This window comes from Streptomyces sp. NPDC014801 (assembly GCF_043082085.1).
Classification (GTDB): domain Bacteria; phylum Actinomycetota; class Actinomycetes; order Streptomycetales; family Streptomycetaceae; genus Streptomyces.
This window is the reverse complement of the sequence record NZ_JBIBXG010000001.1, coordinates 573,913-792,708: the sequence shown is the minus strand read 5'-3', so window position 1 is coordinate 792,708 and position 218,796 is coordinate 573,913. Positions and strand designations below refer to the sequence as shown.

199 protein-coding genes, 4 tRNA genes, 1 other RNA gene, 2 pseudogenes and 1 riboswitch are annotated in these 218,796 nt (G+C 73.4%); of the genes and pseudogenes, 108 read left to right on the top strand and 98 right to left on the bottom strand.

What is annotated here, in order from left to right:
* From ACF1AL_RS03515 to asnB, 3 genes are all read left to right on the top strand, one after another.
* Positions 1 to 263, top strand: a 263-nt coding sequence (locus tag ACF1AL_RS03515; protein WP_391825425.1) for an adenosylhomocysteinase, incomplete at its 5' end; no start/stop codon positions are given.
* Between the two features lie 136 nt (positions 264 to 399).
* Positions 400 to 2,019, top strand: coding sequence for an FAD-dependent monooxygenase (locus ACF1AL_RS03510; protein ID WP_391781163.1), 1,620 nt, complete (start codon positions 400 to 402; stop codon positions 2,017 to 2,019).
* Positions 2,020 to 2,122: 103 nt separating this feature from the next.
* Positions 2,123 to 3,979, top strand: a complete 1,857-nt coding sequence (gene asnB / locus ACF1AL_RS03505) for an asparagine synthase (glutamine-hydrolyzing) (RefSeq protein WP_391825424.1) — start codon at positions 2,123 to 2,125, stop codon at positions 3,977 to 3,979.
* A 111-nt stretch (positions 3,980 to 4,090) separates the two neighbouring features.
* Here the strand turns inward: asnB and ACF1AL_RS03500 are convergent, their stop codons facing one another.
* The 13 genes from ACF1AL_RS03500 to ACF1AL_RS03440 all read right to left on the bottom strand — a co-directional run bounded on the left by ACF1AL_RS03500 (position 4,091) and on the right by ACF1AL_RS03440 (position 14,317).
* Positions 4,091 to 5,653: a multicopper oxidase family protein gene (locus tag ACF1AL_RS03500; RefSeq protein WP_391781165.1), complete on the bottom strand. Its 1,563-nt coding sequence runs from the start codon at positions 5,651 to 5,653 to the stop codon at positions 4,091 to 4,093.
* 46 nt (positions 5,654 to 5,699) lie between these two features.
* Complete coding sequence (locus ACF1AL_RS03495; protein ID WP_386419772.1) at positions 5,700 to 6,062, bottom strand: antibiotic biosynthesis monooxygenase family protein; 363 nt, start codon at positions 6,060 to 6,062, stop codon at positions 5,700 to 5,702.
* On the bottom strand, positions 6,059 to 7,684 hold the full coding sequence (locus ACF1AL_RS03490) for an FAD-dependent monooxygenase (protein ID WP_384209965.1): 1,626 nt from the start codon (positions 7,682 to 7,684) through the stop codon (positions 6,059 to 6,061). Before ACF1AL_RS03490 ends, ACF1AL_RS03495 begins: the two co-directional genes overlap by 4 nt.
* A 125-nt stretch (positions 7,685 to 7,809) precedes the next feature.
* On the bottom strand, positions 7,810 to 8,667 hold the full coding sequence (locus ACF1AL_RS03485; protein ID WP_366842130.1) for an NAD(P)-dependent oxidoreductase: 858 nt from the start codon (positions 8,665 to 8,667) through the stop codon (positions 7,810 to 7,812).
* A gap of 44 nt (positions 8,668 to 8,711) precedes the next feature.
* Positions 8,712 to 9,023 carry an antibiotic biosynthesis monooxygenase family protein gene (locus tag ACF1AL_RS03480; protein ID WP_384209961.1) on the bottom strand — a complete coding sequence of 104 codons (312 nt, stop codon included), beginning with the start codon at positions 9,021 to 9,023 and terminating at the stop codon, positions 8,712 to 8,714.
* The gene (locus ACF1AL_RS03475; RefSeq protein ID WP_366842128.1) at positions 9,013 to 9,327 is read right to left on the bottom strand and encodes an antibiotic biosynthesis monooxygenase family protein; all 315 of its coding nucleotides are present in this window, start codon (positions 9,325 to 9,327) and stop codon (positions 9,013 to 9,015) included. Before ACF1AL_RS03475 ends, ACF1AL_RS03480 begins: the two co-directional genes overlap by 11 nt.
* Entirely contained in the window at positions 9,327 to 10,082 is a 756-nt protein-coding gene (locus ACF1AL_RS03470) for an SDR family NAD(P)-dependent oxidoreductase (RefSeq protein ID WP_391697175.1), read from the bottom strand. Before ACF1AL_RS03470 ends, ACF1AL_RS03475 begins: the two co-directional genes overlap by 1 nt.
* Positions 10,083 to 10,093: 11 nt before the next feature.
* A complete protein-coding gene (locus ACF1AL_RS03465; protein ID WP_366842126.1) occupies positions 10,094 to 10,549 on the bottom strand; it encodes an anthrone oxygenase family protein in 456 nt (151 codons plus the stop codon).
* 13 nt (positions 10,550 to 10,562) lie between these two features.
* On the bottom strand, positions 10,563 to 11,033 hold the full coding sequence (locus ACF1AL_RS03460) for an SRPBCC family protein (protein WP_366842125.1): 471 nt from the start codon (positions 11,031 to 11,033) through the stop codon (positions 10,563 to 10,565).
* Between the two features lie 17 nt (positions 11,034 to 11,050).
* Positions 11,051 to 12,268: a ketosynthase chain-length factor gene (locus tag ACF1AL_RS03455; RefSeq protein WP_384209954.1), complete on the bottom strand. Its 1,218-nt coding sequence runs from the start codon at positions 12,266 to 12,268 to the stop codon at positions 11,051 to 11,053.
* The gene (locus ACF1AL_RS03450; RefSeq protein ID WP_391819311.1) at positions 12,268 to 13,554 is read right to left on the bottom strand and encodes a beta-ketoacyl-[acyl-carrier-protein] synthase family protein; all 1,287 of its coding nucleotides are present in this window, start codon (positions 13,552 to 13,554) and stop codon (positions 12,268 to 12,270) included. The genes ACF1AL_RS03455 and ACF1AL_RS03450 overlap by 1 nt, the downstream gene beginning before the upstream one ends.
* A complete protein-coding gene (locus ACF1AL_RS03445; protein ID WP_366842122.1) occupies positions 13,551 to 13,985 on the bottom strand; it encodes a cupin domain-containing protein in 435 nt (144 codons plus the stop codon). The genes ACF1AL_RS03450 and ACF1AL_RS03445 overlap by 4 nt, the downstream gene beginning before the upstream one ends.
* Complete coding sequence (locus tag ACF1AL_RS03440) at positions 13,982 to 14,317, bottom strand: TcmI family type II polyketide cyclase (protein ID WP_366842121.1); 336 nt, start codon at positions 14,315 to 14,317, stop codon at positions 13,982 to 13,984. Before ACF1AL_RS03440 ends, ACF1AL_RS03445 begins: the two co-directional genes overlap by 4 nt.
* A 280-nt stretch (positions 14,318 to 14,597) precedes the next feature.
* On the opposite strand from ACF1AL_RS03440, the gene ACF1AL_RS03435 reads away from it, so the two are divergent.
* Positions 14,598 to 14,978, top strand: coding sequence for a SchA/CurD-like domain-containing protein (locus ACF1AL_RS03435; protein WP_366837010.1), 381 nt, complete (start codon positions 14,598 to 14,600; stop codon positions 14,976 to 14,978).
* A 94-nt stretch (positions 14,979 to 15,072) separates the two neighbouring features.
* Here the strand turns inward: ACF1AL_RS03435 and ACF1AL_RS03430 are convergent, their stop codons facing one another.
* From ACF1AL_RS03430 to ACF1AL_RS03380, 11 genes are all read right to left on the bottom strand, one after another.
* Positions 15,073 to 15,534 carry a DUF1772 domain-containing protein gene (locus ACF1AL_RS03430; protein WP_366837011.1) on the bottom strand — a complete coding sequence of 154 codons (462 nt, stop codon included), beginning with the start codon at positions 15,532 to 15,534 and terminating at the stop codon, positions 15,073 to 15,075.
* Positions 15,531 to 15,926 carry a SchA/CurD-like domain-containing protein gene (locus ACF1AL_RS03425; protein ID WP_391659297.1) on the bottom strand — a complete coding sequence of 132 codons (396 nt, stop codon included), beginning with the start codon at positions 15,924 to 15,926 and terminating at the stop codon, positions 15,531 to 15,533. Before ACF1AL_RS03425 ends, ACF1AL_RS03430 begins: the two co-directional genes overlap by 4 nt.
* A complete protein-coding gene (locus ACF1AL_RS03420; RefSeq protein ID WP_391781166.1) occupies positions 15,926 to 16,684 on the bottom strand; it encodes an SDR family NAD(P)-dependent oxidoreductase in 759 nt (252 codons plus the stop codon). Before ACF1AL_RS03420 ends, ACF1AL_RS03425 begins: the two co-directional genes overlap by 1 nt.
* Positions 16,681 to 16,950 carry an acyl carrier protein gene (locus ACF1AL_RS03415; protein ID WP_366837014.1) on the bottom strand — a complete coding sequence of 90 codons (270 nt, stop codon included), beginning with the start codon at positions 16,948 to 16,950 and terminating at the stop codon, positions 16,681 to 16,683. The genes ACF1AL_RS03420 and ACF1AL_RS03415 overlap by 4 nt, the downstream gene beginning before the upstream one ends.
* A gap of 231 nt (positions 16,951 to 17,181) precedes the next feature.
* On the bottom strand, positions 17,182 to 18,009 hold the full coding sequence (locus ACF1AL_RS03410) for an AfsR/SARP family transcriptional regulator (protein WP_366837015.1): 828 nt from the start codon (positions 18,007 to 18,009) through the stop codon (positions 17,182 to 17,184).
* Between the two features lie 29 nt (positions 18,010 to 18,038).
* Positions 18,039 to 18,797, bottom strand: coding sequence for a thioesterase II family protein (locus ACF1AL_RS03405; protein WP_391697233.1), 759 nt, complete (start codon positions 18,795 to 18,797; stop codon positions 18,039 to 18,041).
* Between the two features lie 535 nt (positions 18,798 to 19,332).
* Positions 19,333 to 19,647: a 4'-phosphopantetheinyl transferase superfamily protein gene (locus ACF1AL_RS03400; RefSeq protein WP_391825423.1), complete on the bottom strand. Its 315-nt coding sequence runs from the start codon at positions 19,645 to 19,647 to the stop codon at positions 19,333 to 19,335.
* A gap of 165 nt (positions 19,648 to 19,812) precedes the next feature.
* Complete coding sequence (locus tag ACF1AL_RS03395; RefSeq protein ID WP_391659542.1) at positions 19,813 to 20,607, bottom strand: 4'-phosphopantetheinyl transferase family protein; 795 nt, start codon at positions 20,605 to 20,607, stop codon at positions 19,813 to 19,815.
* Positions 20,607 to 20,957 carry an acyl carrier protein gene (locus ACF1AL_RS03390; RefSeq protein ID WP_366837017.1) on the bottom strand — a complete coding sequence of 117 codons (351 nt, stop codon included), beginning with the start codon at positions 20,955 to 20,957 and terminating at the stop codon, positions 20,607 to 20,609. Before ACF1AL_RS03390 ends, ACF1AL_RS03395 begins: the two co-directional genes overlap by 1 nt.
* A 13-nt stretch (positions 20,958 to 20,970) precedes the next feature.
* Positions 20,971 to 22,773, bottom strand: a complete 1,803-nt coding sequence (locus tag ACF1AL_RS03385) for an acyl-CoA dehydrogenase family protein (protein WP_391697164.1) — start codon at positions 22,771 to 22,773, stop codon at positions 20,971 to 20,973.
* 55 nt (positions 22,774 to 22,828) lie between these two features.
* Complete coding sequence (locus tag ACF1AL_RS03380) at positions 22,829 to 23,053, bottom strand: hypothetical protein (protein ID WP_366837019.1); 225 nt, start codon at positions 23,051 to 23,053, stop codon at positions 22,829 to 22,831.
* A gap of 224 nt (positions 23,054 to 23,277) precedes the next feature.
* On the opposite strand from ACF1AL_RS03380, the gene ACF1AL_RS03375 reads away from it, so the two are divergent.
* The 4 genes from ACF1AL_RS03375 (at position 23,278) to ACF1AL_RS03360 (ending at position 27,551) form a co-directional block, all read left to right on the top strand.
* Complete coding sequence (locus ACF1AL_RS03375; RefSeq protein ID WP_391781167.1) at positions 23,278 to 23,880, top strand: hypothetical protein; 603 nt, start codon at positions 23,278 to 23,280, stop codon at positions 23,878 to 23,880.
* Between the two features lie 266 nt (positions 23,881 to 24,146).
* The gene (locus ACF1AL_RS03370) at positions 24,147 to 24,386 is read left to right on the top strand and encodes an acyl-CoA carboxylase subunit epsilon (RefSeq protein ID WP_366837021.1); all 240 of its coding nucleotides are present in this window, start codon (positions 24,147 to 24,149) and stop codon (positions 24,384 to 24,386) included.
* Positions 24,387 to 24,523: 137 nt separating this feature from the next.
* Positions 24,524 to 26,275: a fatty acyl-AMP ligase gene (locus ACF1AL_RS03365; RefSeq protein ID WP_391819309.1), complete on the top strand. Its 1,752-nt coding sequence runs from the start codon at positions 24,524 to 24,526 to the stop codon at positions 26,273 to 26,275.
* A gap of 22 nt (positions 26,276 to 26,297) precedes the next feature.
* Positions 26,298 to 27,551 carry an acyltransferase domain-containing protein gene (locus ACF1AL_RS03360; protein WP_391659301.1) on the top strand — a complete coding sequence of 418 codons (1,254 nt, stop codon included), beginning with the start codon at positions 26,298 to 26,300 and terminating at the stop codon, positions 27,549 to 27,551.
* A 233-nt stretch (positions 27,552 to 27,784) separates the two neighbouring features.
* Here the strand turns inward: ACF1AL_RS03360 and ACF1AL_RS03355 are convergent, their stop codons facing one another.
* The 4 genes from ACF1AL_RS03355 to ACF1AL_RS03340 all read right to left on the bottom strand — a co-directional run bounded on the left by ACF1AL_RS03355 (position 27,785) and on the right by ACF1AL_RS03340 (position 32,348).
* Positions 27,785 to 28,399, bottom strand: a complete 615-nt coding sequence (locus ACF1AL_RS03355) for a response regulator transcription factor (RefSeq protein ID WP_366837024.1) — start codon at positions 28,397 to 28,399, stop codon at positions 27,785 to 27,787.
* Between the two features lie 68 nt (positions 28,400 to 28,467).
* The gene (locus tag ACF1AL_RS03350; protein ID WP_391825422.1) at positions 28,468 to 29,667 is read right to left on the bottom strand and encodes a sensor histidine kinase; all 1,200 of its coding nucleotides are present in this window, start codon (positions 29,665 to 29,667) and stop codon (positions 28,468 to 28,470) included.
* 182 nt (positions 29,668 to 29,849) lie between these two features.
* On the bottom strand, positions 29,850 to 32,102 hold the full coding sequence (locus ACF1AL_RS03345; RefSeq protein WP_391697150.1) for a TOMM precursor leader peptide-binding protein: 2,253 nt from the start codon (positions 32,100 to 32,102) through the stop codon (positions 29,850 to 29,852).
* Positions 32,103 to 32,348, bottom strand: a complete 246-nt coding sequence (locus tag ACF1AL_RS03340) for a hypothetical protein (protein WP_366837027.1) — start codon at positions 32,346 to 32,348, stop codon at positions 32,103 to 32,105.
* Positions 32,349 to 32,688: 340 nt separating this feature from the next.
* On the opposite strand from ACF1AL_RS03340, the gene ACF1AL_RS03335 reads away from it, so the two are divergent.
* From ACF1AL_RS03335 to ACF1AL_RS03270, 14 genes are all read left to right on the top strand, one after another.
* Positions 32,689 to 33,483 (top strand): AfsR/SARP family transcriptional regulator, encoded by a 795-nt coding sequence (locus tag ACF1AL_RS03335; RefSeq protein WP_366837028.1) that lies wholly within the window; start codon positions 32,689 to 32,691, stop codon positions 33,481 to 33,483.
* A gap of 376 nt (positions 33,484 to 33,859) precedes the next feature.
* Entirely contained in the window at positions 33,860 to 35,449 is a 1,590-nt protein-coding gene (locus ACF1AL_RS03330; protein ID WP_366837029.1) for an acyl-CoA carboxylase subunit beta, read from the top strand.
* Between the two features lie 273 nt (positions 35,450 to 35,722).
* Complete coding sequence (locus ACF1AL_RS03325) at positions 35,723 to 36,457, top strand: dienelactone hydrolase family protein (RefSeq protein ID WP_391825421.1); 735 nt, start codon at positions 35,723 to 35,725, stop codon at positions 36,455 to 36,457.
* 94 nt (positions 36,458 to 36,551) lie between these two features.
* Positions 36,552 to 36,884 (top strand): hypothetical protein, encoded by a 333-nt coding sequence (locus ACF1AL_RS03320; protein ID WP_366837031.1) that lies wholly within the window; start codon positions 36,552 to 36,554, stop codon positions 36,882 to 36,884.
* A 53-nt stretch (positions 36,885 to 36,937) separates the two neighbouring features.
* Positions 36,938 to 37,249 carry a pore-forming ESAT-6 family protein gene (locus ACF1AL_RS03315; RefSeq protein ID WP_366837032.1) on the top strand — a complete coding sequence of 104 codons (312 nt, stop codon included), beginning with the start codon at positions 36,938 to 36,940 and terminating at the stop codon, positions 37,247 to 37,249.
* Positions 37,250 to 37,326: 77 nt separating this feature from the next.
* Positions 37,327 to 37,725: a DUF6507 family protein gene (locus tag ACF1AL_RS03310; RefSeq protein ID WP_366837033.1), complete on the top strand. Its 399-nt coding sequence runs from the start codon at positions 37,327 to 37,329 to the stop codon at positions 37,723 to 37,725.
* Positions 37,726 to 37,727: 2 nt separating this feature from the next.
* Complete coding sequence (locus ACF1AL_RS03305; protein ID WP_391825420.1) at positions 37,728 to 40,322, top strand: hypothetical protein; 2,595 nt, start codon at positions 37,728 to 37,730, stop codon at positions 40,320 to 40,322.
* Positions 40,319 to 41,182, top strand: coding sequence for an immunity 49 family protein (locus tag ACF1AL_RS03300; RefSeq protein WP_391825419.1), 864 nt, complete (start codon positions 40,319 to 40,321; stop codon positions 41,180 to 41,182). Before ACF1AL_RS03305 ends, ACF1AL_RS03300 begins: the two co-directional genes overlap by 4 nt.
* A gap of 24 nt (positions 41,183 to 41,206) precedes the next feature.
* Entirely contained in the window at positions 41,207 to 41,488 is a 282-nt protein-coding gene (locus ACF1AL_RS03295; protein ID WP_391697137.1) for a hypothetical protein, read from the top strand.
* 46 nt (positions 41,489 to 41,534) lie between these two features.
* On the top strand, positions 41,535 to 42,857 hold the full coding sequence (gene eccD / locus ACF1AL_RS03290; RefSeq protein WP_391825418.1) for a type VII secretion integral membrane protein EccD: 1,323 nt from the start codon (positions 41,535 to 41,537) through the stop codon (positions 42,855 to 42,857).
* A 13-nt stretch (positions 42,858 to 42,870) separates the two neighbouring features.
* Positions 42,871 to 44,262: a type VII secretion protein gene (locus ACF1AL_RS03285; RefSeq protein WP_391825417.1), complete on the top strand. Its 1,392-nt coding sequence runs from the start codon at positions 42,871 to 42,873 to the stop codon at positions 44,260 to 44,262.
* Entirely contained in the window at positions 44,259 to 48,263 is a 4,005-nt protein-coding gene (eccCa, locus tag ACF1AL_RS03280; protein WP_391819297.1) for a type VII secretion protein EccCa, read from the top strand. The genes ACF1AL_RS03285 and eccCa overlap by 4 nt, the downstream gene beginning before the upstream one ends.
* Positions 48,260 to 49,693 (top strand): DUF6177 family protein, encoded by a 1,434-nt coding sequence (locus ACF1AL_RS03275; RefSeq protein ID WP_391825416.1) that lies wholly within the window; start codon positions 48,260 to 48,262, stop codon positions 49,691 to 49,693. The genes eccCa and ACF1AL_RS03275 overlap by 4 nt, the downstream gene beginning before the upstream one ends.
* Positions 49,694 to 49,822: 129 nt before the next feature.
* Positions 49,823 to 50,839 (top strand): hypothetical protein, encoded by a 1,017-nt coding sequence (locus ACF1AL_RS03270; RefSeq protein ID WP_391825415.1) that lies wholly within the window; start codon positions 49,823 to 49,825, stop codon positions 50,837 to 50,839.
* 218 nt (positions 50,840 to 51,057) lie between these two features.
* Here the strand turns inward: ACF1AL_RS03270 and rnpB are convergent.
* The 3 genes and pseudogenes from rnpB to ACF1AL_RS03255 all read right to left on the bottom strand — a co-directional run bounded on the left by rnpB (position 51,058) and on the right by ACF1AL_RS03255 (position 53,459).
* Positions 51,058 to 51,463, bottom strand: an RNA gene (rnpB, locus tag ACF1AL_RS03265) — RNase P RNA component class A.
* A gap of 115 nt (positions 51,464 to 51,578) precedes the next feature.
* Positions 51,579 to 52,295, bottom strand: a pseudogene (locus tag ACF1AL_RS03260) (DMT family transporter); the annotation flags it as partial.
* Between the two features lie 336 nt (positions 52,296 to 52,631).
* Positions 52,632 to 53,459, bottom strand: coding sequence for an AraC family transcriptional regulator (locus ACF1AL_RS03255; RefSeq protein WP_366837122.1), 828 nt, complete (start codon positions 53,457 to 53,459; stop codon positions 52,632 to 52,634).
* 162 nt (positions 53,460 to 53,621) lie between these two features.
* Between ACF1AL_RS03255 and ACF1AL_RS03250 the strand changes: the two genes are divergently transcribed.
* A complete protein-coding gene (locus ACF1AL_RS03250) occupies positions 53,622 to 54,371 on the top strand; it encodes a MerR family transcriptional regulator (protein WP_391697114.1) in 750 nt (249 codons plus the stop codon).
* Between the two features lie 698 nt (positions 54,372 to 55,069).
* On the opposite strand, the gene ACF1AL_RS03245 is transcribed toward ACF1AL_RS03250, so the two are convergent.
* Entirely contained in the window at positions 55,070 to 56,497 is a 1,428-nt protein-coding gene (locus ACF1AL_RS03245; RefSeq protein WP_391825414.1) for an RNB domain-containing ribonuclease, read from the bottom strand.
* A gap of 77 nt (positions 56,498 to 56,574) precedes the next feature.
* Here ACF1AL_RS03245 and yaaA point away from each other — a divergent pair, with 77 nt between their 5' ends.
* Positions 56,575 to 57,357 (top strand): peroxide stress protein YaaA, encoded by a 783-nt coding sequence (gene yaaA, locus ACF1AL_RS03240; protein ID WP_391819279.1) that lies wholly within the window; start codon positions 56,575 to 56,577, stop codon positions 57,355 to 57,357.
* A 73-nt stretch (positions 57,358 to 57,430) separates the two neighbouring features.
* A complete protein-coding gene (eda, locus tag ACF1AL_RS03235; protein WP_391819277.1) occupies positions 57,431 to 58,069 on the top strand; it encodes a bifunctional 4-hydroxy-2-oxoglutarate aldolase/2-dehydro-3-deoxy-phosphogluconate aldolase in 639 nt (212 codons plus the stop codon).
* 96 nt (positions 58,070 to 58,165) lie between these two features.
* Here the strand turns inward: eda and ACF1AL_RS03230 are convergent, their stop codons facing one another.
* The 4 genes from ACF1AL_RS03230 to ACF1AL_RS03215 form a co-directional block, all read right to left on the bottom strand.
* Positions 58,166 to 59,485, bottom strand: coding sequence for a DUF4419 domain-containing protein (locus ACF1AL_RS03230; RefSeq protein WP_391825413.1), 1,320 nt, complete (start codon positions 59,483 to 59,485; stop codon positions 58,166 to 58,168).
* Positions 59,486 to 59,788: 303 nt separating this feature from the next.
* A complete protein-coding gene (locus ACF1AL_RS03225; RefSeq protein WP_391825412.1) occupies positions 59,789 to 61,303 on the bottom strand; it encodes a bifunctional RNase H/acid phosphatase in 1,515 nt (504 codons plus the stop codon).
* Between the two features lie 12 nt (positions 61,304 to 61,315).
* A complete protein-coding gene (locus ACF1AL_RS03220) occupies positions 61,316 to 62,059 on the bottom strand; it encodes a C4-type zinc ribbon domain-containing protein (protein WP_366837170.1) in 744 nt (247 codons plus the stop codon).
* A complete protein-coding gene (locus tag ACF1AL_RS03215; protein WP_386419738.1) occupies positions 62,056 to 62,895 on the bottom strand; it encodes a Nif3-like dinuclear metal center hexameric protein in 840 nt (279 codons plus the stop codon). Before ACF1AL_RS03215 ends, ACF1AL_RS03220 begins: the two co-directional genes overlap by 4 nt.
* Positions 62,896 to 63,094: 199 nt before the next feature.
* On the opposite strand from ACF1AL_RS03215, the gene ACF1AL_RS03210 reads away from it, so the two are divergent.
* On the top strand, positions 63,095 to 64,282 hold the full coding sequence (locus ACF1AL_RS03210; RefSeq protein ID WP_391819269.1) for a hypothetical protein: 1,188 nt from the start codon (positions 63,095 to 63,097) through the stop codon (positions 64,280 to 64,282).
* 359 nt (positions 64,283 to 64,641) lie between these two features.
* Here the strand turns inward: ACF1AL_RS03210 and ACF1AL_RS03205 are convergent, their stop codons facing one another.
* A complete protein-coding gene (locus tag ACF1AL_RS03205; RefSeq protein WP_391819267.1) occupies positions 64,642 to 65,502 on the bottom strand; it encodes a MaoC/PaaZ C-terminal domain-containing protein in 861 nt (286 codons plus the stop codon).
* Positions 65,503 to 65,810: 308 nt separating this feature from the next.
* Between ACF1AL_RS03205 and ACF1AL_RS03200 the strand changes: the two genes are divergently transcribed.
* Positions 65,811 to 67,061, top strand: a complete 1,251-nt coding sequence (locus tag ACF1AL_RS03200) for a sensor histidine kinase (RefSeq protein ID WP_391819265.1) — start codon at positions 65,811 to 65,813, stop codon at positions 67,059 to 67,061.
* Positions 67,062 to 67,250: 189 nt separating this feature from the next.
* Positions 67,251 to 67,883 carry a response regulator gene (locus ACF1AL_RS03195; protein ID WP_391697227.1) on the top strand — a complete coding sequence of 211 codons (633 nt, stop codon included), beginning with the start codon at positions 67,251 to 67,253 and terminating at the stop codon, positions 67,881 to 67,883.
* Positions 67,884 to 67,925: 42 nt separating this feature from the next.
* Here ACF1AL_RS03195 and ACF1AL_RS03190 read toward each other — a convergent pair whose 3' ends face one another.
* Both ACF1AL_RS03190 and ACF1AL_RS03185 read right to left on the bottom strand, forming a co-directional pair.
* On the bottom strand, positions 67,926 to 68,651 hold the full coding sequence (locus tag ACF1AL_RS03190; RefSeq protein ID WP_391819351.1) for a class I SAM-dependent methyltransferase: 726 nt from the start codon (positions 68,649 to 68,651) through the stop codon (positions 67,926 to 67,928).
* Between the two features lie 259 nt (positions 68,652 to 68,910).
* On the bottom strand, positions 68,911 to 70,341 hold the full coding sequence (locus ACF1AL_RS03185; protein ID WP_391819263.1) for an MFS transporter: 1,431 nt from the start codon (positions 70,339 to 70,341) through the stop codon (positions 68,911 to 68,913).
* A gap of 200 nt (positions 70,342 to 70,541) precedes the next feature.
* Here ACF1AL_RS03185 and ACF1AL_RS03180 point away from each other — a divergent pair, with 200 nt between their 5' ends.
* The 6 genes from ACF1AL_RS03180 (at position 70,542) to ACF1AL_RS03155 (ending at position 76,174) form a co-directional block, all read left to right on the top strand.
* Positions 70,542 to 72,281, top strand: a complete 1,740-nt coding sequence (locus ACF1AL_RS03180; protein ID WP_391825411.1) for an MFS transporter — start codon at positions 70,542 to 70,544, stop codon at positions 72,279 to 72,281.
* A 167-nt stretch (positions 72,282 to 72,448) separates the two neighbouring features.
* Positions 72,449 to 73,099 carry a class I SAM-dependent methyltransferase gene (locus ACF1AL_RS03175; protein WP_366837139.1) on the top strand — a complete coding sequence of 217 codons (651 nt, stop codon included), beginning with the start codon at positions 72,449 to 72,451 and terminating at the stop codon, positions 73,097 to 73,099.
* 35 nt (positions 73,100 to 73,134) lie between these two features.
* Positions 73,135 to 74,109 carry an N-acetylmuramoyl-L-alanine amidase gene (locus ACF1AL_RS03170; RefSeq protein WP_391825410.1) on the top strand — a complete coding sequence of 325 codons (975 nt, stop codon included), beginning with the start codon at positions 73,135 to 73,137 and terminating at the stop codon, positions 74,107 to 74,109.
* Positions 74,110 to 74,267: 158 nt separating this feature from the next.
* Positions 74,268 to 75,065 carry a DUF5336 domain-containing protein gene (locus tag ACF1AL_RS03165; protein ID WP_366837141.1) on the top strand — a complete coding sequence of 266 codons (798 nt, stop codon included), beginning with the start codon at positions 74,268 to 74,270 and terminating at the stop codon, positions 75,063 to 75,065.
* Between the two features lie 237 nt (positions 75,066 to 75,302).
* Entirely contained in the window at positions 75,303 to 75,596 is a 294-nt protein-coding gene (locus ACF1AL_RS03160) for a hypothetical protein (protein WP_366837142.1), read from the top strand.
* Positions 75,597 to 75,742: 146 nt separating this feature from the next.
* Positions 75,743 to 76,174, top strand: a complete 432-nt coding sequence (locus ACF1AL_RS03155) for a hypothetical protein (RefSeq protein WP_386915078.1) — start codon at positions 75,743 to 75,745, stop codon at positions 76,172 to 76,174.
* 107 nt (positions 76,175 to 76,281) lie between these two features.
* Here the strand turns inward: ACF1AL_RS03155 and ACF1AL_RS03150 are convergent, their stop codons facing one another.
* Genes ACF1AL_RS03150 through ACF1AL_RS03140 form a run of 3 tightly spaced genes read right to left on the bottom strand, consistent with a single transcriptional unit; the run spans position 76,282 to position 79,519 of the window.
* Positions 76,282 to 77,352, bottom strand: coding sequence for a prenyltransferase/squalene oxidase repeat-containing protein (locus ACF1AL_RS03150; protein ID WP_391659333.1), 1,071 nt, complete (start codon positions 77,350 to 77,352; stop codon positions 76,282 to 76,284).
* Positions 77,349 to 78,095 carry a class I SAM-dependent methyltransferase gene (locus tag ACF1AL_RS03145; RefSeq protein ID WP_366837144.1) on the bottom strand — a complete coding sequence of 249 codons (747 nt, stop codon included), beginning with the start codon at positions 78,093 to 78,095 and terminating at the stop codon, positions 77,349 to 77,351. Before ACF1AL_RS03145 ends, ACF1AL_RS03150 begins: the two co-directional genes overlap by 4 nt.
* Positions 78,089 to 79,519, bottom strand: coding sequence for a glycosyltransferase family 4 protein (locus tag ACF1AL_RS03140; protein WP_391825409.1), 1,431 nt, complete (start codon positions 79,517 to 79,519; stop codon positions 78,089 to 78,091). The genes ACF1AL_RS03145 and ACF1AL_RS03140 overlap by 7 nt, the downstream gene beginning before the upstream one ends.
* A gap of 207 nt (positions 79,520 to 79,726) precedes the next feature.
* Between ACF1AL_RS03140 and ACF1AL_RS03135 the strand changes: the two genes are divergently transcribed.
* Complete coding sequence (locus tag ACF1AL_RS03135) at positions 79,727 to 80,359, top strand: TetR family transcriptional regulator (RefSeq protein ID WP_391825408.1); 633 nt, start codon at positions 79,727 to 79,729, stop codon at positions 80,357 to 80,359.
* Positions 80,360 to 80,367: 8 nt separating this feature from the next.
* Here ACF1AL_RS03135 and ACF1AL_RS03130 read toward each other — a convergent pair whose 3' ends face one another.
* Positions 80,368 to 80,910 (bottom strand): GNAT family N-acetyltransferase, encoded by a 543-nt coding sequence (locus ACF1AL_RS03130; protein WP_391697074.1) that lies wholly within the window; start codon positions 80,908 to 80,910, stop codon positions 80,368 to 80,370.
* A 184-nt stretch (positions 80,911 to 81,094) separates the two neighbouring features.
* Positions 81,095 to 81,233: riboswitch (cobalamin riboswitch) on the top strand.
* An 85-nt stretch (positions 81,234 to 81,318) separates the two neighbouring features.
* Between ACF1AL_RS03130 and ACF1AL_RS03125 the strand changes: the two genes are divergently transcribed.
* The 7 genes and pseudogenes from ACF1AL_RS03125 to ACF1AL_RS03095 all read left to right on the top strand — a co-directional run.
* The gene (locus ACF1AL_RS03125) at positions 81,319 to 82,521 is read left to right on the top strand and encodes a prenyltransferase/squalene oxidase repeat-containing protein (protein WP_391781192.1); all 1,203 of its coding nucleotides are present in this window, start codon (positions 81,319 to 81,321) and stop codon (positions 82,519 to 82,521) included.
* Positions 82,518 to 83,156: an SCO2322 family protein gene (locus ACF1AL_RS03120; RefSeq protein ID WP_391825407.1), complete on the top strand. Its 639-nt coding sequence runs from the start codon at positions 82,518 to 82,520 to the stop codon at positions 83,154 to 83,156. Before ACF1AL_RS03125 ends, ACF1AL_RS03120 begins: the two co-directional genes overlap by 4 nt.
* 79 nt (positions 83,157 to 83,235) lie before the next feature.
* Entirely contained in the window at positions 83,236 to 84,528 is a 1,293-nt protein-coding gene (locus tag ACF1AL_RS03115) for an energy-coupling factor transporter transmembrane component T (protein WP_391825406.1), read from the top strand.
* The gene (locus ACF1AL_RS03110; RefSeq protein ID WP_391819251.1) at positions 84,525 to 86,306 is read left to right on the top strand and encodes an ABC transporter ATP-binding protein; all 1,782 of its coding nucleotides are present in this window, start codon (positions 84,525 to 84,527) and stop codon (positions 86,304 to 86,306) included. The genes ACF1AL_RS03115 and ACF1AL_RS03110 overlap by 4 nt, the downstream gene beginning before the upstream one ends.
* Positions 86,303 to 87,121 (top strand): ECF transporter S component, encoded by an 819-nt coding sequence (locus tag ACF1AL_RS03105; RefSeq protein WP_386419724.1) that lies wholly within the window; start codon positions 86,303 to 86,305, stop codon positions 87,119 to 87,121. The genes ACF1AL_RS03110 and ACF1AL_RS03105 overlap by 4 nt, the downstream gene beginning before the upstream one ends.
* A 363-nt stretch (positions 87,122 to 87,484) precedes the next feature.
* The gene (locus ACF1AL_RS03100) at positions 87,485 to 87,901 is read left to right on the top strand and encodes a lytic transglycosylase domain-containing protein (RefSeq protein WP_366837152.1); all 417 of its coding nucleotides are present in this window, start codon (positions 87,485 to 87,487) and stop codon (positions 87,899 to 87,901) included.
* Between the two features lie 112 nt (positions 87,902 to 88,013).
* Positions 88,014 to 88,666, top strand: a pseudogene (locus tag ACF1AL_RS03095) (hypothetical protein); the annotation flags it as partial.
* On the opposite strand, the gene ACF1AL_RS03090 reads toward ACF1AL_RS03095, so the two are convergent.
* Positions 88,605 to 90,659 (bottom strand): bifunctional glycosyltransferase 87/phosphatase PAP2 family protein, encoded by a 2,055-nt coding sequence (locus ACF1AL_RS03090; protein ID WP_391819249.1) that lies wholly within the window; start codon positions 90,657 to 90,659, stop codon positions 88,605 to 88,607. The pseudogene ACF1AL_RS03095 and the gene ACF1AL_RS03090 sit on opposite strands and share 62 nt — an antisense overlap.
* Positions 90,660 to 91,045: 386 nt before the next feature.
* Between ACF1AL_RS03090 and proP the strand changes: the two genes are divergently transcribed.
* The 3 genes from proP (at position 91,046) to ACF1AL_RS03075 (ending at position 94,533) form a co-directional block, all read left to right on the top strand.
* Positions 91,046 to 92,425, top strand: a complete 1,380-nt coding sequence (gene proP / locus ACF1AL_RS03085; RefSeq protein WP_391825405.1) for a glycine betaine/L-proline transporter ProP — start codon at positions 91,046 to 91,048, stop codon at positions 92,423 to 92,425.
* Positions 92,426 to 92,705: 280 nt separating this feature from the next.
* On the top strand, positions 92,706 to 93,818 hold the full coding sequence (locus ACF1AL_RS03080) for a DUF2330 domain-containing protein (RefSeq protein WP_391825404.1): 1,113 nt from the start codon (positions 92,706 to 92,708) through the stop codon (positions 93,816 to 93,818).
* 46 nt (positions 93,819 to 93,864) lie between these two features.
* A complete protein-coding gene (locus tag ACF1AL_RS03075) occupies positions 93,865 to 94,533 on the top strand; it encodes an O-methyltransferase (protein ID WP_384209863.1) in 669 nt (222 codons plus the stop codon).
* Between the two features lie 114 nt (positions 94,534 to 94,647).
* On the opposite strand, the gene ACF1AL_RS03070 is transcribed toward ACF1AL_RS03075, so the two are convergent.
* Positions 94,648 to 95,040, bottom strand: coding sequence for a hypothetical protein (locus ACF1AL_RS03070; RefSeq protein WP_391781199.1), 393 nt, complete (start codon positions 95,038 to 95,040; stop codon positions 94,648 to 94,650).
* A gap of 100 nt (positions 95,041 to 95,140) precedes the next feature.
* Between ACF1AL_RS03070 and ACF1AL_RS03065 the strand changes: the two genes are divergently transcribed.
* Positions 95,141 to 95,551 (top strand): DUF1992 domain-containing protein, encoded by a 411-nt coding sequence (locus tag ACF1AL_RS03065; protein WP_391697046.1) that lies wholly within the window; start codon positions 95,141 to 95,143, stop codon positions 95,549 to 95,551.
* Between the two features lie 8 nt (positions 95,552 to 95,559).
* On the opposite strand, the gene ACF1AL_RS03060 is transcribed toward ACF1AL_RS03065, so the two are convergent.
* Both ACF1AL_RS03060 and ACF1AL_RS03055 read right to left on the bottom strand, forming a co-directional pair.
* Positions 95,560 to 96,285, bottom strand: a complete 726-nt coding sequence (locus ACF1AL_RS03060; RefSeq protein WP_391825403.1) for a hypothetical protein — start codon at positions 96,283 to 96,285, stop codon at positions 95,560 to 95,562.
* A 5-nt stretch (positions 96,286 to 96,290) separates the two neighbouring features.
* A complete protein-coding gene (locus ACF1AL_RS03055; protein ID WP_391697040.1) occupies positions 96,291 to 96,995 on the bottom strand; it encodes a hypothetical protein in 705 nt (234 codons plus the stop codon).
* 163 nt (positions 96,996 to 97,158) lie between these two features.
* Between ACF1AL_RS03055 and ACF1AL_RS03050 the strand changes: the two genes are divergently transcribed.
* Positions 97,159 to 97,650 carry a GNAT family N-acetyltransferase gene (locus ACF1AL_RS03050; RefSeq protein WP_366837162.1) on the top strand — a complete coding sequence of 164 codons (492 nt, stop codon included), beginning with the start codon at positions 97,159 to 97,161 and terminating at the stop codon, positions 97,648 to 97,650.
* A gap of 522 nt (positions 97,651 to 98,172) precedes the next feature.
* On the opposite strand, the gene ACF1AL_RS03045 is transcribed toward ACF1AL_RS03050, so the two are convergent.
* Both ACF1AL_RS03045 and ACF1AL_RS03040 read right to left on the bottom strand, forming a co-directional pair.
* Positions 98,173 to 100,209: a DHA2 family efflux MFS transporter permease subunit gene (locus ACF1AL_RS03045; protein ID WP_391825402.1), complete on the bottom strand. Its 2,037-nt coding sequence runs from the start codon at positions 100,207 to 100,209 to the stop codon at positions 98,173 to 98,175.
* 252 nt (positions 100,210 to 100,461) lie between these two features.
* Positions 100,462 to 101,253, bottom strand: coding sequence for a hypothetical protein (locus tag ACF1AL_RS03040; RefSeq protein WP_391781203.1), 792 nt, complete (start codon positions 101,251 to 101,253; stop codon positions 100,462 to 100,464).
* A 64-nt stretch (positions 101,254 to 101,317) separates the two neighbouring features.
* Between ACF1AL_RS03040 and ACF1AL_RS03035 the strand changes: the two genes are divergently transcribed.
* A complete protein-coding gene (locus ACF1AL_RS03035; RefSeq protein ID WP_391825401.1) occupies positions 101,318 to 101,536 on the top strand; it encodes a peptidoglycan-binding protein in 219 nt (72 codons plus the stop codon).
* A 568-nt stretch (positions 101,537 to 102,104) separates the two neighbouring features.
* On the opposite strand, the gene ACF1AL_RS03030 is transcribed toward ACF1AL_RS03035, so the two are convergent.
* Together ACF1AL_RS03030 and ACF1AL_RS03025 are read right to left on the bottom strand one after the other, a co-directional pair.
* On the bottom strand, positions 102,105 to 102,770 hold the full coding sequence (locus ACF1AL_RS03030; RefSeq protein WP_391825400.1) for an HAD-IA family hydrolase: 666 nt from the start codon (positions 102,768 to 102,770) through the stop codon (positions 102,105 to 102,107).
* Positions 102,771 to 102,965: 195 nt separating this feature from the next.
* Positions 102,966 to 103,547, bottom strand: coding sequence for a TMEM165/GDT1 family protein (locus ACF1AL_RS03025; RefSeq protein ID WP_384209844.1), 582 nt, complete (start codon positions 103,545 to 103,547; stop codon positions 102,966 to 102,968).
* Positions 103,548 to 103,926: 379 nt separating this feature from the next.
* Here ACF1AL_RS03025 and ACF1AL_RS03020 point away from each other — a divergent pair, with 379 nt between their 5' ends.
* The 3 genes from ACF1AL_RS03020 (at position 103,927) to ACF1AL_RS03010 (ending at position 106,133) form a co-directional block, all read left to right on the top strand.
* Entirely contained in the window at positions 103,927 to 104,571 is a 645-nt protein-coding gene (locus tag ACF1AL_RS03020) for an HNH endonuclease family protein (RefSeq protein WP_384209842.1), read from the top strand.
* A gap of 189 nt (positions 104,572 to 104,760) precedes the next feature.
* Positions 104,761 to 105,216: a DoxX family protein gene (locus ACF1AL_RS03015; RefSeq protein ID WP_391819237.1), complete on the top strand. Its 456-nt coding sequence runs from the start codon at positions 104,761 to 104,763 to the stop codon at positions 105,214 to 105,216.
* 248 nt (positions 105,217 to 105,464) lie between these two features.
* On the top strand, positions 105,465 to 106,133 hold the full coding sequence (locus ACF1AL_RS03010) for a VTT domain-containing protein (RefSeq protein ID WP_366840904.1): 669 nt from the start codon (positions 105,465 to 105,467) through the stop codon (positions 106,131 to 106,133).
* Between the two features lie 113 nt (positions 106,134 to 106,246).
* On the opposite strand, the gene ACF1AL_RS03005 is transcribed toward ACF1AL_RS03010, so the two are convergent.
* Positions 106,247 to 106,477 carry a DUF2277 domain-containing protein gene (locus tag ACF1AL_RS03005; RefSeq protein ID WP_391659353.1) on the bottom strand — a complete coding sequence of 77 codons (231 nt, stop codon included), beginning with the start codon at positions 106,475 to 106,477 and terminating at the stop codon, positions 106,247 to 106,249.
* Positions 106,478 to 106,578: 101 nt separating this feature from the next.
* Between ACF1AL_RS03005 and ACF1AL_RS03000 the strand changes: the two genes are divergently transcribed.
* Together ACF1AL_RS03000 and ACF1AL_RS02995 are read left to right on the top strand one after the other, a co-directional pair.
* Positions 106,579 to 107,490: a ketopantoate reductase family protein gene (locus ACF1AL_RS03000; protein WP_391819235.1), complete on the top strand. Its 912-nt coding sequence runs from the start codon at positions 106,579 to 106,581 to the stop codon at positions 107,488 to 107,490.
* Positions 107,491 to 107,608: 118 nt separating this feature from the next.
* On the top strand, positions 107,609 to 107,962 hold the full coding sequence (locus ACF1AL_RS02995) for a hypothetical protein (protein ID WP_366840900.1): 354 nt from the start codon (positions 107,609 to 107,611) through the stop codon (positions 107,960 to 107,962).
* On the opposite strand, the gene ACF1AL_RS02990 is transcribed toward ACF1AL_RS02995, so the two are convergent.
* From ACF1AL_RS02990 to ACF1AL_RS02975, 4 genes are all read right to left on the bottom strand, one after another.
* Positions 107,959 to 108,648, bottom strand: coding sequence for a DUF305 domain-containing protein (locus tag ACF1AL_RS02990; RefSeq protein WP_391825399.1), 690 nt, complete (start codon positions 108,646 to 108,648; stop codon positions 107,959 to 107,961). The two genes, ACF1AL_RS02995 and ACF1AL_RS02990, sit on opposite strands and share 4 nt — an antisense overlap.
* 85 nt (positions 108,649 to 108,733) lie before the next feature.
* Entirely contained in the window at positions 108,734 to 109,138 is a 405-nt protein-coding gene (locus ACF1AL_RS02985; protein ID WP_391825398.1) for a DUF6153 family protein, read from the bottom strand.
* Positions 109,139 to 109,235: 97 nt separating this feature from the next.
* A tRNA-Val gene (locus ACF1AL_RS02980) sits at positions 109,236 to 109,307 on the bottom strand.
* A 77-nt stretch (positions 109,308 to 109,384) separates the two neighbouring features.
* Entirely contained in the window at positions 109,385 to 111,019 is a 1,635-nt protein-coding gene (locus ACF1AL_RS02975; protein WP_391825397.1) for an IS200/IS605 family accessory protein TnpB-related protein, read from the bottom strand.
* Between the two features lie 266 nt (positions 111,020 to 111,285).
* On the opposite strand from ACF1AL_RS02975, the gene ACF1AL_RS02970 reads away from it, so the two are divergent.
* From ACF1AL_RS02970 to ACF1AL_RS02960, 3 genes are all read left to right on the top strand, one after another.
* Positions 111,286 to 112,011 carry a DUF4097 family beta strand repeat-containing protein gene (locus ACF1AL_RS02970; RefSeq protein ID WP_391819350.1) on the top strand — a complete coding sequence of 242 codons (726 nt, stop codon included), beginning with the start codon at positions 111,286 to 111,288 and terminating at the stop codon, positions 112,009 to 112,011.
* A gap of 74 nt (positions 112,012 to 112,085) precedes the next feature.
* On the top strand, positions 112,086 to 113,462 hold the full coding sequence (locus tag ACF1AL_RS02965) for a hypothetical protein (RefSeq protein ID WP_391825396.1): 1,377 nt from the start codon (positions 112,086 to 112,088) through the stop codon (positions 113,460 to 113,462).
* Positions 113,463 to 113,619: 157 nt separating this feature from the next.
* Positions 113,620 to 113,844: a zinc ribbon domain-containing protein gene (locus ACF1AL_RS02960; protein ID WP_366840895.1), complete on the top strand. Its 225-nt coding sequence runs from the start codon at positions 113,620 to 113,622 to the stop codon at positions 113,842 to 113,844.
* A 35-nt stretch (positions 113,845 to 113,879) separates the two neighbouring features.
* Here ACF1AL_RS02960 and ACF1AL_RS02955 read toward each other — a convergent pair whose 3' ends face one another.
* From ACF1AL_RS02955 to ACF1AL_RS02945, 3 genes are read right to left on the bottom strand one after another with little or no spacing between them, the layout of a single operon-like run.
* Positions 113,880 to 114,695: an HAD family hydrolase gene (locus ACF1AL_RS02955; RefSeq protein WP_366840894.1), complete on the bottom strand. Its 816-nt coding sequence runs from the start codon at positions 114,693 to 114,695 to the stop codon at positions 113,880 to 113,882.
* On the bottom strand, positions 114,695 to 117,163 hold the full coding sequence (locus tag ACF1AL_RS02950) for a phosphoribosyltransferase (RefSeq protein ID WP_391825395.1): 2,469 nt from the start codon (positions 117,161 to 117,163) through the stop codon (positions 114,695 to 114,697). Before ACF1AL_RS02950 ends, ACF1AL_RS02955 begins: the two co-directional genes overlap by 1 nt.
* A gap of 11 nt (positions 117,164 to 117,174) precedes the next feature.
* Positions 117,175 to 118,344 (bottom strand): HpcH/HpaI aldolase/citrate lyase family protein, encoded by a 1,170-nt coding sequence (locus ACF1AL_RS02945; RefSeq protein ID WP_366840892.1) that lies wholly within the window; start codon positions 118,342 to 118,344, stop codon positions 117,175 to 117,177.
* A 190-nt stretch (positions 118,345 to 118,534) separates the two neighbouring features.
* Here ACF1AL_RS02945 and ACF1AL_RS02940 point away from each other — a divergent pair, with 190 nt between their 5' ends.
* Positions 118,535 to 119,413 carry a TerD family protein gene (locus ACF1AL_RS02940; protein WP_391779961.1) on the top strand — a complete coding sequence of 293 codons (879 nt, stop codon included), beginning with the start codon at positions 118,535 to 118,537 and terminating at the stop codon, positions 119,411 to 119,413.
* A gap of 91 nt (positions 119,414 to 119,504) precedes the next feature.
* Here ACF1AL_RS02940 and ACF1AL_RS02935 read toward each other — a convergent pair whose 3' ends face one another.
* The 6 genes from ACF1AL_RS02935 to ACF1AL_RS02910 form a co-directional block, all read right to left on the bottom strand.
* Positions 119,505 to 120,242 (bottom strand): Tellurium resistance, encoded by a 738-nt coding sequence (locus ACF1AL_RS02935; RefSeq protein WP_384209817.1) that lies wholly within the window; start codon positions 120,240 to 120,242, stop codon positions 119,505 to 119,507.
* Between the two features lie 100 nt (positions 120,243 to 120,342).
* Complete coding sequence (locus ACF1AL_RS02930) at positions 120,343 to 121,488, bottom strand: DUF475 domain-containing protein (RefSeq protein WP_366840889.1); 1,146 nt, start codon at positions 121,486 to 121,488, stop codon at positions 120,343 to 120,345.
* Between the two features lie 81 nt (positions 121,489 to 121,569).
* Complete coding sequence (locus ACF1AL_RS02925) at positions 121,570 to 122,148, bottom strand: TerD family protein (protein WP_366840888.1); 579 nt, start codon at positions 122,146 to 122,148, stop codon at positions 121,570 to 121,572.
* A gap of 105 nt (positions 122,149 to 122,253) precedes the next feature.
* Entirely contained in the window at positions 122,254 to 122,829 is a 576-nt protein-coding gene (locus ACF1AL_RS02920) for a TerD family protein (protein ID WP_103782295.1), read from the bottom strand.
* A 157-nt stretch (positions 122,830 to 122,986) separates the two neighbouring features.
* Positions 122,987 to 123,445, bottom strand: coding sequence for a peroxiredoxin (locus ACF1AL_RS02915; RefSeq protein WP_366840887.1), 459 nt, complete (start codon positions 123,443 to 123,445; stop codon positions 122,987 to 122,989).
* A gap of 127 nt (positions 123,446 to 123,572) precedes the next feature.
* On the bottom strand, positions 123,573 to 124,010 hold the full coding sequence (locus ACF1AL_RS02910; protein ID WP_167529716.1) for a DUF3052 domain-containing protein: 438 nt from the start codon (positions 124,008 to 124,010) through the stop codon (positions 123,573 to 123,575).
* A 421-nt stretch (positions 124,011 to 124,431) separates the two neighbouring features.
* On the opposite strand from ACF1AL_RS02910, the gene aceE reads away from it, so the two are divergent.
* The gene (gene aceE / locus ACF1AL_RS02905) at positions 124,432 to 127,179 is read left to right on the top strand and encodes a pyruvate dehydrogenase (acetyl-transferring), homodimeric type (RefSeq protein ID WP_391819224.1); all 2,748 of its coding nucleotides are present in this window, start codon (positions 124,432 to 124,434) and stop codon (positions 127,177 to 127,179) included.
* Between the two features lie 80 nt (positions 127,180 to 127,259).
* Positions 127,260 to 127,994, top strand: a complete 735-nt coding sequence (locus ACF1AL_RS02900) for a potassium channel family protein (protein WP_366840884.1) — start codon at positions 127,260 to 127,262, stop codon at positions 127,992 to 127,994.
* Between the two features lie 431 nt (positions 127,995 to 128,425).
* Here ACF1AL_RS02900 and ACF1AL_RS02895 read toward each other — a convergent pair whose 3' ends face one another.
* Positions 128,426 to 128,710 (bottom strand): small hydrophobic protein, encoded by a 285-nt coding sequence (locus ACF1AL_RS02895; protein ID WP_366840883.1) that lies wholly within the window; start codon positions 128,708 to 128,710, stop codon positions 128,426 to 128,428.
* Positions 128,711 to 129,021: 311 nt separating this feature from the next.
* Positions 129,022 to 130,641 carry an MFS transporter gene (locus ACF1AL_RS02890; protein ID WP_366840882.1) on the bottom strand — a complete coding sequence of 540 codons (1,620 nt, stop codon included), beginning with the start codon at positions 130,639 to 130,641 and terminating at the stop codon, positions 129,022 to 129,024.
* A 112-nt stretch (positions 130,642 to 130,753) separates the two neighbouring features.
* Here ACF1AL_RS02890 and ACF1AL_RS02885 point away from each other — a divergent pair, with 112 nt between their 5' ends.
* From ACF1AL_RS02885 to ACF1AL_RS02875, 3 genes are all read left to right on the top strand, one after another.
* Positions 130,754 to 131,413 carry a TetR family transcriptional regulator gene (locus tag ACF1AL_RS02885; protein WP_366840881.1) on the top strand — a complete coding sequence of 220 codons (660 nt, stop codon included), beginning with the start codon at positions 130,754 to 130,756 and terminating at the stop codon, positions 131,411 to 131,413.
* An 81-nt stretch (positions 131,414 to 131,494) separates the two neighbouring features.
* Complete coding sequence (locus ACF1AL_RS02880; RefSeq protein WP_384209804.1) at positions 131,495 to 132,715, top strand: alpha/beta hydrolase; 1,221 nt, start codon at positions 131,495 to 131,497, stop codon at positions 132,713 to 132,715.
* A 66-nt stretch (positions 132,716 to 132,781) separates the two neighbouring features.
* The gene (locus ACF1AL_RS02875) at positions 132,782 to 133,627 is read left to right on the top strand and encodes a DUF4429 domain-containing protein (protein ID WP_391779957.1); all 846 of its coding nucleotides are present in this window, start codon (positions 132,782 to 132,784) and stop codon (positions 133,625 to 133,627) included.
* Here the strand turns inward: ACF1AL_RS02875 and ACF1AL_RS02870 are convergent.
* Positions 133,575 to 134,111: a MerR family transcriptional regulator gene (locus ACF1AL_RS02870; protein ID WP_391825394.1), complete on the bottom strand. Its 537-nt coding sequence runs from the start codon at positions 134,109 to 134,111 to the stop codon at positions 133,575 to 133,577. The two genes, ACF1AL_RS02875 and ACF1AL_RS02870, sit on opposite strands and share 53 nt — an antisense overlap.
* A gap of 97 nt (positions 134,112 to 134,208) precedes the next feature.
* Between ACF1AL_RS02870 and ACF1AL_RS02865 the strand changes: the two genes are divergently transcribed.
* From ACF1AL_RS02865 to ACF1AL_RS02855, 3 genes are all read left to right on the top strand, one after another.
* Complete coding sequence (locus tag ACF1AL_RS02865; RefSeq protein WP_391695146.1) at positions 134,209 to 134,676, top strand: GNAT family N-acetyltransferase; 468 nt, start codon at positions 134,209 to 134,211, stop codon at positions 134,674 to 134,676.
* An 18-nt stretch (positions 134,677 to 134,694) separates the two neighbouring features.
* Entirely contained in the window at positions 134,695 to 135,534 is an 840-nt protein-coding gene (locus tag ACF1AL_RS02860; RefSeq protein ID WP_391659365.1) for a serine hydrolase domain-containing protein, read from the top strand.
* Between the two features lie 76 nt (positions 135,535 to 135,610).
* Entirely contained in the window at positions 135,611 to 137,470 is a 1,860-nt protein-coding gene (locus ACF1AL_RS02855) for a protein kinase (RefSeq protein ID WP_391825393.1), read from the top strand.
* Between the two features lie 25 nt (positions 137,471 to 137,495).
* Here ACF1AL_RS02855 and ACF1AL_RS02850 read toward each other — a convergent pair whose 3' ends face one another.
* Both ACF1AL_RS02850 and ACF1AL_RS02845 read right to left on the bottom strand, forming a co-directional pair.
* Positions 137,496 to 138,050 (bottom strand): hypothetical protein, encoded by a 555-nt coding sequence (locus ACF1AL_RS02850; RefSeq protein WP_391825392.1) that lies wholly within the window; start codon positions 138,048 to 138,050, stop codon positions 137,496 to 137,498.
* Positions 138,051 to 138,142: 92 nt separating this feature from the next.
* The gene (locus ACF1AL_RS02845) at positions 138,143 to 138,922 is read right to left on the bottom strand and encodes a pirin family protein (RefSeq protein ID WP_391825438.1); all 780 of its coding nucleotides are present in this window, start codon (positions 138,920 to 138,922) and stop codon (positions 138,143 to 138,145) included.
* A gap of 161 nt (positions 138,923 to 139,083) precedes the next feature.
* On the opposite strand from ACF1AL_RS02845, the gene ACF1AL_RS02840 reads away from it, so the two are divergent.
* From ACF1AL_RS02840 to fabF, 5 genes are all read left to right on the top strand, one after another.
* Positions 139,084 to 140,289, top strand: a complete 1,206-nt coding sequence (locus ACF1AL_RS02840; RefSeq protein WP_366840872.1) for a helix-turn-helix domain-containing protein — start codon at positions 139,084 to 139,086, stop codon at positions 140,287 to 140,289.
* Between the two features lie 89 nt (positions 140,290 to 140,378).
* On the top strand, positions 140,379 to 141,290 hold the full coding sequence (locus tag ACF1AL_RS02835; protein WP_391659368.1) for an ACP S-malonyltransferase: 912 nt from the start codon (positions 140,379 to 140,381) through the stop codon (positions 141,288 to 141,290).
* Positions 141,291 to 141,314: 24 nt separating this feature from the next.
* On the top strand, positions 141,315 to 142,316 hold the full coding sequence (locus ACF1AL_RS02830; protein WP_366840870.1) for a ketoacyl-ACP synthase III: 1,002 nt from the start codon (positions 141,315 to 141,317) through the stop codon (positions 142,314 to 142,316).
* A 103-nt stretch (positions 142,317 to 142,419) separates the two neighbouring features.
* Entirely contained in the window at positions 142,420 to 142,668 is a 249-nt protein-coding gene (locus ACF1AL_RS02825; RefSeq protein WP_004931691.1) for an acyl carrier protein, read from the top strand.
* Between the two features lie 87 nt (positions 142,669 to 142,755).
* Complete coding sequence (gene fabF, locus ACF1AL_RS02820; protein WP_366840869.1) at positions 142,756 to 144,027, top strand: beta-ketoacyl-ACP synthase II; 1,272 nt, start codon at positions 142,756 to 142,758, stop codon at positions 144,025 to 144,027.
* Between the two features lie 93 nt (positions 144,028 to 144,120).
* On the opposite strand, the gene ACF1AL_RS02815 is transcribed toward fabF, so the two are convergent.
* Complete coding sequence (locus ACF1AL_RS02815; RefSeq protein ID WP_366840868.1) at positions 144,121 to 144,615, bottom strand: DUF3145 domain-containing protein; 495 nt, start codon at positions 144,613 to 144,615, stop codon at positions 144,121 to 144,123.
* Positions 144,616 to 144,865: 250 nt separating this feature from the next.
* Between ACF1AL_RS02815 and ACF1AL_RS02810 the strand changes: the two genes are divergently transcribed.
* A complete protein-coding gene (locus ACF1AL_RS02810) occupies positions 144,866 to 145,756 on the top strand; it encodes an SGNH/GDSL hydrolase family protein (RefSeq protein ID WP_391819216.1) in 891 nt (296 codons plus the stop codon).
* 10 nt (positions 145,757 to 145,766) lie between these two features.
* Positions 145,767 to 146,738 carry an aldose epimerase family protein gene (locus ACF1AL_RS02805; protein WP_391825391.1) on the top strand — a complete coding sequence of 324 codons (972 nt, stop codon included), beginning with the start codon at positions 145,767 to 145,769 and terminating at the stop codon, positions 146,736 to 146,738.
* A gap of 124 nt (positions 146,739 to 146,862) precedes the next feature.
* Here ACF1AL_RS02805 and ACF1AL_RS02800 read toward each other — a convergent pair whose 3' ends face one another.
* Entirely contained in the window at positions 146,863 to 149,307 is a 2,445-nt protein-coding gene (locus ACF1AL_RS02800; RefSeq protein WP_391825390.1) for a glycoside hydrolase family 3 C-terminal domain-containing protein, read from the bottom strand.
* Positions 149,308 to 149,417: 110 nt separating this feature from the next.
* Here ACF1AL_RS02800 and ACF1AL_RS02795 point away from each other — a divergent pair, with 110 nt between their 5' ends.
* Positions 149,418 to 149,999 carry a TetR/AcrR family transcriptional regulator gene (locus ACF1AL_RS02795; RefSeq protein ID WP_366840864.1) on the top strand — a complete coding sequence of 194 codons (582 nt, stop codon included), beginning with the start codon at positions 149,418 to 149,420 and terminating at the stop codon, positions 149,997 to 149,999.
* 92 nt (positions 150,000 to 150,091) lie between these two features.
* Here the strand turns inward: ACF1AL_RS02795 and ACF1AL_RS02790 are convergent, their stop codons facing one another.
* Entirely contained in the window at positions 150,092 to 150,481 is a 390-nt protein-coding gene (locus ACF1AL_RS02790; RefSeq protein WP_391825389.1) for a RidA family protein, read from the bottom strand.
* Positions 150,478 to 151,314, bottom strand: a complete 837-nt coding sequence (locus ACF1AL_RS02785) for an NAD(P)-dependent oxidoreductase (protein WP_391825388.1) — start codon at positions 151,312 to 151,314, stop codon at positions 150,478 to 150,480. The genes ACF1AL_RS02790 and ACF1AL_RS02785 overlap by 4 nt, the downstream gene beginning before the upstream one ends.
* Positions 151,315 to 151,373: 59 nt before the next feature.
* Between ACF1AL_RS02785 and ACF1AL_RS02780 the strand changes: the two genes are divergently transcribed.
* Together ACF1AL_RS02780 and ACF1AL_RS02775 are read left to right on the top strand one after the other, a co-directional pair.
* The gene (locus tag ACF1AL_RS02780; protein WP_391825387.1) at positions 151,374 to 152,309 is read left to right on the top strand and encodes a LysR family transcriptional regulator; all 936 of its coding nucleotides are present in this window, start codon (positions 151,374 to 151,376) and stop codon (positions 152,307 to 152,309) included.
* A gap of 115 nt (positions 152,310 to 152,424) precedes the next feature.
* Entirely contained in the window at positions 152,425 to 153,696 is a 1,272-nt protein-coding gene (locus ACF1AL_RS02775) for a pyroglutamyl peptidase (protein ID WP_391825386.1), read from the top strand.
* Here ACF1AL_RS02775 and ACF1AL_RS02770 read toward each other — a convergent pair.
* Both ACF1AL_RS02770 and ACF1AL_RS02765 read right to left on the bottom strand, forming a co-directional pair.
* On the bottom strand, positions 153,647 to 154,486 hold the full coding sequence (locus ACF1AL_RS02770; protein ID WP_391779948.1) for an EI24 domain-containing protein: 840 nt from the start codon (positions 154,484 to 154,486) through the stop codon (positions 153,647 to 153,649). The genes ACF1AL_RS02775 and ACF1AL_RS02770 overlap by 50 nt on opposite strands.
* Before the next feature lie 202 nt (positions 154,487 to 154,688).
* Positions 154,689 to 155,126: a MarR family transcriptional regulator gene (locus ACF1AL_RS02765; protein ID WP_366840857.1), complete on the bottom strand. Its 438-nt coding sequence runs from the start codon at positions 155,124 to 155,126 to the stop codon at positions 154,689 to 154,691.
* Between the two features lie 90 nt (positions 155,127 to 155,216).
* Between ACF1AL_RS02765 and ACF1AL_RS02760 the strand changes: the two genes are divergently transcribed.
* Positions 155,217 to 156,245 carry an NADP-dependent oxidoreductase gene (locus ACF1AL_RS02760; RefSeq protein ID WP_391825385.1) on the top strand — a complete coding sequence of 343 codons (1,029 nt, stop codon included), beginning with the start codon at positions 155,217 to 155,219 and terminating at the stop codon, positions 156,243 to 156,245.
* Between the two features lie 117 nt (positions 156,246 to 156,362).
* A complete protein-coding gene (locus tag ACF1AL_RS02755; RefSeq protein WP_366840855.1) occupies positions 156,363 to 156,782 on the top strand; it encodes an organic hydroperoxide resistance protein in 420 nt (139 codons plus the stop codon).
* A gap of 117 nt (positions 156,783 to 156,899) precedes the next feature.
* Here the strand turns inward: ACF1AL_RS02755 and ACF1AL_RS02750 are convergent, their stop codons facing one another.
* Entirely contained in the window at positions 156,900 to 158,048 is a 1,149-nt protein-coding gene (locus ACF1AL_RS02750; RefSeq protein WP_391825384.1) for a serine hydrolase domain-containing protein, read from the bottom strand.
* A gap of 128 nt (positions 158,049 to 158,176) precedes the next feature.
* Positions 158,177 to 159,217, bottom strand: coding sequence for a hypothetical protein (locus tag ACF1AL_RS02745; protein WP_391819203.1), 1,041 nt, complete (start codon positions 159,215 to 159,217; stop codon positions 158,177 to 158,179).
* Positions 159,218 to 159,417: 200 nt separating this feature from the next.
* Between ACF1AL_RS02745 and ACF1AL_RS02740 the strand changes: the two genes are divergently transcribed.
* The 8 genes from ACF1AL_RS02740 (at position 159,418) to ACF1AL_RS02705 (ending at position 169,483) form a co-directional block, all read left to right on the top strand.
* Complete coding sequence (locus ACF1AL_RS02740) at positions 159,418 to 160,575, top strand: mandelate racemase/muconate lactonizing enzyme family protein (RefSeq protein WP_391819201.1); 1,158 nt, start codon at positions 159,418 to 159,420, stop codon at positions 160,573 to 160,575.
* Positions 160,572 to 161,576, top strand: coding sequence for a zinc-binding dehydrogenase (locus ACF1AL_RS02735; RefSeq protein WP_391779945.1), 1,005 nt, complete (start codon positions 160,572 to 160,574; stop codon positions 161,574 to 161,576). Before ACF1AL_RS02740 ends, ACF1AL_RS02735 begins: the two co-directional genes overlap by 4 nt.
* Positions 161,577 to 161,709: 133 nt before the next feature.
* The gene (locus tag ACF1AL_RS02730; RefSeq protein ID WP_366840850.1) at positions 161,710 to 162,678 is read left to right on the top strand and encodes a hypothetical protein; all 969 of its coding nucleotides are present in this window, start codon (positions 161,710 to 161,712) and stop codon (positions 162,676 to 162,678) included.
* A gap of 142 nt (positions 162,679 to 162,820) precedes the next feature.
* The gene (chvE, locus tag ACF1AL_RS02725) at positions 162,821 to 163,927 is read left to right on the top strand and encodes a multiple monosaccharide ABC transporter substrate-binding protein (protein WP_366840849.1); all 1,107 of its coding nucleotides are present in this window, start codon (positions 162,821 to 162,823) and stop codon (positions 163,925 to 163,927) included.
* A 32-nt stretch (positions 163,928 to 163,959) separates the two neighbouring features.
* Entirely contained in the window at positions 163,960 to 165,519 is a 1,560-nt protein-coding gene (mmsA, locus tag ACF1AL_RS02720) for a multiple monosaccharide ABC transporter ATP-binding protein (protein ID WP_366840848.1), read from the top strand.
* Positions 165,516 to 166,760 (top strand): multiple monosaccharide ABC transporter permease, encoded by a 1,245-nt coding sequence (gene mmsB / locus ACF1AL_RS02715; protein ID WP_366840847.1) that lies wholly within the window; start codon positions 165,516 to 165,518, stop codon positions 166,758 to 166,760. The genes mmsA and mmsB overlap by 4 nt, the downstream gene beginning before the upstream one ends.
* A 67-nt stretch (positions 166,761 to 166,827) precedes the next feature.
* Positions 166,828 to 167,985, top strand: a complete 1,158-nt coding sequence (locus tag ACF1AL_RS02710) for an aldose epimerase family protein (protein ID WP_391825383.1) — start codon at positions 166,828 to 166,830, stop codon at positions 167,983 to 167,985.
* Positions 167,986 to 168,088: 103 nt separating this feature from the next.
* Positions 168,089 to 169,483: a pyridoxal phosphate-dependent aminotransferase gene (locus ACF1AL_RS02705; RefSeq protein WP_391695095.1), complete on the top strand. Its 1,395-nt coding sequence runs from the start codon at positions 168,089 to 168,091 to the stop codon at positions 169,481 to 169,483.
* Between the two features lie 81 nt (positions 169,484 to 169,564).
* On the opposite strand, the gene ACF1AL_RS02700 is transcribed toward ACF1AL_RS02705, so the two are convergent.
* Positions 169,565 to 170,218 (bottom strand): DUF4360 domain-containing protein, encoded by a 654-nt coding sequence (locus tag ACF1AL_RS02700; protein WP_366840844.1) that lies wholly within the window; start codon positions 170,216 to 170,218, stop codon positions 169,565 to 169,567.
* 175 nt (positions 170,219 to 170,393) lie between these two features.
* Here ACF1AL_RS02700 and ACF1AL_RS02695 point away from each other — a divergent pair, with 175 nt between their 5' ends.
* Positions 170,394 to 171,074: a hypothetical protein gene (locus ACF1AL_RS02695; RefSeq protein ID WP_391825382.1), complete on the top strand. Its 681-nt coding sequence runs from the start codon at positions 170,394 to 170,396 to the stop codon at positions 171,072 to 171,074.
* Here ACF1AL_RS02695 and ACF1AL_RS02690 read toward each other — a convergent pair.
* A complete protein-coding gene (locus tag ACF1AL_RS02690) occupies positions 171,071 to 172,030 on the bottom strand; it encodes an LLM class flavin-dependent oxidoreductase (RefSeq protein WP_391825381.1) in 960 nt (319 codons plus the stop codon). The two genes, ACF1AL_RS02695 and ACF1AL_RS02690, sit on opposite strands and share 4 nt — an antisense overlap.
* Before the next feature lie 86 nt (positions 172,031 to 172,116).
* Between ACF1AL_RS02690 and ACF1AL_RS02685 the strand changes: the two genes are divergently transcribed.
* Positions 172,117 to 172,896 (top strand): helix-turn-helix domain-containing protein, encoded by a 780-nt coding sequence (locus tag ACF1AL_RS02685; protein WP_391819191.1) that lies wholly within the window; start codon positions 172,117 to 172,119, stop codon positions 172,894 to 172,896.
* A 40-nt stretch (positions 172,897 to 172,936) separates the two neighbouring features.
* On the opposite strand, the gene ACF1AL_RS02680 is transcribed toward ACF1AL_RS02685, so the two are convergent.
* From ACF1AL_RS02680 to ACF1AL_RS02650, 7 genes are all read right to left on the bottom strand, one after another.
* Complete coding sequence (locus ACF1AL_RS02680) at positions 172,937 to 173,398, bottom strand: Rrf2 family transcriptional regulator (RefSeq protein ID WP_366840842.1); 462 nt, start codon at positions 173,396 to 173,398, stop codon at positions 172,937 to 172,939.
* A gap of 82 nt (positions 173,399 to 173,480) precedes the next feature.
* Positions 173,481 to 174,035 (bottom strand): hypothetical protein, encoded by a 555-nt coding sequence (locus ACF1AL_RS02675; RefSeq protein WP_391825380.1) that lies wholly within the window; start codon positions 174,033 to 174,035, stop codon positions 173,481 to 173,483.
* Between the two features lie 8 nt (positions 174,036 to 174,043).
* Entirely contained in the window at positions 174,044 to 175,558 is a 1,515-nt protein-coding gene (locus ACF1AL_RS02670; RefSeq protein ID WP_391779937.1) for an alpha-N-arabinofuranosidase, read from the bottom strand.
* A gap of 245 nt (positions 175,559 to 175,803) precedes the next feature.
* Positions 175,804 to 176,769, bottom strand: a complete 966-nt coding sequence (locus ACF1AL_RS02665) for an arabinan endo-1,5-alpha-L-arabinosidase (protein WP_391825379.1) — start codon at positions 176,767 to 176,769, stop codon at positions 175,804 to 175,806.
* A gap of 21 nt (positions 176,770 to 176,790) precedes the next feature.
* Positions 176,791 to 177,672, bottom strand: a complete 882-nt coding sequence (locus ACF1AL_RS02660; protein WP_391825378.1) for a carbohydrate ABC transporter permease — start codon at positions 177,670 to 177,672, stop codon at positions 176,791 to 176,793.
* The gene (locus ACF1AL_RS02655; RefSeq protein ID WP_391779935.1) at positions 177,669 to 178,610 is read right to left on the bottom strand and encodes a carbohydrate ABC transporter permease; all 942 of its coding nucleotides are present in this window, start codon (positions 178,608 to 178,610) and stop codon (positions 177,669 to 177,671) included. The genes ACF1AL_RS02660 and ACF1AL_RS02655 overlap by 4 nt, the downstream gene beginning before the upstream one ends.
* Complete coding sequence (locus tag ACF1AL_RS02650) at positions 178,607 to 179,956, bottom strand: extracellular solute-binding protein (protein WP_391825377.1); 1,350 nt, start codon at positions 179,954 to 179,956, stop codon at positions 178,607 to 178,609. Before ACF1AL_RS02650 ends, ACF1AL_RS02655 begins: the two co-directional genes overlap by 4 nt.
* Before the next feature lie 303 nt (positions 179,957 to 180,259).
* On the opposite strand from ACF1AL_RS02650, the gene ACF1AL_RS02645 reads away from it, so the two are divergent.
* The 6 genes from ACF1AL_RS02645 (at position 180,260) to ACF1AL_RS02620 (ending at position 186,616) form a co-directional block, all read left to right on the top strand.
* Positions 180,260 to 180,829, top strand: coding sequence for a toxin-antitoxin system, toxin component family protein (locus tag ACF1AL_RS02645; protein ID WP_366834681.1), 570 nt, complete (start codon positions 180,260 to 180,262; stop codon positions 180,827 to 180,829).
* The gene (locus ACF1AL_RS02640) at positions 180,826 to 182,049 is read left to right on the top strand and encodes an MAB_1171c family putative transporter (RefSeq protein ID WP_391695062.1); all 1,224 of its coding nucleotides are present in this window, start codon (positions 180,826 to 180,828) and stop codon (positions 182,047 to 182,049) included. Before ACF1AL_RS02645 ends, ACF1AL_RS02640 begins: the two co-directional genes overlap by 4 nt.
* Positions 182,050 to 182,146: 97 nt before the next feature.
* Positions 182,147 to 182,644: a toxin gene (locus tag ACF1AL_RS02635; RefSeq protein ID WP_391825376.1), complete on the top strand. Its 498-nt coding sequence runs from the start codon at positions 182,147 to 182,149 to the stop codon at positions 182,642 to 182,644.
* Complete coding sequence (locus ACF1AL_RS02630; RefSeq protein WP_391825375.1) at positions 182,641 to 183,996, top strand: MAB_1171c family putative transporter; 1,356 nt, start codon at positions 182,641 to 182,643, stop codon at positions 183,994 to 183,996. The genes ACF1AL_RS02635 and ACF1AL_RS02630 overlap by 4 nt, the downstream gene beginning before the upstream one ends.
* A complete protein-coding gene (locus ACF1AL_RS02625; protein ID WP_391825374.1) occupies positions 183,993 to 185,171 on the top strand; it encodes an MAB_1171c family putative transporter in 1,179 nt (392 codons plus the stop codon). Before ACF1AL_RS02630 ends, ACF1AL_RS02625 begins: the two co-directional genes overlap by 4 nt.
* Before the next feature lie 29 nt (positions 185,172 to 185,200).
* Positions 185,201 to 186,616 carry an FAD-dependent monooxygenase gene (locus ACF1AL_RS02620; RefSeq protein ID WP_391825373.1) on the top strand — a complete coding sequence of 472 codons (1,416 nt, stop codon included), beginning with the start codon at positions 185,201 to 185,203 and terminating at the stop codon, positions 186,614 to 186,616.
* Between the two features lie 193 nt (positions 186,617 to 186,809).
* Here the strand turns inward: ACF1AL_RS02620 and ACF1AL_RS02615 are convergent, their stop codons facing one another.
* Both ACF1AL_RS02615 and ACF1AL_RS02610 read right to left on the bottom strand, forming a co-directional pair.
* Positions 186,810 to 187,661 (bottom strand): SMP-30/gluconolactonase/LRE family protein, encoded by an 852-nt coding sequence (locus tag ACF1AL_RS02615; RefSeq protein WP_391825372.1) that lies wholly within the window; start codon positions 187,659 to 187,661, stop codon positions 186,810 to 186,812.
* A complete protein-coding gene (locus ACF1AL_RS02610) occupies positions 187,658 to 188,431 on the bottom strand; it encodes an IclR family transcriptional regulator (RefSeq protein ID WP_384209100.1) in 774 nt (257 codons plus the stop codon). The genes ACF1AL_RS02615 and ACF1AL_RS02610 overlap by 4 nt, the downstream gene beginning before the upstream one ends.
* Before the next feature lie 140 nt (positions 188,432 to 188,571).
* Between ACF1AL_RS02610 and ACF1AL_RS02605 the strand changes: the two genes are divergently transcribed.
* Positions 188,572 to 189,186 carry a hypothetical protein gene (locus tag ACF1AL_RS02605; protein WP_391825371.1) on the top strand — a complete coding sequence of 205 codons (615 nt, stop codon included), beginning with the start codon at positions 188,572 to 188,574 and terminating at the stop codon, positions 189,184 to 189,186.
* A gap of 184 nt (positions 189,187 to 189,370) precedes the next feature.
* Here the strand turns inward: ACF1AL_RS02605 and ACF1AL_RS02600 are convergent, their stop codons facing one another.
* A complete protein-coding gene (locus ACF1AL_RS02600) occupies positions 189,371 to 190,249 on the bottom strand; it encodes a RimK family alpha-L-glutamate ligase (RefSeq protein ID WP_391825370.1) in 879 nt (292 codons plus the stop codon).
* Between the two features lie 134 nt (positions 190,250 to 190,383).
* Here ACF1AL_RS02600 and ACF1AL_RS02595 point away from each other — a divergent pair, with 134 nt between their 5' ends.
* From ACF1AL_RS02595 to ACF1AL_RS02585, 3 genes are read left to right on the top strand one after another with little or no spacing between them, the layout of a single operon-like run.
* Positions 190,384 to 191,460 (top strand): MerR family transcriptional regulator, encoded by a 1,077-nt coding sequence (locus ACF1AL_RS02595; RefSeq protein WP_391825369.1) that lies wholly within the window; start codon positions 190,384 to 190,386, stop codon positions 191,458 to 191,460.
* 54 nt (positions 191,461 to 191,514) lie between these two features.
* Positions 191,515 to 192,978, top strand: coding sequence for an acyl-CoA synthetase (locus ACF1AL_RS02590; RefSeq protein ID WP_391825368.1), 1,464 nt, complete (start codon positions 191,515 to 191,517; stop codon positions 192,976 to 192,978).
* Positions 192,971 to 194,329, top strand: a complete 1,359-nt coding sequence (locus ACF1AL_RS02585; protein WP_391825367.1) for a carboxyl transferase domain-containing protein — start codon at positions 192,971 to 192,973, stop codon at positions 194,327 to 194,329. The genes ACF1AL_RS02590 and ACF1AL_RS02585 overlap by 8 nt, the downstream gene beginning before the upstream one ends.
* 263 nt (positions 194,330 to 194,592) lie before the next feature.
* On the opposite strand, the gene ACF1AL_RS02580 is transcribed toward ACF1AL_RS02585, so the two are convergent.
* Positions 194,593 to 198,252, bottom strand: a complete 3,660-nt coding sequence (locus tag ACF1AL_RS02580) for a S8 family serine peptidase (protein WP_391825366.1) — start codon at positions 198,250 to 198,252, stop codon at positions 194,593 to 194,595.
* A gap of 203 nt (positions 198,253 to 198,455) precedes the next feature.
* On the opposite strand from ACF1AL_RS02580, the gene ACF1AL_RS02575 reads away from it, so the two are divergent.
* From ACF1AL_RS02575 to ACF1AL_RS02555, 5 genes are all read left to right on the top strand, one after another.
* Positions 198,456 to 198,923: a CU044_2847 family protein gene (locus tag ACF1AL_RS02575; RefSeq protein WP_391695039.1), complete on the top strand. Its 468-nt coding sequence runs from the start codon at positions 198,456 to 198,458 to the stop codon at positions 198,921 to 198,923.
* The gene (locus ACF1AL_RS02570; protein ID WP_391825365.1) at positions 198,920 to 200,584 is read left to right on the top strand and encodes a trypsin-like peptidase domain-containing protein; all 1,665 of its coding nucleotides are present in this window, start codon (positions 198,920 to 198,922) and stop codon (positions 200,582 to 200,584) included. The genes ACF1AL_RS02575 and ACF1AL_RS02570 overlap by 4 nt, the downstream gene beginning before the upstream one ends.
* Before the next feature lie 100 nt (positions 200,585 to 200,684).
* On the top strand, positions 200,685 to 201,695 hold the full coding sequence (locus ACF1AL_RS02565; protein WP_391825364.1) for an AAA family ATPase: 1,011 nt from the start codon (positions 200,685 to 200,687) through the stop codon (positions 201,693 to 201,695).
* The gene (locus tag ACF1AL_RS02560) at positions 201,685 to 204,897 is read left to right on the top strand and encodes an SAV_2336 N-terminal domain-related protein (protein ID WP_391825363.1); all 3,213 of its coding nucleotides are present in this window, start codon (positions 201,685 to 201,687) and stop codon (positions 204,895 to 204,897) included. The genes ACF1AL_RS02565 and ACF1AL_RS02560 overlap by 11 nt, the downstream gene beginning before the upstream one ends.
* Before the next feature lie 145 nt (positions 204,898 to 205,042).
* Positions 205,043 to 206,080, top strand: coding sequence for a rod shape-determining protein (locus tag ACF1AL_RS02555; RefSeq protein WP_366834663.1), 1,038 nt, complete (start codon positions 205,043 to 205,045; stop codon positions 206,078 to 206,080).
* A 327-nt stretch (positions 206,081 to 206,407) separates the two neighbouring features.
* On the opposite strand, the gene ACF1AL_RS02550 is transcribed toward ACF1AL_RS02555, so the two are convergent.
* Both ACF1AL_RS02550 and ACF1AL_RS02545 read right to left on the bottom strand, forming a co-directional pair.
* Positions 206,408 to 207,355, bottom strand: a complete 948-nt coding sequence (locus ACF1AL_RS02550; protein ID WP_391825362.1) for an anti-sigma factor RsbA family regulatory protein — start codon at positions 207,353 to 207,355, stop codon at positions 206,408 to 206,410.
* A complete protein-coding gene (locus tag ACF1AL_RS02545; protein ID WP_366834661.1) occupies positions 207,352 to 207,705 on the bottom strand; it encodes an STAS domain-containing protein in 354 nt (117 codons plus the stop codon). The genes ACF1AL_RS02550 and ACF1AL_RS02545 overlap by 4 nt, the downstream gene beginning before the upstream one ends.
* Before the next feature lie 209 nt (positions 207,706 to 207,914).
* Here ACF1AL_RS02545 and ACF1AL_RS02540 point away from each other — a divergent pair, with 209 nt between their 5' ends.
* Both ACF1AL_RS02540 and ACF1AL_RS02535 read left to right on the top strand, forming a co-directional pair.
* Positions 207,915 to 208,637 (top strand): ANTAR domain-containing protein, encoded by a 723-nt coding sequence (locus ACF1AL_RS02540; RefSeq protein ID WP_391825361.1) that lies wholly within the window; start codon positions 207,915 to 207,917, stop codon positions 208,635 to 208,637.
* A 65-nt stretch (positions 208,638 to 208,702) separates the two neighbouring features.
* Positions 208,703 to 208,858, top strand: a complete 156-nt coding sequence (locus tag ACF1AL_RS02535) for a hypothetical protein (RefSeq protein ID WP_366834660.1) — start codon at positions 208,703 to 208,705, stop codon at positions 208,856 to 208,858.
* Positions 208,859 to 208,989: 131 nt separating this feature from the next.
* Here the strand turns inward: ACF1AL_RS02535 and ACF1AL_RS02530 are convergent.
* The 3 genes from ACF1AL_RS02530 to ACF1AL_RS02520 all read right to left on the bottom strand — a co-directional run bounded on the left by ACF1AL_RS02530 (position 208,990) and on the right by ACF1AL_RS02520 (position 209,405).
* Positions 208,990 to 209,066: transfer RNA gene (locus tag ACF1AL_RS02530), tRNA-Ile, on the bottom strand.
* Positions 209,067 to 209,254: 188 nt separating this feature from the next.
* Positions 209,255 to 209,327 (bottom strand) — tRNA-Asn (locus ACF1AL_RS02525).
* Between the two features lie 5 nt (positions 209,328 to 209,332).
* A tRNA-Asn gene (locus ACF1AL_RS02520) sits at positions 209,333 to 209,405 on the bottom strand.
* A 159-nt stretch (positions 209,406 to 209,564) separates the two neighbouring features.
* Here ACF1AL_RS02520 and ACF1AL_RS02515 point away from each other — a divergent pair.
* The 4 genes from ACF1AL_RS02515 (at position 209,565) to ACF1AL_RS02500 (ending at position 215,282) form a co-directional block, all read left to right on the top strand.
* Positions 209,565 to 209,882: a YtxH domain-containing protein gene (locus ACF1AL_RS02515; RefSeq protein WP_366834659.1), complete on the top strand. Its 318-nt coding sequence runs from the start codon at positions 209,565 to 209,567 to the stop codon at positions 209,880 to 209,882.
* 175 nt (positions 209,883 to 210,057) lie between these two features.
* On the top strand, positions 210,058 to 211,512 hold the full coding sequence (locus ACF1AL_RS02510) for an FGGY family carbohydrate kinase (RefSeq protein WP_391695021.1): 1,455 nt from the start codon (positions 210,058 to 210,060) through the stop codon (positions 211,510 to 211,512).
* A gap of 108 nt (positions 211,513 to 211,620) precedes the next feature.
* The gene (locus ACF1AL_RS02505; protein ID WP_391825360.1) at positions 211,621 to 213,354 is read left to right on the top strand and encodes an ABC transporter ATP-binding protein; all 1,734 of its coding nucleotides are present in this window, start codon (positions 211,621 to 211,623) and stop codon (positions 213,352 to 213,354) included.
* Positions 213,354 to 215,282 carry an ABC transporter ATP-binding protein gene (locus tag ACF1AL_RS02500; protein WP_386915894.1) on the top strand — a complete coding sequence of 643 codons (1,929 nt, stop codon included), beginning with the start codon at positions 213,354 to 213,356 and terminating at the stop codon, positions 215,280 to 215,282. The genes ACF1AL_RS02505 and ACF1AL_RS02500 overlap by 1 nt, the downstream gene beginning before the upstream one ends.
* Positions 215,283 to 215,353: 71 nt before the next feature.
* Here the strand turns inward: ACF1AL_RS02500 and ACF1AL_RS02495 are convergent, their stop codons facing one another.
* Both ACF1AL_RS02495 and dnaG read right to left on the bottom strand, forming a co-directional pair.
* Positions 215,354 to 216,598, bottom strand: a complete 1,245-nt coding sequence (locus ACF1AL_RS02495) for an RNA polymerase sigma factor (protein WP_386583187.1) — start codon at positions 216,596 to 216,598, stop codon at positions 215,354 to 215,356.
* 194 nt (positions 216,599 to 216,792) lie between these two features.
* Complete coding sequence (dnaG, locus tag ACF1AL_RS02490; protein WP_391825359.1) at positions 216,793 to 218,697, bottom strand: DNA primase; 1,905 nt, start codon at positions 218,695 to 218,697, stop codon at positions 216,793 to 216,795.
* Positions 218,698 to 218,796: the final 99 nt, after the last annotated feature.

Here is a 218,796-nt window from a genome sequence, read left to right as displayed (position 1 = left end):
ACCTGGGCAACGCCACCGGTCACCCCTCGTTCGTGATGTCCAACTCCTTCGCCAACCAGACGATCGCGCAGATCGAGCTGTTCACGAAGCAGGCGCAGTACCCGACGGGCGTGTACACGCTGCCCAAGCACCTCGACGAGAAGGTCGCCCGCCTCCACCTGGACGCACTCGGTGTGAAGCTGACCCGGCTGCGCCCGGAGCAGGCGGCCTACATCGGCGTCGACGTCGACGGCCCGTACAAGCCGGACCACTACCGCTACTGACCGGCGGCCGCACGGCGCGAGGCGCGCGGCGGCACGGCGCCGGGCGCGCGGCGGCCGCTCTTCCAGTCTTCCTCCATCGCGCCCCGACCCGCGCCCCGCACCCTGAGCCGCAGGTGTCGTTCCGAGGAGGAAGCACGTGTCCGTAAAGCAGCAGCACGTCCCGGTGCTGGTGGCCGGCGCGGGACTGGCCGGCCTGTCCACCGCCCTGTTCCTGTCCTGGCACGAGGTGCCCTGCCTGGTGGTGGAACGCCACCGCGGCATCTCGCCGCACCCCCGCGCGCGGGGCATCAACCCGCGGGCGATGGAGCTGATGCGTGCGGCGGGTCTGGAGGAGCGGGTGCGGGCCACCGAGTCCGCGCGCGCCCTCGCCCACAACACCGGTGTGCTGGCCGCCCAGTCGCTGGCCGGGCACCAGCTGGGCGCCCTGCACGAGCAGTACTTCATGGACGTGCGCACCGATCTGAGCGCGCTGTCGCCGACCGGCTGGTGCCTGTGCCACCAGGACGAGTTCGAGCCGGTGATCCGGGACCGCGCGCGGGAACTGGGCGCGCGGTTCGCGTACTACACGGAGCTGGAGTCGTTCGAGCAGAACGCGGACGGCGTCACCGCGCGGCTGCGGGACCGGGACACCGGCGAGGTGCGCACCGTGACCGCCGACTACCTGGTGGGCGCGGACGGGCCGGCCGGCCCGGTGCGCGCCGCGCTCGGCATCGGCGTCGAGGGCCCCGGCACCACCGGGCACTTCCTCAACGTCCACTTCGAGGCCGACCTCGCCGAGGAGCTGGGCGAGCGCCGGTTCATCATGTGCTACACGTTCAACGACACCGTGCGCGGCGCGCTGATGCCGCTGGACAACTCCCGGCGCTGGCTGCTGCACGTGGTGTTCGACCCGGCCGCCGAGGACGCCGCCTCCTTCACCGAGGAGCGGTGCCGTGAGCTGGTGCGGGCCGCGGCCGGGGTGCCGGAGCTGGAGGTGAAGGTCCTCGGGGTGATGCCCTGGGAGGCCGCCGGGCGCACCGCGACCGCGTTCGCGCAGGGCCGTGTCTTCCTGGTGGGCGACGCCGCCCATGTGATGCCGCCGAGCGGCGCGTTCGGCTCCAACACCGGCATCCAGGACGCGCACAACCTGGCGTGGAAGCTGGCCGCGGTGCTGCGCGGCGAGGCCGGCCCCGGCCTGCTGGAGAGCTACGACCCGGAGCGCCGGCCGGTGTGCGCGGCCACCGTCGAGCAGGCGGTGCTGCGCTCGAAGGACCGGCCGCGGCTGGCGGCGAAGGAACCCGCGCCGGCCGACCCGGCGATCCACGCCGACACCGAGATCTGGTTCGGCTGGCAGTACCGCTCCGGCGCGGTGCTCACCGGCGCGGACGACCAGGTGCCGGACGGCGTGTGGAACGCCGACCCGCACGGCCTGCCCGGCACCCGCGCCCCGCACGTGGTGCTGGAGCGCGACGGGCGGCAGGTGTCGACGCTGGATCTGTTCACCAAGGCCCCGGTGCTGCTGGCCGGGCCCGAGGGCGAGCCCTGGGCCGAGGCCGCACGGGCCGCGGCCGGGCGCGCGGGCGTCACGCTCGACGTGCTGCGCATCGGCGACGCGCTGGACGACCCGGCGGGCGCCTGGGCCGCGGCGTACGGCGTGCGGGCCGGCGGCGCGGTGCTGGTGCGGCCCGACGGCGTGGTGGCCTGGCGCGCAGCCGACGCCCAGGACGACCCGGAGGCCGTGTTCGACGGCGTACTGAAGGCGCTGCTGGCGCGGTGACCCGCGACAAGGGCACCGCCGGCGCGGCGGCCCGTGAAGAAGGCGCCGCCGGCGCGGTGACCGGCCGGGCCGCCACACCCCGCGAGACGACGAGGGAGTAAGCATGTCTGGAATCACCGGCTGGGTGGACTGGTCCCGGGATCTGACCCGGGAACGCGGCACCGTCCTGGCCATGGCGGCGACGATGGCCCTGCGCGGCCCGGACGGCGAGGGCGTGTGGACGAGCCCGCGGGCCGCCCTGGGCCACCGCCATCTCTCGGTGTTCGACCTGGAGGGCGGCGGCCGGCAGCCGGTCGCCCTGGAGCACGACGGGCGGACCGTCGCGGTGGCCGCGCACAGCGGCTCGATCCTCAACCACGAGGAGCTGCGCGCCACGCTGTCCCGGCGCGGCCACCGCTTCCGCCACGGCGGCGACACCGAGACGCTGCTGCACGCCTACCTGGAGTGGGGCGCCGAGGCCGCGCACCGGCTGGAGGGCACCTTCGCCGGCGTGGTGTGGGACGCCCGGCGCGAGGAGCTGTTCCTGGTGCGCGACCGGCTCGGCGTGGAGCCGCTGCTGTACTTCCCGACCGCCACCGGCCTGATCTTCGGCTCGGAGGCCAAGGCGATCCTGGCGCACCCGCAGGTGCAGCCGGAGGTCGACGCGGAGGGGCTGCAGGAGATCTTCACCTACTCCGGCACCCCGCACGTGGCGCCGTTCCGCGGGATGCACCGGCTGCGGGCCGGGCACCACCTGGTCGTGGGCCGCGGCGGTGTGCGGCGCACCCGCTACTGGGGGGTGGACGCCGCCGAGCACACCGACGACCTGGACACCACCGTGGACACCATCCGCGGGCTGCTGGAGGAGAGCATCGAGCGCAACCTGCGCACCGACGCGCCCGTGGGCTCGCTGCTCTCCGGCGGCCTGGACTCCAGCGGTGTGGTCGGCCTCGCCGACCGGGAGCTGCGCCGCACCGGCCGGCGCATCCGCACGTTCACCGTGGACTTCGCCCGGCACTCGGAGAACTTCAAGGCCACCGACACCCGCCAGTCGCCGGACGCCCCGTTCGCCGCCGACGTGGTCCGCCACCTCGACACCGACCACACGGGCGTGGTGCTGGACCCGGCGGAGCTCAGCGACGACGTGGCCCGCTGGCAGGTGCTGCGCGCCAAGGACTACCCGACGCCGCTCGGCGACATGAACACCTCGCTGTACCTGCTGGCGCGGGCCGTGGGCGAGCGGGACACCAAGGTGGTGCTCACCGGTGAGGCGGCCGACTCGCTGTTCCACGGCGTCGCCTGGAACCGGGACCCGGTCGAGTCGCGGATGGAGACCTTCCCGTGGGTGGCCCGCGGGGTGGTGCGCGACGACGCCAAGGGCCTGGGCTGCGGCCTGTTCGACGAGTCGCTGCTGAAGGACCTGGCGCCGCTGGAGTACGCCACGCAGCGCTACCGCGAGTCGGTGTCCGAGGCGCCGCACCTGCCGGACACACCGGCCGAGGAGCGGCACATGCGGGAACTGTGCTGGGTGCACCTGACGAACTTCATGGAGAACCAGAACGGGCACACCGAGCGGCTGTTCAAGGCGGTGGGCCTGGAGGTGCGGATGCCGTACTGCGACCACCGGCTGGTGCAGTACGCGTACAACCTGCCGTGGGAGATGCAGAACTTCGACGGCCGGGAGAAGAGCCTGCTGCGCGCCGCGGTGCGGCACGTGCTGCCGCAGAGCGTCGTCGAGCGCCGCAAGACGCCGTACCCGGTCACCCTGGACCCGGGCTACGAGAAGGCGCTGCGCACGGAGATGCACGCCCTGCTGGACGACCCGCAGGCCCCGGTGCTGCCGCTGCTGGACGTGGCGGCGGTGCGGGCGACGCTGAAGGACCCCGAGGGCCTGAACCGGTGGGCGCGGCGCGCCAACGTGGAGCTGCCGCTGCAGCTGAACACCTGGCTGCGGCGGTACGGGATCCGGCTGGTGCTGTGATCCGCTGAGGGAGGCGGGACGGACGAAGGCTCCGGGACGTGGTGGCGTCCCGGAGCCTTCGTCTTTCCCTGTGCCCCAGCCCTCCCGGGCCCCCTCGTGGCCCGGCGGGGCTCAGTGGTGGTGGGTCCCGCTCCCCTCCACCGTCCGCGGCGCGCCGGCCTCCGTGCCGGGCCGCACCACGGTGAACTGGCCCATCATTCCCTCGTCCTCGTGACGCAGGACATGACAGTGGTACATGTACGGCTTCGCCGGGTCGGTGTAGGTGTCGAACCGGACGGCGAGCCGGGTGGTGCCGAACTCGTGCAGATAGACGGTGTCCTTGGGCCCGCGGGCGTACGCCGGGGGCTGCTTGCCGTTGACGTCGAGGACGTGGAAGACGCAGCCGTGGACGTGGAAGACGTGCACCCACTCATCGCCGCGCTCGATCTCCCAGATCTCGGTGGCGCCGGCCGGCACCACCTCGTCGATCCGGGTCATGTCCATCGTCTTGTGGTTGATCTGCAGGCCGGTGAACTCGAAGTGCCGCCGCCGCGCCCCGGCCGGGGCCACGACGGGCGCCGCCGCGCCGTCCAGGCGGGTGGGCAGCGCGGGCGCCTCCCGCAGCTCGCGGGCGGCGCGCAGGGCGAGGATGTCGAAGGTGTCGTCGCCGCCCATGAAGCGTTCCGTGGGGAAGCCCAGGTCGAGGGCGGGTTCGAAGCTGCGCAGCACGGTCTCGTCGCCGGGCTTGAAGTCCACGACGATCTCGGCGCGTTCGCCGGGCGCGAGCAGCAGCCGCTCCATGGCGAGCGGGCGGGCGAGCAGTCCGGCGTCGGTGGCGACCTGGTGGAAGGTGCGCCCGTCGGTGAAGCCGAGCCGGTACACGCGCGCGTTGGAGCCGTTGAGCAGCCGCAGCCGCACCCGCCGGGTGGTGACCTCGAAGTACGGGTCGTAGGTGCCGTTGACGAGGATGGTGTCGCCGAGGACACCGAGGTTGTCCACGCCGGCGATGGTCTCGGCGAGTTTGGTCTCGGTGAAGTCGAGGGTGCCGTCGCCGTGGAAGTTCTTGTCCTGGATGACCAGGGGCACGTCGTCGACGCCGTACTCGCGGGGCAGCGCGGCGCGTTCGGAGTGCTCGTCGTCGATGACGATCATGCCGGCGACGCCGCGGTAGACGTGGGTGCCGGTCGCGCCGTGCGGGTGGGGGTGGTACCAGAGCGTGGCGGCGGGCTGGCGCACCGTCCAGGTGGGGTTCCAGTCGGCGCCCGCGTCGATCGTCTGGTGCGGGCCGCCGTCCATCGCCGCGGGCAGCAGCATGCCGTGCCAGTGCAGCGTGGTGGCCTCGGGCAGCCGGTTGCGTACGGTGACGGCGACCCGGTCGTCGCGGCGCAGCCGTAACGTCGGCGCGAGGTAGGGGCCGTTGGCGCCCCAGGTGGGGGTCTTCTTGCCGGGCAGGAGTTCGCTGGTGCCCGGGGCGAGGGTGAGCCGGTAGTGGCGGCGTCCGTCGGCGGACGGGCGCGGGGCGAGCTGGGCGGGAATCCGCAAGCGGGTGCGGAAGGACAGTTTTCCGACGTTGCTGCGCCGGCGGCCCTGGTAGGCGGTCAGGAAGGTGGCGCCCCAGCCGGCGCCCGCCGCCGCGGCGACGCCTCCCACCCCGAGGACGAACCGGCGGCGTGGGAGGCGGAAGGCTGGCGTCATGGAAGGGTCCTCATGTCGGGGCCGATGGATCCGGCCCCACCCTCGGTCAGGCCGGCTGAGGGGCGCTCGAGACCGGCTCGAGCCGGTGCACGACCTCGGTGACGGCCATGTCGCCGCCGCGCCGGAACGGCTTGAGCCGCTGCCGGTGCAGGGTATGGCGCGGGCTGACCTCGAAGTCGCGGAACGCGCGCTCGTCGGCCCAGTCGGTGAGGACGTAGTACACGCCCTCCTCCTCCGTGGACCGCACCAGCGTCTGTCCCCGGTTGGCGGGCTCGCGGGCGATGGACTCCCCCACGGACAGCCACACCTGCTCGAAGTCGGCGGCCATCTCCGGGTGCACCTCCATGCGCAGGATCACCCGCAGCGGCTCGCTGCCGTGCGTGGCCTGACGGCCGGCGGTCTGGGTCACCGTGTCTCCTTCTCGGCGGGCGGCCGGTCCAGCCGGAGCAGCCGCTTGGTCATGGCGCGCAGCACGGTCCGGGTGAAGATCGGCGCGTCGGCGCAGCGCCAGGCGACCACGCCGTCGGGCCGGACCAGCACGGCGCCCTGCGCGGTGACGCCGTACAGCTCGGGCCAGCGGTCGTCGAGGTCCTCGACGTCGGTGCCGATGCCGTACACCTGGACCGGGGTGCCCAGTTCGGCGGAGACCGAGCGGACGGCCTCGCGCCAGGGGCGGTTGTCGGGCCCGGTCAGCAGCACCATGGACCGGCCGAACAGGTCGTGCACGGAGATCTCGGCGCCGCCGTGGCGGAGCCTGAGGTGCGGGGCGCGGCTGCCGGGACGGCCGTCGTTCTCGGCGGCCCACAGCCCGTAGCCGGGCAGGACGCCCTCGTCCCAGGGCATCACGGCCATCGAGCGGTAGCGGGCGGACAGCCACACCAGCGGGTCCTGGACCAGGTCGGGGTCGGCCGGGTCGGGGTAGGCGGCCAGCAGCCGGGCGCGGTCCTTGGCCCGCAGCACGGCCTGTTCCACGGTGGCCGCGCAGACCGGGCGGCGCTCCTCGTCGTAGGAGTCGAGGAGGTCGGGGTGGGCCCAGCCGTCCAGGACCGCGACGAGTTTCCAGGCGAGGTTGTGGGCGTCGATGATGCCGGTGCCGGCGTCGAAGCCGCCGCTCGGCGGCATCACGTGCGCGGCGTCGCCGACGAGGAACACCTGGCCCTCGCGGAAGCGGTCGGCGACCTTCGCCTCGCCCGCCCAGGCGCTGACGCTGTCGATGCGCGGCTGAAGGTCGTCCACGCCGGTCGCGGCGCGCACCAGCGCGGTGCAGCGTTCCCGGGTGAAGGACTCGGCGCTCTCCTGCTCCGGGTCGTGGCGCACGTGCAGCAGCCAGTCGGCCCGGTTGTCCAGCGGCATCAGCGATCCGCGCACGCCCGGGTTGTCGACGTACGCCATGATGAAGCGGCGTCCGCGCAGCTCCCCGGTGAGGTCGGCGGTGAAGCGGATGGTGACGAAGTGGCCCATGGTGCGGCCCTCGAAGCCGATGCCGAGCTCGTCGCGCACGGCGCCGCCGGTGCCGCCCGCGTCGACCAGGCAGCAGGCGCGCACCCGGTGCTCGTCGCCGCTGCCGCGGTCGCGGACCGTCGCGAGGATGCCGTCGTCGCCCCAGCCGTCCCGTTCGAAGGAGACCAGTTCGGCGTCCGGGCGCATGCGCACGCCGAGCCGTTCGGCGCGGTCGCGCAGCGCCTCCTCCAGCTCGCTCTCCTCGCACAGGCACCAGCTGGTGGGCGAGAGGCTGCCGAGGTCGGTGGCGGCGTCGACGACGTACTTGGCGTCCAGGGCGCCCAGTTCGTGCCCGGCGAGCGACTCCATGGCGAGGATGCCGGAGTTCGCGGCCAGGGCCCGCGCCGAGGGCAGGTCGCGTATCTCCCGCTCCATCCCCAGGGAGCGCAGCAGCTCCATGGCCCGGGGGTGCAGGCCGAGGATCCGCGGCGGCCTGACGCGCTCCCGCCGACCGCCGAGCAGAGAGCAGTCGACTCCTTGCTGGGCGAGGAACAGAGCCGTCGCCAGCCCGGCCGGCCCCGAGCCGGCCACCAGGACATCCGTGTTCCGGAGCGCGCTCCGGCCTGTACTGTGCACTGCCTCACATCCCTTCGACTGGTGCCATGACGAACGGCGCCCGGGAGGTGCGGGCGGCGGCCCGCACCTCCCCCGGCCGCTCAGTGCTCCACGAGCACGGAGGCGTCCTTGTCCCCGTCGCCCGCGGCGACCACCGCGGCGAACCGCTCGCGCACCTCGGCGAGCACCGGCATGTCGGTGCCGGCCTGCGCGGCGGCCTCCAGGGCGAGCCGGATGTCCTTCTCCATCAGCTCCGAGCGGAAGAAGGCCGGTTCGTAGGACTGCTTGAGCATCAGATCGGCGCGAAACCGCATCACCATCGAGCTGAAGCCGCTCGCCGAGACGACGCTGATGAGCTGTTCGCGGTCCAGGCCCGCGGCGGTGCCGTAGGCGACGGCCTCGGCGAGCGAGGCGACCTGCGCGCCGAGCAGCAGGTTGAGGATGAGCTTCAGGCTGGCGGCGGTGCCGGGGGCGCCGACGTGGACGACCTCGCTGCCGATCGCCTCCAGCACGGGCCGGGCCTCGTACAGGTCGGCCGGGTCGCCGGAGACGTACACCCGCAGCTCGCCCTTGCGGGCCTGCAGCGGGTTGCCGACGACGCAGGCCTCCACGCGGCGCAGTCCGGCGGCGGCGAGCCGTTCGGCGGCCTGCCGGGCGTAGCCGGGCGAGACGGTGGAGGTGTCGACGATGACGCTGCCGGGCTGCAGGACGGGCACGATCCGGCCGAACAGCACCTCGTCGACGGCCTTCTCGTCGGCCAGGCTCAGCAGCACCAGGTGGTGGCCCGCGGCCGCCCGCTCCGGGGCGTCCGCGAGCTTGGCGCCCGCCTCGACGAGCGGTGCGGCCTTGCTCGCGGTCCGGTTGTAGACGGTGAGCGTGTGCCCGGTGTCCAGCAGCCGCCGGGCCATGCCCCCGCCCATGTTGCCCAGGCCGATGAAGGCCAGCTGGGGTTTGGTCATGGTGGGTTCTCTTCTCTGTCGGGTTCTCCTGCGGGGGCCGCCGCTCAGTACGCGGCGTCGACCTCGTAGACGGCGAAGGGGGACGCGGTGCGGGTGTCGCGGTAGGGGCGCAGCGGGGCGGTGTCCTGACGGTGGCCGGCGCCCTCCTCCCAGGCGCGGAAGGCGTCCAGGGACTCCCAGCGGCTCATCACCGCGAGCGCGGTGGGGTCCAGCGGGTTGCGCAGCAGTTCGTTGCCGAGCATCCCGGGCACCCCGGCGAGCCGCCGGCTGACCTGGTGGTAGGCGGCGCGCACCGCGTCGAGCTGCGCCTCGTCGGCGGCCGCCTGGTACACCAGCACGCGGACCTCACCGGTCATGGCCGGCCGCCTGTCCCGGGATGGTGTGCTGGACCTCCATCACATGGAAGGAGCCGCCGGTGCGGAACGGGTGCAGGGTGGCGCGGTGTTCGAGGTGCGCGGGGCTCTCCTCGAACTCCCGGAACCGCGGCTCGTCGACCCAGTCGCTGATGATGACGTAGGTGCCGTCGGGCTCGCGGGCCAGCGACTGGCCGAGGTTGGCGGGGTGGCCGGTGACGGCCTCGGTGCCGGCCAGCCAGGCCTTCTCGAACTCGCTGTCCTTGCCGGGCGCGATCTCCAGCCGCAGCATCACACGGAAGGCCATCAGGAGATCCCCCCGTCGACGCCGATGGTGTTGCCGGTGACGTACCGGGACAGGTCGCTGGCCAGCCACAGGATGGCGCCCGCGACCTCGTCGGGCCGGCCCAGCCGGCCGAGCGCGGTCTTCGCGCCGTACCGCTGGGTCATGAGGTCCTTCTGGTCCTGCGGCATCGCGTGGAAGTTCTCGGTCTCGATGACGCCGAGCGCGACGACGTTGAAGCGGATGCCCTGGCCGCCGAACTCCTTGGCGAGCGAGCGGTTCAGGCCGACCAGCGCGGCCTTGGTGGCGGTGTAGTGCGAGCGCAGCGGTATGCCGGCGTCCACGGCGCGCGAGCCGATGGAGACCACCGAGGAGCCCTCGCCGAGCAGCGGCAGCGCGTACTGGATGACCAGGTGGGCGCCGGTGAGGTTGGTGTTGACGATGCGCTGCCACTCCTCCAGCGACAGGTTCGCGTACGGGATGTGGCTGATCGCGCCCGCGTTGTTGACCAGCAGGTCGAGGCGGTCGCCGTGCAGTTCGCGGACCCGCTCCAGGAGCTCGGCGATCTGCTCGGGCTGCGACAGGTCGGCGCGCAGCACGTGGTGGTTGCCGCCGATCTCCTTCAGCTCCTGCTCCAGCGTGGTGACGAACTCGCTGGGGTGCTGGTAGCAGGTGACGACGTCGACGCCGGCCCGGGCCAGGGCCAGCACGATGCCCCGGCCGACACCGCGCACACCGCCGGTGACCAGGGCCTTCTTGCCTCGCAGTTCGAGGTCCATGGGGTTTCCCTTCAGAGCAGGAAGCCGAGCGCCGTGCAGTTGACGGCGAGGGCGGCGATGGTGATCCAGCTGCGCCGGCTGTTCCAGGCGCCCCACTCGGGGCGCGGGTCGACGAAGTCGGCCGGCAGGTTGTCCGGGTCGAGGGTGCGCATCCAGCGGTTGACCGGGGCGTTCTTGACGATCGCGATGACCGGGGTGGTCGCCGTGAGCAGCGCGGCCAGGGCGAACAGCACCCGGGCCGTCGTGTCCGGTGCCGCCACGGCCAGCACCACGTCCAGGGCGAGCGTGCCCAGCAGGCAGATCGGCATGGCCGGGTCGTAGCGCTGCCCGAGGAAGGCGTGCGCGTGGACGTAGCGGTCGACCGGCAGCGCGGCCATGTACGGGAAGCCGCCGAGCTGGGTGCCGAGCATCACGCCGGCCGCGAGGCCGTTGAGGAGCAGCAGCAGGGGGGCGAGGACGGTGAGCACGGCCGGGGCTCCCTCACCGGGTCACGGCGTGGGCCGCGGCCGCGGCCTCCACCTTCTGCTTGATGAGGTCCATCTGCACCTTGGTGTTGCGGTTCAGGTGCGCGGTCATCTGCTCGTCGTCCACCGGGGCGGCGGGCTTCATGTGGAAGTCCTGCACCCAGCGCATGCGGACACCGCCGCCGGGCTCCTCGGTGTACTCCCAGTAGATGTTCATGAACTCGAACGGCCCGGTCTCCACGCGTTCGGCGCGCACGGTGCGGGTCTCGCGGAAGCTGGTGCGCTTGGACACCCAGCTCCAGACCTGGCCGTCCTCGTCGGGGTGCATGGTGAGGCGGAAGACGATGGTGTCGCCGTCGCGCTCCAGCACCTCCGCGGAGGCGTACTCGCTGAACAGGTCGGGCCAGTTGGGCACGTCGTTGGTCATCTCCCACACCAGTTCCAGCGGTGCGTCGATGACGACGTGGTTGTCGGTGTGTCCGGCCATCGTGCATTCCTTCCGTGTCAGCGGCCCAGGACCAGGGCCGAGGTGAAGCCGCCGTGGCCGCGGGCCAGCACGAGCGCGTGCCGCAGCGGCAGCTCCCGCACCTCGGTGACCAGGTCGATCTCCAGACCGGGGGCGGGCTCGCGGACGCCGGTGGTGGGCGGTACGACGCCGTCGCGCAGGGCGAGCAGCGCGGTCGCCACGTCCAGCGGGGCGCCGCCGCCGTACAGCCGGCCGGTGAGTGTCTTCGGCGCGGTGACGGGCACGCCGCGCGGACCGAACACGGCCGCGATGGCCTCGGCCTCGTCGCGGTCGTCGGCCGGCAGCCCGGCGGCGTCCGCGAACACCACGTCGATGTCGGCGGGGGTGAGGCCCGCGTCGCGCAGGGCGGCCTCGGCGGTGCGGCGCAGCACCCGGGGGCGGCCCGACTCGGGCGCCGGGTCGAAGCCGGCGGCGTAGCCGAGGACACGGCCGTAGCCGGTGGTGCCGCGCTCGGCGGCGGCCTCGGCGCTCTCCATGACGAGGATCGCCCCGCCCTCGCCCGGCAGGTACCCGGACGCCTCGGCGTCGAAGGGCACATAAGCGCGCTCCGGGTCGGGGACCGTGGAGAGCTTGCCGGTGGTCAGCTGGGCGGTGAGGCCGTACGGGCACAGCGAGGCGTCGGTGCCGCCGGTGACGACGAGCCGGGCTCCCTTGCGGGTGAGCCGGCGCGCCTGCCCGAGGGCGTCCAGACCGCCGGCCTGCTCGCAGGCCAGCACCCCGCACGGGCCGCGCATCTTGTGCCGGATGGAGAGCTGGCCGGTCGTCGCCGCGTAGAACCAGGCGATCGACTGGTAGGCGCCGACCCAGCTGGGGTCGTTCTGGTAGAGGGCGGTCATCTCCTTCTGGCCGAACTCGGTGCCGCCGGACGACGAGGAGGTGACGACCGCCTTGTCGTACTCGGGGATGGCCTCGATGTCGGCGCCGCAGTCCGCGAGCGCGGCCTCGCCGGCGGCGAAGGCCAGATGCGTCCAGTGGTCGGTCTGGGAGATCAGCCGGCTGGGCACGCTGGCCTCGGTGTCGAAGCCGGGCACCTGCCCGGCGTACCGCACCGGGTAGCTCTCCGGGTCGAAGCGGGCGATGCGGCCGATGCCGGACTTGCCGGCCAGCACCGACGCCCAGTGCGCCTCGACGCCGATGCCGGTCGGGGCGACGATGCCGAGCCCGGTGATCACCGGGGCCGGGGACGACGTGGTCATCACTGACTCCTTCCGGCCGCGGCGGCCGCGCTGCCCGGGCGGGCCAGCAGCATCGCGGTCTGGAAGCCGCCGAATCCGCTGCCGACGCTGAGCACGACGTCCATGGCGTGCTCGCGGGCGGTGACCGGGACGTAGTCCAGGTCGCACAGCGGGTCCTTGGTCTTCAGGTTGGCGGTCGGCGGCACCACCTGGCGGTCCAGGGCGAGGGCGCAGGCGGCGACCTCGATGGAGCCGATGGCGCCCAGCGAGTGGCCGACCATGGACTTGATGGAGCTGACCGGGATGTCGTAGGCGTGGGAGCCGAGCGACCGCTTGAACGCCGCGGTCTCGTGCCGGTCGTTCTGCTTGGTGCCCGAGCCGTGCGCGTTGATGTAGCCGACGGCGGTCGGGTCCAGCTTGGCCTGGTCCAGGGCGACGGTGATGGCCTCCGCCATCTCCCGGCCGTCCGGCTTCAGCCCGGTCATGTGGTACGCGTTGCTGCGGCCGGCGAAGCCGACGATCTCGGCGTAGATCCGGGCGCCGCGGGCGAGGGCCGCCTCGCGTTCCTCGATGACCATGACGGCGGAGCCCTCGGCGAGGACGAAGCCGTCCCGTTCGCCGTCGAACGGGCGCGAGGCGTGCTCCGGGTCGTCGTTGTTGGGCGTGGTCGCCTTGATGGCGTCGAAGCAGGCCGAGGTGATGGGCGAGATGGGGGCGTCGGTCGCGCCGGCCACGGCGACGTCCGCGGAGCCCTCCTCGATCAGCTGCACGGCGTGGCCGATGGAGTCCAGGCCCGAGGTGCAGCCGGTCGAGATCAGCGCGACCGGGCCCTCGGCGCCCACCTCCCAGGCGACCTCGGCCGCCAGGGTGGAGGGGACCATGTAGCCGTACAGGTGCGGAACGCCGTACTCGTGGTCGACGAGCCACTTGCGGCCGCTGTCGGAGAGGGTGACGTACTCCTCCTCCAGGCCCATGGTGCAGCCGACGGCGCTGCCGATGGAGACGGCGACCCGCTCGGGGGCCAGCGCCGCCAGCTCGATGCCGCTGTCGGCGACCGCCTCACGGGCGCTGACGACGGCGAACTGCGCGGCGCGGTCCATCCGGCGGACCTGACGCGGGGTCAGTCCGGCGGCGGCCGGGTCGAAGTCCACCTCGGCGGCGACCTGCGAGCGGAAGGCGCTCGCGTCGAAGAGGGAGATCCGCCGGGTGGCGGTACGGCCCTCCGACAGCGTGCGCCAGAACGCCTCCCGGCCCACCCCGCCCGGCGCGACCGCGCCGACCCCGGTGATGACGGCCCGACGGGTCACGGTGCCCCACCCACATCCGGGTTGGACTGCTCGGGGCGCTGCGCCTGCTCGGTGTCGACGTGGCCCAGCTCGGGGCGCGGCGCCAGCGGCGACAGGTGGAAGGTGCACCGGGCGGTGACGTCACCGGTGTTGACCAGGCGGTGGCGGACGCCGATCGGGACGAGCAGCGAGTCGCCGGCGGTGAGGGTGACGGCCTGGCCGTCCAGGCTCATCTCCAGGGTGCCGTCGATGACGTGCAGGAACTCCTCGGAGTACGGGTGGTAGTGCTCGGTGACCCAGTCGCCGGGCTCCAGGGTCATGACACCGCCGAAGCCGGAGGTGCAGCCGACGGTCTTGGGGCTGAGGGTGACGCGGAGGTCGCCCCCGCGCTTGGTGTTGGACTCGACCTCGTCCGAGGACACCTTCACGGTGCGGGTGATGGCGGTGGTCACTGGATTCGTCCTCCGTCCTTGGTCCAGACGTAGAAGGGCTGGGCCATGGCGTCCTTGGGCTCCTTCCAGTCGGGGTCGTAGGGCTCCACGCACTGGGCGAGCTTGGTGTTGATGTCGTCGTAGAGCGGGTGGCTGCGGGCCCGGTACAGGTTCGGGTTGATGTCCTCGTCGGCCTCGACCAGGTGGAAGTAGAGACCGTGGAACTTGAACAGGGTGCGGCGGCTGACACCGACCATGTGGGGCAGGTCGGTGGCGTCCGACTCGGCGAAGATCTTCGCGATGTCCTCCGTCTTGTCCGGACGGAGCTTGGCGACGATCAGGGTGCGGTGCACGGGTACCTCCTGGTCCGCTCGGCCGAAGAACGCCCCCCACGGGGCGGCCGAACGCGAACGTCCCACCGCGGACTACAGGTCGACTCGAATAGCCCTTCAGCCCCCGAATCGCCGGGCTGCGCACCCACGGCGTTCACGACACCCCCGGGCACCGCTAACCCCCGGGCACCTCACCGCCGGCGTTCACCCCATCCCCAGGGCACAGCTCACCGTTCGAGTCGTTCTCGTGCCGAATGAGGTCTGCTGAAGCCCCCTATCACCGAGCGAGTAAGGGTCAGCCATGCCGTTCGCAGCCATCACGTACGACATCAAGCCCGGCTACGAGGCCGAACTCACCGAGATCTTCGGCAGCTTCAAGCGCGTCAAAAGCAGCCGCGTGCAGGACGCGCAGGGCGAGACCGCCGGCACCATCCTCGCCACCGCGGTGTTCCTCCGCGACGACACCCTGGTCCGCGTCATCGAGTACACCGGCGACCTGGACGCCGTCGCCCGCCACATGGCGTCCCAGCCGGGCGTGCGCGAGGTCGAGGCCAAGCTGAAGCCGTACCTGAGCAAGCCGCGCGACACCGACACCGTCGAGGGCTTCGTCGCCACGTTCAAGCGCAGCCTGCTCAACACGGTCGCGCAGATTTCGGTACGGGACGTGCCGAGCGCGGCGTGACACGGGGGCCGTACGCGAGAGCGCGTACGGCCCCCACATGGTGCGGCGGCCGTACGCGAGGACGCGTACGGCCGCCGCACCCTGTGCGCCGTGGTCAGAGCGCCGTGACCCCCGCCGCCGTGACGGCGAGCGCCACCACCGCCAGCGCGGTCCGCAGCAGGTGCCAGCGCCGCCACAGCGGCCGTGGGTCCTCCCAGTCGGCTGGGATGTCGGCCGGGTCGCTGATGGCCTTGACCCGGCGGTTGATGGGCACGTTGCACAGGTGGGACACGCCCGAGACGCCCAGCAGCAGCACCGCGGCGGCCGCGAACAGCGGGCGGGCCGCGCCGTCGCCGACGACGGCCAGCACCGCGTTGACGAGCGTGCTGCTCAGCACGATCACCGGCATGGTGGGGTCCCAGTTGCGCCCGAGCAGCTTGTGCGCGTACACGTACGTGCCGGTCTCCATCGCGAACAGCGCCGGCAGCACGCTCAGCGCGACCGCGAACAGCACGCCCGCGGTGACGCCGCTGCCCACCAGGGCGGCCACCGCGAGAACGCCTTCCAGCCCCGTCATGACCTGCCGGCTCCCGCGGGGTGGCTGTCCACCGTCAGCTGGGCGATCGTCCGCATGGTGGCGTCGCGGAAGTACGCGGCGAAGCCCTCCGGGGAGGTGGTGTCGGTGGTGCGCTGCTCCAGCAGGTACGGGGCGAGCTTCGTCTCCAGGATGTGCACGCCCTTCTGCCGGGCCATGTGCCGGCCGACCGCCGCGAAGTCGCCCTCGTAGTGGATGACGCGCACCAGCACGTCGTCCTTCAGGAACACGCCGGTGCCGAGCAGGCGTCCGGCCGCGTCGCCGTCGTCGCCCGTGAAGTCGGGCGTGTCGACCCGCTGGAAGTTGGCGAAGATCTCGGCGATCTCCTCCTCGTGGCCGGGCTTCACCCGGTAGGTGATGGCGGCGTAGGGCATCAGATTCCTCCGTCGACTTCGATGGTGGTGCCGGTGACATAGGTGGCCGCGTCGCCGGCCAGGTAGAGCACCGCCCCGGCCACGTCCTCGGGCCGGCCCAGCCGGCCGAGCGCGGTGGCCGCGGTGAGGCGCGCGACGAGCTGGGGGGGCAGGCCGGCGTCCGGCTCGGTCTCGGTGACGCCGGGCGCGACCAGGTTGACCCGGATGCCGCGGCTTCCGAGCTCCTTGGCCAGGGCGCGGGTGAAGCCGACCAGGGCGGCCTTGGAGGTGCTGTAGTGCACGCCCAGCGGGCGGCCGCGCAGCGCCACGGACGCGCCGATGGTGACGACGGACCCGCCGTCGGCGAGCAGGTCGAGCACGGCCTGGGTGACCAGGTAGGCCGAGGTGGTGTTGTGGCCGAGGACCCGGTGCCACTCGTCCTCGGTGAGCTTCTCGAACGGCACGTGCCCGTCGACGCCGAGGTTGTTGACCAGGACGTCCAGGCCGCCGAGGTGCTCGCGCACCGCGTCGGCGAGCCGCCCGGCGCCCTCGGCGCCCGTCAGGTCGGCGGCGACGAGCGTGAAGTCCGCGCCGAGGTCGGTCAGTTCGGCGCGCAGCCGGTCGGCGGACTCGCCGTCGCCGCGGTGGGCGACGACGAGCCGGGCACCGGTGCGGGCGAAGGCGAGCACGGTGGCCCGGCCGATGCCCCGGGTGCCCCCGGTGACCAGCACCCGCCGGCCCGGCGGCAGCCAGGGCGGCGTGTCGGTGCGAGCGGTCATCGCACGGCCCCGGCCCGCGGCGCGGCGGCGATCAGCTGCAGCAGCAGGCGCGGGGTCTCGGCCTCGCCGACGGCGTCGTCGTCGAGCACGATGCCGTACTTGCGGTTGATCACGCTGGTGACCTGCAGCAGGGCGAGGGAGTCGTAGCCGAACTCCAGGAAGGGCGTGTCCAGGGCGTCCTCGCCCTCGAACGCCATGCCCTCCTCGGGGGCGCCGACGCATTCGAGCAGCAGCTCGCCGAGTTCGGCCAGGGTGATGTCGCTCACGATGGTTCCTTTCGGTGCTTTCGTCGGGTGTGGCAACAGTGGGCAGGGACGGTCTTGGTGGCCCGGGTGCGGGCGACCTTGGTCGCCCGGTGGGGGCGGCCTTGGTGGCCCGGTGGGCGCGGCCTTGGTGGCCCGGGTGCGGGCGACCTTGGTGGCCCGGGTGCGGGCAACCTTGGTGGCCCGGTGGGGGCGCCTTGGTGGCCCGGGTGGGGCGGCGGACGCCGCCGGGGATCAGGACCGGCTCGCCAGCAGCGGGACACCGCCGGCGGCGCCCACCAGGTCGAGCTGCGGGGAGGAGTCGAGCACCGCGCGGTGCAGGTGCTCGATGACGGGCGAGGGGTCCAGACCGAGGCTCTGGTTGAGCGCGGTCCGCAGGTGCCGGTACACCTCCAGCGCGTCGCTGCGCCGGCCGGCCCGGTACAGCGCGAGCATCAGCTGCTCGTGCAGTCCCTCGTGCAGGGGGTGCCGGGCGGCGAGTCCGGAGAGCTCGCCGACGAGTTCATGGTGGCGGCCCAGCCTCAGGTCCGCCTCGATTCGGCCGTGAAGAACGCTCATCCGCGACTCGTCGAGCCGGGTGGCCTCCACCTCCAGCAGCGGGCCGCACTGCACGTCGGCCAGGGCGCGGCCGTGCCACAGGGCGAGCGCGCGGCTGAAGTACGACGACGCCTGCTCCCAGTCGCCCTGCTGCAGGGCGCGGTGGCCGACGGAGGACAGGGCGTCGTACTCGAAGGCGTCGATCAGGCCGCCCTGGGTGTCCAGCCGGTAGCCGCCCGGCTCGGTCACCAGCACGCTCTTGGCACCGTGCGGCAGCTCGGCCTCCTCCTCGCCGAGGGCCGCGCCGATGACGTGGCGTATCTGGAGGATGTAGGTCTGCAGCGTGGTCTGCACGCTGCGCGGTGGGCTCTCCCCCCACACCTCCTCCACCAGGGACGCCACGGAGACGACCTCGTCGGCCTGGAGGGCGAGCAGCGCGAAGACCTTGCGCGGTTTGACGGCTGTGAGGTGCACCGGCACCCCGGCGAGAGTGGCCCGGAACGGGCCGAGGACGCTGATGTCCATCCGCAGAACTCCTTCGGGAACGATGTGGGTCAGCCGGTCGTCACCGGTGCCGCGGAGCGCAACGCCTGCCCGACGGCGCGCGGCACCTCGCGTCCGCGGACGAAGAAGTGCGCGCCGGGGACCGTCCGCAGCCGGAAACCCGCGCTCGTGCAGTGCTGCCAGGCCTCCACCTGGGGGATCGTCACCATGCGGTCGTCGCACCCGGCGTACGCCTGGATCGGGCAGGGCAGCGCGGTGACGGGCGCGTCGCGCAGGGAGCGGGCCAACTGCAGGTCGGCCCGCAGGGTGTCGAGGGTGCTGCGCAGCCGCTCGGGGTGGCGCAGCAGCACCTCGGGCATGCTCTCCTCGTCGGTCATCGCCTCCTGCAGCTCGGCGTCGGTCAGGCCGGCCAGGTCGCGCCGGTCCAGCAGGGCCGAGGGCAGCTGCGGGGCGCTGCACGCGCCGACCGCCAGCAGCCGGGGCGCCGGCAGCCCGGCCGCGAGGCGGGCCTCGGCGAACCGGTAGGCGACGAGCGCGCCCATGCTGTGCCCGTAGAAGGCGTGCGGCTGCTCCAGCAGGGGCCCGAGGTCCCGGTGCAGGTCGTCGAGCAGCCGGCCGGCGTCGGTGATCCGTGGTTCGCGCAGCCGGGTCTCGCGTCCCGGCAGCCGTACCGGCAGCACCGAGACCTCGGGTCCGACCCGATTCAGCCACCCGGCGAAGGACATGGCGCCCGCGCCGGCGTGGTGGAAGCAGATGAGCCGCGTCCCGGTGCCGTCGGCCTTCGGCCGCACCGCGAGATATCGATGCACCAAGACCCCCCTTCGGTCCCGCACCGCTGGGCGGGTGCGGGCTCCGAGCGTCACCGCACCACCTGGAACCCGGCTCAACACTCACTCAACCGACCGCCACGGATCAGCCAACGGCCACAAGTCCCGCGCGTCGAAAGGACGTTGACGCCGACCCGGGTCAGACGCCCGTGACGCCCCCGTACCGGCGCCCCGTGTCCGGCACACGCCGACGGCCCGAGGCCGGGTCACACGCCAACGGCCCGAGGCCGGCTCGCACGCCGACGGACCGCGCCGGGTCACACGCCGACGGCCCGAGCCGTGCTCCACCGGCGGCACGGGCCCGCACCCCGGCCGCCCGGACCACCGGCCGCACGGCCCGCACCCCGGGCACGCGCGCCACCCGGCCGCACGGGCCCGCACCCCGGCCGCCCGCGCCACCCGGCCGGCGGGCCCGCACCCCGAGCCGCCCGAGCCGCCCGAACCGCCCGCACCGCGGCCCGCGCCGCACGCGTCCGTACCGCCCCGCGGCGCGGGCCCGTGCCGCCCCGCCACCCGCTCACTCCCCCCGTCGGGGATCCGCCAGTGCCGGCAGCAGGGCCCGTGGGGCCGTCCGGTCGCGGTGGCCCGAGAAGCCGGGGTCGTAGACCGCCGCGCTCAGGGTGTACGTGTCCTCCGCGAGCCAGCTGTGGAAGGACCACTCCCAGCCGGCGCCGGGCGTGCCGTCGGGGCGGAGCATCTGGACCTGCTGGTCCTGCGGGGTGAAGCCGAACTCGGTGAAACGGAACCGCAGTCCCTGCCCGATGGCCTTGCTGTAGGCCTCCTTCAGCGTCCACAGCCTGACCAGCTCCCGGTTGCGCCGGTCCTCCGGCACGCGCGCCACCCGGCCGCACGGGCCCGCACCCCGGCCGCCCGCGCCACCCGGCCGGCGGGCCCGCACCCCGAGCCGCCCGAGCCGCCCGAACCGCCCGCACCGCGGCCCGCGCCGCACGCGTCCGTACCGCCCCGCGGCGCGGGCCCGTGCCGCCCCGCCACCCGCTCACTCCCCCCGTCGGGGATCCGCCAGTGCCGGCAGCAGGGCCCGTGGGGCCGTCCGGTCGCGGTGGCCCGAGAAGCCGGGGTCGTAGACCGCCGCGCTCAGGGTGTACGTGTCCTCCGCGAGCCAGCTGTGGAAGGACCACTCCCAGCCGGCGCCGGGCGTGCCGTCGGGGCGGAGCATCTGGACCTGCTGGTCCTGCGGGGTGAAGCCGAACTCGGTGAAACGGAACCGCAGTCCCTGCCCGATGGCCTTGCTGTAGGCCTCCTTCAGCGTCCACAGCCTGACCAGCTCCCGGTTGCGCCGGTCCTCCGGCACGCTCTCCAGCGCCTCCAGTTCGTACGGCGTGCACACCTGCCGCTCGGTGCCCAGCCCCAGCATCCGCCGGTCGGCGTTCTCCAGGTCGACGCCGATGCGGCCGTTGCGGGTGAGCCCCACGACGAGCAGTTCCTCGGTGTGGCTGATGCTGACGTCGAGCTGGTCGACCCCGCGCAGATGCGGGCGCCCGCCGGGCTTGTAGGCCAGCTCCAGTTCCTCCGGCGAGGTCCCGAGCACCGCCGCCGCGGCCGACTTCAGCAGCAGCCGCGAGGTGACGAAGCGGGACCGGTTGGGCACATGGGTCATCTCCATGAGCCGTTTGTGGTCGCGGCCGAGCGCGGCCACGAGGTCGGGCCGCCCGAGGTCGTCGGGCAGCCAGTCCGCGACGGCCGCGTAGACGACCGACGTACCGGACGACTCCATCTCGCGGCGCACGGGCAGCCAGGAGTCCGCGGGACCGCGGTTGCGCAGCGGCCGCATCACGTCACCGGCGCTCCGGTCAGGCGCGCGAGCCGGCCGGCCAGCGCGCCGAGCGTCTGCACGCCGGGCAGCACGTCGGGCAGGCCGGCGCCGCGCAGCCGGGGGAAGCGCTCCTCCAGGCGGCCCAGGAGCTGCAGCATCATCACCGAGTCGAAGCCCAGGTCGTGCTGCAGGTGGAGCCCGGGGGCGAGCGCGGCGGGCGGACGCTCCAGGATCCGCGCCACCTCCTCGACGAGCACGCTCAGCGCGGTGGCGCCGGCTCCGGCGCCGCCCGTGGGGGCGCCGGCGGCCACCGCCGTGGTGGCGGCCGCCGGGCCGGCGGTCGGGACCGGATCTGCCGTCTGGTTCATCGGATGCCTCTCCTCATCGTCCGATCGGGGTCGCGTACAGGTCGTAGCTGCGGGCGTCGTCGAAGCGGTCGAGGACCTCGCCGAGCAGGTGCTCGGTACCGGCCTCGGGGACGCGGACGGCGCCGCGGTCGAGCCGGCCGACGACGCGGGCCAGCGCCAGGGCCGCCCAGGCGGGGTCGGCGAGCAGCCCCGTGCCGTGCCGCCACACGCCGAGGCAGGCCGCGCCGGCCGCGATCAGCGCGTAGCGGTCGGCGAGGGCGTACACCCGGGGGCTGAGCCGGCGGCCGGCCGGGCGGGCGGCCAGCCGCGCGCAGTCCTCGCGCAGCAGCCGCAGTTCGCCGTCCAGGGCCTCGGCCGCCTCGCCCAGCGCGTCGGCGAAGTCGCCGCGCGCCTGCCGGGCCCGGCGCACGGTGGCCGGCAGCGAGCCGAGCAGGGTGTCGCCGTCGGCGGGCAGGGTCAGCTCCCCGGGCCGCAGGGGCGGAAGGTCGGGGTCGGTCCGGTCGAACAGCCGCGCGTACAGCCCGTCCTCGGGCGTTCCGGAGGCCCCGTACGGCCCGAAGTCCCCGTACGCCTCCGAGCTCCCGTGTCCCTCGTACGTGCCGGACGGCTCGCCGAGGTCCGGCACCCGCAGCAGGTGCCCGACGATCGCCGACCGGCTGGCGGCGGTGCCGGCGCTGCCCAGCCCGATCATGGGCAGGTCGCGGGCGGCCTTCTGGAACAGCCCGTAACTGCCGGTCGTGGCGTACGCCTCGGAGCCGAGCACGATCGACAGGTCGTACACCATCTCGGTGAGGATCGTCGGCAGCAGGTACTTCACCACCGCGCTCAGGGTCCCGCTCTCGCGCGGCAGCAGGTGCGCCGCCCGGGTGGCGACCAGCGCCAGGCAGTCGCACAGCAGCAGGTCGGTGAAGGCGTCGGCGAGCGCCGCGCGGGTGCGGGCGCTGCTCAGCGAGGCGCGGCTGCGCGAGCGGTGCGCGCGGGCGAACGCCACGGTGGTGCGCAGCGCGGTGTCGGCGCAGCCCAGCGCCATGGAGGTGCCGGTGGCGCGGGTGACGGGGAAGGCCCGCTCGGCGACGGCCGTGCCGCCGCCCTCGGGGCCGAGCAGCCGGGAAGCGTCCAGGCGGTGGCCGGTGAACTCCAGGCCCTGCACGACACAGCCGCGGATGCCGCTGGTGCGCCGCCGCGGCAGCAGGCGCACACCGGGCCCGGCGGCCCCGGGGCCGGGGAGCAGGAACGCCGTCTGGGCGTCGTCCCCGGCCTCGGGGGTGTGCGCGAACACGACGAGCGAGTCGACGCGTACGGCGTTGTTGAGGGCCTCCTTGCGGCCGTCGAGCCGGTAGCCGCCGCCGTCGCGGCGCGCGGTGAGCCGGTTGTGCAGGAAGTCGTTGCCGGGGGCGGGTTCGGGGTAGGCGCAGGCCATCCGGCCGCCGGACAGCAGCAGGCGCGCGGTGTCGCGCCGCTGCTCCTCGGTGCCGTCCGCCCACACGGTGACCGCCGCGAGGTAGGAGGTCATCCCGTAGCCCAGCCCGAGCGCCGCGTCCCGGCGGAAGACCGCCCGCAGCACCCGGGCGAGCACGTCCAGCCGGTCGAGCCGGCCGCCGAGTTCGCCGGGGACGAACTCGGCGTTCAGCCCGAACGTGTCGAGGAGCCGTTCGGCGGCGGGCAGCAGCTGCTGCCTGCCGTCGGCGGCGAGGAAGTGGTCCGCGCCCAGCGGGTTGCCAGGGTCGTCCAGGTCGCCGAGCTCGTGCTCGAGCCGGGCTATACGTTCCTGTACGGCCCGCTCGGCCGCGTCCGCCCTGTTCAGCACCGTGGTCATGGCTGTCTCCGTCCTCGATTCGTCGGCCGCTGCGCCCCTCCCTAACCGGCGTGACTCAAGAGGCCCTCAAGTCCTCCCAGGCAGGCTCCTCGGCGTCGTCGACGAACGCCAGGCGCGGCACCGGGGTGCCGTCCTGGTCGAAGTCCACGCCGCCCAGCCACATGCCGCCGTAGGCGACCAGCGCGTACCAGACCGGCCGCAGCATGCGGTCGACCGCGATGCGGGCGAGCGTGCGTCCGACGTCGTCCGCGATCCGGTCGGCCTCGTCGGTGATGGTCATGGACGTCCCTTCCCTTCGGGTTCGGTGATGCGGGGGAAGGACGGTCGCGGCCGGCGCTCGCCGCGCCCTCGAGGAACCCTCGGGCCGGTGAGGTCCGATCGGCGTTCGAGGGAAATTCAAGTAACGCGTGGTCGACTGGTGGCGCGCGTCCGCACGCCGCCGGCGCGGCGCGCGCGGGAGCGGGGAGAGGGAGGTGAGCCGGGCCGATGCCCCAGCGTCATCCCGTGAGTCACCGGGTCACCACTGTGGAACGTTTCACCGCGGTGGGCGCGGCCACCGCCCTGGAGAGCGGGCTGCGCGACTACGCCCGCCACCGGGCGGGGCTCCGGGGCTTCGAGAGCGGGATCACCCTGCGGCTGATCGGCCGGAGCGGCTCCTACGTCCGGCTGGAGCAGTGGCGGGGCGTGGAGGCGCTGCTGCGCTCCACGCACGCCGAGGGGCACCTGCCGCACCTGGCGTCGGTGTCGGCGCTGGCCGGCACCGAGCACGAACTCACCGTGAGCGTGGGCAGCATGCCGGCGACGGTGCCGATCAGGGCGGCCGCGCGGCTGGTGCTGGTGCGGGCCGAGGTGGAGAGCGAACCGGCCGGTTTCGAGATGGACTTCGGCGCGCTGGTGGGTTCCTGCGTGACCGCCGAGGGGTACGGCGGCAGCGACCTGCTGCGGTCGGTGAGCGACCCGCGCGCCTACACGGGCCTGCTGTGGTGGCGCGACGCCGCGTCCTACGACCGCGTCCTGACCACGACGACGTACCTGGACCGCCACACCAAACTGGCGACCACGGCCCACATCACGGAGCTCCACGCCCTCCCCCTCACCGCGCCCTGATCCCCACCGCGCCGCCGCCACGGCCCAACACGCCGGCCCACGCAGCCGTGTTCGGCCGGCCTCCATCCGCCCCGAGCCCCAGGAACCCGCACGCGCCCTGCCGCCGGGATCCGGCCACCGGTCTGCACGCCCGCCGCCCCCGGTCGCGAGCGCCTGCGAGCGCCCCGCACCGCCATCCGCCCCACGCCCTCCCGGAGACCGGCGTACGAGCGCTTCCCCGGTGGATCCCGAGCGGGTCTCGAGGCCGCGGCGGCAGGCTGGCCAGCATGGAATCTCCCTTGTCTCTCGCCATCGTGCGCGGCCGCCCCACGGCGGAGGAGCTGGCCGCGGTGACCGCCGTCCTGCTCGCCAGGCTGCGGGAAACCGCGGGCCGGGACGGCGCCGCGGACGGGGCCGGCGGCCCGGCGGACGGTGCGGCCGGGGTGTTCGACGAGCCGGCGCGGAAGGCCGGCTGGGGCGGCGGGCGGCCGCGCCGCCGTCCGCCGGTGGGCTGGTCCCGGTCCTGAGCGCGTCCCTCACGACCCAGCTCCGGTCGAGTGTCCCTCTAGAACTCGCGCATTACGTTCGAAATCGGGATGGGTCCTGGGTGTCCGAACAACGACGGGTGGGACATCCGGACCGACGATCTGCTGGGGGACCTCTCATGACTCACCACCGCACCTTCACCGACGTGATACTCGACAGAGCGGAGCGGACTCCCGAACGCGAGGCGCTGCTCCTGCTCCCCGAGAGCGACGACCGCGGCCGGCCGAATCCGGTCTCCTACGGCGCGCTGGACGCCGCCGCGCGGGAACTCGCCGGCTGGCTCCAGGCGCGCGGCGCGCAGGGCGAGCGGGTGGTGCTGATGCACCTCTCCCGCCGCCAGTTCGCCGTGTCTTTACTGGCCTGCCTGTACGCCGGCGCGATCGCCGTCCCGGTGCCCCCGACCGGCGGGCGGCGCCACCACGCGGTGCGGGTCGCGGGGATCGTCAAGGACGTGGCGCCCTGCGCGACGTTCACCGACGCCGCGCTGGCCCCCGACGTCTCCCGGCTGCTGGCGTCCTGCGGGTACGGATCGGTGCCCTGCCTGGCCGCCGACGCGGTGCCGGTGCGCGTCCCCTGGCAGCGGCCCGAGCTGTCCGAGGACACGGTCGCCTACCTGCAGTACACCTCCGGCTCGACCGGCACCCCGCGCGGGGTGGTGGTCACCCACGGCAACCTGCTCGCCAACCTCGCGGCGATCGAGGAGGCGCTGGGCGCCGGGCCCGGCGAACGGGTCGGCGGCTGGCTGCCGTTCCACCACGACATGGGCCTGGTCGGCCAGTTGCTGCTGCCGCTGTATCTGGGCGGCACCTCGGTCCTGCTGTCTCCGGAGGCGTTCCTGAAGCGGCCGGCGCGCTGGCTGGAGGCGATCGGCCGGTACGGCATCGGCGTCAGCGGCGCCCCGGACTTCGCGTACGAGCTGTGCGCGCGCCAGGTGACCGACGAGCAGGTGGCGGGGCTGGACCTGTCCGGGTGGCGGGTCGCGGTGACCGGCGGCGAGCCGGTGGCCGCCGCGACCGGCCGGAGCTTCACGGAACGGTTCGCACCGGCCGGCTTCCGCCCCGAGGCGCTGACGCCCTGCTACGGGCTGGCGGAGGCGACCCTGCTGGTCTCCGGCGGATGCCTGGAGACCGCCCCGGCGGCCCGCGCGGTGGACGGGGAGGCGCTGGAGCGCCACCAGCTGCGCGAGCCCCGTGCGGGACGTGCGCCGCGCACGCTGGTGGCGTGCGGGCGGCCGTACGGCAGCGAGGTCCGCATCGTCGACCCGGAGTCGCTGCGCACGGTCGCGGACGGCGGGATCGGTGAGATCTGGGTGCGGGGCGCCGGGGTGGCGGGGGGCTACTGGCGCGACCGCACGGCGACGGCGGAGGTGTTCGACGCGGTCACCGCGGACGGCGAGGGCGGTTTCCTGCGCACCGGCGACCTCGGCACGCTGCTCGACGGCCGGCTGCATGTGACCGGCCGGCTCAAGGACGTGATCGTCGTCGGCGGACGCAATCTGTACCCGCAGGACCTGGAGCACGCGGTGCAGCAGATCAGCGCCCTGTTCGGCACGGGCACCGCCTTCTCGGTGCCCGGCGAGCGCGAACGCGTCGTCATGGTGCAGGAGTTGCGCACCCACAAGCGGTACGACCTCGACCTGGACGGGCTCGCCGGTGACGTGGAGCGGTGCCTGGCCGAGGAGTTCGGGATCAGCGTGGACGGAGTGCTGCTGGTCCGGCCGGGAACCATACGCCGCACGACCAGCGGCAAGGTGGAGCGGGCGGCGACCCGCCGGCTCTTCCTCAACGGCCGGCTGCAGCCCCTGCACCAGCGGCTCGGCCGGGAGTTCGCACCGGCGGCCGGGCGGACCGGCGCGGCACGCAGTCGGTGAACGTGTCCGAAAGGAGCAGAGGGTGAGCGGTACGGGGCGGGAGCTCCCGGACGAGCGGGGGTATGTCGAATGGCTCACGGAACGGATCGCCGAGCGGGTCCGCAGGGATGTGCGTGAGGACATGCCGCTCATCGAGTGCGGCCTGGACTCGGTGGCGCTGCTGGGTCTGTACGGCGACGCGGAGGAGGCGTTCGGCCCGCTGCCGGACCACCCGGTGGAGGTCTGGCCGTACCACACGATCCGTGACCTGGCCCGCCGGCTGGCGGGCCGGGACCGCGCGTCCCGGCCCGACGGCCGGATCCGCACGGCCTTCGTGTTCACCGGGCAGGGCTGCCAGCACCCGCGGATGACGGCGGGACTGTACGCGCACTGCACCGCCTACCGGCACGCCCTCACGGAGGCGGACGAGGCGCTGGCCGCCCATCTGGGGCGCTCGGTGGTGGAGTCGGTGCTGGAGGGGGACCCACTGGTCCACCAGTCGGCGCTGGCCCAGCCGGCGCTGTTCGCCGTCGGCTACGCGCTGGCGACGACCCTGCTGGAGGAGGGCGTCCGGCCGGTGGCCGTCCTCGGCCACGGCACGGGCGAGTTCGCGGCGGCCACCGTGGCGGGCGCGCTGCCGCTGGCCGCGGCGGCCGAACTGGTCGTCAACCGGGCCGCGTTGCTGGAACAGATGCCGGCGGGCGGCGGGATGATGGCGACCTGCGCCGACCCCTTCGAGGCCGCCGAGGCCGCCCACATGGAGCCCGGCGTGTCGATCGGCGCGATCAACGCGGCCCGCGCCACCGTGCTCACCGGCGACATCGCGGGCCTGGAACGCGCCCGGCGCCGCCTCGCGGACATCGGCATCGCCAGCACGTTCCTCCAGGTGACGCACGCCTTCCACTCACCGCTGATGGCCCCGGTGACACCCCGCCTGGAGGCCCTGGCCCGCCGGATGCCGACGGCGGCCCCCGCCCTGCCCTTCTACTCGACGGTCTACGGCCGGGACTACGACGGCCCCCTGGACGCGGCGTACTGGGGCAGCCAGATCACCGCCCCCGTCCGCTTCGCCGACGCGGCCCGCGCCCTCCTGGCCGAACAGCACCCGACACACGTGGTCGAGGTCGGCCCGAAGCCGGTCCTCACCCCGTTCCTCCGCCGCATGGGCGGCCCCCGAGGCCCCCGCTGCCTCCCGGTCTGCCGCGGCCCCCAGAGCAACGCGGTCGACCTGGCCGGAGTCCTCTCGGCCCTCAACGCGGGCCCCCTGGCAGACGACATGGAAGACCCCCGCCTCTGACACCGACCCGTAGCCGCGGAACGGCAGTGCACGCCACGAGGTTGCCGCAGTCGCCGACGGTGGGAAGGAGCCGGGGCCCCTTCCCACCCACCGGAAGAAGGCGCTACATCAGCCACAGCGGACCGCAACGGGCCGCCGCAGGCACTAAGGGGCGCGGGGAACGGCGCGAGCAACCACAACGAAACCCGCACCCGGCAACAAACGCGCGCCCCCAAAGGCCAAGCCGCCGGAGGCTACGGCACCCAGCCCGCCTCCTCCGCGATCCGAATCGCGTCCACCCGATTCCGCGCATGCAACTTGTCCACGATCGCGGTCAGATAGTTCCGCACGGTCCCCGGCGTCAGAAACAGCTCCTCCGCGATCTCCGCCGCGTCCGCCCCCCGCGCGGCGAGCCGCAGCACCTGGGTCTCCCGCCGCGAGAGCGGGTTCTCGGGCGCCTCCCAGGCGCTGAGCGCCAGCTCGGGGTCGATCACGCGCCCACCCCCGGCGACGGTCCGCACCGCCTGCGCGAGCCGGTCCGGCGGCGAGTCCTTGAGCAGGAACCCGGAGACCTGCGCCGCCATCGCCCGCCGCAGCGTGCCGGGCCGGCCGAGGCTGGTGAGGATCAGGCTGCGGCACTCGGGCACCTTGCTGCGCAGTTCCGCCGCCGCGGTGAGCCCGTCGGTGCCGGGGAGGTCGATGTCGATGACGGCGACGTCGGGGCGTACCTCCTGGGCGGTCTTGACGATGAGATCGCCCCGGTCGACCGAGGCGACCACCTCCAGGTCCCGTTCCAGTTCCAGCAGCGCCACCAGTGCGCCGCGGATCATGTGGACGTCCTCGGCAAGCAGGATTCTCACCGACAGCATGCACTCCCCCATTTCCCCGCCGACCGTGCCCCTCGCGGCCGTACCCGTCGCGGCGCCCTGCGCCCGTCTCACGCCACGGAGGCGCTGGACTCCTCGCCGGCTTCGGCGACCTTGCAGGTGACCGGCCGGACGGGAGCCTCGGCGACGAGCCGGAACCGCCCTTCCCGCGTGGCCTGCGCGCTCAGCGTGCCGCCGATCTCGGTGAGCCGGGTGCGCAGGTTTCCGAGGCCGCTGCCGCTGCCCTGGTTGCGGGGCGTCTCCTGCGGGACCACACCGTCGTTGACCAGCGTCAGGCGCACGGTCTCCCCTTCCGCGTCCGCCGTGATGACACATGACTGGACCTTGCTGTGCCTGAGGATATTCGTGACGCCCTCCCGAAGGGCAGTGGCCAGCACCGTGTCCACCAGGGGGTGCAGCCGGCCGCAGTCGATGTCCACCTCGACCTGGACGTCCGCCGCGGCCATCACCTCCGCGACCGCGGCCGCCTCCGCCTCCAGCGACATGTCCCGATAGCCGCTGGCCACCAGCCGTACGTCGGCGAGCGCCTGGCGGGACACCCCGAGCACGGAGGCGACCTCCTCGCGGGCGCGTTCGGGGTTGACGGGGACGAGACGGTGGATCAGTTCGCTCTTGAGGGTGATCGTGGAGAGACTGTAGCCGAGCAGGTCGTGCAGGTCACGGGCGAAGCGCAGCCGTTCCTGCATGACGGCCATGCGGGCCATCTCGGCGCGGGCCGCGTGCACTTCGCGGACCAGATCGGTCAGGCGGGTGAGGCCGTAGATGACGAGCCCGGTGAGCGCGGTGGAGATGGTGAAGTAGCCCTGTTCCAGGGCGGGTGCCCCCTCGACCTGCGACCAGCCGAGGATGGTGAGCGTCACCGCGCCGTACAGCGGCCAGGCGAGCCGTGCGGGAAGCAGCAGCAGAATCGATCCGCCGAGCGGTCCCGCCATGCTGCCCCAGGCCATCCCGATCCACACCATGGGGACGAAGGTGAGCAGCGCCTGGGTGAGCAGCGCGAGCGCCCGGCGGCGGGTGGACCACCGCCGGGCGCCCGCCGAGGCGACCAGGAACTGCACGGCGTAGAGCACCAGCACCGCGCCCAGGCAGGCGGCCAGCAGCGTGCCGTCGGGGACCGCGTTGTGCACGTTCAGCATCGTGATGATGCCGAACCCCGAGATGACGGTGATGCTGATGCCCTGCGCCAGCCGCGGCGCCGGTACTTCGAACCGGTCTCCTTGCCGTCTTGTCACCGCGGCAGGGCTGCGCATCACATCGTCCCCCTATCCGGATCCTCATCCTCCGGTGCGCGGAGGCGGACCCCCGCGCGCCCGGTCAAGGCTGAGAAAGTGACCCGTCCACGCCGAATCCCCGTGTCGGACTCGGGAAGATCTGTGAGTGAACTATAGGCCGTACCGGCACGACAAGAGGGATATGTGCTACGAGCAGATGTTCACAACGGCAGGGGAACAGGGTTGAGTTCGCCGAACGAGACGGGGCGTTCCCGGTGGCCGAGACGTACCGGCACGTCGTACAGCCTGCCGGGGGCGAAGCGCGCGTAGAACGGGCGCAGCCCGGGCACTACGACCTTCACAACCGGAATGCCGACGTCCGGCCTGGTCTGGTCCAGCACGAGCAGTTCCATGCCGTGCCGGGCCACCAGCGCGCGGATCTCCGCCACGTCGCCGAGCAGGTCCGCGTGCCGGGGAAAGGCCGTCCAGTCGCCCGGACACCTGGCCGACTGGCCCGGGTCGGCGAGCAGTTGCGGCTGGGCCAGCAGCGTGCCCGACGGCAACGGCTGCGGCGCGGGCAGGAGCTGGACCGCCTCCGTCAGCGCCCGGCGCAGCGCGAGCCGCGGATCGAAGTGCGCCCCGAACCCGCACACGAAGTCGGGCTGCGCGTCGGCCGCGGGCATGGAGACCACGGCCACCACCGGAATGCCGAGGTCGGTGGTCAGGTCGAGCGCGGTCACGGTGCGCCCGGCCCGGCCGAAGGCGTCCCGCAGGCCCGCCAGCCACGGCTCGTCGAACGCGTCGAGGTCCAGGGCCGGCAGCCGCAGCCGGTTGTACCACCACACGGCGACCGCGTCCCGCTCGACCAGTTCCAGGAAACCCTGGACGACCGCGTCCTCCAGACTGCTGCCCGCCGCGTTGCCGTTGGAGTCGGCCCACAGACCGTCGGCGGCGCCGGCGCGCGAGGAGTCGAAGTACAGGGTCGACGTCGGCAGCAGCCGGTGGGTCTGCGCGGTGAGCGACCACACCGGCGTCCAGTCGGTGACGGTGGCGGTGCCGAAGGGCCGGCTCACCCGGTGGAAGGGGCCCTGAGCGGCGTTCCAGCGATCCCGGTCGGCGTACTGCCGTTCGTGGAAGAGCTGGTAGGCGTTGGGATGGACGGCCTGCGCGCCGAGCCCCGCGCAGCTGTCGCGGACGGTGAGCTCGTCGCCCTGGCGGGAGGCGCTGTAGCGCTCCACCGCCTCGCACAGCGCGCTCGCCCGCGCCTCGACCGCGGTCACGCCCTTGCCGCCGCTGCGGGCGCGCAGCACCCGCATCAGCTCGGCCGGCGACTGGCCGCCGAGGGCGAGGTTGTGCCCGGAGTCGTAGGCGTGCAGCCCCTCCGGCAGCCCGGGCAGCGGCCGGATCCCGGTCACCACACCGGTGAGCCGGCCCACCAGATGGGCGTGCCGCTCCAGCATCTGCTCGGCGGACAGGGCGCGGTCGTTGCTGCCCGACCCAGCCGCCTTCGGCCGGGACACCAGCACCACCGGCCGCCGGGTCCGCTCGGCGACCAGCCCCGGGTCACCGCAGTCCGGGCACTGCGGGCGCCGGCGTACCGGATGGTGGGTGCTGCGCAGCGTGAGGCTGTCCAGCGCGCACACCGACCGCTGTTCCGGACACCGCAGCCCCGCCAGCCACTTGGACACCTCCAGTACGGCGCTGTGCAGCCCGAGGACGCGCACCGCCGCCAGGGACGGCGCGGGCCGCGGCACCGGCAGGCCGGTGCCGAGCACCCGCTCCACCTCCCACTCGGCCCGCCGGTGGGCGCGCAGCCGGTGCGCCAGGCAGCTCCAGCACGGCCCGTCGCCGTCCGGAGCGAACACCGGACCGGTCCAGGGCTCGGCCCCGAACGGCTTGGCCAGCAGCCAGGGCCGCCCCCGGCCGCGCAGCCGCGCGGCCAGGGGACGGAGCTGGGGGTGCAGATAGTCGTCGCACAGGACCAGCGCGAACGGCGCGTCGGCGTCGGCGGGCACGGTGCTCAGCCCGGCCGTGCGGCACGCGGCGCGTGCCTCCTCACCGTCCACGTCCCCCACGGTGATCAGCGCCACCGGGGTGCCGTGGACCTGCTGTTCGGCGGCGGTGCCCTCCAGGCCGGCGCGGTCCCAGTAGGCCTCCGCCGACCGGCCCTCGGCGCCGGCCTCCTGCGGGCACCGGCCGCCGGGCCGGTAGCCCACCAGGTTGGCCTCGGCCAGGCGCCGTACCAGGCGCCCGGCCTCGGCCACCGGCATCGCCGCCGCGGCCTCCCGCAGCAGCTGGGGCAGGGTGCGGCTGCCGTCGAGCAGGGCGGCCAGGGTCTCCACCCCGGCCCCCCGGACCGCCGTCACGTCCGTGTCGGACCACAGGAACACGGCCTCCCCCGGTACCGTCTCCGCCCGCACATGGCGCTTGAACGCCACGAACGGCTCCGGAGCGGGGGTGTCGGTCCCGCTCACTCACTCACCCTGGCCGGCGGGAGACCAGCAGTAGCACCAGGTGGCGTCCGAGATGTCGGCGCTGGCGCCGCTGAGGCTCAGCAGGGCGGGGGTGCCGCCGGTGACGTGCTGCGCCTCGCCGGCCGACAGCCCGAACTCTCTGAGGACCGCCTCCGGGTCCGCCTCGAACCGGCCCGCCAGCGCCGGCTCCAGACCGGTACGCGCCGCCAGTTCCGCGAAACGGAGAACTTCTTCTGCCACGTTCATGTGTGCCCCCTGTGATGAACGAAACGCGCATGGATGACACCCGGGAGGGAACCCGAGCGGAAGGAACCCCGGGTGGAAGCCAAGCAGGTGGAGCCCCGGGTGGGACCGAACATTTCCCGCCGATTCGAACGTTCCGTCGGCGTCTGACGGAGAGTCTGGAGCGGAGCCCGCCCCGGCGTGCAGTGCCAGGTTCACAGGGCACCCATGACATTTTCATGATTGAGCGCATGTGCCTCTCACTGGGCCGCGCGGGGTGCCGGCTGCCAGTCTCAATGGCCGGACTCCGTACGGGTCGCCACGGGGATTGTCAGGCGGCCGCGCCCAAGGGGGAGAGACACGCATGGAGATCAAGGTCCTGGGGTCGCTCGCCGCGCACGAGCGCGGGGTCCCGGTGGTGCCCACCGCCGCGAAGCCCCGTCAGCTGCTGGCCCTGCTCGCCCTGCACGCCGACCGGGTGGTCGGCGTACCGACACTGATGGAGGAGATCTGGGGCGAGAACGTGCCCCGCAGCGCCTCCACCACCCTGCAGACGTACATCCTGCAGCTGCGCCGCAAGATCGCCGCCGCGCTCGCCGACGAGCCGCTGCTCGACGCCAAGGACGTCCTGGTCACCCGGCTCGGCGGGTACCTGCTGCGGGTGCAGCCCGGGCAGGTCGACGCGCACGAGTTCGAACGGTTCTCCGAGGACGGCCGCACCGCGTTCGAACTCGGCGACTACCGCACCGCCTCCGACCTGCTGCGCCGCGGCCTCGCGCTGTGGCAGGGTCCCGCCCTGGTCGACGTGCCGGCCGGTTCCGTGCTGGAACTGGAGGTCCTGCGCCTGAACGAAGAGCGCACCACCGCGCTGGAGCGGCGCATCGAGGCCGACCTCCGCCTCGGCCGGTACGCCGAGGTCGTCCCCGAACTGCGCGTCCTCGCCGCCCGCCACCCCCTCCACGAGGGCTTCTGCGCCCAGCTGATGCGCGCCCTGCACCGCACCGGCGGCAGCTGGCGCGCCCTGGAGGCCTACCAGCGCCTGCGCGGCTCCCTGGTCCGCGAACTCGGCCTGGAGCCCTCCCCCGCCCTGCAGGAACTCCACCAGGCCGTCCTCTCCGGCGACCCGGACCACGCCCTCCACCCGACCTCGGCCCGCTGACCCGTCGGGTCCCAGGGCCCTGCCCTTTCCACGGCGCGCTGACGACCCGGAGCCGCGGGCCCGTCGGCGGGGTCGGCAGACCGTGGGGCACGGGGCCCGTCGGTGGGGCCGGCGGCCGTGGGGCACGGGGCCCGTCGGTGGAGTCGGCAGCCGTAGGGCACGGGGCCCGTCGGTGGGGCCGGCGGCCGTGGGGCACGGGGCCCGTCGCTGGGGTCGGCAGCCGTGGGGCGGAGGCTCCGCGGGTCGGCCGGCGACGGTCCGGGCGGCGGACTCCCGGTGACGGCCCCGCCCCGCGAAGGGCCCCCGGCCCCCGGAGTCGAGCCGTTCTCCAGAAGACATGGCGGAGCCTTCGAGCACCGCTTCCTACGGTGCGGCAATGACGACCTTCGACGAACTGCTCGCGCTCGCCCCCGCTCCCGATCTGCAACGCTCCACCGACGAGCTGAAACGGCTGAAGGAGGAGCTGAGCCGGGGCCCCGACCCGGAGGCCACCCGGCGCCAGCACGCCAAGGGCAAGCTGACCGCCCCCGAGCGGCTGCAACTCCTCTTCGACGAGGGCACGTTCACCGAGATAGAGCCGCTGCGCCGGCACCGCGCCTCCGGTTTCGGCCTGGAGACGCGCAAGCCGCACGGCGACGGCGTGGTGATCGGCTGGGGCCTCGTGCACGGCCGCACGGTCTTCGCGTACGCCCATGACTTCCGTGTCTTCGGCGGAGCCCTCGGCGAGGCCCACGCGGAGAAGATCCACAAGGTGATGGACCTGGCGGAGGCGGCCGGCGCACCCGTCGTCGGCCTGAGCGACGGCGCCGGCGCCCGCATCCAGGAGGGCGTCACCGCACTCGCCGGCTACGGCGGCATCTTCCGCCGCAACACCCGCTCCTCCGGCGTGATCCCGCAGATCAGCGTCATCCTGGGCCCGTGCGCGGGCGGCGCCGCCTACTCCCCCGCGCTCACCGACTTCGTGTTCATGGTGCGCGGCACGTCCCAGATGTTCATCACCGGCCCGGACGTGGTGCAGGCGGTCACGGGCGAGCGGATCACCCACGACGGCCTGGGCGGCGCGGACGTGCACGCGTCCCTCTCCGGCGTGTCCGGCTTCGCCTACGACGACGAGGAGGAGTGCCTCGCCGACGTCCGCCACCTGCTGTCCCTGCTGCCGCAGAACAACCGCGAGTTGCCGCCGGTGCTGCGCGGCGACGACCCGGCCGACCGCCGCACCGACGCCCTGACCTCCCTCGTCCCGGCCGACCCCCAGCGGGCGTACGACATGCGCGCGGTGATCGAGGAGATCGTCGACGACGGCGAGTACTTCGAGGTGCACGAGTCCTGGGCGCAGAACGTGGTGTGCGCGCTGGCCCGGCTGGACGGCCATGTCGTGGGCCTGGTCGCCAACCAGCCGACCGCGCTGGCCGGCGTCCTGGACATCCACGGCTCGGAGAAGGCCGCCCGCTTCGTGCAGTTCTGCGACGCCTTCAACATCCCCCTGGTGACCCTGGTGGACGTCCCCGGCTTCCTGCCGGGCGTCGACCAGGAGCACAACGGCATCATCCGGCACGGCGCGAAGCTGCTGTACGCCTACTGCAACGCGACCGTCCCGCGCATCTCGCTGGTGGTGCGCAAGGCCTACGGCGGCGCGTACATCGTCATGGACTCCCGCTCGATCGGCGCCGACCTGTCGTTCGCCTGGCCGACGAACGAGATCGCGGTGATGGGCGCGGAGGGCGCCGCGAACGTGGTCTTCCGCCGCGAGATCGCCGCGTCCGACGACCCGGAGGCGACCCGCACCCGTCTGATCAAGGAGTACAAGTCCGAGCTGATGCACCCCTACTACGCGGCCGAACGCGGCCTCGTGGACGACGTCATCGACCCGGGCGAGACCCGTATCGTCCTGATCCGCTCGCTGGCCATGCTCCGCGCGAAGCAGACGACCCTGCCGGAACGCAAACACGGCAACCCGCCGATGTGACACTGCCGACCGGTGCGGCCGGCGCCGTGGCCGGAACCGACCGGCCCGGGCCGGCCGCACCGGAACGGGTGCACTACGGTGAGATCATGAAGACCGGGACGGCCTTGCGCCACACACGGATCGGCGACCCGGCGCTCCCCTGAGCGCCAAAGGGCCCGTCCAAGGGCCGCAGTTGCCGCAACGACCTCGCATCCGCACCCGCACCACCACCCGAGCCCCACCTCCGTCGCGTTGATCACAACCTCGACAGATCGACGACGACAGGAGACCGGTATGCCCAGCGAGACGTTGCAGATCCCCACCGCGGCCGGCCCGGCCGACGCCTTCGCCGCCTACCCCGACGGCGGTGAGCGGCACCCGGCGGTGCTGATGTACCCGGACGGCTTCGGCCTGCGACCGGTACTGCGGGAGATGGCCGCCCAGTTGGCCGGCCACGGCTACTACGTACTGGTCCCCCACATCTTCCACCGCCACGGCCCCGCCCCGGTACTGGACCTCCCCGAGCACATCGGAGAGGACGTCCGCCCCGCGCTCTTCGCCCGGGTGATGCCGATGATCGAGGCGCACACCCCCGAACGCGTCCTGAGCGACGCCGCCGCCTACCTCGCCTTCCTCACCACCCGCCCCGAGGTCGCCGCAGGCCCGGTCGCGGTGACCGGCTACTGCATCGGCGGCCTCCTGGCGCTGCGCACCGCGGCGGCCCACCCCGGCCGGGTGGCCGCCCTCGCCGCGTTCCACGCCCCCGTGAACGCCGACGGCCCCGCCCCGTTCTCCCGGCTGACCGCCCGCGTCCACCTGGCCCACGCCGAAGGCGACCTGACCCCCGAGTCCCTCGCCGACCTCGACCGGACCCTCGCCACCGCGGGCGTAGAGGGCACCTCGGAGATCTACCCCGCCACCACCCACGGCTTCACCATGCGCGACACAGCCGCCTTCAACGCCCCGGCCCTGCAACACCACTGGAACAACCTCCTCCCCCTCCTGACCCGAACCCTGCGCCCCACCTGACAAATCGCGCCACGTCCTCCTTTCCGCGTTGCGTCTGCAACCCGATATACGTGAGGATGTTCGATACGTTAAGCACACTCACGGGGGTGAGTTGATGAAGTTCGACATGGGGTCGACGACCCTGTCGCAGCTCGGGACGAGCACGGCGGGTTCCAGCACCGATCTGGGAACGCTGATCCGGCTGCTCATCCAGGCGGCCGAGCCGCTGGAGGGCAAGTTCAACGGCGCCGGCAAGGCCGCGTTCGACACGTTCAAGGCGCACGCCGACGAGATCACGGCCGATCTGAACAGCTCGCTGGGCGCGATCCTGGGCGGCCAGTCCGGCATGGACAACGCGTTCGGCAGCGGTGACGTGGAGTTGGGCGACAACGCGCACCAGAACATGAGCATGGCCAACTTCGACGCGGCGCGCTTCGGCTCCCGATAACCGCCGCCACCGGTACCGCACACTGCCAACCGCATCACAGGGGGAGCTGAACCATGCCTCAGAACGACGACCGCCGTTCGTACGACACGGGCGCGTCCGCCGACGTACAGATCGGCCTGGCCGGCATCATCGGCCAGCTGGAGCGCGTCCTGACCGACCGCGACCGGGCGGTCAAGGCCGCGATGGCCGACTTCCGGGCCGACGGCGTCTCGGACGAGTACCACGGCAAGGAGATCCGCTGGCAGCGGGCCGCGACCGAGGTACGGGAGATCATCCGCCTGGTCCGCACCACGCTGGAACAGAACGACACCACAGCCCAGGCCACCCTCGCCAAGGCCAAGGCAGCAGTGGACAACATCGGCTGACACAGCCGACGGCCGGGCGGATCGCCGGCGAAGAGGTCAACGGGGAACAGAGGGTTTGTTGTGACGGGGTGCTTGTTGTGACGGGGTGGGACATTCACCCGACCGGGGTGTACAAGGTGCTGTCCGACTGCGGCGCCGCTGCGAAGAGCATGTCGGAGACCGGCAGCGCGATGCAGGGCAACCTGGAGGAGGCCGCTTCCGCTGCCGGCACACTGACCAGTCAATACGGTCCGTACACCAGCACGGCGGGACTGGTCGGCTCGGCGCTGGCCCAGTTCGTCCAGCACTGGAGCCGGGACCTGGTGTACATCGCCAAGCGGGCGTCGAAGTCCTTGAACGGCGCGGACCAGGCCACTCGCGCCTACATGGCCGGCGCGGTGGAGCAGGCCCTGAACGCGCAACGGGAGGCGGCCAAGGAGCCGAAGGTGGACCTGCCCGGCGTGAACAAGGCCGGCGACGGCGCGAAGGGCCGGTGACCATGGGCGACGAGGCGAAGCTGATCGATCCGTCCGGCATACCGCACTTCATCGGCGACCTGGGCACCCTGGACACCGATGTGATGCTGCTGACCGCGAACGCCAGCCAGTTCCGGGCGTCGGGTTCGAACCTGCACACCACGTTCCAGCAGCTGTCCGCGTTCTACTCGGCGCCCGAGGCGGAGCAGCTGTTCGGCACCACGCTGCCGGTGCAGCAGAAGTCCGACGCCTTCGCCGACGGCCTGGAGCAGGTCGCCGGCGCCCTGTCGGACTACAGTCTCGAGGTCCAGCCCCTGGTGCAGAAGCTGGACGCGCTGAAGGCGGAGGCGACCGCCTTCGTGAACTCGGTGTCCGGCGACGACGACTGGCGCAAGGACCACGACAAGGTCGACCGGAACAACGACCTCTGGCACGACGTCAACCACACGGTCGCCGCCTTCGAGGCCGCCGAACGCAAGGCCTACAACAAGATCATGGCCTTGATCGGCGGCACGCCGCTGGTCGCCGACGACGGCTCCCACGGCAAGAACATGTACGGCTTCGACGCCGCCGTCCTCGACCAGGCGCAGGAAACCCCGTGGGGCGCGCCGGCGGAGAAGGAGTACGAGGGCTGGGCGTGGGTGGTCCACCAGGGCAAGCAGGTCTGGGACGGCATCTGGTACGACGGCGTGGTGGCCACCGTCCACGGTCTGGGCACCCTCGTCGGCTGGGACGGCTGGGACGCCGCCGGCGAGGCCTGGACGAACCTTGCCAAGCTGGGCACGGCCGCCGCCCTCACCTCCGCGACGATGGGTGCCTGGTGGCTGGTCCCCGACAAGGAGCTGCCGTCCTGGCTGCGCGACTCCCGCACCGTCTACAAGCAGACGGTGAAGGGCTTCCTCGCCTGGGACCAGTGGAAGACCAACCCTGCCCGCGCCGCCGGCGGCTTCGGCTTCAACGTGTTGACCATTCTGGGCACCGAGGGTGCCGGCGCCGCGGCATCAGGCACCGGCAAGGCAGGGGCGGCGGCCCGCGTCGCTTCCGCCGCCGGAAAGGTCGGCCGGGTCATCGACCCCATGACCTACGTGGGCAAGGCGGGCAAGTTCGCCTTCGTCAAGGTCGGCGACACCTTCACCGCCCTCCGAAACCTGCACACCAGCGCAGCGACGGACCTCCTCGAAGAAGCGAACACCCTCCGCTCCCCCGGTATCCCGGACACCGCGATCCCCTACCTGGACAAGACGACCGGCAAGATCGTCTACCTCACGGACGAGGGCCACATCCTCAACGCAGACGGAACGCTGCGCCAACACGCCACGGAAGCCGCACACGAATCCAGCGCGGCTGACCGCGCCCGGCTCACCCCGCGGTCACCCCACAGTGAACCTCCTGTCCGACGGCCCGAGCCCGTCGGTGCACGTTCCGAAATGTCTTCCGCTGCTGACACGACACAACCGGGAAGACGGTTGGATCCGGGGCACGCGACTGCGGGCGCCGCAGACACCGTCCACCGCATGCCAGAAGACCTTCCGTCCCGAACCGGTCATGGGACACCCGCGGGGCACAGCTCTGGCAGCGGTAGCAGCGGTGGGAACGGCGGCCACAACGACACCCACCACAGCGCTGAAGACGAAACAGGCAACGAGACCGGTGCCACGGTCGATCCGGACAGTGGCATCCCAAGTCAGCGTGCCGACGCCCAGCGCCCGCCTTTCATGCATGAGGGCCCCAACCCGTACGGGCCTCGCGGCTCACTGTCGCTGGAACAGATACAACAAATCCAGGTGTATCGCGCCAATCATGAGCCTGGGTATTACGAGCACTTCTACAAGAAGAATCTCGGCTGGCGGAAGGATGTGGACCTCCGCGACGAGAGCGGATACGCACCGCCCCAGCTCGCCAAGCTGTCCGATGACGGACCTTGGGTCAACGCCAAGGAGACTCCTGCCGCTCCGGAGCCACACTACCTGGACGACGACTACGTCAACGTTGGCGCCGATACCGTAAAGGATAAATCGCGACTTGCCCTTCTGAATGCAGCAGCGCAGAAGCGCTACTTCGCCGTACAGTGGGACAACCTCGTCAGAAAGTGGACGGCACACGCCGGTGAAGTCCACCAGGTTCACGGCACCACTGAAACCGGCGCCGAATGGGCGGAGGCACGCGGAACATACAAGGAATCGCACACCGCCATGGGTGATGCGACCGAGCAGTTTGGCGAAGCCGCGGCCCGCCATCACTACATTGCCGAAAATTACAGCGACTTCGAGGAGCAGAGTCTACTCGGCCCGAAAAACGGCAACGACCAGTTCGATCAGGTTTGGAAGCATGACGACGGCCGAATCGTCGTTGTCGAGGCCAAGAGCAGCCCTGGTACAGAACTGGGCAGCCGTAAACTCGCCGACGGACGGCGAGCCTCGCAAGGAAGTAAAGAATACTTTCTCGACATCGTTGAAGCCATGGAAAAGCGTGGCGAATTCGACCTGGTCGAGGACCTGAGAAAAGCCTTCGAAGACAATAAGCTAGAATATGTGGTAGTCAAGGGTCAGAAGAACACTGGAAAATACACTGGCTACCTGTACCGCCGGTTCGACATCAGCAAGGGAACGCTTCCGTGACCGTACACATCGCCCGGCATGCACTACCGGCCGGCCCCGAGGCCGAGCAGTTCACGGAGCGGCTCATCGAGCACTCGGTCAAGGGCATCGACCGTCTTGAAGCATCGACGGCGCTCGTCGACTCCAGGTTCAAGACCGCTGTCATGGCCTTGCGTGCGCGCTGCGTCATTGATCCCAGGGCCGCGAAGCTCGAGACCTGGGAGACCGCGGTCGACGCGATGCAACTGGGCTCGGCGCTCTTCTCGGTGACGAGCATCAATGAAGGAACCGTCGAATGCCGCATCCATCACAAGACACGCAGGCTCGCAGCGACCGGTCCGCTCTCAACCGCGGCCGCGGGCACCTGGCTCACGGCCTTCTGGCTGGCCGTCGTCTGTCGTGACCAGCAGCGGATGACGCAGCTCTGCGAGATCCCGCTGGAGCGGCTGCGGGCACCCGAGGGACAGTACGACGAGTACATCTACCACTGGGTGGACACCCTGCAGACGTACTGGCTGCGACGGCCGGGTCTCGTGGAAAAGCTCACAGCGACATTCGAGATGTCGGACCCCTCCGTGGCGCGGATCGCTCCTCGTGATCTTCTCGATGGCCAGCTCTACCCACCGATCAACCTCTTCTACCACTTCGTCCGCAGGGACACGGAAGGGTTCGGCCCCGCCCTGGTCGATGCGTTGAAGCTCCACAAGGCCTACTGGACTGTGACCGAGGAGCGAGAGAAGGACATCGACGGCAGTATCGCTCTCGGGCCACTGGCCATCGCCTGTCTCGCCTACGACGGCGGGTTCCCCATCGAGGTCGAATCCGAGTACCTGCCCCACCATCTCCTCCACCGCACCTGGCTGGGCGAGTTCCCCACCTGATAGCACCCGAACCGAAGCTACGACATGTCAGCCCAGGATTACGACAGTCAACTACTCGAGTCGGTGGCCGTGCGGCGTCGGCGGTTGCGGGATGCGCTTCTGTTCGGGGGGCAGCGGCAGCGGCGGACCGTGGACGAGCGGATCGGGAAGGCGTTCGCCGGTGTGGTGATCGCCGCCGTCGTGTGTGCCGGATGCGTGGGGTGGTCCTTCATCAGCCACCGGGTGGTGGGGAAGGCTCCTTACGGGACGTCCGTGCCCTCCGCGCCGGCCACCGGAACGCCGCAGCCTGCGCTTTCGGCCCGATGATAGGTTCGAACGCGTGATATCCCGGGGGACTGTGAACCGTACGGCATTGAGTCGAGTCACATTGGTCGGCGAGCGGCGGCGGGTGGACCTCGTACTGCCGTCCCGGGAGCCGATCGGGGTGTTGCTGCCCGAGGTGATGCGGCTTCTCGACGACCGGGTGGGCGAACGCCCCGAGGCACGCCACCTGGTGAGGGCGGACGGCACCGCCCTGGAGCCCGACGCCACGTTGGAGTCGGCCGGGGTGCCCGACGGTGCCGTGCTGCGCCTGGTGCGCGTCGAGGACGCGCCGTCCGCGCCGGTCGTCCACGACGTGAGCGACGAGGCCGCCCGCGACCTCGACGTAAGGACCTGGCGCTGGGACGCACGGTCCCGTCGTGTCGTGGCCGCGGGCGCGAGCGTCGGGTGGGCGCTCGCCGCCGGCTTCTTCGCCCGTCAGGGCTTCCAGGCCGGGGCAGCCGGATGGGGACTCCTCGTGAGTGCCGTCGTGGCCGCGGCCGCCGGTGCCCTGTTCGGCCGCGTCGGCAGCAAGGGGCCCGCCGCCGCGCTGATCGGTGTGAGTGCCACGGTGGGTGCCCAGGGTGCTTGGGCGCTGGCCGATGCTCAAGCCTGGTCGGGACCCGTGCGGTTGGCCGCTGTTCTTACGGTCGCCGTGGTGACGCTGTTGCTGCTCGGCTGGTTCTCGCCGTTCGGACGCGGCGCGGTGCTGGGGGCAGGCGCCCTGGCCGGGGCCGGCGCGTGCTGGGAGGCCGCGCTCGCCCTGCAGAGCGGCACGGCGGGTGCCACCCGCGCCGGCGCGCTGCTCGCCGTGGTGTCCGTGGTGGCGCTCGGCGTGCTGCCCCGGCTGGCGCTGGCCGCGTCCGGGCTGTCCGCCTTGGACGACCGGCGCGCCGCCGGAGCGTCGGTCAGCCGTTACCGGGTGGCGACCGCGTTGGCCGCCACGCACCGCGGGCTGGCCCTCGCCACGGTCGTCCTCGCCGCCTCCGCCGCCGTCGCCGGGGTCCTGACGGTGCGGACCGTGACCGTGTGGACGGTGGTGCTGGCAGCCACCGTCACCGTCGTGCTGGCGCTGCGAGCGCGCGCCTACCCGCTGGTCGCGGAGGTCGTCTCGCTCCTCGCGGCGTCCGTGGTGGTGGCGTTGCGACTGGCCTGGCTGTGGCGGGAGCACGGCGGCGCCGCCGCTCCGCTCGCCGCGCTCGTCGTATGCGTCCTGCTGTCGTTCGGTGTGCTGGCCGTGCAGCCGGCCGAGCATGTGCGGGTACGGCTGCGCAAGGCCGGCGACGCACTGGAGTCGGCCGGTGTGATCGCGCTGTTCCCGCTGCTGCTCGGGGTGTTCGGCGTGTACGGGCGGCTGCTCGGCACCTTCGCCTGAGGAGGTGGCGGTGATGACGACTTCCGGCCGTTGGCAGGACGACGTGCTGCGCGAGCTGAGGCCCACCCACGCGCCTGAGAACACCCACGCGCCCGAGAGCTCCGACGCGGTCGCCTCCGGCGGTGACCGTCCCGCGCTGCCCGTACGCCACCCGGACGCGGCACGCCCGCATCCCGGGCGGCCCGCCCCCACGTCCACCACCGGGCACGGCACCGCCTCCACCACCGGGCACGTCGCCGTACCGACCGCGTATCCGCCCAGCCCGTCTCCGGACCTGGACCCGCACCCGCACCCGCACCCGCACCCGCACACCCCAGCACCGCCAGCCCAGACCGCGCCGTCCCAGAGCGCGCCGCCCCAGGAACCCCCGCTCCCCGCCTCTCCGGCGGTGGACACTCCCCGAGCGGCCGACGCGCCCCTCCCCCCACCTCCCACCGACACCTCCCCCGCCGTACGGGCACCCCGCCAGCCCCGCCTGCCGATCCCCACCCCCGAGTCCGTGCCGGCCCTCGACCCGCGCCTGGCCATCGCGCTCGGCTCCCCCCGGCACGGCGACTCGCTGGCCCGGCGTTCGGGGCGGTCACTGCGCCGGCTGACCGCGTCCGCGGCGCAGGAGGTCGCCGAGGAGAGCCGGCTCGGCAGCATGCTGCAGCAGCCGGTGACCACGGGGCGGGTCATCGCCGTGACGTCGATCCGCGGTGGTGTCGGCAAGACCACCACCGCCGCCCTGCTGTCGCGGACGTTCAGCCACTACCGGCACGACCCCGTGCTCGCCCTGGAGGCGGACGCCGCGCTGGGCACGCTGCCGGTGCGGATGGGTGCGCAGTCCGTGCGCTGGTCGTGCGTCGAACTCGCCCGCATCCTCACGCCGTCGATGCAACTGACCGACGTCACCGGTTACTTGGTGCCGGTCGCGGACGGCGGCTGGCTGCTGCCCGCCAGTCAGGGACGGGTGGGCGCCCCGCTCGACATCCCCACCTACCGCGCCGTCACACTCGCCCTGCGCCGCTACTTCGCCGTCACGGTCGTGGACTGCGAGACGCTTCCCGGCGAGGTGGCCCGCACGGCGATGGACACCGCGCACGCGCGGGTGGTCGTCGCCCCGCTCACCGCCGAGGGCGTCGGTGGCACCCGGATCGTCCTGGACTGGCTCGGCGGGCTGCCGCACGCGGCCCTTTCCTCCACCGTCGTGGCCCTTGTCTCGACCACGCCCGACACGGCTCTCGATCTGAAGGCCGCCGCAGCGCATCTGCGGGAAACCGGAGTCACTCTCGTGCATCTGCCCTACGACCGGCACCTGGCCGGTGGCGGCCCCATCAGGACCGACCGGCTCGGCGAGGCCACCCGCCGCGCCGCCGCCCAGCTCGCCGCGGAGGCACTTCAGCGGGCGGTGCGCGTCCGGTGACACAGCACCAGATCCACCGCCCGGCCCGCTCCCTGCGCCCCCTGCTCCCGCCCCCGGCGCGCACCATCGAATCGCCACCGAACCTCCCCGAAGGCAAGACCGGCAGCCCGGCGACAGCCCTGCTGCCGATGGCCGGCGTCATGAGCTCGGTCGTGATGATGACGGTGATCCGCTCCAGCCAGTTCGCGGGCCTGGGCGCGATCGTGCTCGTCATCGCGCTGCTGGGCGCGGTCGCCCTGTTCCTGTCGCAGCGCGGCAAGGCCCAGCGGCAGCGGCGTCTCCAGCGCGAACGCTACCTGGAGTACCTGGAGGAACTGCGCGCCGAGCTGAGCGCCGCCGAACGCGAACGCCGCCGCGGCGCCCTCATGCTCCACCCCGCGCCCGCGGCCCTGTACGACGTGCTGCGCGATCCCGCCCGGCTGTGGGAACGGCGCCGCACGGACGCCGACTTCCTCGAGGTGCGGGTGGGAGTCGGAGACGTATCGGTGCAGGAGCTGAGCATCGGACAGCACGCTGCCGGAAGGGTGCTGACGCCACCCGATCCGTTCATGCTGAACGAGGCGCGCGCCCTGCAGGCCCGCTTCACCACGGTGCCCGACCATCCGCTGACCGTGCCGCTGGACCGGGCGGGCAACATCAGCATCGTCGGCGACCGTGCGGGGGTCCTGCAGGTGGCCCGCACCCTGCTCGTGCAGGCCGCCGTGACCCACGCGCCGGACGACATGGCCCTCGCGGTCGCCGTGCCCGGGGACCGGATCGAGGAGTGGGAGTGGACGAAGTGGCTTCCGCACGTCCTCGATCCGGCCGGCCGGGACGGCGCCCCCGCCCGCCGTATCGCTCCCGGCCTGATCCCGCTGGCCGAGGTGATCGGCACGGATCTGGGACGGCGTGCCTCGTACGCGGCCGAGGTGCGCCGTGGCCTGTCCGACCGGAAGGCGCTCGGCCTGACCGACCGGCTGCTCGTCCTCAGCGACGAGTACGGCGAGAACGCCGTGGACCTCCCCCGACCGGATGCCGCCGTCGCCCTGGACGACATGGGCGTCACGGTCCTGCACCTCCTCGCCGAACAGGTGCACGAGCCCGATCACGTCTCGGTGCGCATCACCGTCGACGGCGACCAGGTCACGGTGGAAGACCTGCGCGGACAGCAGGTCGTACGGACGCAGGGGACGTACGACCGCACCAGCCCCGCCGAAGCCGAAGGCCTGGCGCGGGCGCTCGCACCGCTGCGGCTGTCCGCCGAGTCCGCCACCGAGGGCACGCCCGTCGCCGGGCCCGTCGACTTCCCGCAGCTGCTCGGCATCGACGACATGGCCGCGCTGGACCCGGCCCGGCAGTGGGCTCCGCGGGGGGAGCGGGACTTCCTGCGTGTGCCGATCGGCCTGGACGACCAGCACCGACCGGTGCTGCTGGATCTGAAGGAGTCCTCCGAACTCGGCATGGGCCCGCACGGGCTGTGCGTCGGCGCGACCGGCTCCGGCAAGAGCGAACTCCTGCGCACGCTGGTCCTCGCGCTCGTCACGACGCACGCGCCGGACGATCTGGCGATGGTCCTCGTCGACTACAAGGGCGGCGCGACGTTCGCCCCGTTCGCCCCGCTGCCGCACGTCGCGGGCGTCATCACCAACCTGGAGAACCAGGCGGGGCTGGTCGAGCGCGTGCACACCTCGCTCGCCGGTGAGATCAAGCGGCGCCAGCAGGTCCTCAAGGACGCGGGCAACATCGCCGACATCGGGCACTATCGCGCGCTGCGCGCGACGTCCCGGCCCGACCTCGAACCGCTGCCGCACCTGTTCGTCGTCATCGACGAGTTCGGTGAACTCCTCACGGCCAAACCGGACTTCATCGACCTGTTCCTGTCCATCGGTCGGATCGGCCGCTCCATCGGCGTCCACCTGCTGCTGTCCAGCCAGCGCATCGAGGGCGGCAAGCTCAGGGGGCTGGAGACGTATCTGTCGTACCGGCTCGGCCTGCGCACGTTCTCGGCGGACGAGTCGCGTACGGTCCTGGAGACCTCCGACGCCTTCCACCTGCCCCCGCTGCCCGGCTTCGGTTACCTCAAGGTCGACACCTCCACGTACACACGCTTCAAGGCGGGCTTCGTCTCGGGGGCGTACCGCGGCCCCGTGGTGCACGAGGCCGCCGCCGGCACCGAGCCGCTCGCCCTGCCCTACCCCGCGTTCGACGCCCCCGTCGCCGCGCAGCCCTCCACCCCGGACGCGGAGGCGCCCGCACCGCGGGAGCGCGAGACGGGGCCGACGGTCCTCAGCGTCGCGGTGGACCGGCTCGTCGACGCCGCCGCGCCCGTACGCCGTATCTGGCTGCCACCGCTCCCGGACGCCGTCAGCCTCGACGGCGCCGCCGGCCCGGTCCGGCCCTCCGCCGACGGACTGCGACTCGCCCTCGAGGAAGGGCCGTTGCGGATTCCGCTGGGGGTTCTCGACGACCCGGCCCGGCAGTGGCAGGGGACCTGGGTGCACGACCTGAACACCGCCGGCGGGCACACCGCGATCATCGGTGGACCGGCGTCCGGGAAGACGACCCTGCTGCGCACCATGGCGCTCTCCCTCGCCCTCACCCACACGCCGCGCGAGGTCGCCGTCTACGGCCTCGACCTGGTCGGCGGCGGACTGAGCGCCCTGTCCGGCCTGCCGCACGTCGGCGGCATCGCGACCCGCGCCGACCACGAACGCGCCGCCCGGACCGTCGCCGAAGTACGCGCCATGCTCGCCGAGCGCGAGGAGATCTTCCGCGACCGCGGCATCGACTCCGTCGACCAGCTGCGGGCGGCGCGCGCGAGGGGCGAGCTGCCCCAGCTCGGCTCCACCGACGTGGTGCTGATCGTCGACGGCTTCGGCGCGCTGCGCGACGAGTTCGCCCACCTCGACGACCACATCGCCGATCTGCTCAAGCGCGGCAGCGGCTACGGCATCCACGTCGTGGCCGGCATGCTGCGCTGGAACGACGTGCGCATCGCCACCCAGTCCCTGTTCGGCAGCCGCATCGAACTGCGTCTGAACGACCCCGCCGACTCCTCCGTCGACCGCAAGCTCTCCGCGACCCTCGCGGCGGACACGCCCGGCCGCGCGCTCACGGACGGCAAACTGTTCGCCCAGACGGCACTCCCCCGCATCGACGCACACGCCACGACGGACGGTCTCGGCCCTGCCCTGGAGCAGGCGGCGGCCACCCTGCGCGCCACCTGGCACGGTGAACTCGCCGCGCCCGTACGGGTCCTGCCGTCCAGGCTGCCCGCCGGGCGACTGCCCTCCACGGTGGCGGAACCGCACGCGGTGCCGATCGGCGTCGACCAGGACACGCTCTCCCCGACCGTCCTGGACCTGTTCGGCGCCGACCAGCACCTGCTGGTGCTCGGCGACAACGAGTGCGGCAAGACGAACCTGCTGAAGCTGATCACCGGCGCCCTCATCGACCGCTACGGCGACAAGGAGCTGGTCTTCGGCGTGTTCGACCCGCGGCGCGGTCTGCGCGGCGTCGTCCCGGAACCTTACCGGGGCGGCTACGCGCACAATGCCGCCCTCTCCCAGGCACTGGCCACCGGCATCGCCACCGAGCTCGCCAAGCGGCTGCCGGAGACCGCCGACCCCGACGCCCTCGCCGACGAGCCCTCGTTCACCGGCCCCCGGATCGTGATCCTGGTCGACGACTACGACATCCTCACCGCGGCCGGCCAGCAGCCGCTCGCCCCGTTCCTGCCGTACGTGTCCTCGGCCCGCGACATCGGCCTGCACTTCGTCGTCGCGCGCCGCGTCGCCGGGGCCTCGCGCGCCCTGTACGAACCGTTCCTGACGGCCCTGCGCGAAACCGGCGCCACGGCAGTGGTGATGACCGGCGACCGCACCGAGGGCCAGCTCTTCCCGGGCCTGTACGCCTCCGCCCAGCCGCCCGGCCGCGGCACCCTGGTCCGCCGCGGCCGCCGCCACCAACTGATCCAGACCGCCCTCGCCCCCGAGCCCGAACCTCAGGAGTCGCCGGCATGACGAAGGACGTCATCGCGCTCACGGAGAGGATGCCGGACGCGCCGACCCTGCTGGCCGCCCTGCACGCCGGCGGTCCGGATCTGCACCTGACCGCGACCGACGACGGCGCCGTCGTCCACCTGTGCACGCCGGCCGGCCGGCCCTTGGTCTCCGTTGAGTCCCCACTTCTGGTGCACGTGCCGGGTGAGGCCGAACGCCTCCTCGGCCCCGACGTCACCCCTCCACAGCTTCCGTACTGGTGGACCGAGGCGCGCGCCTCCACCGCGATTCCCACGGCGGAACCGCTGGCCGGCTCGGTGTGCGGACGTCTGGCCATGCTGCTGGGCGGTACGACGTGGCCGCGGGAGGCGGCCGGCACGGCGGTCGTGGAAACGGCCGAAGCCGACGAGGCGGTGACCGCGACACCGCTTGCCGACGGGGCCCTGCCCGCCGTGGACGTCCTCACCGACTCCACCGCGGTGGTCCTCGCGGACCGCCCGGTCCTAGGCCTCACCACCTGGCTGTCCGACGTCCTGCGCACCACGGCGGCGTCCGGCCGCGCCCTGCACCTCGTCACTCCACCGGACGTTCGCCTCACCCTGCCCTTGCGCACAGCCCTGGCCGGCGCACCGAATCGCTGGGTCGTCGCAAATCCCCAAGGCGGCTACTACGACGGCTTGTCCGGCGCCGAACTCTCCTGGCAGGACGGCACGTTCTCGCCGACCGCTTCCCCGGCCAAGGTCGCCGACGCCTTCGCGCGGGGCGCGCGGCCGACCGCGGCACGCCGCCTGACGGTGGCACTGCGCACCGTGCGCTCTCCGGCCGCCGACCTGGTCCTCGGCACCGCACTCGAAACGGCCTGGCGTCACCTGACCGGCGCCCCGCCCGCCGGCTGGGGCACGGCCGAACCGATCAACCTGCCCTGGTCGCCACGCCAGTTGACGGACCTGGCGCGCAGCCGCTCACCGGAGCCCACCCACGCGCTCGTGGTCGGCACCCCCGACCGACCGGCGGTCGCCACGCACCGCACGACCCGCACCACGGCCGGCGTCGCCGAGGAGATCACGCTCACCGTCGGCTACCCGTCGGCCGATCAGGTCCCCCTCGACGCCCTCGAGCCCCTGGCCGCGGAACTCGTCGACGCCCACGGCCTGACGACCATGCTCACCACCCTCACGGCTGGAGGAACGGACCTGACGCTGGCCCCGGTTCTCACCGCCCCACCCAGCCCCCTCACCTTCACCCTCGGCCCCAGGGACATCGGCACCATAGGCCTCACCCACGCCCGCCGCCCCCCGCTCACGATGAAACCGGTACGACTCGGCGCACCGTCGGCCCCGGCCCTGCACTATCCCCTGGGCGACGGCACCGACCCCACTGCCTGGACGGCACTGCAGACCCTCACGGCACACCTCAAGGCGGGAACGCCGACAGGGGGAGCGCGCATCTGACGCTACCGGTGCAGGTGATTTCCCATGACTTCTACGTCCCCAATCGGGGGTTGATCATCGTGCCCTGAAACTCTGGCCACCGCGAACACCACGTCCGTGGAGGTCACAGTCGATCCATCGAGGAATTTTGTGATTACGACGATCGATCCTGTCGGCAGTTGGTCCTGGGAGGCGAAGGTCGCGAGCCCGGAAAGCGACCTGATCGTGCGATGCGTGCGGCAGGTGCTTGATGTGTGGGCGACGCTTCGGTCACTCGGCATGGTCGAGGCGAGGGCAGAGGCGGACGTCACCGTTCACGACGCAGACAACCGTGCGGTGCTGCTGCGGAAGGAACGGGTACCGGCCGGAGCACCCCACGCCGGAGCCGAAAGCGCACTCCTTGACGCCTGCAGCACGCTGAGCGGGCAGCACGTCGGGTGCGTGACGATCGACCTGTCACTGCCCGGGGCGTCTTACCGGGGAGGTGTGCCGCATGCCGTCCGGCAACTCTTCGTCGTATCGCTCGACATGTGGCCGAGCGGAGTCACGACGACCACTTTGCACACGTTCTCCGATGCTTGGTTGTCGCACGATTTGCGGGGACATAGGCAGCCTGACGTACAACAAGAGAATGCTCCGCGTCTCAAGGCTGCTCTCGCCGCCATCACCGAACTGATCGGGTCCCCGGTTCAGCCGTGGGACCCCGGCGCCCACGGCGTTCCGACAGAAGACGGATTCGAGGATTTCCCGGACGACGATCCTGATCTTCTCGACTCGTGGTACATGTTCGAGATTCCGCGACGTACGGAGCGACTGCAGGAAAAGATCCCACAGGACGCACCGCGTTATGAATCGGAGACTTCGACGCCGGTCGAGTTCGTGGATGTGTCACTCGACGAAGAAGTCATCGGTTATCTATGGGCAGCCGAGAGTGGTGACGCGGCAGGATACGAGCCACGCACCCCTGCGGGCCACGTGGCAATGGACGCCGCGGCAGACTGGTTGGCTTACCTGAGCCAGGCCAAGGGGCGTGGCCTGGCTTCGTTGGACGCTTTGCGGGAAGCCATGGATGGGGAGGGCACCAAGCGTTCCGGTGCTGTGGCATCGGGGTCGCTGCGCAGAGCGTCGTCGGCGGAGGAAGTACAGGAGCTGTCCGGGCGCGAGTAGCGGACTCTGGATCGTCGCGCCCGCCGCGAACTAAAGGCACCACATGAGACGGATGACGGAAGGCTCCTGTCTCCGTCAAGGCTCCGCTTTGCCCGCACGGCTGCCGCGGCCGGTGGCGGCTCAGCTCTCGGCGGCTCCCGATTCTCCCCAGATTCTCGCCCAGCCCCCGTCTGACGGGGCCGCTGGAGGGTGTTGTCGCAGCTCAGTGAGCGGGGCGGCAGACGAGTCGGGCTGTACGCCGGGTTCTGTTCCCGGGCTCCTCGCGGAGCGCCGGGCGACGGCCATCCATCTAGGGCCGGCGTTGCCGCCGGCCTCGTGCGGTCTACCCGCGGACTCGGGCGGGCCGCCCTCGAACATCCGCGCAGGGGCACCGGGGTGCCCCCTTCTTGACCTTGCTCCGGGTGGGGTTTACCTAGCTGCCCAGGTCACCCTGGGCACTGGTGGTCTCTTACACCACCGTTTCACCCTTACCGAGGGCCGAAGCCCCCGGCGGTTTGCTTTCTGTGGCACTGTCCCGCGGGTCACCCCGGGTGGCCGTTAGCCACCACCCTGCCCTGTGGAGCCCGGACGTTCCTCGGGAAGCCCCCCGTCAAGGGGACTCCACGCGGCCGTCCGCCCGGCTCGTCTGCCGTGCCGACCATGGTACCGGGCGCACGCGCCGTACCGGACCCGCGGCCGTCGCCAGGACCGAGCCGGCCAGGATCAGGGCGAAGGACACCGCGATCGTCCCCGTCAGGTGCTCGTTCAGGAAGATCGCGCCCGCCGCCACCGCGACCGCCGGGTTGACGTATGTGATCACCGTCGCCCGCGTCGGGCCGGCCTCCTTGATCAGTTCCAGGAAGGCCACGAAGGCCACCGCCGTGCAGATCACGCCCAGGCCGGCCAGGGCCGCCAGGACCGTCGGGGCGGGAACCTCGGACGGCCAGGTCAGCGCGGCCGCGGGGGCGTACACCAGCGCCGCCAGCGCCAGGCAGGGGGCCGTCAGGTGCAGGGACGGGACGTCCTTCAGGTGGCGCGCGGCGATCAGCGGGGCCGTCGCGTAGCCCACCACCGTCAGCAGCACCTCCGCCAGCGAGCGGGCGTCGCCGCCGGTCAGGTGCGGCGCGGTGAGGACGCCGACGCCGGCCAGGCCCAGGGCGAGGCCGATCACACGCCGCGGGCCGAGGCGTTCACGGTCGCCCAGGAAGAGCGCGAAGGTCACGCCGACGATCGGGACGCCCGCGATCAGCAGGCCCGCCGTGGAGCTGGACAGGTGCCGTTCGGCGTCGGTCAGGGTGAACCACGGGCCGATGATCTCCAGGCACGCGAAGGCCAGCAGGGGACGCCAGTGGGTGCGGACCGTGCGCCCGAGGCCGGGCTGGCGCAGGGCGAACGGCAGCAGCAGGGCCGCGCCGAGCGCACAGCGCACGAACACCACCGTGGCCGGGGACACCGCGTCCACCGCCACCTTGATCATGAGATAGGGGATGCCCCAGATCACTCCCATGAGGGAGAAGAGGAACCAGCCGCGTGCAGTCATGCCGCGAGTCTCGGCCAGAGCCTCACCGCGCGTCTTGAACGCTGTTGCGGTACGCCACCCGGCCTCACCGGGCATCTTGACCGCCGTCGCAGTACGCCGCCGCGCCCCGGCAGCCATCTCGCACGCCGTTGTGGTACGCCACCCGGCCTCACCGGGCATCTTGACCGCCGTCGCGGTACACCGCCGCGCCACGGCAGCCGTCTCGCACGCCGTCGCGGTACGCCGCCGGGTCTCACCGGGCGTCTCGGACGCTGTTGCGGTACGCCACCGCGCCTACCGGGCGTCCTGGACGCTGTTGCGGTACGCCGCCGGGGTCACGCCGAGCACCCGGCGGAACCAGCGGGTCAGGTGCGCCTGGTCGGCGAAGCCCACCAGGGCGGCGACCTCGGCGGGGCGCAGGCCCGAGTCCAGCAGCGAGCGGGCCCGGGTCACTCGGTACTGGGCCAGCCAGGCGTACGGCGGCACCCCCGTCGCCGTACGGAAGGCGCGCAGCAGCTGGTAGCGGGACAGGCCGAGGCCGGTGGCGAGGTCGGCGAGGGAGGGCGGGGCGGTGAGTTCGTCGGCCAGGCGGTCGCGGACGGCCGCGGCGATGCGGTCGGCGCCGGGGACCGTGTCGTCGGCCGCGCGGGCCGTGGAGTGGCGGCGGGCCAGCGCCGTCAGCAGCCACGGCAGGCGGGACTCGGCCTCCAGCGGGTCGGGGCAGGCGGCGAGTTCGGTGTGGGTCAGGCGCAGGGCCGTGGCGAGTTCCGGGTCGTCGAGCAGCGCCTCGCGGAAGTGCGGCTCCCCGCCGAGGACGCCGTCGGCGAGCAGGCCGGGCGCCGCGTACAGGGCGCGGTAGGCGTAGCCGTCCGTGGGGGTGGCCGGGCCTCCGGTGTGCATCTCGCCGGGGGCGAGGACGACGATCGAGCCCGGCCCTGCGTACACGCGGCCGCCGCGGTAGGCGATCACCTCGGAGCCGCCGACGCAGACGCCGACGGTGTACTCCTCGTGCGCGTGGGGGGCGTAGACGTGCCGGTCGAAGGAGGCGGTGAGCAGGTCGAGCGGCGGGCCGCAGCGGCCCAGGCGTGCCCTGGTCCAGCGTGCCTCTTCCCGTCCGTTCATACGTCCGTTCATGCGTCCGTTCATGACTGCACCCCCTGGTTCCCCAGAGGGTGCAACGCGGGAGGGCTCGGAGAAAGTCCGCGGTGTCGAGGCTTCCCGGTCGACGTCCGTGCGTGAATCGCCGCTTGACCCTGCCGCGGCGTCAACGTCTTCACTGGGCGTATGCGGATCGGAGAACTCGCCGCGGTCGTCGGGGTCACCCCGCGGGCCGTACGGCACTACCACCACCTCGGACTGCTGCCCGAACCGGAGCGGCTGGGCAACGGCTACCGGGACTACACCCTGCGGCACGCCGTCGTCCTCGCGCGGATCCGGCGGCTGACCGAGCTGGGGCTGGGGCTCGCCGAGGTGCGGGACGTGCTCGCGGACGACGCCGGGAAGGACCTCGTCGAGGTGCTCACCGAGCTGGACGAGGACCTCGCCCGGCAGGAAGCGGCCATCCGGGACACCCGGCGGCGGCTGCGCGCGCTGCTCGACGCCGGGGAACTGCCCGCCGAGGGGCCCGTGTCCGCCGAGCTCGCCGCGCTGCTCGCCCGTGTGCCCGGCTCCGGCTCCCTCACGGCCGCCAAGGACCGCGAGATCCTCGCCCTGCTCGACACGGCCGCGCCGCCCGAGGCGCGGGCGCGGATCACCGGGCTCCTCACCGAGGCGCTCGCCGACCCGGACGCCGTACGGAAGGCGGAGCGCGCCTACGCCCTGCTCGACGCCCTCGCCGGCGCCGTACCGGACGACGATCCGCGGGTGGAGGAGGCGGCGCGGGCGCTGGCGGAGGCGGTCCCGGGCGGGCTGGTGCCCGAGGAGGGCCTCCCGGAGGGCGACGCCTTTCTGCGGGCCGTGTGCGCCGACTTCTCCCCGGCGCAGGCCGAGGCGTTCCGGCGGGCGCTCGCCCTCGTCGCCGGGGAGCGGCCGTGAGAGTGGCCCGCGCGCTGGTCCGGCACGAGGCGCGGCTGCTGGCGGGGCTCGTGCGGTGGCTGGTGCTCGGGGTGACCGGGCGACGCCCCGGCTCGCGTGGCACGGCCGGCGCGTTCGGCTACGCCCGGGGGCAGGGAGCCGTGACCGCCGGTCTCGCCTTCGTGTGCGCGGTCGAGACGTTCACCCTGTCCGTCCTGCTGCGGGCGTGGCCGGCGGCCCACGCCGTGGTGCTCGTCCTGGACCTGTACACGATCGTCTTCGTCGTCGCCCTGCACGCCGCCTCGGTCGTGCGCCCCCACCTGCTCGACGGGGACGTGCTGCGGGTGCGCCACGGCGCCCATGTGGACCTGAGCATTCCGTGCGCGGACATCCGAGCGGTACGGCGTGAGCGGCGCGCGCGGCAGGAGCGCGTCCCCGGCGTGCTCGACGTCGCCGTCGGCGGGCAGACCACGCTCACCTGGAGCTGGCCCGGCCGGTCACCCACACCACCCTGCTGGGCCGCCGGCGCGAGGTCGGCGTCGTACGGCTGCACGCGGACGACCCCGACGGACTCGCCCGGGCCCTCATGCCGGTACGGAGCTGACGCCGGGCCTTACGCGGCTCCGGTACGGAACTCGTGCGTGCCGCTCACGCGGGTGCGGAGCCGGCCCCCGTACCGCACTCGTGCGACCCGCTCACGCCGGGACGAAGCGACCCGCTCACGCCGGGACGAAGCTGACCTTCGCCGCCTGCGGGTCCGCCTCGGTGAGCCGTACCGACAGTCGTTCGCCCAGCGTGCCGGGGCCGGCGCCGCGGATCTCGCCGATGACCGCGGGCGACTCCACCTGCACGGTCCCGCGGTGGTCCTCCAGTTCCACCACGCATCCCTGGAAGACCTCGCCGACCCGGCCCTGCAGCACCGCCGCCTCGACCAGTGCGATGCAGGCCCGGTCGACCTTGTTCGCGAGCCGGCCGCCCTCGGCCATCCGCGCGCGCACCGCGTCCAGCGCGGCGTCCACCCACTCCGGCGGCTCCTTGCCCGCGCAGGCGGCGATGGCGATCTCGCCGGTGTAGCGGTCGACCAGGCGCCGCAGCGGGGCGGTGCAGTGGGTGTACGGCGCGGCGACCGCGGCGTGCGTGGTCAGCTCCGGGATCCGATGGTCGCGGAAGACGGTGTAGTCGGCGTGGCCCATGACCGTGGCGCACGCCTGGAGGAAGGCGGCGTGGCGCGGTTCGCGCGGGTCGAGGGAGCGCACGAGCTGCGCGTACGAGACGTGGTGCGGCCAGTCGATGTGCAGCGCGAACGCGGTACGGCGCAGCCGGTCGACGGCGCCGACGGGGGTCGGCGGGAGGGTGCGCAGCACGCCCGTGCCGTGCGCCAGCATCAGGTCGGCCGCCGCCATGCCGGTGAGCAGGGATATCTGGGCGTTCCAGCCGTCGGCGGGGAGCGGGGCGCGGTAGGTCAGCTCGTAGGTGTGGTCGTGGGCGACGATCTCCTGCTCGGGCACGCGCAGCGAGACACCGCCGCGTTCGGCCTCCTGCCCCTCGCGCAGCCGCCCGACCGTCTGCAGCAGGGCGACGGGTTCCTCCGCGGTGCCCGCGTCGATCTCCTGCTGGACGCCCGCGTAGTCGAGCCGGGCCCGGCTGCGCACGAGGGCGCGGCGGACGTCGACGGCGGTGGTCCGGCCGTCCGCGTCGAGGTCGATCGTCCACAGCACGGCCGGGCGGGTCTGCCCGGGCAGCAGGCTCGCGGCGCCCTCGCTGAGCACCGGCGGGTGCAGCGGGATGCGGCCGTCGGGGAAGTAGAAGGTGTTCACGCGCCGCCGTGCCTCCCGGTCGAGCGGCCCGTCCGGTACGACGAAGGCGGCCACGTCGGCGATGGCGTACCGCACGCGGTAGCCGGTGCCGTGCCGGGACAGGTGCAGCGCCTGGTCCAGGTCCAGGGAGCCGGGCGGGTCGATGGTGAACAGCGGGATGTCGGTGGCGTCGTGCACCGGGAGCACCGGGTCCCGGGCGGCCCGGTCGGCCTCGGCGAGCACGTCCGGCGGGAACGCGCCGGGGACGTCGAGGCGGGTGCGCAGGGCGTCGAGAGCCCCGCGCAGGGGGCCCTTGGGAGCGCCGGTCACGTGCACGGGGCTGCGGAGCATACCGCCACGGTAGGGCGCGGGCGGCCGCGCGGCACGCCGTACGCTGGGCCGGTCCCCCTTGCAAAGGAGAAATTCCCGTGCTCGTCCTTCTCCCGCCCTCCGAGGGCAAGGCTCCCTCCGGCTCCGGCGCCCCGCTGCGGCTCGCTTCGCTGTCGCTGCCGGGGCTCACCGCCGCGCGTGAGACGGTCCTGACGGAGTTGGTCGAGCTGTGCGCCGCCGACGAGGAGAAGGCGCGCGAGGTGCTGGGGCTGAGCGAGGGGCTGCGCGGCGAGGTCGCCAAGAACGCCGCGCTGCGCGAGACGGGTGCGCGGCCCGCCGGCGAGGTGTACACGGGGGTGCTGTACGACGCCCTGGACCTGGCCTCGCTGGACGCGGCGGCCCGGGAGCGGGCGGCGCGGGAGCTGCTGGTGTTCTCGGGGCTGTGGGGTGCCGTGCGGGTGACGGACGCGATCCCCTCGTACCGCTGCTCGATGGGCGTGAAGCTGCCGGGGCTGGGGGCGCTCGGGGCGTACTGGCGCACCCCGATGGCGTCCGTGCTGCCGGAGGCGGCCGGGGACGGCCTGGTGCTGGACCTGCGGTCGGCGGCGTACGCCACGGCGTGGAAGCCGAAGGGCGAGATCGCGGGGCGCACGGCGACGGTGCGGGTGCTGCACGCGCCGACCCGGAAGGTGGTCAGCCACTTCAACAAGGCGACGAAGGGGCGGATCGTGCGCAGCCTGCTGACGGCGGGCGCCGCGCCGAAGGACCCGGCCGCGCTGGTGGAGGCGCTGCGGGATCTCGGATACGTCGTGGAGGCGCAGGCTCCGGAGAAGGCGGGGCGGGCGTGGTCGCTGGACGTGCTGGTGGAGGAGATCCACTGAGGTTTCCCGCGAGGGCGTTGCAGCATATGCAATGACCTTTGCGCAGAGTGCAGCGGGTGGGCAGGATGTGGCCATGCCCGAGTCTCTGCCTGCCTCCGTGCTCGACCTCGCCCCCGTCCTCCCGGTCGTCGTCCTTCAGGACGCCGCCGACGCCGTACCGCTCGCGCGGGCGCTCGTCGCGGGCGGGCTGCCCGCGATCGAGGTGACGCTGCGCACGCCCGCCGCGCTGGAGGGGCTGCGGGCGATCGCCGAGGGGGTGCCCGGGGCGGTGCCGGGCGCGGGGACGGTGATCACGCCGGAGCAGGTGGCCGGCTGTGTGGCGGCCGGGGCGCGGTTCCTGGTCAGCCCGGGGTGGACGGACGGGCTGCTGACGGCGATGACGTCGGCCGGGGTGCCGTTCCTGCCGGGGGTGTCCACGGCGTCGGAGGTGGTGGCGCTGCTGGAGCGGGGGGTTTCGGAGATGAAGTTCTTCCCGGCGCAGGCCGCCGGCGGTACGGCGTACCTGCGGTCGCTGGCCGGTCCGCTGCCGAGGGCCCGGTTCTGCCCCACCGGCGGCATCACCCCCGAGTCCGCGCCCGCGTACCTGAACCTGCCCAACGTCGGCTGTGTGGGCGGCAGTTGGATGGTTCCGCCGGACGCGGTGGCCGCGGGCGACTGGCCCCGCATCGAGCGGCTGGCCCGCGAGGCGGCCACGCTCGGCGCCCGCCGCTGAGGGCGTCGGACGCGGGGTGCCCGGGCACGGGCGCGGGGCGTACGGCGCCGAGGCCCGGGGCGCGGGCGTGCTCCGCCGGCCCCGGGCGCCGGGCCGTCAGAGCGAGCGGAGGGCGTGGCCGAGGTCAGGGCCGTAGGGGCCCCAGCACCGGATGTCCCCGGTGTCCGAGACGAGGTCGCCGAGGTACCAGTCGCCGTCGTCGGCCCGTACGGCGCACAGCCCGTCGACGTCGATCGCGCAGTCGGCCGCGAGGGGCTCGCCGTTCAGGGTGACCGTGCCGACGGTGGGCAGCAGCCGGGCCTCCGCGCAGCCGGTGACGCGCCGCACGTCCGCCATGGTCCACGGCTCGGGCAGGCGCTCGTCGCGGGGCTCGGCGGCGGGGAGCACTTCCGCCACCGCGAACCCGAGGCGGGGGCGGATCCACTCGCCGTCGCGTTCCACGCCGAGGACGCCGCCGAGGAAGGCCAGGTCGCGGGTGCCGGTGAGGGTCTCCCAGCGGAACGGGACGTGGGAGACGTGCGAGGGGAAGTCCTGCTCGTCGCTGGTTCCCGGGCCGAACGTCTGCTTGGGCGACGGTCCGTCGTCGGTGTACCGGTGGGCGAAGAAGGCGGTGATCCAGCCGGTGACCCGGTCACCGCCGGACGCCGACTCCCACTTGTAGAGCGACCGCCAGAACGTCTCGTCGACGCCCCACCCGGAGGCCGCCGCCCAGACCGAGTCCAGCACCGGGTGCAGGGCGGCGAACCACGGCCGCAGCCCCTCGAACCAGCCCTCCAGCTCCCGCACCCGGGCCGCCAGCAGGCGCCAGTCCCGGTCCGTGCCCTCCAGCCGGATCCGGGGGATGCCGCACAGCGAGGTCCACCGGAAGCGGTAGTACGGGCTGACCACGTCCAGCAGCGCCACCAGCGCCGCCGTGGCGTCGGTGGGCGTGGTGGTCGAGAAGGCGGGACGGAACAGGTCGGCCACGTCGTCGCCGATGCGGGCGCGCAGGGGCTCCTCGACCAGGTGAACCGAGCGCTCCCAGTCCAGCGGGGCCAGGTCGTCGCGGACGGCGATGGTCTGCCGGTGCCCCGGCGTGTCCGTGAAGAGGCCCGCGTAGGCGTCGGGGTGGAGCCGCACATGGACGGCGACCTCGTGCACGACGGCGTACCAGAGCAGGTCGGGCGACAGACTCAGCGGCAGGTGAGCCGTGAAGCACAGGTGCAGGGCGCGCAGCAGGAGGCTGGAGGTGGGCTCGGCGCTCTGCCGGGCGCCGGTGGGCAGGCCGACGAGGCGATCGGTGCTGCGGTGGTGCAGATGCGCCGGGTCGCGGAGCACGGCCCGCAGGAAGCGCTCGTTGCCCAGCTCGGTCAGCTCGGAGGCGAGCCGGGCGGCCTCGGGGTCCTCGGCGAGCGGCAGGTCGAACTCGAGAGCCATCCGTGTCCCCCCGAAAGCGTGATCGGCCCCGCATCCTATGCGGTTCGGTGGGGGCCGGGTGCGCTGCCCTGGGGGCCGGTTCGGGTTCCGCGGGGATCGGGGCCGGTGCCGGAGAGTCGGTTCGGGCGCGGGCAGCGGCGGACAGTGCGGAGCGCGTGGCCTGCCTGCGGCGCGGGAACTCGCGCACCACCAGCGGTGTCCAGCGGCCCGCCGGCGAGGGTGTTGTCACCGTCTTCAGCGCTCACGACCCGTGGGCGCCCTGCGGCCCGCCTCTCCGGCCGGGCCGCAGAGGGCCCACGGCGGTCAGCGCAGGTGTGACGTGTCGTTGAACAGGCGGACGCTCGCGTTGCCGTCGGCGTAGTACGCCACGACGGACAGGGACGCCGCCGACAGCTCCATGCGGAACAGGGCCTCCGAGGGCGCGCCCAGGGCGAGCTGGATCAGCGTCTTGATCGGCGTGACGTGCGTGACCAGCAGGACCGTGCGGCCCGCGTACGCCGCCGTCAGCTTGTCGCGGGTCGCGGCGATACGGACAGCCGTGTCCGCGAAGGACTCACCGCCACCCGTCGGCGCGACCTGCGGCGAGGCGAGCCAGGCGTTCAGGTCGTCGGGGTGGCGCTCGCGCACCTCGGCGAAGGTCAGCCCCTCCCAGGCTCCGAAGTCCGTCTCGCGCAGGCCGTCCTCGACGGTCACCTCCAGGCCGAGGCGGGCGGCGACGATGCCGGCGGTCTCGCGGGTGCGGGCCAGCGGTGAGGCGACGATGTGCTGGATCGTGCCGCGCCGGGCGAGCGCCTCGGCCACCCGCTCGGCCTGCTCGCGGCCGATGTCGGACAGCGCGGGATCGGTGCCTCCACTGCCCGAGAAACGCTTCTGCGGGGTGAGCGGGGTCTCGCCGTGCCGGAGGAGCACGAAGGTGGCGGGGGCACCCAGGTCGGGGGCGGAGCTCCAGCCCTGAGCGGAGGTCTCGGCCGTCGCGGCGCCTGCCCGGCCGGCGTCGGCCGGGGCCGGCGCAGCGGCACCGTCCGAGGAGTCGGCGTCTGCCGACGATGCCGTACGGCTTGAGGGGACCGCCCCACCGGACGGCGCCAAGCTCTCCGGCGCCGAGGCCGCGGGAGCCGACGCGCCGGGCGCCGCCGTCCCGGGTGCCGACGTCCCAGGAGCCGACGCGCCGGGCGCCGCCGTCCCGGGTGCCGCCTTCCCAGGCGCCGCCGTCCCGGGAGCCGACGTGCCAGGCGTCGACGTGCCAGCCGCCGCCACCGTCCGTGCCGCCCGGACGTCGGCCAGGGCCGCTCGGGCCCGGGCGGCGCCGGCCGTCGCGTCGCCGGGCGGGCCCGACGGCTCCGGTACGGCGGAGGAGGACGCGGTGGCGTCCAGTTCCGCCCGCGACGCCGACGGAGTCCATCGTTCGCCGCGCGCGCCCGCGTCCATCGCCTCGTTGGCGAGCCGGTCGGCGTGCTTGTTCCGCTCGCGCGGGATCCACTCGTAGGTGACCCGGTCCGGCGGGAAGACGGTGGCCGCCTCGGCGGCGAGCGGCTTCATCGCGGGGTGCTTGATCTTCCAGCGGCCCGACATCTGCTCGACGACGAGCTTGGAGTCCATGCGGACGTGCACCGTGGCGTCGGGGTCGAGTTCGTGCGCCGCGCGCAGGCCGGCGAGCAGCCCCCGGTACTCGGCGACGTTGTTCGTGGCGACGCCGATGTACTCGGCCCGCTCGGCGAGGGTCTGCCCGCTCGCCGCGTCCCGGACCACGGAGCCGTACCCGGCGGGCCCGGGGTTGCCCCGCGACCCGCCGTCCGCCTCGACGATGAACTCCCGCACCCCGTCGGCCCCTTACAGCCCGGACTCGGCGGTGCGCACCAGGATGCGGCGGCAGTTCTCGCAGCGCACCACGGTGTCGGGCGCGGCCTTGCGGATCTCGCTCAGCTCGGTGATGGCGAGCTCCTGGCGGCAGCCCTGGCAGGTGCGCTGGTACAGCTTGGCCGCGCCGATGCCGCCCTGCTGCGCGCGCAGCTTGTCGTACAGCTTGAGCAGGTCCGCGGGCACGGCGGCGGCCACGACCTCGCGCTCCTTGGTCACGGAGGCGACCTCGCCGTCGATCTCCTCGAACGCGGCGTCCCGGCGGCCGGTCGCGTCGTCGATCTTGGCCTGGACGGAGCCGACCCGCTCGGTCAGCTCGGCGACCCGCTCCTGGGCGGCCTCGCGACGCTCCATGACCTCCAGGACGACGTCCTCCAGGTCGCCCTGGCGCTTGGCGAGGGAGGCGATCTCGTGCTGGAGGTTGGACAGGTCCTTCGGCGAGGTCACGGCGCCGGAGTCGAGGCGCTGCTGGTCGCGGGCGGCGCGCTGGCGGACCTGGTCGACGTCCTGCTCGGCCTTGGTCTGCTCGCGGGCGGTGTCGCTCTCCTCGGTCTGCGCGGCCACGAGCAGGTCGCGCAGCTGGGTGAGGTCCTTGGTGAGCGACTCGATCTCGGCGTGCTCGGGCAGCGACTTCCGCTTGTGCGCGAGCTGCTGCAGGCGCACATCCAGGGCCTGGACGTCGAGGAGTCGGATCTGGTCGGCGGGCGCGGCGTTCAGTTGGGGGCTCCAGGTGACGGGGAGTGGCTGGTCCAGGGGTCGGTGACCGTCTTCGAGACGTGGACGCGCAGGTCCCATCCGTGCCGGTCGGAGATCTCGTCGAGCTGGCTCGCGGCCAGCTCGCACCAGGGCCACTCGGTGGCCCAGTGCGCCGCGTCGAGCAGCGCGAGAGGACTGTGGGCGACCGCCTCGCTCGCCGGGTGGTGGCGCAGGTCGGCGGTGAGGAAGGCGTCGACGCCGGCCGCGCGGACCTGGTCGAAGAGGCTGTCGCCGGAGCCGCCGCTGACGGCGACCGTGCGGATCGTGGCCCCGGCGTCGCCGGCCACGCGGATGCCCTGCGCGGTGGCGGGCAGCCGCTGGGCGACGCGGGCGGCGAACTCGCGCAACGGCAGCGGGTGGTCCAGTTCGCAGATCCGGCCGAGGCCCCGGCGGCCTTCCGGATCGCCCGGGTCGGGCACGAGCGGCCGGACGACCCGCAGGTCCAGCGCGCCGGCCAGCGCGTCGCTCACGCCCGGGTCGGCGGTGTCGGCGTTGGTGTGGGCCACGTGCAGCGCGATGTCGTTCTTGATCAGCGTGTGCACGACGCGGCCCTTGAAGTGGGAGGCCGCGACCGTGGTCGTACCGCGCAGGTAGAGCGGGTGGTGGGTGACCAGCAGGTCGGCGCCGAGCTTGACCGCCTCGTCGACGATCTCCTGCACGGGGTCGACGGCGAACAGGACCCGTGTGACCTCGGCCTCGGGGTCGCCCACGACGGTGCCGACCGCGTCCCAGGACTCGGCCCGCTCGGCGGGCCACAGCTTCTCCAGCGCGGCGATGACTTCAGACAGACGGGGCACGGGTGCAAGGCTACCTGGCTGATCTGCCCCCCTGTACAGCCGTCGCCCCCGCTGTGACCGGCTGTGCGCCACTCAGCACATTCGCCCCGGTTTCCTCAGCTGAATCGCTTCTGCACCACCCTTATGTGTGAAGGCCCGGCCGCCGCGTGCCACGCCCGTGCGTGCGAAAACTAGCTTCGTCGCCGGAGGTGACCGAACGATGACGGCCTGTGCGATCGAGCCCGCCGCGGCGGACGAGGACGGCTTCTCCCCGCGGCCCGGGTGCGTGATCACGGTGGACGGCGGCTACGCCGCGCGTCTCGCGCACGACGGCGAGTCCGCCTTCCCCGAGCGCTGGACCCTCGCCGGCCCGGAACCCTACGCCGTGCCGCTGCCCGGGAACCAGCCCGAGGAGCCCGGCACCGAGCTGCAGCCGCTGGCGGACGGCCGGGTGCTGATCGGGCGCCGGGTCGGCGGACGCCACGACTTCAGCCTCCTCTACCCGACCGGCCCCGGCACCGGCGAGCTGCCGCTGGGCGGGGTGAGCACCCCGCCGGACGGCACGGTACGGCTGCTGCCGCCGGCGCCGGGCGGCGAGCGGGCGTACGCGCTCGCGGTCGGCGGCGGCTCCAGCACGGTGTGGCAGGTCGCGGGCGGGGGGTTCGGCCCGCAGCGGCTGGCTCAGGTGCCGGGGCGCTGCTCGGGCGGGGTGTGGCTGGACCACACCGGGCGGATGCTGGCTCTGGACCGGACCACCGGCGGGCGGACCAAGACGGTCGTGGTGGACCTGGGGCGCGGCGGCGAGGTGTCGCCGCTGCTGCAGATCGCCGAGCACAGCGACGACCGGCTGCTGCTCGCCGACCCCGACAGCGGGCTGCTGCTGATCTCCTCCGACGCGCCCGCGCCCGGCGAGCCACGGCTCGGCTGGGGCGTCCTGGGCAGCACCCTGCCGGTGCGCTTCCCGGACAGCCTGAGGCTGCCGGATTGCCGGGTGACGCCGTTCGCGATCCAGCCGGGGCAGGTGCTGACGCCGGAGAGCTGCGCGGTGGCGCTGCGCATCGACGGGCCGCTGGGCACCTGGGCCGGGGTGTGGCGGCCGGCCGAGCGGCAGGTGCACCATCTGCCGGCGCCCGCGGGCTGGCTGACCGGTGCCGGTCTGGTGACCCGCGAGGGCGAGCTGCTGCTGCCGTACGCCACGCAGGAGGTGCCCTGCGGAGTGGCCCGCACGCCCCTTCCGGCGACGGCGGCGCGGACCCTCGGCGGGACGGCCGGGGAGTACGGCAACGAGACCCGCGGGGAGGCCGGCGAGGAGGCCCCCGGGGAGGCTCCGGCGCCGGCTCCGGAGCCGGTCGCGGCCCGTCCTGTGCCGCTGCAGCAGGCGCCTCTGGGACGACTTGTAACGAAGTAGTGCCGGTTGGCGTGTGCGGCTGGATTCCGCCCGAGGTGCGCCGGTTACACTCGCCCGGCTGTAAGGAAAGATCATGTTGACGGGGTGAGTTCTTCCGATGAGCGACGCCAGCACGACGCAGCCGCAGGCCCGTGAGACCGAGATGGCCTCCACGGGGCACGGCAGGCACCGTGGGCCGATCTCGACGCAGGACGGCGAGTCGGCCCCTCGCGGCCGGCACCGCCGGCCGGTCGAACAGGCCGAATCGGCGGCCTGACGGCACGTGTGCGAACGGCCCCGCCCGGGTGCTCCGGGCGGGGCCGTTCCGTGTTCTGCGTCCTGCCACCCGGTGAGGTGACCGCGCTTCAGGACTTTGCGCTTCAGGAATGCTCGACGACCGTGTCGGTCAGGACCGGCGCGTCCTCCCGGTCGGCCGCGCTCACGGCCACCCGGACCCGGCCGTCCCCCCGCCACATGCGCATCCGCAGGGTCTCCCCCGGGTACACCACCCCGGCGAACCGCGCGGTGTACGACCGCACCCGGGTCACCTCCCCGCCCAGCAGTGTGTCGACGACCGCCTTGAGGGTCATGCCGTAGGTGCACAGCCCGTGCAGGACCGGCCGCTCGAAGCCGGCGCGCCGGGCGAACTCGGGGTCGGCGTGCAGCGGGTTGAGGTCGCCGGAGAGGCGGTACAGCAGCGCCTGGTCCTCGCGGACCGTCCGCTCGACGACCCGGTCGGGCGGACCGGCGGGTGCCTCCCCGGGGCGGGCGGAGGGCCCGCGGTCGCCGCCGAACCCGCCCTCGCCGCGTACGTAGATGGTGGCGTCGTCGGTCCACAGCGGCCCGTCGGCGTCGGCGACGGCGGTGCGCAGCACGAGCACGGCCGCCTTGCCCTTGTCGTACACCGCGGCGATGCGGGAGGTGGCGGTCGCGGTGCCCTCGACGGGGATCGGGCGGTGCACGGTGAGTGTCTGCGCGCCGTGCAGGACGCGGGCGAGGTCCACCTCGACGCCGGGCATCGACAGCCCGCCGATCACGCCGGGCGCGCCGGCCCCGGCGACGGTGGCGAAGCTGGGCAGGACGTGCAGTCGGGACTCCAGGGTGTAGCGCAGCTCGCGGGAGTCGGTGGCGGGGCGGCCGGCGCCGATGCCGAGGTGGTAGAGCTGGACGTCCTTGGCACTCCAGGAGACGGCTCCGGTGCGCGGCGCGGCCGCGAGGGCCAGGGCTGCGTCGATGGGCATGGGGCTCCTGACGTCACGGTCCGGTCCGGCGCCCTCTGTATAGCCGAGTGCGGCGCCCCGGGGAAAGACGACTGACGGCCCGTCAGCTCCGGAGGGGGTACGGCGGTGAGCCGGGCGGCCGTGAGACGTACGGCGGTGAGCCGGGTGGCCGTGAGGCTCGCGGCCGTGACCCGGGCGGCCGTGACATTTGTCCTGCCGGAGTCCGTACAAGCGCATCTGCCGCGAGCCGCCCCCCGCTCCGTACTGTCGTACCGAAGCCGTGGCGGAAGCGGCCGGACGGCTCACCGGATGTGATCGGGGGACAGGCGATGGGGTGGCGGGACGGGATCGGATGCCGGCTGCGGGCCTGGCGGGACGCGACGGCGCGGAGCAAGGCGGAGATGGCGTGCTTCCGGGCGGCGCAGCAGGAGGCCCGCCGGACCGGCAGGGCACTGGAGCATCCGGGGCCGCCGCCCAGCGGGTTCACCCTGCTGCCGTGGCTGCTGATGGGCCTGGGCGCCTTCTCCAACCTCTTCCAGGGCAAGACCCCGAACCCGTGGATCGGCGGGATCGGTCTGCTCGCCTTCAACTCGCTGTACATCTACGTCGTCTTCCGGGCGTTCGACAAGAAGAAGCGGCAGGAGCGGTCCACGCGCGTGGCGCTGCTGCTGATGGCCGCCCTCACGTGCGGGCTGGCCGCCGCGTACGGCGACAACTGGCTGCTGTTCTTCCCGCTGCTGGGGCTCGCCACGGGGGCGGCGGTGCGCGGGCCGCGGCTGAAGGAGGCCGGCACGGCCGTGGCCGTCCTCGCGGGCGCGGTGTCGTACGCGCACGAGGGCTGGGGCGGGACGACCATCGCGTACGCGACGTGGATCTCGACGATGGTGACGGCCGCGATCCTGTCGCTGTCGGAGGCGGTGCGCGATCTGCGCGCCGCGCGGGAGGAACTGGCGCACCGGGCGGTGGAGCGGGAGCGGCTGCGGTTCTCCCGCGATCTGCACGACCTGCTCGGGCACACCCTGTCCGTGATCGTGGTCAAGTCGGAGGCGGCGCGGCGGCTCGCGGGGCGGGACCTGGAGGCGGCGCTGTCCCAGATCACCGACATCGAGTCGGTGGGACGGCAGGCGCTCACCGAGATCCGCGAGGCCGTCACCGGGTACCGGGAGGGCAGTCTGTCCGCGGAACTGGACCGGGCGGGCTCCGCGCTGACCGCGGCGGGCATCGAGCCGGTCGTACGCCGCTCGGGGCCGCCGCCGGCCGCGCAGACGGAGGCGCTGCTCGGGTGGGTGGTCCGCGAGGCGGTGACCAACGTGGTGCGCCACAGCGGGGCGCGGCGGTGCGAGATCGTGGTGACGGGGGCGGCAGAACGGGTGCGGCTGACGGTTACGGACGACGGGCGCGGGCCCGCGGCATCCGACGGCGGGGCCGGTGTGCGCGGCGGTACGGGGCTGAAGGGGCTGACGGAGCGTCTGGCGGCCGCCGGCGGGACGCTGACGGCGGGGGCCGGGGAGCGGGCCGGGTTCGTGTTACGCGCGGAGCTGCCGGCCACGGCGGACGTGACGGAACCGGTCGCGGGCTGAGCGGCAATCGGCGCGGGCTGAGCGGCGTTCCGCGCACGCCCCCACGCCCTCACTCCACGCCCCGCGCCCAGCCCTTCGCTCACGGCCCCACGCCCATCCCCTCGCCCACCCCCACCCCCTCCCACGGCCCCGCGCGAACCCCCTCCCCTCCCCCGGTCCCTCTTCTACGCTTGGTGCGTGAACGAGGAGATGCCCCGGGGGCGGCGGGCCGGCAAGTGCATTCGTGTGCTGCTGGCCGAGGATCAGGGGATGATGCGCGGGGCCCTGGCCTTACTCCTGGGCATGGAGGCGGACATCGAGGTCGTCGCGCAGGTCGCCGCGGGGGACGCCATCGTGGACGCCGCGCTGACCCACCGCCCCGACGTCGCTCTGCTCGACATCGAACTGCCCGGCATCAGCGGCCTGGACGCCGCCGCCGAGCTGCGCGACCAAGCGCCCGACTGCCGGGTGCTGATCCTGACGACATTCGGCCGGCCCGGCTATCTGCGCCGGGCGATGGAGGCGGGCGCCGCCGGCTTCCTCGTCAAGGACGGTCCCGTGGAGGAGCTGGCGGAGGCGATCCGCCGGGTGCTGACCGGGGAGACGGTCGTCGACCCCGCGCTGGCCGCCGCCGCGCTCAGCGCCGGCCCGAGCCCGCTGACCACCCGTGAGTGCGACGTCCTGAAGGCGTCCGCGGACGGCTCCACGGTCGCCGACATCGCCGCCGTCCTGCACCTGTCGGAGTCCACCGTCCGCAACTACCTGTCCTCCGCGATCGGCAAGACGGGCACCCGCAACCGCACGGAGGCCGTCCGCGAGGCCCGCCACCAGGGCTGGCTCTGACCCCGCAGGGCCTGACCCCGCAGGGCCGGCCTCACGGCACGCTCACGCCTCCCGCCGGAACACCGCCGCCCAAAGGAACGGCTCCCCGAAGCACGGCGACTCGGGCGCCTCGTCCCGCATCCGGCGCAGCTCCCGCACCGTCAGCCCCGCGAAGATCGCCCGCAGCGACTCGGCGCCGTAGGCGAGGCCGCCGTGCAGAGCGCCGGTCCGGTACAGCTCGGCGTCGGGCAGTTCCGAGCCCATGCCGCCGGCCGCGAAGCAGGTGAGGGTGAAGTGGCCGCCGGGCGCGAGCAGCCGGTCCAGCAGCGCCAGATAGCTGATCCTGCGGTGCGGCGGGAGGTGATGGAAGCAGCCGGAGTCGTGGATGAGGTCGTACGGTCCCGTCAGCTCCGTCCCGGCCAGGTCGAAGGCGTTGCCGCACAGGTAGCGGACCGGCGCGGCGCCCGTCGCCTCGCGCGCCCAGGCGACGGCCCGGGGCGACAGGTCGACGGCGTCCACCTCGAAGCCGTTCGCCGCGAGGTGGCGGGCGTTGCGGCCGGGCCCGCAGCCGAGGTCGAGGGCGCGCCGCCCGGTGATGCGGCCCGAGTCCACCCAGGCGGCCAGGTGCTCGTCCGGCTTGTCCGCGAAGAACGGCACCGGGCGGGAGCGGTCCGTGTAGAAGTCGTCCCACCATCCGGCGGCCCCGGCCGTCCACCGGTCGGCGCCGGGCGCGAACAGCCCGTCCAGCAGCGTGAGCAGGTCTTCCGTGGTCCGGATGTGGCGATCGATGCCGTCCATGCAGCTCCCCTCCGCTGTGCCCGCCGACCGGGCCCGTCGATCGTAGGCACACCGAGGGCGTATGCCCAGGTCAGCGCTGCTCAACGGGCTTTCGGGAAGGCTCTGTTCGCGGATGTGGCGGCCTGGTGCGGCGGGTGCGGGCGGACCACCCCGGCGGCGGGGCGACGGCCTCGCACGCCCCCGCCCACGCGCCGCCACACGGCCTTCGACGCCGACGCGGCGGTCCCTTTTTCCGGCGGGCGGCCCGGAGTCAGCGAGTCGCCGTCGAGCCGCGCGGCAGCCACGTGAGCATGAGGACCGCGCCCGCCAGCAGGACCGCCGTGGAGATGCGGAAGACCAGGGCGTAGCCGTCGGTGAGGGCCGCCGGGGTGTCCTCGCCGCCCGTGCGGGTCGCGGCGATGGTCGACATGACCGCGAGGCCGAGGGAACCGCCCATCGTGCGAGAGGTGTTGATGAGGCCGGACACCAGGCCGGCCTCCCCGGGCGCCGCGCCGGACGTGGCGAGCGAGGCCAGCGGGGTCGCCGCGAGACCCGCGCCGAGCATCATCAGCACACCCGGGATCATGATCGTCGTGACGTAGGGCCCGTGCGCGCTCATCGTCGACTGCCAGCCGAACCCGGCCGCCGCCACCAGCGACCCGAGCACCGCCACGGTCCGCGCCCCGGCCGACCGCATCAGCCGCGGCGCCAGCTTGGAGCCGAGGACGACGGCCAGCGAGCTGGGCACCAGGGCGAGTCCGGCCTCCAGCGGGCTGTAGCCGAGGACGTTCTGGGCGTAGAGGGTCATGAAGAACCACATGCAGAACATCGCCGAGCCGCTGACGAACATGGCCGCGTTCGCCGACGCCACCGACCGCAGCCGCAGCAGGCCCAGCGGCATCAGCGGGGACGCGGTGCGCGCCTCGACGAGGAGGAACAGCGCGACCAGGAGCAGTCCGGCGGCCAGCGGGGCGAGCGTCGCGCCCGCGGTCCAGCCCCGCGCCTCGGTCTGCGAGATGCCGTAGGCCAGCGTGGCCAGCCCGGCCGTGACGAGGACCGCGCCCGGCAGGTCCAGGCGCCGACCGTCGCCGGCGCGGCTCTCCGGCAGCCGGGCCAGCGCCCCGGCGAGGACGACGGCGCCGACCGGCACGTTGATGAGCAGGACCCAGCGCCAGTCCAGGACGTCCACCAGCACCCCGCCGACCAGTCCGCCGGCCGCGCCGCCGCCCGCGCCGACGGCCGTCCAGGTGGCGATCGCGCGGGCCCGGGCGGCGCCCTCGGGCACGGCGGCGGTGAGGATGGTCAGCGTGGACGGGGCGAGCACGGCCGCGCCCAGGCCCTGCACCGCGCGGGCGAGCAGCAGGTGCCAGCTCTCCTGGGCGAGCCCGCCGCCCAGCGAGGCGAGCGTGAACAGGGCGAGCCCGACGAGGAACATGCGCTTGCGCCCGTACAGGTCGCCGGCCCGCCCGCCGAGCAGCATGAAGCCGGCGAAGGCGATGGCGTAGGCGTTCACCACCCATTGCAGGCCCGGCGCGCTCAGCCCGAGGTCGGTGCGCATGGACGGCAGGGCCACGTTGACGACGGAGACGTCGAGGACGACGAGGAACTGCCCGGCGCAGGCGAGCGCCACGACCAGCCAGGTCGGCGGGGCGGAGCGGGCGGGGGTCCGGGTGGTGGCGGCGGCTTCCAGCATGGGTGTCATGCTCTCAACCGGTCCGCGCCCCTGCATCGGGATTTCGCCGGGCGACCGGTCCGCCCGCGGTCCTAGGACCGGGCGCGCGGCCCACTGATCCCGCGACCCCGGCGCCTGACGCCCGTTCAGATCGTCATGACATGGTCAAGAAATCGTTAGCTGACCAAAGCATCGGAATAGTTGCCCATGCATACGGGTTGCCGCTGGACATGACACGAACGACGACCGACCAGCCCGCCCGGTCAGCGAGCGGGGCCGTCGTCCCGGTGCTCGCCTTCGCGGGCATCGTGGTCGCGGTGATGCAGACGCTGCTCGTCCCGGTGATCAAGGACCTCCCGCAGCTGCTCCACACCGCACCCTCCAACGCCACCTGGGTCCTGACCTCCACCCTCCTCTCCGGCGCCGTGGCCACCCCGATCATGGGCCGGCTCGGCGACCTGTACGGCAAGCGGCGCATGCTCATCGCCAGCCTCGCCGTGATGGTGGTCGGCGCGCTGATCAGCGCCGTCACCGACGACCTGCTCACGATGATCGTGGGCCGCACCCTCCAGGGCTTCGCGATGGGCGCGATCCCGCTCGGCATCGGCCTGATGCGCGACACCCTGCCCCGCGAGAAGCTCGGTTCGGCCATGGCGCTGATGAGCTCCTCCATCGGCGTCGGCGGCGGCCTCGCCCTGCCCGCCGCCGCGCTCGTCGCCCAGCACGCCGACTGGCACGCCCTCTTCTACGGCGCCGCCGGCCTCGGGGTGGTGTCCATCGCGCTCACCCTGCTCACCGTCCCCGAGTCCCCGATGCGCGCCGAGGGCTCCTTCGACGTGCTCGGCGCGCTCGGCCTGTCCGCCGGCCTGGTGCTGCTCCTGCTGCCCATCACCAAGGGCAGCGACTGGGGCTGGGCCTCGGGCACCACGCTCGGCCTGTTCGCCGCGGCCGTTCTCGTCCTGCTGCTGTGGGGCGTGATGGAACTGCGCCTGAAGGCGCCCCTGGTCGACCTGCGCACCACCGCCCGCCGCGAGGTGCTCCTGACCAACCTCGCCTCGATCATGGTCGGCGTCAGCTTCTACGTCGTCTCGCTGGTCCTGCCGCAGCTGCTGCAGCTGCCCACCGCGACCGGCTACGGCCTCGGCCAGTCCATGGTCGTCGCGGGCCTGTGCGTGGCCCCGCTGGGCCTGACGATGATGTTCACCGCCCCCGTCTACGCCCGCCTGTCCGCGCGCTACGGCCCGAAGGTCACCCTGATCACCGGCCTGCTCGTGATCGCCGTGGGCTACGCCGGCGGTCTCGGCCTGATGGACGCCGCCTGGCAGACCGTCGTCACCTCCGTCCTGCTCGGCGCGGGCATCGGCCTCGCCTACTCCTCGCTGCCCGCGCTGATCGTCGGCGCGGTCCCGGCCTCCGAGACCGGCGCGGCCAACGGCCTGAACACCCTGATGCGCTCCATCGGCACCTCGGTGTCGAGCGCCGTCATCGGCATGGTCCTCGCGAACACGGCCGACCACGTCGGCGGCGCGGCGATCCCGACCATGCACGGCTTCCGGGTGTCCTTCCTCATCGCCACGGCCGCGGTCGCGGTGGGGCTGGCGATGGCGTTCCTGCTCCCGGGGCGCCGTCCGGCGGCCGGCCCGCAGCTCGTCGCCTCCAGCGAGGAGGACGCGAACCTGGAGCGTGCCGAGGAGGCGCTGCGCGGCTTCCGCGGCCGGGTGCTGGCCGCCGACGGGACGCCCGTGGCCCGGGCCAAGGTCACGCTGATCGACCGGCGCGGGCGGCAGGCGGGGGCGACGGTCTCCGCCGACGACGGCCGGTATGCGCTCGCCGTGCCGGCGGCGGGTCCGTACGTCGTCGCGGCCAAGGCCGCGGGGCACGCGCCGCTGGCTTCGGCTGCGAGCCACGCCGGGGGTGAGCTCGCGGTCGAGCTGGATCTCTCGTTGCCCGGTGAGACGGTCAGCGCGTAACGCCCCATGAGGCGCCCCGGACCGCCGTCCGGCGGCCGCGGTTCGTCGTGGCTTCGCACCGTTGCCCGCGCCCCTTCGGGCACTGCCGCACCCCCCGCCGAGAAGCCGGCCGGGGGTGCGGCAGCATAAAGGCCCCTGGCTCAGCCGTACGACCGAGAGGCGCCCGCATGTCCCCCGCTCCCCAGCCCGAGATCCTCGCCGCGTTCGAGGCGGCCAAGGGGTTCATGCCCCTCGACGAGGGGCTCGCGCTGTACGCGGCCGCGGTGGAGGCGGGGGCGCTGGGCCTGCCGCTGCTGGAGGTCGGGACGTACTGCGGGCGGTCCACGATCCTGCTCGCGGACGCCGCGCGCCGGGCCGGGGTCTGTGCCGTCACCGTCGATCATCACCGGGGCAGCGAGGAGCAGCAGCCGGGGTGGGAGTACCACGACCCGCAGACCGTGGACCCCGAGATCGGGCTGATGGACACGCTGCCCACGTTCCGCCGCACCCTGCACCGGGCGGGCCTGGAGGACCACGTGGTCGCGGTCGTCGGCCGCTCGCCGCAGGTGGCGGCGTTCTGGCGCAGCCCGCTCGGGCTGGTCTTCATCGACGGCGGGCACACCGACGAGCACGCGAGCGCCGACTACGAGGGCTGGGCGCCGCACGTCGCCGAGGGCGGGCTGCTGGTCATCCACGACGTCTTCCCGGACCCGGTGGACGAGTTCACCGGCCAGGCGCCGTACCGGATCTATCTGCGGGCGCTGGCCTCGGGGGCGTTCACGGAGGTGTCCGTGACGGAGTCGATGCGGGTGCTGCGCCGCACGGGCAGCGGAATCTGACCGTCGGGGCATCCGCCCCGGTTAGGGTGTCAGGCGTGTCGTACGCAGGCCCGGAATTCGAACCTCCGCAAAACCGCCGCTCCCGCCGCCGCCCGCTGGTGGTCGGGCTGGCGGCGCTGGTGCCGGGGGCACTGCTCGGCTGGCTGGTGTACGAGGCGGTGGGCGCCCCCGGTGGCCCGGGCGGCACGGCCGGGACGGCCGGCGCGACCCGGACGGCCGCCGTGGCGTCGCCGGCGCCCACGGCCGGCTCCCCGTCGGCCGACGACGACAAGCGGCCCGCCGGCTCCCCCACGCCGGTGCCGAGCACCGCCTCCGCCCCGGCCGCCGCGCCCCGGGGCCCGCTCACGGGCAAGGTCGTCGTCATCGACCCGGGCCACAACCCCGGCAACTTCCGGCACACCGCCGAGATCAACCGCCAGGTCGACATCGGCACCAACCGCAAGGAGTGCGACACCACCGGAACCTCCACCAACGACGGCTACACCGAGGCCCGGTTCACCCTCGACGTCGCCCGCCGGCTGCGCACGCTGCTGCAGCAGCAGGGCGCCACGGTGAAGCTGACGCAGGACGGCGACCGCCCGTGGGGCCCGTGCGTGGACGAGCGGGCCCGGATCGGCAACACCGCGCGCGCCGACGCCGTCGTGTCGATCCACGCGGACGGATCGGCGGCCGGGAACCGCGGCTTCCATGTGATCCTGCCGGCGTCCGTGCACGCCGGCGCCGCCGACACCCGCGCCATCGTGGGCCCTTCGCGCGACCTTGGCGAGCGCATCGCGGGCAACTTCGTGCGCGTCACCGGCAGCGCGCCCTCCAACTACCTCGGCGACGGCACCGGGATCGTCACACGGAAGGACCTGGGCGGTCTCAATCTGTCAACGGTTCCCAAGGTGTTCCTCGAGTGCGGCAACATGCGCGATAGCAAGGACGCGGCGCTGCTGACCAGCGGCGCCTGGCGGCAGAAGGCGGCGCAAGGGATCTCTGAGGGAATCGTGAGTTTCCTGCGCGGGTAGGGATCAGCGCGCTGTTCCCTGCGGACAGCCTCGTCGGACGGACGATAAGGTCGTCCCTACGATGAGGGGCCACCCCCGCGCTTCACACCGGGGCCTGACGGCGACATGGTGACAGCGACGCCTCTTCCGACGACGAGACGACCTATGAAGGACCTGAAGTGAATATCCGCTCCCTCACTCGAGGCGACGGCGTGGTGATCGGAGCAGCGGTATTGCTGTTCATCGCGTCGTTCCTCGATCTGTCCGGCTGTGACGCACCGGACTCCGTCTGCAGCGCGGCCGACCTCCCGAACGCGTGGGACAGCCTGGGACTTGGACTGGGCACCTACCTCGCCGGGGTGATCGGTGGCGCACTGGTCGTCCTCGCCCGTCTGCAGCCGACGCCGCGCAAGGTGGCGGGCCAGGACCTGGGAGCGTTCGGCACCGCCATCACCGTCGTGGTCGCCTGGGTCCTGCTGTGGTTCCTGATCGACTCCGGCAACGCCGGCGCCGGTCTCATCCTCGGCTTCCTCGCCGCCCTCGTGCTGGCCGGCGGCGCCGTCGCCACGCCGCTGGTGCCCGCCCTGCAGGGTGCCCTGGTGCCCGCGCCGAAGCCGGCCGCCCCGCAGCCCTACGGCGCCCAGCCGCAGGGCGGTTACGGCTACCCGGGCGCGCAGCAGCCGTCCTACGGCGGCCAGCCCCAGCCGGGTGGCCCGCAGCCGTACGGCGCGCAGCCGCAGGCCGCCCAGCCGCAGGCGCAGGCGCAGCCGCCGGCCGGGGACTTCTCGCCGTTCTGGTTCGCGGTGCCGGTGCCGCGGCCGCTGTACGCGGAGGACGGCTCGCCGACGCCGATCGCCGAACTCGCGCCGGGCACCTGGTACCTGGCCGTCGAGCAGCGCGGGGCGCAGCTCGTCGCGCAGACGCAGGACGGCCGCCGGGGCGTGCTGCAGGACACCTCCGGCATCCAGCGCGGCTGAACCGCCGCCCGCCGTCACCCACGGCCCCTCACCCCCGGGTGAGGGGCCGTCGCCGTGTCCGCACGTACCGAGGAGAATCCCTGGGAGCCGGCCGCCGGCGGCGGAGGTGACCCTTGCGGAGGCTCGGCCGGGATCTCCTCTGCCACTTCTCGCGCAGCCTCACCCGTGGTGTCACAACCGGGCGGCGGGACGCGGCCGTTGGGGTTTGCGGTCCCGGCGGGCGGCAATCCGACTCGTATGTCCCCTCGATATCGCAGCAGCGCGAATCAGGCCGGGACGGTCGTCGCCGTCGTGGCCGACGTCATGGCCGTCATCCTCGGCCTGTGGATCCTGATGTACCTGCTGGACGCCAACCGCGCCAACGACCTGGTCCGGTTCGTCCACCACACGGCGGACTGGCTGGCGGGCTGGTCGCGGGACCTGTTCACCTTCGACGAGGCCTGGGCCCGCGTGGTCGCCGGCTACGGCCTGGCCGCCGTGGTCTACCTGTTCGTGGGCCACGCGATCGCCAACCGCATCCACCGCCACTGACCGCTTCGCGGGCCCGCGGTACGCCCCCGGTCACGACGGCCGGGGGTCGCAAACTTGATCGAAAATTGGGCCCGGTCAGCACCGAGTTGACGTAGTGTCTCCCCTGCTCGCCGACCACGAGCATGCCCATGAAGGGGGAAACACCCATGCGTCACAAGATCGCGGCCCTGGCCGCGACCACCATCGTCCTCGCCTGCGGGTCACTCGCCACCGCGACCTCGGCGTCGGCGACGGTCGACCCGCCCGGCGGGGGCTGGGACCACACCTGGACCACTTCGGACGCCAAGCAGGGCGGCACGGTCTACATCGCCGAGCACGGCGACGTCGTCTCGCTGTGCGACACGGCGGCCGACGGCTACGCCCCGCGGGCGGAGGTCTTCGCCGAGGAGAGCATCGCCGGCCTCTACGACCTGCAGTACACCCTGACCGCCTCCGGCGGGGAGGGCTCGTGCGTCTCCAGCCGGGCTTCCCAGGGAGGCGTGCACGACCTCCCCGAGGGCCGGCACATCAGCGTGACGATCTACCTGGGTCCGGACCGCAAGTACCAGACCACGCACACCTACCTCAACGACAACTAGGCAGCAGACGGCAGTCGGCAGGCAGGCACGCAATCGACCGCGGCCCGTTCGTCCCGCCTCACCCGGCGGGCGGACGGGCCGCGTCGCGTCACCGCGCCCCCGTCACCTCACCCGCAGCAGTCCGTCTCCAGGCCCGTGGGGAGCAGTTCGCCGCCGAAGACCGCGCAGGTCGCCTCGTGGCCGCCGAGGGCCGCGACGGCGAGCAGCAGCGAACCGGCCGTCCACGTCGTCAGCTCGCGCGGCCAGATCGCGTCGTCGTCGAAGACGTAACCCGTCCAGTACAGGCCGCTGTCGGGGTCGCGCAGGTGCTGGATGGACTGCAGGATCTGCAGGGCCCGGTCGGACTCGCCCATCGCCCACAGCGCCAGGGCCAGTTCGGCGGACTCGCCGCCCGTCACCCACGGATTGGGCACCACGCAGCGCACCCCGAAGCCGGGCACCACGAAGTCGTCCCAGCGTTCCTCGATCCGGGACTTGGCCTCCGCGCCGGTCAGCGCGCCGCCCAGCACCGGGTAGTACCAGTCCATGGAGTAGCGGTCCTTGTCCAGGAACCGCTCGGGGTGCCGGCGTATCGCGTGCCGCAGCGCGCCCGCCGCCAACTCCCAGTCCGGCTGCGGCTCTTCGCGCTGCTCGGCGATGGCGAGCGCGCAGCGCAGCGCGTGGTGGATGGAGCAGGACCCGGTGAGCAGCGCGTCCGTGGTCGCCGTGCCGTCGGCCTCGCGGCGCCAGCCGATCTGCCCGCCGCCCTGCTGCAGCCGCAGCACGAACTCGACGGCCGCGTACACGGTGGGCCACATGCGGTCCAGGAAGGTGTCGTCACCGGTGGACAGGTAGTGGTGCCACACCCCTACGGCCACGTAGGCGACGAAGTTGGTCTCGCGGCCGGTGTCGGTGACGTCGTCGTGGGCGCCGTCGGCGTAGGCGGCGTACCAGGAGCCGTCGTCCAGCTGGTGGCGGGCGAGCCAGTCGTAGGCCCGTTCGGCGGCGGCGTGCTCGCCGGCCGCGTCCAGGGCCATGGCGGCCTCGGTGTGGTCCCACGGGTCGAGGTGGTGCCCCCGGAACCAGGGGATCGCCCCGTCCTCCCGCTGCGCGGCGAGGATGCCGCGCACGGTGGCGGCGGCCTGCCCGGCGGTGAGGACCCCGGGCAGGACCAGGTGTTCCGTCCGGGGAGTGGTCACTCGGCGGCCGCCTCGTCGGCGAGGCGCGGCAGGTGCGGCTTGGTGGCGTAGACGACGAAGCTCTTGCCGATCAGCGGGTTCAGCGCCTGCTCGGCGACCCGGGTGGCCAGCGGCTTCTTCATGATGTCCCAGACCAGCAGCTTGTGGTACGCCTTCACCGGCAGCGCCTTGTCGTTGTCGACGCCGAAGGCGCACTTGAGCCACCAGTACGGCGAGTGCAGCGCGTGCGCGTGGTGGGTGCCGTAGGGCCTCAGGCCGGCCTCGCGGACCTTGGCGAGGAGTTCGTCGGCCTTGTAGATGCGGATGTGGCCGCCCTCGACCTCGTGGTAGGCGTCGGACAGCGCCCAGCAGACCTTCTCGGGGCCGTAGCGGGGCACGGTGATGGCGATGCGGCCGCCGGGCCGCAGCACCCGCACCATCTCGGCGAGGACGCCCTTGTCGTCGGGGATGTGCTCCATCACCTCGGAGATGATGACGACGTCGAAGGAGTCGTCGGGGAAGGGCAGCGCGAGCGCGTCGCCCTCCATGGCCGTGGCGGTGGCGCCCTCGGGTGCCTCGCCGGCCTCCTTCATCGCCGCGAACCACTTGGCGACCTCGCGGATCTCCTCGCCGTTCTGGTCGAGGGCCACGACCTGGGCGCCGCGCCGGTAGCACTCGAAGGCGTGCCGGCCCGCCCCGCAGCCGAGGTCCAGGACGCGGTCGCCCGGGGCGAGCGGGAACCGGGAGAAGTCGACGGTCAGCACGTGGCCCTGCTTTCGGGATAGACACCGGTGTCACTCGTCGAGGTCGCGGAGGCGACGCTCGCGGGGGCCGCGGAGCGGCCGGGGAGCCGGGGCTCGGGGCGGCCGGCGCCCGCCGCGGAGCGGGCGATGGCCTCGCGGTAGCGGGCGACGGTCCCCTCGGCGGCGCGGGCCCAGGTGAAGTGCCGCAGCACGCGCTCACGGCCGGCCCGGCCGAGCCGGGTGCGCAGCTCCGGGTCGCCCAGCAGCCGCCCGAGCGCCGCGGCCAGCGCGCCCGCGTCGCCCGGCGGCACCGCCAGGCAGGTCTCGCCGTCGGCGCCCGCGACCTCGGGGATCGCGCCGCCGGTGGTGGCGACCAGCGGGGTGCCGGTGGCCATGGCCTCGGCGGCCGGCAGCGAGAAGCCCTCGTACAGGGACGGCACGCAGGCGACCTCCGCCGAGCGCACCAGGTCGACGAGTTCGGCGTCGGAGATGCCCTTGACGAACTCGACGGCGCCTTCGAGGCCGTACCGCTCGATCGCCTGCGCGACCGGGCCCTCGGTGGGGCGCTTGCCGACGACGACGAGGTGGGCGTCGGCGTGCTCGGTGCGCACCTTCGCCAGGGCCTCGACGAGGAAGACCAGGCCCTTGAGCGGGACGTCGGCGCTGGAGGTGGTGACGATCCGGCCGGGCACCTTGGCCACGGACGGGTCGGGCGAGAACAGGTCGGTGTCGGCGCCGATGTGCACGACGTGGATGCGGTCCTGCCGTACGCCGAGGTGGTCGACGATCTCCTGGCGGGAGGTGCCGGAGACGGTGAGCACGGACGGCAGGCGGCGGGCGACGCGCTTCTGCATCCGGGTGAAGGCGTACCAGCGGCGCACCGAACAGCGGCGCTGCCAGGTGGCGGCGGCGTCCAGCTCCAACTGCCGGTCCACGGTGATGGGGTGATGGATCGTCGTCACCAGCGGGGCGCCGATGTCGCCCAGGAGGCCGTAGCCGAGCGTCTGGTTGTCGTGGACGACGTCGAAGTCGCCGCGGCGGGCGCGCAGATGGCGGCGGGCGCGCAGCGAGAACGTCAGCGGCTCGGGGAAACCGCCGGTCCACATGGTGCCGACCTCGAGGGCGTCGATCCAGTCCCGGTACTCGTCCCGCTTGGGGGTGCGGAAGGGGTCGGGCTGGCGGTAGAGGTCGAGGCTCGGCAGCTCGGTGAGGCTCAGCCGGCCGGCGTAGTCCTCGCCCTCGTCGAGGACGGGATAGGGCTGGGCCCCGATGACCTCCACGCGGTGGCCGAGGCGGGCCAGTTCGCGGGAGAGGTGGCGGACGTAGACGCCCTGTCCGCCGCAGAACGGGTTCCCTTTGTAGGTCAGGAGCGCGATGTCGAGCGGTCGCCCGCCGTCCGCGGCGCGGTCCGCACGGGACCCCGTCCGACTGGCCTCAGCGGTCACTCCGGGCCCCTCTCTGCCTGCACTGTCCCGCGAGATTACGCCGGGACGCTAATCTAGAACAAGTTTCAGACTTGATCGCTCAGGAGGCTCCGAATCTACCGGCAGGTAGCGACGCTGTAAGCAGTGGATCAGGTGATTCACGCCACGGGCGCGCGGCTGCCATGCTGTCCGAACGCACGCCCTCACCGACTGTCACGGACGGGACCCATGCCTGCGCACGCCCCTACCACGCGCCCCGCCACCTCACCGCTCACCGAGCGTCAGGAGGAGCGCCGCCGCCGCATCCTGCGGGCGAGCGCGCAGCTGGCCGGCCGGGGCGGCTTCGACGCGGTGCAGATGAGGGAGGTCGCGGAGGCCTCGCAGGTGGCGCTGGGCACGCTGTACCGCTACTTCCCGTCCAAGATCCATCTGCTGGTGGCCATCATGCAGGACCAGTTGGAGCACATGCACGGCACGCTCCGCAAGAGGCCGCCGGCGGGCGCGAGCGCGGCCGAGCGGGTGGCGGAGACGCTGATGCGCGCCTTCCGCGGCCTGCAGCGCGAGCCGCTCCTCGCCGACGCCATGGTCCGCGCGCTGACCTTCGCGGACCGCAGTGTCTCCCCCGAGGTGGACCAGGTCTCGCGGCAGACGACGGCGATCATCCTGGACGCGATGGGCCTTCAGGACCCGGGCCCGGCCCAGCTGTCCGCGGTCCGCGTCATCGAGCACACCTGGCACTCGGCGCTGATCACCTGGCTGTCGGGCCGCGCCTCCATCGCCCAGGTCAAGGTCGACATAGAGACGGTGTGCCGGCTCATCGACCTCACCGAGGCCGACGCCGCGGGGCCGGCCGCGCCCTGACCCGGCGACTACCGCCGCGCGTCGGGCCGGTAGTCGCGGGCGAGGAGCCCGAGCAGCACCTCGTCCACGAACTCGCCCATCACCCACGCCGAGGAGCGCAGCACGCCCTCGCGGACGAAGCCGTTGCGCTCGGCGGCGCGCAGCATCGCGGTGTTGTCCGCGAGCGTCTCGATCTGCAGCCGGTGCAGGCCGCGCACGACGAAGCCGTAGTGGCACAGCGCCGCGACGACGTCGCTGCCGTAGCCCTTGCCGCGGCAGGACGGCAGCAGGCCCAGCCCGATGTGGGCGCAGCGGTTGTGGGTGTCGATGCCCCACAGGTTCGCCATGCCGACCAGCGTGCCGCCCTGCAGCTCCACGACGGAGAACGGGACGCTCCCCTGCTGGGCGGGGTCCGGCTCCAGCCGCGGGTCCTTGGCACCGGGCATGACGGGACGCCACGGACCGGCCTCGGCCCGCGAGGCGTTGACCACGTCGTCGAAGAGCTCGGCCCGCAGTACGGGGATGTCGTCCTCGTGCCGGGCCCGGAGCCCGACCTTGCCGCCTTTGAGCATGCCCGCTTCCTATCGGCCCCGGGAGGGCGGCGGCAATCGAATAAAACGAAGAACGGTCCCTCCTGAGCCAGGGCGGCGGCGATCCGCGGGGGGCGTGCGCGGCCGGGCGAGCGTCACCCCGGGCGGCCGCCACCGGGCCGCCCTCGGCCGCCCCCGGGCCGCCACCGGGCCGCCCCTCGGACCCTTCCTACGGCCCGGTAAAGTAGCGGCGTCGTCATCACACCCGTACAGGGGGAAGCCGGTGCAATTCCGGCGCTGACCCGCAACCGTGAGCCGCCCATCGACGGCGAGCCGGATCGCCCTGCGCGGACGTGAACGGCTCACGCACCGTCGAGGTCTACGGAGCCGAGCCGCCCGGGGTCCTCCCGCGCTGCCCGGCTCCCGTCCAGGGAGAGGCAGCCGCCGATCATGAATGTCCGTCGCAGCGCCGCGGCCGTCGCCGCCGTCGCCGTGCTCGGCGCCGCCGCGCCCGCCGTCGCCGCGTCGCCCGCCCCGTCCCCGTCACCGGCCCTGCCGTCCGGGCTGTACGGCACCGCCGACCCGACGTACGACGGCGTGTGGCGCCAGTCGCTCGCCCTGCTCGCGCAGCACACCGCCGGGGTGAAGCCCGCCGGCAAGGCCGTGGACTGGCTCACCGGCCAGCAGTGCGCGAACGGCGCGTTCGCCCCGTTCCGCGCGGAGCCGGCCAAGCCGTGCGACGCCAAGACGATGGTCGACACCAACCAGACCGCCGCCGCCGTGCAGGCCCTCGCCGCGCTCGGCGGCCACGACGCCGTGACCGGCAAGGCGATCGCCTGGCTGAAGTCCGTGCAGAACAAGGACGGCGGCTGGGGCTACACCGCGGGCGGTGCCAGCGACGCCAACTCCACCTCCGTGGTCGTCGGCGCGCTCGCCGCGGCCGGGGAGAAGCCGGAGAGCGTCACCAAGGACGGCAAGTCGCCCTCCGACGCCCTGCTGAAGCTCGCTCTGCCGTGCGCCGAGGGTGGCGCCTTCGCCTTCCAGCCCGACAAGGCCGGCAAGCTCGCCGCCAACGCGGACGCGACCGCGGCGGGTGTCCTCGGCGTGCTGGGCAAGGGCCTGGTGACCACGGCGGGCCCGCGGGCCGAGGCGGTCTGCAAGGACGCCCGCACGCCGGCGCAGGCCGCCGCCAACGGCGCCGCCTACCTCGCGCAGGCGGTGGCCAAGGACGGCCACCTGACCTCCGCCATGCCGGGCGCCACCGCGCAGCCCGACTACGGCAACACCGCCGACGCCGTCGTCGCGCTCGCCGCGCAGGGCGGTGCGGCGAGCGCCGCCAAGCCGCTGGCGTGGCTGGAGAAGAACGGCGCGGCCTGGGCCAGGCAGAGCGGCCCCGCCGCCTACGCCCAGCTGATCCTCGCCGCGCACACGGCGGGCGCCGACCCGCGCCACTTCGGCGGCCAGGACCTGGTCGCCGGCCTGAACGCGACCGGCCCGGCCCCGCAGGCCGCCGGGCAGAAGGCCGACACGGCCGAGAAGAGCGAGAAGGACGACGACTCGCCCTTCGGCGTGTGGTGGTTCGTCGGCGTCTGCCTGGTCGCCGGCATCGGCGCGGGCTTCCTGATCAGCGGCCGCAAGGGGCGCGGCAAGTGATCCGCCGCGCCGCCGTGCTGTGCCTGGCCCTGCTGCTGCCCCTGGTGGCGGCGGGCCAGGCGCGGGCCGTCGGCTACCGGTACTGGTCGTTCTGGGAGCGCGACGGCGGCACGTGGACCTACGCCACGCAGGGCCCGTCGACGGCCCGCCCGGCCGACGGCGCGGTGCAGGGCTTCCGGTTCGCGGTGAGCGAGGACTCCTCCTCCGCGCAACGACCACGCGGTGCCGCCGACTTCGCGGCGATCTGCGCGCGGACGCCGGCCCAGGACGGCCACAAGCGCGTCGCGCTGGTCATCGACTTCGGTACGGCCGCCGACGCCCCGTCCGGCGAACGCCCGCCCGCCGCCCGCACGGCGTGCGCCCGCGTCCCCGAGGACGCCACGACGGCCGAGGCCCTGGCCGCCGTCGCGAGCCCCCTGCGCTACGACACCAACGCCCTGCTGTGCGCCATCGCCGGCTATCCCGGGCGCGGCTGCGGCGAACAGGTCTCCGCCAAGGCGACTCCCACGGCCGCCCCCGAGCCCGGGAAGTCCTCCGACGGCCCGTCGGTGGGCCTGATAGCGGCCGGCGCGGCGGTACTCACCCTGGCAGCAGCAGCCACCTGGCAATCCCGCCGCCGCCACCACCATGACTGACGACGCCCACACCCCTAACCCCCAGAGAGCAGCGGGCAATCGAGCCGACGCAGCAGCGGGCAATCGTGCCGCTGGGGCGATGGGGGTCCCCCCTGCACCGGAGCTTGTCGGAGGTGCTTGGGGGAGGGTGGGCGCTGCGGCACCCCGCAACGCCGGGCAGCAGAACCCCACGGCGCTCACCGGGACACGCGGCACAGCCGAACGCCGGGCACCGCACCCCACGGCGGTCACCGCACCCACCAGGACAGCTCACCCCACCCTCCACCCCGCCGCTTGGTGGCTGTGGGCCCTCGGCCTAGGCACCGCCGCCACCCGCACCACCAACCCCCTCCTGCTCGCCCTCCTCGTCGCCGTCTCCGCGTACGTCGTGACGACCTGCCGCACCGACGCCCCCTGGGCCCGCTCCTACTCCGCGTTCCTCAAACTCGCCCTGGCCGTCCTCGCCGTACGCCTCTTCTTCGCCGTCGTCCTCGGTTCCCCCATCCCCGGCACGCACGTCGTCGTCACGCTGCCCGAGGTCCCCCTGCCGCACTGGGCGCAGGGCATTCGCCTCGGCGGCCGGGTCACCGCCGAGGGCTTGCTGTTCGCGGCGTACGACGGCCTGCGGCTGGCCGCGCTGCTGGTCTGCGTCGGCGCGGCGAACGCCCTCGCCAACCCGCACCGGCTGCTGAAGTCGCTGCCGGGCGCGCTGTACGAGACGGGCGTCGCCGTGGTCGTCGCGCTGACCTTCGCCCCGCACCTGATCGCGGACGTGCAGCGGCTGCGGGCCGCGCGCCGGCTGCGCGGCCGCCCGGACCGGGGCCTGCGCGGGCTGCTGCAGGTCGGCCTGCCGGTGCTGGAGGGCGCGCTGGAGCGGTCGGTGGCACTGGCCGCCGCGATGGACGCTCGCGGGTACGGCAGGACGGCCGCCGTGCCCGCCCGGGTGCGCCGTACGACGGCCGCGCTCACCCTGGGCGGGCTGCTCGGGGTGTGCGCCGGCACCTACGGTCTGCTGACCGCCGACGGCGGCCGCTACGGGCTGCCGGTGCTGTGCGGCGGGGTCGCCGCGGCGCTGGCCGGCCTGTGGCTCGGCGGCCGCCGTACCGCGCGCACCCGTTACCGCCCCGACCCGTGGGACGCGCGCGCCCTGTCGGTCGCCGCGAGCGGGGTCGCCGTGGCCGCGCTGCTGGTCCTCGCCGACTCCCCCGCCCTGCACCCCGGCGTGGTCCCGCTGGCCGCGCCCGCCCTGCCGCTGTGGCCGGCGGCGGCCGCGCTGCTCGGCCTGCTGCCCGCGTTCCTGGCCCCGGCCGCCCGCGAACCGTCCGCCGGGAAGACGCCCGGAAGAGAACCCAGAAGAAGGCCCGGGTCGACGCCCGAGGAGGAGCCGTCGTGATCCGCTTCGAGAACGTCTCCGTGACCTACGACGGGGAGCCGGAACCGACCGTCCGGGGCGTCGACTTCGAGGTGCCCGAGGGCGAACTCGTGCTGCTCGTCGGCCCGTCCGGCGTCGGCAAGTCGACCGTCCTGGGCGCGGTGAGCGGGCTCGTCCCGCACTTCACGGGCGGCACCCTGCGCGGCCGCGTCACGGTCGCGGGCCGCGACACCCGCACCCACAAGCCGCGCGAACTCGCCGACGTCGTCGGCACGGTGGGCCAGGATCCGCTCGCGCACTTCGTCACCGACACGGTCGAGGACGAGCTCGCCTACGGCATGGAGTCCCTCGGTCTGACCCCGCAGGTGATGCGGCGCCGCGTCGAGGAGACCCTGGACCTGCTCGGCCTCGCCGACCTGCGCGACCGCCCGATCGCGACCCTTTCCGGGGGCCAGCAGCAGCGCGTCGCGATCGGTTCGGTGCTCACCCCGCATCCGCGGGTGCTGGTGCTGGACGAGCCGACGTCGGCGCTGGACCCGGCGGCCGCCGAGGAGGTCCTCGCGGTCGTCCAGCGGCTGGTGCACGACCTGGGCACGACGGTGCTCATGGCGGAACACCGGCTGGAACGCGTCGTCCAGTACGCCGACCGGGTCGCCCTGCTGCCGGGTCCCGGTGAACCGCCCGTCGTCGGCGCCCCGGCCGAGATCATGGCCGTCTCGCCGGTGTACCCGCCGGTGGTGGACCTGGGCCGGCTGGCGGGCTGGTCCCCGCTGCCGCTGACCGTCCGCGACGCCCGCCGCCGCGCGGCCGACCTGCGGCAGCGCCTGACGGAACGGACGCCTCCGGAGGCCGCCACCTCGGCAACCTCGGCGGCTGCTGCAGCCTCGGTCACCTCGAAAGCCTCGCAGGCATCGCAGGCCTCAGAGACCTCAGGCATCGCAGACACCTCAAGGACCGCAGACACCTCATCACCCTCGTCCGCCGCCCCCTCCCTCCTCGCTCGCCTGCTCCGGCGCCGCCGCACCACCCACGCCCCCGCCGAGTCGGCGTACGCGGCCGAGGTGCGGGCGCTGGCCGTGCGGCGGGGCGGGGTGCGGGCGCTGCGCCACGTCGACCTGACCGTCTCCCCCGGCGAGACGGTCGCCCTGATGGGCCGCAACGGCGCCGGCAAGTCCACCCTGCTGAACGCGCTGGTCGGACTGGTGCGGCCGACGTCCGGCGCCGTGCTCGCCGGGGGCGCCGTCCCGTACGGCTCGCCGCCGCGGGAGCTGGTGCGCCGGGTCGGGCTGGTTCCGCAGGAGCCGCGCGACCTGCTCTACGCGGACACGGTCGCCGCCGAGTGCGTGGCCGCCGACCAGGACGCGGGCGCGGAGCCGGGCACCTGCCGTGCGCTGGTGTCCGCGCTGCTGCCCGGGGTGACGGACGGCACGCATCCGCGGGACCTGTCCGAGGGGCAGCGTCTGGCCCTCGCGCTGGCGGTGGTGCTCACCGCGCGTCCGCCGCTGCTCCTGCTGGACGAGCCGACCCGCGGCCTCGACTACGCGGCGAAGTCGCGCCTGGTGACGGTCCTGCGCGAGCTGACCGCCGCCGGGCACGCGGTGGTGATGGCCACGCACGACGTGGAGCTGGCCGCCGAGCTGGCGCACCGGGTGGTGCTGCTGGCCGAGGGCGAGGTGATCGCCGACGGTGCCACGGCGGACGTGGTGGTGTCCTCCCCGTCCTTCGCCCCGCAGGTGACGAAGATCCTCGCGCCGCAGCAGTGGCTGACGGTCGCGCAGGTGCGGGAGGCCCTCGCATGAGCGCCCGGATCCGGGCCGTCCGCCTCGGCCCCCGCTCGGTCGCGACGCTGGTCCTGGTCTCCGCGGTCGGGGTGGCCGCGCTGATGTGGCCGTTCCTCGCCCCGCCCGGCTCGCAGGTACTGGCGCACGCGCAGGACGCCCCGTGGCTGTTCGCGGGGCTGCTGGTGCTGCTGGTGGCGGTGGCCGCGGCGACGATCGCCGAGTCGGGGCTCGGTCCGAAGGCGGTCGCGATGCTGGGCGTGCTGGCGGCGACGGGAGCGGCGCTGCGGCCCATCGGCGCGGGCACGGCCGGGATCGAGCCGATGTTCTTCCTGATGGTGCTGAGCGGCCGGGTCCTCGGCCCCGGGTTCGGGTTCGTGCTGGGCGGGGTGACGATGTTCGCCTCCGCGCTGCTGACCGGCGGGGTGGGGCCGTGGCTGCCGTTCCAGATGCTGTCGATGGGCTGGTTCACGATGGGCGCGGGCCTGCTGCCGGGCCCGGAGCGGCTGCGCGGCCGCGCGGAGCGGGTGCTGCTCGCGGGGTACGGCTTCCTCGCGGCCTTCGCGTACGGCACGGTCATGAACCTCGCGGGCTGGACGTTCATGGGCGGCAACGCCGCGAACATCGCCTTCGACCCGCACGCCCCCGTCGCCACCAACCTGGCCCACTTCGTCGCCTACTGCCTCGCCACCTCGCTCGGCTGGGACCTGGGCCGGGCGCTCGTCACCGTCGTCCTCACCCTGACCCTCGGGCCGGCGATCCTGCGGGCGCTGCGCCGGGCCACGCGGCGGGCGGCGTTCGTGGCGCCGGTCACGTTCGACGCGGCCGGGGAGTGAGACCTCGTACGCCGACGGTGAGCGGGCGGGGGCCCCGGCGGTGAAGCACCCCACATGACCCACGTCACCTACGAGGACGGGCCGTAGATCCATCCCCGCGTCATGAGCGCGTCGTCGTGGCCCCTGACCTGGGCATTGAGAGACGCGTCACAGATCAGGCCGTTCTTCTCGATGCGACCACAACTAGTAAAAGCGGTCATTGCGGACGCCTGCCCGGCCTGTTTCTCTTGAGGACGTCGCACGGCGCCGACGTGCCCCCCAGGGCCGCGGCGCCGACGCGTGCCACGGCCGCACCCACGCGGCCCCCGCACTCCAGCGGTCCCGGCATGCCCGCGACCCCCCGTCCCCGACGAAAGGCATCCCGTGTCCGCCGTTTCCCTCCTCCGTCGTGCCGCCGCTCCGAAGAAGGCCCTCGCCGGTGCCGCCCTGGCCGCTGCCGCCTGCGGTTCCCTGATCGCCGCCGCGCCCGCCCAGGCCGCGCCGGCCCAGGCCTCCTCGGCGCAGGCCGTCGCGCAGAAGATGATCGGCAACACGGCGCAGTACCAGTGCTTCTCGAACATCGTCGAGCGCGAGAGCGGCTGGAACCCGAACGCCACCAACTCCTCCAGCGGTGCCTACGGCCTGGTCCAGGCCCTGCCGGGCTCCAAGATGGCCTCGGCCGGCTCCGACTGGAAGACCAACCCGGCCACCCAGATCAAGTGGGGCCTGAACTACATGAACGAGCGCTACGGCAGTGCCTGTGGCGCCTGGGGCTTCTGGCAGGCCAACGGCTGGTACTGACCGGCACCAACGGCCGGCACCGACCGGACCTGCCCGCTCCTGACAGACGCGAAGGCGGCGACCCCCGATCCCCTGGGTCGCCGCCTTCGCCTTTCCGGAAACCGCCCGCGCCGACGACCTGGGGGTGTCCACGACCGTGCCCGCGTGGGCGGAAGACACCCGGCCCGTGGTCGAGGCGCTGCGCGCGCTCGGCGCGGAGCGCGCCCGCGTCGAGGCGGTCCCGGCCCGCGACCACCGCGAGGCCGCGGCGCTCGCCCGGCACGTCGATCTGGACCGGGGCTGGAACCGGCAGCTCGACGTGGAACCCTCCCGCCTCTTCTACGACGGCACCTTCTCCGCCACGACCTACCGGGCCTGGCTGGACCGCTGGGCGTCGGCTACGTCGTCCTGCCGCTCGGACGGCCCGACGGCTACGCGCGGCAGGAGGCCGACCCGGTGCGCGACCACACCCCCGCCCTGGCTGGAGCCGGTGTGGCAGGACGCGCACTGGCGGGTGTTCCGGGTGCGCGACGCGGTGCCGCTGGTGTCCGCGCCGGGCAGCGTGGTGCGGGCCGGCAGCGCCGATCTGGTGCTGCGGGTCGCCCGGCCCGGGGCGGTGACCGTGCGGGTGGCCTGGTCGCCGTGGCTGCGCGCCGACGGCGGCTGCCTGAGCCGGGACGGCGCCTTCACCCGGCTGACCGTGTCCGCGCCGGGCACCTACCGATCAGCTCGGAGTACGGTCCTTCTCCGGCTCCCTCGGCGCACTGCCGGCCCGCGCCCCGGTGACCGCGACGGGCGCCGCCCGGGGTCCCTGGACCAGATACGTCAGGCCGAAGCCGGCCCCGACCACGGCCGCGCCGCCGACCGCGTCCAGCACCCAGTGGTTGCCGGTCGCGACGATCGCGGAGAGCGTGAACAGCGGGTGCAGCAGCCCGAGCGCCTTCATCCACCCCCGCGGCGCCAGCAGCACGATCACCAGGCCGCACCACAGCGCCCAGCCGAAGTGCAACGAGGGCATCGCCGCGTACTGGTTGGTCAGCTCGGTCAGCGTGCCGTAGTCCGGCCTGCTGAAGTCCTGCGGGCCGTTGACGGTGTCGACGATGCCGAGGCCGGGCATCAGGCGCGGCGGGGCGAGCGGGTAGAGCCAGAAGCCGGCCAGGGCGAGCACGGTGGCGAAGCCGAGCGCGGAGCGGGCCCAGCGGTAGTCGACCGGGCGGCGCCAATACAGGACGCCCAGGATGGCCAGCGGGATGCCGAAGTGGAACGACTCGTAGTAGAAGCTGAGGAACCGCTCCAGCCAGCCGATCGAGACGACGGTGTGGTTGACCCAGTGCTCGACGTCGATGCGCAGCGCCGCCTCCACGGCGTGGATCTCCCGCCCGTGCCGCTCCGCGACGGCCCGGCCGCCGGTGCTGCTGCCGCCGGTCGCGGCGAGCCTGACCTGCGCGTACGCGAAGTAGGTGAGGCGGATCAGCACCAGCTCGAACAGCAGGTTCGGGCGGCTGAGCGCGCGGCGCAGGGCGGGCACGAGCGGCACGTGCCGCAGCCGGGCGGGGACCGGCGCGGCGTACCGGACGGGCACGGGGCTGTCGAACCAGGGCGAGGAGCGCACGAGGAACGGCACGGCGGTCGCGGCGGCCAGCGCGGCCACCAGGACCAGGTTGTCCAGCAGCGGCTGGAACAGCGGCTTGTCCGGCAGCAGCGTCCTGGCCGGCAGGGTCATCACCAGCACCACCGCCACCGGCCACACCGGGCGGTCGGCGGCCCGCCTGCCCACCCGGCCGACGACGGTGAGCAGCACCCACAGCAGCTGGTGCTGCCAGGCGGTGGGTGAGACGGCGATCGCGGCGCAGCCGGTGACGGCGACCGCGAGCAGCAGCTGCCCGTCGCGGGCGTAGCGCACGGCGCGCCGCACGCCGAGGACGGCGACCACCGTGCCGAGCGCCAGGAACAGCGCGATCTCCAGCGGGCCGGTGAGGCCGGCGCGCAGCAGGGCGCCGTGCAGGGACTGGTTGGCGAGGCCGTCGGCGGGGCCGCCGAGGCCGGCACCGGCCATGTGGTGCACCCAGTAGGCGGCGGAGTCGTGCGGCATCGCGACCCAGGCCAGGGCGGTGCACACGGCGAAGGAGGCGCCGGCGGACATCGCGGCGCGGCGGCGGCCCGTGCACCACAGCAGCGGTGTGAACAGCAGCAGCGTCGGCTGCAGCGCGGCGGCCAGGCCGATCAGCACCCCGCTCGTGCGCTGCCCGCGCACCACGAAACAGCCGAGCAGGACCAGCAGCACCGGCATGATGCTGGTCTGGCCGAGCCACAGGGCGTTGCGCACCGGCAGCGACAGCATCAGCAGGCTGATCGCGACGGGCGCGGCCAGCAGCGCGGTGCGCCGGCTCACCGGCTGCGGCAGGGCGCGGGCGGCGACGACGCCGAGCGCGGCCACCAGCAGCAGGGTGCCGAAGGTCCAGCCCCAGCCCAGGGCCTGCTCGGCCGCCCGGGTGAGCGGTTTGAGGACGAGCCCGCCGAAGGGCGTGCCGGTGAACCGGGTGGAGTCGTACAGGGAGCCGTTGACGTGCAGCACGCCGTGCGGGCCGACCCAGGTCTCCAGGTCGGTCAGCCGCTCCCCGCGCGGGGAGGTCAGCACGACGGCGACCTGGCGGGCGGCCAGGACGGCCGCGATCAGCCACAGGCCGAGTCTGAGGACGCGCAGACGGGCCCGCACCGCGCCGACAGCCGTCGCTCCGATGGCTGCCGCCGGCCGCCCCCTGTGCTCAGCATCCGCCACGCCTGCCCGTCCCTCCCGCCCCGCTCGTCCCGACTGTCCGCGCGTGAGGGTGCGCTGCGAAACCCGTACTTTCCACACCACCTCCGGACAGGGACGCAGGCAACCCAGGGGTGCCTGACATCCGCTCCCCTTTTGTCCGGAAGACGATAGTCGGCCCCGGTTACGACCGCTTCCAGCGGCGCGACAAGGATCACACCGGCGCGGCGGATGAACCGCCCGCGACCGGGCAGACACGCCTGGACAGCCGACATTTAGCTGCATCATGCAACGGGGTGCGTACGGCCCGTAAGGGGACCAACGGCGCCTATGGTCGGTTTCCGGTCCGCCGTCACCGCCGCCGCGTGGACCCTGTCCCTGTCCCCGTCGAAAGGCAGGCGAGCGAAGTTTTGTCTTCGGCCGCGACCGTCGCCGCTCATCCCGTCCGTCCCGTCACCCTGAAGAAGACCCAGGACGTCACCGTCACCGACCCCGCGCTCGTCAGGCGCGCGGTCAAGGCGGCCGCACTGGGCAACGCCATGGAGTGGTTCGACTTCGGTGTCTACAGCTACATCGCCGTCACCCTCGGCAAGGTCTTCTTCCCCTCGGGCAACCCGACCGCACAGCTGCTGTCCACCTTCGGCGCCTTCGCCGCGGCCTTCCTGGTCCGGCCGCTCGGCGGCATGGTCTTCGGCCCGCTCGGCGACCGCATCGGCCGCCAGAAGGTGCTCGCGCTGACCATGATCATGATGGCGGCGGGCACGTTCGCGATCGGCCTGATCCCGTCGTACGCGACGATCGGCGTCGGCGCGCCGCTGCTGCTGCTCGCGGCCCGGCTGGTGCAGGGCTTCTCCACCGGCGGCGAGTACGCGGGTGCCTCCACCTTCATCGCCGAGTACGCCCCCGACAAGCGGCGCGGCTTCCTCGGCAGCTGGCTGGAGTTCGGCACGCTGGCCGGCTACATCGGCGGCGCCGGCCTGGTCACGCTGATGACGGCGCTGCTGTCGACCGACGACCTGACCTCCTGGGGCTGGCGCATCCCGTTCCTGATCGCGGGCCCGATGGGCATCATCGGCCTGTACCTGCGGATGAAGCTGGAGGAGACCCCGGCCTTCGCCGCCGAGGTCGAGAAGGCCGAGTCCAGCCGCCCCAAGGTCCCGCTGCGCGAGATGATCACCGGCCAGTGGAAGGCGCTGCTGCTGTGCATGGGCCTGGTCCTGGTCTTCAACGTCACCGACTACATGCTGCTGTCGTACATGCCGTCGTACCTGACCAGTGAGCTCAAGTACGACGAGACGCACGGCCTGCTCGTCGTGCTCGGCGTGATGGCGCTGATGATGATCGTCCAGCCGTTCGCCGGTGCGCTGACCGACCGGGTCGGCCGCCGTCCGGTCATCGCCGCGGGCTGCGCGGGCTTCCTGCTGCTGTCCATCCCGGCGGTGCTGCTGATCCGCCAGGGCAGCCTGGTCGCCGTCGCGCTCGGCATGGGCGCGCTGGGCCTGCTGCTGGTCTGCTTCACCGCCGCGATGCCGTCGGCCCTGCCGGCGCTGTTCCCGACGCGCGTGCGCTACGGCTCGCTGTCGGTCGGCTTCAACGTGTCGGTGTCCCTCTTCGGCGGGACGACTCCGCTGGTGGTCACCGCGCTGATCGGGGCGACCGGGAACATGATGATGCCCGCGTACTACATGATGGCGGCGGCCGTCGTCGGCGGCGTGGCCGTCTGGTACATGACGGAATCCGCCGGCCGCCCCCTCCCGGGCTCCGCCCCGGCGGTGGAACGCGCGGCATAGCCGTTCGGCCCCGGCCCGGGTGGGTGCGGGCTGAGTGCCGGGTGCGTGCGCCTGCGGTGCCTCGACGGGTGGGTGCGTGTCGAGTGCCGGGTGCGGGCACCTGCGGTGCCTCGACGGGTGGGTGCGTGTCGAGTGCCGGGTGCGGGGGCGTGGGTGGCTGATCGCGCAGCTCCCCGCGCCCCCGGGGGGGTGCAGTCCCGCTCGCTCAATCCGCGGGCATGCTTGACCTCTGGGCCGGCGTAGGGAACCACCCCCTCCGCCGGCACCGTCCCTAGCTGGCGTGCACACAACACCCCGTCACACCACACCCCGCGCCCTCACCCTCCTCCTCACCCTCCTCGCCATCCAGCTCGCCTGGTTCACCACTCCCGCCCACGCCTGCGCCTGCGGCGCGATGATCCCCGGCGCCCACACGCAGATGCGCGTCGACCGCGAGGTCTCCGTCGTCCGCTGGGACGGCCGCGAGGAACAGATCGTGATGAGCCTGACCGTCGCCGGCACCGCCGACCGCGCCGCGTGGATCATGCCCGTCCCGCACCGCGCCACCGTCCGCCTCGGCGACGGCCACCTCTTCGAGCAGCTGGAGGAGGCGACCGCCCCCGAGGAGCGCACCCGCACCTACTTCTGGCCCCGCTCCGGCGACTGGCCCTTCGCCGGCGGCAGCGGCGACGGCGCCTCCGCGGCCCCGGCGGCCGGCGCCCGCCCCGGCGTCGGCGTCGTGGGCCGGCAGCGCCTGGGCCCGTTCGACGTGGCCCGCCTGACCGCCGACGACCCCGCCGCCCTCAGCGACTGGCTGCACACCCACGGCTTCACGCTGCCCGCCCGCCTGGAGCAGGCCCTGCAGCCGTACGTCGACCAGCACTGGGAGTACGTGGCGATCCGCCTCGCCCCGCAGGCCGCGCACATCCCGCTGACCGGCGTCCTCGACCCGCTGCACCTCACCTTCGCCGCCGACGCCCCCGTCTACCCGATGCGGCTCTCCCGCCTCGCCCCCGTCCCGCAGTCGCTCGGCCTGTACCTGCTCGCCCCGCACCGCATGGAACCGCGCACCTCCATCGGCGGCGAGAAGCCCCGGATCACCTTCGCCGGACGCCTACAGGACACCGCGGGCCCGCTGGCCGAGCTGACCCGCGGCACGGACTACCTCACCGCGCTGGACCAGGAGTTCCCCGTCCCGTCCCGCATCTTTGGTGACCACGAACTGCGCCGGGCCGCCACCGACCGCCCGTACCGCGAGGTGATCTACACCTACCGGCTGCGCGAGATCGCCGGCATCCCGGCGTGGCTGCTCACCACGGCCGCGGCCCTGGCGGTGCTGGTGACGGCCGCCGCCGTGTGCACCGTACGCGCCACACGCCGCCGCACCTCCCGGGCACCCGTGGGCAACCTCTGAAATGCTGTGCCCTGGGACGCGGGATTCGCATGGAAGGTGCAGACGCATGAGCGGGTCGCAGCTCTGGGACGACGTCGACGACTACTTCTCCACCCACCTGGCACCGGAGGACGACGTGCTGCTGGCCGCGCTGCGCGACAGCGAGGCCGCGCAGCTCCCGCGCATCAGCGTCACCCCGACCCAGGGCAAGCTGCTCCAGCTCCTCGCCCAGATCCACGGCGCCCGCACCGTCCTGGAGATCGGCACCCTCGCCGGCTACAGCACGATCTGGCTGGCCCGCGCGCTGCCCGCGGACGGCAGGCTGATCTCCCTGGAGTACAGCCCCAAGCACGCCGAGGTCGCCGCCCGCAACATCGCCCGCGCCGGCTTCGACAAGCTGGTCGAGGTGCGGATCGGCCCGGCCCTGGAGACGCTGCCCCAGCTCGCCGACGAGAACCCGCCGCCGTTCGACCTCGTCTTCATCGACGCCGACAAGGCCAACAACGCCCACTACGTCGAGTGGGCGCTGCGGCTCACCAGCGCCGGCAGCCTGATCGTCGTCGACAACGTGGTGCGCGGCGGCCGGGTCGCCGACGCCGGCAGCGACGACCCCGACGTCCGCGGCACCCGCGCCGCCCTCGAACTGATCGGCTCCCACCCGCGCCTGAGCGGCACCGCGATCCAGACGGTCGGCAGCAAGGGATACGACGGCTTCGCCCTCGCCCGGGTGGTGTGAGCGCCGAAGCGGTCGCGCGGGCGGCGGTGGGCCGGAGTCTCGGGGCCACGACCCCGGGGCCACCACCCCGGGCTCGGACCTCGGGGCCACGACCCCGGGCTCGGACCTCGTGCCTCAGACCTCGTGGTAGAAGCCCACGTTCACGCTGCGCGGGCCGGTGCGGTCCTGGATGACGATCTCGCCGGAGCCGCCCCGGGGCAGCGGCACCGTGCCGCCGTAAGCGAGCGGCTGGGCGTACTCCCCGACGACCAGACGGACCTCGGAGGACGGGTCGGGCTGCGAACCGCGCACCCAGGTCAGCTGCCAGCCGCCGTCGGGACCGCAGCGGAACTCCAGGTGGACGCGGGAGACGAACAGCCAGTCCTCCGGCGTCACGAGCCGGCACTGGGAGGCGTCCCGCCCGACCCTCAGCACGGCACCCGGGGCGCTGGGCGCGTCGGCCATGGTCATCCCGGCCGTGGCGCCCTCGTCTCCGGCGGAGACGGAGGCCATGGTGAGTTCGAGCACGTGCGCTCCCTTGTGCGACGTCGTGATGCGGCCGCCTGGTCGGCCGGCCGCCGCCGCATGATAAATCGGCCGACGGGGCCACGTCCGGCACAATGGGCTCATGACCGAGCGAAAGCCACCCGGGGTGCCGTTCGAGTCCTGGGTCGACAAACAGATCCGCGACGCGCAGGCCCGCGGTGAGTTCGACCGGCTGACCGGCGCGGGTGAGCCCCTGCCGCCCGAGGTCGAGTCCACCTACGACGAACTGTGGTGGGTCAAGCGCAAGTTGCACCGCGAGGGTCTGTCGGTGCTGCCGCCGGCGCTGGCGCTGCGCAAGGAGGCCGACGACGCCCTCGCGGCGGCGTATGCGGCGCCGTCGGAGGGCGTGGTGCGGCGGATCATCACCGACGTCAACGTCAAGATCCGCGAGATGATGTTCAAGCCCCCGCCCGGCCCGCCCCTCGGCCGCAAGCCGTACGACGTCGAAGAGGTCGTACGGCAGTGGCGGGAGCGCCGGGCGGCGGCCGGCTGACGTCGCCGTCAGATGTGGAGCAGGCGGCGGGAGAGCTCGCGGTAGTCGCGCAGGGCGAGGCGGAGCTGTTCGGTGTCGGCGCCGGTCGTGGGCCGGCCCTCGCCGGCCTCGCCGCCCTGCCAGGCCATCCGCAAGGTGCGGCGGCGCCGGGAGACCGCGTCGGTGACGTGCGCGGCGATCTCCTCCAGCAGCCGGTCGGCCTCCTCCACGGCCGCACGCGGCCCGTCGACGAATCCGGCCAGCGCGTGCGAGAGCCGCTGCTGGAGCTCGTCCACCTCGTCGTGCGGCATGAGGGGGGCCTCGGAACCGTCGTGCGCCGCCGGGGCGGACGTGCCGCCGGGGGTGCCGGGGTGGGTACCGGAAGCACTGCCGTCCCGGGTGCCGGTGACGGCGCCGTCCGGGGTACCGGTGACGGCGCCACCCGGACTGCCGGTGACGGTGCCGTGCGGGGTACCGGTGACGGCGCCACCCGGGCTGCCGGTGACGGTGCCGTGCGGGGTCTCGGTGACATTGCCGTGCGGGCTGCCGGTGACGGTGCCGGTGGCGGTCTCGCCGCGGGCGTCGGGGGCGGGGCGCGGGGAGCCCGGGGGTGCCGGGCGGACGTCCGCACCGGTGTCACCGCGGGCCGCGGCCCCTGTCTCCCCGCCGAACGGGGCGGGATCCTGCGGTGCCGGCGGGACGTAGTCGGGCGCCGGGGTGCCGCGGCGGGCGCCCCGAGGGTCGTCGGCGGTCATGACGGTCAACTCCCCTTCGCGTGGCCGCGGGTCAGGCCCCACGGCAGATGGGTGCGGTGGGCCGGGCGGGCCGTGGCGCGCTCCTCACGCCCGGACTCCACCGCGCGGTCGTGGCGTTCCGCGCGCTCCGCGCGGTGCCGGCCGGTGTCCTGCGGGGCCTGCGCGACCAGTTCCTCGAACAGCCCGCGTGCCTCGAGCAGCGCCTCGCGCAGTTCCTCCGTGTCCGGCCCGTCGCGGTCCGCGCCCAGCGGCGCGTTGGCCACGCGGTGCACATGTCGGTAGCCCTGGACCCGGCTCGCGTGGTGCACGGAGAGCGCGTCGAGCTGCTCCTCGTACTGCCCGCCGTCGGGGTAGCCGCGGACGCCTGCCAGTTCGGCGAGCAGTTGGTCCGCCTCGGCGACGGCCTCGCGCGGTGCGTCGACGAAGCGTTCCTGGAGCGCCGTCCAGCGGGCCTCGTACTGCTCGCGGCGGGCCGGTTCCAGCGGCCGCTCGCGCAGCTGTCCGTGCTTCTCGACGCGCCGGGCGAGGTCCCGCTCGGCGGCCTTGACGTCCCCGTCGTGGCGGGCGACGGCACGGTCGTACTCGGGCCCGAAGCGCCGCTTCAGACCCGGGCCGCCGCCCGCGCCGCGGGCCCGCAGGAGGAGGGCGGCCGCGACGAGGACGACGGCCGCAACGATGACGATCACAGCGATGAGCACGCCTGTGGACATGAATGCCTTCCGGGTGCCTTGCGGGGTGTCTCCGGCCGGTCCGGCCGGTTTTCCTTCGGGTTGCCCGCGGCCCGCCCCGCAAACTGCCCGTGCACGACCCGGGCACGGTGGGTTGCGTTAATGGCTTGCGCCGCACCCGGGCCCGCTTCCCACAATGACGCCCATGACCTGGACCATCGCCCCCGAGCCCTACGACTCCCCGGACGCCCGTGCCCTGTGGCGGGCGTACTACACGGAGGTCAGCGACCGCTGGTACCTGCTGCACGAGGGGCGCCGCACCGACCCGGACGAACTGGAGCGGGAGATCGCCGCGGCCGATGGGTCCGACCTGGCCCCGCCGCGCGGCCGGCTGCTGATCGCGCGCCACGGCGGTGAGCCGGCCGGCACGGCGGGCGTACGGCTGCTGGATCCGGCCACGGCCGAGCTGAAGCGGGTGTTCCTGCTGCCGGGGATGCGGGGCCGGGGCGGCGCGACGCTGCTGGTCGCCGCCGCGGAGGACGCGGCGCGAGCCCTCGGCGCCACGGAACTGATCCTCGACACCCGCACCGACCTGGTCGAAGCCCGATCCCTGTACACCCGCCTCGGCTACAAGGAAACCCCCCGCCACAACGACGACCCGTACGCAGAACACTGGTTCCGCAAGCAGCTCGTCTGACCCAGCCGCGGGCATCCGATCCGCCGTAGCTGCTGCGGGCATCCGATCCGCCGCAGCTGCGGACAGTCGTACCTCCCCCAAGCTCTTCGAGCAGGGGGGACCCCCAGGGCGGCACGGGTGGGCGCTGGGGGTGCCCCGCAAGCCGGGCCACGCACCCCACCCCGCGCAGCTGCGGGCAGTCGTGCCTCCCCCAAGCTCTTCGAGCAGGGGGGACCCCCAGGGCGGCACGGGTGGGCGCTGGGGGTACCCCCTGCACGTAGTGCTTGGGGGAGGCACCCCGCACGCCGGGCCACGCACCCCACCCCGCGCAGCTGCGGGCAGTCGTGCCGCTGGGGCGGCACGGGTGGGCGCAGCGGCACCCCGCACCGCCGGGCAGCGCACCCCCCGGCGTTCACCGAAGGCGCCGGGTGCCACGCAACGCCGGGCACTGCACCCCACGGCGGTCACCTCACCACCGGGCGCGAGCAACCGCAGGGCAGCGCACCCCCGGCGGGCCCCGCACCGCAGGTCACCGCACCCCGCTCAAGAAGCCGCCGTAGCCCGCCCCTCCCACGGCTGCTCCCGACTCGACCCACACAGCTCCTCGTTCAAAAGCTTCACCAGCTGCGTGAGATCCGTGGGCCGATCCGGCCCCCACCAGTCCCCCAGCAGCTCGGCCAGCGACTCCTCCCGCGCCTGCGCCAGCCGCGCCGCGACCTCGCTCCCGGCGTCCGTCAGCACCAGGTCCACGCCCTCCCGGCGCACCAGCCGCCGCCCCTCGACCTGCCGGGCGGCCTCCAGGATCACCTGCAGCGGCACCGGCCCCCGCTCGGCGAGCAGGCCCGGCTCCGCCCGGCCGTACCGCTTGATCCGCAGCAGCAGCCAGCTCGCCGCGGGCAGCAGGTCGTACCCGGCCCGGTCGGTGATCTTCCGGTAGACCTCGCGCCGCCCCTCCCGCGTGCCGATCGCCGACAGCGCCCGGCAGACCTCGTCGTACGAGGAACGCTCGACGGGGTTGCTCGCGAGGGTCTCGGTGACGTCCGGCGCGGTGACCGAGGCCCGCAGCCGGTCCTCCTTGAGGAACCACGCCAGCAGGAAGCCGAGGAAGGCGACCGGCGCGGCGTACAGGAAGACGTCGGTGATGGAGGTGGCGTACGCGTGCAGCGCGGCGGGCCGCAGCGAGGGCGGCAGGGCGCCGATGCCGCGCGGATCGGCCTTCAGGGCGTCCGCGGAGGATCCGGCCGGCAGCTTCACCCCGCGGAAGGCGTCGGTGAGTTTGTCGCCGAGGCGGCTCGCGAAGATCGTGCCGAAGATGGCGACGCCGAAGGAGGCGCCGATGGAGCGGAAGAAGGTGGCGCCGGAGGTGGCCACGCCCAGGTCCTCGTAGGAGACGGCGTTCTGCACGATGAGCACGAGGACCTGCATGACCAGGCCCAGCCCGAGGCCGAAGACGAAGAAGTACGCGCTCATCTCGGCGGTCGAGCTGTGCTCGTCGAGCCGGTGGAGCAGCAGCAGGCCGATCGTGGTGACGGCCGTGCCGGTGATCGGGAACACCTTCCAGCGGCCGGTGCGGCTGACGATCTGCCCGGACAGGGTCGAGGACAGCAGCAGCCCGAAGACCATCGGCAGCATGTGCACGCCGGACAGCGTGGGGGACACACCCTGGACGACCTGCAGGAACGTCGGCAGGTAGGTCATCGCGCCGAACATCGCGAAGCCGACGATGAAGCTGATGACGGCGGACAGGGTGAACGTGCGGATCCGGAACAGCTTCAGCGGCAGCACGGGTTCGGCGGCCCGCCGCTCCACCGCGACGAACGCCCCGGCCAGCGCGACGCCTAGCACCGCCAGGCCCACGATCTGCGGTGAGCCCCAGTCCCAGGTCGTACCGCCGAGGGAGGCGACCAGCACCAGGCAGGTGGCGACGGAGGCGATGAGGAAGGTGCCGAGGTAGTCGATGACGTGCGGGGTCGCCTTGCGCGGGATGTGCAGCGCGGTCGCGATCACGGCGAGGGCGACGACGCCGACGGGCAGGTTGATGTAGAACACCCAGCGCCAGCTGAGGTGTTCGGTGAACAGCCCGCCCAGCAGCGGTCCGAGCACGCTGGTCGCGCCGAACACCGCACCGAACAGGCCCTGGTAGCGGCCGCGTTCGCGGGGCGAGACGACGTCCCCGACGATCGCCATCGACAGCACCATCAACCCGCCGCCGCCGAGGCCCTGCACGGCGCGGAAGACGATGAGCTCCGGCATGTTCTGCGCCATGCCGCACAGCGCGGAGCCGACGAGGAAGATGACGATCGCCGTCTGGAACAGCTTCTTGCGGCCGTACTGGTCGCCGAGCTTGCCCCACAGCGGTGTCGCCGCCGTCGACGCCAGCAGGTACGCGGTGACCACCCAGGACAGGTGCTCCAGGCCGCCGAGGTCGCTGACGATGGTGGGCAGTGCGGTCGACACGATGGTCTGGTCGAGTGCCGCGAGCAGCATGCCGAGCAGCAGGGCGCCGATCGAGACGAGCACGTTGCGGGACACGTGCTCCTGCTGCGCACTCGCCGTGCCGGCGTGCGCGTCCACGGTCATGGAGGCCTCCCCTGCTGTCGTGACACACCCATCGTGATCGGTGTGTCCGGTTATGGCCTGTTGAGTCCTGCTGGAGCCCAGAATTCCGGGGGGAGCCGCGTTCACTCGTGTGGGGGAACCGCATAATCTCTGGAGTTTCCGTGGGGGCGGGGCGGGGCGGATGCGCAGGGGGAGGCGACGCGTGAGCTCGGGGAGGGGCGAAGACGTGGACGGGGACGGACGCGGGGGCGGGCCGGGGGCCGGGCGGTGCCCTCAGTGCGGGGCGGCGCGGGAGGCCGGTGGCGCGCCGTCGTGCGGCTGCGGGGAGCGGGCGGCCGACGCGCTGCACGCGGAGCGCGTCGCGCAGGCGGCCGCGGCGGAGGACTTCGATCCGTTGCGGATCAGGCCGTATGTGGAGCTGGAGGGAGCGGGGCCGTCTGGCGCGGGGCCGTCTGACACGAGGCCTTCAGGTGCGGGGCCTTCGGTGGACGAGACCGTGCCGCTGCGGACGGTGGAGCCGGCGGCGCCCGTACTGCCCACGCCGTTGGCGCCGTCGGCGGCCGCGCCGAGCGCGACGGATCTGAGCCTGTTCGAGACGGGGTCCTCGGGCCGCTCGGGTGAGGACGCGGGCCGGGAGCTGGTGGGACCGGCGGGCGGAGCTGGGGCTCGGGGGCGCCGGCGGCGGGCCGGACTGCTCGCCGTGGCGGGGGCCGCGGTGGCGGTGGTCGCGGCGGTGGGGGTGGGCGCGGGGCTGCTCTCGTACGACACGCCGTCGCGGGACGGTGCGGTGCCGGACGACGTGCGGGCGGCCGTGCCGGACACGGTGACGGCGCGGGCGGAGGAGCCGGGGGCGGGGGTGGCGTCGCCTTCGGCCTCTCGGCCGACTGCGTCGCCGAGCGGAGGGGTGAGCGCGTCCGCGTCCGCGTCGACCTCCGCGTCCGCTTCTGCCTCCGGCGGTGCGTCGCCGTCGGTCTCGCCGTCGGGGTCGGGCGCGGCCGGGCGGCCGGGGTCCACGCCGACGGGGTCGCCCACGCCTGCGGCGACGGGCTCGCCTTGGGGGGACACGGTCGCGCCCGGTGACGGCGGGGGCGGCGGGGCCGGACAGGACGGTGACGGCACCGGGGCGCCGGTGCTGCGCCGGGGCGACCGGGGGCCGGAGGTCGTGGAACTGCAGCTGCGGCTGCGGCAGCTGTACCTCTACACCGGCGAGGCCAACGGCATCTTCAACAACCAGGTCGAGAGCGCGCTGCGGAACTACCAGTGGGCGAGGGGCGTCACGAACGACGGGCTGGGCGTGTACGGACCGCAGACGAGAAGAAGCCTGGAGTCGGAGACGAGGGTCCCGTAGCTCTTTGGCTCGCGGCGACCGTGCGGGTGGGTACGCAACGTTGCCGGGTGCGGGTTTCGTCGTGGCTTGTCGCGCAGTTCCCCGCGCCCCTGAAATGCCTGCGGCGGCCTGCGCGGGTCCGGTGGGGGCTGATGTAGCGCGTCCGGTGGGTGGGTGAGTCGGGGCCGCGGTGGGGGGTGTCCGTCCTCGGTACGGCCCTACGTCTCTCAAGAAGCTGACGAAAGGCAATGCCGTCCGCTGCGGGCGGACACCCCCCACCACGCCCCCTCCCCGCCGTCGGCGACTGCGGCGCCATCGTGGCGCGCGCCGCCCGCCCCACGCGCGTCGCCGCGGGCGGTGCGTCCGCCCAGCCCGCGGGCATGCGTGCCGCCTGGGGCGGCACGGGTGGGCGCGGGCGGCACCCCGCACCGCCGGGCAACGCACCCCACGGCGGTCACCCCAACGCCGGGCGCCACTCACCGCAGGGCACGCGCCCCACGGCGGTCACCGCACCGTCGGGTGCAGCGCACCGCAGGGCACCGTGCCCCACGGCGTTCACCGTGCCCCAGGGCACAACGCCCCCCCGTTGCTAATCGCCGACGCGCACCCGGGCCGAGCCGTCCCCCGGGTTTTCGATGTGGACGGACGTCAGGTCGGGGACCCACGCGTCGGGCTCGTGGACGGCCGCGCGGGGCCCGACCCCGACGACCCGCATCCCCGCCGCCCGCCCCGCACGGATCCCCGCCCCGGAGTCCTCGAAGACCACGCACTCCGCCGCCGGCACCCCGAGTTCCGCCGCGCCCTTCAAGAACCCCTCGGGATCGGGCTTGCTCGCGCCCACGCTCTCCGCCGTGATCCGCACCGCCGGCATCCGCAGCCCCGCCGCGGCCATCCGCGCCGTGGACAGCGCCACGTCCGCCGACGTCACCAGCGCGTGCGGCACCCCGCCGGCGGCGAGCGCGTCGAGGAACGCGCGCGCACCCGGCACCGGGACGACGCCGTCCATGTCGGCCGTCTCCTCCGCGAGCATCCGCGCGTTGTCCGCGAGGTTCTGCTCGCGGGGCCGGTCCGGCAGCAGGACCGCCATGGAGGCGTGTCCCTGCCGCCCGTGGACGACCTTCATCACCTCGTCGCCGTCCAGCCCGTGCCGCTCGGCCCAGCGGCGCCAGATCCGTTCGACGACGGCGTCGGAGTTGACGAGCGTGCCGTCCATGTCGAGCAGCAGGGCACGGGCGGTGAGAACGGTGGCCGGCATCGGCGACTCCCAGGAAGTGAGCGGCAAAGCCCCCGGAGGGACAAGGTGGTCCCGCCCGCCGGTCAGGGAAAACGGGCGGGAACCACTTTGTTTCTCTACGGTACAAAACCCGGCGGGCATCGCGCCACCACCCCGGGCGACAGTTCACCGGCCGTTCAGCGGAGCGACCCCGCCCGGCCCGGCGGGGCGACCCGCTCAGCCGGCGATCGCCTCCCACAGGCTCCACACGCCCAGCGCCACCATGACGATCGCCGCGATCTTGGTGATGAGCGCCAGCGGCACCCGCTTCATCAGCGCCTTCCCGCCGACGATGCCGATCCCGGCGACCGCCCACAGGCCCAGCACCGCACCGAGGCCGACGGACAGCGGGTCGTCGTAACGGGCGGCGAGGTTCGCCGTCATGATCTGGGTGAGATCGCCGAACTCGGCGACCAGGATGAGCATGAAGCCCGCGCCCGCGACCTTCCAGAAGGACTGGTTCTCCGGGCGCCGCACCTCTTCCTCGTCCTCGCCCTTCTTCATCAGCAGCACCGCCGCGCCGCCCAGGAACAGCACACCGGTCAGCGCGTGCACGATCTGCTGCGGCAGCAGGGTCAGCACGCTGCCCGCGGCGACGGCGAGCGCGACGTGCAGCGCGAACGCGGCGGCGACGCCGGCGAAGACGTAGGACGCGCGGTAGCGGGTGCCGAGGACGAGGCCGGCGAGCGCGGTCTTGTCGGGCAGCTCGGCGAGGAAGATGACGCCGAAGACGAGCGCCGTCACGGTGATGCTGATCAAGGTTCCTCAATCGGTCGGGGCCGCCCCGCCGAGAGTGCGCTGCAACGCGAATCGAAGACACCTCGGCACGGCAGCACACGGGCGCCCGCGCCGAGGGGCACGGACGTGCACTGCTTGCCGAAGGTCTCGCTGGCGGGCCACCGCGGGGTCCGCCTCCGGGCGCCGGCTCGGAATGACCGAGCAGTATGTCGACGACACCGGCGAAGAGCTACTCCCCTTCTGCGCCCCCCATGGTACGGGACGGAAAGTTCGACCGTGAACCTTGTCGTGTCATGAACGCGTCACTAACCTCTCACCGCGCGCACATCTCCCCGCAACACGGCACCGCGAGCATTCCTGCGCTCGCGCTCCAACACCCCCACCCCTCAAGGGAGTTCGCATGCCGAAGTTCTACGCGCGTCGACGGGTGAGCATACTCGCGGCGCTCACCGGGCTCATAGCCTCCGCCGCCCTGTTCTCCGCCCCCACCGCCTCCGCCGCCCTGCCCACCCCGGTCAGCGCGGCCACCGCCCGCAGCTACCTCTCCCAGCTCACCGTCGCCACCGAGGACCGCACGGGCTACAGCCGCGACCTCTTCCCGCACTGGATCACCATCAGCGGCACCTGCAACACCCGCGAGACCGTCCTCAAGCGCGACGGCACGAACGTCGTCACCGACTCCTCCTGCGCCGCGGTCAGCGGCAGCTGGTACTCCCCCTACGACGGCGCCACCTGGACCGCCGCCTCCGACCTCGACATCGACCACCTCGTGCCGCTCGCCGAGGCCTGGGACTCCGGCGCGAGCAAGTGGACCACCGCCCAGCGGCAGGCCTTCGCCAACGACCTCACCCGCCCGCAGCTGATCGCCGTCACCGACAACGTCAACCAGGCCAAGGGCGACCAGGACCCGGCCACCTGGATGCCGTCGCGCACCGCCTACCGCTGCACCTACGTCCGCGCCTGGGTGCAGGTGAAGTACTACTACGACCTCTCCGTCGACACCGCCGAGAAGAACGCGCTCACCAACTACCTCGCGAGCTGCTGAGACCCGCCGCCGGCCGCCGCCCCCGTGGATTTCCGCGGGGGCGGCGGCCGTTGCCGTACAGCCGTGGCCGAATGTTGAACTTGCAAGCACTCCTTAGGTCTGCCTAACCTGTGGGCCCGCCCGGCGCCGCCGTCCCCCACGACCGGTACGCCGCGGCCGTTCCGCTCGCCCACCCGAAGGAGCCCCCACATGACCGCACGCCTCAACGGCGCGCAGCCGTACGTGCTCGGCCTGTTCCGCATCGTCGTCGGACTGCTCTTCGCCTGCCACGGCGCCGCCTCGCTCTTCGGCGTCCTCGGCGGCGCGGCCGGCGGCAACGGCGGCACCATCCCCGCCGGCACCTGGCCCGGCTGGTACGCGGCCGTGATCCAGCTCGTCTGCGGCACCCTGGTCCTGCTGGGGCTCGGCACCCGCGCCGCCGCGCTCGTCGCCTCCGGGTCGATGGCGTACGCCTACTTCGACGTCCACCAGAGCGCGGCGCTGTGGCCCATCCAGAACGGCGGCGAGGCCTCGGCCATGTTCTGCTGGGCCTTCTTCCTGCTGGTCTTCACCGGCTCCGGCGCATTCGGGATCGATCGTCTCCTGGCCCGCCGCAGCGCCGCCGCGGACCGCCCGGCCCCGGAACGCGCCCCGCTGGCCGCCTGACCCACCGGTTCCGTCCCGTTCCGGCCGCTGGTCCCCGACTGCCCGCCGGCGAGCCCGACACGGCCTCGCCGGCGGCGCGTCCTCCCGCCCGCCGTCGCCGTGAACGCGCCCCTCCTGACACACCAACCCCCCATGAACCTGCCGTCACAGCCGCGGCGTACGCTGTATGGCTGTCATCGGCCGGTTTCTGCCGCTCCCCGCGCTCGACGCGGCACGGTACGGCCCACGGGGGAGTACGGGGAGTAGCGGTGCTGGAGAGTGTCGGGTCGTTGACCGGCAGCCCATGGATCTACGCGGTCGTCGCGACGTCGGTCCTGCTGGACGTCTTCCTGCCGATCCTGCCCAGCGGCGTCCTCGTCATCACGGCGGCGACCGCGGCGGCCGCGGGGTCCGGAGCGGCCGGGCAGACCACCCCCGCGCAGGTCCCCGACGTCCTGTTCCTCATCCTGTCCGCGGCGACGGCCTCCGTCCTCGGCGATCTCGTGGCCTACCGGCTGGCCTGGCGTGGCGTGGCCCGCCTGGACAGCGCCATCGCCCGCTCCCGCCGCCTCAGCCGCGCGCAGGAACGTCTCGGCGCCGCCCTCGCCCGCGGCGGCGGCCCCCTCGTGGTCCTCGCCCGCTTCGCCCCGGCCGGCCGCTCGGTCGTCTCCCTCGGCGCCGGCGCCGCCCACCACCGCGCCCGCGACTTCCTGCCCTGGTCCGCGCTGGCCGGCCTGTCCTGGGCGGCGTACAGCGCGGCCCTCGGCTACTACGGCGCCAGCTGGCTCGGCGCGACCTGGCTGGCCACGGGCGTGTCGATGGCGGCGCTGTTCGGCGCGGGCGCCGGCGCGGCGTACGTCATGCGACGCCGCCCGCGACCGGGCGCCGCCGTCCCCGCGGGGCAGGCCGACGACGCGGCCACCGCGCCTCTGCGCTAGACCCCGGCGGATCACGCCGACCGCGGTCCCGTCCCGGCCGGTGGCCGCCCCACCGAGCCTTACCGGAGCCTGCTCACCTGCGCAGTGGCCGTCCCCTGCCTCCGACCCCGGCCCTACCCCGCCCGGCGGGCCGGCGCGCCGCGGACCTCCAGGTCGCCGAGGAGCTCGGCCGTGGCGGCCGCGATCTGCTCCACCGCCCGGTCGAACACCTCGCGGTTGTGCGCGGCCGGCGCCCGGAAGCCGGACACCTTCCGCACGTACTGCAGGGCCGCGGCCCGGATGTCGTCCTCGGTGGCCTCTCCGGGCAGCACGGGCGGACGCAACGTCTTGATACTCCGGCACATGCCTCAAGTCTGGCCCCTCGTACCCGGTGCGCGCAGCGGCTGCGATGATCTGGCCGAGGCGGCCACCACCCATGGGGCCGACCGACGAGAGGACACATCCGATGACCCTCACCACCCCCACCCGGTCCACCGTGGCCGTGCTCGGCCCCGGCGGCGTCGGCGGACTGCTCGCCGCGCTGCTCGCCCGCGCCGGCCACCGCGTGATCTGCCTGGCGGGCGAGAGCACGGCCGGCACCCTGCGCGAGGCCGGCCTGCGTGTGCGCAGCAGGCATTTCGGCGAGTTCACCGCCGCCGTCGAGGCGGACACCGAGCTGCGCGAGCCGGTGGACGCGTGCCTGGTCGCCGTCAAGCACACCGCGCTGGAGGCGGCCCTCACCCGCGTGCCGCCCGCCGCCCTCGGCGACGGCCTGCTCGTGCCGCTCCTCAACGGCGTCGAGCACCCGGCCGCCCTGCGCGAGCGCTACCGCCGCGACCGGGTCGCCCCGGCCGTCATCCGCGTCGAGTCGACCCGGACCGCGCCCGGCGTGATCGAGCACGGCACCGACTTCGTCGAGGTCGACCTCACCGGCGACCCGGTCCCCCGCGACCGCCTCGCGCGGCTCGCCGCGGACCTGTCCGGCGCCGGTGTCACCACCCGCGTCCTGGACGACGAGGCCGCCGCCCTGTGGGCGAAGATGTCCTTCCTCGCGCCCATGGCCCTGCTCACCACCCTCCACGGCCTGCCCATGGGCGAGTTGCGCACCCGCCACCGCGACGAGCTGACCGCGCTGGTGGAGGAGACGGCCGCGGTCAGCCGCGCCTGCGGCGGCTCCGGCGACCCGGCCGCCTCACTCGCCCGCTACGACGCCTTCCCGGCCGGCATGAAGTCCTCGATGCAGCGCGACGCCGAGGCGGGCCGGGCGCTCGAACTCGACGCGATCGGCGGCGCGTTGCTGCGTGCGGCGCGGCGGCACGGGGTGGCCGTGCCGGTGGCGGCGCGGGTGGTGAAGGAGCTGGGCGGGACGGCCGGCTGAGCCCGGGCGGCGAGCGGCCGAGGAGGGCCCGCGACAACGCGCGGGACTCGTGCACTCATTCGAGTGAAGCCCCGGAAGCCGCTCGCTGCCGTAATTCGAACAGGCGTAGCATTGCCGTGTGGCTACGACCTATGACTTCCCCAGTGACCTCCTCGCCGGCCAGGAGGAGCTGCATCAGGTCCGGGCCGAACTGTCGGCCCTGCTCAAGCGGCTCCCCTGGTCGGTCGAGCCGCTCGACGGCTTCAGCGACGACAACGGCTGGCGCAAGCTGGAACGCCCCGCCTCCCCCGGCTGGACGGCCGACGAACAGGCCGAGGTGGAGAAGCTGCGGCGACGCGAACACGAGCTGGCGGTGTTCGTCACCACCCACCGCTACTGGTCGGAGGTGGCACCGGAGAGCCGGATGGAGGCCCGCTCGCGCCTCAAGCACGCGCACGAGACCCCACCCGGCGACACCGAAACCGACGGCTAGCTCTGCCCGAGCAGCCGCTTCATCTCCGCGATCTCCGCGCTCTGGCCGGTGACGATGTCACCGGCCGTCTTCTTCGCGGGCCCGTAGGCGCCCTTGGCCTGCTCGGCCCGGGCCATGTCCAGGGCGCCCTGATGGTGCTCGACCATCATGGTCAGGAACATCCGGTCGAAGTCCTTCCCCGAGGCCTTCTCCAGATCGGCCATGTCCTGCTCGCCCATCATCCCCGGCATGCCGGAGTGCGCCGCCCCGTGATCCATCCCGGGCATCGGCGAGCCGCCGTGATCCATGCCGGGCATGTCCGTGGCGCCGTCCTGGGGCACCTGCTCGCCCCAGGCCCGCAGCCAGCCGCTCATGGTCCGGATCTCCGGGTCCTGCGCCTTCTCGATCCGCGCGGCGAGGCTCTTGACCTCGGCGGACGACCCGCGCCGGGCCGCCAGCCCGGCCATCTCCAGGGCCTGCCGGTGATGCGGGATCATGCCCTGCGCGAAGGCGACGTCCTGCGCGTTGTGCGCCGTGGCACCGGCCGGGGCGGAAGCGGACGCGGACGCACCGGAGGGCGCGGAGGAAGCGGCCTGCCCGGCGTCGTCCCCGCTGCCGCCCCCACAGGCGGCGAGAAGGAACACGGCACTGGCCCCCGCGGCGGCCAGCCCGGCACGGCGCGCGAACATACGGACGGTGTAGCTCATGGGGGAACTCCTGCTGGAAGTACGGAACGTCTGAGGACACGCGAACGCACCGCGCCGCGAAACGACGGCACGGCACGGGGGGTGTCTAGATCCGCAGAAGCTGGAGTTCGGCCAGAGAGGGCGGGGCACGAGCCCCGTCGGGCGCGGCACCGACGTACCCACACACGGCGTCGTCCGGTACGACGACGGGCCCCGGGTCGGCGACCGGCGCGGGCAGCACGGGCCCACCGCTCACGGCGGCGGAGGCACAGGTGGCGTCGGCATGCCGTACATGCCCGCCCCCGCAGTGCCCGTCGTCCCCGGAACACCCGTCCCCGGCCACGACGGCGACGGTCTCCCGCACGCGCTGATGCTCATGGGCCCCCGGCATGCCGCCCCCGGGCGCCAGCGCATGCATGCCCAGCAACCCGACCAGCAGCCCGAGCACGGCGACCACCCGCCACGACCGCACCCGCGGCCGCCCGGAAGTCACCCACTCGAACCGTCCCACGCGCCACATCGTAAGCAGCAGCCCCACCCACCGCGCCCCACGACCCCCGGAACACGACAAAGGGCCCCCGGGTATCACCCGAAGGCCCTCGATCCGGTGGGCGCGGACGGTTTCGAACCGCCGACATCCTGCTTGTAAGGCAGGCGCTCTACCACTGAGCTACGCACCCGGAACAAGCCGACAGCCTACATTGTCCCGGGCCGTGTCCCGCAAACCCGTGGGGCGGGCACAGACGCAGCCGTGTCCTCAAGGATCGAGCGACGGTGCGCCCCGCGACCGGGACGCCTGCTCGACCGCGCACCCCGAGTGGTCCTGGGCACGCTGGTCGCCCGCGTTCGCACCGCGTCCGGGCGGCACGGATCGTGTCCGTGGTCCGGGAAGGCGGGGGCGGGGTCCCTCGTGCGCCCGGCCCTCCGGTCCGGCCTGGACGGTCCGATGCCCCGCGGGATCCCTCCGGTCCCGTGGGGGCGGTGCCGTCCGACGCCGGATCGGAACGCCGAGCGCACGCCGTCCGATCGCCACGGCGGCCGCGTCGTGGCGGGTGATCTCGCGTGCGGGCGTCGACAGGGGCTTCTGCCAGTGCCGAGCCCCCCACTGCGAGGTGTACGCCGGGTCCACCGCGACGATCGCGAAGCCCCGGTCGGCCGCCATCGACACCAGCCGCCCTCTGAGCCCGGCGGTGGGGAAACGCGAGACCAGCCGGCGGAACTGCTTGCTCCGGCCGTGCTGTTCGCGGCTGGTCCCGTCGGCGAAGTCCAGATCCTCGATCGCCACGGCCCCGACCCCGCAGCGCCGGGCGTGGTGCAACAGCCGGGTCAGCGCGTGCCGGATCTGGGCATCCCGGTGCGAGGCGCCGCCCGAGAGGTCGTAGACGTACCGGCGGGGCGCACCGACCGGATTGCCGTGTGCGTCGAGGTGCCAGGCGGCGAGATGGTCGTCGTTCATGTCCACGGCGAGCACACCGCGGGCCAGCACGGCGCGCAGGGGCGGAACGGGAGCGGCCGGACGCTGCCAGGAGGCGGTCAGGTACCAGCGGCCGCGCACGGCGTCGTGCTGGATGCGGTATGCCACGGCCCGGTCCGCTGTGATGCGGTCCCGCCACTCCCCGGCCCGGTGCCGGAAAGCCACCGCGCCGTCCAGGACGTACCGGCCGTGGGGGGCGTTGGCCAGGTGTGCCAGGGGCCTGGGGAGTTTGAGCGAGAGCTGTCCGGCGTCGGTCACGCGGATCGTCTCGTTGCCGAAGCGCTTCCCGGACTCCCCGTCCGCTGCCAGGAACATGCGCGCGGCCTGCCAGCGCTTGCGCCAGTCCGGCGCGCCGAGCCCGGCGTCGCCCAGGCGGTGGCGCAGGCGGGCGAGCCTCTTGCCGCCGCGCACCACGTGCACGCTGCCCGCCGCCCAGTCCGCCTCCACGGCGGCCAGCCGGTCCTGCAGGGCGCTCAGCCTGCGGGACTTGCCGTGCCACTCGGATCGGGTGGCATAGCCACGCGGCAGGCCGCAACGCTTGTCGGCCTTGGCGCCGAGCGGCCGGGACAGCCGGGCGCGGATCCGCGTGATCTCGCCGCGCAGCCAGGCCCGCTCGGCCGCCTGGGCGCGTCGCGCCGACGCCCACTGGTCGTGTGTCGCCCTGGTGATGCTGCCGGCCCACCGTGACGACGACCGGGCGGTCAGGAGCCGTTTGCGGTCGGGCCACGAGTCCGCGTCGTGGGCGGTGCCGGACCGCGCGCGCACGGCGAGGTCCTGCGACGCCAACGAGCCGAGGAACCCGCCCACCTCGGTCAGCACCGTCTCGTCCGCGGGCGTGAGCCGCAGCCGCGTCCGGATCGTCACGCCTGCGGGAGCGGGCACCACGAGCGGCGCTGCCACCTGCCGTGGTGTGCCCATCCGCAGCCCCTGACGACGTCCGAAGGTCCGTTCGCCTCGTGCAACGACTCTCCGCGCGGGAAGTCACCCGTTCGGCACCAGGACGCCCGCCTCCCTCCCCTTCACCGGCCGCCCGGGGGTTGTCCCCCGGCGGGATGCGGGAGGGAGCCGGATCGTGTGAGGGGTGGGGGGTGCCTAGGGTCGGTGGGGTGTTGTCGGGGCCCCGATCGGGGCGGTCGGGGGGAGTGGGCGTGGGGGCTTGGGTGCGGGGTGGCGTGGGGGCTGCGATGGTCGCCGTCCTGGTCGCGGGGGTTGCCGGGTGTGCTTCGCCGGGGGACGACAAGGAGCCCGAGCAGCGGAGTTTCGCGTTGCGGGGGCCGACGTTGACCGTGGACTCGGACGACTCGGCGTTGGAGATCGTCGCCGTCGACGGGAAGGCCGGTCGGGGCGTGCGGGTGACGCGGTGGTTCGAGGCGTCCGTCGTGCTGGGCGGGAAGCCCGAGGTGACCTGGGCGATGAAGGACGACCGGCTGGTGCTGCGGATGCACTGCTCGGGCTTGGTCGCCGACTGCGCGGCCCGGCACCGGATCGAGGTGCCGCGCGGGGTCGCCGTCCGGGTGGAGGACAGGGACGGCAGTGTGCGGGTCCGTGGGTTCCGGGACGCGCTGAGCGTGCGGACCGAGGACGGGTCGGTGCACGTCACCGACTCTTCCGGGCCGCTGTCGCTGCGCAGCGACGACGGTTCCGTGCGGGCCGAGGTCGCCTCCGCCGACGTGCGGGCGCGGACCCAGGACGGGTCGGTGGACGTGCGGCTGAGCGCCGTGCCGGACCGGGTGGAGGCCGTCAGTGACGACGGGTCCGTGACACTGGCGCTGCCGTCGGCGCGCTACCGGCTCACGACCGCGACGGACGACGGGAGCGTGCATGTGTCCGTGCCGCGGGACGACGCGAGCGCGCATGTCGTCTCCGTGCGGACCCAGGACGGGAAAATCGCGGTGCGGTCGGCGAACTGACCGGCCCGTGTGTTCGTCTTCCACCGGTGGGACAATGACATCGGGCCGGGTCGAACGCAGTACGGGAGAGGGATGTGACGGCGACACCAGCGCAGCCTTACTCGTCGCCGTCGGGGTCGTCCGCGCGTGCCGTGCGGGACACGCTGACGCTGGTCGCCCTGCCGCTCGTGGCGGTGCTGGCGCTGCCGGCCGCCTTCGCCGGCGGGGGTACGCGGCGCTGGTTCGGCGGGCGGGCGGAGAGCCAGCGGGCCGAGGCGCAGGCCGCGAAGGACGCCGCCGCCGCCGCTTTCTACGAACTGGACACCGCCCAGCGGGACCTGCGGATCTCGGTGGAGACGATCACGGCCGTGGACGACTCGCCGGCCGCCCGCCGGGCCGTCGCCGACTTCGCCGCGCTGGGGCAGCGCATCGACGAGGTGTCGCAGCAGTACATCACGGCCGTGGACGCCCATGACCTGGACCGGGACGACCTGGAGGCGTCCGCCGCCGCGCGGGCGCGCACGGAGCTGACGCGGGCCCGGGAGGAGTTGCAGCGGGTCAAGGGGGATCTGGACCGGTTCGGTGAGGGGCTCGGGCCGCTGCTGGGCAAGGCGGAGACGCAGCTGGCGCGGGTCGCTCCGGCCGTGGAGCGGGCCCGGCAGGGGCTGCTGGCGGCGACCGGCGCGCTGGACGCCGTACGGCAGGCGGGGTTGCGTGCCGACGATCTCGCGGCGCGGCTCGCCGCGCTGTCGCCGGAGCTGACGAAGCTGAATCAGGGGGCCGGGCAGCACGGGGTGGCGGCCACGCTGGAGCGCGCGGAGCGGGTGGCGCGGGAGGCGGGGGCGATCCGGGCGGAGGCCGAGCGGCTGCCGGAGCGGGCGGCGGAGATCGACCACCGGCTGGTGTCGCTGCGGACCCGGGCGCAGGCGCTGACCACGCGGGCCGGGCAGGTGGAGCCGGTGCTGAGCGAGCTGCGGCGGCGGTTCACGGTGGCCTGCTGGCAGGATCTGCAGCCGGTGCCGGAGCAGGCGGCTCAGAACGTGCGGCAGGCGGAGCTGAAGCTGCGCGAGGCGCAGGGCGCGCGGGACGCGCAGCGGTGGGCGGACGCGACGGCGCTGCTGTCGACGGTGCGGGCGCTGCTGAACACGACCGACGAGGCCGTGTCGGCGGCCGGGGAGCGGCTGCGGCGGCTGAACGCGGTGCAGAAGGATCCGCAGCAGGAGATCGAGCGGACGCGGTTCGCGATCCGGGACGCGCAGCGGCTGGCCATGACGGGCCGGACGACGCCGGATCCGCGGCATGCCGGGCCGCTGGACGAGGCGGTGGCGCGGCTGGAGCGCGCGGTGGCCTCGCTGGAGGGCGGGCGGCATCCCGACTACTGGCACTTCCTGACGGAGACGGAGGCGGTGCGGGAGTCGGTGGCGCGGGTCGTCGCCCTGATCCGCGAGGAGCGGGGGCATCACGCCGGTTAGTGGTGCGGGGCCGGCCCGCCGGTCAGTGGTGCGTCGTCGCCTGTACGCCGGTCAGTACGGCGGGGCCGGCACGCGCCTTGTCTGCCGAACCGGCGCGCCCGTCGGACCGGCACGCCTGTCCGTTCTGCGCGGCGGGGACGCCGGTTAGTCTGTGGGCATGCCTCGCTATGAGTATCGGTGCCGTACCTGTGGTGACACTTTCGAGCTGAGCCGGCCCATGGCGGAGTCCTCCGCGCCGGCGTCGTGTCCTGCCGGGCACGACGACACGGTGAAGTTGCTGTCGACGGTGGCGGTGGGCGGTACCGCGTCGGCCGCCGCGCCCGCGCCCCGCGCCGGAGCGGGCGGCGGGGGCGGTTGCTGCGGCGGGGGCTGCTGCGGGTGAGTACCCCGGGGGCTGCGGCCCCCGGGTCCTTGTCGTTACGGGGTCGTCTTGCGCGCCGTCTTCAGGAACTCCCGCAGGATGCGTTCCCCCGCCAGTACCCCCCGCTCCGGCAGTGCCGTGATGTGGGGGGCCGTCCAGCCCTCGTCGGCGAGTTCGCCGTGGCCGGGGCGCCAGCCGCGGTCGGCGGCGAGCAGAAGGTCGGCGTCCAGCAGGGAGTCGCCGGCGGCCAGGGTGAGGGCGGCGCCCGTGCGGCGGGCGACCTCGCGTACCGCGGCGCTCTTGGTCAGCGGCCGGGGTACGGCGTAGATCTTGCGGCCCTGCAGGGAGACCGTCCAGCCGCGGGGTTCGGCCCAGGCGGCGAGTTCCTTCACCCATTCCCCGGGCAGCAGGTCGCGTTCGACGACGAGGTAGGCGAAGAGGTCCTCGGCGGTGCGGTGCTTGCGGACCCAGACGGGGTCGGCGGTGCGCAGCAGGTGGTCCTGGATCTCGGCCAGGGGCGCGCACTCGCCGGCCAGGCGGTCGGTGACCTGCCGGTGCCAGTCGGGGTCACAGACGCCGTCGACGAGGAGGTGTCCGCCGTTGGCGCAGATGGCGTACGGGGGCGGCGGGCCGGGCAGGTTGATGCGCTGGTACTGCTTGCGGGTGCGGGTGGTCGTGGGGACGAAGACGGCCGTGTCGCCGAGGTCGGTGAGCAGTTGGGCGGCGGTCTCGGTCAGGTACGACAGGGGTTTGCTCTCGTGGACCTCGACGCACAGCAGGCGTGGTGCGCGGGCGTCGGGCATGGTCAGCGCGAGGGCCGCCGAGGAGTAGATCAGCGTGCGGTCGAGGTCGCTCGCCACCAGGGTGCGCATCAGCCCGTCACCGCCTTGCCGTCGGCGCCGGTCGCGCCGCGCGTGTACCGGGGGTGGATCAGTCCGACGCAGGTGTAGGGGAGGTCGCCGACCTCCTCCACGGGGACGCCGCGCTGTGCGGCGAGCAGGCGGACGTGGTCGAGGTCGGGGCCGGCGTCCTGCCGGGCGAGGATCTTCCACGGTACGCGGCGCAGCAGTACCCGGGTGGTCTCGCCGACGCCGGGTTTGACGAGGTTGACGTCGTGGATGCCGTACTCCTCGCTGATGCGTTCGACGGCGGCCCAGCCCGCCCAGGTGGGGGTGCGGTCGGCGGCGAGGAGTTCCTTGGCGGCGGCGTCGACGGTGTCGGCGACCTCGGGGAAGCGGGCGCAGACGGCGTCGAGGAAGGCGCCGGAGACGTCGGCGCCGGCGAGTTCGCGGTAGAACTTGGCGCCGTGGTAGTCGTGCGGGCCGACGAGGTCGGCGCGCAGGACGGTGCGCGAGATGAGGCCGGAGACGGTGGAGTTGAGGCAGGCGGAGGGGATGAGGAAGTCCTCGCGGGTGCCGTAGGTGCGCACGCAGGAGCCGGGGTCGGCGAGGACGGCGATCTCGGGGTCGAAGCCGGTGATGCCGTGGGTCTTCTCGAACTCGCTTATGGCGTCGGCGAGTTCGCGGGTGATGGCGCCCTTGCCGGTCCAGCCGTCGACGAAGACGACGTCGGAGGGGTCGTGGTGGGCGGCGAGCCAGCGCAGCGCGTTGGCGTCGATGCCGCGGCCGCGGACGATGGACACGGCGTAGTGCGGCAGGTCCAGGCCGTGCCGGTGCTGGGCCCAGCGGCGCATGAGGACGCCGACGGGGGTGCCGGCGCGGGCGAGGGAGACGAGGACGGGGCGCGGGGACCGTTCGGCGACGACGGTCTCGGTGACGACGCCGACGGCGTGTGCGATGCGGGCGGCGGAGGCGTCCAGGGCCTGGTGGAAGAGGGTCTGGTACTGCTCGCTGGGCTGGTACTCCACGGGCAGCGACTCGGCGTAGTGGGCGCCGCCGCTCTGGATGGCCTCCTCGCGTTCCTCGGTCGGCGCCTCCAGGGTGACGTCCGAGAGGTCCTGCAGCAGCCAGCCGACCTCGTCGGGCGCGTAGCAGGAGAAGGCGGGGCCGCGGAGGGGCTCGGGCAGCATCGGGGGCCTTTCGGGGGCGGTCGCGGACTCGGGGACGTACGACGGTACGACGGTGAGGACCACGTGCGGGGTGTGCGCGGCGAGCCGGTCGAGCAGGCCGCCGGGGGCGCGCAGGGCGGGCGTGGCGCCGGCGGAGTCGACGACGGCGACGATCGTGTCGAAGCCGGCGCCGGCGACGTTGTAGGCGTAGCGCTCGCCGGGGCCGTCGGCGGGGTCGTCGTGGGCGGGGAAGACCAGGCGGGTGCGGATGGCGTAGCCGGGGTCGTCGACGGCGAGGACGGGTGAGCGGGTGGTGGTGGAGTAGCGCACCTCGGCGTCGGTGATCTGCTCCAGTTCGCGGGCGAGGCGCAGGGGGGCGTACATCAGCTCCTCGGTGCCGAGGACGAGGACGCGGCGCGCCGTGCCGGGTATCGCGTCGGCGAGGCGGGCCGCCATCGCCGGCAGGGCGGCGTCCAGGCGCCTGCGGTGGGTGGGGGTGAAGCCGTGGCGGCCGCCGTCGGGGAGGCCGGCGGGCCAGCGCAGATCGACTCGGGTGAGGCGACCGTGCAGGGCGTTCGGGGCGGAGCCGCCCATGTCACCGTCGCGCGCCCCCGCCTCGTGCCGCGCGACGAGTTCCCGTCCCTTGTGCAGGACGTCCTGCGGCAGCTTCACGGTGCCCGAGGCCGCTGCCACCAGGTCCACCCGTGCGCCGATCTCCCCGGCGAAGGCGTCCAGGCGGCCGGCGTCCTGCGGTGAGCGCATGTCGACCAGGGCGACGACGACGTACCGCCGGCGCGGGTGGCGTGCGTGGAGGTCGCGGATGGTGTTGAGGACGGTGTTGCCGGTGGAGAACTCGTCGTCGACGAGGACCAGCGGGCCGTCCCCGGCGAGCAGGGCCGGGTCCTCGGGCAGCAGCAGGTGGGTGGTGGCGTGGGAGTGGGACTCCTCGAAGCCGCCGGCCTGGGGGACGCCGGGCACGGGGCGGCGGGTGGAGTGCAGGTAGGGGGCGCTGCCGAGGCCGTCGGCGACGCAGTGGCCGAGGCCGGTGGCCGTCTCGGCGTAGCCGAGGACGACGGCGCGGGCCGCTTCGGCGGGGCCGAGCAGGTCCCGTACCCGCCGGCCGAGGGCGAGCCCGGAGCCGTGGACGACGGACGGGGACTGCGGGACGTGCTTGCCGAGCACGTGGGAGACGAGCAGGTGTGCGCGCTTGGGGTTGCGGCGCAGCGCGAGCCCCAGCAGCTCGGTCAGTTCGTCGTCGCCGACGAGTTCGACGCCGAGCCGCTCGGCGACCCAGGTCCCGGACCAGACCCCGTTGTTCACTGCGTTTCTCATCCGTCCCTGTGTCATCGGCCGGGTATGCCGGCGGCGAGCAGTTCCACGAAGCTGACGCCTTCGCCCGCGACGCCGAAGACCTCGGCGCGCAGCAGGGTGCGCTCGGCCCAGGCGCGGTGCGGCTTCACTTCGTTCATCTTGTTGGTGTAGGCCGACCTCAGGACGCCCCCGCCGTCGCGTTCGGGTCTGAGGATGTCCTGGGCGTCGCTGTACTCCTCGTGGCTGACGACGGACAGCGCGTGCACCGGCAGCACGTGGGAGGGGTGGATGCAGGTCTTGCCGAGCAGGCCGTTGGCCTGGTCGAGGGTGATCTCCCGCAGCAGTCCGTCCATGGCGTGCTCGATCAGTCTCTCGCGCAGTTCGACGGCCTGCCCCTCCAGGAAGGGGCTGGTGCGCAGCATCGGCTTGAACATGCGCTCGGAGACGCGGAAGTACTCCCAGACGGGTCCGGTGACGGTGAAGCCGGTGCCGTCGGCGCGGCCGAGCATGTTCACGACGTCGGCGATGACGGAGGCGACGATCTGGACGTCGTAGGCGGTCATGTCGGGGGCGCGGCGCAGGCCGTAGCTGGAGCAGAAGTCGGTGACGCCGAGGCGCAGGGCGAGGACGCGGTCGCGGTACTTGTCGACGGAGCGGAAGATGCCCTCCAGGGTCTCCACGCGGGACTCGCGGTAGAGCAGCTCGGGGGATTCCAGGACCGGCATGGCGAACAGGCGGTGGCCGCAGTCGGCCTCGGCGACGGCGAGGGCCTCCAGGAAGGGGATGCCGCGTTCCTCGGTGAACTTCGGGAACACGAAGCCGGACAGCAGGCGGACGGTGGGTCCGAGCCGGCGGACCAGGTCGGGGATCTGCTGGGGGGTGCGGACGCGGATGAACAGCAGGGGCAGGTCCTCGCCGGGGTGGGCGTCGAGGTCGGCGAACTGGCGGACGAGGTTGTCCTCGCCGTGCGGGACGTCCTCGTCGTTGATGGAGTCCTCCAGGCACAGCACCATCGACACGACGCCGCGCGCGGCCTGCTTGCGGATGTCGGCGGCCAGCTGCGGCCGGGTCGCCGGGCTGTACAGGGTGGCGCCGAGCGCGGCGGACAGCAGCCGGGCCGGGGAGCCGGTGGTGAACTCGCAGGGCTGGCGGTGGAAGAGGCGCTCCCGCACCTCAGGGGCGATGTGCCCGAAATGACGCATGTAACTCCCCCGGGGCGCAAGGATCTGGCCTGTGGATGCGGTAGAAGGTGGCCGGTAATAGTACGTACGGATCCATGTCCCGAGTTCCCGCGGGGCATGAATTTCAAGTAACGGGACGGAGGCCGCGCCGGGTCGGGGCGGGTGCGACCCCGCGTTGTCGTGGACAGGACTCAGAAGGCAGGATGACGGCATGACGCACGCGATGCTGAAGGGGTCGAACGTCCCGGTCCAGGCCACGACGGTCCGTGCCGTCCTGCGCTGGACGCCCGGGCAGGGCGTGCCGGACGTGGACGCCTCGGCGCTGCTGCTGGGTCCGGACGGCCGTGTGCGTTCCGACGAGGACTTCGTGTTCTACAACCAGCCGCGGCATCCGTCGGGGGTGGTGTGGCGGCTGGGCAAGAAGCGGCTGGCCGACGCCCTGACCGACACGATCCAGACGGAGCTGACGGGTGTGGAGGCGGGCGTGTCCCGCATCCTGCTGGTCGCCTCCGCGGACGGGGTGGCCTTCGAGCGGGTGCGGGATCTGAGCATCCTGGTGTACGACGCGTCGGCGGCGGACGGTGAGGCGCTGGCGTCGTTCGCGATCCGGCCGGAGACCGGGCAGGAGACGGCGCTGATCTGCGGGGAGCTGTACCGGCGGGGCGAGGGCTGGAAGTTCCGGGCGCTCGGCGAGGGCTATTCGAACGGGCTGAAGGGCCTGGCGACGGACTTCGGCATCTCGGTGGACGAGTCGGAGGAGGCCGCGCCCGCGGCGGGAGAGGATTCCGCGCCCGCTCCGGCGGCGGAGGCCGGGCAGGCGTCCACCGCACCGGCCGCCGTCTCGCCGGGGTCGCAGCCGCTGCCGCCGGAGCAGCCGTCGGCGGTGCCGACCCAGCCGGGGTACGGCTATCCGCAGCAGCCCCCGGCGACGGCCCCGGTGCCGGCGTACGGCTATCCGCAGGGGGAGCCGGCGTACGGCTATCCCCCGGCGGCGGCGCCGGGCAGCTACGGCTACCCGCAGCCGGCGGCCGCCGCGCCCGACGGGGACTTCCGGCTGCCGCCGATGGGTCCGCAGTTCATCGGCCGCTGAGCGTTCCCGGCCGGCCGGGAGCCGGCCACCGCTCCCGCGCGCAGGGGGCGGCCGCTCGCGCCCCGGCCCCGGGTGTGCGGCCGCGGCCCGCTCAGCGCTCGGCCTTCGTCTTGTAGCCCCGGCCCCACTGCAGCCCCCAGCCGTAGAGCCGGTCGATCTCGCCCTGGAAGCCGTAGACGAACTTCACCTCGCGGCGGACGATCAGCTCCCCCTTCACGTTCTCGATCATCACCACGGCGCAGGAGCGGGCCTGCGGGTGCCGCTCGTCGAGGCCGATCTCGATGCGGGGCCCGTTGCTCGGGTACAGCGTGACGATGGCGTGTGTGCGGTCGAAGGCGGGCGTCTGGTCGTAGATGTAGACGAAGACGAGCAGCCGTTTGATGTCCTCGCGGTGGTCGAGGTTGACGTACATCGTCTCCCCCGAGCCGGACCCGAACCGGTCGTCGCCGGTGATTTTCACGTACGGCGGTGCGTTGACGTCGCCGAGGAAGCCGCCGAGCGGCTGGACGACGCCCTTGGTGCCGTCGGTCAGCTCGTACAGGCAGCCCAGGTCGAGGTCGACGTTGACCATGGACTGGCTGTGGCCGAGGACCTCCGGCGGTTTGAGGGCCTTGAAGGGGTGGCGCAGCAGGCTCTCGCGCTGGGGGCCGCCGATGTCGGAGGTGCGCATCCGCCAGGTGAGGTTGACCCGCAGGTTGCCGGTGGCGGCGCCCTGCTGGGTGAGGGAGACCTGGCGGTGCCGTTTGGTCAGCTCTATCGCGTTGGTCCCGGCGCTGCCCGAGTCGAAGTCGGCGGCACGCCCGCCCAGCAGCCCGTCGAAGAATCCCATTCCCGCCCCCAGGTGTCACGGCACAGACCGGCGGGACGGCCGCAGGAGATGTGTCCTGCACGCCGCCCCGCCGTGAAGCGTTCCCTCGCCGGGGAGGTGGTCACACCCCGGAGGAGATCTCGGTCTTGTCGTCCGAGCCGGCTCCGCCCTCGGCCGCCGCGAGGGCCTTGTTGCGGCGGACGGAGGACCAGAAGGACCAGGCGATCAGGATGACGCCGACCAGGCCGGTGATGACCTCGTTGATCTGGTACTGGATGGTGACCAGCAGCAGGATGGCGAGGGCGCCGATGGCGTAGTGGGCGCCGTGCTCCAGGTAGACGTAGTCGTCGAGGGTGCCCTGGCGGACCAGGTAGACGGTGAGCGAACGGACGTACATCGCGCCGATGCCGAGACCGAGGGCCATGAGCACGATGTCGTTGGTGATGGCGAACGCGCCGATCACGCCGTCGAAGGAGAAGGACGCGTCCAGGACCTCCAGGTAGAGGAACATGAAGAACGCGGCCTGGCCGGCCAGCTTGACCGCGTTGCGCGGTTTGCCGGTGCGTTCGGCCTGTTCCTCCTCCTCGTGCTCGCGTTCCTCGTCCTCTTCGAGCTTGTCCTCGAAGTAGCCGGACAGACCGCCGACGATCATGTAGGTGATCAGGCCGGCGATACCGGCGATGAGGACCGTCTGCGCCTTGTCGGCGTGGGCGCCGCCGTGCTGGTGGGCGTGGGTGGCGAAGGTGAAGGAGGTGATCAGCAGGACGATCAGGGAGATGCAGACCGACAGCATGTCGACCTTGCCGAGCTTGGCCAGCGGCCGCTCGATCCAGCGCAGCCACTGGATGTCCCGGTCCTCGAAGATGAAGTCGAGGAAGATCATCAGCAGGAACATGCCACCGAACGCGGCGATCGCCGGGTGCGCGTCGGTGACCAGTTGCTGGTAGCGGTCCTTGTTGTTCAGGGCGAGGTCGACGGCCTCGATGGGGCCCATCTTCGCGCTGATCGCGACGATCACCACGGGGAAGACCAGGCGCATGCCGAAGACCGCGATGAGGACGCCGACGGTGAGGAAGATCTTCTGCCAGAAGGCATTCATCTTCTTCAGGATTCCGGCGTTGACCACCGCGTTGTCGAAGGACAGCGAGATCTCGAGGATGGAGAGGATCGCCACGATGCCGAAGGCCTCCCACCCCCCGTAGAAGACCGCCGCGACCAGCCCGACCGCGGTGACCGCGAACGACCAGCCGAAGGTTTTCAGAAGCACTGGCTACCCAATCCTGTGTCGGGGGTCCCCCCGAGCGAGGCGAGGAGGGGGAGCGGCTGCTCCCCCGCGCCGCACTCGGCTTTACGAAACATTGACCCCGAAGTCTAGAGCGATGCCCCGCAGCCCCGACGCGTACCCCTGTCCCACGGCCCGGAACTTCCATTCGCCCTGGTACCGGTAGACCTCGCCGAAGATCATGGCGGTCTCGGTGGAGGCGTCCTCGCTGAGGTCGTAGCGGGCGAGCTCCTGGCCGTCGGCCTGGTTGACGACGCGGATGAAGGCGTTGGAGACCTGGCCGAAGGTCTGGCCGCGCTCGTCGGCCATGTGGATGGAGACCGGGAAGACGATCTTCTCGCAGTGGGCGGGCACCTTCGCGAGGTCGACGAGGATCGACTCGTCGTCGCCCTCGCCCTCACCGGTGAGGTTGTCCCCGGTGTGCTCCACCGAGCCGTCCGGGCTCTTGAGCTGGTTGTAGAAGACGAACCACTCGTCGCCGAGGACCCGGTTGCCGGCGCCGCACAGCAGCGCGCTGGCGTCCAGGTCGAAGGGCGCGCCGGTGGTGGAGCGCGCGTCCCAGCCGAGCCCGACCATGATGTGGGTGAGGTTCGGTGCGGCCTTGGACAGGGAGACGTTGCCCCCCTTGGCGAGCGTGACGCCCATGTGCTGGTCCTCCCCTGGTGGTGCCTGTGTGGATGTCTTGCGCGTCCGGCGCCGCGCGCAAACCGCGCGGCGCCGGACGGTGACGTTCAGGCGATGGTCTCGACGTCAGACGTTGACGCCGAAGTCCTGCGCGATGCCGCGCAGGCCCGAGGCGTAGCCCTGGCCGATGGCGCGGAACTTCCACTCCGCGCCGTGCCGGTAGAGCTCGCCGAAGACCATCGCCGTCTCGGTGGAGGCGTCCTCGCTCAGGTCGTAGCGGGCGATCTCCTGCTGGTTGGCCTGGTTGACGACGCGGATGAAGGCGTTGCGCACCTGGCCGAAGGACTGCTGGCGGTTCTCGGCGTCGTAGATGGAGACCGGGAAGACGATCTTCTCCACGTCGGCCGGGACGCCGGCCAGATTGACCTTGATCTGCTCGTCGTCACCCTCGCCCTCACCGGTGAGGTTGTCACCGGTGTGCTCCACGGAGCCGTCGGGGCTCTTGAGGTTGTTGAAGAAGACGAAGTGCTGGTCGCTGGCGACCTTGCCGGAGTTGTTCAGCAGCAGTGCGCTGGCGTCCAGGTCGAAGTCGGTGCCGGTGGTGGTGCGCACGTCCCAGCCCAGACCCACGATGACGGCGGTCAGGCCCGGGGCCTCCTTCGTCAGCGATACGTTGCCGCCCTTGCTGAGGCTGACTCCCACGAGTCCTCCATTGGTGTTCGGGGGCGGGGAGCCCCGTCGTGCTGTGACATCGGATCAACGAACCGATCCTAGTGACGGGTTCCCGCCCGCCGCAGGCCCTGGCACCCGGAAATCACCGGGTGTGGGGCCGGACGGGCGACGCGGGGGGCCGGCGTGGTCAGAGGGTGTCGAGGGCCTTGACGTACTCGCTCAGGTCGCGGGCGTCGGGCAGGCCGTTGACGACCGTCCAGCGGACGACGCCCTCCTTGTCGATGACGAAGGTGCCGCGCACCGCGCAGCCCTTGTCCTCGGCGAAGACGCCGTAGGCGCGGGAGACCTCGCCGTGCGGCCAGAAGTCGCTGAGCAGCGGGTACTCCAGGCCCTCCTGCTCGGCGAAGACGCGCAGGGTGTGGATGGAGTCGTTGGAGACGGCGAGCACCTGGGTGTCGCGGTCGGAGAACTGCGGCAGGTTGTCGCGGACCTCGCACAGTTCGCCGGTGCACACGCCGGTGAAGGCGAACGGGTAGAAGATCAGGACGACGTTCTTGCTGCCGTGGAAGTCGGACAGCTTCACGGTCCGGCCGTGGTTGTCCTTGAGCTCGAAGTCGGGGGCCTTGTCGCCGACCTGGATCGCCATCGTGGTACGTCCCTTTCGGTGCGCTGTTCGGGTGAAACGCCGGACTCCACCCTACGAGGCGATCACACGGGGACGACGGCAGGCCCAGGGGCGGGCCGGCGTCGGCCGGCCCGCCCGGGCACATGGTCTACCGCTTGGACTTGGCCGCCTTCGGCGTGGCCAGCCGGCTGCCGCTCCAGTCCTTGCCCACGCTGACGCTCTTGGACGCCGTCAGCCCCGCCGTGGTGGCGGCTTCCGAGATGTCACTGGGCTCGACGTATCCCGAACGGCCGGTCTTCGGCGTGAGGAGCAGGATCGCGCCGCCCTCTTCGATGTACGTGGTGGCATCCACCAGCGCATCCGTCAGGTCGCCGTCGTCGTCACGGAACCACAGCACAACGGCGTCGGCCACGTCGTCGTAGTCCTCGTCCATCAGGTCGCCCTCGATGGCTTCCTCGATGGCCTCGCGGAGCTCCTGGTCGACGTCGTCGTCGTAGCCGATCTCCTGGACCACCTGCCCGGGCTGGAACCCCAGCCTGGCGGCAGGGTTCGTCCGCTCCTCCGCGTGGTCCGCGGTCGCGCTCACGGGGTGCCTCCTGATCATGTCTTGGTGAATATCTCAGCCACGCGCGTGCGCGAAGCATTGGCCGTAGTCCACACGGGCGGGACGGATCGCGCAAGTACCCGGCGGTTCAGACCGCCGAAACGGTGACGATCCTGGCCGTGTCGCCGCAACCTACGGCACACGATCCCAGGCCCAGGTGACGTACACCACACCTTTCTGCCCCCTTTGGGCGTTTGGGAACCGTCTGTGGGTACGAGACTCGAATGAGTTTCCCACCCCCGGGCGCCCCCTTGGTCACCGCTGGTTACCTTTCGGTAGGGACGGCGTCGGAGATGACGTGTGCCCCACCCGGGGTGGACGATGGGGGCGGCGTCAACACAGCCCTGTGAACAGATCTGGACAGGTCCCTTTCGACAGGCTCCTTCGACAGGTAAGGATCAGCGTGGCTTCCGGTTCCGATCGCACACCGATCATCATTGGCGGCCTTCCGAGTCAGGTCCCCGACTTCGACCCCGAAGAGACCCAGGAGTGGCTCGACTCGCTCGACGCCGCCATCGACGAGCGCGGCCGGGAGCGGGCGCGCTATCTGATGCTGCGGCTGATCGAGCGGGCCCGCGAGAAGCGCGTGGCCGTGCCCGAGATGCGCAGCACGGACTACGTGAACACGATCGCCACCAAGGACGAGCCGTTCTTCCCCGGCAACGAGGAGATCGAGCGCAAGATCCTCAACGCCACCCGCTGGAACGCCGCGGTGATGGTCTCGCGGGCGCAGCGGCCCGGGATCGGCGTCGGCGGGCACATCGCCACGTTCGCCTCCTCCGCCTCGCTGTACGACGTGGGCTTCAACCACTTCTTCCGCGGCAAGGACGAGGGCGACGGCGGCGACCAGGTCTTCTTCCAGGGGCACGCCTCGCCGGGCATCTACGCGCGCGCGTACCTGCTCGACCGGCTCACCGCCGACCAGCTGGACGGCTTCCGCCAGGAGAAGTCGAAGTATCCCGACGGCCTGTCCAGTTACCCGCACCCGCGCTCCATGCCGGACTTCTGGGAGTTCCCGACGGTCTCCATGGGCCTCGGCCCGATCGGCGCGATCTACCAGGCGCGGATGAACCGCTACATGGAGGCGCGCGGCATCGCCGACACCTCCAAGTCCCATGTGTGGGCCTTCCTCGGCGACGGCGAGATGGACGAGCCGGAGTCGCTGGGCCAGCTGTCCATCGCCGCGCGCGAGGGCCTGGACAACCTGACCTTCGTGGTCAACTGCAACCTGCAGCGCCTGGACGGCCCGGTGCGCGGCAACGGCAAGATCATCCAGGAGCTGGAGTCGGTCTTCCGCGGCGCCGGCTGGAACGTGATCAAGCTGATCTGGGACCGCAGCTGGGACCCGCTGCTCGCCCAGGACCGCGACGGCGTGCTGGTCAACCGGATGAACACCACCCCGGACGGCCAGTTCCAGACGTACGCCACCGAGTCCGGCGCGTACATCCGCGAGCACTTCTTCGGCGACGACCACCGGCTGCGCGCCATGGTCGAGAACATGACCGACGACCAGATCCTGCACCTGGGGCGCGGCGGTCACGACCACCGCAAGATCTACGCGGCGTTCAAGGCGGCCAAGGAGCACAAGGGGCAGCCGACGGTCATCCTGGCGAAGACGATCAAGGGCTGGACGCTGGGGCCGAACTTCGAGGGCCGCAACGCCACGCACCAGATGAAGAAGCTGACGGTCGACGACCTCAAGCGCTTCCGCGACCGGCTGCACCTGCCGATCTCCGACAAGGAGCTGGAGAGCGGCGCCCCGCCGTACTACCACCCGGGGCGCGACTCCGAGGAGATCCAGTACATGCACGACCGCCGCAAGCAGTGCGGCGGCTATGTGCCGACCCGGGTGGTGCGCTCCAAGCCGCTCGCGCTGCCGGACGACAAGACGTACGCGACCGTGAAGAAGGGGTCGGGCAACCAGTCGATCGCCACCACCATGGCGTTCGTACGGCTGCTGAAGGACCTCATGCGGGACAAGGAGCTCGGCAAGCGGTTCGTGCTGATCGCGCCGGACGAGTACCGCACGTTCGGCATGGACTCCTTCTTCCCGAGCGCGAAGATCTACAACCCGCTGGGCCAGCAGTACGAGTCCGTGGACCGGGAGCTGCTGCTCGCCTACAAGGAGTCGCCGACCGGCCAGATGCTGCACGACGGCATCTCCGAGGCCGGCTGCACGGCGTCGCTGATCGCGGCGGGCTCGGCGTACGCCACGCACGGCGAGCCGCTGATCCCGGTGTACGTCTTCTACTCGATGTTCGGTTTCCAGCGCACGGGCGACCAGTTCTGGCAGATGGCCGACCAGCTGGCGCGCGGTTTCGTGCTGGGTGCGACCGCCGGCCGCACGACCCTGACCGGTGAGGGGCTTCAGCACGCGGACGGCCACTCCCAGCTGCTCGCCTCGACCAACCCGGCGTGCGTGGCGTACGACCCGGCCTTCGGCTTCGAGATCGCGCACATCGTCAAGGACGGCCTGCGCCGGATGTACGGCGGCTCCGAGGAGCACCCGCACGGCGAGGACGTCTTCTACTACCTCACCGTCTACAACGAGCCCATCCAGCACCCGGCCGAGCCGGAGAACGTGGACGCCGAGGGCATCGTCAAGGGCATCTACCGGTTCGCCGAAGGGCAGGCCGGGGCGGTCCCGGCGCAGATCATGGCCTCGGGTGTGGCCCTGCCGTGGGCGATCGAGGCGCAGCGGATCCTCGGCGAGGAGTGGAACGTCAAGGCCGACGTGTGGTCGGCGACCTCCTGGAACGAGCTGCGGCGTGAGGCCGTGGCCTGCGAGGAGCACAACCTGCTGCACCCGGAGGAGGAGCAGCGCGTGCCGTACGTGACGCGCAAGCTGTCCGGGGCGCAGGGGCCGTTCGTGGCCGTCTCCGACTGGATGCGGTCGGTGCCGGACCAGATCGCGCGGTGGGTGCCGGGCACGTACCAGTCGCTCGGCGCCGACGGGTTCGGTTTCGCGGACACCCGGGGGGCGGCGCGGCGCTTCTTCCACATCGACGCGCAGTCGATCGTGGTGGCGGTGCTGACCGAGCTGGCCCGCGAGGGCAAGATCGACCGGTCGGCGCTCAAGCAGGCCGTCGACCGGTACCAGCTGCTCGACGTCACGGCGGCGGACCCCGGCGCCGCGGGCGGCGACGCGTAGCCCTCCGGGGCGCTCGCAGGGCGGTGCAGGCCGGTTTTCCCGGCCTCCACCGCCCTTATGCGTTCCTTACGATGGCGGTCATGGACGCACAATCGCCGCAGGTCCGCTGGGAGCAGCGCACCCAGCGGCCCCTGCTGGCCCTCGCCGTGCTGTTCGCCGTCGCCTACGCCGTGCCGATCGTGGACAGCGACGCGGGGTGGCCGGTGACGCTGGCGTGCACGGTGGTCGAGTGGGTGGTGTGGGGGGCGTTCGCCACCGACTACCTGGTGCGGCTCGCGCTGGCCGCCGACCGGCTGCTGTTCGTGCGCCGGCACTGGCTGGACCTGTGCGCGGTGGTGGTGCCGGTGCTGCAGCCGCTGCGACTGCTGCGGATCGTCGCGACGCTGCTGCTGGTGGGGCGGCGGGCGCGGATGGCGAACCAGATCCGGCTGACGACGTACGTCGTCGGGGCGGTCGTCGGGCTGCTGATGTTCGGGTCGCTGGCCGTGCTGTCGGTGGAGCGGTCGGCTCCGCACGGGAACATCCGGACGCTGGGTGACGCGCTGTGGTGGTCGTTCACGACGATGACGACCGTGGGGTACGGGGACCACGCGCCGACAACCGGGCTGGGGCGGCTGATCGCGGTCGGGCTGATGCTGTCGGGGATCGCGCTGCTGGGTGTGGTGACGGCGAACATCGCGGCGTGGTTCATCGCGCGCTTCGAGAAGGACGATGTGGAGGAGCGGCGTCAGACGGAGGCGATCGAGGCGCTGACGGAGGAGGTACGGGCGCTGCGAGCGGAGGTCGCGGCGTTGCGGGACCCTTCGCGACGGTGACTTGTGCCCCAGGGTGCGCGTGCCTGCGGTGCACTGTGCCTGGCGTTGCGCTGGACGCCGTGGGGTGCGCAGCCCGGCGCTTACGGGGTGCCTCCCCCAAGCACTACGTGCAGGGGGTACCCCCAGCGCCCACCCGTGCCGCCCTGGGGGTCCCCCCTGCTCGAAGAGCTTGGGGGAGGCACGCATGCCCGCGGCTTGAGCGGACGCGGTGCCCGCGGCCGACGGGACTGCAACTCCTCAGGGGCGCGGGGAACTGCGCGACCGGCCACCCACCGGGCCGCAGGTGAACGACGGCCAATACCCACAGCCCGCAGCGACGCGAGGTCGCGGCCGACGGGACTGCAACCCCCAGGGGCGCGGGGAACTGCGCGATCAGCCGCCCACCGGGCCGCAGGTGAACGACGGCCAGTGCCCCCCGACCGGCGGAGCCGCTAGCGGGTCGCCAGCGAGATCAGGGCCACCAGCGTGTCGATCGCGCCGAGGGCGAAGGCGATCAAAGCCGGAGGGCGTCGGGCGGCGCCGGACCAGGTGCGGCCCAGGGCGAGCCAGCCGCAGAACATCGCCGCGGGGCCGAGAACGATGCCCAGGGCGAAGAAGCCGGCGACCGCGCAGACGGCTCCGATGATGCCGAGCGTCGCGCGGTCCGGCCCGGTCCGTGACCACGTCCGGCCACGTGACCGGGGGTACCCGCGCGTTCCGTTCCCGAAGCCCGCCATCATCAACTCCCGGAGCCCCGGGGTCAGTTGGTGGTGCATCGGGGCTCTGTCTCTGCGGGTAACCGGGGTTGGCGCGGTCATGCCGCCGAACGGCCGGAATTCGCGAAAAAGCCCGGGCGCCGCCGCGCCGTCCCCCTCCGCCGGCGCGGCGGCACCCGGGCCGCCTTCCGGTGCGGGCGCACATGCCAGGCAGCGATGCCCGGGGAACGTGCCGTACCGGAAGGCTTGACCCACTGTGACGTGTGCCCGGCTGCCGGGGGGAGGGTTCCCCGGCACTGTCACCCTGATGGGCGAACTTCGCCGACGCGGCGTCAGATGTGCGCCGCGCCCGCGCCGGCCTCCGCGTTCTCACCGCGCTTGGTGAGGAACGCGACGAGCACCGCCACGACGGCCACCCCGGCGGCGACCAGCGAGGCCAGGCTCATGCCGGAGATGAACGTGTCGTGTGCGACGCCGGTGATCTTCTCGGCGAACTGCGCCGGGGTGCCCGGCGGCACGGGGGCCACGCCCACCTGGACGGCCTCGGAGGCCTGGCCGAGCTGCTGCTCGGTGAGCGGCGGCAGACCGGCGTCCTTCCAGTTGCCCGGCAGGTCGCTGTCCACCTTGGAGGCCATCACGGCGCCCAGCACGGCCGTACCGAGGCTGCCGCCGATCTGCATCGCGGCCTGCTGGAGACCGCCGGCGACACCGGAGAGCTCCATGGGCGCGTTGCCGACGATGACCTCGGTGGCGCCGACCATGACGGGGGCGAGGCCGAGGCCCAGCAGGGCGAACCACAGCGACATCAGGCCGCTGCCGGTGTCCACCTTCAGCGTCGACATGCCGTACATGGCGATCGCGGTGACGGCCATGCCGCCCGCCAGCGGCACCCGCGGGCCCAGCTTGGTGATCAGCGCGCCGGCCAGCGGCGAGCCGACGATCATCATGCCGGTGAGCGGCAGCAGGTGCAGGCCGGCGTCGATGGGGCTCATGCCGTGCACGTTCTGCAGATAGAAGGTGACGAAGAACAGGCCGCCCATGAAGGCGATGGCCATGAGGACCATGAGCACCACACCGGCGGACAGCGGCACCGAGCGGAACAGCTGCAGCGGGATCAGCGGCTCGCGGACCTTCGTCTCCCACAGGGAGAAGAGGACGAAGCCGAGCACGGACGCGCCGATGAACGTCCAGGTCGACCCGTCGCCCCAGCCCCACTCGGGGGCCTTGATCAGCGCCCAGACCAGGCAGAACATCGCGCCGGACAGCAGGGCGATGCCGAGCAGGTCGAAGGAGCGCGGGGCGTTCTGGGCGCGGTGGTCGAGCAGGATCAGCAGGCCGAGGATCAGGGCCAGCGCGCCGACCGGCACGTTGATGAAGAACACCGACTGCCAGCTGACGTGCTCGACGAGGACGCCGCCGAGGATCGGGCCGCCGGCGGTGGAGGCGCCGATGACCATGCCCCAGATGCCGATGGCCATGTTGAGCTTCTCGGCCGGGAAGGTCGCCCGCAGCAGGCCCAGCGCGGCCGGCATCAGCAGCGCGCCGAACAGGCCCTGGAAGACGCGGAAGGTCACGACCAGCGCGATGGAGTCGGACAGGCCGATCGCGCCGGAGGCGGCGGCGAAGCCGACGACACCGATCAGGAAGGTCTGCCGGTGGCCGAAGCGGTCACCGAGCTTGCCGGCGGTGATCAGGGAGACCGCGAGGGCCAGGAAGTACCCGTTGGTGATCCACTGCACCTGCTGGAAGGTGGCGCCGAGGTCCTTCTGGATGGCGGGGTTGGCGATGGCCACGATCGTGCCGTCGAGGGCCACCATCATCACGCCGACGGCGACGGTGATGAGGGTGAGCCAGGGATGGCCCCGCAGGCCGGAGGCGGCGGGCGCCTGCCCCGACGAGTCCGGGCCGCTGCCCCCCGGTCCCGTCTTGTCGAGGGTGATCTGACTAGTCATACGTTCGAGGCTAGTGACAGTCACTGACAATTGACAAACCAATTCACAAGTCGGTAACTGACAGGACACGCTCGGATAGCCTGAACTGGGAGAACTGTTCCGAAGGAGGAATGTGGACACGCTCGGGACCCCACGCGCGACGCCGCGGCCGGGGCTGCGCGAGATCAAGAAACAGCGCACCCGGGACGCGCTGGTGCGGGCCGCCCTGGAGCTGTTCACGACCCAGGGCTACGAGCGCACGACGGTCGACGAGATCGCCGAGGCGGTCGACGTCTCCCAGCGCACGTTCTTCCGTTACTTCGCGGGCAAGGAGGACGCCGCGCTCGCCGTGCAGGCCATGACGGAGGCGTCCTTCCTCCAGGCGGTGCGCGACCGCCCGCCACAGGAGACGCCGATGCAGGCGCTGCGGCAGGCCCTCGTGGAGGGCTGGGACCGCATCGGCGAGTCGATCGAGGCGGTCGTCCCGGTGGAGCTGTACCTGCGCATGTACCGGATGATCGAGTCGACCCCGGTACTGCTCGCCGCCCATCTGCGCCGCTCCGCCGAGACGGAGGAGAAGATCGCGCGGGTGCTGGCCGACCGCGAGGGCATCGACGTGGACGCCGATCCGCGGCCGCGGCTGCTGGTGGCGGTCTTCGGCGGGGTGATGAGGGTCACCGAGCGCCGCTGGAGCGTGGGCGAGGACGGCAGTGTGGAGGCGATGCGCGAGCTCACGGCGCACTACCTGGACCAGGTGGGTCCGGCGATCACGGGCACCTGGCGCACCCCCTGATCCCTTCACCGCGTTTGCGAAACGTGATCCCTGTCACTCGGTTCACGCGAGACCCTCTCGTTCTCCTAGTGTGTCCTCCCAGTGACTTCCTTCGACTCCTCCTCACCGCAGATCAACGTCTGGCGCATGCTGCTCGCGCTGGCCGTGGTGTTCGTGATGCTGGCGACCACCGGCTGGACGGCCATGCGCCACGGGCGGGAGAGCACCGCGCTGCAGGCGTCGCTCTCGGCCTGGGAGCAGGGCAGTGTGGGCGGCCACCGGCTGCCCGACCCGGACGCCGGGCCCGCCCGCCTCACCCGTTTCTTCGCCTCGCTCACCGTCCAGCAGCGCGACGCCCTCGCCCGCCGCTATCCCCTCGCCGTCGGCAACATGAACGGCGCCCCGCCCGGTCTGCGTTACCGGGCCAACCGGGTGGCGCTCGCCCAGGCGGTGCACACCGAACGGGACCGGATGAGCGACGCCCGGCTCAGCAGGGCCGGGCAGCAGGTGGCGGGCAAACGGATGCACCGCTTCGAGTCGATGCTGCGGAACGGCCGGCAGATCCTCGCCTTCGACCCGGACGGCTCCGGGCGGGCCGCCGAGGTCTTCGGCGACCTCGACCAGGCCGAGCGGATCTCGGTGATCGTCCCCGGCGTGGACACCAACCTGCTCACCTTCCAGCGCACCTACCGCGGATACTCGGCGCCCGTCGGCATGGCCGGCTCGCTGTACGCGGCCGAGCGGGCGGCGAGCCCCACGACCCGTACGGCCGTGATCGCCTGGGCCGACTACACCGCGCCCGCCGGTCTGGGCATCGACTCGGCGACCGCGATGCGCGCCGAGGACGGCGCCGTACGCCTGAACGCGCTGCTGCGGGCGCTGCCCGGGCGCGCTCCGGTGTCGCTGTTCTGCCACAGCTACGGCTCGGTGGTGTGCGGGGTCGCCGCGCACGACCTGCCGAAGCGGGTGGCCGACATCGCGGTGGCGGGCAGCCCCGGGATGCGGGTGGCGAAGGCGGAGCACCTGGGCACACCGGCCCGGGTGTGGGCGATGCGGGACGCCACCGACTGGATCCAGGACGTGCCGTACCTGGAGTTCGGCGGGCTGGGCCACGGCGCGGACCCGGTGTCGCCGGCGTTCGGCGCGCGGGTGCTGTCGGCGCGGGACGCCGACGGGCACGCCGGCTACTTCGCCCCCGGCACGGACAGCCTGCGCAACTTCGCCGACATCGGCGTCGGCGCATATGACGCGGTGAGATGCGCCGACGAGGACGGTGCCTGCCGGGTGGGTTTGTCCGGTGCCTCGATGGCCGGACGCGCGTAGAGACAGCAGGAAGTGCGGTCTGCGGGGGGATGGGCCGAAGAAGCGGAGCCGCATACGATGAGCCGCATGGGTGACGTACTGGCCGGATTTCATGCCGCCTGGGAGTTCGAGTCCGACTCCGTGCTCATCCGTTACGAACGGGGGATCCGGACACCGAAGCTGTTCCCGGCGCTCGGTGAGCGGCGTGTCCCGCTCGCGGCGCTGGAGTCGGTGACGCTGACACCCGGCAAGCGGGGCACGGTCGTACTGCGGGCCGTGCCGCGGCCGGGGGCCGATCCGCTGTGGGAGGCGGCCGACGGTCAGCTGAAGGAGGGCGGCGACCCCTACCGGCTGGTGCTGCCGGCCGAGCGGGAGACCCTCGCCGAGTACTACGCCGACGAGCTGCGGGGCCTGCTCACCGCGTCAGGTCCCACCGAGCGGTTCCTGGTGGAGGCGCCGCGTACGCCGCGCGCGTTCAAGGCGTACGACGCGAAGGCGTCCTTCGACGGGTCCGTCGTGCGTTTCCGCTGGTCGTGGACGGGTGCGTCGTCGGCGAAGTGGAAGGCCGGGGACCAGAGCTTCGCCGTGGACGCGCTCAGCGGGGTGGAGTGGCGCTCCCCCGAAATCTTCGAGGGGCATCTGCGGCTGATACGGCGGGACGACGACGGCGCCGCGCCGCCGACACCGGACCAGGACCCGGCGGCCGTGGTGTTCGGCCTGGGGTACGGGCCCGTGCACGAGTCGCTGCCATTCGCGGCGGCGGTGCTGGCCGCGGTGCGCGAGGCCCGGCCTGTGGTGGCGGTGCCGGCCGCCCGGCGGGATCCGGCGGACATCGCCGAGCGGATCCGGCACCTGGGAGAGCTGCATCAGGCGGGGCTGGTCACGGACGAGGAGTTCTCCGTGAAGAAGGCGGAGCTGCTGGCGCAGCTGTAGCGGCGCTCGCGCCGGGCCGTCCGGCCCCCGCATAGAAGTCGATCTTGCGGTCGAGCACCGCGAGCGTGTCGTGCAGCTCGGCGATCCTGGCCAGAACGTCCCGGCGGGTCGCCTCGAGCAGTTCCTGGCGTTCGGCGTAGGTGCTGTCCCCCTCGCGCACCAGCTGCGCGTACCGGACCATGTCGGCGACCGGCATGCCGGTCAGCCGCAGCTTGCCGACCAGGTCGAGCCAGTCGAGGTCGCGGTTGCTGTACCGGCGCTGGCCGGTGTGCGAGCGGTCGATGTGGTCCATCAGCCCGATCCGCTCGTACCAGCGCAGGGTGTGCGCGGTCAGGCCGGTGAAGGCGACGACCTCGCTGATCGTGTAGCGGTCCTGTCCGTCGGGGCGCGGGTGCCGCGGCGGCGGGGCGGAGCAGAGGTCCCTTCGGGTGGCTGTGTCCTCGGCCCTCCGGCGGGCCTCGGCCGTGGTCTGCATCACCGTCATGACCCCCACGCTATGACCTTGGAGTGCACTCCAAGCAAGCGGATTGAACAAGGAGTTCCCGGGGACAACGGACCCGGATGTAAGTACCGTAGGCGGTATGAGCCTAGTACGTCGTGCCGTGCCGGAGGACGCCGGGGAACTGCTCCGGCTGCGCCAGGTGATGATCGACGCCGTCCGCTCGGAGCGGGCCGCGGACTGGCACGCGGAGTCGCTGCCCGGGCTGCGGGCACGGCTCGCGGACCCGGACGGCGACTTCGCGGCGTTCGTCGTGGACCATCCCGAGCGGCCCGGGGCGCTGGCCGCCCTGGTCGTGGGGACGCTGGAGTACCGGATCGGACGGGCGGGCCATCCGCGCGGGATCGCCGGGTTCGTCTTCAGCGTGGCCACCGACCCGGACGCGCGGCGGCGCGGGTACGCCCGCGCCTGCATGGAGGAGTTGCTGGCCTGGTTCCGTGAGCGGGGCGCGGGCTACGTCCATCTGACCGCGTCCGCCGAGGCGGAGCCGCTGTACGCGTCGATGGGGTTCGTGCGCAAGCCCGACCCCTTGATGGAGCTGACGCTGTGAGCGCTTAGGCTCGTCGGCATGTCGCTGCAGAGCCTCGCACTGATCGAGAACTGGCCGGTTCCCACCGCCGCCGCGGGTGTCGTCCGGGCCGACGGAACGGTCCTCGGGACCCACGGCCCGGCCGGGCACCGCTTCCCGCTGGCCTCGGTGACCAAGCCGCTCGCGGCGTACGCCGTGCTCGTCGCCTACGAGGAGGGCGCGATCGAGCTGGACGAGCCGGCCGGTCCCCCCGGGTCGACGGTGCGGCACCTGCTGGCGCACACCTCCGGTCTCGCCTTCGACGAGCACCGGGTCACGGCCGCGCCCGGGGAGCGGCGGCTGTACTCGAACGCCGGGTTCGAGCAGCTGGGCGACCATGTGGCCAAGGCGACGGACATCCCGTTCGCGGAGTACCTGCGCCAGGCGGTGCTGGAGCCGCTCGGCATGACCGCCACCTCACTGGAGGGCTCCCCCGCCAAGGACGGCGTGTCGACTCTCGAGGACCTGCTGCGCTTCGCCGCCGAGGTGCAGGCGCCGCGGCTGCTGGACCCGCGCACGGTCGCCGCGGCGATGACCGTGCAGTACCCGGGCACCAAGGGCGTGCTGCCGGGCTACGGCCACCAGAACCCCAACGACTGGGGCCTCGGCTTCGAGATCCGCGACGGCAAGGCGCCGCACTGGACGGGCACCGCGTCCTCGCCGCGCACCTTCGGGCACTTCGGCCAGTCGGGCACGTTCCTGTGGATCGACCCGGACGCCGGGCGGGCGGGCGCGCAGGGTGCCGCCTGCGTGGCACTGACGGACCGGGCGTTCGGGCCGTGGGCGATCGAGGCGTGGCCGGCGTTCACGGACGCGGTGCTCGCCGAGCTGCGGACCTGACCCGGGGCCGGGTGATCACTTCCGCTAACCTCCCTGTGCGCGAAGGTCGGTGTCGTGACGCTCGGGGGAGACAGGGATGGCAGGGACACAACAGCAGGGCGAGTTCCGGCCGTTGGAGGCGGGTGACCCGGCCGAGGTCGCCGGCTACCGGCTCGCGGCCCGCCTCGGATCGGGCGGCATGGGCACCGTGTACCTGTCGTACACGCCCGGCGGGCACCCGATCGCGCTGAAGATGATCCGGCCGGAGCTGAGCGAGGACCCCGAGTTCCGCCGCCGCTTCCGCCAGGAGGTGCAGGCCGCGCAGCGCGTGCAGGGCCTGTACACCGCTCCCGTCATCGACTACGACACCGAGGGCCCGCGCCCGTGGCTGGCCACCGCCTATGTGGCGGGCCCCTCGCTGGCCGCCGCGGTCGCCGAGCACGGCCCGCTGCCGCTGCCGTCGGTGCTGCTGCTGCTCGCCGGGATGGCGGAGGCGCTGTCGGTGGTGCACGGCGCGGGCATCGTGCACCGGGATCTGAAGCCGTCCAACGTGCTGCTCGCCGCGGACGGCCCGCGGGTGATCGACTTCGGCATCGCCCGGGCCGTCGACGCCACCGCGCTCACCGGCACCGGCGTCTCCGTCGGCACTCCGGCGTTCATGTCGCCCGAGCAGGCCGCCGGTCAGCCGGTGACCCCCGCCGCGGACGTCTTCGCGCTCGGCCAGGTCGCGGTGTTCGCGGCGCGCGGCCGGGGCGCCTGGGGCGACGGGCCCTCGCACGCGGTGCTGTACCGGATCGTGCACGAGGAACCGGACCTCGCCGGGCTGCCCGCCCCGCTCGCCTTCGTCGCCCGCTGCCTGGCCAAGGACCCCGCCGAGCGGCCCTCGCCGGCCGAGCTGCTCGCCCTGTGCCAGGAGGCCTCCCCCACGCCGCTGCGGCAGTCCGGCTCCTGGCTGCCGCAGGCGATCGCCGCGCAGATCACCCAACGGGTGTCCGCGTCGGCGGCGCTCGCCTCGGCGCCCACGACCGCGCCGGCCGCCCCGCCGCCCACCGCGCCGGTCACCCGGCTCGACGCTCCCGGGACCCCGCCGCCCGCGTCCCCGGCGCAGGGCTCCGCCGCGCCGCCCGGGCACGCCGCGCCCACCGTCGTGGCCGCCCAGCCGCCGGGCGCGCACACCGCGCACGCCGCGCCGACCGTCGTGGCCGGTCCGGGACACCCGCCCGCCGCCCCGCGGCCGGCCTACGGCCCGCCCACGCCCCCGCCGTCCTACCCGCCGGGCCCGGCCGCGCCCCAGCCGGTCCACGCACCGCCGCACGGTCCCGCCCCGCAGCCCGTCTGGCAGCCGCCGCAGCCGGTGCCACCCTCGCGGGCCCGGGTCGGCCGGGGGCTGGCGATCGGCGTCGGCGTGGTCCTGGCGCTGGTCTGGCTGGGCGGCTGCATGTCGCTGCTGGCCAACCTCGGGTCCGGCGACTCCGCGGACGGGCGCTCCGACGCCACGGCCGCCCCGCAGCCGCTGCCCGACCCCAAGCCGGTCACCTACCGGGGCGTCACCATCCCGCACGGCTACTGGGTGCGGTTCGCGGACTCGCCGCCCAAGCCGCTCACCGACGACAGCTCCAACGCCCGCTACGGCGAGAGCGCCGACCTCTACTACGACGACGACCCCTCCTACTCGGCGGACGAGACGCCGGTCGTCGGCAGCGACCACGAGCGGCTGGTGCTGCTGTCCAACGCCGAGAAGGGCTCGCTCGCGACCTGCCGGAGCGTCACCCGGTACACCGACGACGTCCACCTCTCACAGCTGAGCAAGGGCTCCCAGCTGTGCGTGCACACGCGCTCCGGGCACATCGCGCTGGTCACCTACCGGGGCGCGGCACCCAAGGACGACCCGAGCGACTACGTCACCGTCGACATCACGGTGTGGCGCAACGCCGAACAGGCCACCGACCAGGAGTGATCCACGCCCCGGGAGCGTCACGGGGCTAGAAAAAGGCCCGGCGCTCGCAGGTCGTGGAGACGAAGTCGCCGGGGTCGGCGACGACCTGGTCGACACCCGTCGCGGAGTTGCCGTCGCAGTTGACGGAGTCGTTGCCGCGGACGCCGTCGCGCACGCTGATGGTGTCGTTGCCGGCGCCGGTGGTGATCACGTCGGGGCCGGTGCCCGCGTCGACGGAGGCGGGGATGGCGACGTCGTCGGCGATGAAGAGGGTGTCGCCGTTGTCGCCGAGGAGGATGCGCAGCTGGGTGACGCCGGTGCCGCAGTCGGCGGAGACGGTGCTGCCGGGCAGCCGCTGGCAGCCGTTGAACGCGGCGATGCCGGACTGGTCCTCGACGATCAGGTGGCCGGCGTTCAGGCCGACGGTGACCTGGTTGGCGACGCCGGAGCGGGCGAGGAGCTGGACCGTGCCGCCGGAGCGGGTCACCGTCGATCCGGGCGGGTCCTGCGCCACGGCGGGCAGGGCGAAGGCGGTCAGGACCACTCCGGCGGCCGCGGCGGGCGCGGCGGCGCGTATCAGGGTGCGATGGGTGAGCTTCATGCTGCTCGTTCTCCTTGGTTTGAGGGAGGCCCGAGGGGGTAACTCCGGGCCTCCCTCAGGTAAGCAGCGTGTAGCGGGACGTGCACACTCGGCTACATGCGTTCGAGTGCCGAACGTGCATGCGACATCTCCCAGAGCAGGACCTCCGCCGATGTCTCCGCGAGCAGCTCCAAGCCCTCGGCGTCCGTGATCCGCACGGCGTCACCGGGGCCCAGCCGCCCGGCGTCCGCCGCGTCTCCGGACTCCTGCCCGCCGGCATCCGCCGGGTCTCCGGGCTCCTGCCGCCCGGCGCCCACCGCGTGATCCGGCCCCGGCCGCCCGGCGTCCAGGCGGAGGTGACCGCGCACCACGTGGACGTACACGCACGCCGCGTCCGGCACCGCCGTCCGCTCCCCCGCCGCCGGCCGCCGCACGTGCAGCAGCGCGCCCGCCGCCGGGACGGCGTACGGGGTGGAGTCGGCGATGCCCCGCACCACCTCGTACGACGGCTCGCCGCCGGGCTCCCGCGGGGCCAGCCACATCTGCACGAAGGTCAGCGCGGCAGCGCCGTCGTTGCGCTCCACGTGCCGCACGCCGGCCGCCGCGCTCAGGTGCTGCACGTCGCCGGGGCGTACGACCGTCTCGTGGCCGGTGGAGTCGCGGTGGGTCAGCTCGCCCTCGACGACCCAGGTGACGATCTCGGTGTGGCTGTGCGGGTGCTCGTCGAACCCGGCGCCGGGCGCGAGCCGCTCCTCGTTGCAGGCGATCAGCGCGCCGAAGCGCAGATTGTCCGGGTCGTAGTGCGGGCCGAAGGAGAAGGCGTGCCGCGTCTCGATCCCGGCCCCGGGCTCGCCCCCGGGGTAGCGCTCGTCCGCGCGCCGTACGTCCACCATCACGGGCCCCACGGTAGCCCCGCCCGGAGCCGCCCAGGGCACCGGCGGCCGGGCCTTTCGGGCCGTTCCGCGACGCCGGCGGCGGCACGCGGTGCCACCGAGGCGGACGGACCCGTACCCGGCTCCACACGCCGACGTCCCGATAAGGCAGTCTTGTCCCCGTGCCCGAACCCGAATCCCGTCATCCCGACCCCGCAGCGCACCCCGTCCATCCGCACTCCGCGACGCTGAAGCGGCTGGAGAAGTCCTCCGGTTCACTGGCCGCGCAGGCGATCGCGCGGATGGACGAGACGCTGCCCTGGTACCGGGCGATGCCCCCGGAGAACCGTTCCTGGATCGGGCTGGTCGCCCAGGCGGGCATCGCCGCGTTCACCGAGTGGTTCCGGCACCCCGAGACCCCTCAGGCCATCTCCACCGACGTCTTCGGCACCGCGCCGCGCGAGCTGACCCGGGCGATCACGCTGCGCCAGACCGTGGAGATGGTGCGCACCACCATCGAGGTCATGGAGTCGGCCATCGACGAGGTGGCCGCCCCGGGCGACGAGAGCGTGCTGCGCGAGGCGCTGCTGGTGTACGCCCGCGAGATCGCCTTCGCCACCGCGCAGGTGTACGCGCAGGCCGCCGAGGCACGCGGTGCCTGGGACGCCCGCCTGGAGTCCCTCGTCGTCAACGCCGTACTCAGCGGGGAGGCCGACGAGGGCGCCGTCAGCCGGGCCGCCGCGCTCGGCTGGAACGCCCCGGAGCATGTGTGCGTGGTGCTGGGCACGGCCCCCGACGGGGACAGCGAGCTGACCGTGGAGGCCATCCGGCGCGCCGCCCGGCACGCCAAGCTGCAGGTGCTCACCGGGGTGCTGGGCAGCCGGCTGGTGGTCATCGCGGGCGGCAGCGACAACCCGCTCGCGGTGGCGAGGTCGCTGATCGGCCCGTTCGCCGCCGGGCCGGTGGTGGCGGGCCCGGTCGTGGCCGACCTGCTCGCCGCGACCCGGTCCGCGCAGGCCGCCGCGGCCGGCCTGAAAGCGTGCGCGGCCTGGCAGGACGCGCCGCGGCCGGTGCTGGCGGACGATCTGCTGCCGGAGCGCGCGATGGCCGGTGATCCGATGGCGCGCGAGCAGCTGGTGGAGGAGATCTACAGACCGCTGGAGGAGGCCGGCTCCGCGCTCCTGGAGACGCTCTCCGTCTATCTGGAACAGGCCAGCAGCCTGGAGGGAGCCGCGCGGATGCTGTTCGTTCACCCCAATACCGTGCGCTACCGGCTTCGACGTGTGACTGACGTCACCGGTTGGTCGCCTTCCGATGTACGCTCTGCGTTCACCTTGCGCATCGCACTGATCCTGGGGCGTCTGGCCGACGGTGATCCCCAGACCTAGTCTTTTGTCGGGGGCCCACAAAACCCCCTCGTGTTCTTCGTCCTTGTCCCCACGGGCGGCCACGGCCGTCCCCAAGAGAGAGTGTGAGAGTGCTCGTACTCGTCGCTCCCGGCCAGGGCGCTCAGACGCCCGGCTTCCTGACTCCCTGGCTCGACCTGCCCGGCGCCGCCGACCGCGTCGCCGCCTGGTCCGAGGCCATCGGACTGGACCTCGCCCACTACGGCACGAAGGCCGACGCGGAGGAGATCCGCGACACCGCGGTGGCCCAGCCGCTGCTGGTGGCGGCCGGCATCCTGTCCGCCGCGGCACTGGGTGACGTCACCCCCGGCGCGGTCGCCGGCCACAGCGTCGGCGAGATCACCGCGGCCGCGTTCGCGGGCGTCCTCGGCGACACGGCCGCCCTGACCCTGGTGCGCACCCGGGGCCTGGCGATGGCCGAGGCCGCCGCGATCACCGAGACCGGCATGTCGGCGCTGCTCGGCGGCGACCCGGAGGTCTCCACGGCACACCTGCAGAAGCTCGGCCTGACCCCGGCGAACATCAACGGCGCCGGCCAGATCGTGGCCGCCGGCACGCTGGAGCAGCTCGCCGCGCTGAACGAGGACAAGCCCGAGGGCGTCCGCAAGGTCGTCCCGCTGAAGGTGGCCGGCGCCTTCCACACCCACCACATGGCGCCCGCCGTGGACAAGCTGGCCGAGGCCGCCAAGGCCCTCACGCCGGCCGACCCGAAGGTCGCGTACGTCTCCAACAAGGACGGGCGCACCGTCGCCTCCGGCGCCGAGGTGCTGGAGCGGCTGGTCGGCCAGGTGGCCAACCCGGTCCGCTGGGACCTGTGCATGGAGACCTTCCAGCAGCTCGGCGTCACCGCCCTGCTGGAGGTGTGCCCCGGCGGCACCCTGACCGGCCTGGCCAAGCGCGCCCTGCCGGGCGTGAAGACGCTGGCGCTGAAGACCCCCGACGACCTCGACGCGGCCCGCGCGCTCATCGCCGAGCACGCCTGAGACGCCCAAGGAGCCGAATCGAACATGGCGAAGATCAAGGCCAGCAAGGGCGCCCCGTACGCGCGCATCGTCGGCGTCGGCGGCTACCGCCCGACCCGCGTGGTCCCCAACGAGGTCATCCTCGAGAAGATCGACTCCTCCGACGAGTGGATCCGTTCGCGCTCGGGCATCCAGACCCGGCACTGGGCGAACGACGAGGAGACCGTCGCCGCGATGTCCGTCGAGGCGTCCGGCAAGGCGATCGCGGACGCCGGGATCTCCGCCGAGCAGATCGGCGCGGTGATCGTCTCCACGGTCTCGCACTTCAAGCAGACCCCGGCCGTGGCCACCGAGATCGCCGACAAGCTCGGCACGAACAAGGCCGCCGCATTCGACATCTCCGCGGGCTGCGCCGGCTTCGGCTACGGCCTGACCCTCGCCAAGGGCATGATCGTCGAGGGTTCGGCGGAGTACGTGCTGGTCATCGGCGTGGAGCGGCTGAGCGACCTGACCGACCTGGAGGACCGCGCGACGGCCTTCCTGTTCGGTGACGGCGCCGGCGCGGTCGTGGTCGGCCCGTCCCAGGAGCCGCACATCGGCCCGACGGTCTGGGGCTCGGAGGGCGACAAGTCGGAGACCATCAAGCAGACCGTGCCGTGGACGGACTATCGCGAGGGCACGGTCGAGAAGTTCCCGGCCATCACCCAGGAGGGCCAGGCGGTCTTCCGCTGGGCCGTGTTCGAGATGGCGAAGGTCGCCCAGCAGGCGCTGGACGCGGCCGGGGTCAGCCCCGACGAGCTGGACGTCTTCATCCCGCACCAGGCCAACGAGCGGATCATCGACTCGATGGTGAAGACCCTGAAGCTGCCGGAGACGGTCACGGTCGCCCGGGACGTGCGCACCACCGGCAACACCTCCGCCGCCTCGATCCCGCTCGCGATGGAGCGGCTCCTGGCGACCGGGGAGGCCAAGAGCGGCGACACCGCGCTCGTCATCGGATTCGGGGCGGGTCTCGTCTACGCCGCGACGGTCGTTACCCTCCCCTAGGCACTCCGTGCCGGATCATCGATTCCGGCACGGCGAAAGCACCACCCTGCCGCTCCCGCGGCGGGCGCCACACCTGGAAGAACATCAACGAAGGAGCGCCACCATGGCCGCCACTCAGGAAGAGATCGTCGCCGGTCTCGCGGAGATCGTGAACGAGATCGCCGGGATCCCGGTTGAGGACGTCCAGCTGGACAAGTCCTTCACCGACGACCTGGACGTCGACTCGCTGTCCATGGTCGAGGTCGTCGTCGCCGCCGAAGAGCGCTTCGACGTCAAGATCCCGGACGACGACGTCAAGAACCTCAAGACCGTCGGCGACGCGACCGACTACATCCTCAAGCACCAGGCCTGAGTCCTGCTCGGGCCGGGGAGCCCCGGCCCCGCCACCCGGCGGTGGCGCCGTGAGAATCCTCGTTCAATCGTTGGAGAAAGAATTCCCGTGAGCTCGACCAATCGCACCGTGGTCGTCACCGGTATCGGCGCAACCACACCGCTGGGTGGCGACGCAGCCTCGACCTGGGAGGGCCTGGTCGCCGGCCGTTCCGGCGTCAAGCCCCTGGAGCAGGAGTGGGCGGCCGACCAGGCCGTCAAGATCGCGGCCCCGGTCGCCGTGGAGCCCACCGAGGTCATCCCGCGGCCGCAGGCCCGCAAGCTGGACCGCTCGGCGCAGTTCGCGCTGATCGCGGCCCAGGAGGCGTGGAAGGACGCCGGCTTCGAGGCCAAGGCGGGTGAGGACCCGAACATCGACCCCGACCGGCTCGGCGCGGTCATCGCCTCCGGCATCGGCGGCGTGACGACCCTGCTGGACCAGTACGACGTGCTGAAGGAGAAGGGCGTCCGCCGCGTCTCCCCGCACACCGTCCCCATGCTGATGCCGAACAGCCCCTCGGCCAACGTGGGTCTGGCCGTGGGCGCCCGGGCGGGCGTGCACACGCCGGTCTCCGCGTGCGCCTCGGGCGCCGAGGCCATCGGCTACGCCATCGAGATGATCCGCACCGGCCGCGCCGACGTCGTCGTCGCCGGCGGTACGGAGGCGGCGATCCACCCGCTGCCCATCGCCGCGTTCGGCAACATGATGGCGATGTCCAAGAACAACGACGACCCGCAGGGCGCCTCGCGCCCCTACGACGTCGCCCGCGACGGCTTCGTCCTCGGCGAGGGCGCCGGCGTGCTGGTCCTGGAGTCCGCCGAGCACGCCGCCAAGCGCGGCGCCCGCGTCTACGCGGAGGCGGTCGGCCAGGGCATCTCCGCCGACAGCCACGACATCGTGCAGCCGGAGCCGGAGGGCCGCGGCATCGCGCACGCCCTGCAGAACCTGCTGGACCGCACGGACCTGAACCCGGCCGAGATCGTGCACGTCAACGCGCACGCCACGTCGACGCCGGCCGGTGACATCGCGGAGCTGAAGGCGCTGCGCAAGGTCTTCGGCGACGACGCGGACCACATGGCGGTCTCCGCGACCAAGTCGATGACCGGTCACCTGCTCGGCGGCGCCGGCGGTGTGGAGTCGGTCGCGACCGTGCTCGCGCTGTACAACCGGGTGGCTCCGCCGACCATCAACGTCGACAACATCGACCCCGAGGCCGAGGCGAACGCGGACGTGGTCCGCGGGGAGGCGCGCAAGCTGCCCGTCGAGGGCCGTATCGCCGCGCTGAACGACTCGTTCGGCTTCGGTGGGCACAACGTGGTGCTGGCGTTCCGGACGGTCTGACAGCCACGTACGCAAGCGTGAAGGGCCCCCACCCGCGCGGTGGGGGCCCTTCGGGCTTTTTTTTGGGGGGGGCTTACGGGTGGCTTGCGCTGCTCAGACGACCTGGTGCAGCCAGCGGACCGGGGCGCCCTCGCCCGCGTACCGGAAGGGCTCCAGTTCGTCGTCCCAGGGCTTGCCGAGGAGCTTGGCGATCTCGGCCTCCAGGTCGGTCTCGTCGCGCTGGGAGCGCAGGAGGGCGGCGCGCAGCCGGTCCTCGGGGATGAGGATGTCGCCGTGGATGCCGGTGACGGCGTGGAAGATGCCGAGGTCGGGGGTGCAGGAGTAGCGCTCGCCCTCGGCGGTGGCGCAGGGCTCGGCGGTGACCTCGAAGCGCAGCAGGTGCCAGCCGCGCAGCGCGGACGCCAGCTTGGAGGCCGTGCCCGCCTCGCCCTGCCAGGAGAACTCCGAGCGCCAAGTGCCGGGCGCGGCGGGCTGCCGGATCCAGTCGAGGTTGACGCGCGTGCCGAGCACCCCGGCGACGGCCCACTCGACGTGCGGGCACAGCGCGCGCGGCGCGGAGTGCACGTACAGAACTCCACGTGTCGTCACCGGGACCTCCGGGCAGGCGGGTCGTCTTGCGGGCGGGGCGGCGGCCGGGCGGGCCACGCTGATGGCGAGGCTACCGTGCGGCGGCGCAAGGAGTGTGACGTACCGTCGGTCCCGGTGCCGTGAAACGCCCGCCATTCACCCAGGGGGACGCTTGAGCGGGTGTGAGCCGTTGCACGGCACGGCGGGGGAACTCCCGCGCGTTGTCATGGTGGGGAGGAGTCTGCCGGACGAGGTGAGGGGTCTGCAGGGGATGCGCAAGCGAAGCCATCGGGCGCGGGCGGTGACGGCTCTCGTGGCGGCCGTCGTGCTGGGCGCCTCGGGCTGTGACGCGATCGGCGGGGACTCCCCCGGCGGGCCGGGGGGTCAGGCGCGTCCGTCGCCGACCCCGTCGTGGAACACCAGGCCGGACTCGGTCGCGGCGGTGGGCGACTCCATCACGCGCGGTTTCGACGCCTGCTCGGTGCTGTCGGACTGCCCGGAGGTGTCGTGGGCGACCGGCAGCAGCCCGCGGGTCGACTCGCTGGCGGTGCGGCTGCTGGGCAAGGAGCGGGCGGCCACGCACAGCTGGAACTACGCGGTGACGGGCTCGCGGATGGCGGACGTGCCGGCGCAGATGGCGCGGGCGGTGGCGCACCGGCCCCAGCTGGTGACGGTGATGGCGGGCGCGAACGACGCCTGCCGGGACAGCACCGCGGCGATGACGCCGGTGGCGGACTTCCGCGCCCGGTTCGAGGAGGCCCTGCGCACGCTGCGGGCGAGCCTGCCGACGGCCGAGGTGTACGTGGCGAGCGTGCCGAACCTGAAGCGGCTGTGGGCGCAGGGGCGGACCAACGCGCTCGGCAAGCAGATCTGGAAGCTCGGGATCTGCCCGTCGATGCTGGGCGACGCGGACTCCTTCAGCGCGGCGGCGACCCTGCGCCGGGACACGGTGCAGGACCGGGTGGAGGCGTACAACGGCGTGCTGAAGGACGTGTGCGCCAAGGACCGCCACTGCCGCTTCGACGGCAACGCGGTCCACGACTTCCGCTTCGGGACGGCCCAGTTGAGCCACTGGGACTGGTTCCACCCGAGCACGGACGGCCAGGCGCGGCTGGCGGAGATCGCCTACCGCACCGTCACCGCGAAGGAACCGGTGACCTAGGGTTTCCCACATGAGCGAACTGTTCGGCACACTTTCCGACGGCACCCCGGTCCACCGCTGGACCCTGGAGCGCTCGGGTGTGCGGGTCCGGGTCCTGTCGTACGGCGGGATCGTGCAGTCGGTGGAGGTCCCGGACCGTCAGGGGCGCACCGGCGCGGTGGTGCTGGGGTTCGAGGAGCTGGAGGGCTATCTCGCCCATCCGGAGCCGTACCTGGGCGCGCTGGTCGGGCGGTACGCCAACCGGATCGCGGGCGCCCGTTTCACCCTGGACGGGCGCACCTGCGCGCTCCCCGCGAACAACGGGCCCAACGCGCTGCACGGCGGTGAGCGCGGCTTCGACAAGCAGGTGTGGGACGTGGAGCCGGTCGCGCACGGGCTGCGGCTGTCCCGGGTCAGCCCGCACGGCGAGGAGGGCTTCCCGGGCCGTCTGGAGGTCACGGCGACGTACACGCTGGACGCCTCGGGCGCGCTGCACCTGGCGTACGAGGCGGTCACGGACGCGCCGACCGTGGTGAACCTGACCAACCACAGCTACTTCGACCTGGCGGGCACCGGTCACGCGGGCGGCCTCGAACTGCGGCTGGCCGCCTCCCGCTACACGCCCGTCGACGGCGACCTGATCCCGACGGGGGAGCTCGCGGACGTCACCGGCACCCGCTTCGACTTCCGTACGGCGCGCACGATCGGCTCGGGCTACGACCACAACTTCGTCCTGGACAAAGGCGTCAGCGCGGCCCCCGTGGAGGTGGCCGAACTGTACGACCCGGCCTCCGGGCGGGTGCTGACGGTGGCGACGACCGAGCCGGGCCTGCAGCTGTACACGGCCGACCACCTGGGCGCGCCGTTCAGCCCGGGCGCCGGCGTGGCGCTGGAGACGCAGCACTTCCCCGACTCCCCGAACCGTCCGGAGTTCCCGAGCACGGTCCTTCGGCCGGGCGAGGTCTACCGCTCGGAGACGGTGTACGGCTTCTCGGTGCGCTGAGCGGCACAGAGCCGGTGTACGGCTTCTCGGTGCGCTGAGCGGCACGAGCCCCGGTCCGGGGGTCAGGTCCCGGACCGGGGCTGCTGGTGGGGGGCCGTCCCCCGTCAGGTGGGGCGGCCCCGGTTCAGACGGTAATCGGGGCGGCGAGACGGCGGTCGGCGATCGAGCGCCCGACCTGAATTTCGTACGAACCCTTCACAAACGACCACGAGTTGGTCGTCTCGTCCCAGATCTCGAACGCGCGGCGCGGCAGTTCGAGGACCGTCTCGGCCGGCTCGCCCGGCCCGGCCTCGACGACCGCGAACCCGGCCAGCCGGCGCGCCGGGCGGCTCGCGTCGGGTTCGGCGGGCGCGAGGTAGACCTGCACGACCTCCCGTCCGGCCCGGGTGCCGGTGTTGCGCACCCGTACGGTCACGGTGGTGCCGTCCGTGGCGACGGACTCGTACGTCCAGTCGGTGTAGCCGAGGCCGTGGCCGAAGGGGTGGGCGGGGGTGCGGCCCGCCTTCTCCCAGGCGCGGTAGCCGATGAAGACGTCCTCGTCGTAGGTCAGCCGGCCGTCGGTGGGCGCGACCCGGGTGACGGGCGCGTCGTCCAGGGAGCCCCAGGTGGTGGGGAGCCGGCCGCCCGGCTCGTGCGCGCCGGTGAGCACGTCGGCCAGGGCGGCGCCGCCCTCCTGGCCGGGGAACCAGGTCAGCAGTACGGCGGCGACCTCGTCGCGCCAGGGCATCTCGACCGGGGAGCCGGCGTTGACGACCACGACGGTGTCCGGGTTGGCGGCGGCGACCGCGCGCACCAGGTCGTCCTGGCGGCCGGGCAGGCGCAGGTCGGCGCGGTCGAAGCCCTCGGACTCGACGCGTTCGGTGGTGGCGACCACGACGACGGCGGTGTCGGCGGCGCGGGCGGCCTCGGCGGCCTCGGCGATCAGCTCGTCGGGGTCGCGCTGCGGGGCCTGGTGGGCGAGCGCGAAGAGGACGGCCGTGATCGGCGAGCCCTCCGGCTGCCGCACGACGTAGGTCAGGGAGACCTCGACGGGCTGCCCGGCGGTCAGTTCGGCCCGGGCGCGCTCCACGGGGGTGCCGAAGAACGCCTCGAAGGGGTCGCTGTCGTCGGCCGGGGGCTGGTCGTCGTCGAAGTACGTGGTGCCGTCGACGCGCAGGGTGAAGGTGCCGGTGCCGCGGATGCCGAAGGTGTGCGGGCCGCTCTCGCGCGGGGTGAAGGTGCCGGTCAGTTCGACGGAGTGCAGTGTCTCGTGGGTGACGCCCTCGGGCAGGTCCGCGCCGAGCCACTGCACCTGGCCGTTGGGCGCGGTGGCCTCGCCGATGACCGCGCCGGTCGCGTCGCGGCAGACGGCGCGCAGGGTGAAGCCCTGGTCGGCGACGGCGAGTTCGGTGGCCGGGTCGGCGCCGAGGGCCCAGCGGACGGCGCCCTCGGGCAGGGCGGCGGTGAGGCCGTCGAGCGGGGAGACGATCCGGGCCGGGAAGACGGTGGCGGAGCCGCCGCCGAGGATGCGGGCGTCGCGGGCGGCGGCGCCGATCAGGGCGACGGTGCGGCCGGGCCGCAGGGGCAGCGCGGCCCGGTCGTTGCTCAGCAGGACGAAGGAGCGGCGGGCGATCTCGCGGGCCAGGGCCTCGCCGTCGACGGGCTCGGGCAGGTCGGTGACGGCGGGTTCGGCGCCGGCGAGGGCGCCGGTGCGGGCGGCGAGCCGCAGGACGCGGCGCACGGCGTCGTCGACGGTGGCCTCGGCGACCCGGCCGTCGCGGACGGCCCGGGCGAGGGCCTCGCCGTAGACGGTGCGCGGGCCGGGCATCGCCACGTCCAGGCCGCCGTTGATGCCGGCGACGGTGTCGCGGGCGGCCATCCAGTCGGAGACGTTGAAGCCGTCGAAGCCCCACTCGCCGCGCAGCACCTCGTTCACCAGGTGGTGGTGCTCGGTCATGGTGGTGCCGTTGACCGTGTTGTAGGCGGTCATGATGCCCCAGGGGCGGGCGCCGGCCACGATGGCCTCGAAGGGCGCCAGGTACAGCTCGCGCAGGGCGCGCGCGGAGACGCGGTTGTCGACGGTGAAGCGGTCGGTCTCGGCGTCGTTGGCGACGAAGTGCTTGACGGTGGTGCCGACGCCGCCGGACTGCACGCCCCGGACGTAGGCGGTGCCGATGCGGCCGGTGAGGTACGGGTCCTCGCTGTAGGCCTCGAAGTGGCGGCCGCCGAGCGGGGAGCGGTGCAGGTTGACGGTGGGCGCGAGCAGCACGTGGACGCCCTTGCGGCGGGCCTCCTGGGCCAGCAGCACACCGGCCCGGCGGGCGAGTTCGGGGTCCCAGGTGGCGGCGAGGGCGGTCGGGGAGGGCAGGGCGACGGACGGGTCGTCGGCGCTCCAGCGCACGCCCCGCACGCCGATCGGGCCGTCGGACATGACGAGCGAGGCCAGGCCGATCTCGGGCAGTTCCGGCAGGGACCACATGTCCTGACCGGCCAGCAGCCGGGTCTTGGCGTCCAGGCCGAGCTTGCCGAGTGCGGACTCGACGGCCGCCTCGCGGGCCTCTTCGGCCGGGGTGCGCTGGGTTCCCGCCATCGCGGTGCCTCCTCGTTGAGTGCGTGGCTCTGCAGGTGGCTCCCATCGTGCACCCGTTACCTGTAGGGCGGTAGGTTTCGTTATCTTGCAGTTATGAGCGGCTCGGAGGAATGTCGTACCGTGACGCCATGAGCGCGAGGGTCAGGAGCGAGGAGCGGCGCGCGGAGATCGTGCGGGCGGCCCTGGAGGTGATCGCCGAACGCGGCTACCGCGGCGCGAGCCTCGGCGCGGTCGCGGAGCGGGTCGGGCTGACGCAGCAGGGGCTGCTGCACTACTTCCCGACCAAGGAGGCACTGCTGGTCGCCGTGCTCCAGGAGCGGGACCAGTGGGACGCCGTCCCCCACAGCCGGTGGCGGGTCGACCTGCTCGCCTCCCTGGTCGACTACAACGCGATGCGGCCCGGCATCGTCCAGACCTTCTCGGCCCTGCTCGGCGAGAGCGTCACGGAGGACCATCCCGCCCGCGCCTACTTCACCGACCGCTACCGCGAGGTGCGGCAGACCATGGTGGACGTCCTGCGCGCCGAGTACGGCGACCGCCTGCCGAACGGACTCACCCCGGAACGCACCGCCCCCCTGCTGGTCGCGGTGATGGACGGACTGCAGTACCAGTGGCTGCTGGACCCCGAGTCGGTGGACATGCCGGCCGCCTTCCGCGACTTCCTCGCCCTGCTCGGCGAACGGGTCGACTGAGGGAGGACGGCCATCCGGGCGGGCCGGGCGCACCGGCCGGCTGAGGGCATGCGCCACGACCCGGGACCGGACACGGCCCGGGACCGGACACCTCACCGGCCGGCGGGTACCGCGGCCACCACCTCGACCTCCACCCTCGCCTCAGGGGTGAACAGGCGGGACACCTCGAAGGTCATGCTGGTCGGCGCGGTCCCGGTGAGGAACTCCCGCCGTACCGCGCCGTACTCGTGCAGCGTGCCGATGTCGGTGAGGTACGTCCGGATGCTGACGACGTCCGCGAGCGAGCCGCCGTGCGCCGACAGCAGGGCGTCCAGCGCCTCGAAGACGCCCCGGGACTGCTCGGCCACCGTGGTGCCGTCGGCGACCTGCCCGGAGACGAACAACAGGGCGCTGCCGTCGGCGTTCTCCACGCGGGCGACCTGCGAGTAGTAGGAGTTGGCGGGCTGCGGGGCGCCGGCCGGGTTGTCCAGGGTGACCTTCATCGTGCTCCTTCGGCGCTGCGAACACCGGCGGTTCGGATACGGGGGACGGCCCGGGCGAGGTCCGCGCCGGCCAGGGCGGGGTCCGCGGCGGCGGCCCGCAACTGCTCGGCCACCGCCCGGGCCGCGGGCAGCGGCGTGACGGCGGTGGCGAGCGCGAGGTCCTTCACCGCGAGGGCGGTGGCGAAGTGCGCCCCCTCGGCGAAGGCACGGGCCACCACTCCCCCGAGCGGGCCGGCGGCCAGGGCGGTGCGGGCGGTGCCGTCGTCGAGACCGAGCGCGTCGGCGAGCCGCAGGGCCTCCGCGACCAGGCCGACGCCGCCGATCACGGCGGTGTTCAGGACGAGTTTGAGGGCGGCGCCGGAGCCGAGCGGGCCGGTGCGGGTGACGCTGCCGAGGCGGGCCAGGACGTGCTCGACGGCGGAGGCGTCCCCGCCGGCCAGGATGCCGAGCGTGCCCTCGGCCGCGCGGTCGGTGCTGCCCATGACCGGTGCGTCGACCAGCCTCACCCCGTTCCCCAGCCGCCCGGCCAGTTCCCGGACGGCGTCCGGGCCGACCGTGGACATCTCGGCCCAGGTCACGCCCGGCCGCAGCACCGGCACCACGGCGTCGGCGACCGCGGCGAGCGCCTCGGGCCCCGCGAGCATCGTGATCACCACGTCGGCGTCGCGCACCGCCCGTTCCGGCGAGTCGGCCGCCACGGCCCCCTCGGCCACGAGCGGTTCGGCCCGGGCGGGCGTGCGGTTGAAGACGGTGAGCGGGTGCCCGGCGGCCAGGAGCCGGCGGGCCATGGGCGCGCCCATGCGGCCGAGCCCCAGAAAGGCGATCTTCTCCATGGCGTCGACGCTAGGACCGGGTGCATGGATGCGACAAGCGAATGTCTAGCATCACAGCCATGCGCCCTTCGCATCTCTACGGGGAGACCCCCGATCTCGCGACCGTCTGGCTGCGCGTCTTCCTGGAGGTCGCCCGGCACGGCTCGTTCACCGTGGCCGCGCGCACGCTGGGCTGGACCCAGTCCGCGGTGTCCCGGCAGATCTCCTCCCTGGAGTCCGCCCTCGGCGGTGGCCCGCTGTTCGACCGGCTGCCCCGGGGTGTGGCGCTCACCGAGGCGGGCCGCGCCCTCCTGCCGTACGCCGAGACCGTCGCCGACGCGCTGCGCGGCGCCGCGCGCGAACTGGCCGATCTGCGCGAGGCGGCCGGCGGGCGGCTGCGGTTCGGCGCGTTCGCCACCGCCGACGCGGCGCTCGTCCCGCAGGCCCTGGCCGCCTTCCGCGCCCGCCACCCCGGCGTCCGCGTCACCCGCGAGGAGGGCCTCTCCCCCGCCCTGCTGGACCGGCTCACCACCGGGCACCTCGACCTCGCCGTGGTCTCCACGACCGGCCGCGCCCCCCTGGAGTCGTACGAGCTGCACCACCTGCTCGACGAGGCCCTGTACGTGGCCGTCCCGGCCGGCCATCCGCTCGCCGCGGCCGATGCGCCGGTACGGCTCGGCCGGTTGGCCGACGCCGACTGGATCGCGGGCAGTCCCCGCCCCGAGGGCACCCTGCTCGCGGCGGCCGTACGGCAGGGGTTGTGGCCCCGCGTCGCCCACGTCGTCGGCGAGTGGACGGCCAAGCAGGGCTATGTGGCCGCCGGCCTCGGCGTCACCCTGGTCCCGGCGCTGGCCGCCGCGTCCGTCCGGCCCGACGTCGCCCTGGTGCCGGTGTGCGCCGAGGACGCCCCGCCGCGGGCCGTGTACGCGGCGAGCGCCCGGGGCCGGTCCCTGACACCGGCGGCCCGCGCCTTCGTCGCCGCGCTGCGGGAGGCCGCCGCCGGCCTCCCGGCGTGACCGACGGGTGCCCCCGCGTGGCCGACGGCCCCATGGCGCACGTCACTCGCGTCACGCGATACTGCGGCCGTCCCGCAAGTACGCGCCCCACAGCGACGGAAGGACCCGAACCGCCTTGATATCCCCCCGCGTTCGCGCAGCCGCCCTCGGACTCGCCCTCACCGCGGCCCTCGCCGCCCCCACGACCGCGCAGGCGGCGCCCACCGCGCCGATCGCCCCGTCCGCCGCGCCCCTCGCGCCGACCGTCGAGGAACAGCGCCTCGACCGGGCGGTGCCGCAGGAGATCCTGCGCCGGTCCGGATTCGACACGCTCACCCGTGAGTTCGGCCGGGCGCTGAGTCGTGCACGGTCCTACCCGCAGGCGCGCGCCGTCGTCGTACGGGAAGGGACCGCGTTGTGGCAGCGGGCCGTCGGGCGGGCGCAGGGGCGCGGGCCGGCGGGCGGGGACCTGAGCCGCGACGACGACCGGCCGCTGTACTGGGCGCGGCTGGCGATGACCCGGCAGGTGCGCGGGTGGGAGCCGCGGTTCGCCCTCACCGAGGCGCAACGGGCGTCCCTGCTCGACGGGTTGGAGCGCACCTCCCGGGGGCAGACCGGCATCCGGTATCCGCGGGCGGCCCAGGGGATGAAGCGGATCCTCGTCACCGGGTTCGATCCGTTCACCCTGGACCGGGACATCCGGATCTCCAACCCGTCCGGCGCGAGCGCACTCGCCCTGGACGGCACGGTCATCGAGACGGCCGGGGGCCCCGCGCGCGTGGAGACGGTCGTCTTCCCGGTGCGCTGGCGGGACTTCGCCCAGGGCACGGTGGAGCGGGCGCTGCGGTCGTATCTGCCGCGCGTCGACCTGTTCACCACGATCAGCCAGGGCCGCGTCGGCCGCTTCGACGTCGAGCGCACCAACGGGGCCTGGCGGGGCGGATTCGCGGACAACGAGAACACCGGTACGGCGGGCCCGATCCCGGTCACCGATCCGGCGACCCGGCCACAGTGGACGACGACGACCCTGCCGTACGCGCGGATCACGGCGGCGGACACCGGCCGGTTCCCGGTGTACGACAACACCAGCGTCACGGAGATCCCGGCGGGCGGGAGCGAGCCCGTCGTACGGCCGGACGGGCCGACGCCCGGGTCCGCGGCGCGGGCCGGGGGCGGCGGGGACTACCTGTCGAACGAGATCGCCTACCGGGCGACCCTGCTGCGCGACCGGCTGGGCCTGCACGCCACGCTGCCCGGCGGGCATCTGCACACGCCGGTGCTGCAGTTCGGCGCGGGCAACACCGACCCGGCGACGGGCACGGTCACCGATCCGGAGTTCGTGCGCAACCGGCTGGACGTCATCGCCCAGGTGCGGGCGATCCTGTCGGTGGCTGCGGGAGCGCGGTAGCGGCGTCGGCGTCCTCGCCGTCGTCGTCCCGCTCGCCCTCCTCGATCTCCTCGCCGCGCAGGTCGCGGGCGAGGAGCGTCGCCCCGGCGACCGCGCCGGGCATCAGGAACACGGCGACGAAGGGGACGAGGAAGGCCAGGCCCAGCGGGGTGCCGAAGCCCCAGACGAGGAGCTTGCGCGAGCGCAGCAGGGCGAGGCGCTCGCGCAGGGCGACACCGCGGCGCTCCAGGGCGACGGCGGTGAGCTCCTCGGTGAGGAAGAAGCCGGTGACGAAGAAGCCGATCACCGGGACCACGGTCTGGCCGGCGACGGGCACGAACCCGAGGGCGAAGAGGAGCACGCCCCACAGCGCGGCCCGGACCAGGATGCGCAGGCTGTCGCGGGCGGAGATCCACAGCTCGCGCCACAGCGGCAGCCCCGACTCGGGCGCGGTGCCGTCGGCGGAGACGTCCCGGTCGACCCTCTCGGAGAGGCTCTCGTAGAAGGGCTGGCCGATCAGCAGCGTGACCGCGGTGAAGGACAGCACGGCGAGCAGCAGGCCGAGCGAGAACAGCACGGCGGTGAGGAAGCCGCGGAACAGGCCGGCCCAGGGGCCGGACCAGTCGTCGGCGAACGGCGTCGCCCACGTCACGGCGTCCTCGCCCCACAGGCCCAGGCCGACGAGCGCCGCCGCGTACAGCACGAGCGTCACCAGGCCGGGCAGCAGCCCGAAGCCGTAACTCTTGCCGTGCCGGCCCACCCACCGCTGGCCCTTGAGCAGATAGCCGAAGCCCACCCCGAGATCACGCATACGGCAACTGTAGCGAGCCCCGCCCACGGCTCCGCCGCCGTGCGGACCGCCCGGCGACCGGTCCCACCGGACGACCCGCGTCCGCCGGCCGGGGGTGGAGCGACGTACGCCCCGCCGCGCGTTACGGCGTCGCACCGCACGCACCGCACGCGCCGCACGCGGTCACGCCGTCACGCCGTCACGCCGTCACGCCGTCACGCCGTCACGCGTCCAGCATCCTGCGGAGCAGGTCACGGAGGGACTCGCGTTCGGCGTCGGAGAGGCCGGCCAGGGGTTCGCGGGCGAAGCGGAGGCCGTCGCGCAGGTCGCGGGCCACCCGGCGGCCCTCGTCGGTGGCCGCCGCGACCTTCACCCGGCGGTCCGCCGGGTCGGGGCGGCGCTCGACCAGGCCGCGCGCCTCCAGCCGGTCCACGATCCCGGTGACGTTGGACGGCTCGCACTTCAGCTTCTGCGCGAGCTTGCGCATCGGCAGCGGCTCCAGCGACAGCAGGCTGAGCAGCCGCGCCTGCGCGCCGGTCAGCGCGTGCTCGCCGGCCGCCTCCTCGTAGTCCGCGTAGAAGCGGGCCACGACGTCCCCGATGAGTTCGACGACCTCCAGGGTCAGGGCGTCGGGGCGGCGGGTGGTGTGTGGGGTGGACATGGCCTCCAGGATACCCGGTTACTTGACAACCTGAAATATTCAGGAGCATCGTTGTTTCAGGTACTGAAGTAAATCGAAAGGCCCGCTGTCATGATCAACCGCGAGTGGCACCTGCTCAGCCGTCCCGTCGGCTGGCCGAAGCCCGAGGACTTCGCCCTGGTGGAGGCCGAGGTGCCGGAACCGGGCGAGGGCCAGGTCCTGGTACGGAACGAGTACCTCTCCGTCGACCCGTACATGCGCGGCCGTATGAGTGCCGCGAAGTCCTACGTCGCCCCCTTCGAACTGGGCAAGGTCATGCAGGGCGGCGCGGTCGGCGAGGTGATCGCCTCCAACGTCGAGGGCATCGCCGTCGGCGATCACGTGCTGCACTTCTTCGGCTGGCGCGAGTACGCCGTCGTGGACGCCCGGCACGCCGTCAAGGTCGGCCCCACGGCCGTCCCGGCGGTCAAGGTCGAGGCCGCGGACGTGCCGCTGTCCACCTACCTCGGCGTGCTCGGCATGACCGGCCTGACCGCCTACGCCGGCCTGCTGCGCACCGCGTCCTTCAAGGAGGGCGACGCCGTGTTCGTCTCCGGCGCGGCCGGGGCCGTGGGCAGCCAGGTCGGGCAGATCGCCAAGCTCAAGGGCGCCTCCCGGGTCATCGGCTCGGCCGGGTCCGACGAGAAGGTCAAGCTGCTGGTGGAGGAGTACGGCTTCGACGCCGCCTTCAACTACAAGAACGGCCCCGTCAGCGAGCAGCTGCGCGCCGCCGCCCCCGACGGCATCGACGTGTACTTCGACAACGTCGGCGGCGACCACCTGGAGGCCGCGATCGGCTCGCTCAACGAGGGCGGCCGGATCGCCGTCTGCGGCATGATCTCGGTCTACAACAACACCGAGCCCGCCCCCGGCCCGCGCAACCTCGCCCGCCTCATCCAGACCCGCGGCCGCATCGAGGGCTTCCTGGTCGGCGACCACTACGACCTGCAGCCGCAGTTCGTCCAGGAGGTCGGCCCATGGGTCGCCTCGGGCGCGCTGAAGTACCGCGAGACCGTGGTCGACGGCATCGAGAACACACTGGAGGCGTTCCTCGGGGTCCTGCGCGGCGACAACATCGGAAAGATGGTCGTCAAGCTCTGACCGCGCTCCGACCGCACCGCGGCCTTCCGGGGCCTTCCGGTATGCGGTAACTTCTTTCCGAAATCCGCTGTCGATCGTGGGCGCGAGTCGCGGCGGACCGAGGAGGAAGACAAGCGCATGCCCATTCAGCAGTCCGACGTCCTGTACACCGCCGTCGCCACCGCCGAGAACGGCCGCGACGGCCGGGTCGCCACGGACGACGGCAAGCTCGACGTCGTCGTCAACCCGCCGGTCGAGATGGGCGGCAGCGGTGCCGGGACCAACCCGGAGCAGCTGTTCGCCGCCGGTTACAGCGCCTGCTTCCAGGGCGCGCTGGGCGTCGTCGCCCGGCAGGAGGGCGCCGACGTCTCCGGTTCGACCGTGACCGCGAAGGTCGGCATCGGCAAGAACGACGACGGCTTCGGGATCATCGTCGAGATCTCCGCGAACATCCCGAACGTGGACGCGGAGACCGCGGCGAGCCTGGTGAAGAAGGCGCACGAGGTGTGCCCGTACTCCAAGGCGACGCGCGGGAACATCACGGTGACGCTGGTCTGAGCCCGGCTTCCCGTCCGCCGGGCGCGGGTGCCCTGCCGGGTGCGGGGCGTCGCGGGGATCTCACGCGGCTCCCCGCGCCCCTGCGTGGGCAGCCGCGCCCGGCGTCCGGACCGGCCGTCAGTTCTGCCGCAGCGCCGCGGTGTGTACGGCCCTGACCAGGGCCTCGTTCTCCGGGGCCGCGCCGCCCGGGTACGCCATGCGGCGGCGGGTGTAGCCGTAGGCAAGACCGCTGCGGGCGTCGGCGAAGGCCTGGGAGCCGCCGGCCCCGCTGTGGCCGAAGGTGCCGGCGCCCAGGAACGGGTACGCCACGTCGGCCGTGGCCTGGAAGCCGAGCCCGAAGGCCTTGTGCGTGCGGGCCACCAGGTCGTAGCCCACGGAGTGGATCTGGCCGACCTCGGCGATGGTGTCCGGCTTCAGCAGCGGCGGGCGGTCGTCCAGCTCGCTGATCGCCGCCGCGTACATCGTCGCCAGGCCCCGCGCCGAGGCCACGCCGCCCGCCGACGCCGGGCCCTTGGCGCGCACCAGGCGGGAGTTGGCGTGGTCCTCCAGGCTGCCCGGGTCCGGGACATGGGTGTTGAAGGCGATCGAGGCCAGCGTGTGCGGGCCGGTCTGCCGCGCGTCCAGCTCGGCCTGCTGCTCCGGCGTCGGGACCATCGGCTGCACGGACCGGAAGCGGCGCTCCTCCGCCTCCGGCAGCCCCAGGTAGAAGTCCAGCCCGTACGGCGCGCGCACCCGCTCCTCGTAGACCTCCTGCAGCGTGTGACCCGTGGCGCGGCGCACCACCTCGCCGACCAGGGCGCCGATGACGACGGCGTGGTAGCCGAAGGCGGTACCGGGCCGCCAGTACGGCTTCTGGTCCGCGAGGCGTTCGGCGATCACCCGGTCGTCGGCCAGTTCCTCGGCGGAGAACCCGGCGTCGATCCCGATGACGCCGGCCCGGTGGGCGAGCAGGTCCCGCAGGGTCACCCCGCCCTTGCCCTCGGCGCCGAACTCCGGCCAGTAGTAGGTGACCTTGCGGTCCAGCTCCAGCGTGCCGTCCTGGACCAGGAGCGCGGCCACGAGGTGGGCGGCGCCCTTGGTGGAGGAGAACACGCCGTACAGGGAGTCGCTCTCGCCGCCCGTCCACAGGTCGACGACCCGGCGGCCGTGCACATAGGCGCACAACTGGCCCTCGTAGTCGGGCCGTTCGGTGGCGACGAAGGACGCGAACTCCTCACGCACCGCCTCGAACCCGTCCGCCACGGTGCCGTGAATCTGCTGAGCCATCCGCTCTCCTCCCCTGCACTCCGGGCCCCATGGTGGCACGCCGGAGATCATGTCCGTGTGGCTCCACGCCGGTTCGCGCGCAGACCGGTACGACGGGGGGCGCGGTTTTCACTCAATGGAGTCCCCGCTCAGGTGCACCACCACAGGAAACGGTTGCAGGTCTTCGTGGGCTCCGGTGCCGGCGGCGGGGTCGTCGGCGCGGAGGAACGGGTGGGTTCCGGATCGGGCCCCTGCGTGCGGGTCGCGGAGGGGGCGGGCGCGGAGGTGGGCCCCTCGGTCGGGGCGCCGCTCGTCTGCGTCGCGCCGGCGCTCGGGCCGGTCGCGCTGCCCGACGGGGACGGCGAGGCGGAGACGGACGCGGAGGCGTCCGGGGAGGCCGAGGGCGTGGTGCGGGGGTCGGACGCGGGGACCTGCCGTGGGTGCGCGGACGGGTCGGTGCCGGGCTCCGCGTCGCCGCCGGCCGCGCCGTCGGCGGACCGGCCGCCGGCGGCCGCCGGGTCGGGGGCGGAGAACCCGGGTGCGTCGATGCCGAGTTCGGCCAGGCTCAGACCGCCCGCGGCCAGCACGAACCCGGCGGCGATCAGCACGGTGCGGCGGCGCCGTCTGCGGTGCGCGGCGGCCTTGCGGTCGCGCCGGCTCGCACCGTCCCCGCCGCGGCGTTCGCGCCGGCCGGCCCGGTCCGCGCCGTCCTCGGTACCGTCCTCCGCGTCGTCGTCCTCGTCGTCGTCCGCGAGGCCCTCCACGCCGTCCTCTGTGGCCCCCTCGGCGGCGTCCCGCCCGCCCGGGAAGCCGTCGCCGGCGGGCGGCTGCGGGTAGGTCTCCTCCGGCTCGGCGCCGGCGGCGGGGGCGGCCTGCGGCACGTCGTGGCCGCCGTGGACGCCGTGGCCGTAGACCCCGTAGCCGTGGTCCGGTCCCGCGTACCCCTGCCCCGCGTTGCCGTGACCGGCGTACCCCTGACCGGCGTCGGCGTGACCCGCGTACTCCTGTTCCGCATAGCCCTGCCCCGCGTGGGCGTGACCCGCGTAGCCCTGACCCGGGTACTCCTGGCTCGCGTATTCCTCCCCCGCGTGCGGCTCGGCTCGGGGGCGCAGGTGTTCCACCGGGACGCCGCAGCCCGGGCAGGCGAGGGCGCCGTTGAGGTGGCGGTGGCAGGAGTGGCAGAAGTCCATGACGCGGGAAGACTAGGTGCGCCGCCGGTAACGTTCCTAGGCACCGCTGTGAAGGTTGTGTGGGAAGGCAAGCGTCCGCTCACCCAACGTCTTGAAACCGTTACCCGTTGGACCCCTTGACGGTGCCACCTCAGCGTCCTTACTGTCACGCCAGCATTTCGAACGTGTGACGAAATCTCGAACAGCGAAGGGCAACTGCCGTGCGCATCACCGGAATCAGCACGCACGTGGTCGGGACGCCGTGGCGCAACCTGACCTACGTCCAGGTGCACACCGACGAGGGCATCACCGGAGTCGGAGAGACCCGGATGCTGGGCCACACCGACGCCCTCCTCGGCTACCTGAAGGAGGCCGAGACCAATCACATCCTGGGCTCCGACCCGTTCGCTGTCGAGGACCTCGTCAAGCGCATGAAGTACGGCGACTACGGACGCGCCGGCGAGATCGTGATGTCCGGCATCGCGGTCGTCGAGATGGCCTGCTGGGACATCAAGGGCAAGGCGCTCGGCGTGCCGGTGTGGCAGCTGCTCGGCGGCAAGGTCACCGACAAGGTCAAGGCGTACGCCAACGGCTGGTACACCACCGAGCGCACCCCGGAGGCGTACCACAAGGCCGCCCAGGGCGTCGTGGAGCGCGGCTACAAGGCGCTGAAGATCGACCCCTTCGGCACCGGGCACTTCGAGCTCGACCACCAGCAGACCCTGTACGCGGTCTCCCTCATCGAGGCGGTGCGGGACGCGATCGGCCCCGAGACCGAGCTGATGCTGGAGATGCACGGCCGCTTCTCCCCCGCCACCGCGGTGCGGCTGGCCAAGGAGATGGCGCCCTTCCAGCCGGCCTGGCTGGAGGAGCCGGTGCCGCCGGAGAACCTCAAGGCGCTGGAGAAGGTCACCGCGAAGGTGGACATCCCGGTCGCCACGGGCGAGCGCATCCACGACCGGATCGAGTTCCGCGAGCTGTTCGACAGCCAGGCCGTCGACATCATCCAGCCCGACCTCGGCCACATCGGCGGCATCTGGGAGACCCGCAAGCTCGCCGCGACCGCCGAGACCCACTACATGCTCATCGCCCCGCACAACGTGGGCGGTTCGGTGCTCACCGCGGCCTCCCTCCAGGTCGGTTTCACCTCGCCGAACTTCAAGATCCTGGAGCACTTCAACGACTTCGCCGACGCGGAGATCAAGAAGGTGGTCAAGGGCGCACCCGAGGTCGTCGACGGCTACTTCCACCTCTCCGACGCGCCGGGACTCGGCGTCGAGCTGGACGTGGACGCGGCCGCCGAGTTCCCGCAGCAGCAGGCCCGGTTCGACCTGTGGGCCGAGGGCTGGGAGAAGCGGCAGCCGAAGGGCACGAAGTGACCTCCCACGTCGTCGTCGAGGCGCCCGGCGAGCACCGCATCGCCGCACACACCCCGCGCGCGCCGCAGGCCGGCGAGGCGCTGGTGCGGGTGCACTCCGTCGGCATCTGCGGCAGCGACCGCGAGGTCTACCAGGGCAACCGGCCCGAGGGGTACGTCCGTTACCCGCTCACGCCGGGCCACGAGTGGTCCGGGACCGTCGAGGCCGTGGGCCCCGGAGTGCCCGCGAGCCTGGCCGGCCGCAAGGTGGTCGGGGAGGGCTTCCGCAACTGCCAGGTGTGCGACCGCTGTCACGCCGGCGAGACCACGCTGTGCACCGCCGGCTACGAGGAGACCGGGTTCACCCAGCCCGGCGCGATGGCGCCGACGCTGACCCTGCCCGCGCGGCTGCTGCACGTGCTGCCCGACGACGCCGACCTGACGGCGGCGGCGCTGCTGGAGCCGGCCGCGTGCGTCGCCGCGGCCGCGCTGAAGGCGAACGCCCGGCCCGGCGAGCGGGTGGCGGTGGTCGGCACCGGCACGCTCGGCATGTTCGCCGTGCAGTTCCTGCGCGCCGGGTCGCCGGCCGAGCTGCTGGTCGTGGGCACGCGCACCGACCGGGAGGCGCTGGCGCGGCAGTTCGGCGCGACCGGCTTTCGCACCAAGGACCAGGAGCTGCCCGGGGACTTCGACGTCGTCATCGAGACCGCCGGGTCCGCGGACGCGGCCCGTACGGCGGCAGCGCTGCTGCGGCGCGGCGGGCGGCTGGTGCTGACCGGCATCCCGGCGCCGGGCGCCGACGGTCTGGACCCGACCGATCTCGTCGTACGGCAGCTGGAGGTGCACACCGTCTTCGGGGCGCCGCCGGACGCCTGGGCGCACACCGTGCGGGTCTTCGCCGCGGGGCTGCTGGACCCGGTGCCGCTGGTGACGCACGAGCTGCCGCTCACCGAGTTCCCGCGCGCCATGGAGCTGGTGGGTTCGGGCGATCCGAAGGTGGGCAAGGTCCTCCTCCACCCGTGAACGTACGCCGGTACGGGGGCGACCTGACGGTCTCCGTACCGGCGTACCACCACCGCCGCACGCCCTGAGCCGCGAACCTCGTCCGCTATATCGAACGTCCAGGGCTCTGGACACCAGGACTTAAGGACAACCTGTGACCGACGCTTCCGCCCCGGCAGCCCGCCGCCCCGGTGAGCCCGCGCTCACCGCGCTCGGCCTGGGCGCGCCCGACCTCGACCCCGCCGACGCCTCGCCGCACACCTTCCCCGGCGGCGGCCGCTGGCGCACCGAGATCCCCTCGTGCGAGGGTCCCGAGGCGCTGGCGGTGGTGCTCAAGGAGGCCTCCCGGCTCGATGTGCCGATCCACCGGATCAGCCAGGGCAGCGGCGTGTGGATGCTGACCGACGCCGAGATCACCGAGATGGTCGAGGCGACCGCCGAACGCGACATCGAGCTGTGCCTGTTCACCGGTCCGCGCGGCACCTGGGACACCGGCGGCTCCACCCGCACCGACTCGCGCGGGGCCGGGCTGCGCGCCCGCGGCCACGACGCCGTGGCGGGCTGCGTCGAGGACGCCGTGCGCGCCACCGAACTGGGCGTGCAGTGCCTGCTGGTGGCCGACGAGGGCGTGCTGTGGACGCTGCACCGGGCACGCGAGCAGGGCGTCATCCCGGCCGGCACGACGCTGAAGGTCTCGGCGCTGATCGGCCCCGTCAACCCGGCCTCCTACGCCGTCTACGAGCACCTGGGCGCGGACTCGATCAATGTGCCGAGCGATCTGACGCTGGATCACCTCACCGAGATCCGGCGGGTGTCGGGCGCGCCGATGGACATGTACATCGAGGCGCCGGACGACCTCGGGGGCTATGTCCGGATGTACGAGGTGGCCGAGCTGATCCGGCGCGGGGCCCCGCTGTACCTGAAGTTCGGCCTGTCCAAGGCGCCCGGGATCTACCCCTACGGCCACCACCTGCGGGACGTCACGCTGGCCACGGCCCGGGAGCGGGTGCGGCGCGGCCGGCTGGCCCTCGATCTGCTCGCCCGGCACGGGGCCGGGGACGACATGGCCCCGCTCGGGTCGCGGCTGCCGGGCGAGCTCCGGCGCTTCGAAACACGTTCATAAATTTTCGGAAGCACCCTCTTCACAGAAGCAGACGCAGCCGAACACAATCCCACACATCCGTTCGCCGGTCTCCCGGGACCTGACCCCTCCCAGCGTTGCCGCACAGCCCCACCGGCCGTGCTCGGACATCAAGGAAGATGACATGCGCAATCGCAGAGCCGCCCTCACCGCGATAGCCGGAGCCGCCTCGCTCGCCCTCGCCCTGACCGCCTGCGGCCAGAACAGCGAGGGCGGCAGCAAGGAGGGCTCGGGGTCCGCCAAGGGAGGCACGATCGGCATCGCGATGCCGACGAAGTCCTCCGAGCGGTGGATCGCCGACGGCAACAACGTCAAGAAGGACCTGGAGTCCAAGGGCTACCAGACCAAGCTGGTCTACGGCGAGGACGACCCCGACCAGCAGGTCTCCCAGATCGAGAACCTCATCACCCAGGGCGTGAAGGCCCTCATCGTCGCCGCCATCGACAACAAGTCCCTCGGCAACGTGCTGCAGCAGGCCAAGGACGCGAACATCCCGGTCATCGCCTACGACCGGCTCATCCTCGGCACGCCCAACGTCGACTACTACGCCTCCTTCGACAACGAGAAGGTCGGTCAGCTCCAGGCGAACTACATCGTCGACAAGCTGGGCCTGAAGAGCGGCAAGGGCCCCTTCAACATCGAGCTGTTCGCCGGCTCCAACGACGACAACAACACCAAGTACTTCTTCAACGGCGCGATGAGCGTGCTCAAGCCGTACATCGACAGCAAGAAGCTCGTCGTGCGCTCCGGCCAGACCGCGCTCAACCAGGTCACCACGCTGCGCTGGGACGGCGCCACCGCCCAGCGGCGCATGGACGACATCCTCACCAAGTCCTACAAGAGCGCCCGCGTCGACGCCGTCCTCTCGCCGTACGACGGCATCTCCATCGGCATCCTGTCGGCGCTGAAGTCGGACGGCTACGGCTCTGGCAACAAGCCGCTGCCCGTCCTGACCGGCCAGGACGCCGAACTGGCCTCGGTGAAGTCGATCATCGCCGGGCAGCAGACGCAGACCGTCTACAAGGACACCCGTCAGCTGGCCAAGGTCGCCTCCGGCATGGTCGACGCCGTGCTGACGGGCAAGAAGCCCGAGGTCAACGACACCAAGACCTACGACAACGGTGCCAAGGTCGTGCCCGCCTACCTGCTGCAGCCGGTGAGCGTCGACAAGACCAACTACGACAAGGTCCTGGTCGCGGGCGGCTACTACACCGCCGACCAGCTCAAGTAACCGGGCACCCACAAGGATTGGAAGGCACGACCATGGCGGGACCCGTCCTGGAAATGCGCTCGATCGTCAAGACCTTTCCCGGTGTCAAGGCGCTCTCCGACGTCACCCTGACCGTCCGCCAGGGCGAGGTCCACGCCATCTGCGGGGAGAACGGCGCCGGGAAGTCCACCCTGATGAAGGTGCTCTCCGGCGTCCACCCCTACGGCAGCTACGAGGGGGACATCCTCTTCGAGGGGGAGGTCTGCCGGTTCAAGGACATCCGGGCCAGCGAGCAGCACGGCATCGTGATCATCCACCAGGAGCTGGCGCTGGTGCCGTACCTGTCGATCGCGGAGAACATCTTCCTCGGCAACGAGCACGCCAAGCGCGGACTGATCAACTGGAACGACACCCTGCGGCACGCCACCGAGCTGCTGCGCCGGGTCGGCCTCGACGAGCACCCCGAGACGCGCGTCGCGGACATCGGCGTCGGCAAGCAGCAGCTGGTGGAGATCGCCAAGGCGCTGTCGAAGAAGGTGAAGCTGCTCATCCTCGACGAGCCGACGGCGGCGCTCAACGACGAGGACAGCGGCAAACTGCTCGACCTGATCCTGCAGTTGAAGGACCAGGGCATCACGTCGATCATCATCTCGCACAAGCTGAACGAGATCCGCAAGGTCGCCGACTCCGTCACCATCATCCGCGACGGGCGCTCCATCGAGACGCTCGACGTGAAGGCGGCGGACACCACCGAGGACCGGATCATCAGCGGCATGGTCGGCCGCGACCTCGACAACCGCTTCCCCGAGCGCACCCCGCACGAGGCTCAGGCGGGCGCGGCTCCGGCGCTGGAGATCCGCAACTGGACCGTGCTGCACCCGATCGACCAGCAGCGCAAGGTCGTCGACGACGTGTCGATCCAGGTGCGCCGCGGCGAGATCGTCGGAATCGCCGGCCTGATGGGCGCGGGCCGCACCGAGCTGGCGATGAGCGTCTTCGGCCGCACCTACGGCCGTTACGCGGGCGGCACGGTGCTCAAGGACGGCCGGGAGATCCGCACCAAGACCGTCCCCGAGGCGGTCGGGCACGGCATCGCGTACGTCACCGAGGACCGCAAGCACTACGGCCTGAACCTGATCGACACGATCAACCGCAACATCTCGCTCACCGCGCTGAAGAAGGTCGCCAAGCGGGGCGTGGTCGACGAGCACGAGGAGCGGCAGGTCGCCGAGGGCTTCCGCAAGTCGATGAACATCAAGGCGCCGACCGTCTTCGAACCGGTGGGCAAGCTGTCCGGCGGCAACCAGCAGAAGGTCGTCCTCAGCAAGTGGATCTTCGCCGGTCCGGACGTGCTGATCCTGGACGAGCCCACGCGCGGCATCGACGTGGGCGCCAAGTACGAGATCTACACGGTCATCGACCAGCTGGCCGCGCAGGGCAAGGCGGTCGTGTTCATCTCCTCCGAGCTGCCCGAACTGCTCGGCATGTGCGACCGGATCTACACCATGGCCGCCGGGCGGCTCACCGGCGAGGTGCCGCGGGCCGAGGCCACGCAGGAAGTGCTGATGCGCCGGATGACGAAGGACACCCAGGACAAAGAGGTAACGCGATGAGCACCGAACTGACCGACAAGAGCCCGGTCGCCGCGCCGCCGGGCGGCGGCAGGGGCGCGGCCGGCGAGAACCTGCTGCAGCTGGTGGCCGGCGGCCTGCGCCGCAACATGCGGCAGTACGGCATGCTGCTCGCGCTCGGCCTGATCGTCGCCGTCTTCGCGGTCTGGACCGACGGCGACCTGCTGCTGCCGCGCAACGTCTCCAACCTGGTCCTGCAGAACAGCTATGTGCTGGTCCTCGCGATCGGCATGATGCTGGTGATCATCGCCGGGCACATCGACCTGTCGGTCGGCTCGGTCACCGCGTTCGTGGGCGCCTTCGCGGCCGTGCTGACGGTGGAACACCATGTGGCGTGGCCCGTGGCCGTGGTGCTGTGCCTGCTGGCGGGCGCGGTGGCCGGCGCGGTGCAGGGCTACTTCATCGCCTACCTCGGCATACCGTCGTTCATCGTCACCCTCGCCGGCATGCTGATCTTCCGCGGGTTCACCGAGATCCTGCTGAAGGGGCAGACCCTCGGCCCGTTCCCGAACGGCCTGCAGAAGATCGGCAACGGCTTCCTGCCGGAGACCGGCCCGCACACCAACTACCACAACATCACCCTGCTGCTGGGCCTCGCGCTGATCGTCTTCACGGTCGTCCAGGAGGTCCGCGACCGCAGGCGCCAGCAGGAGTTCTCCCTCGACGTGGTGCCGCGCAACCTCTTCCTGCTGAAGCTGGTCGCCATCGTCGCCGCGATCCTCGTCGTCACCATGCTGCTCGCCAGCTACAAGGGCGCCCCGATCGTCCTGCTGATCCTGGGCGCGCTGGTCGTCGGCTACGGCTACGTGATGCGCAACTCGGTGTTCGGCCGGCACATCTACGCCATCGGCGGCAACCTTCCGGCGGCCAAGCTGTCGGGTGTGAAGGACAAGAAGGTCACCTTCTTCGTCTTCCTGAACATGGGCGCGCTCGCGGCCCTGGCGGGGCTGGCGATCGCCGCCCGGCTGAACGCGGCCTCCCCGAAGGCGGGCCTGAACTACGAACTCGAGGCGATCGCCTCGGCGTTCATCGGCGGCGCGTCCATGAGCGGCGGTGTGGGCACCGTCCTCGGCGCGATCATCGGCGGTCTCGTCCTCGGCGTGCTGAACAACGGCATGAACCTCCTGAGCGTCGGCACCGACTGGCAGCAGGTCATCAAGGGCTTCGCCCTGCTGGCGGCGGTCGGGTTCGACGTGTGGAACAAGCGCAAGTCCGGTTCGTGAGTCAGCGAGGGCCCCGCCGGTGAGCGGGGCCCTCTCCTTTCGGGATCCTGGTCAAGGAGCCGCACCAATGGAACTGAACAGACGCACGGTCATCGCTTCGGCAGCGGCGGCGGGCCTCGCCGCGACGACCCTCGGCGGCACGGCCGAGGCCGCCGGGCACGGGGCTTCGTCACGGCCCCGCCGGGAGCACTTCGGCACGCTCGCCGACGGCACGAAGGTCCACCGCTGGACGCTGGAGAACGGCGGCACCCGCATGAAGGTACTGTCCTACGGCGGGGTGCTCCAGTCGCTGGAGATCCCCGACCGGCGCGGGCGCTGCACCAACGTCTCGCTGGGCTTCGACAACCTCGACGACTACGTGAAGTCCAGCCCGTACTTCGGCGCCCTCATCGGCCGCTACGGCAACCGCATCGGCAAGGGCCGCTTCACCCTGGACGGCACCGCCTACCAGCTGTCCGTCAACGACGGCGAGAACAGCCTGCACGGCGGCGCCAAGGGCTTCGACAAGCGGGTGTGGGACGTCGAGCCGTTCGCCTCCGGCTCCGACGTCGGGCTGCGGCTGCACTACACCAGCGTCGACGGCGAGATGGGCTACCCGGGCACGCTGCGGGTGACCGTGACGTACACCCTGACCCGGGACGGCGACTGGATCATCGACTACGAGGCCACCACCGACAAGGCCACCGTCGTCAACCTCACCAGCCACGTCTACTGGAACCTGGCCGGGGAGGGCAGCGGCAGCATCGAGGACCACGAGCTGCAGATCGCCGCCTCCCGCTACACCCCCACCGACGCGGGCCTGATCCCCACCGGCGAGCTGGCGAAGGTCGCGGGCACCCCCTTCGACTTCCGCCGCGCCAAGCCGGTCGGCCGGGACATCCGGGCCGGCCACCCGCAGCAGATCCTCGCCAAGGGCTTCGACCACAACTGGGTCCTGGACAAGGGGATCACCGCCCGACCCGAGCACGTGGCGACCCTGCGCGACCCCGCCTCCGGCCGCACCCTGAAGATCGCCACCGACCAGCCGGGCCTGCAGTTCTACTCCGGCAACTTCCTCGACGGCACCCTCACCGGCACCTCCGGGCGCACCTACCGGCAGGGCGACGCGCTGTGCCTGGAGACACAGCACTTCCCGGACTCCCCCAACCAGCCGGCGTTCCCTTCCACGGTGCTGCGCCCCGGCGAGACGTACCGCACCCGGACGATCCACCGCTTCTCCGCCTGAACCAGGCGTCGGGGCACCGGAGTTGAACGGCGCCCCACCGGCCCGCGTATACACGGGCGGCCCGTGCTCCCCCGCACGGGCCGCCCGAGTACCGGAGGCCGCCTTGGCAGACAACGTCACCTCGCTGTTCCGCAGCGCCGCCGCGCACAGCCCCTCGATGGCGGCGCTGACGCGGGAGAGCGACGGGGCGGGCCCGGTGGACTTCTGCATCCCGTGCAACCCGTACTTCCCCACCCCGGCGATGTTCGACGAGCTGGCGGCCCGGCTGCGCGAGATCGTCACGTACTACCCGAGCAGCGCGGAGACCGTCACCGCGGAACTGTGCTCGCTGCTGCAGCTGCCCCCGAGCTGCGTGGCGATGGGCAACGGCTCGACCGAGCTGATCACCTGGATCGACCATCTGCTGGTGCGCGAGTCCCTCGCCGTCCCGGTCCCCACCTTCGGCCGCTGGACCGACCAGCCGATGGAGACCGGCAAGCGCGTCGACATGTTCCCGCTGCAGGAGGCGAGCGGCTTCGCCCTCGACCTGGCCCGCTACGCCGACTTCATCCGCGCCCGCGGCACCCGCGTTGCGGTGATCTGCAACCCGAACAACCCCGACGGCGGCTACCAGCACAAGCAGGCGCTGGTGCAGTTCCTGGACGCGATGGCGGACCTGGACCTGATCGTCGTCGACGAGAGCTTCCTGGAGTTCGCGGACGCGGAGGCGGACCCGTCCCTCGCGCAGGAGGCCGTCCTGCGCCCGAACGTGGTCGTCCTGCGCAGCCTCGGCAAGAACTTCGGCCTGCACGGCGTCCGCTTCGGCTATCTGGTCGCCAACCCGGCGCTGGCCGGCAAGGTGCGCGCGGCGCTGCCGAAGTGGAACCTCAACTCCTTCGCCGAGCACGTGGTGTTCATGCTCCGCGACCACGGCACGGAGTACGCGCAGAGCCTGCAGCAGGTGCGCCGCGACCGCCTGGAGATGACGGCCGCGCTGTCCGCCCTGCCCGGCCTGACGGTCTACCCCTCCCAGGGCAACTTCCTCTTCGTCCGGCTGCCCGTGGGCGCCGAGGGCACGGTGGTCCGCGACCGGCTGCTCACCGAGCACCGGATCCTGGTCCGCGAGTGCGGCAACAAGATCGGTTCGTCCAGCCGCTTCCTGCGGCTCGTGGTGCGCCCCCAGGTGGACGTGCGTCGCCTGGTGTCCGGCCTGGAACAGGTGCTCTACGGGACGTCCAGGAGGGAGGCCGCCGTGCCCGAGCTGGGCAACGGGACCAGCTACAGCTCGGGCACGGCGGCGGTGGACCGCCTGGTCGGCCAGACCAACGGCGGCGGTGTCCCGCTCCCGCCGGCCCAGCCCTGGCCCGAACCGCAGCCCCTGCCGACGCCGCCGGGGGTACCGGCCCGCGGCGGCCTCACGGCGGCGCAGGTACGCGGTACGACGGGCATGCCGGGCGACCTGACGACGGCCCCGGCGACGGGCTGGCCGAACGCGGCGGGCATGGGCCAGGCGGGCTGAACGCGGCGGGCAGGGGCCAGGCGGGCTGACGAGGCCCCGCGGCCGCCGCCCGGGAGGCGGGGCTGCGGGGCCCGGGCCGGATCAGGAGGCCGGGCACTCCTTCCACGCCAGGTGGTACACCGTGCTGATGTCACCGTCCGTGGAGTCCATCGTCATGAAGCTGACCTTGCCGGGGGACGTCGTGCCGGCCGTCACGCGCAGCTCTGTGTTGATGTTGAAGTTGCGCTGGACTCCGCAGGGGGCCCAGACCAGTTGGGCCCAGTCCGTGGTGTCCGTCGCCTGCCAGTTGTCGTTGTAGGGGCCGGAGAGGGGGTGGGTGCGGAAGGCCGTCTGGGACGAGCCCTGGAAGTAGTAGGAGGCTCTCTGCGTGCCGTTCGCGCCCTGCTGGAGCGAGGCGAAGCCGCGGTAGTCGGCGCTGGCGACGGCGTAGGTGAAGCCCTGGGGGACGTGGACGACGAGGTTGAGCTGGCAGTTCTTGCGGAACGCCGTGGGGTTGGAGTCGCCGCCCGCCTGGGCCAGGTAGTCGCTGTAGGTCACGGTGAAGGCCGTGTTGTCCTCGGAGACGGCGACCGCGGTGGTGCCCTGGGGGCAGCCGGAGCCGTTCACCGTGGCGACCTTGATGACGATCTTGTCCGGGGGCGGGTCGGTGAACCCGGAGGACGGGTGCTGAGCCGCCGGTAACGCGGTGGCGAGCAGAGCGGCGACGGCGCCGCTCAGCAGGAGTCCACCAGCCATGGTTTCTCCGTCCGTTCAGTGGGGGGTGGCCATGTCGAGGTGACTGTCCCGGACATGTGAGGGAGGTGTGAAGAGCGGAGTCCGGTCATCCGTGGGGCCCGGCTGTGACACGGCTGTGGCCGGAGGTATGGCTTCCGCCACAGCCGGGAACCGGGCGGCACTCCAAGATCGGCAAGTGCGCAGACACCGCTTACTCACCTCGTCCACCACGCGTCCGCTCGTCGCCGTCCTCGCCGCCGCCGGTGTCGTCGGGGGCGTGCTCGTCGGGTGGCGGGGCCTGGACACCGTCAACGGCTGTGGTTTTCCGGACAGTCCGTATCCGTCCGAGACCGCGCGGGACTGGGTCGAGTACGCCGATGTGGTGGTCGTCGGGCACGCCGTGCGCGAGCGGGAGAGCGGGCGGCGCGAACTCGCCCTGGGCGCCTACCGGTACGCCGTCGAGCGGACCGTCACCCTGCGGGCCGAGTCCGTGCCGTACGAGTCGAAGGAGCGCTCGCACCCCTCCCCCGGCGCGCGCCTCGACTACGTCGCCCCGGGCTGGCGGATCACACGGGCCGGCGGCGACCGGGTCGACGTGCTCACCGGGGACGCGCCCCGCGTCGTGCCCGGCCACACCTACGTGCTGGCCCTGCGTTGGCGCGAGGGACGCTGGGTCGCCCTCGGCGAGGGCGGCGTCGTCCCGTACGACGACCACGTGGTGGGCCGCGGGGAGTGGTGCGGTCAGGTACTCGACACCGAGGGCTTCGCCGAGGGCGAGCGGATCTCGCGCCGCGACGACCACAGCCTGGAGAAGGCACTGCTGGGCCAGGGCGACGAGGCCCTCACCCGCGCACTGACGGACGCCCGGCGGCGCTAGGGGTCTTGTCGCTCGGGCCGCCCGAGCACCGGGATCACGTGCGCGAGCCGTTCGAGCTGGTCACGCTGGGAGCGCAGGTCCAGGGCGGCGAGGCGGGCGACGATGTGCCGGGCGCCGGCGGCCGCGTACTGTGCCAGGCGCTCGGCCACCTGCTCCGCGGTACCGGTGACCACGGCCTGGATCGTGCGCAGTTCCTCCAGTGGCATGCCGTAGGTGGCGCGTGCGTAGGCGTCCAGCGCCTTGCCTCCGCTGTCGGCGTCGTCGTCGATCCGTACGGTCACGAAGAGCGCCGGGGTGATGTCCCCGGCCTCGCGCCGGGCGTCGGCCGCCGCCTGCCGGACCTGGCGGAGGCCGGACGCGTAGTCGGCTGCCTCGGGCGGGTAGGGCAGCCAGCCGTCGTACATCCGGCCGGTGCGGGCCAGTGCCGCGGGGGTCGCGCCGCCGAGCCAGACGGGCGGTCCGCCGGCCCGGAAGGGCCTGGTCATCGGCGGGATCTCGGCGAACCGGAGGATCTCGCCCTGGAAGGAGGTCGCGCCGGCCCACACGGCCCGCCACAGTGCGACGGTCTCGTCCAGGCGGGCGAAGCGCCGTTCCCACGGCAGCTCGGACAGGGCGTACAGGGGCCGCCCGAAACGGCCGGGGAAGCCGGCCCCCACGGCCACGGTGAGCCGCCCGCCCGACAGCAGGTCGATCGACGCTAGGGTCTGCGCGGCCTGGACCGGGCGGCGCAGGAACGGCAGCAGCGCCGCCGTACCGAGCCTCACGCCCGCGGTGGCCGGGGCGAGCGCGGCCAGCATCGTCAGCGCCTCGATGCGCGGGCTGATCAGGGAGTCGTTGACGAACAGCGACGAGTAGCCGAGGTCTTCGGCCTGCCGGCCGAAGGTGATCAGTTCGCGGGGGTCGTCGGCCGGGCCCCACTGGGCCGTTCCGGTCGGAAGCAGTACACCGATGTCCATGCCGCAGATGCTCGCGAGAGGGCGGAGTGACGACAATTCCCCGCGGGGAATGGTCCGGCGCCCCGTGCCGCCGGTACAACAGGCCCGTGGACTTTCCCGGTGCGCTGCGCGCACACCGCAACCGCCGCCGCCTCAGCCAGCTCGACCTCGCGCTGCGGGCCGGCACCACCCAGCGCCATCTCAGCTTCATCGAGTCCGGCAGGTCCGCCCCCGGCCGGAACATGGTCGTACGCCTGGGCGAGTCACTGGAACTGCCGCTGCGGGAGCGCAACGAGCTGCTGCTCGCCGCCGGGTACGCGCCCGTCTACCCGGAGAGCTCACTCGACGACCCGGTGCTGGCCCCCGTGCGCACGGCGATCGACCACATCCTCCACGGGCATCTGCCGTATCCGGCGATCGTGGTGGACCGGGGCGGTGACCTGATCGCCGCGAACCCCGCCTTCGACCTGATCACCGAGGGCGCGGCCCCCGGACTCACGGGCCCCGGCACGAACGTCTACCGCCTCGCGCTGCACCCCGACGGCCTGGCGCCCCGGATCGGCAACCTCGCCGAATGGGCGCGCCACGTCCTCGCAGGCCTCGGCCACCTGCCGGAGCTGCGCGCCGAGCTCGCCGGATACGTACCCGCGCTGGAGCCGGACGCCGGGCTGCTCGGTTTCGCGGTTCCGCTGCGGCTGCGGTCCTCGCGCGGTGAGCTGCGTCTGATGACGACCGTGACCACGTTCGCCACCGCCGTCGACGTGACCCTCGCCGAGCTGAGACTGGAAGCGTTCCTGCCCGCCGACCAAGCCACCGCCGAGGTTCTCCGGGCGGCTGCCGGGCCCTCGGCCGTCGCTTCCGCCGGTCGGCCCCGCGGCGGCCGGTAGCCGGGGGCGGTCACGTCACTCCGTCAGGCGGCCGTGCCGGTCAGGGGTTCTCCCACGCGGCTGGTTCCGCCGCCAGTCGGCGGACCGGTTCCGGGAGGGTGTCGGAGGCGATGTCGGCGAGCGTGACGCCTTCGAGGATCTTGCGGACGTTGGCGCGCAGGGCGATCCACAGCGGGAGCAGGGGCTCGGCGCTGCCGGTGTACGTCAGGCCGGTGGGGCGTTCGCCGCGCACCGAGACGATCGGGCCGTCCACCGCGCGGATCACGTCGGCCACGGTGATCGCGGACGCCTCCCGGGCCAGCCGGTAGCCGCCGCCCCCGCCGCGCCGGCTGTCCACGACACCGGCGCGGCGCAGGTCGCCGAGGATGCCCTCCAGGAACTTGTGCGGGATGCCCTGCGCCGCGGCGACCGCCTCCGCCTTCACGGGCTCGCCCTCGCCCTGCCGTACGGCCAGCTCCAGCACCGCCCGCACCGCGTAGTCCGCCCGCGCCGAGATCCTCATGGGTTCATTGTGCGGCCCGGGCGGGGGCGGCGAGGCACCGCCCAGGGCCTGTCGCGGGGCAGACGGCACTTTCGCAGCACCCCTAGTGCCAGCAGGTGGCCTCGCCGTCGTCGTTGCTGCCGTCGGACGTGGTGCCGACCGAGACCTCGTAGGTCAGGGCCGTCCCGGCCGCCGGCGCGGGTGAGGAGCCGTCGGGGCGGAAGTCGACGTCGAGCAGCAGGTGGCGGCCCTTGTCGGTCTTGGTCCAGCAGGCGCCTTCCACGGCGGCGGGCGCCGCGTCGGGCGAGGGGTCGCGCTCGAACGTCCAGCCCGCCGCGGCGGCCACGCCGGTGTAGTGGGTGATCACCTCGTCGCGGCTGCCGGGGAAGGCGTACCGGCGGTCCGCGTGCAGCCACGGCTTGCCGCTGCTGTCGTCGTCGCAGCCCGTGCTCACGCCCCGGCGGCCGGCCGGTTCCGTGGCACCGGCGGGCGCCGCGTCGAGCGGCGACTCGGCGGCCAGCCGCATGAGGGCGTCCCGCGTGCCCCCACAGCCGTCGCCGCCGCCGATGGCGCTGCACGCCCCGAGGAAGACGCCCGGCAGCAACAGGGCCGCGGCGAGGCCCGCGCGGGCGGGGCGGGACGGCGGGGTGGGGGCCAACGGCGCTCCTAGGCCAGGCGGATGACGTTCCAGGACAGGGGCTCCAGTATGGCTGTCAGGCGGCCGTCGGTCAGGGTGGTGCCCGCCACCGTGTGCGGGACGACGCGGTCCGGATCGGTGAGGGTGTTGCGGGCGTCCGGGTCGGCGTCGGCGAGGGCGCTGTGCTCGACGACCCGGGTCAGGTCCAGGCCGTTCAGGGCGACCTCGAGCGGCAGCGGCTCGGTGCGGCCGCGGTTGACCGCGAAGACGGTGACCGTGCCGTCCTCGGCGCGCACCGCGGTGGCGTGCAGCAGGTCGGCCTCGCCGTACCGCTGCGTCCGGTACGTCGGGGAGTCGACGCGGACGTCCAGCACCTGTCCCCGGCCGTACCGCGACGCCTGCGCGAACGGGAAGAACGTCGTCTGCCGCCAGGCCGGGCCGCCCGGCTCCGTCATGATCGGGGCGATGACGTTGACCAGTTGCGCCAGGCACGCCACGGTCACCCGGTCCGCGTGGCGGAGCAGTGCGATGAGCAGGGAGCCGAAGACGACGGCGTCGGTGACGCTGTAGTTGTCCTCCAGCAGGCGCGGCGCCTCGGGCCAGTCGCCGGGGTCGAAGGTCTTGGCGCGCTCCTGCCAGCGGGTGAGGTACCAGACGTTCCACTCGTCGAAGGAGAGGTTGATCTTCTTCTTCGACTTGAGCCGGGCACCGACGTGGTCGGCCGTGGCGATCACGTTCTCGATGAAGGACTCCATGTCGACGGCCGAGGCGAGGAAGGAGTCGACGTCGCCGTCGATCGGCTCGTAGTAGGCGTGCAGGGAGATGTGGTCGACCAGGTCGTAGGTCTCCTGGAGCACCTCCGCCTCCCAGGCGGCGAAGGTGGGCATGGCCTGGCTGGAGGAACCGCAGGCGACGAGTTCCACGGACGGGTCGATCTGGCGCATCGCGCGGGCGGTCTCGGCGGCGAGCCGGCCGTACTCGGCGGCCGTCTTGTGGCCGGTCTGCCAGGGCCCGTCCATCTCGTTGCCGAGGCACCAGAGCCGGATGCCGTAGGGGTCCTTGTCGCCGTGCGCCCGGCGCAGGTCGCTGAGCGCGGTGCCGCCGGGGTGGTTGGCGTACTCCTGGAGCTGGAGGGCCTCGGCGACGCCGCGGGTGCCCAGGTTGACCGCCATCATCGGCTCGGCCTGCGGGCCGATCTTCTTCAGGAAGGCGATGTACTCGGACAGGCCGAAGCGGTTGGTCTCGGTGGAGTGCCAGGCGAGGTCGAGGCGGCGGGGGCGCTCCTCGACGGGGCCGACGGAGTCCTCCCAGCGGTAGCCGGAGACGAAGTTGCCGCCGGGGTAGCGGACGGCGGTGACGCCGAGTTCGCGGACGAGGTCCAGGACGTCCGTGCGAATGCCTTCGGCGTCCGCGGTGGGGTGGTCGGGTTCGTAGATGCCGGTGTAGACGCAGCGGCCCAGGTGTTCGACGAAGGAGCCGAAGATTCGGGGGTTCACTTCGCCGATGGTGAAGGCGGGGTCCAGGGTGAATCGGGCGGAGTGCACGGGAGTGCCTTTCGGGGAGGGCGGTTTCGGTTTCGTGGGCGGGTGCGGGTGGTTTGTGGTTGCTCGCGCAGTTCCCCGCGCGCCTAGGGGGTGTCTCGGCGATCACGCCGGGCTCGCGACGCCTGGCACCGCACCTCGCCGCGTTGTCGTCGGTCCCCGATGCTCCGCATCGACTCCCTCCTCCGCCTTGCGATGCACGGCACCAGGCGCCGCTCCCTGATCCGGCGTGATCGACGAGACACCCCCTAGCGGAGTTCCGGCCAGCCCGATTTCCAGCTCAGCCTGTTCAGGCCCAGCTTCGGGGTGCCGTTGTCCTGCGCGTCGTAGTAGTGGTACGCCAGCCAGTCCTGGCCCCGGTCGCGGAAGACCGACTCGCCGCCGGTGCCGGCGTAGCGGCCGTGGCCGGCGAGGAGGAGGTCGCCGCCGCCCTCCAGCAGGGGCTTGCCGGTGCTGTCGGTGTACGGGCCGGTGACCGAGGTGGAGCGGCCGACGCGGATCTTGTAGGTGGAGTTCACGCCGGCGCAGCAGGCGTCGTAGGAGGCGAAGAGGTAGTAGTAGCGGCCGTGCCGGACGATGTACGGGCCTTCGACGGCGTACGGGGCGTCGGGTCGGGTGGCCAGGTGATGGACCTCGGCGCCGGGTTTCGCCTTGCCGGTGCCCGGGTCGAGTTCGACCATGCGGATGCCGGTCCAGTACGAGCCGAAGGTCATCCACAGCCGGCCCTCGGCGTGGATCACGGCCGGGTCGATGGCGTTGTACGGGTCGCTCTTGCCGGAGGTGAAGACCTTGCCGTGGTCGGTCCAGGTGCCGGGCAGTCCGGTGGGCGAGGTGGCGACGCCGATCGCGGAGTGGTTGGTGCCCCAGGAGGAGACGGCGTAGTAGAGCCAGTACCGGCCGTCGCGGAAGGAGAGGTCGGGGGCCCAGGGGTCGCCGGTGTCGTTGTACTGGTACCACCAGCCCGGCGGGGCCGCGAAGGCGTTGCCCGCGTCGTCCCACTGCCGCATGTCCTTCGAGACGCGGGCGCCGAGGACACCGCCGGTGGAGTAGGCGACGTAGCCGCCGGACTGCAGGCGCGCGACGGTGGGGTCGTGGATGATCTGCTGCCCGGTGATCGGCCGCGGGTCGGGGTAGGCGGTGTCCGCGTGCGCCGTGGCCGGGAGCAGGGCGAGGACGGCGGCGACGGCGACCGTCGCGCGTCGGATGGGCTTCAAGGGGCGGCTCCTGTACGGGGTTCACTGGCCGGCGAGGCCGGTGTGCGCGACACCCGCCACGATCTGGCGCTGGAAGAAGACGAAGACGACGATGAGCGGCAGGCCGGCCATCAGGCCGCCGGCCATGAGCTGGGCCCACTGGATGCCGTAGGAGTTCATGACGGTCGCGATGCCGTTCGGCATGGTCATCAGGTCGGGGTTGTTGGTGACCATGTAGGGCCACAGGAAGTTGTTCCACGAGGCGATGAAGGTGAAGATGCCGACCGCGGCGAGCGAGGAGCGCGACAGCGGCAGGACGACGGTGAAGAAGACCCGCCAGCGGCCGGCGCCGTCGATGAACGCGGCCTCCTCCAGTTCGCGCGGGACGCCCTGGAAGAACTTGTAGAGGATGTAGACCATCGCGGCGGGCGCGCACTGCGGCAGGATCATGCCCCAGTAGGTGTCGACCATCCCCATCTGCTGGACGGTGGTGAACAGCGGTACGCCGAGGACGGCCGGGGAGATCATCAGGCCGGCCATGACGACGCCCATCAGGACGGACTTGCCGCGGAACTCGGTGCGGGCGAAGCCGTATCCGGCCAGGGCGCTCACCAGCAGCACGACGGCGGTGACGCAGACGGAGACGACGAGGGAGTTCACGAACCAGTCGGTGATGTTGCCGGTCCGCCACAGGGCCTTCCAGGCCTGGGCCGTCCAGACCTTCGGCAGCCAGTGCGGCGGGATCTCGGCCGCCTCCGCCTCGGACTTGAGCGAGGTGAACAGGGCGGCGGCGATGGGGGCCACGAAGAGAGCGGAGGCGGCGACGCCGAGCAGGGTGAGGACGATCTGGCTGGGCGTCCATGGCCTGCGGGCCCTCGTCATGACGGTGGGTGCGGTGCGTGCGGTGGTCTCGGCGGTGGTCATCGGCCGCCCTCCTCACGGGTGCGCAGCAGCCACATCCGCGTGAGCGCGACGGCCGCGATGAGCACGAAGAAGATGATGGACATCGCGGAGGCGTAGCCCACGCGGTAGCTGGTGAAGCCCTGTTCGAGGGTGTACTGCACGAACGACCTGGTGCTGAGCTCCGGTCCGGGCCCGAAGTCCATCATCACGACGGCCTGGTCGAAGAGCTGCAGCGAGGCGAGGATCTGGAGCGCGACGACGAGGCCGGTGATGTGGCGCAGCATCGGCAGGGTGATGTGGACCATGCGGTGCCAGGCGTTGGCGCCGTCGAGCTTGGCGGCCTCGTAGAGGTGGCCGGGGATGCCCTGCAGGGCGGCGAGGTAGAGCAGGAAGGAGAAGCCGACCGTCCACCACAGCGTCTCGACGACGAGGGCGAGCATGGCGTACGACTTGTCGGTCAGCCAGGGCGTGTCCAGCCCGAACGTCTCGTTGAACAGGCCGATCCCCTGGGTGAACAGCCACTGCCACATGTTGCCGGCGACCGTCGACGGCAGCAGGAACGGGGCGAAGAAGCACAGCCGCCACAGCCACTTCCCGCGCTCGATGTGGTGGGCGAGCATCGCGAGGAGGAAGGCGAGAACGGTGATGCAGGGGACGACGAGCAGGGTGAAGTAGGCGCTGTGGCCGAGCGCGTCCCACATCGCGGCGTCGTGCAGCGCCTCGCGGTAGTTGCCGAGGCCGATGAAGCGCGCGCCCTCGCCGGAGATGTTGGCGTCGGTGAGGCTGAGGTAGACGCCGCGCAGCAGCGGCCAGATCACGAACAGCGCGAAGAGCGCGAGGAAGGGGGCGACGAACCAGCCGCCGTGCTGCAGGCCCTGTTTGCGGCGCACGGTGGCGCCGGCGGCCGCGGTCTTCACGCGGGACGGTGCGATGACGGTTCCGGCACTGGTCGTCGTCATGCGACGGCACCTCCTTGCGCGGCGGTGTGGCCGTCCATCGGGTTCTTCGCGGCGAGGAGCCTGGCGAGACGGTCCTTCATCCGCCGGGCGGCGGCCTCGGGCCGGGCGGAGCCCATCGTCGAGGAGACGACGATCGGGCCGAGGTCCTGGGCCAGGACGCCGGTGGAGCCGGCGAACCACACCTTTGGCTCGGTGGCCTGGTGGTCCATGGCGTTCACGTACTCGTTCTGCGGGGTGAGCCTTTGGTACGCCGGGGTGGACAGGGTCGGCGTGTAGGCGGGGATGTGGCCGCCGGCCGCCCACTGCAGGGCGTGGGTGACGACGTAGGCGGCGAGGCGGTGCGCGCCGTCGTTGGTGGCGCCGCCGCGGCCGGACTGGTGGGGCAGGACGAACGCGTGGGACTCGGCGTGGGTGGCCGGCCTGCCGAAGACGGGTGGCAGCGGGGTCGCGCCGTAGTCGAGTCCGGCGCCGGTGAAGACGGGCACGGACCAGTTGCCCTCCCAGGTGAAGGGGGCGCCGTTGACGAACTGTTCCCCGGTCGGCGCGCCGGGGACGACGTACCCGTCGGTGACGTGCCGGCGCAGGAACTCCAGGACCCGGGTGGCTTTGCCGGCGTCGAAGAGGACCTCGGTGCGGGTGTCGTCGAACCACCGGCCGCCGAGCTGGGTGTAGAAGGCGACGAAGAACCACCACTGGAAGTTCTGGTCGTTGGTCCACAGGCCGATGGTCTGCAGGCCCTTCTTCTGGGCGGCCTTGGCCTTCTTCAGGACGTCGAACCACTCGTCGGTGGACGTCACCGGGATCATCCGGCCGTCGTCGCCGAGCAGGCCGGCCTTCCTCAGCACGTCCTTGCGGTAGAAGCAGAGCTGGACGTGGATGTCGAGCGGGAGGGCGTAGAGCTTGCCGTCGATGACGCCGCGGTTCCACAGCGCGGGGTTGTAGTCCTCCTTGCGGACGCCGTAGCGGGCGAGCAGGTCCACGTCCCAGGGGTCGAGGAGGCGCCCGGGTGAGAAGCCCGCCACCCGGCCCAGGTGCATGACGCCGAGGTCGGGGGCGCGGTTGCCGGCGGCGGCCATGGCGAGCTTGGTGTAGAAGGGGTTGCCCCACTGGAGGGTGGAGTCCTTGACCGCGATGCCGGGGTTGGCCTTCCGGAAGGCGTCCAGCATGGTGATCATGTTGGAGCCGTCGCCGCCACTGAAGAGGTTCCAGTAGCGCACGCGGGTGCGGTCGCCGGCGGCGAGGGCGTCGGCGCCCGTGCCGAGGGCCGCGAAGCCGAAGCCGCCCGCGACGGCCAGGCCGCCCGCGGTGGCCAGAAGATGCCTGCGATTCAGGCCAGGTCGTCCCATTGCCTGCCCTTACGTTCTCGGGGGTGCCGTGCCCGGTGCCCGCAGCGCCACCCGCATCCGATTGCCCGGGCGTCACCCGGAAAGCCGACCCCGTACGTTCGGCATTTCGAATGACGCTCGTAACTTCGAACGGGACCGTAGGGTCGCAGCGTCGGCGCGTCAATGGTTCGGACACGACTCACAGCCCGCTCGCGGAAAAGAGATCACCCCGCTCCGTGATCGGGCGCCCTGGATCGCGTGACGCGGACACGCCCGGCCCCGTAGGCTCGAACAGCCCGTGACGCGGCGGCGGAAGGAGGCGGAATGGAGATCGTGGCCCGGCTGCGGCGCTCGCGGCCCACCTCCCTGCGTGCCCTCGCGGCCTCGCTCACCGCCGCCGTCCGCCGCGCGGGCGAGCCGCCGGGCGAGGTGCGCGCCCTGTGCCGGGCGCTGTGCGCGGCGATGGCGCAACGGCGCGGCGGCCGCCCGGTGGAACTGCGCTTCGAGCGCTTCCCGGACGGCATCGGCGTCACCGGACTGTGGGTGGAGTTCCAGGACTTCGACCTGGTCATCGTCGAGGAACGCGCCGAGGAGGTGCAGCAACTGGTCGTCCTCGGTCACGAGTTGTGGCATCTGCACGCCGGGCACCGGCACCAGGTCTCCGGTGCCGCCGCGGCCCGCGCGCTGGCCGGGCGGCCCGGCTGGCCGGACCACGCGCTCGGCGCCGCCGCCCGCGACGGCTCCTGGTCCCGCTCCCGTGACGAGGCCGAGGCCGACGACTTCGGGCACCGGCTCGCCGCGCTGTGCCGGGACCTGCTCACCGGCCCCGCGCAGGCCCGCCCCGCCGGCCCCGTGCAGCGCGCCCTCGGCCACCCCGGGCGGAACCCGCGGTGAGGCTGGCGCTGTCCCCGTCGGCGTTCGTCACCGACTTCTACACCTCGTTCTGGTGGATCCCGACGCTCGTGCTGGCCTCCGCGCTGGCGGTCAAGCTGCCCACCATCGTGCGGCTGTGGAAGGACCCGCTGCTGCGCGCGGTCGGCGGACTGCTCCTGCTGGCCTGCGCGGTGTTCGTGTTCGTCGCGCCGTCCACCATCGCCTGGACCAACCGCGTCACCGGCGTGCCCAACATCGCGGCGCCCCTGGTGTACTCGCTGCTCACCGCGTTCTGCGGCTCCTGCCTGCTGCTGATCATCGCCTGGCGCAACGGACCCTCCGAGCGCTCGCCGACCACCCGCCGCGCCCGCCGCCTCGTCGTCACCTCCTACGGCGCGGTCATCGTCGCCCTGTGGCTGCTGTTCGCGCTCGCCGACGTGCCCGTGGAGCGGCTGCGCGACCTCGACACCTACTACGCCACCACGCCGTTCATGCGCGAGGAGATCCTGCTCTACCTGCTCGCGCACTGCGTGGCCGTACTGATCACCTCGCGGCTGCTGTGGAACTGGGTGCGCACCGACGGCCTCGACGGCTGGCTGCGCTGGGGACTGGTCTTCCTCGGCGGCGGCTACGCGATGAACCTCGTCTTCGACGCCCTCAAGCTCACCGCCGTCGCCGCCCGCTGGGGCGGGCACGACCTGGACTGGCTGTCCACCAAGGCGGCGCCGCCGGTCGCGGGGCTGTCCGCGGTGCTGATCGCGGTCGGTTTCATCCTGCCGCACATCGGCCAGTACCTGCAGGACCGCTGGCGGGTGCGGCTCGCGCACCGCGAACTGGCCCCGCTGTACCAGCTGCTGCGGTCCGTGCACGGCTCCGGGGTGCCCCGCCTCCTGCGCGCCGCGCCCGAACTGCGGCTCATCCGGCGCGAGACGTTCATCCGCGACGTCCTGCTGCCGCTCGCCCGCCACCTCGACGAGGACCTGCGCTCGCGCGCCCAGGACGCCGCGCTCGCCCTCGGCCACCCGCCCGAGCGGGCCTCCGCCCTCGCCGCCGCGGTCGCCCTGCTGGACGCCGTCGAGCACCGCCGCGACCAGCGGGGCGACGACGGCTCCGGCGGCGTCGACACCGCCCGGCTGCTGCGCGAGATCGGCGCCGTCTCGCGGGCGCTGCGGCGCCGGGACGCCCTCGATCAGGTGCGCGCCCGCGCCGGAGCCCTCGGACCGGCCCGCGGCCCGAGGTAGCTGAGGGGGCGCGGAACTTGGCATAGTGCTCAGATGACCGCACGAGCACACCGGGACGGTGCCGAGAACAGTGCGTACCTGGCGTACGAGCAAGGAGATGCGTCGGCTCGCTGACGCCCTCATCGACCCCATGCGGGTGCCCCTGCCCACGGACGCCGAGACGCTGTTCGCCGCGCTCGTGGAGTCCGTGAGCGCCTGGCGGGGCCGCGAGGTGAGCGTGCGCCGCGAGGTCTTCCCGCCGCACACCGCGAGCGGGCTGTGGCTGGAGCGGGAGGGGCAGGACATCGTGGTCGTCGACCGGCGGGCCGCGGTGTGGCACCAGATCGTCATCTTCTGCCACGAGGTCTGGCACATGAACCGGCGCGAGGAGGAACCCGGGGCCCTCGGCGAGCTGCCGCGGCCGGTGGCCGCCCGCACCGACTTCAGCCTCGCAGAGGAGCAGGAGGCCGACCGCTTCGGCATGCTGATGGGCCGCCGGCTGCGGGCCTGGCTGGAGGCGCCCCCCGACTCGGTGTTCGCCGCCGGCCCCGGCGGCCCCGAGGACCTCGCCGGCCGCATCGGCGCCGCCCTCAACTACCGCGGGACCCGCGGATGAACGGCCTCACCAACTACGTCAGCTGCGGCGTGCTGTGGCTCGGGCTCGCCGTGAAGGCCCCGGACCTGGTGCGGCACCGGCACGACCCCTATCTGCGGGCCATCTGCGCGGTGCTGGGCCTGGCCGGGCTGTGCTTCTTCCTCGGCGCACCGCCCACCGTCGGCGCCGTCAACCGCCTCGGCGGCGTCACCAACCTCGCCGCGCCCCTGACGTACGCCGCGATCACGGCGTACGGAGCCGCCTCCCAGGTGCTGATCGTGCGCTGGCGGGGCGGCCCGGACGTACGGCGCACCGCGCGCCGGTGGACCCTCGCCTACGCGGGCGTCGTCGTCGGCATCGGGGTGATGTTCGCGCTGGGCGACGCGCCCGTGGAGCGGCGCACCGACCTGGACACCTACTACGCGACGACGCCGTTCATCGGCGAGATGATCGTCCTCTACCTGGTCGCGCACCTCACCGCCGCCACCGTCACCCTGGTCTCCGCGCTCTCCTGGGCCCGGCAGGTGACGGGCTGGCTGCGCGCCGGGCTCCTCGTCCTCGGCGTGGGCACCCTGGGCAACGCCGGCTACAGCGCCACCAAGCTCGTCGCGGTGGCCGCGCGCTGGTCGGGGCACCACTGGACGGCGCTGGACACCGGCGTCTCCCCGGCGGCCGCCGGACTCGGCGCGCTGCTGACCGCCGTCGGCATCCTGATCCCGCTGACCGGGCCCCGGCTCGCCGAGTGGCGCCGCGCCGGGCGGGCGTACACGCGGCTCGCGCCGCTGGAGCGGGAGCTGGACGACGTCCTGAGCCGGCACGCCCTGCGGCTGCCCCGGCCGCGCTGGGCCACCCCGCCCACCCGGCTGATGTGGCGCCAGACCAGCATCCACAACGCGCTCGGCCATCTGGACGGCTCCTACGACCCTCTGCTGTACGCCGAGACCCACGAGGCCGCCCTGCACGCCACCGGCGACCCGGCCCGCGCCCGTGTGACGGCCTGGGCGGCGGTCATCGCGGAGGCGGCGCGACGCGACCGGGAGGAGATGGCGGCGACAAGGCCGGGGCGGACGCCCTTGACGGTCGTACCGCCCCTGCCGGCGGTGCCTGCCGTGGCGTCGCTGCCCGCGGTGCCGCCCCTGGCGGCCGGTCCGGCGCGGCCCGGCGGGGGAACGCCGCCGGGCGAGGCGCCGGGCGGCACGGGCCTGTCCGGGGCCGGGCCCGCCGGTCCCGCGCGGATCGCCGGCCCCGCGGGAACGACCGACCGCACCCAGATCGCCGACCTCGCCGGTATCGCCGACGCGCTGGCCGCCTCACCGCTCGTCGCCGCCGTACGGCGGCGGGCGCGTGCCGTGGACGGAGTGCGGCCGGCATGAGCCTCGTCGTCTACCTGGCGGCCTGCGTCTTCGGGCTGTCCTCCCTGCTGCTGTTCCGCCGGCCCCGCACCGCCCTGCGCCACCCGCTCACCCTGTCCACCTGCGTGGCGATCGTCCTCGGCGCCCTCGTCTTCGTGTGCGCCGCCCCGCTGACGCTGTCCGCGGTCAACGACCTGACCGGCATCCCCAACTTCGGCGCCCCGCTCACCTACGGGATGCTCTCCGCCTACAGCTGCTCCCTGCTGATCCTGCTCGTCAACTGGCGCGGCGGCTCACGGGAGCGGGTGCGGCGGCTGGTGCTGCGCTGCGTCGCCGCCTACGCGGCCGTGATCGTCGCCATCGTCGTGCTGTTCGCGCTCGCCGACGCCCGCACCGAGCGGCTGACCGACCTCGACACCTACTACGCGACCACGCCCTGCCTGCGCGAGATGATCCTGCTCTACCTGCTCGGGCACAGCGCGGCCATGCTCGCGATGTGCGCGGTGTGCGTGAAGTGGGGCCGCGAGGTCACCGGCCTGCTGCGCACCGGGCTGCGGCTGATCCTGGCCGGCGCGCTGCTGGACCTGCTGGGCTTCCAGGCCGCCAAGTACGCGGCCGTGGTGGCCCGTTGGTCCGGACACGACCTGGACTTCCTGTCCACGACCGTCGCCCCGCCCATGGCCTCCCTCGGCGCGCTGATCTGCTCCGTCGGGTTCGTGCTGCCCCGGGCGCTGCCCGCCCTCCTCGCGCAGTGGCGCGGATACGGCGAGAACCGCACGCTGCGCCCGCTGTGGTCCGCGGTGCGCTTCGCCTCCACCGCACCGAAGCCGAAGGCCTGCTGGTGGTGGCTGCCGCAGGAACGGCTGCGCTGGCGGGAGGTGTCCATCCACGACGCGCTGCTCTCGCTGGCCCCCTACTTCGACGAACGGGTGCGGGTGCGCGCCCTCGACGAGGCGCTGCGCGCCGGCCGTGGCGCCCACCAGGCCCGGATCGAGGCGGAGGCCGCGATGCTGGCCGCCGCCATCCGCCGGGCCGCCGCGCACGAGCCCCCGCTGGACGCGCCGAGCCCCTACCGGCTGCACGCCACGGAGGTGCCCGGCACCAGCGGACTGGTGGAACTGGCGCGGGCGCTGTCCCGTTCCCCCCTCGGTGCGGGCGGGCGCGCGGGTACGGTAAGGGCCGCCTCCCCTCACTGAACTCCTGTTCGCCGAACCCAAGGAGCCCCATGCCGCACAGAGCTGTCGTCATCGGAGCCGGTCTCGCAGGGATGCTGGCCGCGGCGGCGTTGTCGGCCACCGTGGACGAGGTGGTCGTGGTGGAGCGGGACGACCTGCCCGACGGGCCCGACCACCGCAAGGGGCTGCCGCAGGGCCGGCACGCCCACCTGCTCATGCCGGGCGGCCTGGCCGCCATGGAGGAGCTGATACCCGGCGTGAGCGTGCGCGGGGCGCTGCTCGCGGCCGGGGCGCACGAGGTGCCCCTCGGCTCGGGCATGCTCGCCCTCACCCCCGAGGGGTGGCTGCGGCGCTGGCGCGACGGCGGGCCGCGCATGGTCACCTGCAGCCGGGCGCTGCTGGACTGGCTGGTGCGCGACCTGGTGCGGGAGCGGGCCGGGGTGCGGATCGTGCAGGGGCGGGTGCTCGGACTGGCCGGGTCCGGCGAGCGGGTGCGCGGCGTACGGGTCGAAACGGACGGCGGGCGCGAGGAGTTCACCGCCGACCTGGTCGTCGAGGCCGGCGGGCGCGGGTCGCGGATCACGGCCTGGCTGGCGGAGCTCGGCGTGCCGGACGTACGCGAGAAGACCGTCGACGCCGGGCTCGTCAACGCCACGCGGCTGTACCGCACGCCCGCGGGCGCCGAGGACTTCCCGCTCACCGTCGTGCAGGCCAACCCGTACGTGTCCCGGCCCGGCCGCAGCGGCATGGTGCTGCCCATCGAGGGCGGCCGCTGGATGGTGTCCCTGGCCGGCACCCGCGGCGGGGAGCCGCCGGCCGACCCCGAGGGCTTCCTGCGGTACACGCTCGACCTGCCGCACCCCATCGTCGGCCGGCTCATCTCCGGCGCCGAGCCGCTGGGCGAGGTGCACGTCAGCCGCAGCACCAAGAACACCCGGCGCTATCTGGAGCGGGTGCGGCGGTGGCCGGAGGGGCTGGTGGTCCTCGGCGACGCCGTGGCGACCTTCAACCCGGCCTACGGGCAGGGCATGTCGGTGGCCGCGCAGGGCGCCGTGGGGCTGCTGCGGGAGCTGGAGCGCGGCGGGGTGGGCGCGCCGGGCCTCGCGCGGCGGGTGCAGCGCCGGGCGGCGCGGGCGGTGGAGGCGGCCTGGGCGTCGGCGGTCGGCCAGGACATCTGGTTCCCGGACGTCCGCGGCGGCCGGCCCGGCCTCGGCGACCGCCTGATCACCCGCTACTCCCGCCGTCTGACCGGCTCGGCCACGTCCTCCCACGAGGCGGCGAAGGTCCTGTGGGACGTCACCAGCCTGCGCACGGGCCCGACCCGCCTCCTGCGCCCCGACGCCGTCCTGGCCGCCCTGACGGGCCCCCTGCTCCCGCCCCTGTCGGGCCCGCCGATGACCCCGGCGGAACGGAAGATCCTGACGGAACTGGACCGTACGGGGGGCGAATTGGCGGAGCGGGCGTAGACACCGGGGCGAGCCGGCGGACGGGGGGGCACGCAAGCCTGGCGCGTACGGGAGCTGGGCCGTACGGGACCTGGGCCGTACGGGAGATGGGTGGGGCCGCCGGGCAACTCCCGTGCTCACTGCGCACGTTGAGCGAGGCTGCCCGGCAACTCCCGGCCCCGCGCGCCCCCGTCGGCCCCGCCGGGCCCCCGCCTCAGCCCTGGAACGCCGGCTGGGGCAGGCCCTTGCCCGCGCCGGGGACGACCAGGAGGGAGCCGGCCGTCGGGTGGGGGGCCGTCAGGCCCACGCGGGCCGTCGTGACGTACAGGTCCGTCAGGTCCGGGCCGCCGAACGCGCAGGCCGTGACCCGCGGCGTGGGCAGGGTGATCACCCGGTCCAGGCGGCCGTCGGGCGTGTAGCGGCGCACCGCCCCGCCGTCCCACAGCGCCACCCACACACAGCCGTCGGCGTCGACCGTCAGGCCGTCGGGGAAGCCCGCGCCCTCCTCGATCCGCGCGAACGGACGCCGGTCGTCCACCCGTCCGTCGGCGTAGGAGAAGACGTCGACGCGGCGGGTCGGGGAGTCGATGTAGTACATGAGCCGGCCGTCGGGGCTCCAGCCGGTGCCGTTGCTCACCGCCACGTCGTCCAGGACGACCTCGGCCGTGCCGTCGCCGGTGATCCGGGACAGCGTGCCGCCGCCGGGGGCCTCGTCGTAGCGCATGGTGCCCGCCCACAGCGCGCCGTCGGGGGCGACGGCGGCGTCGTTGGCGCGGCGGCCCGGCACCGGCTCGTGGTGCAGCCAGCGGAAGGTGCCGTCGGCGTCGAGCAGGCCGACGCCGTCGCGCAGATTGAGCACCAGCCCGCCGCCGGCGCGCGGCTTGACGGTGCCGACGTGCTGCTCGGTGGTGCGGACCGTGCGCCGGCCGGTGGCGGGGTCGTAGGTGTGGACGCGGGAGCCGAGGATGTCCAGCCAGAGCAGCCGGCCGGTGGCCGCGTCCCAGGTGGGTCCCTCGCCGAGGGTGGCCTCGGCCCGCACGGCGACCTCGTACGCGGGCGCGCTCACACCGCGCTCCGGTGGCCCAGGCGCTCCGACAGCTCGGCGGCGCCCTTGGCGGCGAGCTGTTCCAGCTCGGCGCGGCGCTCCTCGCTCCAGCGGATCATCGGCACGGAGATGGACAGCGCGGCCACCACCTGCCCGGTGCGGTCGCGCACGGGCGCGGCCACGCAGGAGACGTCCGGGTTGGACTCGCGGCTCTCGACCGCGATCCCGCGCTGCCGGATCTCGGCGAGGGCCTCGCGCAGGGCGGCCGGATCGGTGATGCTGTTCGGGGTCATCGCGACCAGCTCGGCGTCGTCCGGCACGCGGGCGGCGAGCTCCTGCTGCGGGAGGGAGGCCAGCAGCATCTTGCCCACGGAGGTGCAGTGGGCGGGCAGCCGGCGCCCGGCCGCCGACACCATGCGCACCGCGTGGGTGGAGTCCACCTTGGCGATGTAGATGACGTCGGTGCCCTCCAGGATCGCCACGTGCACGGTCTCGTCGCAGGTCTCGGCGACGGCGCGGGCCACCTGCTGGCCCTCGGCGGCGAGGTCGAGCTGCTCGGCGTAGCGGGCGCCGAGCTGGTAGGGGCGCACGCCGAGCCGGTAGCGTCCGGGCTGACCGGGGACGGGGACCAGGTACTGGCGGGCGGCGAGCGTGGTGACCAGCTCGTGCACGGTGGTGCGCGGCAGCTGGAGCCGGCGCACGATGTCGGGGGCGGAGAGCGTGCCGTCCCCGTCGAGGAAGAGCTCCAGAATGTCGAGAGCCCGGGTCACGGCAGGTACGAGGCGTCCCACGACCGGCCCCCTCCCTTGTGGTCAGTAAGCCTGCGTTCGATATTTCAACAGGCGGTCGGCATGACGAACACAGGCTAGTCATACTCCGTTCGCGCGGGCAATGGCGAGGAGCGCACGTTCCCGTCCCGGACGATGGGGGCATGCCGTCCTCCGCGAAGCGCCCCGCGCACCCCTTCACCGTCCGCGACTTCCAGCTGGTGCTGCTGCGCCGCATGGCCGACCACAATCCACAGCTCGTGGACGACGCCCGCCGCACCCTCGGCGTCACGCTCGCCGAGATGCGGGAGGCCAACAAGCGCTGGCAGGCGATGGTCCGCTCCCCCCGCTCCCGGGCGGCGGCCTCGCGGTACCGCTCGGTCCTCGGCGCCCCCGAGTCCGAGGGCAAGCGCACGATCGGCGACCTGGAGTGCGTCGCCTGGCAGTGGCCGCTCCCCCTCTGGCCCGACCTGCGGTTCGAGGTGCTCGTCGGCCCGCGCGGCGCCGTCTGGAACGAATGGCTGGTCCGCGCCCCGCACGCGCCCGGCCCGGCCCTGCGCACCCTGGAGGACCTGACCCCCTGGTCGTGCACGGTGGACGAGGTGGCCCGCGCCTTCGCCCCCGCCCGCCCGCTGGAGGGCACCGCGCCCACCCGCTGGGGCCTGGCCTTCACGGCCCCCGACGCGCAGGGCACGCCGCACGAGGTGGTCGCGGAGTTCACCTGGGGCCTGCTGCAACGCACGGCGACCGGCGGCCCGGGCCGGGCGACGCGGAACTGACGGGCACGACGGCCCCGCCCGCCGCGACCGGCCCCCGGACGACCGTCCCACGCCCCCACGACCGGACCCCGCCCAGCCACGCGGACCCGCCCGACCACGACCGGACCCCGCCCGACCACAAACGAACCGCACCCGACCCCCACGGGCGCCAGCCACCGCCCCCACCGCTACGGACGCCCCACCCCTACGGACGCCGCCCCGCCTCCGTCAGGATCGCCTCGGCCACCCGCGGCACCGACCCCGGGTGCAGGAACAGGAACAGGTTGGGCTCCACCAGCTCCAGTTCCATCACCACCGGCCGGCCGTCCGGCCCGTCCACCAGGTCCACGCGCGCGTACAGCAGCTCGGGCGCGCCCGGCACCGCGGCCAGCGCCCGCTCGGCGACGGCGAGTTCGGCCTCGGCCGGCTGCCACACCTGCAGGTCCGGGTGGGCGACCTTCTCCGCGTCGTACGCCGTGCCGGGCGCGAGCACCGCCCGCTTGCGGCTCGCGTGCAGCAGCCGCCCGCCGAAGAACTGCAGGGCCCGCTCCCCGGTGACGTCGATGTCCGCGAGGTAGGGCTGGACCATCGCGGTCAGCCCCTCGTCGTGCATCCGCGCCACATGCGCGGCGGCCGTCTCGTGCTCGCCGGGCGTGTAGCGGGCGGCGAAGCGGGCGCCCGCGCCGGACACCGGCTTGACGACGTACTCGTGGTCGCGGGGCAGGCCGGCCGCCTCACCGGGGGCGACATAGCGGGTGGGGACGGTGGGCACGCCCGCCGCGGCGAGCTCGCCGAGGTAGCGCTTGTCGGCGTTCCAGCGGATCACCTCGGGCGGGTTGGCGACCCGGGTGAGCGTGCCGCACTTGTGCACCCACGCCGAGAACTCGGCGGCCCGCCAGCTGTAGTCCCAGGTGGACCGGACGACGACCATGTCGAAGCCGGCCCAGTCGACGTCCGGGTCGTCCCAGGGCGCGGCCACGGCGTCCGCCCCGGCCGCCCGCAGCGCCTCCACCAGCACGGGCAGATCGCGGTCCTTGCTCGGCCGGGCTCCGGGGTCGTAGGTGGCGAGGGCTATTCGGGGCACGGCGCATCCTCTCGTACGACGGCGAAACGCTCCGCAGGCTAACCGGGCCGGCCGCAACCGGGACAACGGGTTTGACCTTCCCCTTCGGTGAAGCCCCAGCATCGGTGGCGGGAACGAGCGAGACAGGGGTGGTCATGGATCCCACGCGGGACATGCTGACGATCGGCGCGTTCGCGAAGGCGTGCCGCCTGTCGCCGAAGGCACTGCGGCTCTACGACGAGCTGGCGCTGCTGCGGCCCGCGCGGGTGGACCCGCACACCGGCTACCGCTACTACGCCGCCGGCCAGCTGGAGCAGGCCCGGCTGGTGGCGTGGCTGCGGCGGCTGGGCATGCCGCTCGCGGACATCCGCCGGATCCGCCCGCTGCCGCCGGACGCCGCCGCCCGTGAGATCCGCGCCTTCTGGGCGCGGATCGAGGCGGAGACGGCGGCCCGGCGCGACCTCGCCGCGTTCCTCGTCGAACAGCTCTCCGCCGAAGCGAGGAAGGACACCGCGATGCTGGAACTGCGCCACTTCGCCCACTCCGACCGGGGCCTGGTGCGCCCCGCGAACCAGGACACCGCCCACGCGGGCCGGCGGCTGCTCGCCGTGGCCGACGGGTACGGACCGGCGGGCGGGCCCGCGAGCAGCGCCGCCGTGGAGGCGCTGCGCTTCCTGGACAGCGCCGAACTGCCCGCGGGCAGCGTCCTGACCGTGCTGGAGGACGCCCTGCAGGGCGCCACGCAGGCGGTGCGGGACGCCGCCCAGGGCCCCGAGGAGGCCGGCACGACACTGACGGCGCTGCTGTGGACGGGCGGCGGGCAGCTGGCGCTGGTGCACATCGGCGACTCGCGCGCCTACGTCCTGCGCGAGGGCGCGCTGTTCCGCATCACGCACGACCACACGCTGGTGCAGTCGATGCTGGACGAGGGCCGGCTGACCGAGGAGGAGGCGACGAGCCACCCGCAGCGCTCCCTGCTGCTGAAGGCGCTCGGCCCGGACGTCTCCGCGGCCCCCGACCTGCGGCTGCACGACGCCCGGCCGGGCGACCGGTACCTGCTGTGCTCCGACGGCCTGTACGGCGTGGTGCCCGAGGAGCGGGTCCGGGAACTGCTCACGGCCGCCGGGTCCCCGCGCGACGCCGTGCGGTCCCTGGTGGCGGCGGCCAACGACGCCGGGGGCCCCGACAACGTCAGCTGTGTCGTGGCCGACGTCGTGGAGGCGACTGCCTGATCACCTCCATGGGGTAGGAAGACGCTGGTGTCCCCGACCGAAGGAGTCTCTCCCGTGTCCTGCCTCTTTCCTGCCCTGACGGGTGATCCGGGCGAGCGGGTCGCCCTGCGCTTCGGTGCGCGGGCCCTGACGTATGCGGAACTCGCCGCGGCGGCCGGGGCCGTCGGGGAGCGGGTGCGGGCCGGGGGCCCGGGCGGCGGGGGAAGGGTCGCCGTGTGGGCGACGCCGGCGCTGGAGACGGCCGTGGCGGTGGTGGGGGTGCTGCTCGCCGGGGCGGCGGCCGTGCCGCTCAACCCGAAGTCGGGTGAGAAGGAGCTGCGGCACATCCTCGCCGACAGCGCGCCCGCCCTGGTCCTGGCGGCGCCGGGCGACCGGCTCCCGGCGCCGCTGGCGGACCTGGAGCGCGTCGACGTCGACGTGCGCGCCGCCGGTCCGGTGCCCGACGACCGCGGCGCCTCGGAGGGTGATCCGGCGCTGGTCGTCTATACCTCCGGCACCACCGGCCCGCCAAAGGGTGCCGTCCTCCCGCGCCGGGCGATCGCCTCGACCCTGGACGCGCTCGCCGACGCCTGGCAGTGGACCGGCGCGGACGTGCTGGTGCACGGGCTGCCGCTGTTCCATGTGCACGGCCTGGTGCTGGGCGTCCTCGGCCCGCTGCGGCGCGGCGGCCAGGTGCGCCACCTCGGCCGGTTCGACACCGAGGGGGTTGCCCGGGAGCTGGGCGGCGGCGCCACCATGTTCTTCGGCGTGCCGACGATGTACCACCGCATCGCCGAGGCCCTGCCCGGCGACCCGCGGCTCGCCGAGGCGCTGGCCGGGGCCCGGCTGCTGGTGTCGGGTTCGGCGGCGCTGCCGGTGCACGACCACGAGCGGATCGCGGCGGCCACCGGGCGGCGGGTCATCGAGCGATACGGCATGACGGAGACGCTGATGAACACCAGCGTCCGCGCCGACGGCGAGGCCCGCGCGGGCACGGTGGGGGTGCCGCTGCCGGGCGTGGAGCTGCGGCTGGTGGAGGAGGACGGCTCGGAGATCACCGCCTACGACGGGGAGAGCGTCGGGGAGATCCAGGTGCGCGGCCCGAACCTGTTCACCGCGTATCTGAACCGGCCGGACGCGACGGCGGCCGCGTTCACCGCCGACGGCTGGTTCCGCACCGGGGACATGGCGGTGCGCGACCCCGACGGCTATGTCCGGATCGTCGGGCGCAAGGCCACCGACCTCATCAAGAGCGGCGGGTACAAGATCGGCGCCGGGGAGATCGAGAACGCGCTCCTGGAGCACCCCGGGGTGCGGGAGGCCGCCGTGACCGGAGAGCCGGACGCGGACCTGGGCGAGCGGGTCGTGGCGTGGATCGTCCCGGCCGATCCCGGGGCGCCGCCGGGAGCCGGGGAGCTGGCGGACCACGTGGCCCGCCGGCTCGCCCCGCACAAGCGGCCCCGCACGGTCCGCTACCTCGACGCGCTCCCCCGCAACGACATGGGGAAGATCATGAAGCGGGCCCTGGCCGATGACTGAGCGCCTCTCGGCCCGCGCGGCCCTCGCCCTGGTCACCGACGACTTCACCGAACTCGCGCCCCCGGCCCGCCGGTGGCGGCCCGACGGCCCGCTCGGCTGGCAGGGGTACGACGCCCAGCACGCCCGCGCCGCCGAACGCACCGGCGAGGAAGAGTCCGTCGTCTGCGGCACGGGCAGCGTCGAGGGCACCCGGGCGGTGCTGATCTCCTTCGAGTTCGGCTTCCTCGGCGGCTCGCTCGGCGAGCGCACCGGCGACCGGCTGGAGGCCGCGTACGCCCACGCCCGCGCCCACCGGCTGCCCGTCGTGCCGCTGGTCGCGACGGGCGGCAGCCGGATGCAGGAGGGCATGCTCGCGCTCACCCAGCTCCAGCGGGTGGCCCGCCAGTCGGAGCTCACCCGCCAGGCCGGGCTGGCGCAGATCGCGGTGCTGCGCGATCCGACGACCGGTGGCGGTTGGGCGACGCTCGGCGCGGGCGCCGACGTGGTGCTGGCGCTGCCGGGCGCCCAGGTCGGCTTCGCGGGCTCACGGGTGCGGCCGCCGGACGCCGACCCGGCCGCGTACACGGCCGAGGCGCAGGTGGCGGCCGGGTCGGCGGACGCGGTGGTGGAGCCGGGCGAGCTGCGGGCGGTGCTGGGGCGCTGGCTGCGGCTGCTGACCCGCCCGTCGAAGGCGCCCGCTCCGGTGCCGGCGGCGCTGGGCGCGCGGGAACTGCCGGCGTCCGGCTGGGACGCGGTGCGGCGGGCCCGCGATCCACGCCGGCCCCGCGCGCGGGCGTATCTGGACGCCTACTTCACGCACCGCGTGGAGATCTCCGGCGACCGCTGCGGCGGCGCCGACCCGGACGGCGTGCTCTGCGGTTTCGGTGAGCACGAGGGGCGGACGGTCGCCTACGCGGCGCAGACCGGTACGGCGACCCGGCCGGCCGGGTACCGCACGGCGGCCCGGCTGATCCGGCTCGCGGACCGGCTCGGGGTGCCGGTGCTGACGCTGGTGGACACGCCGGGCGCGGCCAACGACGCGGAAGCGGAGCGGCAGGGCGCGGGCCCGGCGATCGCGGAGGTGTTCGCGGCGGTGGCGGCGGCGCGGACGCCCGTGACGACGCTGGTGATCGGGGAGGGCGGCTCGGGCGGCGCGCTGGCACTGGCGGCGCCGGGCAACACCTGGGCCACGCCGGACAGTTACTTCTCGGTCATCGCGCCGGAGCTCGCGGCGGCGATCCTGAAGCGGCCGCCGGGAGAGGTCGAGGCGACGGCCGGTCAACTGCGCATCACACCGCAGGAGTTGGCGGAACTCGGGGTGATCCGAACAGGCGATCAGGTGTTCCCTGGAACAGGTGATCGTCACTCCTGAGAGCGACGGTGACGGCCGGGGCCAGCGATACTTACGGTGTGCAAGCGACGGGCTGCAGACCGTAGTTGACGCACAGGTCCCACATCACAGCACCACTGCAAGGAGTTGCACCATCATGAACCTGCTCACCGACGCCCTGGCCTGCCTGGTCCACTTCATCGGCTGGCTGGTCTGAGGCCGGGGCCCTCGGCCCGAAGCAGCGCAGCGGCGCCGCCTCCCCGTCCCAGGGAGGCGGCGCCGCCGTTTCGTGTATCCCCGGCGGGTTACCTCACACCCGCCGCGCGCACGATCTCCTGACGCACCGAACGGCCGCGGTCGTCACGGGCGGAGGCCCGCAGCGAGAGCGAGGCGGCGCCGCGCGGCACGGTGAGCGTGCCGCGCCAGGACGCCCCGGAGCCGTCCAGGGGCACCTGCCGCCAGGTCCGGCCGTCGTCGTAGGACACTTCGAGCCGGCCGCCGCCGAGCGTGCCCGTGCCGGGCGCGCCCTCGACGTAGGAGGCGCTCAGTCCGACCGGGACACGGCTGCCGCCCCGCACGTCGCCGGCGAGGTCGGTGCCGAGGTCGTAGGCGAGGTTGATCAGCGGCAGGAAGGTGGCGCGGTCCTCGGGGGTGGCGGCCGAGCGGAAGGTCCACTCGGAGCGGCCCCGCGTGGCCCGGCCCCAGCGGGCGCCGTCCAGGTCCGTCTCGGTGACGACCGTGTAGGTGTGCTCGTCGGCGGGCGCGTCCCACACGTACGCCGTCGAGCCGGTCCCCTCGTCGACCAGCGTGCCGTCGAGCCGGACGGAGGTGGTCTGGCTCATGCCGCTGTCCTCGCTCCACACGTCGCCGAAGCCGGTGTGGTCGGGCCCGGAGTCGCCCCAGCCGGGCGTGTTGAACCGCAGCTGGTTGCCGGTGCGCTGCTGTCCCCAGCCGAGGCCGGTGCCGAGCCAGGGGTGCCACACCGGCCGGAACCAGTTCAGCTCCGGCCGGGTGCCGCCCCGGTAGGCGACGAGCCCGCTGCGTTCCTCCAGTGCCCCGTCGGCGGCCGTCACCGACTCGTGCCAGAGCTGACCGGGACCGGTGGAGACGTAGTCGGTGCGCTCGGCCGGGAAGTCGGCGCGCTCCTGGAAGCCGAGGCCGAGCGGGAAGGTGCCGGTGATCGAGTAGCGGAACTCGCCCCCGGAGACCGGCTTCGCCGCGTGGAACCGCACCCCGACGGCGGCGAGCCCGCGCTCCCCGGGCGCGTAGGTCAGGTCCCGGTCCGGTATCGCGCCCGGGTGCCCCTCGGACAGGTCGTACAGGTACGGCGTGTTGCGGGTGACGGTGAGGTCCACGCGTCCCTCGGCGCGCAGCCGGCGGGCGTCGGCGGTGTTCAGCGTGGCGATCGGGAAGGGCCGGTCGCCACCGTCGTCGGCGCCCCACCAGGCGTTCAGGCGGCCGGGCGCGTCGTCGGTGACGAACAGGGCCTTCACCCCGGCGTCCTGCGCGGCCTGCGCGAGGGCCACCGGGTCCGTGCCCTCGGTGAGCCGGGCGAGGACCGCCTTGCCGGCGACGCCGGTGAACGGGCCGTCGCCGACGTCGGCCAGCGGCAGCCGCAGCCGGCCGTCGGTGAGCGCCCCGCCGGGCTGCGCCACGGCCTCGCCGACCCCGCGGACCTCCATCAGCGGCTTGCCCAGCCGCCACACGGTCCGGTACTCGAAGGTGCCCTGGGTGACCTTCCGGGTGGGCGCCGCGAACACGCTGTCGTACTTCACCGGCACCTGGACCGCGCCGAACAGGTCGGAGCCGCCCCCGGCGCGGTCGTACTCCATGAGCAGCTGCCGCGTCTCGGTGCGCCGCCGGACGTCGGCCTTCACCTCCCGCAGGGCGCGTCCGTCCAGGGTGACCTCGCGGTCGCGGTCCAGGACGACCTCGGGCACGGCGAGGAAGCCGAGGCCGCGGGAGTCGGCGCCGTGGCTGCCGCGCACGTCGAGGAAGGAGGTCAGGCTGTACGTCCCCGGCTTCAGCCGGAGCTTGAGGGTGCCGCCGTCGCCGACGTGGGCGGGGAAGGCGTCGACGCCCGCCGCGAGCTGCTGCACGGCCAGGTCGGCGGCCGTGGGCGCGCCGTCGCGGTCGGTGACGTGCACGGTGAGCGTGTACCGCTCCTCCTCCTTGACCAGCCCGAACGCGGTGTGCGCGACGGGCGTGCCGTTCGCGTCGACGGCGACGATCTGCCCGCTGGTGGTGCCGACGGGGGCCCGGGAGCCGTCGCCGGTGACCGTGGTGGAGGCGGTGCCGTGCGCGGGCACGGTGAGGGCGGTGCCGGCGAGGGTGGCGACCCCCTCGGGCGCGCCGGTGACCGACAGCCGCAACGCGACGGGCTCGTCACCGGAGTTGGTGTAGGTCAGGGTGCGGGTCACCGGCTTGTTCGCCGGGTAGGGCCAGCTGTGGAAGCCGAGGTCGGCGCTGCCGGTGGCGGTGACCCGCGCGTCGATGGCGTCCGGCACGCTCACCCGTCCCGCACCCAACTGGTACGCGGAGGCGTCGAGTTGCCGGGAGGTGGACATCAGCGCGTCCTTGAGCTGCGCACCGCTCCAGTCCGGGTGCCGCTGGGCCAGCAGGGCGGCGACGCCCGCGACGTGCGGGGTGGCCATCGACGTCCCGCTCATCGAGGTGTACGGGCCGCTGCCGGCGGTGAGCCCGGAGCGGGCGGCGAGGATGTCGACGCCGGGCGCGGACAGGTCGGGCTTGAGGGCGTTGTCGCCCGAGCGGGGCCCGGCGCTGGTGAAGTAGGCGGCCTGGTCGGCGGAGTCGACGGCGCCGACGGTGAGCGCGGCGTCGGCGGCGCCGGGCGAGCCGATGGACGAGGGGGCGCCGGTGTTGCCCGCGGCGACGACGAAGAGCGCGCCGGTCTCGCGGGAGAGGGTGTTCACGGCCTCGGCCATCGGGTCGGTGCCGTCGCTCGGCTCGGTCGAGCCCAGGCTCATGGAGACGATCTTGGCGTGGACGTCCTTCGCGGCCCACTCCATGCCGGCGATGATCTGCGACTCGCTGCCCGAGCCCTGGTCGCTGAGCACCTTGCCGACGGCGAGCGTGGCCTCCGGGGCGACGCCCTTCTCCCGGCCGCCGGAGGCGGCGCCGCTGCCGCCGACGGTGGAGGTGACATGGGTGCCGTGCCCGTTGCGGTCGGCGACCTCCTGTGCCTCGACGAAGCTCTTGGTGGCGCTCACCCGGCCCGCGAGGTCGGGGTGGCCGGTGTCGACGCCGCTGTCGAGGACGGCGACCGTGACGCCCTTGCCGGTCAGCCCGGCCTCCCAGGCGTGCGGGGTGCCGATCTGGGCGTTGCTCTCGGCCATGTCGGCGCGGACCCGGGCGTCGAGCCACACCTTGTCCACGCCGCCCTGCCGGGTGACGGCCTGCCAGAAGGTGCGGGTGTGCGCCTTGTCCGCCCGCACGGCGTCGCCGCGCACGCTGGGCAGGGCCCGCACCCGGGCGGCGCCGCGCGGCACGGCCGCCGCCCGCACGCCCTTGGGGTGGGTGACGATCAGCGGCAGGGCGCCGGTGCGGTCGTCGGTGAGCCCCTGCCGGATCAGGGCGCTGACGTCGAACAGCCGCCGGTCGAGGGTGCCCGCCCGCAGATACGGCAGCGCCTCGTCCGGTACGACGCTGATCTCGCCGTTGGCGCTGCGCGTGCGCACCGCCCCGGTGGCGCCCCGGGGCCGTGCCACGGTGACGGTCTTCTTCCCGCCGCCGACGTCGGTGACGGTCACCCGGTCGCCGGTGACGAGGGTGACCGTACGGGCGGCGTCCGCGGTGCGTGCGGCGTCCGCCGCGCCGGCGTCCGCGGTGCGTGCGGTGGTCCTCGGGGCGTCGTCGGCCGCCCGGCCCGTGCCCGCCGGCAGCAGGGCGATCACGAGCCCGGCCGACAGGAGGGTCGCCCCGCGTCTGACTGGTCCTCTGCTCATCCACGCCTCTCTTCGTCGTGTGTCCGAAGAGTGTCAGGTGGCGTGTGGTGCGCGGGAGTTGGCGGGAGGAGGCGGAAAGCTGCCCTGGCGGGTTCCCGCCAGACGTCCGGTGACGGGCGCGGCAATCCGGTACACCGCACCGGCACCGTCCGTAACAATGGGAGGCGGCAAGGTCGAAGCGGCACGGGGGAGTTGGCGGCACGATGGACGAACTGGTGGAGTTCACGACCGAGGAAGGCGCCCGGGTCGTCGTGGAGGGCGTGGAGGACGCGGCCGGCGCACGGCTCGTCTCCCGCGGCGGCACCGCGCAGGCCACCCGCACCTTCGAGAACTCCCTGGCGGGGGTGCGCGCGGCGGCCGAGTCCGCGCTGCGCGTGCTGCGGGACGGCGCGCTCCGCCCGGACGCGGTGGAGCTGGAGTTCGGCGTGAAGATGAGCGCGGAGGCGGGCGCGGTCATCGCCAAGGGCGCCGCGGAGGCCCACCTGGTGGTCAAGCTGAGCTGGTCGCCGGGCGGACCGGGACCCGACACCCCGCCGTCCGGCGACGCCCGGCAGCCCGGCCCGCAGTCCGGCGCCCCGCAGTCTGCCTCACACACCGACCCACAACCCGGCCCGCACACCGACCCCCGACCCGGCCCGCAGCGCCCGGCGCCGCAGCAGCCCCCGGCATGAGCGGCACCGCATGGCACGCCCGCGTCGTCTGCGGCACGGAGGTGGGCGCCGGCTTCCTGGTCTCGCCGCGCCACGTCCTCACCTGCGCCCACGTGGTGCGCTGCGCCGACACCGACCCGGTGACCGTGGCCTTCCCCAACTCCCGCCCGCTGGGCGAGTTACCGGCCGCGGTGACCGTGCGCGGCGGCTGGCGGGGCGGGCCCGCCGACCCCGGCGACCTGGCGGTGCTGGAGCTCACCGAGGACGTCGCGCTCGCCCCGGCCCGGTTCGCGCCGCCCGGCGCCGAGCACGGCGCCCGCGAGCTGGTCGCCTACGGCTTCCCGCGCGGCTACGACGAGGGCATGCTCGCCTCCTACCGGGCGCTGCCGGGCCCGCGGATCTCCGACGAGTGGGTGCAGCTGGAGGCGCTGACCGGGCACGGGCAGCCGCTGGCCGCCGGGTTCAGCGGCGCGGCGGTGACGCTCGCGGACGGCTCGGTCGTCGGCATGGTGGCGGCCGTCGCGGGCGGCCGGGACGTCCGGGTGGGCCGGATGCTGCCCACCGACGTCATGGCCCGTCACTGGCCCGGCCTCGGCGAGCTGGTGCCCACCGGTCACCGGCCTCAGGCGCTGCGCCGGCTGTACACGCTGGTGCGGCGGGTGGAGAGCGAGGGCCGCGCCTGCGACGCGAACCGGCTGTACGTCGACGCCGTCGGCGCGTTCGGGCCGCCGCTGCCGCCCGGCGGCTTCCCCTCGCTGTCCGCGGTGGCCGCGTACGTGCAGTGGGAGGTGCCGGAGCCGGAGGCCGCGACCCGGCTGGCCGACCGGCTGGAGGAACTCCTCGACGGGCCCCGGCCCGGACCCGGCGACCCGCCCCCGCCGGCCGCCGCCTGGTCGCCGGTCGTCGTGGAGATCGACCACAGCGGCGCCGGACCCGATCAGGTCACCGTGGAGGTGTCCGCGTACCGCGACGGGCGGCGCCGGTCCGTCGGCGCGCGCCGGCTGCCCACCCACGCGGTGCGCGCCTACGTCCAGCAGCGCCTGGACGAGGCCGCCGACCAGCTCGCCCCGGACGCCGAGGAGCTGGTGACGTTCGTGCTGCCGCGCGAGTGGCTGAACGAGCCGGTGGCGAGCTGGGAGTGCAGCGAGTACGACAGCACGCCGCTGGGCTGCGCCTACCCGCTGGTGGTCACCGACCGGGCCCGGCACCGCAGCGGACGGCTGCGCCACCAGCTGCGCAAGAAGTGGCAGAAGCTGGACGCCTCGCCGGGCGCGAGCGTGCACCGCGTGGAGTGCGGCACCCGCGAGCGCCCCGGCGGCCTGCGCAAACGGCTCTGGGACGGCGACGCGCAGCTGGCCGGGTTCGCGACGCCGCCGGCGGCGGCCCGGGAGCACTTCGAGGTGTCGCTGACCGTTCCGGTGCCCGTCCTGCTGTGGCGGCGCACCGGCTGCCCCGGCGCCGGGCACGACGGCCCGTGCCCGGGCAGCGCGTTCCTCGACGAGCTGACGGCGTCCCTCACCGGCGTACCGCCCGCCGAACTCCCCCGGCACGTCCAGACGCTCAGGCTCGCCGCCGACGCCGAGGACCCCGGCGGGCACTGGGCGCGCGAGCTGCAACTGCTGTGGGACGACCCGCGCTGCTTCCCGGAGCCCGCCGCGAGCCTGCACACCCCGGTCGCCTGACCGCCCCGCCGCCGCCCCCGGTCGCCCGACGGCCCCCACGCCGCCCCGGCCGGCCCGGCATCCGCCCCCGGACCCCGAACCACCCTGGAGAGACGCACCCATGCCCCTGTGGCCCGTCTACACCGGCACCAGCGCGCCGCACGACGGCATCGACCGGCTGCCGCCGCCCCCGCCCTGGCGGGCCTTCGACGGCGCCCCCGTGCTGCCGGTGCCGGACGAGGGCGAGGACACCGCCGCCGTCTCCCCCGACCGCACCCACCGCGCCGCCACCTACCAGGCCACCGGGGAGACGGTCCAGCTGGTCAACGCCGCGCTCTACCTGCGCCGCCCGCTGCTGGTGACCGGCCCGCCCGGCACCGGCAAGTCGTCGCTGGCGTACGCGGTCGCGCGCGAGCTGCGGCTCGGCCCGGTGCTGCGCTGGAACATCACCAGCCGCTCCACCCTGCACGACGGCCTCTACCAGTACGACCCGCTGTCCCGGCTGTACGCCGCCCGGCAGGGCCCGCAGGCGGCGGACGCCGGCATCGAGCACCATCTGCGCCTCGGCCCCCTCGGCACCGCCCTGCTCCCCTACGCCCGCCCGCGCGCCCTGCTCATCGACGAGATCGACAAGAGCGACCTCGACCTGCCCAACGACCTGCTGAACGTGCTGGAGGAGGGCCAGTACGAGATCCCCGAACTGGTGCGCTCCGCCCGGCACGCACCCGACGGCCGCGCCCAGGTGATGATCGACGGCACCGACGCGCGGGTGCCGGTGGAGCGCGGCCGGGTGCGCTGCCGGGCCTTCCCGTTCGTGGTGCTGACCAGCAACGGCGAGCGGGAGTTCCCGCCCGCGTTCCTGCGCCGCTGCGTGACGCTGCGGTTGAGGCAGCCGGACGAGGAGCACCTCGCCGGGATCGTCCGCGCCCACCTGGGAGAGCCGGACGAGCAGGCGCGGCGGCTGATCGACCGGTTCCTGTCCCGGGCCGGCGCCGGCGACCTGGCCACCGACCAGCTGCTGAACGCGATCTACCTGGCCCGCTCGGCCGATCTGGACGTCACGTCCCTGGACGAGCTGGCGGAGCGGCTGATGCCGTATCTGGGCCAGGGCGCGCAGGCCGATGTCTTCTGACCCGCGGCCGCTGCCGGACGCGCTCGCCCGTCTCGCCGACGTCCTGGCCGAGGCGGCGGGCGGTCCGCGCCCGACCGCGCTGGAGCTGGCCGAGCTGCTCTGGCTGGCCCGGCGGATGGGCCCGCCCGACGACGCGGCCCCCACCCCCGTACCGCCGCCGCACGAGCCCGCCCGGGACCAGCCGGCCGGGGACGAGCCCGAGCCGCCCCGCGCGCAGCCGCCCCCGCCGTCCACGGACGAGGAGCCGCCGGAGGCCCCGCCGCGCGCCCCGCTGCACCTGCCCGCCCCGCGGCCCGCGCCCGGCGCGCCCCTCGCGCCGCACGCCTCGCTGCTGGCGCCCGCGCCGCCGATGCTGCCGCACCCGCTGGCCCTGCAGCGCGCGCTGCGCCCGCTGGGCCGCCGCGTCGACGCCCCCACCGGCCGGGAACTCGACGAGCGGGCCACCGCCGAACGCATCGCCCGGCTGGGCGCCGGCCCGGACTGGTGGCTGCCGGTGCTGCGCCCGGTCCGCGAGCGCTGGCTGCGGCTGCACCTGGTGGCGGACGCCGGGCCGACCATGCCGGTGTGGCGGCCGCTGGTGCGCGAACTGCACGCCACGCTCGCCCAGTCGGGCCTGTTCCGCGACGTCACGGTCCTGCGGGCGGACGCCGACGGCACGGTCCACGGGCCGGCCGCGCCCGCCGACGGCCGGACCGTCCTGCTGCTGGTCAGCGACTGCATGGGCCCGCAGTGGCGCCAGGGCCCGGCGGGCAGCCGCTGGTACGCCACCCTGCGCCGCTGGGCCGCCCGGATGCCGCTGGCCGTCCTCCAGCCCCTGCCGGAACACCTGTGGCGGGACACCGCCCTGCCGACCGTCCCGGGCCGGCTGTCGGCGCCGCACCCGGCGGCCCCGGCGGCCGCGCTGACCTTCACCCCGTACGAGCCGCCCGACCCCTACGAGGCGGACCCCGCCGTGGTGCTGCCGGTGCTGGAGCCGGGGCCGCGCTGGCTGGCCAACTGGGCGGCGCTGCTGGCCGCGCCCGGACGCACCGAGGTCCCGGCCGCCGGCGCGGTCCTGGGCCGGCCGCTGCCCGCCGACGCCGGCGAGCGCACCGACGTCTCCCGGCTGTCCGCGGAGGAGCTGGTGCTGCGCTTTCGCGCGACGGCGTCCCCGGAGGCGGTTCGGCTCGCCTCCCACCTGGCCGTGGGCCGCCCGCACCTGCCGGTGATGCGGCTGGTGCAGCGGGCCGTGGACCCCGATCCGCGCCCCCAGCACCTGGCCGAGGTCATCCTCAGCGGCATGCTCACCACGGTGCTCGGCCCGCCGGGCTGCTACGCCTTCCGGCCGGGCGTGCGGGAGCTGCTGCTGCGCGGCCTGCCCCGCTCGGCACGCGGCCGCACGACCGAACTCCTGGAGCGGGTCGGCGGGTTGATTGACACGGCGGCGGGCCGCGCCCCGGGCGAGTTCCGCGCGTCCACGCCCACGGCGTCCGGCCGGCCGGCCCACGTGGACGGCGAACCGTTCGCGCACGTCAGCCGTGCAAGCGTCCGCCGGCTCGCCGAGGACGCGGCCGGGGAGCGGCTCCCGCAGACCCTCTCCTTCCTGACCGACTCCCTCACCGGCCGTCCCGAGGCGCGCATCACCCTCGAAGCCGCCGTGCACGACGTGCTGTCCCGCTCGCTGGCCCCCCAGCACTACGAGATGACGGCCCGGCCGGACGGCTACCTCGTGCGCGTCGACCCAGGCGTCTCCCTCCTCCCGCTCCTGGCCGCCGTCGTGCGCACCTTTCCCGACGTCCTCGCCGGCCGGCCCCGGCTGCGGGTGGCGTTCTCCCCCGACGACCTGCCCGAGCAGCTGCCCGCGGGGCGCGGCGTCGCCGTACCGCCGTGGCTGTACGAGCAGTTCGCCGCCAGTTCGGCCGCCGCGCGGCCCCCGCGGTTCAGGCCGGTGTTCGGGCCCCGGTCCGACTCCCCGCCCCGGGCCTGGTACTGCCCGCTGTCGGCGGACGACGCACCCGGCGGGGACCTCGTGCGGGGGCCGTTCATCACCGGCGACCTGCGGGCGCTCGGCATGCCCGCCCCCGGCCGCACCGCGCTCGTGCACCTGGCCGCCGACGGTCCGCTCACCCTCCTCGACCCGGCCCGCCCCGCCGGCACCGCGGGGGTGACGACGTACTACGAGGTCGACCTCACGCCGCATCAGGGCCGGCACGAGATGAACCTGCCCAGTTCGGGCAAGGGCGAGTTCGCCGCCGTGGTGGAGCTGTCCTGGCGGGTGGAGGATCCCGTGGCGTTCGTGCACGCGCAGGCCTCGGACGTCGCCGGGCGGCTGCTGGCGCACGTGCGGGAGCAGGCGGCGCGGGTCACCGCCCGGCACCCGACGCGCCGGGCGGCCGGCGCGGAGCGGGCGCTGCGCGACGCGCTGGGCCGCGGGCCGGTCCCGGGCCTCGCGGTGCGCTGCTCGGTCCGGCTGTCCCCGGCGTGGGGGCCGGCGCCGGACCCGGGGCCGCCGGCCGTGACGGCGGACACACCGCCGGGCGAGCTGCTCGCGCGGGCGGCGAGCGTGCTCGTCGGCTTCGACGGCCCGGTCGCCCGGCTGTTCAACGCCGCGGCGGCCCGCGAGGCCGCGCTCGACCTGCTCGCGCTGGTCAGTGAGCACCGCGACCCCGAGGACGCGCTGACGGGTCGTCCGCTGGCCGTGGAGGCGACGCGGGAGGCGTCGGTGCACCCCCTGGAAGTACTGCGGACCTTCGCCCACGACCGGCTCGGACCGCTGCTGAGCGAGCGGCTGGACGAGCTGGAGCTGCGGGCCGTACCGGACGCGCCCACCACCCATCACGTCGTGCCGCTGATCCGGGCCCTGCACGCCTCCGGCCGCCGGGTGTGCGTGGTCTCCGACGCCGGCGAGACGGCGGTACGGCGCTATCTGGAGCCGTACGGGCTACCGCTCGACGGAGTGTACGGGCGCGGTGCGCATCCGGGGCTGGTGACGCCCGACCCGGAGAGCCTGCTGCCGGCGCTGGGCGACCGGCCGCCGTCGGCCGCAGTGCTGATCGGCTCCTCGCCGTCGGAGTTCACGGCGGCGCGACGGCTGGGGCTGCCGTTCGTGGGCCTGGCCCGTACCCCCACGCAGGAGCGCCGGCTGCGGGAGGCGGGCTGCAAGCTCACCATCCGCTCCTTGGAGCCGCTGCTGGCGGCGGCGCGCACCTTGCCCCCGCCCTGATCTCCCCTGTCCGGCCGCCCCTGCGCACCCTCGCGTCATTGCACCCGTTCAGCGGCGCCCCGCCCGGCCCCCTCCAGCAAGCGGTGCCCCTCTCGCCCCCGCAGGATGCGAAGCAGGCCGCCATTCTCGGGAGGAACCGCCAGCCATGACCGCCAGTCTGGAGCAGCTGCGCCGCTGCCACTTCGCCGTCGACCTGGGTGCCGCCCGCACCCGCGTCTACGTCAAGGGCGCCGGGCTCGTCGTCGACCAGCCCTCCGCCGCCGCCGTCAACACCCGTACCGGCGCGCTGATCGCGGTCGGCGAGTTCGCCGAGAAGATGACGGGCCGTACGCCCGACTACATCCGGGTGGTGCGGCCGGTCTCCGGCGGCACCGTCGTCGACATCGAGATGGCGCAGCGCATGCTGCGGCATCTGCTCGGCGACAAGATCCGCCGCCAGCTGCGCCGCAAGCCGTTCCTGCGCGCCGCCGCCTGCACCCCGCACGACGCCGACCCGCTGGCCCAGCGCGCCGCGATCGAGACGCTGGTGGGGCTGGGCGCGCGGCGGGTGGAGCTGGTCGACACCCTCATCGCCGCGGCGGTCGGCTGCGGGCTGCCGGTGGAGCGGGCCGAGGCCACCATGATCATGGTGTGCGGCGCGGCGGCCACCCAGGTGGCGGTGCTCTCCCTCGGCTCCATCGTCACCGCCGAACGCATCCCGGTCGGCGGCGAGGCCGTGGACCACGCGATCGTGCAGCATCTGCGGCACGAGCACGAGCTGATGCTGCCCAGTCAGTCCGTACGGCCGCTGCAGCTCGCCCTGTCCGGCAACGGGCTCACCCCGCACGGCCCGGAGTCCACCGAGATCCACGGCCGGGACGTGGCCACCGGGCTCGCCCGCAGCGTCCGCATCGACACCGCCGCCGTACGGGACGCGATCCAGACGCCGCTGACGGCCGTCCTCGACGGGATCGGCAAGGTGCTGCGGGACTGCCCGCCCGACCTGGTCGCCGACCTCGCGGACCGGGGGATCATGATGGTCGGCGGCTCCGCGCTGCTGCCCGGCTTCGACCAGATGCTGCGCTCGTTCACCGGGATGCCGGTGCACATCGCCGACCGTCCCGACATCTGCGCCGCGCAGGGCCTCGGGGCGATGCTGGAGGGCCGTATCGAACCGCTCCACCTGGACCCGCTGGCCACCTGAGCGGGCACGCTCCGGGGGGCGGCCCTCAGCGGAACGAGCCCGGCGGAGGGGCGACCCCAGTGCTGCGAGCCCGACGGGCGGGCGGTCCAGAGCTGCAAGCCCGGCGGCCGGGCTGCCCCAGTGATGCGAGCCCGGCGGGCGGCCGTCTCACCATGCGCGCCCGGCGGGCGGCAGTCTCCCGCAGTCGCCAAGAGTGCGAGCCCGGAGGGCGAGCCGACGCCGAGCGGAGCCGGCCCGGGCGGGCGCCCGGCCCCGAGCTGAGCGAGCGCCCGGAGGGCCGAGCCGGTCCGGAGCGGAGGGCGGCCCTTCGGAAGCGGGCGGCCGGTGTCAGCGGGCCAGGTAGGCGCGGATCGTGGTGCCGTCCTCGCCGGTGTGCACCCGCACCAGGTCGCTGACCAGGTTCACCAGCAGCAGCCCGCGGCCGCCGCGCTGGTCGCGCGGGACGGGACGGCGTCCGGCGAGCGGATCGGTGAGCCGCCCGGCGTCGTGCACCTCGCACACCACGTGCCCGTCCTCGGCCCACACCCGCAGGGTGCCGCCGCCCCCGCCGTGCACCACGCTGTTGGTGCTCAACTCGGCCGCCACCAGCGCCATGTCGTCCAGCCGCACCCCCTCCAGGCCCAGCCGGGCGCCCGTGCCGACGGCGTGGTGCCGGGCGGCCGAGAGCGTGGCCCGGCCGAAGGCGAAGGGCTCCCCGTCGGGTGCGGGCGGCAGCGGTTCGTTGTAGCGGGCGACGACGTCCGCGGGGGCGTAGGCGTGGCTGGCGTGCTCCCCGGGGGTGCCGGTCCGGATCACGGTCGGGTGGGTGGCGTAGGCGTCGGCGAGCGTCCGCTCCGGCAGCCGGGCGACGTCGTAGGGGCACAGGATCGTCGCCTCCCGGCCCCGGAACGCCTCGTTGATCAGCGCCTCGTGCTGGACGCACGCCGGGTACTCGGTGGCGCTGCGGCCGGCCCAGATCGGCTCGCCGATGATCCGCACCCGGCGTCCGGCCGGCTGGGCGTCGGCGAAGGCGCGCAGCACCCCGGGGATGATCCGGCCGGGGTTGCGTCCGGCCTCGCGCATGTCCAGCAGCCGCACCCGGTGGGCGTCGTCGCCCAGCTCCTCGCGGATCAGCCGCAGGTTCTCGCCGGGGACGGCGACGGCGACGGGCTCGCCGGCCTCCAGCCCGGCCCGGACGAAGGGGACGGTGCCCTCGACGTACTCCCGGGCGTCGCGGTAGAAGAGGGCCGGGTGCGCGAAGGGGTCGACGGGGGCGTACGCCTCGGTCGTACTCATGACATCGACACCTCGATCGCCGGAATTCCGGGCCAGAACATCTCCAGCACCCTGCACACCACGGTCGGCGGCCGGTGCAGCACGAGCCGCCGCCCGTCGGGAAGACGCTGGGCGGCGGCGGCGAGTGCACCGACCCCGGCGACGTCGGCGAACGTCACCGCGGACAGTTCCAGGTAGTACACATCATCGTCCTCGCACAGCACGACTTCCAGGGCCTGTTCCCACGCTCCCCGCGTTCCCAGGCTGATCTCGCCCGCCGCGCGCAGGCCGGAACGGCCGCACAGCGGGGACAGCGTCAGCGCCGGCGCCGCCTCGACGGACGGGGCCGGCGCCCGGTACCGGCTCTCCACACCCGCCTCCCTCTTCGACGATCAGCGTCTACCCCTCCACCGCGCGGCCATGCCGGGACCCGGCCGTGCGGGTGAGGTGTACCCGGGCGGCCCGCCGGGCAGGCGCAGCCCGGCGGCACGGCAGCCCGCGCGCCTCGCAGGCCCGCGGGACACCGCGACGACCACACCTGACCGCACCCGCACGCACAGCACAGGGGGCAGACGACGCCGTGACGACCGCCGCAGACCACCAGGGCGCAGACGACCTCACCGACACGACCCGGCCGCCCCTGGCCGGGCAGCTGACCACGCCGGCCGTCGAGGTCCGGGTCGAGGGGGACCGGGCCGTGCTGCGACCACGCGGGGAACTGGTCCACGGCTGCGCCCGGGTCCTGGCCCGGACGCTGGAGGAGCTGCCCGCGGGGGTGCGGGAGATCGAGCTGGACATGTCCGGCGTGCACTTCATGGACACGGCGGGGCTCGCCTTCCTGGACCTGCTCGACGACCACCGTCACCGCCACGCGCTCGCCGTGCGCACCGCGCACTGGCAGGGCCAGCCGCGCCGCATCCTGGAGCTGGCGGGCCTGGACACCGCCGAGCCGCTGCGCAGCGCCGCCCACGGGGCCGGCGAGCGGGACGAGCGGGCGCCGCGCACCACGTCGGCGGTGGCGCTGGAGCGCGAGGAGCGGGTGCGGGTGCTGGAGGAGGAGATCGCGCAGCTGCGGCACGCGATCGTCTCCCGGCCGGTGATCGACCAGGCGCGCGGGATGCTGATGGCCGCGCACGGCTGCACGTCCCAGGAGGCGTGGACGATCCTGCGGGAGACGTCCCAGCTGTCCAACACGAAGCTGCGCACGGTGGCCACGCTGCTCACGTCGGGCACGCGGGGCGCTCCCCCGCCGGCGCAGGTCCGCACGGCGCTGCGCACGGCCCTGTCCCGGCATCGGGGGTGACGCCCGTGTGGGCGGGTGACCCCCCGGGGTACTCGGTGGCCGACCGACGGACCCGGGAGGCAGCCATGACCACCGAACCCACCCCGTCCCAGGCCGAGGGCGAGCGCGAGGGATACGACGCGACCGACGAGCCGACCGACCCGCAGACCACACCGTCCCAGGCGGAGGGTGAACGCGACGACGACACCGAGGTGACGCCCCCGGCCGACACCGGCGGCTGAGCCGTAGGAGCGACGGGAGCACACCAGCCGGCGACAGGCGAGGACGCGGGAACGACAAAGGGCCGCCCGGTGCGCGGGGCGGCCCTCATCCTTGCGTTGCCGCAGCTGGAAACGCTTCTGCAGAGGTGTGCTGGTGGGGCGGGTGGGACTCGAACCCACGGCCGACGGATTATGAGTCCGCTGCTCTAACCGGCTGAGCTACCGCCCCATAGCGGCGTGTCGCGTACACGTGTACGCGCCGTGTGCCGCAGCATAGCCGCTCATACGATCTCCTGCTCCGCAGGGGCGCCTTCGCCTGCCCGCCGCGACCACGTCACATCGATGAGGACCTCGTCCCCGCGCGCACGGTTCCCACCGCAATGAAAAAGGACCCCTTCGGGGTCCTCGTTCAGCATGCTCCCCCGACTGGACTCGAACCAGTAACCTGCCGGTTAACAGCCGGCTGCTCTGCCAATTGAGCTACGGAGGACCGAGCTCCCCCGACTGGACTCGAACCAGTAACCTGCCGGTTAACAGCCGGCTGCTCTGCCAATTGAGCTACGGAGGAATGCCTCGTTCGCATCGAACGGACCTCCCGGGGTATTCGCCAGGGGGCGCCCGCTCGCTGCGACACATACATTAGCGCAAGCAGGGGGGTGCTCCGCCAATCGGTATCCCCTGGCGCCGACGCCGCACCGCAGGACCGACACGAGGAAGGGTGGCCGCCATGCGCTACCGGCTCACGTTCGTCGCCGGACTCGCCCTGGGTTACGTGCTGGGCACGAAGGCCGGACGCGAACGCTACGAGCAGCTGAAGAAGTCCGCGCAGCAGCTCGCGCAGAACCCGGCCGTGCGCAACACCGCCGAGTCCGCCGCCCAGCAGGGCCGCCAGTTCGCCGGCAAGGCGTACCACGTGGTCAGCGACAAGGTGGGCGACCGCGTCCACGTCCCCGACTCCGTCGCCCACCGCGTCAAGGCCCTGCGCGACCGCAGCGCCCACAACGGCGGCACCTCGACGGACGACTGGGGCACCAGCAACACGTAAGGACGACGTGGACGCGCTGCGCCTGTGGACGCCGGGCAGGACGGCACCGTCAGGGGCGCGGGGAACCGCGCGAGCAACCCCCCAGCACCCGCATCCGCCGCTCCCGAAAAGCCCCCCACGGCGATAAGGCGCCCCGGGCCCGAGCCGGCGCAGCGCTACGGCACAATCTGAGGTCATGGGGATAGTCGCCGGCTTGGACAGCTCACCGGACTTCACGCGCATCGTCGTCTGCGACACGGACACGGGCGCGGTGCTGCGCCAGGGATACGCCCCGCACCCGGTCGAGCCGCCGGCCGGCGCCGGCCGCCCCAGTGACGTCGACCCCCAGGCCTGGCTGCTCTCCCTCGGGGAGGCGGCCGGCGGCGGTCTCCTCGAAGGCGTGCAGGCCATCGGTGTCTCCGCGCAGCAGAACGCCCTGATCCCGCTGGACGCGCAGGGCGCCACCGTGCGCCCGGCGCTGGTCGGCGGCGACAAGCGGGCGCAGGTCGCCGCGGCCGATCTGATCGACGCGCTCGGCGGGCGCGAGGCGTGGGCGCAGGCCGTCGGCTGTGTCCCGCAGGCCGCGCAGCCGGTGACCAAGCTGCGCTGGCTGGCCCGCAGCGAGCCGGACAACGCACGGCGCACCTCGATGCTGATGCAGGCCCACGACTGGCTGGTGTGGCAGCTGCTGGGCCGTCCGGTGCGTCGGACCACCGACCGGGGCGGTGCCTCCGGCACCGGGTACTGGTCGGCGGCCGGCGGCGCCTACCGGCCCGACCTGGTCGAGCTGGCGCTCGGTCACCAGGCGGCGCTGCCGGAGGTCATCGGCCCCGCCGAGGCGGCCGGTACGACACCGGAGGGGCTGCTGATCTCGGCCGGCACCGGCGAGACGATGGCCGCCGCGTTCGGGCTCGGCATCGGGCTCGGGGACGCGGTGGTGTCGCTCGGCGCGTCGGGGTCGGTGATGGCCGTGCACCCCGAGGCGCTCGTCGACAGCACCGGGATGATCACCTCGCTGGCCGACGCGACCGGCATGCACCTGCCCGTCGTCACCACCCTCAACGCCGTGCGGGCCCTGCGCGGCACCGCCGAACTGCTCGGGCTGCCGGATCTGGAGAGCCTGTCCGACCTGGCGATGAAGTCGACGCCGGGCGCGCACGGGCTGGTGCTGCTGCCCTATCTGGAGGGTGAGCGCACGCCCCACCTGCCGCACACCGCGGGCACCCTCGCGGGGCTGCGGCGGGAGTCGATGAAGCCGGAGCACCTGGCGCGGGCGGCGTTCGAGGGCATGCTGTGCGGGCTCGCGGACGCGCTGGACGTGCTGCGCGGCCGGGGCGTGGAGGTGCGGCGGATCTTCCTGCTGGGCCCGGCGGCCGGGCTGCCCGCGGTGCAGGCGGCGGCGCCGTCGCTGTTCGGCGCGCAGGTCGTCGTACCGCAGCCGGCGGACTACGCGGCGATCGGCGCGGCGCGGCAGGCCGCGTGGGCGCTCGGCGTGTCGCAGGGCACCCTGGACCCGCGCACCCCGCCGGCCTGGCAGGGCGCGGCGGCGCAGGTGCTGGAGGCCGGCGAGGACCTGGCGGTGGGCCAGGCGGTGCGCCAGCAGTACGTGTCGGTCCGGGAGCAGACCCACCCGGGGGCTCTGCGGCCGTGAGGCCCGCCGGTTCGGGTTAATCGGTTGAGGTAACGCGGGTGGAGTGTCCGACGATAGGGGCCACGGGCAACCGACGTGCCCCTGACGCCGACTCCGAGAGAACCCAGCGTGCTCATACGACTTCTGCGGGCCTATCTGAGGCCCTACAAGAAACCCATCGCCCTGCTGGTGGGGCTGCAGTTCCTGCAGACCTGCGCCACCTTGTACCTGCCCACCCTGAACGCGGACATCATCGACAACGGTGTCGTGAGCGGCGACACCGGCTACATCCTCGGCCACGGCGGCCTGATGGTCGGCATCTCGCTGGCGCAGGTCGTGTGCAACATCGGCGCCGTGTACTTCGGTGCGCGCACCGCCTCCGCGCTCGGCCGGGACGTGCGCGGTGCCGTCTTCGACCGGGTGCAGTCCTTCTCGGCGCGTGAGGTCGGTCACTTCGGCGCGCCCTCGCTCATCACCCGTACGACGAACGACGTGCAGCAGGTCCAGATGCTGGCCCTGATGACGTTCACCCTGATGGTGTCGGCGCCCATCATGTGCGTGGGCGGCATCGTGCTGGCGCTCGGTCTGGACGTCCCGCTGTCCGGGGTGCTGGTCGCGGTGGTGCCGGTGCTGGCGATCTGCGTGACGCTGATCGTGCGCCGGCTGCGGCCGCTGTTCCGCTCGATGCAGGTGCGGCTGGACACGGTGAACCGGGTGCTGCGCGAGCAGATCACCGGCAACCGGGTCATCCGCGCCTTCGTGCGCGACGAGTACGAGCAGGAGCGCTTCCGGAAGGCCAACACGGATCTGACGCGGGTGGCGCTCGGCACCGGCAACCTGCTCGCGCTGATGTTCCCGATGGTCATGACGGTGGTGAACCTGTCGTCGATCGCCGTGGTGTGGTTCGGCGCGCACCGCATCGACAGCGGCGGGATGCAGATCGGCGACCTGACGGCGTTCCTCGCCTATCTGATGCAGATCGTCATGTCCGTGATGATGGCCACCTTCATGTTCATGATGGTGCCGCGCGCGGAGGTGTGCGCCGAGCGCATCCAGGAGGTCCTGGACACCTCCTCCAGCGTGGTGCCGCCGCACGCGCCGGTCACCGAGCTGCGCCGGCACGGGCACCTGGAGATCCGCGCGGCCGGCTTCCGCTACCCGGGCGCCGAGGAGCCGGTGCTGAAGGCGATCGACCTGGTCGCGCGGCCCGGCGAGGTGACCGCCGTGATCGGCTCGACCGGCAGCGGCAAGTCGACGCTGCTCGGGCTGGTGCCGCGGCTGTTCGACGCCACCGACGGCGAGGTGCTCGTGGACGGCGTGGACGTGCGCGAGATCGAGCCGCGGCTGCTGGCGCGCACGGTCGGCCTGGTGCCGCAGAAGCCGTACCTGTTCGCCGGGACCGTGGCCTCCAACCTGCGCTACGGCAATCCGGACGCCACCGACGAGGAGCTATGGCACGCGCTGGAGGTGGCGCAGGCCAAGGACTTCGTCACCCGGCTGGAGGGCGGCCTCCAGGCCCCGATCGCGCAGGGCGGCACCAATGTCTCCGGCGGTCAGCGCCAGCGGCTGGCGATCGCCCGCACCCTGGTGCAGCGGCCGGAGATCTACCTGTTCGACGACTCCTTCTCCGCGCTCGACTACGCCACCGACGCGGCCCTGCGCGCCGCGCTCGCCGAGGAGACCGCCGAGGCGACCGTGGTGATCGTCGCCCAGCGGGTGGCGACCATCCGGGACGCCGACCGGATCGTCGTCCTCGACGAGGGCCGGGTCGTCGGTTCGGGCACCCACGCGCAGCTGATGGCGGACAACGAGACCTACCGGGAGATCGTGCTCTCCCAGCTGACGGAAGCGGAGGCTGCCTGATGGCGGGGCCGATGGGGCGGATGATGGCCGGGGGCGGCCCCGACAACCGTTCGCTGGACTTCAAGAACTCGGGCAGACGGCTGGTGTCCCAGTTCAAGCCGGAGCGGGTCACCATCTACGCGCTGCTGGCGTGCGTGGTGGTCAGCGTCGGGCTGAACGTGATCGGCCCGAAGATCCTCGGCAGGGCCACCGACCTGGTGTTCGCCGGGATCATCGGGCGGCGCATGCCGGCCGGGGCGACCAAGGAACAGGTCCTGGACTCGATGCGGGCGCGCGGCCAGGGCGGGATCGCCGACATGCTCAGCGGCACCGACTTCACGCCCGGCAAGGGCATCGACTTCGGCGCGGTCGGCAACGTCCTGCTGCTCGCGCTCGGCGTCTTCCTGATCGCCGGTCTGCTGATGGCGGTGGCGACGCGGCTGGTGAACCGGGCGGTGAACCGCACCATGTTCCGGCTGCGCGAGGACGTGCAGACGAAGCTGTCGCGGCTTCCGCTGTCGTACTTCGACAAGCGGCAGCGCGGCGAGGTGCTGTCCCGGGCGACCAACGACATCGACAACATCGGGCAGACGCTGCAGCAGTCGATGGGGCAGCTCATCAACTCGCTGCTGACGATCATCGGCGTGCTGGCGATGATGTTCTACGTCTCCTGGATCCTGGCGCTGGTCGCGCTGGTGACCGTGCCGCTGTCGTTCGTGGTCGCCACGCGCGTCGGCAAGCGGTCGCAGCCGAACTTCGTGCAGCAGTGGCGCACCACGGGCAAGCTGAACGCGCACATCGAGGAGATGTACACCGGGCACACCCTGGTGAAGGTGTTCGGCCGCCAGCAGGAGTCGGCGCAGCAGTTCGCCGAGCAGAACGAGGCGCTGTACGAGGCCGGGTTCAAGGCGCAGTTCAACAGCGGGATCATGCAGCCGCTGATGATGTTCGTGTCGAACATCAACTATGTGCTGGTCGCGGTCGTCGGTGGTCTTCGGGTCGCCTCGGGCGCGCTGTCGATCGGTGACGTGCAGGCGTTCATCCAGTACTCCCGCCAGTTCTCCATGCCGCTGACGCAGGTCGCGTCCATGGCGAACCTGGTGCAGTCGGGCGTGGCCTCGGCGGAGCGGATCTTCGAGCTGCTGGACGCGGAGGAGCAGCAGCCCGACCCGGTGCCGGCCGAGAAGCCCGCGGAGCTGCGCGGGCGGGTGGAGCTGGAGCACGTGCAGTTCCGCTACGACCCCGACAAGCCGCTCATCGAGGACCTGTCGCTGAAGGTGGAGCCCGGGCAGACGGTCGCCATCGTCGGCCCCACCGGCGCGGGCAAGACCACGCTGGTCAACCTGCTCATGCGGTTCTACGACGTGACGGGCGGGCGGATCACGCTGGACGGCGTCGACATCGCGCGGATGTCCCGGGACGAGCTGCGCGCCGGGATCGGCATGGTGCTGCAGGACACCTGGCTGTTCGGCGGCACGATCGCGGAGAACATCGCGTACGGCTCCGGGCGCGAGGTCACCCGCGGGGAGATCGAGGAGGCGGCGCGGGCGGCGCACGCCGACCGGTTCGTGCGCACGCTGCCCGACGGCTACGACACGGTGATCGACGACGAGGGCTCGGGGGTGTCCGCCGGTGAGAAGCAGCTGATCACCATCGCGCGGGCGTTCCTGTCCGACCCGGTGATCCTGGTGCTCGACGAGGCGACCAGCTCCGTCGACACCCGGACCGAGGTGCTGATCCAGAAGGCGATGGCCAAGCTGCAGCACGGGCGGACGTCGTTCGTGATCGCGCACCGGCTCTCCACGATCCGGGACGCGGACACGATCCTGGTGATGGAGAACGGCGCGATCGTGGAGCAGGGCTCGCACGCCGAGCTGCTCGCGGCCGGCGGGGCGTACGCACGGCTGTACCAGGCGCAGTTCGCGCAGGCGGTCGCGGAGGTCGACTGACCGCGCAGGCGGTCGCGTGAGGTCGACCGACCGCGCGGCGGGTCGCCCGGGTGCCGGGCGGCCCGCCGGCTTCAGTCGAGGTATCCCCTCAGCTGGTCCGCGTAGGCGTGGTCGCGCAGCTTGTTGAGGGTCTTGGACTCGATCTGCCGTATCCGTTCGCGGGTCACGCCGAAGATGCGGCCGATCTCCTCCAGGGTGCGCGGGCGGCCGTCGTGCAGGCCGTAGCGCAGCTGGACGACCTTGCGTTCGCGCTCTCCCAGCGTGGACAGCACGGCCTCCAGGTGCTCCCGCAGCAGCAGGAACGCGGCGGACTCCACGGGGGAGGCGGCGTCGCCGTCCTCAATGAGGTCGCCGAGGGCGACGTCCTCCTCCTCGCCGACGGGGGCGTGCAGCGAGACGGGTTCCTGCGCGAGCCGCAGCACCTCGCTCACCCGCTCGGGCGCCAGGTCGAGTTCGCCGGCGACCTCCTCGGGGGTGGGTTCGTATCCGCGTTCCTGGAGCATGCGGCGCTGCACGCGGACGACCCGGTTGATGAGTTCGACGACGTGGACGGGCACGCGGATGGTGCGGGCCTGGTCCGCCAGCGCCCGGGACATGGCCTGGCGGATCCACCAGGTGGCGTAGGTGGAGAACTTGTAGCCGCGGGCGTAGTCGAACTTCTCCACGGCCCGGATCAGTCCGAGGTTGCCCTCCTGCACCAGGTCGAGCATGGTCAGCCCGCGTCCGACGTACCGTTTGGCGACGGACACGACGAGACGCAGGTTGGCCTCGATCAGGCGCCGCTTGGCGACCCGCCCGAGGACCACGAGCCGGTCGAGGTCGTAGGCCAACTGGCTGTCCAGGTCGGGGGTGTTGGCGAGCTTCTCCTCGGCGAACAGGCCCGCCTCCACACGGCGGGCGAGTTCGACCTCCTCGGCGGCGGTGAGCAGCGGGATGCGGCCGATCTCCCGCAGGTACTGGCGGAACAGGTCGGCGGACGGCCCGCCGGTCTCGGCCCGGGCGGGCACGGCCGCCTCGACGGGCTCGGCTTCCACGGGCTCGGGTTCCGCCTCGGCCTCCGCCAGGGCCTCGGCCGGCGGTTCGGCGGGCTCGGGCAGGGCCTCGGGGTGGTGCGCGGCGGGGCCCTGCGGCGGGACGGCGACCAAAAGACCGGCCTCCGCGTCCGCTGCCGCGCCGTCCGTATCGCTGTCGTTCTGGATGAGGGTCTGGGTCTGCACGGGGGCGACCTCCACGGGTGATCGCTGCTGAGGTGAGCGGATCGCGGGGGTGTGGGACCCGTGGGGGACGGATCGGCCGCGCTCCGGGGACTCAGGCACCGCACCCCAGTGTGGGGTACGACACATCGCCGAAACGAGGGTCGTGCGATGACTTTTTGCGTCCGCCTCGTGACCGCGCGCTGACCACACCTGGGAAATCGAGGTGCCCGCTCCCCTGGTGATCCGGGACGGGAGGTGACGCCTGCGTCCGTGGGCGGGCGGCTCGAGAGGGTTGGGTGTAGGGCCGCGGCCGGTCAGAGGGCGGCGGCGCCGTGGGCTCGTAGGGCCTGGTCGTACTGTTGGAGGACCCAGAGTTCGTTCTGGACGGCGGCCTGGGCGGCGGGGTCGCCGGTGGCGGCGAGGCGGGTCATCTGGGACTGGATCTCGGTGATGCGGCGCTCCACCGCGCGGCGGCGGACGGTGACCAGGACCGTGCCGGCGTAGGTCTCGTCGACGGTGCGGCGCAGGATCGCCTCGACGGCCAGTTCCGTCACCATGGCGCGGACGCGGTCGTCGGGGGCGGCCTCGCGGACCCGGACCAGGTACTCCTGCGGGTCCGCGACGCCCTGCTCGGCGCCGCCCGCGTCCAGGATCGCCTGGCGTACGGCTGCGTAGGGCGGGGCGGTGAACTCGTCGACGCCGTACGCGTCGAAGGCCGGGGAGACCAGTTCGGGGCGCTGCAGGGCGAGCTTGAGCAGTTCGCGTTCGGTGGCGTAGACGGGGTTGCGCAGGGTGAGGGCCGGGCCGGAGAACGCCGGGCCCGAGGTGGCCGCCCACTGCTGCCCGGACGGCTGGCCGGCCGGGGCGGGGCCCTTGCCGCCGCGGTCGCGGGCCCAGCGGGCCAGCTGGGCGACCCGCTTGACGACGAACTGGGTGTCGAGGATGCCGAGCATGCCGGCGAGCTGGACGGCGACCTCGTGCTGGGCGCCGGTGTTCTTGATCCGGGCGACGACCGGCGCGGCCTCGTCCAGGGCGGCGGCACGTCCGGCGGGGGTGTCGAGGTCGTAGCGGGCGACGATCTGTCGCAGCGCGAACTCGAACAGCGGGGTGCGCGGTTCGACCAGGTCGGCGACCGCCTCGTCGCCCTTGACCAGGCGCAGCTCGCACGGGTCCATGCCGTCGGGCGCGATGGCGATGTAGGTCTCGGCGGCGAACTTCTGGTCGTCCTCGAAGGCGCGCAGGGCCGCCTTCTGGCCGGCCGCGTCGCCGTCGAAGGTGAAGATCACGCGGGCCGAGCCGTTGTCCATCAGCAGGCGGCGCAGGATCTTGATGTGGTCGGTGCCGAAGGCGGTGCCGCAGGTGGCGATGGCGGTGGTGACGCCGGCCAGGTGGCAGGCCATGACGTCGGTGTAGCCCTCGACGACGACCGCGCGGGAGGACTTCGCGATCTCCTTCTTCGCCAGGTCGATGCCGTACAGCACCTGGGACTTGCGGTAGATCGGGGTGTCGGGGGTGTTGAGGTACTTCGGGCCGTTGTCCGCCTCGTACAGCTTGCGGGCGCCGAAGCCGACGACGTCGCCGCCGATGTCGCGGATCGGCCACATCAGGCGGCCGCGGAAGCGGTCGATGGGGCCGCGGCGGCCCTCCTGGGCGAGGCCGGACAGCAGCAGTTCCTTGTCGCTGAAGCCCTTGCCGCGCAGGTAGCGCACGAGGTGGTCCCAGCCCTGGGGGCTGTAGCCGACGCCGAAGTGGAGGGCCGCGCTCTGGTCGAAGCCGCGTTCGGCGAGGAAGATCCGGCCGGCGTCGGCCTCCGGGCTGGAGGCGAGCTGCTCGGCGTACCACTCGGCGGCGACCTTGTGCGCCTCGACCAGGCGGATGCGTTCGCCCCGCTGGTGGGCGGGGTTGTAACCGCCCTCCTCGTAGCGCAGGGTGATGCCGGCCTGGCCGGCGAGGCGCTCGACGGCCTCGGAGAAGGTCAGGTGGTCGACCTTCATCACGAAGGCGATGGTGTCGCCGCCCTCCTGGCAGCCGAAGCAGTGGAAGAGTCCCTTGCTCGGGCTGACCTGGAAGGACGGCGTCTTCTCGTCGTGGAAGGGGCACAGGCCCTTGAGGTTGCCGCCCCCTGCGTTGCGCAGCTGGAGGTACTCGGAGACGACGGCGTCGATCGGGACCGCGTCCCGTACCGCCTTCACGTCCTCGTCTCTGATCCGTCCTGCCACGAGGAGATTCTACGGGGCCGGACCGACACTCCCGGGGCGTCCGCTCCCGGCCGGGGGTCCGGGGGTCGCCCCCCCCCGGGAATCGCGGCACGGCCGGTG

What these genes read in the sequence shown, in the direction of transcription:
- ACF1AL_RS02945 (WP_366840892.1), bottom strand. Translation starts at nt 118,344, where the DNA reads ATGCGTCATTTCGGGCACATCGCCCCTGAGGTGCGGGAGCGCCTCTTC.
- ACF1AL_RS02765 (WP_366840857.1), bottom strand. Translation starts at nt 155,126, where the DNA reads ATGTCCACCCCACACACCACCCGCCGCCCCGACGCCCTGACCCTGGAG.
- ACF1AL_RS02950 (WP_391825395.1), bottom strand. Translation starts at nt 117,163, where the DNA reads ATGAGAAACGCAGTGAACAACGGGGTCTGGTCCGGGACCTGGGTCGCC.
- ACF1AL_RS02860 (WP_391659365.1), top strand. Translation starts at nt 134,695, where the DNA reads ATGTCGCTGCAGAGCCTCGCACTGATCGAGAACTGGCCGGTTCCCACC.
- ACF1AL_RS03185 (WP_391819263.1), bottom strand. Translation starts at nt 70,341, where the DNA reads ATGACACCCATGCTGGAAGCCGCCGCCACCACCCGGACCCCCGCCCGC.
- ACF1AL_RS03285 (WP_391825417.1), top strand. Translation starts at nt 42,871, where the DNA reads ATGACGACTTCCGGCCGTTGGCAGGACGACGTGCTGCGCGAGCTGAGG.
- ACF1AL_RS03355 (WP_366837024.1), bottom strand. Translation starts at nt 28,399, where the DNA reads ATGCTGTCGGTGAGAATCCTGCTTGCCGAGGACGTCCACATGATCCGC.
- ACF1AL_RS02635 (WP_391825376.1), top strand. Translation starts at nt 182,147, where the DNA reads ATGCGTCGGCTCGCTGACGCCCTCATCGACCCCATGCGGGTGCCCCTG.
- ACF1AL_RS03205 (WP_391819267.1), bottom strand. Translation starts at nt 65,502, where the DNA reads ATGCCCATCGACGCAGCCCTGGCCCTCGCGGCCGCGCCGCGCACCGGA.
- ACF1AL_RS03420 (WP_391781166.1), bottom strand. Translation starts at nt 16,684, where the DNA reads ATGACCGCTCGCACCGACACGCCGCCCTGGCTGCCGCCGGGCCGGCGG.
- ACF1AL_RS03230 (WP_391825413.1), bottom strand. Translation starts at nt 59,485, where the DNA reads ATGGCTCTCGAGTTCGACCTGCCGCTCGCCGAGGACCCCGAGGCCGCC.
- ACF1AL_RS03475 (WP_366842128.1), bottom strand. Translation starts at nt 9,327, where the DNA reads ATGGCCTTCCGTGTGATGCTGCGGCTGGAGATCGCGCCCGGCAAGGAC.
- ACF1AL_RS03065 (WP_391697046.1), top strand. Translation starts at nt 95,141, where the DNA reads ATGACCGAGCGAAAGCCACCCGGGGTGCCGTTCGAGTCCTGGGTCGAC.
- ACF1AL_RS03155 (WP_386915078.1), top strand. Translation starts at nt 75,743, where the DNA reads ATGCGTCACAAGATCGCGGCCCTGGCCGCGACCACCATCGTCCTCGCC.
- ACF1AL_RS03005 (WP_391659353.1), bottom strand. Translation starts at nt 106,477, where the DNA reads ATGTGCCGGAGTATCAAGACGTTGCGTCCGCCCGTGCTGCCCGGAGAG.
- ACF1AL_RS02750 (WP_391825384.1), bottom strand. Translation starts at nt 158,048, where the DNA reads ATGGCTCAGCAGATTCACGGCACCGTGGCGGACGGGTTCGAGGCGGTG.
- ACF1AL_RS03315 (WP_366837032.1), top strand. Translation starts at nt 36,938, where the DNA reads ATGCCTCAGAACGACGACCGCCGTTCGTACGACACGGGCGCGTCCGCC.
- ACF1AL_RS02500 (WP_386915894.1), top strand. Translation starts at nt 213,354, where the DNA reads ATGGCGGGGCCGATGGGGCGGATGATGGCCGGGGGCGGCCCCGACAAC.
- ACF1AL_RS02990 (WP_391825399.1), bottom strand. Translation starts at nt 108,648, where the DNA reads ATGAGCTACACCGTCCGTATGTTCGCGCGCCGTGCCGGGCTGGCCGCC.
- ACF1AL_RS03330 (WP_366837029.1), top strand. Translation starts at nt 33,860, where the DNA reads ATGACGACCTTCGACGAACTGCTCGCGCTCGCCCCCGCTCCCGATCTG.
- ACF1AL_RS03365 (WP_391819309.1), top strand. Translation starts at nt 24,524, where the DNA reads ATGACTCACCACCGCACCTTCACCGACGTGATACTCGACAGAGCGGAG.
- ACF1AL_RS02585 (WP_391825367.1), top strand. Translation starts at nt 192,971, where the DNA reads ATGACTGAGCGCCTCTCGGCCCGCGCGGCCCTCGCCCTGGTCACCGAC.
- ACF1AL_RS02570 (WP_391825365.1), top strand. Translation starts at nt 198,920, where the DNA reads ATGAGCGGCACCGCATGGCACGCCCGCGTCGTCTGCGGCACGGAGGTG.
- mmsA (WP_366840848.1), top strand. Translation starts at nt 163,960, where the DNA reads ATGGCGGGACCCGTCCTGGAAATGCGCTCGATCGTCAAGACCTTTCCC.
- ACF1AL_RS03370 (WP_366837021.1), top strand. Translation starts at nt 24,147, where the DNA reads ATGGAATCTCCCTTGTCTCTCGCCATCGTGCGCGGCCGCCCCACGGCG.
- ACF1AL_RS02660 (WP_391825378.1), bottom strand. Translation starts at nt 177,672, where the DNA reads ATGACCACCGCCGAGACCACCGCACGCACCGCACCCACCGTCATGACG.
- ACF1AL_RS02655 (WP_391779935.1), bottom strand. Translation starts at nt 178,610, where the DNA reads ATGACGACGACCAGTGCCGGAACCGTCATCGCACCGTCCCGCGTGAAG.
- ACF1AL_RS02825 (WP_004931691.1), top strand. Translation starts at nt 142,420, where the DNA reads ATGGCCGCCACTCAGGAAGAGATCGTCGCCGGTCTCGCGGAGATCGTG.
- ACF1AL_RS02645 (WP_366834681.1), top strand. Translation starts at nt 180,260, where the DNA reads ATGGAGATCGTGGCCCGGCTGCGGCGCTCGCGGCCCACCTCCCTGCGT.
- ACF1AL_RS03105 (WP_386419724.1), top strand. Translation starts at nt 86,303, where the DNA reads ATGAGCGCCCGGATCCGGGCCGTCCGCCTCGGCCCCCGCTCGGTCGCG.
- ACF1AL_RS03015 (WP_391819237.1), top strand. Translation starts at nt 104,761, where the DNA reads ATGACCGCACGCCTCAACGGCGCGCAGCCGTACGTGCTCGGCCTGTTC.
- ACF1AL_RS03460 (WP_366842125.1), bottom strand. Translation starts at nt 11,033, where the DNA reads ATGGCCGGACACACCGACAACCACGTCGTCATCGACGCACCGCTGGAA.
- ACF1AL_RS02625 (WP_391825374.1), top strand. Translation starts at nt 183,993, where the DNA reads ATGAGCCTCGTCGTCTACCTGGCGGCCTGCGTCTTCGGGCTGTCCTCC.
- ACF1AL_RS02940 (WP_391779961.1), top strand. Translation starts at nt 118,535, where the DNA reads ATGACGCACGCGATGCTGAAGGGGTCGAACGTCCCGGTCCAGGCCACG.
- ACF1AL_RS02690 (WP_391825381.1), bottom strand. Translation starts at nt 172,030, where the DNA reads ATGGACATCGGTGTACTGCTTCCGACCGGAACGGCCCAGTGGGGCCCG.
- ACF1AL_RS03410 (WP_366837015.1), bottom strand. Translation starts at nt 18,009, where the DNA reads ATGGACATCAGCGTCCTCGGCCCGTTCCGGGCCACTCTCGCCGGGGTG.
- ACF1AL_RS03340 (WP_366837027.1), bottom strand. Translation starts at nt 32,348, where the DNA reads ATGAACGTGGCAGAAGAAGTTCTCCGTTTCGCGGAACTGGCGGCGCGT.
- ACF1AL_RS03210 (WP_391819269.1), top strand. Translation starts at nt 63,095, where the DNA reads ATGACGGCCTGTGCGATCGAGCCCGCCGCGGCGGACGAGGACGGCTTC.
- ACF1AL_RS03130 (WP_391697074.1), bottom strand. Translation starts at nt 80,910, where the DNA reads ATGCTCAAAGGCGGCAAGGTCGGGCTCCGGGCCCGGCACGAGGACGAC.
- ACF1AL_RS03430 (WP_366837011.1), bottom strand. Translation starts at nt 15,534, where the DNA reads ATGACGGGGCTGGAAGGCGTTCTCGCGGTGGCCGCCCTGGTGGGCAGC.
- ACF1AL_RS02915 (WP_366840887.1), bottom strand. Translation starts at nt 123,445, where the DNA reads ATGGCGATCCAGGTCGGCGACAAGGCCCCCGACTTCGAGCTCAAGGAC.
- ACF1AL_RS03245 (WP_391825414.1), bottom strand. Translation starts at nt 56,497, where the DNA reads ATGCTCCGCAGCCCCGTGCACGTGACCGGCGCTCCCAAGGGCCCCCTG.
- ACF1AL_RS02710 (WP_391825383.1), top strand. Translation starts at nt 166,828, where the DNA reads ATGGAACTGAACAGACGCACGGTCATCGCTTCGGCAGCGGCGGCGGGC.
- ACF1AL_RS02575 (WP_391695039.1), top strand. Translation starts at nt 198,456, where the DNA reads ATGGACGAACTGGTGGAGTTCACGACCGAGGAAGGCGCCCGGGTCGTC.
- ACF1AL_RS02630 (WP_391825375.1), top strand. Translation starts at nt 182,641, where the DNA reads ATGAACGGCCTCACCAACTACGTCAGCTGCGGCGTGCTGTGGCTCGGG.
- asnB (WP_391825424.1), top strand. Translation starts at nt 2,123, where the DNA reads ATGTCTGGAATCACCGGCTGGGTGGACTGGTCCCGGGATCTGACCCGG.
- ACF1AL_RS02895 (WP_366840883.1), bottom strand. Translation starts at nt 128,710, where the DNA reads ATGGCGGGCTTCGGGAACGGAACGCGCGGGTACCCCCGGTCACGTGGC.
- ACF1AL_RS03045 (WP_391825402.1), bottom strand. Translation starts at nt 100,209, where the DNA reads ATGACCGTGGACGCGCACGCCGGCACGGCGAGTGCGCAGCAGGAGCAC.
- ACF1AL_RS02760 (WP_391825385.1), top strand. Translation starts at nt 155,217, where the DNA reads ATGATCAACCGCGAGTGGCACCTGCTCAGCCGTCCCGTCGGCTGGCCG.
- ACF1AL_RS02830 (WP_366840870.1), top strand. Translation starts at nt 141,315, where the DNA reads ATGGCGAAGATCAAGGCCAGCAAGGGCGCCCCGTACGCGCGCATCGTC.
- ACF1AL_RS03275 (WP_391825416.1), top strand. Translation starts at nt 48,260, where the DNA reads ATGACGAAGGACGTCATCGCGCTCACGGAGAGGATGCCGGACGCGCCG.
- ACF1AL_RS03060 (WP_391825403.1), bottom strand. Translation starts at nt 96,285, where the DNA reads ATGACCGCCGACGACCCTCGGGGCGCCCGCCGCGGCACCCCGGCGCCC.
- ACF1AL_RS03250 (WP_391697114.1), top strand. Translation starts at nt 53,622, where the DNA reads ATGCGGATCGGAGAACTCGCCGCGGTCGTCGGGGTCACCCCGCGGGCC.
- mmsB (WP_366840847.1), top strand. Translation starts at nt 165,516, where the DNA reads ATGAGCACCGAACTGACCGACAAGAGCCCGGTCGCCGCGCCGCCGGGC.
- ACF1AL_RS02565 (WP_391825364.1), top strand. Translation starts at nt 200,685, where the DNA reads ATGCCCCTGTGGCCCGTCTACACCGGCACCAGCGCGCCGCACGACGGC.
- ACF1AL_RS03195 (WP_391697227.1), top strand. Translation starts at nt 67,251, where the DNA reads ATGCCCCGGGGGCGGCGGGCCGGCAAGTGCATTCGTGTGCTGCTGGCC.
- ACF1AL_RS03485 (WP_366842130.1), bottom strand. Translation starts at nt 8,667, where the DNA reads ATGACCAAACCCCAGCTGGCCTTCATCGGCCTGGGCAACATGGGCGGG.
- ACF1AL_RS02595 (WP_391825369.1), top strand. Translation starts at nt 190,384, where the DNA reads ATGGATCCCACGCGGGACATGCTGACGATCGGCGCGTTCGCGAAGGCG.
- ACF1AL_RS03320 (WP_366837031.1), top strand. Translation starts at nt 36,552, where the DNA reads ATGAAGTTCGACATGGGGTCGACGACCCTGTCGCAGCTCGGGACGAGC.
- chvE (WP_366840849.1), top strand. Translation starts at nt 162,821, where the DNA reads ATGCGCAATCGCAGAGCCGCCCTCACCGCGATAGCCGGAGCCGCCTCG.
- ACF1AL_RS02515 (WP_366834659.1), top strand. Translation starts at nt 209,565, where the DNA reads ATGCGCTACCGGCTCACGTTCGTCGCCGGACTCGCCCTGGGTTACGTG.
- ACF1AL_RS03075 (WP_384209863.1), top strand. Translation starts at nt 93,865, where the DNA reads ATGAGCGGGTCGCAGCTCTGGGACGACGTCGACGACTACTTCTCCACC.
- ACF1AL_RS02870 (WP_391825394.1), bottom strand. Translation starts at nt 134,111, where the DNA reads ATGACGGTGATGCAGACCACGGCCGAGGCCCGCCGGAGGGCCGAGGAC.
- ACF1AL_RS02800 (WP_391825390.1), bottom strand. Translation starts at nt 149,307, where the DNA reads ATGGCGGGAACCCAGCGCACCCCGGCCGAAGAGGCCCGCGAGGCGGCC.
- ACF1AL_RS02890 (WP_366840882.1), bottom strand. Translation starts at nt 130,641, where the DNA reads ATGACTAGTCAGATCACCCTCGACAAGACGGGACCGGGGGGCAGCGGC.
- eda (WP_391819277.1), top strand. Translation starts at nt 57,431, where the DNA reads ATGCCCGAGTCTCTGCCTGCCTCCGTGCTCGACCTCGCCCCCGTCCTC.
- ACF1AL_RS03050 (WP_366837162.1), top strand. Translation starts at nt 97,159, where the DNA reads ATGACCTGGACCATCGCCCCCGAGCCCTACGACTCCCCGGACGCCCGT.
- ACF1AL_RS02745 (WP_391819203.1), bottom strand. Translation starts at nt 159,217, where the DNA reads ATGGACTTCTGCCACTCCTGCCACCGCCACCTCAACGGCGCCCTCGCC.
- ACF1AL_RS03305 (WP_391825420.1), top strand. Translation starts at nt 37,728, where the DNA reads ATGGGCGACGAGGCGAAGCTGATCGATCCGTCCGGCATACCGCACTTC.
- ACF1AL_RS03255 (WP_366837122.1), bottom strand. Translation starts at nt 53,459, where the DNA reads ATGAACGGACGGGAAGAGGCACGCTGGACCAGGGCACGCCTGGGCCGC.
- ACF1AL_RS02975 (WP_391825397.1), bottom strand. Translation starts at nt 111,019, where the DNA reads ATGGGCACACCACGGCAGGTGGCAGCGCCGCTCGTGGTGCCCGCTCCC.
- ACF1AL_RS03335 (WP_366837028.1), top strand. Translation starts at nt 32,689, where the DNA reads ATGGAGATCAAGGTCCTGGGGTCGCTCGCCGCGCACGAGCGCGGGGTC.
- ACF1AL_RS02845 (WP_391825438.1), bottom strand. Translation starts at nt 138,922, where the DNA reads ATGGTGGACGTACGGCGCGCGGACGAGCGCTACCCCGGGGGCGAGCCC.
- ACF1AL_RS02605 (WP_391825371.1), top strand. Translation starts at nt 188,572, where the DNA reads ATGCCGTCCTCCGCGAAGCGCCCCGCGCACCCCTTCACCGTCCGCGAC.
- ACF1AL_RS02960 (WP_366840895.1), top strand. Translation starts at nt 113,620, where the DNA reads ATGCCTCGCTATGAGTATCGGTGCCGTACCTGTGGTGACACTTTCGAG.
- ACF1AL_RS02935 (WP_384209817.1), bottom strand. Translation starts at nt 120,242, where the DNA reads ATGGGATTCTTCGACGGGCTGCTGGGCGGGCGTGCCGCCGACTTCGAC.
- ACF1AL_RS03350 (WP_391825422.1), bottom strand. Translation starts at nt 29,667, where the DNA reads ATGCGCAGCCCTGCCGCGGTGACAAGACGGCAAGGAGACCGGTTCGAA.
- ACF1AL_RS02560 (WP_391825363.1), top strand. Translation starts at nt 201,685, where the DNA reads ATGTCTTCTGACCCGCGGCCGCTGCCGGACGCGCTCGCCCGTCTCGCC.
- ACF1AL_RS02955 (WP_366840894.1), bottom strand. Translation starts at nt 114,695, where the DNA reads ATGCGCACCCTGGTGGCGAGCGACCTCGACCGCACGCTGATCTACTCC.
- ACF1AL_RS02925 (WP_366840888.1), bottom strand. Translation starts at nt 122,148, where the DNA reads ATGGGCGTCACGCTCGCCAAGGGGGGCAACGTCTCCCTGTCCAAGGCC.
- ACF1AL_RS03435 (WP_366837010.1), top strand. Translation starts at nt 14,598, where the DNA reads ATGCCGTTCGCAGCCATCACGTACGACATCAAGCCCGGCTACGAGGCC.
- ACF1AL_RS02810 (WP_391819216.1), top strand. Translation starts at nt 144,866, where the DNA reads ATGCGCAAGCGAAGCCATCGGGCGCGGGCGGTGACGGCTCTCGTGGCG.
- ACF1AL_RS02850 (WP_391825392.1), bottom strand. Translation starts at nt 138,050, where the DNA reads ATGAAGCTCACCCATCGCACCCTGATACGCGCCGCCGCGCCCGCCGCG.
- ACF1AL_RS02770 (WP_391779948.1), bottom strand. Translation starts at nt 154,486, where the DNA reads ATGCGTGATCTCGGGGTGGGCTTCGGCTATCTGCTCAAGGGCCAGCGG.
- ACF1AL_RS02550 (WP_391825362.1), bottom strand. Translation starts at nt 207,355, where the DNA reads ATGAGTACGACCGAGGCGTACGCCCCCGTCGACCCCTTCGCGCACCCG.
- ACF1AL_RS03480 (WP_384209961.1), bottom strand. Translation starts at nt 9,023, where the DNA reads ATGACCGGTGAGGTCCGCGTGCTGGTGTACCAGGCGGCCGCCGACGAG.
- ACF1AL_RS02510 (WP_391695021.1), top strand. Translation starts at nt 210,058, where the DNA reads ATGGGGATAGTCGCCGGCTTGGACAGCTCACCGGACTTCACGCGCATC.
- ACF1AL_RS03295 (WP_391697137.1), top strand. Translation starts at nt 41,207, where the DNA reads ATGTCAGCCCAGGATTACGACAGTCAACTACTCGAGTCGGTGGCCGTG.
- ACF1AL_RS03455 (WP_384209954.1), bottom strand. Translation starts at nt 12,268, where the DNA reads ATGACCACGTCGTCCCCGGCCCCGGTGATCACCGGGCTCGGCATCGTC.
- ACF1AL_RS03125 (WP_391781192.1), top strand. Translation starts at nt 81,319, where the DNA reads ATGAATGTCCGTCGCAGCGCCGCGGCCGTCGCCGCCGTCGCCGTGCTC.
- ACF1AL_RS03380 (WP_366837019.1), bottom strand. Translation starts at nt 23,053, where the DNA reads ATGACCATCACCGACGAGGCCGACCGGATCGCGGACGACGTCGGACGC.
- ACF1AL_RS02620 (WP_391825373.1), top strand. Translation starts at nt 185,201, where the DNA reads ATGCCGCACAGAGCTGTCGTCATCGGAGCCGGTCTCGCAGGGATGCTG.
- ACF1AL_RS02535 (WP_366834660.1), top strand. Translation starts at nt 208,703, where the DNA reads ATGACCACCGAACCCACCCCGTCCCAGGCCGAGGGCGAGCGCGAGGGA.
- ACF1AL_RS03470 (WP_391697175.1), bottom strand. Translation starts at nt 10,082, where the DNA reads ATGGACCTCGAACTGCGAGGCAAGAAGGCCCTGGTCACCGGCGGTGTG.
- ACF1AL_RS03425 (WP_391659297.1), bottom strand. Translation starts at nt 15,926, where the DNA reads ATGCCCTACGCCGCCATCACCTACCGGGTGAAGCCCGGCCACGAGGAG.
- ACF1AL_RS03020 (WP_384209842.1), top strand. Translation starts at nt 103,927, where the DNA reads ATGCCGAAGTTCTACGCGCGTCGACGGGTGAGCATACTCGCGGCGCTC.
- ACF1AL_RS03180 (WP_391825411.1), top strand. Translation starts at nt 70,542, where the DNA reads ATGACACGAACGACGACCGACCAGCCCGCCCGGTCAGCGAGCGGGGCC.
- ACF1AL_RS03395 (WP_391659542.1), bottom strand. Translation starts at nt 20,607, where the DNA reads ATGCGGCCGCTGCGCAACCGCGGTCCCGCGGACTCCTGGCTGCCCGTG.
- ACF1AL_RS02555 (WP_366834663.1), top strand. Translation starts at nt 205,043, where the DNA reads ATGACCGCCAGTCTGGAGCAGCTGCGCCGCTGCCACTTCGCCGTCGAC.
- ACF1AL_RS03030 (WP_391825400.1), bottom strand. Translation starts at nt 102,770, where the DNA reads ATGCCGGCCACCGTTCTCACCGCCCGTGCCCTGCTGCTCGACATGGAC.
- ACF1AL_RS03000 (WP_391819235.1), top strand. Translation starts at nt 106,579, where the DNA reads ATGACCCTCACCACCCCCACCCGGTCCACCGTGGCCGTGCTCGGCCCC.
- ACF1AL_RS02680 (WP_366840842.1), bottom strand. Translation starts at nt 173,398, where the DNA reads ATGAGGATCTCGGCGCGGGCGGACTACGCGGTGCGGGCGGTGCTGGAG.
- ACF1AL_RS02790 (WP_391825389.1), bottom strand. Translation starts at nt 150,481, where the DNA reads ATGAAGGTCACCCTGGACAACCCGGCCGGCGCCCCGCAGCCCGCCAAC.
- ACF1AL_RS02805 (WP_391825391.1), top strand. Translation starts at nt 145,767, where the DNA reads ATGAGCGAACTGTTCGGCACACTTTCCGACGGCACCCCGGTCCACCGC.
- ACF1AL_RS02700 (WP_366840844.1), bottom strand. Translation starts at nt 170,218, where the DNA reads ATGGCTGGTGGACTCCTGCTGAGCGGCGCCGTCGCCGCTCTGCTCGCC.
- ACF1AL_RS02755 (WP_366840855.1), top strand. Translation starts at nt 156,363, where the DNA reads ATGCCCATTCAGCAGTCCGACGTCCTGTACACCGCCGTCGCCACCGCC.
- ACF1AL_RS03160 (WP_366837142.1), top strand. Translation starts at nt 75,303, where the DNA reads ATGTCCCCTCGATATCGCAGCAGCGCGAATCAGGCCGGGACGGTCGTC.
- ACF1AL_RS03200 (WP_391819265.1), top strand. Translation starts at nt 65,811, where the DNA reads ATGGGGTGGCGGGACGGGATCGGATGCCGGCTGCGGGCCTGGCGGGAC.
- ACF1AL_RS03175 (WP_366837139.1), top strand. Translation starts at nt 72,449, where the DNA reads ATGTCCCCCGCTCCCCAGCCCGAGATCCTCGCCGCGTTCGAGGCGGCC.
- ACF1AL_RS02780 (WP_391825387.1), top strand. Translation starts at nt 151,374, where the DNA reads ATGCGCCCTTCGCATCTCTACGGGGAGACCCCCGATCTCGCGACCGTC.
- ACF1AL_RS03325 (WP_391825421.1), top strand. Translation starts at nt 35,723, where the DNA reads ATGCCCAGCGAGACGTTGCAGATCCCCACCGCGGCCGGCCCGGCCGAC.
- ACF1AL_RS03135 (WP_391825408.1), top strand. Translation starts at nt 79,727, where the DNA reads ATGCCTGCGCACGCCCCTACCACGCGCCCCGCCACCTCACCGCTCACC.
- ACF1AL_RS02650 (WP_391825377.1), bottom strand. Translation starts at nt 179,956, where the DNA reads ATGGGACGACCTGGCCTGAATCGCAGGCATCTTCTGGCCACCGCGGGC.
- ACF1AL_RS03055 (WP_391697040.1), bottom strand. Translation starts at nt 96,995, where the DNA reads ATGTCCACAGGCGTGCTCATCGCTGTGATCGTCATCGTTGCGGCCGTC.
- ACF1AL_RS02580 (WP_391825366.1), bottom strand. Translation starts at nt 198,252, where the DNA reads ATGAGCAGAGGACCAGTCAGACGCGGGGCGACCCTCCTGTCGGCCGGG.
- ACF1AL_RS02970 (WP_391819350.1), top strand. Translation starts at nt 111,286, where the DNA reads ATGGTCGCCGTCCTGGTCGCGGGGGTTGCCGGGTGTGCTTCGCCGGGG.
- ACF1AL_RS02795 (WP_366840864.1), top strand. Translation starts at nt 149,418, where the DNA reads ATGTCGTACCGTGACGCCATGAGCGCGAGGGTCAGGAGCGAGGAGCGG.
- ACF1AL_RS02900 (WP_366840884.1), top strand. Translation starts at nt 127,260, where the DNA reads ATGGACGCACAATCGCCGCAGGTCCGCTGGGAGCAGCGCACCCAGCGG.
- ACF1AL_RS03115 (WP_391825406.1), top strand. Translation starts at nt 83,236, where the DNA reads ATGGGGGTCCCCCCTGCACCGGAGCTTGTCGGAGGTGCTTGGGGGAGG.
- ACF1AL_RS02875 (WP_391779957.1), top strand. Translation starts at nt 132,782, where the DNA reads ATGGGTGACGTACTGGCCGGATTTCATGCCGCCTGGGAGTTCGAGTCC.
- ACF1AL_RS02865 (WP_391695146.1), top strand. Translation starts at nt 134,209, where the DNA reads ATGAGCCTAGTACGTCGTGCCGTGCCGGAGGACGCCGGGGAACTGCTC.
- ACF1AL_RS03385 (WP_391697164.1), bottom strand. Translation starts at nt 22,773, where the DNA reads ATGACCACGGTGCTGAACAGGGCGGACGCGGCCGAGCGGGCCGTACAG.
- ACF1AL_RS03390 (WP_366837017.1), bottom strand. Translation starts at nt 20,957, where the DNA reads ATGAACCAGACGGCAGATCCGGTCCCGACCGCCGGCCCGGCGGCCGCC.
- ACF1AL_RS02855 (WP_391825393.1), top strand. Translation starts at nt 135,611, where the DNA reads ATGGCAGGGACACAACAGCAGGGCGAGTTCCGGCCGTTGGAGGCGGGT.
- ACF1AL_RS02785 (WP_391825388.1), bottom strand. Translation starts at nt 151,314, where the DNA reads ATGGAGAAGATCGCCTTTCTGGGGCTCGGCCGCATGGGCGCGCCCATG.
- ACF1AL_RS03500 (WP_391781165.1), bottom strand. Translation starts at nt 5,653, where the DNA reads ATGACGCCAGCCTTCCGCCTCCCACGCCGCCGGTTCGTCCTCGGGGTG.